Below are 230,686 nucleotides of genomic sequence, written 5' to 3' on the forward strand. Positions count from 1 at the left end.
CAAGAGCACGCGGCGATTCTTTATTTTTGCCTCACCACTTAAACGTAGGAAGGGATTAATAACACTGTTTAGTTCCTTTAAAACGAGCCTATTAATCGTATGATTGATTTCGTCATTATTTAAGTCGCTTAGAAGCGGAATGACTCGATGCAATCGAAGAAACAAAGAGCATGATTTTTCTACAATTTCATTATCAAGAGTATTCTGTTGTCCTTCGGAAATCACCATGTCTTCAATCACTTCTAGATATTCTATAATAGGTTGAAACATCGGATTTATCTTTTCTTTTGAAGCCTCGATACCGTTCGATTGATATGATGTATCACTGGAATTCAATACGGCTTCTTGTACCGGTATCACATCAGGAATATTGTGTGTTTTCTGTCCAGTATTCTTTTGATTACCCAACAAGAGTGCGAGCCCCCCTCCGATTATCGGGAATAAAAGGAATAAGAAGTCCGGCAAGAAGCTGCTACAGACCAATCCAACTAAATAACCAATCAGGGCTCCCCCTAAGGGCTTCAACTTTCCCATAAACATATTCATTCCCCCATCTCTCTCATTTTCAATATTTATTTATCCAATCAATTCTTATTCCTTCTTACACATAAGATTAGAATTCAGGGAGAATATTGTCAAATAAACCACCTCAAAGGGTGGCTAATAAGATCAGAACATGGCTTCTGAATAATCACAAATTTTCATGCATTAAAACTTTGTTTTTCAAATGGAAATCTTTCATAAGCATTGGCATTTCTACATGACTTCCGATAATGTCGTATTGAGGATTTTGTAGTTCCACATGGCCACCTAGAGCCATTTTCACTGCCAAATAAGGGAAATTTATCCCCGTTAAACAAGTGACATGCAAACCACCCGACATCCTGGGATTAATTTCAAGAAGTTTTGGCACTCCGTCTTTATACTTCATCTGTACGTTAAAGATATAAGGTATCTTATATGTATCAGCTACTTTTTGAGCAATGTCCAGAAGCTCAGGAATATTCTCCATGGAGCGAAGACGGCCGCCAGCTTTACGGCGTGGAACTGCTGCTAGAAGTTTGCCAGCAGGATCAGATAAGCAATCTATGCTAAACTCAAAACCATCTAGGAGTTCCATGACCATCAAATCATTAAATTCCTCTACACCGGAAAGTATCCGATACGCTTCTTCAAATGACAAATACTTATTGATCGCGCCGAACATATCCTGAAGCTCATTCCGTTCGTTGTCGATTATCCGGAAGCCCAATCCACCCTCCAAATTGGTCGGTTTAAAACACACTTTATGTCCCTTGTTCACGAGATCTTCGTATGCTTCTTTGAATTGATTCGCATTTCGAACAATGTGATAATCAGGCACAACCATGATTCCAGTTGGTTTTACAGATTGATAAAATAAGTCCTTGTCCATCAGCTTCTCAAGGAGATCCACATCTTGACATACGATAACCCTTGTCCCAATCTCTTCGAATAAAGCGATGTGCTTGGCAATATGAAACATATTAAGGCGCGGAACAAAGACATCTATTTGGTGTCGGCGGCAGAAATCGAGACAAAATTCCACATATTCGTAACCGTCCAACTGCGGCTCTACCTCTACATGGTTGCATGCCTGAAGAGACATATGTTTAGGGTCCGGATGGGTACCATACAACTCCACTTCAAGTCCATCTGAATTATTCTTAATATGGTTCATGTAGTGATATGCAACAGAGAACCAACGATTAAACCAAATTCGTGCATTCTTCTTCATATTTATCCCCTTTCGATTTTATTGGCCATAACCTTGTCATTTGAGTAACTCACTTTAGATACAAACTTCATAATCTCATCTGCTGCAAGAACTCCGGATGTAGAGGTAAATGAATACGCCATGGTACCCGGAAACCTTAATTCCTCCCGATAGAGCTCCCCGTGCTTTGGTGCTATTGGATGCGTTGCATAATCTAATAAACATCTATCCAGAAGTGAGTCGCCCGATGCCACGATGATATCTGCTCCAATACGCTGCTGAAGATGTGAAAGAGCAGCGCTCTTGCTCACGGAGATGGGTACCAGGTATATCTTTCTACCCTGAACGGATACCTCCCATCCCAGATTTCTTATTTCTTTTGAAACTTGATGCACTTCATCCAACGGCATTTTCTCTCGGTTGATGACTATTGAGAAAAATAGCTCATCACAAAACCGTTCGCCTAATATCCAATCATCATTCCCAATCTGATCGAATAATGTCTTTACCTCATTGGCTGAGGCAGACTTACCCACAATATCGTCATGAACAAATTGATTCCATTCTAAATCTGGAATTCCATCAAACAGTATGTTGCCGCCATTGCTTGTAATAGCATACTTTGGCTGAATGACTTCACGAAACAGTTCAATTCGGTTGTACTGTTCCATAGTTCTTGTTGTGACCGGTATGAACTCCATTTCCTTCGCCATTGTTGTAAGAATCGAGCATGCTTGAATTGAAATATAAGAAGTTATCTTCCCGTTCACGGTTTCCGCCGCCATGATTAGAGGGGAATCTAGCGCAAGTCCAACAGAACGCGTTGAGTAGATTAGGGTTTGATCTAAATCGCTGGCGTAGATCACTCTATCTCCCCCTTAAGCGGTTTAATTATTCCACAACAGGAATAATTAAGTCCTGGGTATACCTCAACGGGTACATTCCGATCCTTTGCCAGAAGAAGAATATGGTTCAAATTCGGATTGTCCATACGATCAACAAGTATTTTCCATGGAACTCTTCTCAGAAGAACCCTTGTTGTCTCACCAACTCCTGGTTTAACCAGATTAACATCGGAAATCGCATATTCCCTTTGGATAGACTCTATATCTTTCATCCCCTGCCAAGTAACTTCTGCGGGTAACGAAATCATTTTTATGGCTTCTTCTTCTGCGGCTGTAGCAATCTTAGGGAAATAGCCTGCTACCACATCGATAAAATGGTTGGATAGATCATCCCCTAACCATTCCTTGTAGTATTTAGCTCCATGAAAGTCATCTTGGTCTATCAAATCATGTCGCAACACTGTACGACTCATTAAACCCGAAACCGTCGAATTTAGGCACGCACTAGGAATAAGATAATCCTCTCTCGTACCAAACGTATCCGAACAAAAACCAGGATCAGCGAGGACGGCCAAATCATCATCCAATGAGATGTCGTATTTATCTTTGAAGTCACGACAAGCATCAATGAGCACTTTCCGAATAGCCCCTTTACCGGTCCAACCATCCACGAACTGCAATGGTGTATCCAAACCATGCTGCTGAAAAATGTACTTCAAGGCATTCTCGTCAATACCCTTTCCTCTGATAATTGAAATACTGTAATGAGGAAGATCGATCTGATAACGAAAAGTGATATATCTTTTTATAAGAATTCCAATGGGTGTTCCCGCTCGAGCCAAAGAAATGAGGGCGACATTCCCACCCCGTTTTTTCATAATAAGCTCTGCAACGACCCCTGCAGCAAGTGCAACCTTTTCTGCAGACTCATCCAACGTATCTTTGAACAGTTGGATATATTCAGGCGTTGGTTGATATTCAACAGGAAGCATTTCAGAGTAATGCACGCCTGATTGTATAGCCTGTTCACGATCATTCGTTTCCTTCTCAAGATTTATCTCACTTAAATTCTTTAACAAGAAGATGACATCAGATTCGCTATAACTTCCCATCTGTTCGGGCTTCTTAATAACCCTGTCATATATTTTTTCATGTGAAGTCGCGTTCATACGTTATCTCCTTTCAATGAATGAAACTTGGGACCGCAAATAACAACGTTGATTTTTGTGAATCCCTTCGTGCGAAAAGATTGGAGCATTGGCTCGATACTTTCTATAGAATGATCCCGCTCTAAGAAAAGAAAAAGATCCTCATACTGGCCGGGGGAAATATTATAAACGAAATTGGCTAATCCATAATCATCTGGTGACGGAAACGAAACGCCATGTTTTACCGCGTAATCTGTATGATGTACAGAATGAATTGGGCTGCGGGTAGTGGAATGATAAGACACATTCTCGCCCATCTCGCTTGCGATTCTCATAGGAATGTACATGAATTCACCAGTACCAAGACATAGAGTATTCTCACCTTTCCTATATCCAGCCAATCTTTTGGCAGCTGCCGAGACACTCGAATCAGTCTTTCGGTTGTCGATCTGTTGAATACCGAACCTTCCAGTTCCCTTAGTATAAGGTGCACCATTCATGTATCCTTCGCTGTTTAGAGATTCTCCTCTGGACGATTCGAAAAGATCATTCAGATAAATAAACTCAGTTGCTGGAATAACAGAGACTAATAATATTGCTTCTTGAGGAACAGATAAGATTGGATCACCCTGAACCTCAATTGTCCCCTTAATAAGAGACAATAACTTGATCGTGATATCCAGTTGTTGCTCCAATTCCATATAACGCTGTTCATCCTCAGGTGTTCTCCAATCTAAGAGAGACGCAACAATATAGATTTTACGGGGGAATTTCGCCTGAATATCCTTAATGATATTAAGTGCAGTCTTCCCCGTTGTAATCTCATCATCGACCAATACGACGGTTTCTTCACCAGCTATAACATCTGCATCAATTGCATAACATCGGTGAGATACAGCGTGCGAATGTTCCTCATCGAAGTTAATTAACGAGGTCATGGATGGGATTAGCTCGCGTGTTGTGTGAATATACGTACAACCGCCATCAAATACGTTATACATGCTGTGTCCCAATGCTGTAGCGGTTTCAGCAAAGCCAATAAACTTAACGGGGGCAGGTAATACTAACCGGCTTTGCTGGATTTTGCGATAAACCGTTCCCGCGTCTGTTGAGCCAGTTAAACCGTTAAGGATCTCAGAAAGAAGCTCCACCGTTTGTTCATTATTTTCATTCAATTCTTTAAACAATAATAGAGACAACGCCGCTCCACTTAATAAAGATATATAGGGATCAACAGGTATGTGCTTTCCTAAGATCTTGCTTACAAAGAGAAAAGCCCTCTTCTTGTTTATCCTTGCTGCCATTGAGAACAGTGAATCTAGCGGTAATTGAAATGGATTCTCTTTAACAGAAACGGTTACAGATAAATCTCCTAGTATATTAAACGTATGCGTGTTCGTGGTTTGATAGTAAGGAGATATAGTTTTGTTCTTCATGTAGCACCCCATATATTTTTGATCTTGCAATTATCCGCTGCGCCCAATTTAGATGCGGTTTGATTTCGTTCATTTTATTAGAATATTCACTTTTAAGAACTCCAAGGTAATCATTATTGTTTGCCACGATACTGGTTGCATCAACGAACTCTTCATGAGTAACGACGTAAAGAGATTGAACAGGTTTAATATGCGATGGGTGAATGATGGTCTTTCCAATTATCCCATTCTCCTTATCCATCATCGCTTCATGAATCAAACCGTCTACGTAATTGGTGATGAATTCCATTCGTAACTTACGACCGGGCTGCCCCAATATTTCTTCAAAAGGTGTTAGTCTTAACTGTGGTTTTAATACTCGTTCACGGGAAGCGAAGTATTCCCATACAGGACCGGAAATGACATAGGGAGAATCCATTCTTCCAAAGATATTTATGATGTCCGAAATGCAGTCACGGATCGGTGCAATATCATAAATCGTCATATCAGGGCTTCTTCTTAATCCAAACAAGCTGGAAAAATCAGTTGCTCCAATTCTGACGTTAAGAACAAACTCTTTATTATCGTCTAATATTCTCTTGATCCCAAGAAGAGTATCCATCCGTAACTCCTTATAAATGACAGATGCCGTCTCTAAAATTGGCAAGCCATACAACGTAGGAGACGATGGACTCTTAGCTCTGTTATACCCTGAGATTACGTCGAAATACGCCGTACCATTCTCAGGTGTGAATTTGGGTAGAATAAACCCCGTGATTAAGGTGATATTTTCCTCCAGCTTCGCAATCATACGCTTCATTTGTTCCGCACTTCTTACACGTATAAACAAAAGCGGTAAGTTGTTATAAGCAAGGGAACCGATCTTTAGGAATGAGGAAATACCGAAAATTTGCTGAAGAAGGGATTCCTCTGCTAAATCAATTTGGTTATCACCAATCGCATCCTCCAAATCAATGACCATCGTTGTGAGCCCTTCATTCTTTTGGGTCAGGATATCCTCAGCGATCGTTTGTCTAGTCGCAGGGCAGTATAATGCTGCGCCAATCGCATAAGCAAGCACCTCCTGATTCGAAGTGTTATTAAATGAGAGTGGAGCAGAAAAGAAGAGCTGCTTTTCTACCTCTTTTGTAATGTAATTAAAATATCGCATACATCTTCGTCCTTTTCTTAAAATAGTATAAAAAATAAATCCCCCCAATAGTGAAAGGGGGGAATTTGAACTCCGATACTTCAAAACGATACCGACAGCTTTAAACAGATTTAACTTCTTTTTTACCCTTGCGTACTGAACTAAAGATGATAGTTCCAACAAATACGCCTATTATTACACTAAAGAACAATACATGAGATACCTCGAACCCAAATGCTGCGGCAATCATTTTCAAACCGATTATAATAATAAGGATAAAGGCTGCTTTTTCAAGTTCCGGATACTTATCAATTAATGCGAGGAAAACTTGTGCGACACCACGCATCATCAGCACACCTAATATACCTCCCAAGAACAATACCCACACTTTCTCACTCACACCAAATGCCGCTAGTACGCTGTCTATACTGAACGCTATGTCCATCAATTCAACAGCGATAACCGTGCGCCAAAAACCCAAGCCTTTGTTTTGTATTTCTTCATCCTCATCGTATTTTTTCCCAATATAAGGAATAAGAGGAATATTACCCACTCGAGCAAACTTAACTTTTAGATCAAATAGATTACTCAGTGCGATCCAAAGAAGATATACCCCACCAGCTACCTTTACCCATGTGATCTGTACAAGATATACACCAACTCCGATAGCTAGAAAACGAAAAATATAAGCACCCAGTATACCGTAGAACAATGCTCTCTTTTGTTGCTCTTTCGGTAGATGTTTTACCATAACAGCAAGTACAAGTGCATTATCTGCCGATAACAAACCTTCCAAGAGAACTAAAGTAAGAATAATGCCCCAACTTGCGGGATCGCTTAGGACACCCGATAGATTATCCCAGTTAAAGAAGCTTGAGAAATTAGCTAGCATGCTTTGAAAAAAATCAATCACTTTATTAGCTCCCGTCAATTTCTATATTATTTACTCCCTGCTACCCATCGTAAGCCCCAATTAAAAGCCTCGTCAATTTTCTGATGTCCCGAAAAATGTCGTACGATTCTCTCAATACTCATAGTCTCATCCCTTACATTTGAGATCATAGCAATAGCAACCATTGAACGACTGTTATCATGCTCGTCCAATCTAACCACGATATCTGGCCCACCATTTTGTTTAATGGTTACAACTCCATCCGCCTCAGCCCAATTCGATACTCCCTCATAAATAAAGGTGAATACGAGAATTCTTCGGAACTCAGAGAGCTTACTGCCATTGATTCTTATATTTTCCCCCGTCTTGATAGAACCGGTTCTATCATCCCCATCTAGCATAATATAAGGTTCGCGAGTGAGTGAACCAAAGGAATCTCCCAATGCTTGAACGATCCCTTTTCTACCATCTTTGAGCTCGTAAAGGCAGGCAAGATCCAAATCGACCCCTTGGTTTCTCTTCCAAATACTACTTTTCTTTCCTTGTTGATTCCAGTTGAGATTTATTAAAATTTCCCCAAGACCACCTGATTTTTTCTCGAGATTAATCGTATCTCCCTTTTTCTTCAATTCAATTTTCGAAAGGTTGAGGTGAATTGGTTTTTCTGGTGATGGTGCCGGTGTAGGAACAATCGGTTTTGGCACAACTCGCGGCTGCACAGGAGGTATAATCGGCGTCGGTTGAGGCTGATTGGTATTTGGAGTATCCTTCACCTCAATCCCGTAGCTACCACAGAGTGCCTTCAATCCACCGGAATAACCTGCTCCAATAGCATTGAACTTCCATTCACCGTTGTATCTATATAATTCCCCTATAACTATTGCCGTTTCTACAGACAAATTGTTTTCCAAGTCATAACGAATAATTTCTTGTCCCGTTGTGTCATTTATAAATCCAACGTATACACCGCTCACTTGACTAAATGTTTGACGTCTTAATTCCCCTTCATAAAGGGTTAGTGTAAAAGCTATTTTTTCAACAGAAGGTAACGCTAGGGTTAAATTAATTTTCACTTGTCTTTCACTTGAGCTGTTCTCATGGTAGCTAATAAACGAATTACTGGCATTTCCATAAAATATAAGATCTTCGTCACCTTTTACTTTGCCGTTTTGCGCTAGCAAAAAGGCGGAAGTGTCTACTTCAACCTCTGGTGGGGCAGACCAACCTATTATGGCGGTAACATTGGTAATTCCTTGGTTTGTTTTCGTTAAGTCCACCTTTTGCCCTTTGATAACTGAAACGGCCATATATATGTACTCACCCTTCATTGTGAAATATGGAGAGAGATTAGGGCAATGATTCCATCACCCTAATTTAGTCTAATCTTTAAGCTAAGCCGTAGTTCTTAACCAATGATTCTAAACCACCAGCAAAACCGCTACCTATGGCTTGGAATTTCCAATCGCCACCTTGACGGTAGAACTCGCAAAAAACAACGGCTGTTTCAGTGGAGAAGTCTTCACCCAAATCATATCGAAGAATTTCATTTTTGTTAGCTTCGTTTACTACACGTACAAAAGCGCTACTGACTTGACCGAAGTTCTGGCCACGTTGAGCTGCATCGTGAATAGTAACCGTAATACCGATCCGGGAGATGTTAACAGGAACTTTATTGAAATCAATGATAATCTCCTCGTCATCTCCATCGCCCTCGCCTGTGCGATTATCACCTGTATGTAAGACTGCTCCATCATAAGCATTGAGATTATTGTAGAATACGAAATCGGCCTCGCCTTTTGCTTTGCCATCTTCATGTAACAAGAAGGCAGAGGCATCAAGGTCAAAATCAGCACCACCATTGTATTTGTTGGTATCCCAGCCTAAACCGACAATCACCTTTGTAAGACCAGGATTTGTCTTGGTAAGATCAATCCGTTGACCTTTGGACAAGTTAATAGTCATATTGTATCGCACCTTTCTAATATGGAAATAATCATGGCCGCCCGAAGGAAGCCATGTGTGTGTTTCTTATTGCAGTCCGTAATCTTTAGTTAGACCCGCAAGACCATCTTTGTAGCCACTTCCAACAGCAGAGAACTTCCATTCGCCATTGTTACGATACAACTCACCAACAACCACTCCAGTTTCAATGGAGAAGTCCTCGCCAAGGTCAAAACGGATCAATTCTTCATCTGAATCTTCACTGACGATACGTGCGTAGGCATTAGCTACCTGACCGAAGTTTTGGTTTCGTTCAGCAGCAGCATCAATTGTGATCGTAAATGCGATTTTTTCAATGGTTGTTGGAACGCTCAATAAATCAATTTTGATTTGCTCGTCGTCACCATCACCATCACCCGAACGGTTGTCACCGGTATGGACTACAGAACCATTTTCGTTTTGAAGATTGTTGTAGAACACAAAGTTCTTCTCGTTGTCAACTTTCCCTAATGCGTTTACGCAGAAAACAGAAACATCAAGATCGAACTGACCGCCGCCATCATACTTATTTGTGTCCCAGCCTAGACCAACTGTAATTTTTGAGAGTCCCGGATTTGTCTTGGTAAGATCTACCTTTTGACCTTTTGAAAGATTAATTGCCATTGAATGATTACCTCGCTTTTTTTGTTTTAATTACTGATAACGTGCAGCCAGAATACTAATATGTGCTGCATGAGCACCTTCGCCAATCGCTTGGAATTTCCACTCGCCATTGTGACGATAGATTTCTCCAGTGATCAAAGCAGTCATTCCAGCGTAGCTGTCAGTAAGGTTGAACTTAACTAATTCTTGATTGTTTGCACTGTTTACTATACGGATAAATGCAGATTTGATCATGCCGAAATCTTGATTTCTTTGTTCAGCTTGATAAATATTAACGACAACAAGGATCTTTTCTACATCAGAAGGCACTTTTGAAAGTTCAATGGTGATTTGCTCGTCATCGCCATCGCCCCCCCCGGTAAGGTTGTCTCCAGAATGCTGAACAGAGCGACAGGCACTAGTAAGATTATGGAAGCAGACGAGGTTGCCATTCTTCGTCAATTTTCCGTTAGCATCTAGCAATAGTGCAGACGCATCACAGTCAATATTAGCATTTTTCTTTTTGCTTCCAAACCAACCTTTGGCTTCAGCTGGGTCCCAACCAAGGCCAACTACAAGCTTGGTAAGTCCTGCTGTACCTTTAGTTAGATCAATTTTTTGACCTTTTACGAGATTTATACTCATGATTTTTAGGTCACCTCCTCTTTTAGTAATATTTTGGATATAAACTAGTATATATTATGTAATCAACAAATTTTTCGACTTATCGACAACATTTTCCAACACTTTTATTAATACGGCATTTTCTTCCTGTCGTTTCAAAAAGGAGAATTTATTTTTTTATTTATAATTAAAGAAGACAGAAAACTTAGGACACTGATCTAAGCACCCTTTCTTTTGTACGAACTACAGGCTGAATTCGCTAGGATTCAGTCCAAGGGCATCACAAATTTCTCGAACAATCGCCTTTTCTTTATCATCGAAATCTCCATCGGCTGCGCCAATTGCGCTACATACACCCACAATCAGACGACCAACTTCCGGTTTACTACGGAATTTCGCAATCGTTTTGAGTGCCTCTTGTTTGCCAATGATAGCGTCAAACTCGATGTTACCAACGAAATGATTGAATCGGTTGATTACTTCGCCCATATCAAATACCTTTAATTCTTCGCTCCGACTCATGTAACCAGACATCTTTTGCTTCTCGCTGGAATCAATCGAACCGTCAGCTCCTGCAACAATTGCGCAACCCGCAACCACTGCATCCATGAAGTCTTTGTTCTTAAATTTTTTGACTTGATCAGTCAATCCTTGCTTTGAGTTTTTTAACCACATTGTAAATGACACTTGAGCAATCCTCCCGAAGGTAATTTATTTTATCAACATTATTAAACTATATTCGACAATTAAACTATATTCGACATTTAATACTATTTCCCTCTTTTAGAAGATTGTTCAAATTAAATAACAAAAAATAACAAGCCGATTCAACGACGAGTGTAGTCCACTGCAGTTCAAGAATGGCTTGGTAATTTAATGTTAATGGAAAACTTCCGTGATGAATCAGTCTTGGGGGCCCTTAATTCACTGAATCGATAGATATGTTGTTCTTCATGAGGTCAAACAAGGATGTCACCTCTTCCATTCATTAATAATTGTACGGATATGTTGTAGATACTCAGGGTTAATGGGCTTCAGCGGATCACCGTCTTGTCTTACGGCTGAGCCAAAATGAACACGACTTACACCCGATTGCCTAAGGAAAGATTCGAGCCCTTGTTCGGTTAAGCCGGCACCTGCCAGAATTGAAATCGATTGACCAGCGGTTAGACGAACAAGCTTCGCAAGCTGATCTGCGCCTTCCGGTGCAGTCTTACATCCTCCGGATGTTAGAATATCAGTAATTTCCGGATATTGTGAAAGAACATCTAGCGCTTCTGCCTGATTCCGAACCTCATCAAACGCCCGGTGGAAAGTAACCTTTATACCGTTTGCAGCATCCAAAAGAATCTTCAGATTCTCCTCATCTACAGTCCCATCATGCCTAAGCATCCCCATAACAAGGTCAAGTCCTCCTACCGAACCGATATGAACAATATCCCTTCTCATCGTCTCGATATCTTCTTCATCGTATTGGAATGATCTAGCATGAGGTCGTACCATAACCCTAACGGGAATGGATACTGCCTCTCGAACTTTCTCTATAAGAGCAAGACTGGGCGTTAAGCCGCCCTCACTTATGCCCGTTATCAATTCAATTCGATCAGCACCCCCGCGTTCAGCCATAATGGCATCCCCAACAGTCGTAGCAATAACTTCTAACAACATCATTAATTCGCCTCCTGATCATAATCATACCCCCTATCCATGCATACTCCAAATCTCCCGTTAAGGGCAGTTGCCTTTTGTAGAGGAGGCCAATTATATATAGTCTTAAAAGCCGATCTGAACGCAACCGACTTCCAGAGAATTCACAAATATCTGGAGAGAGATTATAAGATTAAAGTACAGCGATAGCGAACGAGAAAATAACAAAAGAAAAAGCCGAGTGAAATTCAGGAGTAAATACCTGATTCCCTCTCGGCTTGTTACTTTCTACGAAACGATTAATTCCATAGTTCTTTATCGTCTGATTACGCATGAATCTTCGAATGCTCTGAGTTTAAAATAGATGCCATCATTGCTTCTGAAACTTTTTTCATTTCCTGATATCTATGCTTATCGTGAATGTCATTCGTATAGTTTAACCCTGCTTGAGCATAACAAGATATAAGCTGCGCCCATTCAATAATATTCTCTTTCATATGATCTTCTCCATTCTGCATTTTTTAGGTTTGTACGAGTTTAACTAATTTCAGTCAGATCCTCTACAGCCCCTTGCTCGGTCCATGGTGCAAAATCACTTGAAAATGTACACCCTTTACTGTGAAGGAGCGGAATCAATTTTTCAATGCATTCTACCGTTTCAGTTCGATCGCCGCCGCCGTCATGAAAAAGCAGAATACTTCCGCGCTCCCACTTTTCCAAAACCAAATTGATCATATTGTCAACACCTGGAAGAGACCAATCAAAAATCTCCAACTCCTTGGACCACATGATGATTTGATATTCGAGCTCTGAGATATAGTGAACAACCTTCTCGTTAACTAATCCATAAGGCGGACGAAAAAGAGATGTTCCATCACCAATCACAGAACGAATAGCTGCCTCAGTCATTTCTATTTCTTCTTTGATCTTAGATTCATCGCATAAGACTAGAAAGGGATGTGTATAGGTATGGTTTCCTATGGCATGTCCTTCTGAATAAATCAATTTTACAAGTTCCGGATACTTTAATACCTTTTCTCCAATGAGAAAAAATGTGGCCTTCACACCATTCTCCCTTAGAATATCCAATATTTGAGGTGTATATAAAGGATCAGGTCCATCATCAAATGTTAAATATATTTTCTTTTCCATCGTTTCGACTTTATACAACATTTCTTTATCTAACATCATATAACCTCCTCATATAGTATTTCCCGAAGCAGTTAGACTTTGAGTTTAATGTTTACGCATAGTTACTTGATGACATACTTCCGAATAGATTGATATACGCCAGCCTCTTCGATTTTGCCGTCTGCTCTTAAGAATTCGATATAAGATAATATTTCGAACATTTTAAATTTTAATTGCTCAGAATTTAATGGCTTAAAAAGCATTTTTATACAAATTTCAAAAACAGACACTGGTTGTTCCATATACATGATCATATTCTCTACTCGATTTTGATATTGCTCAAGTATCTCAGATGCTCGTTCATTATACTTTTTAAATGCAATCATATGCCCTGGAAAAGCATGTTTCACTTGCATAGTCGAATGTCTTTGTAATGTTTTCATATAAGAGTCAAGCGGATTCAGATCGAAGCCAAGCGTGAAATTTAGATTAGGTAATATTTTAGGAATAATGTGATCACCACAGAAAATCGTTTGTTCATGTTCATTGTACAGACTAATGTGACCTTCAGCATGTCCTGACGTATCTAACACTTTATACTCTTCATTACCTAATCGTACGGCCTCACCTTCTTCCATACACCGAATTTCTGGGTGTGCTTGAACAGCATGAAAATAGGCCTCCAAATCAGTCTTATACGTTTCTAATAGAGAATGAGGTACGCCATTTTGGATAAATAATTCAAATAATTTTTCCTCATATGCAAAAGTAGGATCCCACAATTTTAAAGCCTGCTGGTAGCATTTTTCCGACATATAGATGGGAGCATTGGTCAGGTGCTGAAGTCTGGCAGCTAGGCCATAGTGGTCGATATGATGATGAGTAATAATAATTTTGTTAATGTTATGAAATCCGATTTGTAAATATTTCAATACGTCTTCCCAATGCTTTATTGTTTGAGAATTAGGCGTCCCAGTATCTATCAACGTGTATCCTTCATCACCCTTAATCAAATAGCAATTGACCCATTGTAGCAGACCTTGCATCGGCAATTTCACACGAATAATGTTATCCCTTTCAACCTTTACCATTTCCATTCAACATGTTTCCTCTCACAGCAAACCTATACCCTGTACATTTAATCAGTCGCTCTAAGTGTCACAACTTTTTTACGCGTATAAAACTCTACGCCATCCTTACCGTTAACATGAAGATCGCCATAGAAGGAATTCTTATACCCTGAGAATGGAAATATGCCCGTTGGTGCAGGTACACCGACATTAACACCAAGCATGCCTGCATCAATATCCTCTCGGAATTGTCGTACAGCTTTCAAATTATTGGTGAATATGCACGCTCCATTTGCGAATTTAGAAAGATTTGTGATGGCTATGGCTTCCTTTAGGTCCTTTACCTGAATCAAAGATAAAACGGGTGCGAAAATCTCATCTTGCCAAATCTTCATAGTCGGGTTGACCTCATCAAAAATGGTTGGTCCTAAAAAGTATCCACGCGTTGATGTTTCTTGATCCTTCCTACCATCGCGTAAAAGAACAGCCCCTTCATTTTCTCCCAAATTAATATACTTCAAAGCATTTTCCTTATTGCTTTTACGAATTAAAGGGCCTAGCGTGTGTTCTCGGGTTAACCCGTTACCCATTTTAATTTGATGAGCGGCATGTAATAATTTTTCTGTGAATTCCTCTTTAATATCACCTACTGTTATGACTACAGAACAAGCCATACATCTTTCTCCAGCCGACCCAAATGCAGCTTCAATAATATTTCTCACTGTTAAGTCGAGGTCTGCATCAGGCATAACAATGGAATGATTTTTAGCGCCAGCGAGTGCTTGCACTCTTTTCCCATATTGTGCTGCCACTTTATAGACATGCTGAGCCACTGGCTGTGATCCTACAAATGATACAGCCTTAATATCTTCATGCTCTAAAATACCGTTTACCACCTCATGTGCACCATGAACGATATTTAATACTCCACTTGGCAAACCTGCTTCAGCAAATAATACAGCCAATCGATTTGCAAGCAGTGGCGTTCGTTCGGATGGCTTTAATATAAACGTATTCCCACAAGCGATAGCTAGCGGAAACATCCAGCAGGGAACCATCATTGGAAAATTAAAAGGAGTTATACCGGCGACAACACCAAGAGGATAACGGAACAAGTTGGTTTCAATTCCTGTAGCAATGTCAGGTATCGTGTGTCCCATCATTAGGGTTGGTGCGCCAGCTGCAAATTCTACACTTTCAATTCCTCGTTGTACTTCCGCATACGCATCTTCGTAGATCTTCCCGTTTTCTGTTGTGATGATTTTTGCGAGAGACTCCCAATTATCTACCAAGAGCTGTTGATATTTAAATAATATTCTTGCTCTTTTCTGAACCGGTACGTGTTTCCACGTTTCAAAAGCCTCTTTGGCAGCTTGAACAGCCCTATTTACATCTTCACGCGTTGAAAAAGGTACTTGTGCAATAACTTCCTCTGTTGCGGGATTAAAGACGGATTCATGTTCGGATGTATGGGCTTCCACCCAAGCTCCACCAATAAAATTTTCAAGTAAAGTTGTCATAGATTTGCACCTCGATTGTTTATTAAATTTCTACTTCTTTGCAAACACATGATTGGTGCTTTTTACATATTGAATGAAATACATGGCTGGATCTTTGGGGCAATCTTGACCATGGATATCGATATGATCCAGAGGTGTTCCCAAAGTCGGAATCATGATTCTATCACCGGTTCTAAACACGATTCTTTCTACAGATGATACTTGGTCATTCCAATGATCATCATGTAATACGAGATCATCATTAATATAGATTTCAAATTTTCTTTCTTCGAAATCAACACAAACGGAACAGCGATACCAACATTCGAGTTGATACGGAATGAGCGCAATCCATTCGGCGGCTTGTTTCAATTTAATAAGCCCATCATTATCCCAGCCTAAACTAAAGAGAATGTTTCCTTTACCATCTACAATCTCAACAATGAATCTCTCTTGTTGTGTTTGTTGGACCAAGAGCGAAAAGTGGATATCTACTTTTATGCTTTCAGGGAAAACTCTTTCAGCTTTCGCATAATCAAATGGGTCTTGGTTTTGGATGAGTAAACAAGGGCGATGTCGATTGAACGTATGAGTAATCTCTACCTTTGACCATTTGGGTTTATATATATTCCAGCTTGGAAGTTCTTCCCCCGGTTCATAATCGGCAAAATTATCGTCCACAGGAGAGTCTTCTTGATGTCGAATAGGAACTGGGATTTTCGTGATCCAAATGTCTTCTTTGTTTACACTATATACAATCCAAATTGCGTCATGGGATGGCAAGCCGTTTCCTTCGGCAATGCCTCTTACATAATTCAATCCATAAAACTTATAAAAACCTTCGTACCGTCGGGGTGGTACTTCACCACTTACGAGATAGGGTCCATCAAATTGCATGCCATCTTCACTTAAAGCCAAAGCTAATGGCCAGCGGTAACTATTATGTGGACTAGGATTGTAGACTAAAGCATATTTCTCATCCGATATTGTCTTCTGAGCCCAAATTTTACTTCCAGCCGTTTCGAGATTTTGGATTTCTTTTACTTCCGACCAATTTTCCCCATTATCCTCGCTTGTCGCGAATTTACCGTATTTCCAAACAGCTACTACTTTCTCTTCTGTGATGTGATAATAGCTCATTGCTTTATAGCCAGGCACTTTGTAAAATCCGTCATTGCTTTGATCTTCCTCCCACCATTGCTGCGTAGCTAGTTTATCGGACAATAGATGGTTGCATGAATCAATAAATCCCTTATCACTTGATTCGGTATAATATGGAAAGTTTGTAGTTTGTTCACTCCAACCCGCATGGCGATTAAAGCGAATAAAATAAATGGGGCCCATTTCACCATTTTTATGTATTTCACGAACAACTCGTCCTATCCCTAATCCATCATTGGGCATTATGTTTACAGTGGGGCTTATGCCATAAAAACCTAAGGTTAATAATCTTCCATTTGGTGCAACGTAAAACCCCATTCTTTGGTGCATAACCGCGTAACTTTCATCTGGAAGTGTGATGCCATCTTCCCGTTTATATATGCCCGGAGGAATCAGGTAGGATGGAAACGCAATTTGAGGAGACTCCCAATTCACCCCTTCTCCTGAAGTCGTTATCATTGTTCGGCTTGGAGATATATTCTCGCCAATCGGATTACTAATGTATTGCAGGTAAAACCTTTCCTGCCAAAAGGCTAGCATCGGTGCATTGCTAAAAGTCCAGCCTGCCCCTCCTTCAATATCAGGCAACAAACGAGAAACTCGTACAGCCTGATAGTGCTTTGTTCCAATAATAGGACGAAGCTCTCCATGATGGCATTCTAAATTAACTTGCTCATTACCGATGTATTGCATCAATCTCCCCTCCTTAAACCATGACAATCATTTTAGACTTCTGGATAAATTGCTCCCAGAATTGTCTTTCTTCACTTAATAACCGAGTACTTATTTGAATCAACTGATCACGATTGAATCTCCTTTTGGACGAAAATTTTGCTTTAATCAGCACATTCTTGGCCTGAAACCATCCAATAGACATATCCGTTAATTGTTGATCTAATTGCATGAACGTATCCGAATCAATATGATGTAGATCAGCTAACTGTTTCAACAAAAATCGATTACCATGTTGCCGACTTTCAATGATATTAATTCCCATAAGCCCATTGGTGATATAGGCATCGAAGTTCTCCACATCTGTCCCTATATCCCATAAATCATCAATCTTCAATTCACTTATTTCCTGTACAATTCTCTCGGCGTTCCCCTTAACTTGTAAGAAGGAAAGTTCACACTGCGCAATCTCTTTTTTTAATTCTAGAGTGTAACAAGGGGGTTCTTGATAATTAGGGTCCAACATATATTCAGAGTTTAAAAATGCCTGCTCCAATCTCTCTTTAGGAATCTCGAATTCACGAAATCCATTGATGTCATCATCTAGCACATAGTAAACTGATTTATCTGAATCGTACCCGGTTATTAACGAATAGTGATACCAATGATATTGTTTCCAAGCCAAACTATTAGGAATCCAATAATATAAATCGACATTCAGTACAGGATACTGCCCGTTCTTGATCATATCCTCAAGCTCTTCCGTAAACTGATTAACATCTTTAAAATAATAGGGTTCCCTTTTATCTATGACATTGGACAAAACACGGTTCTGATATTTCAAGGGATGTTCTATCATCAAATACGCATAGTTAGAATCTTTTTCCACTAAACACTTTCGGTATTCATAATCATTCAAACATGCAACACTTTTATAACTTGGCTCTAACGTCGATGCTATTGAATAGAGCGTATTCGAGACACAGTTCATCCAAAAATCATTAAAAGGGACAACATGATTTTGATATAACATCGTCGTTCTCCTTTCGACCTTATACTATGATCCTTTAAGTTGCAGATATCGGCTGTTCTATTGTTGGGTGAGTTTGATTTTTTTTGTTTTTTGAAATTTGATAAACCCAATAATATCCAACGCAAGATGCAGTAGTTAAAATAATATTTAACATAATGATGACACTATAGCTGTTAAACGCATCGAAAGTAATTCCACCTACAGATGCCCCTAAGATAGACCCCAATTGATGAAAAATCAGCAGAATGGCAATCTGTTTGCCTGTCCCTTTGAGAGCCTCTCCGGCGACCAACATTCCTCCAGGTATGGCACCTAGGAAGCTTCCACCAAACAAAAAGGCAAATATAATTGGATTGATTCCTACAGTAAAGAAGAGAAATCCAAAAGCGATTATTCGAATACCATATATTATTGATAAAATAAGTGTTCTTGGATATCTATCAAGCAGATAACCGAAAACAAATGCCCCTGATAGTTCAAGTATGCCAAGTACAGTTAAGGTAACGGTCTGTACCGCCTGATGAACATGAGAATGTTGTTGCATCGCCATAAAGTGCATGTCTGTTGTTCCCATGTTAAATCCACAAGTAAAGAGAGCTAGCATTACGACTAAAAGTGCCGGATTTTTAAAACTTATAAAGACAAACTGAACTCTTTGTTTAAAGGATAACTTTTCAGCTTGTTCTTCATTTTCCTCTTCCAGAACTTCGTCTACACGCCCTTTATCTTTATCTCTTACAAGCAATAAAGTTAATGGAATCATTACAGATCCAAATATTAAAGAAAACCAAAATGCCGACTCCCAAGTAAGTTTTCCCTCACTCCAGATAAAGATCGGACTCATGATGGCAAGCCCTAATGGAACAGCACTGCTAATGATCGTCATTGCCTTTGCCCGATGATGTTTAAACCAGTTAAATACCAAGACATAAGCTGTTGTAGATGAGATGCCTGTTAGGCCTAGTACTAACCCAAAGCCGACAATGAATGCAGTAGAACTATTAAATATAACAATAATTGCTGCCCCTGCAATCATGAAGAACGTACTAATTGACATAACGATCTTAGGGCCATACCTATCGGTCAACCAACCTCCGAATGATGTACAGAGCAAGACGACAATCATATTAAGCGACCATGTAAATGAAATAAAACTATGGCTTACGTTCAATTGCTCCGAAATATCATTCTGATAATAAGACAATACAAACCGAGTCGCTGCTCCTACAAAACCAAACATCCATAAAAACATAACCAACATCCAGGCATATTTCTTTTCTTTAAACCATAATCCTACATGACTCACAAATATGACCCTCCCACTATATTTTAATGTTTTCTACTTTTTGATTGGGGAACTCTTGCAAGGTGGGAATGATGTGTACAAATTCTTTCATCATATCTAGCCACATCGTTAACATTTCTCTTTCCTTGGAAACCATCTGATGCAAACTTTGTTTAATTTGATGAATTAATTTATCGTTTTGAACGATTTCGTATTTTAATATCTTGCTTCTCAAACCATAAACTTCAGTTTCGATTTGTTTACATTGCTCCCAAATTGCAGTTGAACCATCCGCACTCAGCATTTGGTGTGAACTCATATAATCAAGTCGCATAAGCATCATTTTCTTGTGTTCCCATAAAATATGAAGATAGGCAATGTTCGTAACTAAAGCACCTTCCTTCATATGCATACAATTCAATGACTCAATTAAACTTGAATACACATTCAAACCATAGGTTAGATGTATTGAAGAGCTGATTCGTTTATGTCTAGGGCTACTACTAGATTGCAAATAATCTTCAGTTAATTGAATCACATGACTCAGATCAAACTCATGCCTAACTCCACTCTTTTGTTTCAGCAAATAAAATTCTTTATTCTGAGCATGAATGATGCCGTTCGTCACTTCATCAAACTTGACTGTAGAGTAAGCAAACAATCGACTTTTATTAAAACCGAGTATGTAGAAAACACGTTCGGTTAGGTTGTAACCATAAATCAGTATTTCTTGTGTGACATGCTTCTTTCCTGTAAATGGATTATCTGAAACCTCATATTTATCTACATAAGTGTATACATAGCGATTTTGTACGATCGCTTCTATGATTTGTTGCTCTACATCGTTGGCTTTGATGATTGTATTCTCAACATCAAGTACCTCATCAAAACAATATGGATGGTCTGCATCAAAAAACCTGAGCTCAGCAATTCCTTGTTCCTGCACATCATTGAAGGCTTGCAACTGAATAAAATTACTGACAAACCATGGGTAATATTCATCGCCAGTAGCGAGAATACATAATGGAAATGCGTAATACATTCTTCCATGAATGAGCGGTATTTGAATCGGCAATTGTTTTTCTAAGTTCATCTGACGTTCACTCCTCTCACCCTGTATTCTATTTAGATCGGATTCACCAAACACAACGAATGTCTTGCAATCTTACTTGTAATTCCTGCATGATCTTCTTTTCTTCATCTTCGGTATCCGCTTCAAATGTAACCGAAAACCGTACATATGAGCCCGAATCATCCCAAGGCACAGTAGAAATTAGCTTCTCCATAATTAAAAATTCTGAAAATTCCTCTGCCGATGAGAAGCTTCTTCCATTTTCGATTCCTTTTGGTATTTGAATGTATAAGTAAAAAGATGCCTTTGGTTTTTGCACATCAAAACCAACTTGTTTCAATACATCTACTAGCATGTCGTGTCTTCTAGAATATTTCTCAGCCGTTTTTAACGTAATTTCAGGATGATTTAAACAGTAAATCCCTGCCTTTTGTATGGCTAGAAATTGGCCGGAATCATGATTATCTTTCACATAGGCAAAGGCTTTGACGATCAATTCGTTACCTGCTACGAAACCCAATCGCCATCCTGTCATATTATAAGCTTTGGATAAGGAGTGAATGCTAACACCGACCTCCTTAGCCCCCGGAACAGATAGAAAAGATAACGGCTGCTCTCCGTCAAATGTAAGTGCGCCATATGCTTCATCAGAAACAACAATAATTTCATATTTTTTGCAAAATTGTACAACTTCTTCATAAAACTTTCTAGTTGCAACAGCACCTGTTGGATTGTTAGGGTAGTTGATATAGAGAAGTTTCGCCTTATTTTTAACTTCCTCAGACAAGGCGTTCAAATCTGGTAAATAGTCGTTTTCTTTTAATAATGGAAGATGAACAACTTCTCCACCGAACCATTTCGTATGCGTGCCAAGGACAGGATATCCGGGTACAGTCATCAAAGTAATATCTCCAGGGTTAATAAATACTGCTGGCAATTGAGCTAGTGCGGTTTTCGACCCAATGCAATGATTAATTTCTGTAAGAGGATTCAGTTCTTTCACACCATATACACGTTCCAAATAATGTCCAGCAGCTATTTTAAATTCGACTGAACCATTATCAGAATAATAACGATTTTCCTTTTTGCTGGCTTCGTTTGTAAGCACTTGAATCACTTCATCTTCTGCCATCCAATCGGGTTCTCCTAGTCCCATATCAATGATAGGGACTCCTGGTTTTTCAAGTATGGCTTTTTCTCTAGCCCTTTTTATTTTCTCAAATTTGTAGACTACATTTTCTTTCCCAAATCGGTCACCACCAATTCGGTTCGCAAAAGATTTTTGTATATGATTATCAACTATCAACATCTTCAGCACCTCCTGATTTTGAAAGGTCATTATTTTTAATTGGATACCGTTAATGTATTAATCAATTCTTGCCGTTTAATTTTGCCGACCCCACTTCGCGGTATTTGCAGCACTTTAATGAATTTTTGAGGCAATTTAAACGGAGCCAAATGCAATTGGCAATGTGCAATGATTTGATCCTGGCTCACATCAGATTCGGATACAATGAATGCGATAGGATACTCTGTCGTTTTCCGTTCATTCATCATTCCAACAACGGCAACATCGCGAATTCCCTTTAGTTTCATCAAGACATTCTCAACTTCAAGCGGGTCTACTTTTTTGCCCGCTACATTAATCATTTCGGATGTCCGTCCGTTAATATATAAATAATTATTCTTTAAGAAACCTCTGTCTGTTGTCTGATAATAGCCATCGGGAGAGACTACAAACGGAAAAGTAGCTTTATAATATCCTTTGGCCATAGAAGATGATCTAACTTGAATAAGACCTGACTCTTCATTGGGTAATGAAGCTCCTTCTTCATCCACAATTCGGATATCGACCCCAGGAACTGGCAATCCTAAAGAATGTTCTTGTGAACCGTCGTTAAATGTAACCGGTCCTGCCTCTACAATACCGTAGTAATCGCATATTTCTATTCCCACTTTATTATAGAAATCTTGCCTAACTGTATGATGTAAAGGAGCAGCTGATGACAGACATATCCGTAAAGTATGATTATTCTCACAAAATTTCGATTGATTTAATAGGTCATATGCCACAGGAAATGCTACAAGAATCGTAATCTTCTCATTTACTACTGTATTCCAAATCGATTTCGGTGTAATTTGCCTGTGAATGTAAAGCGTTGCACCAGAAACAAATACTGCAAGCAATGAAGTGTTAAAGGCCAAACCATTGTGAAATAGCGCTGTACATAACACTCTATCCTCCGAAGTGATGTTTGAAGCCTTCGCCCAGTTGACGCCCGCATTTATAACAGCGTCATGAGTAAACATAAGACACTTTGGTCGCCCTGTCGTTCCAGAAGAAAATCTACAAGTAGCTACATTTGCAAAAGAATCTTCTTGAAAAGAGTCAAATTGCTCCTCTCTTAATTCAACCTGGACTTCTCCGTTCTCATTTAATGTTAGAATGGAGCCAATATCGTAATACGAGCATAACGAATCAATTTCATCTTGAGTAAACGTATGGTCGATAAGCATTGGAATATATCCTTCAAGCAGCAATCCATAATAAACGAATAAATAATTAGAACAATTTTTCATACTGATGCCTACCGGATATTTTTTAGGAATTCTCTGCTTTAACCATGATGAACTTAACACGACTTGGTTCCAAAATTCTGAATATGTGTAAACTTTCCCCTCACTTTGAATGGCTACTTTTTCACCAAATTCTTCAACTGCCTTATGCAATTTGTCAATAATCCATTGATATTGTGGCGCTTTATCCATGTTTATCTCCATATCATTTTGGGGTTTATTTAAGTAATGTCGATCCCTTTTAACTTTAAATGCAGAATGCAAATCATCTTTGCCAAGCGTCCCCGAATATACAATCTCCATTTGTTCGTCTAACTGTAGTAACGTCTTGACATCATCATCATAATATCCACCAATTGCGGAATAACCCAATTTCAACTCATGCGACTTCAGATAAATCATTTGACCCAAAATACCTACATCTATCAATTTTTGTTGATAAGTGTAAAAGTTTTTTTCAGTAATTTGAGAATGATCTACGGCAAAGAAAAAGAGAACGGAAGCATCATGCACTAGCTCTTGTCCCAAACATAATTCTGCTGATTTACTTCTATAGTCACCCGCTTTGATCATCTTTAATTGTCCATTGAGCTCGTATAGACCAGGTATCATGCCTTCGACAGAATGTATGATGCAATAGGTCCGAATCGGCATGTTCAATCCATTAATGAATTCCATAAGTTTAATCAAATCATGCCGAGGGATTTCAACTGGCAAATAGGAGGAACTAGATCGACGTTCAATGATCAGCCGTAGCATCTCGTTATAATCATTCCATTCTGCTGGAAGATTATATTGTGTTCTCCACTGTTCCGTTGGTTCAGCTAAAGAACTTTTTACGTTTTCTCGAAATTTATTAATAGGGGTCCAATCGAACAAAGCAGAATCGGAATCAACTGAAGTCACACATCTGTTTAAATTTTGACTTTTTCTATCATACAGATTTTCGATCACTTGATTACCAATGGCAAAGCTACTTTGCTGAACTGCGATAATACTTACAGGATCTTCATCTCTATCAATATTTAATAGAGTTTTGAGATGCTGTGATTTAAAAGCTGTGTATGTTGAGAAATGAAAACCCATTGAGTTCAGCACGGATTGGTAATTCGCGATAACGTGACCTGCGTCAATCAGAGTGAAGCGATATCCCCGATGGGAATATTTCCAACAACTTCTCCAAGGGATCGTGGAAATAACGATATAGAAACTTGCATCTAAGTCATCCGGGAGAATGGTTCCTTCTAGTAAAAAAAGTGCGTCTGAGCATGATATTTTGTGTAATGAAGTATTCAAGGCAGAATAATGATATACGCCTGGTTCTACCCCATCTAACGAACGTACTATGACATATGCCTCAACTGGATAGCATGCTCCAGCCGAGGGAAATGACCACAGCATCTCCGATTGGTATCCATAAAACTTTACAGAGGTAACACCAAAAGATGTCAGTAGTATTCTTTCTAAAATACTAAGCCCTGTTTTGGGAATGATACTATCATCCGTTGAATTAAACACCGATGTTTTCAAACGAGAATAAGGTCCCTCATAGATTTTATGACGTTGAGGGCGAGGTGAATTATTAAATTTGGTTCCAACATACTCTCTACCCTTTAGGTTCCTAAATATAGATAATTCCTCGACAGGTCCATTCATCTTGTTAACCATTTGTTTCGCCTCCAGTCACAAATGGTTCATTTGTACCGAACTGCCTATCTGCTTTTCTACACCAGTAAGCCCAATACTCTCGAATGGCTGTTGAGCCATAAATAATTTTACTCTTCATTTTAATTTCATGACCTTCTGTCCAAGAATAAGGAACACCGGTTGATTCAGCTATAAGCTGCATCCTGCATGCATTCTCTAGTACAGTTGCCCAACAAACGGTCTCTGGAATTGATTTCCCAACTGAGACGATACCGTGATTTTTAAGAAGCATCGTATTGCTACTTCCAAGAGCTTGCGCTACTTCAGCAGCAATATTCGGATTTGTCACTGTATTAGTAGTCAATGTGAATCGTGCCGTGTTCATGATCGGTGTAGCATCATGAGTAATGGGTCGAAGATCTAAACTAGTAGCACTGAAAATCATAGAGTAAGGAGGATGCGAATGTATGATGCAATTCACATCATTTCTAGCACGGTAGATTTCTGTATGTAAGGGCCATTCAGAAGGAATCGGCCCCTCCCCTTCCAAGCGATTTCCATCGTAGTCAATCTGAATGAAATCTTGTTCTGTCGTTTCTTCCCATCCTAAGAAACCTTTCCGAATCCATATACTTTCTGAATCCTTATCTCTATAGGAGATTTGACCATTATTTATGTCATTGTGATTTTCCATGTATAATATTTTTGAAGCGTAAGTCATTTCACGGATGTAATCTTTAGTCATAACTGTTTCCATCATTGTTCCCTCCTTATTTAAATGGCACAAGTGATTATGCACTACCCGTTATACAGACGCTTTCTCAAATTCCTTTTCTATAAATTGACATAAACTTGAAATGGAATTTAGAACTTCCGGACTTATTTTCTCCACATCAATTTCAATGTCATATTCTTCTTCCAGTAATACTATTATCTTGATTTGAGCCAATGAATCTAATCCAAGTTGATGAATATTATCACCGACTCTTTCAACGTCTTCGATCGTTAAGTTCCCGTCAGTTGCCTCTACGATAGACGCTTTAATCTTAGTAATCAGTTCCATTCTTCTCACCCCTTTATTAGATTTTTATTGGCTATCCTGCCCTCTTCCTTAGTTCCTTTTCCCATAGATAAATTATAAATTGGCTTTGCTAGAGCCGTGGTTATAAAGGCCATTAGAACGAGTAAGGAATACAATTCTTGCGAAATGATTCCATTAGCATAGCCGATGTTGACGACAATAAGCTCCATCAACCCTTTGGCATTCATCAATCCTCCAACTGCCGAAGATTCTCTCCAGCTAAATCCCAGACTCCTCATATAAAGCGTGCATCCGCCATACTTTCCTAGAAATGATGCGAATAGAATGTAGAGAAAAGGATATAACATTTCAATACTGTTCAGACCCAGCAAGTTGGTGTTCAAACCAGAGACTACAAAAAATATAGGCAAAAAGAAGACAATGATAAAATCTTTTAATTTAGCTTCAATTTCAGTTTGAAACTTTTCTGTTTTAGGCATCACCATTCCCAAGACAAAACACCCAAATACCGCACTAATGCCAATAGTTTCGGTAATCGCCCCCGTAAGTAGGGTTAATATCAACACCAATACTAAACTAGCATTGGTTAAAGTTGCTTCCTTCTCCACCTTATCGCCTAATCGCTGCATAAGTGGCTTTACCATATAAACCACTACAAGGATAAATATGATGCCAAAGATAATTGGAGAAAGTGCAGATAGAAGACTGTGAGAATTTACAATAGCTAATACGATAGCGAGAAAACTCCAGGCGACAGCATCGTCAATGCTACCTGCTGTTAAAGAAAGAGGTCCTAGTTTAGATCTCATCAAACCTTCCTCTTGAAGAATTCGCGCAAGCATCGGTATGGAGGTAATCGCTAGTGCAACACCCATAAATAGCATAAAGGCGAATGAAGATATATGACCATAAGAGAACTTACTGTACAGAAATAATGAGATGGCACCACCCAATATAAAAGGAGGAACGATGCCGGATACCGCTAACATTCCCGCTTCTTTAAATGATCTCTTGGTGATTGCTTTCATTTCCATACCAATTAACAACATAAATATAAACAATCCCAAATTGCTTAATACATATAAGATGCTTTTTACATCCGCGTTAAAGATCCCACTGCTGAGTTCAGGGAAAAAGTAACTAAAGCAAGTGGGCCCAAGAAATATACCTGCAAGCATTTCACCAACAACAGCCGGTTGCTTGAAATATATTGCCACCCTCATAAAAATTCGAGCTGTAACCAAAATGATGACTAGGGCTATAATCACGCTAATAAGAAGGTTAACATTACTATTAATAACAATCACAGCCCTTTTCAATAAGGAATATGGAAATATAGGAATATGGAATTATCATTTTTATTTACTCAAGTTCAGCGGCTACTTCTTTATTTCCTGATAAAAAGGATCCGTCAAAATCAAAATATAATTTCCTGATTTTTTCCGGCGCATTTTGTGCACCCCACGTTACAATGTCATACAAAGCTATCAAATTCATTTTTCCGATATAGTGCCTGTCTGGATTCGTCAGATCGTATTGTTCCGGAAGAAAATCTAGTTCGCTATAATAACCATAAATTCGCTTGACAGCTTCATCTATTGGCAAATGATTATCTCGAACCTCTTCCACCGTAGAAGCAACCTTTTCAAACAACGGTTGGAATTCATCTAAATCGACACACAGCGAACCGATATAGGGAGCTTTCTCAATAGCTAATAGATGTTCAATATTATTTTCCTTATAATATTTTGATAATATTTGAGTAAATCTTAACGATGTAAAAGCTTGTCCTAAAGCCCAAATTCGGTACCAAGCATTCCAAAGGTCAAAGTCCTTAAAAGCAGCATACGAGCAAGCAACCAAGCGATCGTTTGTATCATACGAGTTCTGGATAATCTCAGCTACGGGCTCAAAGCGTTCCTTATAAAAATGATCTTCATTTACGGAATCAATCAATCTTTGTGCTAATGAATTGATTGTTTCAGTCGTAATCGCAAGCCCTCGTGAGAATAGCGGGTCGATAAACGCAGATGCATGTGCCAATAAACAGAACCGATCTCCTACGACTTCTGAGGCTGAATACTGTAGCCTATTTGAGCTAATCCATTCCCGTACTGGCTTTGCATCCTCAAATTGTTTAGCTACTTCAGGAAATCTACTTAGAAATTCACTGAACTCCTGTTCAGGTTCCTTATCTGTTTTAGGTGGGGTTTTAGTAAGATCGAACTGTAAGCCAACGCTGCATAATTTGCTTGTTGAATTTTCGGTGTTATCAAAAGGAATAACCCATAACCATCCACCGTCAAAAATATGGTGGAGTGTTCCATTATGAAGTGGGCTTGGGAGATTATGCTCACTCTTCTTACAAATTTCATCGTATGGTTTAACGCCGATCATATGTGTAAATATCGATCGGGTATTCGTCTTCATCCGAGTAGGTTCCTCACGCAATCCTAAACGTTTAGACAATACAGAATTGACTCCGCTCGCATCAACGATAAATTTAGCATGAAACTCATCGTTTACTGACGTTTTGATCCATGCCCCCTCATCATTAATATCAATGTCGGTGATGAACGTTTTCTGCTTGATATCCGCACCGTATTTAATCGCGACCGCCATCATGTAAGCATCCGTATCTTGACGCATTAAATGCGCCTCGGGTCCGTATGGAATATTGGGAACAGGTAGTTGTGTTGTCTCATTCGGATTTTGAGCCTGTCCTTCACGATGATAAATGAACGAAAAGTTACGCTTAATACCGCTATTGGAAGTAATATTTTTTTGAATAAATGGCAGTGTACTACAGTGCATAATTTCAGGCACATCATAACGTTCTGCCATGATACGCATCATAAATGAAGTTGCAGGAATCATCGACTCGCCAATGACAAATCTAGGATGTGTACCCGAATCAACAACTAGCACTTTGACATTTTGCCTTGCGAGAATAGCCGCTAAAATCGTCCCTGCGATACCTGCACCAATAATAATCACATCGTAATTGTTTTTACTTTCATTGTTATGGACCGTGTTCATTCAACCACCCCTTCAAGTTTTACTGAACTTTCACTAACGAAATCAACCATATGTTGAATGGTCTTAATATTGTAGAATTCTACGCTGTCTTCATCGATTTCTAATTGATGGAGATTAATAATGTCGACCATCGACTTTACTAATGTCAACGAGTTTAGGCCCATTTGGGTCATATCATCATGAACTCCAATATCGTCAACCTGAATATCTGCTTGGATTAATATTTCTCTAATTTTTGCTTCAATCGGATTCAATTTATCCAACTCCTTCTATTAATGATTTCTTAATGATTAACAGTTACAAGCAAATCCTTCTTTAAAGTTTCAATAATACGAGGTTCGAGCTCCAGCAACTTAGAACAGCACTCCGAAATTTTCAAAACACTAATTTTTCCAAAAATTTTATAATTAGTAATAAGTTTTCTAATTCTGTCGTTCAGTTCGACACTTTCCTCAAGAAGGATTTTCGCTTCCGTTTGATAATCCATCACATTCAGATAGCGATTGAACAACATTCTGGAACTAGATAAAAAGAAGAAGGCATTCAGATATGATTCTAAAGTCTCCTCAACCTGAGAAAAATCTGAACTATTCTCAGTAAGAAATTGGATTGCTTTTTGATATATACTAAAATCATCTTCAAAATCGTTAAGCCACAATTTGAATTTGTCCTCTATCCCTTTCACATCCGGATTTTGAACCCGATCAAGATCAATATCAAAATAAATTACCGTTTTTACGAATGGTTCACTAGGGTTATCGTCAAAGCTATTCCGGACGACCTCATCCGTGTAGTAATTATAAAAATCAGGCTGTGCATGATCTTGAATAAACCACTTTTTCTCATCCTTCTCATTCAATTCAGTGACAAACATACAATGGGCTTCATGTTTTTGCATATAGGTACTCACACGATGCTTGTAATAATATCCATTAATAAAAAGGAGTGCTATATCTCCTTTATTTAACTGTTCAACAATAATCGGCTCAGCTTCTTTAAAAGAATCAACTCGTATTTTATGAATTTGCAACCCAACAAAGTGAATATCCTCGATCATAGGTCTCTTGGTATAAAATTTCCATCTATCCGATTGATTCACAATAAAATGTTCATAAATACTCTGGGAATGTTCAAAGGCACTATGACATAAATACTCGACTGGAACGCCTATACTTTTCCAATAACTTACATAATGCCCCTCCGCACAATTATAAAAATCCTCATCATAACGTGGAATTTTACGCATATTTTTCCTATCTCCTTTTCAAATAATATTATTAAAGTGTCACCAATCCCAATACCTTTTGAAGCGATCAGCTAAAACGTTCACCGTAAAAAGGACACATACAACTGTGCAGACAAATTTGAGTTATGCTCACCCCGCATTCGTAAAGGTTGGTTTTATCCCTGAGTTCTTGAACAAAAGTAGACTGACCTAGAGCATTGGATTGTATCCATCTAAACAGGGTAATGTCTTTGTAAACACCAGGGATAAGCATCTTCCCAGCGATGATGATCACTCAAAATACTTTACTTATTCACAATGGATGTCATGATGAGATGGAGGTCTTTACGAAGATGGAGGACTGTACGAAGATAGAGAGGAATTTCCCTCCAATTACTGATAGACTTGTTTGGGTACTTCTGTTACTCTTTTACTCTGAATTTCATTTCTAAATTACATAAAAGCGCAAAAATTAATGTCAACTTTTACTTTAATAGCAATTAAATAATAATACATGTATTTTTTGGACTATTTTCATTGTAATTGCAAAATACCTAAATGGATAGAGTGTTATTTTGTCTTATTTTGTGTTATTTTATTGGATATTGTCGAATATTTGCTAAAAATCCATTTATCATGATATGGATTAACTTAAAATGATAAGATCAGAAGGTGGAATACGAACTTAGTGAATATGGAAATAGTTTAGAAAGCATTTCCATATTCGCTATATAATTGGGGAGAACAACATATGATTAGAGAATAAGGTGATAAATTTGTTGTTTTAGAGGAGAACCTATTAAATAAATAAAAGAGGTCACACTGAGCTGAGCAATCAGTAGAGCAGATATAGTAAGCGTAACATCAGGATAAGCAAGGACAATGCCTCAACTTGTCAATGATTGCATTCTTCTCTCTTCTATGTAATACACTTATTTTTCCAGAAAAAAAACCTCTTAAGATATACGATATCTCATGAGGTGATTTCTATCCAACAGTTGTCACAGTTCACAGATTTGCTGATCGCTTGCTCACAACCCATGAAGAAACTTTGTAATACCTGCGCCTATCTTCATTAAACACAATATAACGATTCTTTCCCAACCTTTTGGCATGGTACATAGCGCTATCTGCTTCTCCCAGCAATTTGGAACGCGTAGCTTTGCTTCCTTGGCCTATACTAATCCCAATGCTCCCTGATATCGTTAAGCTCTGTCTTTTAATAACCACGGGCTGTCTGAATTTCTCTAAAATGTGTGATGCCAACAACTCTGCCTTTTGGAGATTAGCATTCGCCATAATGATGACAAATTCATCTCCACCTATTCGAAATACCTGTCCGTCATGACTAGTAGCTTGACGAAGACGCAAACCCACTTCTTTCAAGAGTTGATCGCCTGTCTGATGTCCGAACGTATCATTAATATATTTAAAATGGTCTAAATCAAGAAATAGAACTGCTAAATGCCCTTTTCCAGAACATTGGTTCCAGAAACGATCCATTCCATTGCGGTTGATTGACCCCGTCACAACATCAATATACGCTAGCCTTTTCAATTTGGCCCTTTCTATAAACATGATTAAAATAATAATTAAACTTATCAAAATCACTACTAACATAAAGAGTCTCATATCCTCATCCAACCCCAAATAGTCTTTCAACCAGTATACTATAACGTTCTATACAACTTCTAAACAACTTCTAAACAACTTCAAAGGAATGAGACTTCGGTATTCTAAAGGCAACCGTAGTTCCCTGATTCAGTACACTACTGATTTGCAATCCTCTACCGTAGATTTGCTTCAAACGCCGATTTGTGTTGATCAGACCGATTCCTCTCTTTTTGTGTGGATGACTCATTAGTATGCCCTCTAGCTTCTGCTCATCCATCCCTACCCCATCATCTATAATGAAGATCTCTACATAATTGTCATTCTCAGAGATGGTAATGGTGATGGTTCCTCCACGAGTCCGTGTTAAAACACCATGTCTGACAGCATTTTCTACAATGGGCTGAATAGAAAGCGGCGGAAGCCCTATAGTTATACCTTTACGCACATTCCACACCACCTGTAACCTATCTCCAAATCGTTCTTGTTCAATGTATAAATAGGATTGAACTAATTCAAGCTCATGCTCCAATCGAACAACACGCTTCATATTATTGTCATCAAAACTCGATTGTAGATAGTTTCCAAACTTCTCGAGTAAAATAACCATTCTTGTTGTATCAATATCGCTAAGGGAAGCGATCGTATTCAATGTGTTGAATAAGAAATGAGGCTGGATTTGAGCTTGAAGCCATGCAGCCTCCATACGAAGACGCTCCGTTACAGACTGTTTCAAGTCAGTTAATGCGCGAACCCGTGTTTTCAATTCTAGAGCCCCTACCGGTTTTGTTACATAGTCATTAGCGCCTGACAGAAATCCAGTATAGAGGTCCTCTGATTGACTTCTTGCGGTCAAGAGCAGAATTGGTAACTCCAAAATCGAGAACTTCTCTCGTATGGTTCGCGATAATTCATATCCCGACATATGCGGCATCATCACATCCGTAATAATTAGATCCCACTCTCCTATATCTAGATAGGCCAAAGCTTCCTTCCCGCTGGTTACTGCAGTAATCTCATAATGATCTGCTGAAAGAATATTTCTTAATATTCTCAAATTTACGGGATCATTGTCTACAGCCAATACCTTGGGTCTTCGTACATCAGAAATAAGTTCCGACCGGTTCAAAGCACTGCTAGACGCAGCTGTTAAAGTGGATATTGTCACGTTATCAGTGAGTAAATTCGATTCTTCGACATCCGTTACTGGTCTTTGCACCGTGTTATTGTCCATTGGCAGTGTAAAGGTAAACACTGACCCTAAATCGAGGGAAGACTTAACCCCCAGTGTTCCTCCATGAAGCTCAACTAACTGCTTGCATATGCTCAGCCCGAGTCCCAGCCCCCCACTCATGGCAGTCATACTAGAATCTCCCTGCTCGTAAGGTTGAAAAATTCTCTGCTGCGTCTCTTCATCTATACCTATTCCTGAATCCTTAATATGAACATAGACCATTTCATTCTGAATTTCACTATGGACGACTATTATTCCTTCGTTGGTATATTTAATTGCATTATGAAGCAGATTGAACAAAATTTGAACAAGACGATTCTCGTCGGCAATAACGTTCGGAAAAGGTTCGGGTATATCAAGCACCAATTCTATTTGCTTACCTTCTGTCATGAAACGAAGGGTGTCGAATACACCCGAAGCTACTCGCTGGAGAATCACACTTTGCTTGTTCAACCGAATCTCTTGTTCCTTCAATAGAGTAGCATCCAGTAAGTCATTAAGTATAAGGGACATACGTCTTCCTAAAGTCGTTATCAGCTCCAAATTACTCTTATTCTTCTCATCCAGTGAGTCCCTTCCTTCCACAAGAACCGTCTGGGCCATATTGATCATTCCGTGCAACGGGTTACGCAATTCATGAGAGGTATTCGCCAGAAATTCATCTTTGATCTTGTCAGCTTTCTTCAGCTTGTCGGATAGCTTCTCCGCTCGAATAGTAATCTGGGAAAAACGCGTAAACCAAAATGAAGCAAAGCTAAGAAAAGCGATCATGAGATCAAACGGATAGTAAGGCAAATCTATTAAATATCTGTTCTTCAAGAAACCTCCCAAAATAATATTAGTAGAGATACCTATTGCTGATAGTAACAAGAAAAAAGCCCCTTCTACTCCCGTCATAATGGCTCGCAGCACAAGGATTGGAACAAGTACGGTAGCTAATAACAACACAATGGTTAGAATAGATTCTGCCTGCATGAGATGATGTATCGGCAAATCTACGATGACTAATGTACATAAAGCACACACGCTAGCAAACCAATGATAATATTTTTCCTTTTGATCTGTGAACAGCAAATTCCTCACAAATAAAATCCAAAAAACAGCAGACACCATGTAAGATAAAATTTTGATTTTGTCCGCCCATTCCAGATTAATAGGTATCCACACTAGAAGCATTTTATCATCGTCGACCAGAGTTGATATTAACATGCTAAAGACGACTATACCGAAATACAATAATTCTTTTCTTCTAGAACCCAAGACATATAAAATACATGCATACAAACCGTGCAGCAACAACGCAATACAGACTATCATCTGCATACTTTTAGAAACAAACTCTTCATTGGCTATTGCATCAATCGTCCCAAACTTAATAGACTGTATAATGCCACCTGTACTCGGAAATTGATAATTAGAGACATGGATGACAATGTCTAACTCTTGAGTATTCGTATGGAAAGTGGAAGAATAAGGAATGTTTCTAGCCTTGTTATCTTCTATCGTTTCCGTTGGATGTCCAATTTCTTTTTGTAATTGGCCATTTATGAATAATCTAGACGCTGTTTGAATATTGGGAATGCGAATACTGTACAACTGTTTATTCTCATTAATCAAAACACGTAACCGATAGGTTCCAAATCCATATGCTGAATCTACACTCGTTGAGCCGATCCAATTATCTGGAACTTGAATCCAGCTTTTGTGAAAGCTCGAATCAGAGGACTTTGTAGCCTCAGGCTTTACGAATTGATTAGGATAAAAATCCCATTCACCATCTAATGTAATGGTCTGTTGATCACTGAAATTCCATTGTCGCAGGTCCAACACTCCGTGATCTGCTTGGGGATGATCTGGAGTCATATGAAAGCCAATCCATATCATTCGTAACGAAATAAGTACAAGTATGAACAAGACGGTAATCATCACGATTTTTCTTGTAGACATCAAGTTTCTTGTTATCAATTTCATATCATTCCTCAATTTAAGAAAGAGATCGTCCCACCTTAACATGCAGTTGTGTAACTTCTTTCTTCATCTCTTCCGTGTACCTTGTAAAATCCAGTCCTTTTGTAGTAATAAAAACCCCCTCCAGTCAACAGTATGCAGTCCATAAAATCATGAACTCTTTCTTCACTGTCTACCGTAAGGGGGGGATACTACCCTCTTGGTTCTGGTTGAGGGATTTATATGCACCTATTCTCTTTATTTATTCTGCAAATGTTTCCTTCTTAAGAGCAACAACATAGCACCCAGAATAATGAAGCTAAATCCAGTCAGTTGAAGTGGTAAATGACCTAGTTCTCCTGTTTTAGGGAGACTTTCTCCTGTTTTAGAATGCGTCTTTGTTCCTGGTTTCTCAGATGTACCATCCGTTCCACCTCTAGGTACATCCTCTACGTCAACCTCAACCAGCACTTCCTCTTCATTTCCATCTTGATCTGTAACGATGATCGTAAATGAATCTTTACCGACGTATCCTTCGTCCGGTGTGTATACCCAACTTCCATTTGGATTTACGGAAACCGTTCCGTGTTTAGGTTCTTTACTGATCTTAGGTGTGCTGTCTTTCGGCACTTTAACCTCACCTTTGATAGGCGTTTCTTTCGGTGTTACAACTTTCTCAATAGGTATTACTGGTTTCTCCGGCTTAGGCTCTACCGGCGGGTTCGGGTTTGGATTCGGAACTACCGGTGGGTTCGGATTTGGATTTGGAACTACCGGCGTGCCTGGTTCTCCTGGATTACCTGGACTACCTGGGTTACCTGGTTCAGTAGGTACATTTGGGTCTACTGGAGTTGAAATTTTGTTATTGGTTTTTTCAACTAGTACCGTTTCAGTTTGCTTCCCAGTAATCTCAAATGCTACTGGTGTTTTGTCTAATAGATAACCAAAAGGTGCTTTAATTTCAACGAGCTGATATTTATTCGGTTCTAAATTTTCTAAGAATAGTTCACCATTTGTATCCGTCGTTAGCTTAGATTCATCTATGCCTGCAACAACTTTATACACAAAGTTTCCATCTTTATCAAAAATCTCTGTTTCTACTCTTAATTCAAAGACAGCCCTTTGAAGCTTTTGGCTTTTGATCGAATTAAATTTTGTTAATTTGACTGAACGATCATTTTCTTTGTTTTCAATCGTCAATGTTGTTTCAGGTTGTTTAATTGACACTTCAGTTTCAGCTTTTTCAATAACGTAACCGTCAGCTTTTGTCTCTACCAATGTATAAGAACCATAAGGTAAGTTAGTAAACTCGATTACGCCGTTTACATCAGTCGTTTTCTTGGCAATAACAGCATTCGTACTATCATGAAGTTCAAATTCTACTCCTTCTAGTAATACAGAATGGTCCTTAGCATTAACTTTTGTGACGACAAGCTTACCATCTGAGCCCAATACGTTCTCTTTGGTCAATATTAATACTTCAGTTTGGTTAGCGACAATTCTAACAGGAATCGGTGTTGCATCTAGCGTATAATAATCTGGAGCGGTTATTTCAACTAATTGATAGTCTCCTGGAGCTAGGTCACCTTCGGCAATCTTTCCATCTATGCCCGTTGTTAGTGTGTCTATTAGCGTACCATTCAGTTTCAATTCAAAAACTGCGCCTATTAACTTCTTCGTTGGATCTACTGAATCAACCTTACTTAATTCAAATCCTTGACGAAGTATTTTGTTCGTAATCTTAAAAGGTTCTTTAGGATCTATAAATTTGATTTCTTTTCCTGTTGCAGCTCCATACTCAGGGGCAATTAGATAACCAGTGGGTGTGGATACTTCTTTTAGTTTGTAAGGCAGACCACTCTTATCTTTGTACCTGTAATTTCTAGAAGTTTCTACTTCCCCTTTTTCATCTGTTGTAAGTGTTTCTAGGAGAGTCGTTCCAGATGAATTATATAGTTCGAATTTGACTCCTTTTAGAGGGCGATCTAAATCATCTACTTTGACAATTTTAATTTTCCCACTACCACTAGACGCGCCTCCACCTGCTCCTGCTAAAGAAATCTTTACGCCTTCCTGATTACCTTCTCCTTTTACTGAAGAAGACTGGCCTGCAAATTCAACTTTATTAGTAATTCTGTCGCCACTATCAGCGTTAATGAATGATTTATACTCCAATATATATGCGGTATTCAAAGATTTCTTAAAAGTTAGTGTAAATGTGTTCCCCATTACCACTAATTCATAGTCATCTTTATCTACCAAATCACCTTTATTTGAAACATTACCAAGATTATCTCCAGGCAAATCTGTTTTATATAGCTTTAACGAATCTTGTAATAAAATTTGATTGTCCGATAATGTATCTGTCAATATGGAACCGGCTAGTACATAAGATTGACTTGGGTTAATATTTACTGTCCATGAAGCAATATCACTCTGACCTTCTTGTCTACCTGATTTGTCAACATAGACCCCGCCGTGCTTAGGTGTTACATCAACCGATTTTTCAAAAAGAAAACTTCCACCTTCGCCGTCTTGCATTGTCGCATGATTCGAGTACTTATCTTGAATTGGATAGTTGCCATCAAGACTTGTCTTGTACGTAATACGAAATGCAGTCTTCCCAATATTACCAAGGTTCAAGACAAAGCCTTTACCGTCAGTATTTAGTTTAAATTGTCCATTTGTTAGCGGAACTTCGTCACCAATGTCTGTAACGTTATTTGCACCTTGAAGCTCCAATTTATTCACTGTCAAAGAATTTTCTACAAATGTTTGATTGTCTGTATAAGTATCTTTAATCACCGCATCTTTAATGTCGTAAAGATTATAGTTCACATCAATGGTCCAAGTGATTGTTTTGTCTTTGGCGCTATATTCACCTTTTTTATTACCATTGTTGATGGTGTAGTCTTTCGGAGTAACAACAGCATCTTTTGTAATTGGAGTCTGTGGTGTACCAGCCTCGTTCCAATTTAATGTTGCTTTATTTCTGTACTCATTATTTGTTGGCATACCTGCCGTAGGATCAAACGTTGTCGTATATTTGATTTCATGCAAGGAGTTAATTGTCACTCCAGATTTCAATCTAATCGTAAAACCTTTTTCATAATCCGGGTCTCCAGCATTTGTTGCTTCAAGCACAAAATCCTCACTGTTTGCTCCAGTAATTTTCAAGCTATTTGGATCTAACTTCATATGTTTTCCCTCGTAATTATCTGTAATTACGACGTCAGTCATGTCCTTCAAGTCTTGATTCAGAACAATTCTCCACTCAATTGTTTTGTTCTGGAAATTGGACTTACTTACACTTTTCTCAAAGATGACTTCATTGATACCTTTTTCTCCCGTTTTAGTCGTACCATCGCCTATCTCTACAGTATTAGAAACTGTTTCATCTTTATAGATACGATTTATCGCTTGGGTCTGATACTCGATTTCATAAGCTTTATTAATATCATCTTTGAACTGTAAGTTGAAGCCCGCATCTGGACCAGAAGCAACTTTTCCTATGGTGTATTCATTGGAATCAACTAGAGTACGATTTGTAGCTTTACCATTATTATCGATATCCACCTGATACACCTTCACAGAATTATCGACCAGCTTTTGTTTAGTTGTATCAAATCTGTCCTTAATCCATGCATTGGGTTGTGAGATTGTTTGTTGATTGTAGTTGTATTGAACTTTCCAAGTGATAGTTTGCGTTGTTGAATTGTAAGCACTGTCTTGTCCTGACTTCGATAGTGGCTCATTGAAACTCACAGTCACCTTGCCAATATCACTTTCTGTATACTGTCCATCATTTCCAGTAAGCGTCACTGAGTTTTTGAATTCTCTATTTGTAAAAGGCGCCTCCGTTGGAGCTGCAACACTTGTCGTGTATGTCACCCTATAAGCTTTATCGATATCGCCAAAGTTAATAGGGAACGCAGTTTCAGTTCTGCTTACAGGGCCTTCTTTTACTGATCCATCTAATTGAATTTGCAACTGACGAATTTCAATATTACCTTTAAGTTTCAGGTCGGGGGGAAATGTATCATCAAGCGTTGCACCCTTAATCTCTTTTTCACCTTGGTTAAAATCGACCGTCCATTTAATTTCATCTGAGTTAAAGTTGTTTCTATTGGCTTCCCCGGTTTTTGTAAGTTCATCCACGGCAGTATTAGCGAAATGTACATCGATAACACCCTGTCCAACTGAGCTAAAATCAATTGGGTGTTCCAAGCCTTCCCCAAGGTTAGATTGGTCAAATGCTACCCACACATAGAAATTACCCTCTAATTGTTCACCCTTAATTGCATCATTGAATACGAATGTCACTTCTCTACTTGGAGTTACTACATACTCTCCAACTCCACCAGTTAATTGTCCTTTTAATTCATTTGGAATATTAAACTCTTTAGGAAGACTAAAAGTATAGGTTGAACCATCAACATACTGATGTGTATTATTTGGTAATGACCAGTCAAATATAATAGCCACTTCATCTTTAACTTTTGGTCGAACATCTTGTATTTCATTTCCCTGTGGAGCAATGGATCCATTAGCCTCATTAATAATAGGCCTTGCATCATACATCTTTACGCTTGTGATGAGGTTCTCTATGATCTCTTGACCAACAGCATTTGATGGAGGTGGACTTAGCTCAGATATTTCTTCAGGAGCTTTATTTACAGCAACCGTGATTTCATTTACACCTGAACCACTTTGAGTTTGTCCATCCAAAATGGTTACGGTAATAACTCCGTCAACGGATAGGCTATAAGAACCTATTGGCTTTCCGTCAATTTCTAAATCACCGTTTTGTACAGTTTCTACTTTAGAATCACTCGGAATTTGGAAAGTGTACTCTTTGTCTTTTTCTTCATTGCCAGCTGTAAAATCCCATTCTATTTTTGCTTTTCCGGCTTCATCTACGGTGACTATTGCTGTGAAATTTTGGTCGCTGTCGGCACTAGCTGTTGCTAGCGGACCTATGAGACTTTGCAAGACTAGTAGAAATACTAGCGATATAAAACTAAATTTTTTCATAGTAACCTCCCGTTTAAAATTTATTTTCGAAGAATTTTTGGTATTCGAATAATTACCCTTATCTTGTCTAATAAGAAAAGTTCTTCTTCAACACGCATTCTGAACAAAAAAATAGATGATCTTCTTCTTATAGCTCAGCCACTTATTCTATTATTTTCCCTTTAACAATAAGACGATGTGTAGGATCTATCATAGGGTCACAGGTGACCAGTGTAATTTCTTTATCTACGCCGTTTCCTTCCAATACCCATACTTCCTCTGGCTTTACACGTAACTTCTCTGTAACCGTGTATTCCAATTGTTGTTCTCCATTATTAACTTCAATCTTATCTCCTTGTTTAATCTCAACAAGTCTATTAAAGTTTCTTCCATACGTATGATTTCTGTGTCCAGCGATTGCATAGTTTCCAACTTCTCCGGCTTCCCCTGTGTTTACAATACTCGCTACACTTATCTTCATATTTTTCTTAGTTGCACCATGAAGAATAGGCAATTGTAAATCAATTTTATCGATTCGCAACATCCCTTCCAAATTCTGATCTTTGCTAGAGCCTAGCTTTTCTTTTCCCCCTTGTAGGGTGTCTGTTTCATCGTCCATGGCAACATTATCGGACAGCGTAGTCTCATACTTGGTTTGGAATGAATCATCTTCTCCATTATCAATATTGTGAAGACTATTCTGCCACTCCTTAACCAACTTTTGTTGCTGATAATTATCAACCATTTCAGATAGTTTTGGATAACACAGCATAATGATTCCTATAACTATAAGTAGTATGAATACGACTTCTATTTTAATTTTAATTTTCATATTACATACATTCCCAACTTCTGAGTTTATAAGATTTACATAGCATTTATTCACCAGACAAGGCGGATTCAATAGGGGGAGCTTTTCTCAACAAAAGTGTAATACAAAGTCCCAAAAGGAAAGTTTAGCTCATCGTGGACGAAATCCTATTAAAAATATCCTTCAACCATACGTTTCATTCCCATGGGGCCGCTTCAATCTTTCTTGTGTTTTAACCTAAGCTCCTTCTTCTACACGACATAAAAGGATCGTTTAGCTCACAGTGTAGAATGAATAAAAGTTCCGCCTTTCTACCGCCAAATCTAACCAGAAAAAAAAGTCATTCAAATGGTCATCTACCCATGCACCACTGTCCTCTCTACACAGCACACGCAAATACGATATTCCCAATAACGTAGTTCCATTCCACACAAAGTGAAAAGTATTCTCTGTCCCCTGATGCCGTAAAATAAATCGAAATGAGTTCTCCTGTAATAAATAATGATCTCTATCATAAAAAAACAGAGGTCCCTTCTCTGTGGCAACAATACCTATCAGATGATCTTGATAATTAATGTAGAAACCACGGTAGTATTCAACAGTCGTTTCTTTAATCAGCTCAATTTCCAACAGTGAATACAATTCTAAAGCTTTAGAGTCGAATAGAGATGAATTGAAGTTTCTTATTACTATCATAACACTAACACCACTTGCCTCCACAATCATTAGCTGTCTCAAATTTTGTCATTAAATGAAGTATACAGTCGTTATCTATACAATTTCTGAACAAGTTCTCCTGGGTCATTATAGGAATCTTGAATACATAGGAATGCCAAAAAACCATGTAATCTACGTTTGCGTAGATTACATGGTCTATTTAAACCCTCGAACTAACTAATATTTGACTCAGAAGGCCTATTTAATTCTCCCTCCCATTGTTTATACCATGCTGTAATATGCGCACTGGGTGGCTCATTAAATTCATCCAAAAGAATCTCAACCAAAGAATTATACTGTCGATTAACCAATGAATAATTATCCATAGATGCATGTATTTTCATTAAAGCAAAATAGGCCTTCTCCTCTTGCACATGCTGATTACATATTTCATGAAACCAAAAAATCGCCTTATCTAACTGACCATGTTCCTCATACCAATACCCAATTTCATAAGAGATGCTAAGCCACAATTCCTTAAACCGTTGACGTTCACTTTCCGCCCACCAATAATCATATTCCTGCAGGTAATTACCGGTATATAATTTCATGATTTCTATGTAGTTGTCTATTGTGTCAGCAGATAGAGATGGGGACGATGCTAATTTAGTCTCCCACTCTTCTGTGTCTAACAGAACATGATCAATAGTCAGAACATAACTTTCCATCGAATTCACAATTTGAAAGTGTTCACCATATGATGTTAATGTTTTACGAATGTGATAGATTGCAGTGTATAATTGCGAATATACTTTTTCCGGTTCATGCTCTGGCCATAGCATATCAATCAATACGGATTTACGAACGAGTTGTCCCCGATGCTGAAGTAAATATAGAAACAACTCCTGCGCTTTTGTCGTACGCCATTGAATCACAGCAAACTGTTGACTCGACACTTCGACGGTCACTTGCCTGAACATATTCATCCGCATCGTAAGGTTCTTAATTTCAGTCTGGTCTTGTTTAGATTCTACGTGTTCGCCAATGCGATCCATGGTTTTGGACAAGCGATCAGGTCTAACAGGTTTTACTATGTAATCTAAAGCATTTAGTTCAAAAGCCTTAACTGCATATTCATTATACGCCGTTACAAATACAATATTTAAATCTGGCTTCTTCTCCAGGATTTGTTCTGCTAACTCAATTCCATTAATCTCAGGTAAGCTAATATCTAAAAAAACCAAATCCACTTCCTTAAGAAGAATCTCCCTTCTTCCAATAACCGGATCTATAAATTTACCTATTATTTCTATACCCGTAAGATTCATAAGTTGACGCTCCAAGTAATCCACAGCAAGTTGTTCATCGTCTACAAGAATTACCTTCATAACAATACTCCTTAATTATGGAATTTAATATTATTGGATGTCTCGTGATAAGAATATCATAATTTTTGAAATAAAAAAGCAATGAACGTAATGTTCATCGCTTCGATAGTACTATTTTTTTGTTAATATTGTTTGGATGCTAGGTATTTGGATGCATCTTTTACCATCATGAAAGTTGTAGTTGTACCATTCCAACCTGCATCCACCGTTGTATCCACCGTAACCCATTTATTATTTAAATAGACTTCATTCCAAGCGTGATAGGAACTCACATAATTTGTTGTACCCATTACCATCTTAGTAGGAACGTCCACACTCCTAAGCATCGCTGCAAATAACGCAGAATACCCATAACAAATATCTTTTTTCGATGAAAATGTACGATCGATTTGAGGGAGATAATCGGCTGACGCGCTCACTGCCAATTTATTATCATATTTAATATTGTTAATCACATAATTATAAATAACTTTTACTTTTTCAGCATCCGTTGCTAGGTTCTTGGTTAACTCTTTCGCCTTTTGAACAGCTTTGCTTGTATCATTCCAATTCACATTCTGAGTTGAATTCAAATAAACTATCGAACTATCACTCAAAGCGAGCTTAATTGTATCCTTATACACAACTTGATATTTATTCCCACTTGTTTGTTCCAACAAGCTCACGGTATAATCACCGTTTCCTAATTGAAGGGGAAACACCTCCACTTGCTTTCCGGCAATTAAATTATAATAATACTGCTCCTGACCTTTAACAATTAAGAGCTTTGTCTTAATATTAGCCTTCACATCATACTTCACACTAATGATTCCCTTGCTTACGCTGGATTCATCTAGCCATGAGTTACCTTCAGCAGCATGAATTGTTGTTCCACTAAACAATGGACATAAAATAATAAGTGCAACTACAAATAACATAAACTTTTTCATACATAAAACTCCCTTCGGTGGCCAGGCTGCCATCTTATCAAGAAGGCCCTTTAGCTTTGCGTCCCTACCTTTCGATAGGTTTGCTATTATCGTTTAAAGTTCTATTCTCACAGTACAACAAAAAAACTGTTCGTCCGGTAACTGGCTGCCACCCGATCTGGAAGGCCCTTTAGCTTTGCGTCCCTATCTTTCGATAGGTTTGCCATTATCTGAATAGCTTTGATAGTCCCATAGTATCATATAATCCAGATCTGAAAGCAACTAATCACTAATTTTAATTATCTTTCCAGTTATTCTTCTATATTTAATTCCATCACCCTTCCAACAACCGGGCCTTCATCGTCGATTTCCCCATTTAAGCAAAATCCAAAAGATTCATATAGTTTTTGAGCATATATATTATCGGTATGGAGACTCAAATAAATTTTTTTACAGTCGTATTGTTGTTGAATATATACAATTAACAGAGGAAGAAACCGCTTTGCATACCCATTGCCTTGGAAACGATAATCAATCATAAAGCGGTCTAACCATGCACTCTTATTGACGCTATTTGGCCAACCGTACATTGCATACCCAACTAATGTCTCCTCGTCATATAATCCAAGAGATGTTGCATAATTTTCAAACATGCATTCTGCTAAAGAAAACGCATTGTTTTCAATAAAATGCTTTTGTTGTTCTGATACAGATAAAGCAGCTACCGAACGCCAATTTTCTTTTGTTACTTCACAAATGTGAAGGCTCATTATTTTAGCTCGCTTTCTTTCTGATTTTTAAACATCGAATCATACTTTACGCATCTCATGACAGAGAAGTTGTATCTTCACTAGTGTACGCCAGACAAATCCATAGTACTAATAGCCTAGTATACGTCGTATATTGCTCATGGATTAAATACTATCCAATTCCTTATATCAAGATCTCGTATTAAAACACGCTACGCACTAATCCTCCATCGATTCTCATCGCTGAACCATTAATGGCTGAGGAAAGAGGACTACTTAAAAAAGTAACGAGATTCGCAATTTCTTCTGGTCGAATAAGTCTTTGAATAATGGAGGTGGGTCGATTCTCATTCATAAATCGCTTTTCAGCTTCTTGAATAGTCAAATTTTCATTAGGATAAAGAGTATTTAACATCGTTTCTACTCCCTCTGTTAAAGTGGAACCCGGCATAATCGTATTGACGGTCACATTCGTTCCTTTGGTCAGCTCAGCTAAACTGCGAGAAAGCGAGAGTTGCATAGTCTTGGTTGCACTATAATGAGCCATTTCTTGTGATGGCATAATAGCAGCCTCACTAGCAATAAAGACGATTCTGCCTTCATTTTTTTGAATCATTTGTTTTAGGTAATGGCGAGTAAGTCGAACACCACTCATGATATTGACTTCAAAAAACTTAAACCATTCTTCATCAGGGATATCAAAGTATTCTGCAGGCTCAAAAATCCCAAGGTTGTTAATAAGAATATCTACTTCAGCGTATTTCTTAATAAGTTCCTGACATCCTTGTTCTGTTCCTAAATCAGCAACTGCTGATTGAAGAATAGCATCCGGATATTGTTTTTGAATTTCTTTTATAATTTGGTTAACCTTTTCTTCATATCGTCCATTAATAAGAACAGTGGCACCTTCAGCCACTAAGGAAATAGCGATTGCTTTTCCAATTCCAGATGTCGAGCCCGTAACTAGCGCTGTTTTTCCTTTTAAATGAAGTTGCATGTAAGACCCTCCATATTTAGAAATAGATACCCGTCTGTCTATATTGTTAACAATATAGATCACACTTCTTATTTCGAGCAGAAATAAGAGGTGTGATCCTTTTTTTATATTTAAAAATCAAAATTATCGGGGTCTGGACCCACTCGAAGATGTTGATTCAATCCATCAATTTGTTCCATATCCTCTTTTGTCAACTCAAAGTCAAACACTGCTGCATTTTCAATGATTCGATGTTCTTTTGTCGATTTCGGAATCGTTACAACACCGTTTTGTAAGTCCCAACGCAAAATGACTTGGGCTATAGATTTTCCATGCTTATCTGCAATTTCTTTTAACTCTGGATTATCTAATAATTGACCTTGCATTAACGGGGACCATGCTTCGAATTGAATACCATTTTCCTTACAAAATACTTGCAGTTCTTTTTGCGTCAAACGTGGATGATGTTCCACTTGATCCACCATTGGCTTAATCTCGGCATCTTTCATTAGCTCTTCAAGCTGATGAACAAGGAAATTGCTTACACCGATCGCTTTTACACGCCCTTCTTTATAGAGAGTCTCCAATGCTCTCCAGGCTTCCTTAAATTTACCTTCTACAGGCCAATGAATCAGATATAAATCCAAATATTCCAATCCTAGTTTTCTTAAGCTCGTCTCATAAGCTGCTATCGTTGACTCATAACCAAGATCAGCATTCCATACCTTCGATGTGATAAATAGTTCTTCTCTGGCTATGCCGGCTTCGTTCATTCCTTGGCGAATTCCTTGGCCGACCCCCTCTTCATTTCCATAAATAGCAGCGGTATCAATGCTTCGATATCCATTCTTAATCGCTGTTTTTACCGCATTTTCAAGTTCAGGACCTTCCTCTACTTGAAATACTCCCAAACCAAACCAAGGCATTTTCACACCATTATGCAGCGTTGTTGTATCTTGCAAATTTTTAGCCATTATCTTATTCCTCCATTATTATCGTTTTATTTATCATTACCATACAAACAAAATAAATTTGCCGCATGAGTTTCTTTACAAGGTTCGACTTTTAGAAGAAAAATTTCCATCTGTTTCTGTCACTCCGCTCTCTCCCAAGCTAAGCTAGTCATCAACGCCTGCAAATGTTATGATAGGTCAAATCAAACTAAAATAACAGTACGCACTTTTTAGTACTGTAGGCACAAAAAAGTGCCCATAAAATTGGAGGAAGACCATGATGATCAAGAAAAAATATAACATTTCAGTTGAAGCAACACTTGAAGTCATCGGGGGAAAATGGAAGTGCGTGATTCTATGTCATTTAACTCATGGCAAAAAGCGAACAACGGAATTAAAAAAGTTAATGCCTGGGATTACACAAAAAATGTTAACACAGCAACTACGAGAGTTAGAGGCTCATGGAATCATTAATCGAATTAGTTATAATCAGGTTCCACCGAAAGTGGAATACGAACTTAGCGAATATGGCCATAGTTTAGAAAGCATTTTGAACTCACTATGTAATTGGGGAGAACAACATATCATTAAAGAATACGGTGATAAATTTGCTGTTTTAGAGGAGAACATATTAAATAAATAAATAAATAAATAAATAAAAATTCCTTTGGAACCAGAGCCGGTTAAGTATTATAAAGCAACAAAATAAAGCAGGCGTATATCCAATGAATTAGATGTACACCTGCTTTATTACTCTTTCCACAAGCTGAATGTAAGACTATATCTACTTTTCAACGATACAACGATATTCCGGAACAACACTAACTCACTTCTGCCGATTCTCTTTCTACGTTTAAAATTCGATACAGCTCATCAAGATTCTGTATTTGATAGGTTGGAACAATTTCAGTATCATTGGGTTTCATTTCAGGGTTGAACCAACATGTATCTAGACCCGCTAGCTGTCCACCTAGAATATCCGCACTAAAGGAATCTCCAATAATTAATCCTTCTTCCACAGAGAAATTAGGAATTCGTGCAAAGACATAATCGAAATATTCCTTCATTGGTTTTTGAAAACCAGTGTCCTCTGAAACAAAAATATCTTTGAATAGCGGATATAAACCTGAATCACGTAAACGTTTATCCTGAGTTTTGGAAACACCATTAGTAACAATATATAAATCATATTTATTGTGTATTTGTAGGTCTGTTATCAATTCAAAGGCCCCACGAACAAGCTGATGCCCCTCCTCTAAGTAGCTACGATACTTCTTTTCCATTAAGACTCCATCAACCTCTTGACCATATTCCTTAAATAAAATGGAATAGCGAGTATTCACTACCTCATCACGATCTATTTTCCCTTCTTCAAAGGACCTCCAAAGACCTTGATTTATTTTTTTATAATGTGCTTTGATTTCTGTGGTTAAGGGAATTTTTTGATCCTTGAACAGCAAGTCCAACGCTAAGTTTTCTGCTGCACCAAAATCCAATAGTGTATCATCTACATCAAATAATAAAGTTCTGTATTTTTTCAAAATAATCTCTCCATTTTCTATATTCTAAGTCATCTTAGATGACCTCTGTTTCTTACGTCCACCGCCTAGTTTAAATACACAAATGCCCCCGACTATGACCAACACACCTATCAACTTATTCGAAGAAAAAGGGACCTTATCCAGTCCTAACCAGCCCAGTGAGTCCCACAATAAAGCAAACCCGAGCTGTGATGTCAGAACTATTAACATGGCATACGTAGGACCAAGCAGCCTCATCCCCTGAACCAGACAGATTACCACTCCTACTCCGATCAAACCGCTGATCCAGTACCAGGGCTGCATATTTTGCAAGATAAATAGTTGTTTCCCTTCAAAAATTAGACCGATAGTCAGTGAAGCTAGGAATCCCATACCTAATACTAATGTAGTTGTTGCCCAAGATCCCGCACGTTCATTTACCTTACTGTTAAAAATATTTTGCACACCAACCAGCGAACCCGCGATTATCGCCAATAATAGTCCTAGAATCATAACCTTTACTCTCCTATTTTCTATTCGTAGATATTACGACCTGAAATCGTACTCAATCCTTCCCTGTCCTTAACAAGGATGAACCCTTTGTTACGCTCAATCAGGCCCTCTGTACAGAACTGTAGGATGACCCGATTCAGATGTCTATAGCTGGTACCAATGAAGTTCGCTGCATCCCTAATACTGACCGTGCCTGATGGCCCTTTAATTAGAGAATCGGATTCATCGAATGAGACAGACAATAGATAACTTGCCAATCGCACTTCCACCGGATGCATCAAATTGAAGCTCAAGGAATTGTTTTTAAGGTGAAACTTCCGTGTAATAATTTTCAGTAAAAATTGCAACAACGGTGAATAATCGCTTCCATATTTTTTCAACCAACGATGATGAATACCGATCATACAGACAGACGATACTGCCTCAACCGTGTTGATAATGTTATTTCCTTGTACGTATTCAATATCCCCGATCACCTCAAGCGGTGTCTTAAAAGAGAGAATAAGTGTTTTGCCTCCAGACGAAGTGGTATAGATTTTGATCTTCCCCTTAACAAGTACGTACAGAACCTCTGAAGGATCTCCTTGGGAACAGATAATTTCCCCTTGATCAAAGTTATACAACGACAAATGCGGTATTAATGGTTCATTGAATACAGATTCTATTTGATGAGCATGCAAATAAGATTCTAATTGCTCACGATCTTTAATTTCTTTCATTACTCGGTTTCACCTCTTAATATTCTAGAATGTTCAAACTATCAAAGCCCTAGTATGACCACACCAGCTATCATCATCCCGATCCCAATGAACTGTGGCATCCTCATCTTCTGCTTCTCCACCCCGAACCATCCGTTAATATCAATTAAAAAAGTCAAACCCAGCTGGGCAATCAGTAGAGTAGATATAGTAAAGGTAACACCGATCTGCTGAATAGCCGTAACATTACTGAAAATAACGACCGCCGCAAAGGCGCCGCCTGTCAAATATAAAGGTTTCACTTGCTTAAACCTTTGCCATTTACCATCTCTGATAAACATCAGGATAAGCAAAGCTGCAATGAATCCAGTTAACTGGGTTATAGTCGCCGCTTGCCAAGTGCCAATATCTTGACTAATCCGAGCATTCGCTACTCCTTGTAGGGTTATAAATGCCCCGCCTAAAAACGCAAATATAATCCCTCTCATGTCTTCTCTCCCCAATTTAGATTTCTCTATATTATTAAATGATATATTCAGGTGTTTTGGGAAGGACATATGTCCTCAACTTGTCCAATGGATAGAACATCTTCTATGTTCAAGCATGGTTTATACTCTGCTCCAATGCCTACGCCTCGATTATCTTTGAATTTATTTTCTATGGAATTCACTCTTTTTCTCTTAGACAAAAAAAATCACCTCTTAAGATAAAGATATCTAATAAGGTGAATGTTATCGTTATGGAACTCCCATAATTTCACGATACTTTTCAATTGGTGTTTCATCATTCCATAAATTCAAAGATTTTAGATCATCAAATGTTTCCCGACTTGGTGCGATAACACGAATTTCATCGCCTTTTTATAATTTCATTGGATTAATCATTGTATTTCCTCTATTAGCTCCATTATTTTTTGAATGACCTGCTCTTCTTCATTAATAACCCTATCTGTTGCGAATTGTAAAAGATCTGCATGCTCTCCAACACAAACGGAGCGCAGAGCATGCTTGAACATCGACACATCATTTGCATCATTGCCAAATGCAATAAATTTTTGCGGCTCAATACCCATTTTTTGTAGCCCCGCCCATTTATCAACGCCTATCGGGCTGATATCAATAATACCTTCATGGCCATGTATATATGTAACGATCGGTAATTCCTGTAGCTCCTCTAGCAATTTCTGCTCATTATTACTATGTAAAATGACCACTTTCACAATTTCATTTAACTCATCTAAATGTATGTTTTTTGCTCGCTGCTCAGGGTCCACATTTCGCCGAATCGGATGCTCGCTACTACCAGTATAAGCATAATCCCACTTGCTATCAATTAAATAGTCTGCCTCGTATGTCTTTATTAACTTGATGATCCTGTCAGCTATCTGTTGGTCGAAATGAATAGTTGAAATGATATGTCCACCTGTTGCGACAAACGCGCCATTCCCACCAATCATTAAAAAATGTTGCATATGCGGCGGTAAAACGGGTAATAAATCACGTATAGGTCTAGCCGAAGCAAAGATTATTTCATGTCCTTTTTCCACAAAAGCATCTAATACTTGTACCATTCCTTCACTTAAAGGCTTTCCTTTAAAGCAAATTGTCCCGTCTAAATCAAAAACAAATTTCATCGTAACCGCCTCCTCATTTTTTCTTATCATAACAGTTTCCTATATAACGACCATGCTGTAATTGGATTAGGTCAATTCACTTTCCATATTTCGCATCATGAGGACTTGCTCAACATTGGTTGTGAAACTTAATTTCACCAATAGGTCGTTCAGAGGTTGATTGGATTTACGCAGGTTAGCTGTCGCTCGTCTGCAAACATAGTCTAACGGGGCGAACAGTTCACCAAGAGCAAGCTTATAAATCTCCTCTGTATCTTCCCGCCCAGGAAGGGCTTCACATTGATAGAGCGTAATGGTTACCAATTTACCCTCTTGATCAAAAGTTCGCTTATACAATGCATAGCATACAGGCTCGCTACCTTGTCTAATGATTAAAGATTCACCCTCCTTCATGCTAGGCCATTGTGTCTGCCAAGCAGATAAGCCTCGATAGAAGTCTAGCGCATATACATCACGGGGCAATCCTTTGGTCATGGAAAAGGGATGCACAGCAGATCGCTCCAGTAATTGGGGATCTATTGTACCCATATGTTGTAAGATCATTAATCGATCCGTAATTTCGTATCCCACATTCTGATATAGCTTAATCGCGCTCTCATTTTGGGTCAGCGCTTCAAGTATCGCAAGCTCCACGCCTTGTTCTCGGTACAACTCTAGATTTCTTAACATGAGCGCTCTGCCAATACCCTGCCCTCTAAATGCAGGCGCAATGCCTGTCCCACCGTTCCATGCCAGTTTCTTTCCATCTACGTCACGAAATCCGTTCATTACAAACCCTGCAGGCTCACCATCCACATAAATAGCGAGTGAATTCTCCAAGGAAAGTCCTTCGTTAACACTCCTAGTCATAAAAGCCTCAATCGTCATGATCATCTGTATAAAATAGCCCTCAAATCCTAGATTCCAAATACGTACATTTTCCTCGATCGATAGCTCACTTAGTTTCCTAAACGTAATTGTCATAAGTACGAACCTCTCTTTTACTTCGTTTAATGTGATCATTTTCGTATTTTCGTCCCAACCTACATTCCACTTCAACTCTTCGACAATGAAACGCAAGGGAACCATGGTCGAGTCGAACAACTAGACCTTTCCAATCCAAGAGTAACTTAACTGACTCTGCTTTTCAATCTGGCTGATATGTTTTACTTGACCTTAGGTCAGACCTAAGGTGTATTGTAAACCTATGAATAATTCGATTGGAGTGTCGCAAATGAACGAGTATATCACCATTAGTGAAATTTCAAAACTGATGAATGTATCCGTACATCAAATACGTTATTTTGAAGAAAAGGAAATACTCTATCCTGCCTATATAGACAAGAACCAATATCGTATGTATGGGATTAACGAGATCTATCAACTTTCTCAAATTTTACTTCTTCGCAAACTTAATGTATCTGTGAAACAAATTAAAAAATGTATGATGTCTTACTCCGCCAATGATTACAGCCAACTTTTCACAAAAACTTTAAAAGAAATACAATCTGAAATTGACCAATTAATTACCCTTAAGGACGTTATACAGAAGGTTCTTAAAGAACACGATGCGTCTCAAGACAAACCGGAAAACCATTATCAAATGAAGTATTTTGACACCCGACATATGAAACAATGGATTCAACTCGGAGAAGAAGAGCAAATAAATGCGAGAAACCTTTATGAAAAGAGACTTCAACTACCTAATTTATTTGAATCTGACTTGCATTATTTATACAACTACAACAGAATAAACATTTGTTTTGAATCCGTTCGTCCAGCCGATCTGAAGTTGGAACAAGGATATTACCTTATTAAAAGTTTTATAGTGACAGAGGATAACGACATTTTAGAAGAAATAAAAAAGTTGCAGCAGTATATACAAGAAAATCAGTATTCCTATGTGGGGGAAATTATAATTCTAGAAAAATCCTATCTTTCTATGTTTAGCAACAATAGTCTTCTCTATGAGATACAAGTGAAAATTTGTGACTGAAAAACGATTTGGAGGTATGAAAATGAGAACTCGACTTCGGAAGGCTTTGAAAGACTTCACGTAGTGTCATTCGCTGTCCTTGAATAAGATATCGCTGTTTCATTTCCTTGACCATGCCAATTACAGAAAGGCCTTTGTCAGTCAACTGACGAAGGAGTGGAACTTGCGTAAACCAGCTGTCCATGAGCACGTAATCGGCGGTGAAGCCCGCCGTTAACGCCCGTTCCAGCAAGGCCATTACGGCATCAGGCTTCCGAGAGAAAGCCTCCATCCGACGTTTGTACCCGACGCTGCGTTTCGAGATCTTTGAGGTCATTTCGCAAATTCGATTGGCCAGTTTGGCCGAAGAAAGCATAACAAAATCAAGCGGAGCGAAGCTAAACCCGTCCGACCAACCGAGCGTCAGCATGGTGTAACCTTTTGTGAATTTACCCATTGAATGGTCAAATACCCGTGCCAGTAATTCCGCTTTTTTACTCCGATTTCTGCTCAGCACAGAATCGTCGATGATGAACACTCGCACACGAGTTGGTGAAATAAGCGACTCGAAATGCAATACAATTCTAAGACTTAAAGTATGCAAAAATCTTCAGTGGAGTTAAATAAATAGATAGGGGGATTTTTATGAAGGGGAAACCCTGATTTTTTTATACAAAGCAGAAAAATAAGGGCTATTTTCACATCCTAAATAGTCGAAGCGAATGAATGGAACCTGAATTATTGAATTCTTGCCGTACTGCTGTTCGTTGTACTTCTGACAGTAAGTATTTAGTTCCCATGTGCTTTCTGTCTCCCTTTACAACATATTGTTATATTTTTTCTCTAACTCAAGCAGCCAAGACTTTCTTTGAATGCCCCCGCCATACCCACCAATATCTCCATTTGTATTGATCACTCTATGACAAGGAATAAGAAGCGAAATTTGATTTGCTCCATTTGCTCGAGCGACAGCACGATAAGCTTTAGGATTTCCTATTTCTATTGCTAAATCTTTATAACTGATTGTACTTCCCGGGCGTATTCTTCTCAGTATCCGCCAAACTTCTATTTGGAAGCTTGATCCAATTTCATCTGTAATGGGTGTTTGAAAGGAAAAGCGTGTACCTTCAAAATATTCCTGTAGTTCATTTTCAAGATGCTGGAGAATTTGATTTGTTCCAGGTATGATGGCTACAGAAAGTTTTATCCGCATATTTTCAATTTCCTTTTCTAATCCCCTTCTATCAACGAACTCCAAAAGATATAGAGCGGCTTCATCGGCTATTGCAATCATCGAACCTAATTTTGTTTCAATCCACTTTGCCGTTAAAGTTTTACTTGTTTATTTCTCTTCGGAACGGCCCCCATTATGCGCACAAAAGCATCACGAAATCCATTGCTGGATTCAAATCCACTATCAAGTTGAGTGTAAATTAAAGGTTTACCATTACGAATATGATTAAATGCCATACCAAGACGGCGGGCTCGAGCATATTCAATAAAAGTCATCCCAAATTGTTTTTTAAATTGCCTTCTTGCTGTGTTAGCACTAATAGATAAGTCATTAAAATCTTTATCCGTCCATTTTTTTTGAGGGTTCTCTTCTATAGCTACAACTAATTTTTTTACTTCAGGGGATAAAGAACTAGGTGTATTTAATGGCTGACATCTTTTACAAGGCCTGTATGAAGCCAATGTAGCTTCTTTTGCTGTTTTAAAAAATTCACAGTTTTCTTTTTTAGGTTTTTTGGCAGGGCAAGTTGGTCTGCAAAAAACGCCTGTCGTTTTAACTCCTACATAAAAAGTCCCTTCATAGTTTGAGTTTTTCTCTATTAGCATTGTATAAAATGTATCTATTGTCATTTGGTCATTAATCATAACTTTCGCTCTTCCTCCTAAATACTAAATGTAAGATGATTTTCTAAGATATTTTGTGCTTGGAAATAAGAGTGTGGTCCATAGCTTACCCGGCTTACACCAACATTTTTCCAGTTAATACTCTCGATATTAGTAGATGAATTCAGCATGATGTTAACTGGTAAAGGAGAATTTCTAGAAAATTCCTCGATCAGCTCTATATTGGTTAGCCCTGGGATAAATATACCGTCAGCACCAGCATCAGCATAGATTTCAGCTCTATTTAGCGCTTCCTTTACTAAATCAATAGAGTGCTTATCTTCTTTAAAAAATAGGTCTGTTCTTGCATTAACAAATATATTGGTGTTTAAAGATGTAGTAACATGCTTTAGGATTTGAATCCTTTCTGCTTGTTCATTAACATTCCATAGCTCATAAGTATGGGAGCGGTTTTTTTTATCTTCAAAATTAATCCCTGAAATACCTGTAGTAAAAAGAGATTGAGCATTATAGTAGAGTGTTTCTAGAGAATCTGCATATAATCCTTCTGCATCAACGGAAACAGGTACATTAGAATTATGAATTAGTTGCTGAGAAAACCAAACTAGATTTTCAAAAGGTAATTTTTCACCATCTGCGCATCCCCAGGCATCAGCAATCGCATAACTACTAGTCGCTAATGCCTTGACGCCTTTACCCTCAATAATTTTTGCAGACATTACATCCCAACAATTAAAGAGGTATAACACATCCTTTTGATAATGTAGTTCTTTAAAAGTTTGAAATTGATTTTTTGTCATTTTTAATTCCTCTTTCCCAATTTTTGATACCGTTATAATAACAAACCTTTACATTTTAGAAACCAGAAAAATTAACACCAATTTTTTTAGTTTCCATACCAAAAACGGTCGTTTTTGGTTATAAAGAAGGACACACTCATGAAGAAGTTAATACATGTATTCTTAAAATGTAAGGAAAGTAGACTTGGTATTGTATTACTTATAATGTCGACTATTTGGGGAGTTTTAGATATGTTTGTAGGCATTGGAACGATGATTCTATCATTCTTCTCTTCTTTGCTTAATCGTTTTATGCAAGATTTTATGCAGAAAATCTAGGAAATAACATGCTGATTGTGAGGCCGAAGGGCTGCTGGATCAACGATGTATAAAATCGTGCATATCGAAGAAAAAAATGAAAGAAGACCAAACCCTTGATACAACAGGGTTTGATCTACAATTTTTGCCATTAAATAATTCTCTTCATCATATATATATACAAAGCTTTTCGTGATAAGCCAGTTAACTTACTAAAATCTTTTATCAGAAGAAAATTATTATTCATTGCTGAATCACCTACCCACACTTGAAGAGACGTCCTGAATATATACCTATGGTATATATTCTGAAACACTTCCAATTTCTCTTCCTTCTTTGATTTTCTTCTCTATTTGATTAAGCCGCTTCCGTTTAGACAAAAAAATCACCTTTTAAGATAATGATATCCTAAAAGATGATTTTTTACATTTTTCTGATCATTATTTTTTTATAAATTATCGAATTTTGTTTTCAGCGATTTCCTTACTTGTTAATGGAATTGATACAATTCATGAGTAGCACGTAAGAGGTAGGTACTAGACGTACTGTTACATTCTTGAACTATCAGGAAATAACACTTATAAATACTTAAATATAATTAAAATATACTTGCAAATACTTATTTGAAAAATTATAATTACTTATAAGGAGGTGCATGTATTGTGTATCAAGAGGACAGATTGTTAAAAATACTCGAATACTTGAAACAACACCAATCGATGAGTGTTACAGATATTTGTACGCAATTTGAAGTATCAAGGGATACTGCACGAAGGGATATTGTTAGATTAGTTCAAGAAGGCGTTGTTATTCGAACTCATGGGGGGCTATCGTTACCTGAGTTACAGAATGAAATGTTATCTTATCAGGATCGTTTGATTGATGAGTCCGAGAGTAAGAAAAGAATAGGCAAATTTGGGGCAAAACTTATCCAAGACCATGAGACTGTGATTTTAGACGTATCAACCACAGTACAATTTGTCGCAGAACAAATTAGCGCGAAAAATATTACGGCTGTCACGCACTCGATTGATAACGTAGGAATCTTATCGAATCGTGAGGATCTTCAAATTTATGTTCTCGGTGGTTACTTGAATGTAAAGCACCGTTTTTTATATGGCTCTTCCATTATCGATAAACTAAGTGAAATTCGTGCTGATAAAGCCTTTATTGGAGCATCGGCGATCCGGTCTGATGGACTCTATTATCCATATGAAGAAGATGCCCGAGTAAAGAAAGAAATGGCCCGAAGATCTGATCAGGTTATCGTAGTGGCTGATCACACAAAATTTATCGGGAAGTCTATTCATCGGTTAGACTTTGATTTCGTTGATATTTTAATTACAAATGCAGAACTCCCGAGTGAGATAAGAGAAGTTCTGGATCAGAAGAACATCACTGTTATTGAGTGTCAGGAAGAACATGAAGAGGTTCGAAAGCAAGATTGATACCCATAGGGAAGAGGAGGATTTTTTATGAATTATATTTTGCATAATGTACAAATGGTACTTCGAAACAGTATCGTTCCAACAGCCAATGTGTGGATTTCTGAAGGAAAAATCATGAGGATAGACACAGGTGATCTTCCTACTCTAGAAGGAGATCATGAACTGATTGATGGTAGAGGGCATTTGTTAGTACCAGGGATGATAGATGTTCATATCCACGGTGCCAATGGCTTGGATATGATGGACGGTACTGAAGAGAGTATTCAAGAAGTTTCACGTGCTTGTGCTTCAACAGGGTGCACCTCATTTCTGGCTACATCTGTTAGTTCTACGATGGAGGATCTTCTAGAAATGATTCGTAGTGTCAAGCGTGTAATGGGACAAGAAGTGGGAGCAAAGATCGCGGGGATTCACTTAGAGGGTCCTTACCTGAATCCGAAGCGAAAAGGAATGCAGAATGAAAAGTATTTGCGGCATCCCAACTTAGAAGAAATGAAGATCATTTTTCAGGAAGCAGGTTCACTCATTAAGATGGTTACTATTGCTCCTGAGTTACCGGGAGGAATGGACTTAATTTCCTTTTTGAAAGAGCAAGGAGTAGTTATATCGATCGCTCACTCTGATGCCACATATGAGGAAGCCAAACAAGCCTTTACAGCTGGTGCAAGTCATGTTACGCATTGTTTTAATGGCATGCGACCGATTCATCATCGAGATCCGGGTCTGATCGTGGCTGCTTTCGAAGAGAAACATGTTAGTCTTCAAGCTATTGTGGATAATGTCCATCTACATCCTGCTATCATTCGATTGATGCATAGCTTGAAAGGACCAGAAGGAATGGTCTTAATCACAGATGCTTTACAAGCAATGGGTATGGGCGATGGGAATTATATATTTGGAGGCCATCATGTCACGGTAGAGGGTGGCATTGCGAGACTAGAGGATGGGACGCTAGCCTCCAGTACAGTTACCATGAATGAAGCATTACGTTATACTGTCGAAACCGGAATTTCCTTGATAGATGCCGTACAGATGGCTTCAACTACCCCGGCCAATATTCTTGGATTTCAACAAAAGGGGGAAATTTCATCTGGTTTCGATGCCGACCTGGTCCTATTGGATGATGAATTTCAAGTTCTATGGACGATGGTGGGTGGTCAAATTCTATGAGTGAACGAAGTTCATGAGTCCTAAATGCAAACAGTCCCTATGAATGAACACTTCATCGGGACTGTTTGGGTTGAGATTCCATTTATTTAAATAATGACTCTTTAGAACAAAAACCTTTGGAGACAGCTCCATTAATTGTTTAAGGATTAAGCGCTCTCGCCATCGCGTCCACATAGCTTTGGCTGGCGCGCTGGCTTACTTCCGCTTGCGGAACGATCATTTCAAAGCTGTGGAAGGTGCCGGGATACAGATGAAATTCGACGTCTACGCCCGCTTGCGCAAGGCGTGTCACATATTCGATTGTCTCATCTCGGAACAGATCGACCTGGCCTACGCAAGTATAGGTCGGCGGCAGCCCCGCCAAGCTTTCCGCTCTCGACGGCACCGCATATGGGGATACCTCGCTGGCGTCGGTACCCTCTCCCAAGTACATGCTCCATGCCGCCAAATTGTTCGTCCGGTTCCAGGTTGCATTATCGGCTGTAATTTCATGGCTCGATGCCGAAATATTGCGGTTGTCAATCATCGGATACAGCGGCATTTGGAATATGAGAGCTGGCCCGCCTTTATCGCGAGCCATTAAAGCAAGCGCTGCGGTCAGACCACCACCCCCACTTGCACCGGCAATCGCGACCCGATCCACATCGATGCCCAGCGACTCAGCTTCGCCCGTCATCCAAGTCAAACCGGCATAACAGTCATCGATGGCAGCTGGATAGGGGTGCTCGGGAGCAAGTCGATAATCGACCGATACGACGACGCACTTAGCCGCCTGCACGAAGCGTTCGCACAAAGCATCGTCCATATCAGGGTGCCCCAATACATAACCTCCCCCGTGAATCCACAGCATAGCCGGAAGATTAGCGCCAGTTCGCTGGGTGGGTTCGTAAATTTTGACCAGTATCTCGCCAGCTGCGCCCGGAATCATCCGGCTTGTCGTGCTTACGTGCTCCGACTTCTCAATAGGAGGACTCGACAACAAGCTCCTGCTCCACTCTAAATTTTCCTCTAATTGAAAACCAGGGAATTGTGCTACTATCGGTCTTAATTCAGGCAATACCCGACTTTCAAAATCCATGTGAATTCCTCCTATAATTAAATGTGCTCTCGAATCAATTGTGGTTTATTAATCAAAAATTAATTATGATCCTTGTTCCGTCTCAGCTTCCCACTTGGTTATTTCCTCTCGAACCCGGGGCGCTACCTCTGTTCCTAGCAGCTCAATGGCTCTCATCACATCGGCATGCGGCATCGTGCTTAACGGTACATACAGCATAAAGCGTGTAACGCCTACATTTTTACGAAGGTGAATGATCTTCTGAGCAACAGTCTCGGGATCGCCGACATACAGTGCACCTTCAAAGCTACGCGCGGCATCGTAGCTAGAACGATCATAATGCGCCCAGCCCCGCTCCTTGCCGAGTCTATTCATACCTGCCATGGTAGCAGGAAAAAATGTATCTGCAGCTCGTTCAGTATTCTCTCCAACAAATCCTATCGAGTGCGACCCAACCTTAAGCCGCGATTGGTCATGACCAGCGTGCGCTGCTGCTTTCTTATAAAGCTGCACGAGCGGTGCAAAATCCGTCGGATTTCCACCAATGATCGCCAGCATCAGTGGCAGTCCTAACAGACCTGCACGGATAGCAGACTCCTGTCTGCCCCCGCTGCCAACCCATATCGGTAAAGAATTCTGAACGGGCCGTGGATACACGCCCAAATGGTTAATCGCTGGCCGATGCCCGCCCTTCCAAGTTACTTTTTCGGACTCCCGTATTTTAAGAAGCAATTCCAAATGTTCTTCAAACAGCTCATCATAGTTATTCAAATCATAGCCAAACAATGGAAAAGATTCGATAAAGGAACCCCGGCCCGCCATAATCTCCGCACGTCCATTTGAAATGCCGTCGAGCGTAGCAAAATCCTGAAAAACGCGCACAGGATCAAGGGAAGAAAGTACCGTCACTGCGCTAGTCAGCCGAATCCGTTTCGTCTGCGCTGCAGCCGCAGCCAGTACAACTGCTGGTGAGGATGCTGCATAATCCTGCCGATGATGCTCACCTACGCCAAACACATCAAGTCCCACTTGATCGGCAAGGACAATTTCCTCGACAACTTCACGCAATCGCTGTGCGTGACTTATGACTTCCCCTGTCTTAACGTCCGGCTTTGTTTCTACAAACGAAGTAATACCTATTTCCACGTGTAATCTCTCCTTTTATAAAATTTTTCTTATTTTAATGCCGCAGCCGTAGCGCGGTTGGTCATCACCCAAAATAGAAGAGCCAAAGCACTGACAGAGGCCCCGAGCAAGCATACTCCTTCCCAGCCATAGTGCGCATACATTTGGGTCGAAGCAATTGAACCGCTAGCACTGCCGATCGAATAGAACACCATGTACCCGGCAGTAAGACGACTACGTGCCTCCGTACGCAATGGAAGGATCATAGTTTGGTTAGTGACATGTATGGCCTGCACTGCCAAATCAAGCAGAACAATACCAACAACTAATGCGAATAACGACTGCTCTGTATAGCTGATGAACAACCATGAAATCAACAATAGGATCAAAGCAATACCCGTCGTTCTCTGTCCGTAACCTCGATCAGCCAGCTTCCCCGCTCGTGCTGCAGCTAACGCTCCAGCTACTCCTACAAGACCAAATGCTCCAATTGCACTGTGCGAAAGAGATAATGGCGGCGTGCTAAGGGGCAGTACGAGTGAAGTCCACAAAATGCTGAAATCAGCAAAAATCAACAGGGCCAGAACAGAGCGGATGCGTAACATCCGTTCTTGTATAAACAACATAAGCACCGATCCAAGCAACTGAGGATAGGACAGTGACTTTACCTCGCGCTCAACATTGGGCAACACCCTAATAAACATACAAACCATAAAAAGCATCAGCGCAGCAGAGACTAGATATACGGAACGCCAACCCGCAAGATCCGTTAATACTCCTGCAATGGACCGCGCAAGAAGTATGCCTATTACAATCCCGCTTGTTACAATGCCAACGACGCGCCCTCGCTCCGCAGGGGCAGCCATATTCGCCGCGAACGCAACAAGGGTCTGTGTCACAACGGCAAGCAGTCCCACCAAGGCCATACCTGCGAATAGCACCATGCTGGTGGAGGCAGTTCCAACGATAACCAGAGCTATTATGGATAATAACATCTGACCGATAATCAAGCGGCGCTGGTTCAGCAAATCTCCAAGCGGCACCAGCAGCAGCAGTCCCAATCCATAAAAGATCTGCGTAACCGTAATAACAATGCCAATGATGGAATGGCCAATACCAAACTCAATCGACAGCTTATCGAGTAGTGGCTGTGCGAAGTAGATATTGGCGACTGACATCCCGCAGGCAGCCGCAAACAATAGGGTCACATAGCGAGACATAGAAGCATGATGACCTGAATCAGACGTGATCAGCGTCACCTGTGACGAATTCGCCTTTATATCGGCATTGACTGCTACTTTTTCTATAACCTCTTCCATTTTTTGCACACCTTACCTCCATTCATTTTAGATGCTCAACATTATACTGTACCGATCGGTATGTTATAATTCCCAGTAAATATATCTCACGGTTACTCTTGCTGTCAACAATAATATTTGATTTCACTCGTTATAATTTACTATTCCATCTTCTCTTATTAGGATAAACCAACCTACATTTGACAAAGCAAACGGCAAATTATAAAATTATAATATACTGTTTGGTACAAATAAGCGGCAATCGGCAGTTACCTACAATCGGAATCATTGAGCAATGAAGAAAAGAGAGGTATTCATAATGGCAAGAACCCGCGAATTTGACGAAGAAAAAGTATTAGATGCAGCTATGCAACTATTTTGGGAGAAGGGATATGAGGCTACCTCATTAAGCGATTTAACTTCCAGAATGGGCATTCAACGCCCTAGTATATACTCTGCCTTTGGAGACAAAAAAGAATTGTTCGAAGCCGCGCTGCGTAAATACACGATGTCCCGTGCTTCCGATGTACGAACTAGACTTCAAAGCCATTCATCTGTAAAAGAAGCATTTTCCACTTTTTTTGATAATGTGGTTGCTGAGGAATATGCAGAAGATCGTAGTCGGGGCTGCTTTTGCATCAATACAATGGTCGAACTTGCGCCTCATGATGAGAAATTTGAAATTCTGACAAGGGAACATCAAATGTACCTAGCTGTCATTTTTCAGGAAACGATAGAACGAGGGATACAATCAGGTGAGCTCGAAACCCATACAGACGCAAAGTCTTTAGCACAGGCGCTAATCATAGCGTTAATAGGACTAACCGTAATGTTGAAGTCTCGTCCACAGCGATCATTTGTTGATAATTCGATAAAAGCGACTCTTACATTGCTTAAGTAATTCAGACTAAGTTCAATATAAACGAATGGGCATCACTACTGGGTCATTCATTTATGGGTATTTGGGGACCAGCAATGGAGAAATAATCGAGGATTCCCCTGTCTTTCCCTGATTTTATGTATGAAAAAAGCCGAGCAAATCTCGGGAAATAATCCTGAGTCTGCTCGGCTTTGATACAACTTTATTTGCTTTTTACAACACCTGTATAGAGATAATAAGGTAATTTAAATCTTTTTCGACTATAGCCCGCATTCGTTAGCTTGGATAATATATCGTCATACTTAATCGGGTTAATGTTTCTCCAGAATTATAATAGGTGTGAGGTCTATCAGCCCTAAATCTGATTGAATCTCCACTTTTTAATTTATATTCACATTCACTGACACGAATAGTTATTTCTCCATCAAAAATAGTGATAAACTCCTCCGTTCCCTCTCTATGGGAATCAGAGCTTAATATCCCCTCTTTTTCAATTTCAACAGAGTAAATTTCAAAGCATCTATCCTCTTGGAAAGGAAAGTAGGGATATACTCTATACCTTCCATTGTCCTCAGACAATACTTGAATTTCATTTCTTAAAACAACTTTAGTATCAGGCTGAGGATTATTTATTAGGGAAGTAAAGGAAATCTTTAATCCATTAGCTATTTTCCAAATCGTTGTAAGACTTGGACTTGACTCTCCTCTTTCAATTTGCCCTATCATCGTTTTGCTTACTCCACTTAATTGAGAAACCTTTTCCAAACTTAATTTTTCTTTCTCTCTGAGAGCTTTTAAATTTCTTGCAAGAATAAGATGAATTTCCTCCATAAACTCACTCCTATATGATGTACAATATAACGACCATTGTGTATAATAAAAAGCACAACGTTATATTGTCTATTTCGGACATTATAACATACATCGTAAAAAGGAGATCCGAAAATGCCTTTATTTTCATTTTTACTATTTGTTTTTATTACCAGTTTTACTCCAGGTCCCAACAACATCATGGCAATGACGTTTGCGAATAAACATGGATTAAAAAAAACAATTAAATTTTGTTTAGGTGCCGGTGTCGGCTTTTTCGTGATCACATTATTGTGTAGTTTTTTTAATATCATACTTACAAGTGTTATGCCAATAATTGAATTTCCTTTGACCCTTTTTGGTGTGGGTTATATGTTATATTTGGCTTTTAAAATACTTACCAGTAAAGATAATGACGGTGGAAATGATGAAGATAATAGAAACTTTTTCTTCATAGGGATCTTGTTACAATTTGTTAATCCGAAAGGTATTCTGTTTGGGATTACAGTAGTAGCAACCTATATATTCCCCTATTATGCTTCATATTTCAGCTACCTTCTATTCTCGTTATTTTTAGGAATGGTTGGTGTAATGAGTACATTTAGTTGGGGTTTATTTGGATCGATTTTTCAAAATCTCTTATTACAATATAGGCAACAGTTTAATATCATTATGGCAGTTTTATTAGTATATAGCGCTTTTTCAATTCTTGTAAAATAGAGTACAGAGTAGAAAGCCAGCTGTGTTGATACTCTCGATCATTTTATTAGTTTTCAGACAACGTGGTCTAACAAAAAATAATTTAATCATTTTAGCAGTCAATTATGTATTTTTATTAGCAACAATCATAGCAATCGGTGCAAACTGGCGCATGATACCTCCATATATTGTAACACTAGTTTTAACATTGCAAGTTTTTGTGAAGCTGAAAAACACCGTTGTTTCAAAAAAATCAGGTATGAAAATTTTAAAAGGTACAGGGATTGTTGTAGCTGCTATTGTAATGTTTACATTACCGAAGCTTTTTCCAATCATGGCATTCCCAGAGCCGACAGGAGAGTATACGGTAGGGACTCAAGCATTTCATCTAGTTGATCAAAAACGAAAAGAATTTGTTGTGCCGAATAGTCAAGTGAATCGTAAGTTGATGGTACAGGTTTATTATCCAGCTGAAAAAGGGACCAGCAAACCTTCTCCTTACTTTGAAAATATAGATGCATTAACTGAACAATTATCAGTCACACAGGGATTTCCACATATATCCACAACACACTTAGGATTGACAGAAACACATTCTTATAAAGATGCAACACCGGTAAAAGTAAAAGACAAATTTCCACTTCTTTTATTTGCGCATGGGATGAGTTATAGTCGCCAGAACACATTCCAACTAGAGGAATTAGCGAGTCAGGGTTATGTTGTAGTAGCTCTTAACTTTACAGGGGATGCGGCAACAACTGTTTTCCCAAATGGAGACCGTGTTGATTCTACACCGATTGAAAATACGATTACATTCTTGAACAATCGTATCAAGCTTTGGGAGCAGGATGCTTCTTTTGTTTTAGATGAAGTCATTAAAGGGGATTTTGATAACAATTTCAAACCAATTGCGGAGTTAATTGATTATGACAAAATTGGTATGCTAGGTCACTCTTTTGGGGGTGCAACTTCTGTACAAATGTTAGTGAAGGATGATCGAATTAAAGCAGCAATTGATATGGATGGCGGATTGTATGGAGATCCTATGCCGCAAAATGGTCCCGGAAAGCCATTCATGCTGATGAATGCTGAGGCTTCAATTAAATTTATGAATGAAGCACATGGTCAAGAAGCAGGTAATCGTGATGAATTGTTTGAAGAATCCTATTTAAGAAATAAAACAGTTGAAAAGCCTGGTGTTTACACAACGATTATTCCAAAAACGAATCATGGTAGCTTTACGGATTTAGCAGCCGTTTCACCAATCATTAATGAATCAGGGGCAGATGTGAATGCGATTTATAAACTGATTAATGAAATGGCGCTTGGCTTCTTTGATATACATTTAAAAGGGACAAATGAAAATAAATTAGAAGAAATTCAGAAGAATCATCCTGAAATTAACTTAAGCAAGCACTAAAAGAAGGTTGTTGATGAGCACAAACACTCGTCAGCAACCTTTTTCTTAGAGATTTCCGAAAAATACGATACAACGATGATCTGGCAAACCTTCTACACCCACAAGCTTTGCTTAATCTCGTTGACCGACCTAATGAGGAAACATCTTGAATTTTTAACCACGGTTGGTAGTCTGCCCCGACTCCTGACCACGACCTTACTTAATCCACTATTCAACTTTAGATGTTCTTTTTCGTCCAACACAAAAAACACCTCCAGAGCTGACCGCATATCTTCAAAGATAGGGGTACATTCTCTTGGAGGTGCTCCTAATGAGACTTACACTATGAGACCCGTTCCAGGATCAAATCCATAAAATACCTTATTCTTATTTCCGTTCGAATTCCGCAATCATCTCTTTGATCACATCATCCGACGAGCGATCGACAAGCCAAGTCTGACCGAACATCTGAAAAACCTTGATGACCGGGAAATCGCCCCAGAAGCCGATAAACACATCATCCAATACCACTTGCTCGGCAACATGCTTGTTCATTTCCGCGAGGCAGTTCTCGAAGATGGCTCTTGCCCTCGGTTCACTAATCCAGTCATTAACCAGACTGAATTTGTGGAAGGAGACAGGCTCCTGACCGAAGTCGCAATAGATACGCTCACGCAGACGGATGTCCCTGGAAGAGCTGCCGGCAGCAATTTGGAAGTATCCGGTCTCAGCAACCCATTTGTTATACTTTGTGTTGTAGTAAGCAAAATCGCGTTCCTCCAGCATAAAAGTAACCTGCTGCTTCTCGCTAGGTGCGAGCGCAACCTTCGCAAACGCCTTAAGCTCCTTCTGCGGACGAATCCACTTGCATTCCTCATCATGGACATAGAGCTGCACAACCTCTTTACCGGACATTGGTCCGGTATTCTCCACGGTCAAAGTTACATTCATTTTTCCATCTTCCTGGACAGCCTTCAGGTCGGAATAGGCAAAAGTCGTATACGACAATCCATATCCGAACGGGAATTGAGGCGCCAACTCCTTGCGGTCATAGTAACGGTAACCGATAAAGAGCCCCTCGCGATAATAGAGCTTGCCGTTCTCGCCGCGAATCCGCATATGCGACGGGTTGTCGGACAGCTTAACAGGGAAGGTCTCCGACAATTTACCAGACGGATTGACTCGCCCGAACAGAATATCGGCAATTGCCCGTCCGCTGCCTTGCCCTGTAAGCCAAGAATGAAGGACTCCTGGTACGTATTGAACCCAAGGATGCATGGCAAGCGCCGATCCGCTGCTGGTCACGACAATGCAATGCGATTGAACTTCAGTCACCGCCTTGATCAGCTTCTGCTGATGCAGAGGCAGCTCGATCGTCTCCAAATCATGCATTTCCGATTCAACATACTCCGGTTGACCGACGAACAGCACAACCACATCTGCGGATGCCGCAAGCTCTACGCTCTCCTGGATCATTTGTTCATCGACGCTGTCATCCTGCGGATAACCTTCGGCATAGATCATGTCCACCTTATCGCTTACGATGCTCTTCATTTCATCCCACGCAATATCTACCCGGGTCGGCGTTACATTCGCACTGCCGGCTCCCTGAATTCTCGGCTGTTTGGCGAATTTCCCAATCACGGCCATTTTAGAGATTTTCGCAGGATCAAGCGGCAGAATACGATTGTCGTTCTTCAATAAGACAATACTCTCGGCCGCTGCCTTACGTGCTAATTCATGATAGTCAATGCTCGAAGCTGCAGCTTCTACCTGCGGTTCCGTAGTCTTACGTACGAGCTCGAGAATGCGGGCAGCGGCTTTATCCACGATCGATTTATCCAATTTTCCCTCTTGAACAGCTTGGACAATCGCTTTGGTGTTATAGTAAGCAGGACCTGGCATTTCCAGATCAAGCCCCGCAGCCAAGCCGCGAATCCGGTCATTGACGGCGGTCCAATCAGAGATTACTACCCCGTCATAGCCCCATTCCTCACGCAAAATATCGTTTAACAGATGCTCATTCTCACTTGTATAGGAGCCATTCAACAGGTTATAAGAGCACATGATGGTCCATGGATTGGCTTTTTTCACGATACGCTCGAAGGCGCTCAGATAAATCTCACGCAATGTCCGCTCATCAACCTCGGAGCTCGTTACGAGCTTCTCGAATTCCTGATTGTTACCAGCAAAATGCTTCACTGAGGCACCGACACCTTGACTTTGCAAACCGTTCACGAATGCAGCTCCAAGCTCGCCCGTCAGGAACGGGTCCTCGGAATAATATTCGAAGTTCCGGCCGCCAAGCGGGGTACGCTTCATATTGATTCCTGGGCCTAAGAGCAGCTCGACGCCCATTTCACGTCCTTCAACGCCAAGCGCAACACCTAGTTCATGAAGCAGATCTGTATTCCAGGACGAGCCAATCGCCGAGCCCGTAGGATAGCAGGTTGCAGGAATATTCTTGCCTGTAACCCCCATTTCTTCGTCGCTGTTCGTCTTACGGATCCCGTTCGTTCCATCATACATATGAATGGCTGGAATCCCGTGATGATCGAAGCCTTTGGTCATCCACATATTAAGCCCGGCGCATATTGCCGCCTTTTCTTCCAAAGTCATAGATGCAAGTAATTCTTGTGTTGATTTCATAGTTATCTCTCCAATCCTTATAATAGAGGTAGTTCAAAAAGTCCGCTTTTGATCACGAAGTGAATCAGGAAGTATGCTCGGCATTGAATCTTGAATTCAGCCGGGATTTCCGGTGCTCACGTACAAACTATTGTACGCTCCGCTCCTCAATTCCTAGCTTCATCCAACCTTCTCGGTGCTGAAAACCGACCTTTTTGAACTCGCACTTAGGCTATTCTGCAGCAAGCTGTTCCTTTCTAAGCTCTTGCTTATCGTATACTTTGAAGAACGGGAACCAGACAAGGAACATCAGAAGCAATACAACCACCAGGAGCACAACGCCCTTGAATCCGGTTAAGATGTATGTTGAGATTCCGATCGGTGTGTACCAGAGCTGGAATACTTTACTTGGAATATCTACGAGTCCCATATCAAGTACAATGTAGACAATAATCGGCGTAATAATGCCATTGATCCACATCGGGATCATCAAGATCGGGTTAAAAGCGACCGGAGCTCCATAAATAACCGGTTCATTGATATTGAACAATGAGGGTACAATCGTTGCTTTCCCGATCGATTTCAGTTTTTTCGATTTGGCGAACAAGAACCAGACGATCAGCGGCAAGGTAGCCCCGAGTCCGCCGACCCCAACCCAACCGGAGAAGAAGGTCTCGAACGTGTTGATATTGACTGGCTCCAATCCTTGAGCGACGAGCGAAGCATTCTGTTCAATCGCTGGGATCCAGATCGAGTAGAAGATTGGAGTCATGACCCACGGGCTGACACCGAAGGAATAGAGCAGAACCCCAATGAAGTTGAACATGACGAAGCCCACAAGGGTCTGGCTGATCTTCTGCAGCGGGTTGAAGATGTCTACGATCAGAGCGAACATGTCAAAATGCAGTTGGTAGGTCAGAATCCAGCCGATGACTAGAATCAGAGCAATCGGAACAAGGAAATCGAACCAGTCTTTAATAAATTCAGGCAATGTCGTATCTTTCTTGAAGAAAGAGAATCGGTTGAAAGCATTGATAATAACGGCTACAAATACACCGACCAAAAGCGCGGTAACCATTCCGGAAGGCCCGAATCGTTCAAGGACAAATTGAACCGTTCCGTCGTCATGGAAGCTAGGCTTGAGCAGCATCATGAACAAGGATACGCCGGTTGCGCCCGCAATGAGCTTGATCTTGTCGTGGCCCTTCTTCTGCAAGACGATATATGGAGTCAGAAAAGCAATAAAAATTCCAAGCAATCCGAAGCTGAACGTCGTGATGGGCGACAAATCAGGCATACCTGGGATGAAATCATTCAGAATGGATACCAGTGTAATTAATGATCCAATGAAGATCATTGGCAATGTAACCATAATCGCTTCCTGAATGGAATCCACCCAGACGTTCTTCGTAAATGCTTCTAATCGTGGTGCGAAATTCTCTTCCATCCACTTCATTAGACGTTGCATTATGATTCCTCCTATTTCATTAAGCTTAGTAATAACCGCTTACATGCTAATTATAAATAAATCTTGATAACGCTTTCTTGTTCTTCCTTGTCCTGTGCAGGTTTGTTTTTTGTTGTGTTGATTGTTCACTTACTAACCTGTCACAAGCACGGCTCAGCTATACAGCAAAAAACACCTCTTCATCTGAAGAGGTGTCCTTATAAACTCATTACTCATCAATATTGGGGCTGTAAAATAAGCAGCAGTATGCCATGCGGGGGTACGATATAGGTACGATCTAAGCGCTCTGCCGCAGACAGCCATTCGATTTTCATTTCTGGAGTACTCCTGTGCTCTAGAAACTGCAGCTCTTCCTCCGTCGGATAAGTCGGTGCTCCTAAGCGAATCCATTCATCGAAGACTGATCCGTGTTCGCGATCCAGGCGATAGCTTGTCAGTTTATAACTCTGCTCCCATTCACCCAGCTTAAGATGGTACAACCGGTCCCCCTTTTCCTCAAAAATGGTATACCGGCTTGTCTCCGTCAATCCCGACCAATCGCCGCTGGCGAAGAGTTGATCGACATGGGCGTAATTATACATCAGTATTTGCAGGCTTCCATTTCTATCGCTCGTCACAATATACCCGTCATCTTGGGATAGAATACGATCCCCCAGCTTGGCCAGCAGCTCGAAGGCGTAAAAACTTGGTTTCTTCAATCCGTTGCGGTTGATGAGACCAAAGCCGCCATAAAGAATCGAGGCGGGCACTTGGCTCTCTTCAAAGACATCGGTGAATGACCAGAAGGCAATGGACTCTAATGCACCTAACGTTTGCAGCGCATGATGAACGACAAACGTACCCATGAACATCGTATCATGGATCAAATTGCGATCGTAGAGGGAGAAGTTCCACTCCGTCATATACAGCTCAAGCTCCGGCAGGTCCGCGCCCGCAAGCTTCGATCTCAGACGCTTCACGCTGTCCAAGTAGAAAGAAGCAGGCATGAGCGTGGTTAGTTTAACTTGCTCCTTCTTCTGGTTCGGGTATTCCGAATAGACATGGAACGAGAAAAAGTCAATCGGTGCTTGCCTGCCACTGCAAAAGTCAATGAATTCCTCGGCCCAATTATCGTTCCAGAGCGAGCCATAGCCCATGGCAGGACCGCCTACGCGGAACCTGGAAGAAATCGACTTAATGACGGCTACTGTCTCAGCATAAAATTCGAAATATTCCTGCTTCGTTCCCGCCCAGCATACCCCGGAGAGATCAGGCTCATTCCATACTTCGAAGTACCACATCGATACTTCCTCTATACCATAGCGGTTCAAGCAGTGACGCACGAATTCCCGGACAAGCGCATTCCACTTATTCTGGTCTTGCGGAGGGGCAATATGTCCTCTCCACCAAAAAATAGTCTCCTTCGAACGGGCCAGCGCCGAAGGCATGAAGCTTAGCGCAACGAACGGGCGAATACCTGCCTGAAGCAGGAAATCGTATAACTTGTCTACATAAGCCCAGTTGTAGATGGGCTCACCGTCCTCCGTCTCCGAATACACCATCATCTCATCATTAAAAATACCGTGAAAGCGAATATGCGAGAACCCGAGTTTGCTCTGAAGCTCCAGGAATTGTACCTGCCAATCGGCACGCAGTCCTTCAACGGCTCTTCCAGCCGTAGTAAGCCAGTTCCAGTGCTTCGCATAAGAAGTACCTGCTACCTTCTCATCGATATGGATTTCTACTTGATCATAAATAACGTTTGCCGCAGATGATATAGCAGTCGATTCTTGGGTTGTCTCCAAATACCGATAGAGCGATTCCATCGCTTGAATCGTATCGACCTCATAGTAATCGGCACTTGGCGATTCCTCATAGGTAAGCGGTTTGCGGGCAGGGTCCACAGACTTTGCCGTCGTAACGGCCTCGCGGAAGACTCCGGGAGTAGAGTCATATTTTTCTTTGAAATATTTATTAAACAGCTTGACGTTTGCGAAGCCGCAATCGAGCGCGATCTGAGTCACGCTGTGATTGGTGTTCATCAATGCGTTAACCGCCTTCTCCAATCGGACAGAGGTCAGATATTTCTGGAACGGAATGCCGATTTTGTCGCTGAAAAAATGAGAAAAATAATGTAGACTCAAATGCTCCTGGTCAGCGGTGGACTGCAGCGTGATTTTCTGGCTATAGTGACGATCGATATATTGCAGTACGCGGTTCAGCCGCTGATAATCATAATCCTTAACATCCCTGCGGCTCTCTTCCGTCATCCGCATGGAGAAGTACCGCATAAGATGACCCGCCAGCATGTACAGAAGACCCATAGAATAATTCCGGCTGCCCTGTGCCTTCTTGCTCGCTTCCCAGGCCATCTGTGCCAGATAGCGACGAATCCGATCATAAATATCCCGGTTCTCTGGCGTCTGATGCAACGAATTGCAGGACACGACCAAATGCTCGTCCAGTAGCTCCGGGCTAAATTGCAACGTGAGCAGGACATTGTCCTGATTCGTGCGTTCAATCTGATGAATCGACATGCTGTTCACGACGATGACATCGTCCTGACTCAGTGTAAAATTCCGCTGGTCCAGATGAATCGTAACCGCACCCTGCAGAATATAGATAATCTCAATTTCCTTATGCCAATGAAAAGGTACATACGCGACGCTGTTCACGAATAGCCTGATCGGCAGATCCTCTTGATAGTCGATAAACTCGTACAGATAACTCATCGGCAAGGACTCCTTTTTTACAATATAGTTCCCTTAGCTTACTACAAAATAAACGACGAAAGAATAATTTCATACTTGAAGTACAAAGTTAAATGAACAATGTCAGGGACCATATCATTCAACTTACGCAGGTCTTCAATCGTGACTACACCGCTGTTGCTGCCATTGTGTCTGGACAGATGGTTCAGCAAGACATAGCTTTCAGGATAATACTTTTTCAGCCATTCAATCGCTTCACAACTTTTATCTTTGTCGGGCTTCAGCGCTTCCTTGGTGGCCGCTCTCCCCATTTTTTAGCTTCATTCGAAGAAAACTTATCCGTAGAGGTATCATAGCTGAACAAATATTCAAACTGATCGCATCTATCGGCACAGCATCACTTTTAGAACTCACAATACCAACCGATGCATGATCAAGCCCCAGCATATTTCCCACTCTTCTGCAGTTCTGTAATCTTGCTTTGCTGATCTGCAGTAGCCTCCCAGTGTGCGTTATCTTTTCATTGCCTTCTGGCGTTCTTTTGCTCACTTCACCATCATCCTCAACAGTGGGAAATCGTAGAAGGACCTAGCAGGAAAAATGCAACAGCTCATGAAGATTGATGAAGCGTTGCGAGGAGATAAGCTATGGAATCCCAAATGTTGAGAAACCAAATGTAATTAAAGAGATTAAAAGATTGACTTGAAGGTTGATAGGGGTTAATTTAGAGCCGGTAGATCATGAACAAGAGATTATCGGTGGATTCACAGCGATATCACAGGGTAGGCTTGCTACTACGGATACGGCTAAGACTGCTTATGAGCTAGGTGCAGATATGATTATTTTAACGGGTAATCCAGGCACGGGAGTTTCTAATAAGGCTATTACAAGTTCCTTGAAAGGGATAAATGCGATTTTGGGAGATAAAATAATTCTAGTGGCTGGAAAAATGCATGCATCTGGATCACTCAAGGAAGCGGGTGAAAATATTATCACGAAAGCTGATATCAAGGAATTTGTTGAAGCAGGCGCCAACATTATATTAATGCCTGCACCAGGAACAGTTCCAGGTATTACAATGGAATACATTAAAGAGTTAGTTACATATGCACATAGTCTTGGAGCTTTAACCCTGACCGCTATAGGCACCTCTCAAGAAGATGCTGACTCTGACACGATAAAACAAATCGCCCTCATGTGCAAGATGACTGGTACAGATATGCATCACATTGGCGATGCAGGTTATAAAACGGCTAATCCTGAGAATATTATGGATTATAGTATTGCTATTAGAGGGAAAAGGCATACTTATATTAGAATGGCCAGATCCATCAATAGGTAAGTTGCAATATTTTAAAAAACGGCGCAAACGCTAGGACTTGTGAGTTTTTAGTTAATACTAACCTCACTATAGTCTCCCTTTAAGGTTGATCGCATAATATAAAGGCATCCCCTATTATTATATAGAAAAGGTCCTGCTAGATTTAGCTAGCAGGACCTTTTTACGTTTAGTGAAAAGAGTGAGACCATCCAGGATACCTTGTTCATTGGGCACCTTGCCCTATACATTATCGACTACGGTGCAACAATAGGTATCCGCTGATATTTGTAGTTTTTTTGCTATATACCACCTTAAATCCAATATCATGATCCAATAAGCAATTTAAGGCGTTAATAAGCAATCCGTTGGGTACCAATTGAGTCTTACATGGTTTACGCGTGAGATTCAAGACAACCTGAACAATCTGTATGGCATTGAGGTCTCTCCAACCTTCATTTCAAACGTCACGAGCAAGATTGTTCCTCTCATTAAGGAGTGGCAGAACCGGCCACTCCAAGCCGTGTACGCGGTTATTTTTCTAGATGCCATTCACTTTAAGATATAAGTAAAGACCCTGAGAAACTAATCATGGTCTTCACTACGTAGCATGATCTTTATTGCTCAGTACACAACTTTAAATACCGAATAGAACACAACATAGCTGCTCTGTACACAAGCAAAGTTCTGTAGAACACACACTCCATTTATACTAATGAGTTGGTTCCAAAATTTCTTTATTGGTTGCTGATTGCAGACTTTTTTATCATCGGATGACTGTCACTTCACAACTATAATGTTAACTTCATAACTATAATGTCATTGGGCATCACTGGTATGTATTCAAAATAAAGTCGTATCGCTAAATTCAGGTGAAAACAGATGATACAGGCTGAGTTAAGGATTGGGAAATGAAAATAAAGTCGTATCGAAGAGCAGGAATAATGACTGGGGGAAACATAGGCCGATGTGGACTGAATTAGCCTGAGTAAAAGCATGAGCAATGCCTGGTTTTAACCCGCTTCAATGCCTGAGAAGCCTTGATATGTCTGAGTAATTCATTGAGATAAGATCGGATAAGATATTCGAGAAGAAGTCTGTGTGTGATGAGTTCAGAGAAAAGAAAAAGCCGGCATTTTGATAAGGTGTTCAACATTATTTACTATAATATTTGTCTAATATATTTAGTACAGACTTTACTGCTTTTTTCGTAGTGCCATTATTTGCTTTTGTTTTTGCATTTTGAGTAACGGTAACGATTAGATTTCTATATGTGTACGTCGCCATATCAGTTCTATTTAATAATTCAGTATCGGCTCCGTCATATCCAGTAGGGATCTCCCAAGCAACTAAGTTGTTTCCCATATCTACTTCTGTATAAGCGAAACGCACATAAAACTGAATAGATTTATCCTTATTTTCAAAAATAAATAGTTGTTGTGTAGGATTAAAATCGCCACTTCCACCTCCAAGAGTTATGGTGTCTTTCTTGTTAAATGTAAAATCTTTTTCTATCAAAAAAATTGTTTTAATCGGTGGAATTAATGAGAAACCATCTATAACTATATTGCTTTTAAAATCCTCCATGAATTTTGTGAAATCATCATACTTGGGTATGTTTACGGTATCTATTACGCTCTTGTTTGATGCTGTGACTTGTGGTGTTTGTACATTAGATTCATTCGAACAACCTGTTAGAGAAATGGAAATCATCAAACAGCTGATTAGAAATAACAACATTTTTTTCATATTATAACATCCTCCAAATCAATTAATTACTTTTACAATAATATATTCCATTGTTGGAAATAACTAGTTGATTGAATATTCTGATTTTGGGTTATTCTTTTTTAAATATCACAAATTCCTTAACAGTGCTATATTATTTTCATGATCGAATACTTACTTTTTGCCTGATATTTTATCTTCCCAGTACATTGGCGTCCAATATTTGAATCTAGATTACCCATATAAATTCAAAAAAGCCCCGATAATGTATTCATCATCGGGGCAACTACTGCTTCACGAGTTTTTTACTGGTTCGTGACTTTTTTTACTGGTTCACGACTTTTATGTCACCAGACAACAACATTGTCGGGTGATAAAAAAGTCGTGAACCAATTTTGTTGATATTACTAGGCTTGCCGTGGCACATGATAAGATCGAAAAAAAGAAAGTGTGAAACCACTAGAAATTACCATGTAAAGAATGTTGGAAACCGCTATTATATAATACCGAAACTTAAAGAGATATCTTCTATTTATGTAAGACTCGTTGGCCTTCCCCATTTAATTAAATACGATTCAAGCTTAGCAAAGTTAGTTTTACCGTAAATTAATTTGCTGTTTTTAATTGGTTCAATCTCTACTGTCTGGTAATCAATGATGTTCAAACCCTCACCGGAATTTTTGTGAATACTTGCCTCTCCTTTTGTGCGTGGTGGGTGGTACTTCCATTTTACCAAAGGATGGTTTCTTTTTGTTTTTCTTGACATAAAAAGGGGCAATCCCTCAGCCAATTTTCCATGGCTTTTGGGACAGCCCCTCTAATCCTTTAACTGATAGAAAACCTGTTCAATTTTGCCTCAGTACCAAGCATGACAGTGTTAAGCTCATTCCCTCGGCTATCTTGTCCCCTTCTGAAATAGAGACTGCGTAAAAAATTCTTGCTGTTCACGCGAGCAATCACCTGACTGCGACTTCTCGGCAAATTGCAGCATTGCGCTAAGCCGCTAATCCAATCAGCGATTTCTTGATGTGGAAGTAACTCTTTGTCAATCATCGTATCCACGATGTTGACCAACCGCTCATCATCCTCATCGCTAAAAATGTGTCTACCATTATGAAGCATGCCAGAAATAGCGACAAGAACCTCACGCAGCATTGCGACGCTGCTCTCCTCGCACTGCACCAGCTCGACAAAAACATCCGCACCGTGAGACGCGCTGTGAGCCCAGCCTCCTACTGAAAGGTAACCTCGCAGATCCTTCTCCTCTTTATAATAACGGAGCATTACATGCATTAATTGCTCAATTTCCGCTTGATTGAAAAATGGATTCTGTCTGTGGCGTTGCACAATCAAAGCGATAGGCAAGGCAGAGAACGTCCTTGTAAAAACTGACTGATCATCCTCGCTGCCAATATTATAGAACAAATGGTTCTCATCAGTCAGAACAGTTAAGAGGCTACGCAACTCCTCTCCACTGAACCTATTCTCTTCCTTAATCCACATATAAAACATCGGATAAATCAGGTTATCCCGTAATTCTGGCTGAGGATCGCCAATATATTGAAGTAACAAAGGTAAGAAATCTTGATGCTGCTCACCTTCGCGTAACTGATACTCATCCTTCTCAATTCTTTGCAAATCCAGCATCAATTTGGTCCTTGTATCGCTCATTTCCCCATCCCTCTCATCATTCGTTCACTCGCCTCGCCGAGATCATGAGTCAGCGGAAATTCTGCTTATTCCTATTCCCATCCCTTGGATGCAATAAATTCAGACATCAATTTCATTGCACCGCGGAATTTGTCGGGGTGAAGCCCAAATCCAACCCTGAAATGTCCAGGACGCTCAAACACTTCACCAGGAAGAACAGATACTTCCGTACTCGCAATCAATTTCTCTGCAAAATGTTGGCTACTAAGTGTTTTATCTTTCAAAAATGGGAAGGCAACGATTCCGCCTTCTGGTTCAACCCAGTCAAGTACCGTATTATGCGCGTTGACTAGCTTTCGGAATTCTGATACGTTTTCTAGCACCCATGACTTGTGCTCAAGTCCGATCTTCTTCCAATGAAGCAGAAGCCTAACCGCAATAAAATCATTAATCGAACAAATTGTATGAGTAGTATAATCTTTAAAATCACGAATTTGGTCGATCAACTCCTTGTCAGCGGCCACCCACCCTACTCTCAGTCCAACACATGCGAGACATTTGATCATGGATCCCATAGCTACAACATGCTTGGATTTCCCATATAGGGACGGGATTAATTCCTCATCCCCATATGGGATAAACCGATAGTGTTCATCTGCCAATATTTCAAAACCGTACTGATCCGCCAACTGTATAATCTCTTCCATTTCAGCATCTGTCAGCGTTTGGCCTGTAGGGTTATGCCACTGTCGCATCACTACTTCTCCAGAGTCCCTCTGGGTCATTATCAGGATTTTTATACTTCGAGTTAGTAGAATCTTCTCGTAGTAATAACCCTGTCTTAGCAATAGATTTATCTTTAGCATATACCAATACGTACTCTGCAGCCGTTGACACATGCTTACTATCATTTTTAGGAGAATAAGACTTTTGCCAATTAATAATCCCTATTCTATTTTCCTCACCAAATACTTCATTCATCATCATTCCTAAGTGAAATAGTTCATTATCATCAATACATATGGCTATTACACCAGTTGGTTTAAGCATTTTCCACATCATATGAAGACGTGGCATCATTGCTCTCATCCACTTTGTATGTTTAGAACCATCATCTTCAGAAACTAAAGCCCCAAGGTCTGGGTCATTTGGATCGCTATCCCACTTATAATTATACCGGAAATAATGCCCAGTATTATACGGTGGATCTGTCAAAATTAAATCTACTTGTTCTCTATATTTATACAAGGTGACCATCCCCTGAAGCCGGTCCCTCGACCTTGTTTAATCCACTGTTCAATCTCAGATGTTCTTTTTCTTTTGGACATAAAAACACCCCTTTAGATAATCATATCTAAAAGGGTAAAACGGTGCAACTTTATTTCAAATCTACAAATCATTGTCATGTGATAAAAAAGTCTGGAACTAATTTTGTTGATTTTACTGGGTTTGTGGCAACACCTGATAAAAGCGAAAAAAAGAAAGTGTGGAACCATTTGATTCAGTGGCAAAGAAGATATTTTCCAACTATATATCTTATCCTTTGGGTTTTCTTTGTTATTATAGATGTTCCTAAACATCAACCAAGCGCTTTTTTAAGAAGCTCTTGGCTTCTTTATTATGTTTCCAAACCCCTTATTGTACAGTCAATAAGAATCCAGCTTATCCGATCCAGAATCATATACAATTTATATACATAAAAAAGAACTGGATTAACCCCCTAATTTTTCTTTTGTTTTTGCAGGTAAATCATCTTTTTGAACTTCTTCATAAGATTTTACTTCTGTATCTGGAATATCTGTTTTCTTTTTATCATCTTGTTTGATATAAAGACGTAAAAAAGCATTTTCTTTAAGTTTTTCTTTATTTGGTTTAACACTTGTAAATGTTACTTTCTTTTCTACCCCATTTTCATCATAAGTAGGCAAAGTATAGTAACGACTCTTATCTTTGATTTCACCTTCACCTTGTATTTGTACATAGTATTCATCTGTTCCAATTTTGCTTGGTGAAGATACATCACAGCCCACCGCAAAACTAGCAAATAGTGTGAAAGTAGCAAATGAAGCAAGTATTTTTTTCATATTCAAACTCCTTTATAACTTTTTTTGTGTATTTAAATGACTAACTATAGTTAGTTTACAGGGATTACTGAAGTGCAAACATCGAAGTGTCTAACAGGTAACTTACATTTCTGTAAGGAATCAATAGTACAAGTGGATTGCCTCTATTTAAGAAGCATCCTTACATTTTCTAGTATAAAAAATCTGATGACACCTTGCCATCAGATCAAGGTATCAAATACGCATTTTTGATGGAAGAACAATCCCTTTATACAATTGAACTGTGATAAGGTAATAAGCAGTGTAAATGACTGCGAAAATTGCTATTGGAATCCAAATACGGAAATATGGGTCCATTAAGATGAGTGAGAATATATTCATTCCGACAAATACATGTACTATCCCGACAATAGCTGGAAATAAGAATACTAACCATAGTTCTTTATAAATGGACTTTGTTAACAGTTCATGACGGACACCAATTTTATGCAACATTTGATAACGATAAATATCTTTTGTTGCACCCGAAAGTATTTTAAAACGAAACGTCCTTTAAAGCGTATGATTGATTTTCTCCCTTTTTCCCATATACTTTCATCACGTTTTTTACGTCTACTACTGGTATTTGCATGTCTATATCCTCCTATATATTAGTTGTTTCTATTAGTTTTTCGAATTGGCATCATTTTAAGATAAGTTAAGCAACGCCAAATCCACTCTATTGGTCCAAAATAAAAATATTGTAACCAAACATTGCTGAGTATAATTTGGACTATCCATGTTAGGAGACATATACCAATCATAAGGAATGCGGGCTGAAAGGTATTTATGAATAATGGTAAGATAAACATTCCTACAACAGTTTGTCCTAAATAATTACTCATCGCCATTTTTCCGTAGCTTTTAAATGGCTTTAGTAAAAAGCTTCCTGTCTTATTCTTTAACATAGCAATTAGTATTAACATGTAAGTTAATGTGAGAAAGGGCTGTAAAATAGCCAGTAGGCTGAAAGATAACTTTGCGCTTGATGTTGCAAATTGTATGCTAACTCCAACGATAGCAATACTACTCAGCACTGCAATGAGTGCTGCATGAAGTTTTGGTCGGCACTTCAACCTTGTGAGAATATCCATATTCATAAGTGAAAAGCCCTCTATAAAATAGACTAACACTGATAATAATGAAGTAATCAGTTGCAAAATATTGAGAAATAGAGGCATGTTTTCTTTCCCGCCATACAGATAATCATAAATCAGTATATTAGCGATGATTCCCAGCACATGTAAACTGAAAGAAATAGTTAACAACCACTTGCTAGGCACTTTATGAAGAAGCAATAACACCAGTCCGATAATTGCATATAACTGCAGTATATCCCCACCCCAAACACTAGCGTGCAATAGACCAATTAAAAGCAGTACGATCATGCGACGTACATATAAGGAATAAGGTTGATTTTTCGCTTTTGCTCTGGTTAAGAAAAGAGCTGAACCTGCTCCAAATAATAAAGAAAAAATAGCGTAAAACTTACCTGTCGCAAATATTTGAATCCAATTGTTGTCAGGTAATGCTGTAGGAGACACGCCGGCTTCTTGAAAAAACATTGTGATATTCACTAAGAAAATGCCAATTAACGCAAATCCTCGTATTACATCTAAATCTACGATTCGATCTTTTTGAGGTGAATCTTGTTTCATTACGTTCATAAGTTTCATACCTTTCCATAATAAATTTTTAGTACATGTATCTAACCGTTTTGACAACAAGTTATTGAAGTAGTTTTGTAACTGTAGTAAATTGCTTCATTAGCTATTGGTTAGTATACAAAGAAAGAAAAAAAGTGAACATCGAAGTGTCTAACTGGAATCTTACATTTTTGTAAGGAACCTAAAAACAACCTGAGCCAGGTACTCAACTGGACTCAGGTTGTTTTTTTGCCTCTTTAATTTTTCTTCTGATTAAAATGAATCTAGATTAGATATATACATTTGCACGGATCTATATTTAAAAATAACTGTACATGGACGATATATTTTTCCCATGAAAAACCCCTCCAAGTTATAACAGTATGTGTCTTTCTTTTTACTGTCTACTTAAAGGGGATAATATTAGTGATGAAATTGTCTCTTTCTTTCAATTATTTATTTACGATGTTGTTATATGATTTTATGGTGAATAAATAGTAAATGAAATAGATAAATGTGTATGCGCCAATGGCAGTTAACACAGGAACAAAAATATCCATGCCTAATGTGTTAGATAGTGCTTTTAAAGCAATAACACTATGTAAAATCCCAATGCAAAGTGGGAATATAAAAATAAAAGTTACTTGTTTTACAATCGATTTAAAAATAGCTTGCTTACTTACACCTAATATACGTAAGATAATATATTTATCTTCATCTATTATTGCTTCTGTTAATTGCTTAAAGTAAATCATGCTTTCTGTTGCAGCTAAAAAGACAAGTCCTAAAAATACTCCTGCAAAGATTACTAATCCTGATGCCTCCACACCTCCTCTATAAGCATTGTATTTTGTAATTAGGTTAGCTTCGTTTGGTACAATGCTTTGAAGTGATTTTGTTAACTCCTTCGTATTTTTGTCATCTATAACCTTATATGCTTGTAGTGTATAGGGTTCTTGCTTTTTTATTACGGTAGAAAAAAATTCGTCTGAAACGACTATCGTGAATTCATGTAGTGAACCATTTATAACGTTATCCTGTATTTTTCCAACAAATTGCAATGTGTAATTGTTGTTTGGAAGGTGGAGTTTCACTTTTCCATTCATGTATTCTGTTTTGAGTGTATTACTCTTATTTGAATCAAGGGCAATTGCTTCAGTACCTTGAAGAGAGACTTTTACATCTTTCTTAGTTATACCGGATAGTGTAACGAAGGTACTCTCTGCTAATAGGTTCAAATATTGTCGATTCTCCGTAAAATCGGTTGGCATCATACCACTTACGTGTAAATCTGCTTTTATTTTCACTAAGGGAATAGTAATTTTATCTTCAATTGTATGTTTTGACTGTTTAATCGCAATTTCAATTTGTTGATCCACTTGCGTTCCTGTTGTTACATACATAAAGCTAAACGGTTCTATTTTATCAATCATTGTTTTATTTTTATAATAAATACTATATGACGCTCCAATACCGCACAATGTGACCGCGCTTAATAACGTAATGGCTGTTAATATTTTCGCATTTGTTTGAATACGTGATAACAGTTGAGATAAACCTACTACATTAATTCCACGATAATAGTACTTTTTATTCTTCTGTAAGCCAATTAATAAGAAAACGGTGAAAGAACGAAATATCAAATATGTACCGATAATGGAACCACCTAAAACAATACACATATTACGAATTTTATGACTCACCCATATAGAAGAAAAAATAGGTTGAAGTGCAACCCAATAGGAAGAAGTTAATAAAATAATTCCTAATAAAGCAGTAAATATAGATCCTCTTGGGATATGCTCACCTTGTTTTTCTGCTTGAAGTAATTCAATTAATTTAAATTTATAGATTATGCTGTATCCATGAGAAGAGGTTATCAAAATAATAACCGCAAATACAAGGATGGTGTGGAGTACTGCTTCTATAGAAACAGAAAATGAAATCGCAGTTGGCAGTTGCATTACTCTTAAAAGCAACATCGAAAATACTTTTGACAATAAAGCTCCAATCCCTATTCCTATAACAAGTGCAATAATCCCCAGAACAAAATTCTCATAAAATAACATTGCGCCAATTTTTCGTTTTGGAACACCAAGTAAAGAATATAATGCAATCTCTTTTTTTCGTTTTTTTGTGAAAAATGCGTTTGAATACCAAATGAATATCCCTACAAAAATCATGAGAATAACAGATGAAGCTGTGAACACATCTGAAATTTGTTTAGAAGCACCTATTTGTTTTACAAGGTAGTCGTTATAGTGCAAAGATTCAAATGTAAAATAGATGACAATACTAAATATCATGGAAGCAAAGTATAGTACATAACTTTTAAAGTTACTTTGCATGTTTTTCTTAGTAATACTAAATAGTGTCATTCACGCCACCTCCAAGGGCAGAAAGAATATATAGTAGTTTTTGAAAAAAAACTTTCCGTGACATCTCACCCTTTACAAGTTCTGCGAATACTTCTCCATCTTTAATAAAGAGAACACGCCCACAATAACTTGCCGCAAAAGCATCATGAGTAACCATCATAATAGTAGACTGATTTTTTTCATTTAACGTTTGTAAGATATTTAGCAAGTCAGCTGCTGATTTAGAATCAAGCGCACCTGTAGGCTCATCAGCCATAATTAATTTTGGTTTCCCGATAATTGCTCGGGATGCGGCTGTACGCTGCTTTTGCCCCCCGGAAATCTGATATGGATATTGATTTAACAACGCTTGAATGCCAAATATTTTTGCAATTTCATCTACTTGCTGGTCAATCTCTTGCGCAGGAGTGTTTTTTAAAGCAAGAGGTAAGAAGATATTCTCTTTAACAGTTAATGTATCAAGCAACTTGTTATCTTGATAAATAAAGCCTAACGTATCACGACGAAATGCAGTAAGCTGTTCTTCTTTCATTTTTCTAATGTTTGCTCCATCAATGATAATTTCTCCTGCTGTTGGTTTATCAATTGTGGATAATATATTTAATAATGTGGATTTTCCAGAACCAGATGGACCCATAATGCCAACAAATTCACCTTCAAAAATTGTGATATCAATATCATGAAGAGCAGTAAATTTGCTACCTCTATGACCATATACTTTTTTTATATGCTTTGCTTGTAGTACTGGTTTCAATGTAGCATCTCCTCTGTTGTATGATAAGCCTATTGTATGATACTTTTATAACCTGAACCATAGGACAACCTTACAACGTATAAATCTTGTAAGGTGAAAGTCTTGATAGGAGGCAAACCCAATATGAAAGTTTTATTAGTCGAAGATCAACCAACAATCCGAGAAACAGTAGCTGACGAATTACAGAAGTGGGGATTTGAGGTGTGGTCAACGACAGACTTTGAGCATATTTTAAATGATTTTCTAGCGCAAACTCCACAACTTGTTTTACTTGATATTAATCTTCCTTTTTTTGATGGATTTTATTGGTGTAGAAAAATTCGAGAAATCTCTAAAGTACCAATTATTTTCTTATCTTCTCGTGACAATCCAATGGATATTGTAATGGCAATGAATATGGGAGGAGATGATTTTGTACAAAAACCCTTCTATCCTGATGTGTTAGTTGCTAAGATTCAGGCACTTATGCGACGAACATATTCGTATACACAAACGGAAGCAAATGTTATTGAACATGAAGAAGTTGTGTTAAATTTACAAGATGGTGTAGTCACGTACCATAATCAAATATTAGAACTAACAAAAAATGAATTTAAAATTCTACTGCTTTTAATGCAAAATAGAGGATCAATTGTAAGCCGTGACAAAATTATGCGCAGCCTTTGGGAAAATGAGAGTTTTGTTGATGATAATACATTAACAGTTAATGTTGCACGCGTACGTAAAAAGCTTGCCGAACTTGGGAAAGAAGAATTTATTCATACGAAGAAAGGACTAGGTTATATTATTTCATGAGTATCTTTCGTTACATAAAAGAACGTCGTAATTTTTTACTCCTTTACTTCTTGATTATGTTCTTTATCTCTACAATGATCTATTTGAGTGATGAAATAAGCGGTACAAAGATGAATCTCTTGTACATCAATGTTGTTAGTGCCATTTTTATTCTCATTTATCTTATAATAGGCTATTTATATCATATAAGGTTTTATCAAGAGCTTAATATCGCTCTTCAGTTAGAGCATGATACTGTCATTGCAATACCGAATCCGCATACGTATGAACAAGAATTATATACAGAGATATTAAAGAAACTCTACTTAGAGCAACAAGAGCAAATGTACATTTTACATGAAGAAAAGAAAGAATATCATGACTTTATTATGTCATGGATTCATGAAGTTAAAACACCGATTGCAACTAGCCAATTATTAATGCGTAGTGATAAACCAGCTGACATTCTTATTGGTAAATTAGAAGATGAACTAGAGAGAATTGATCACTTTGTAGAGCAAGCATTATATTACTCACGTCTTGATTCTTTTTCAAAAGATTATTTCATTCAAGAAATTTCTTTAGAAACTGTTACTGGAGCTAGTATGAGAAAATACACCAGGACGTTTATTGCAAAGCGTATACAGTTTGAACGAACAAATTTACATGTTCTAGTGGAAAGCGATGCAAAGTGGCTTTCTTTTATCGTCGATCAACTCGTAGCAAATTCATTGAAATATACAGATGAACATGGGCAAATTAAGTTTATTGGAGAAGAAGATGACAACGAAAAGCGCCTAATTATTCTAGATAACGGCGTTGGTATTAAAGCTGAGGATATGGGTCGTGTATTTGAACGTGGATTCACAGGATTTAATGGTCGACTACATACCAAATCGACTGGATTAGGTTTATATTTAGCAAAACGTCTTTCTCATAAATTAGGACATGACATTTCTATTGAATCAAAAGAAAATGGATATACGAAAGTTACATTACATTTTCCAAAAACAAATCAATATCATACGATTGCTAAAACATAAGAAAAGAGCTTATTCCTTAGGATGAAGTGCACCCCTTAGTCTAATCACATGAATATCTAGGGGTCCATTTTTATTCCAGACAGAAAGATCAGATGTTTAAACGTTATCCAGAATCGCTCAAGATTCAAGCGACTCGCCTACATATAAAAAAGGACTGAAGTTCCCTTAAGATTGCGAACCACCTGGAACTAGACGTGACTGAATTGATCTTCACAGCGATCAAGGAAGCCAGATACGTGTCATGAGGCATACCACGATACACTGCACAGGTTGCATGTCACGCAAGGTAATTGTTATTACAAGAGCTTCTTTTCTCATATTAAAGTAGAAGCACTCTACCCATTATACGAATTATCTATGAGGCACAACGAGGAATTGGGTAATACATACATTTTTATAATGGAGATAGAGCTCAACGAAAATTAAAAAAAGCTCACTCGTGTTGAGTACAGGAAGCATGTCACTAAATCGGGTCTTGACCAAAGAACTTCTAATATTGTTTCAATTTTTACTACTTGGATACCTTGAAATATTTAGTTTAATGTATTCTATTATTTCATTTTTATCCTCTTTTTCTAATTCTCTGAAAAGAGCTAGTAAAGTGGATTTACTTTCACCAACGAATACTTTAAATGCTTTAATATCAGTAGACACTTCATCTCCAAGCAGAAGCCAGCTCTCTCTAACTCACTTAATGTTCCTTGGGAAATACCAATCATTAAAGAAAACTCAGTTTGGTTAAGCATTTTGTTTTTACGTATTGACCTTATCCTATCTCCAAGAGAAACCACTGAAATCACCGCCGATTCATATTAAAAAAGTCCCGATGATGATACATTACATCATCAGGACTGATTAGGGAGTCATTAATTTAGCGTAGAAACTATTGCATTGAATAGTTCCACAGTTTTGTACCGAACAGCTGTCGCTTCACAACTTTAATGTAGAAATAAGTTTTAGACTAAGCATCAAAGGTATCAAATATCATGTTTTAAAAACAAAAAAATAAAGTTGTAGACTAATTTCTCAAGACAAACATTTTTTCGTGAAATATACGAAGTATTACTTTATATTTTTGATAAAAATCTATTTCTGGAATCCTAGTATAATAGAGGAAAACCATTGTGAACTGAAGGTGGTAAAAATACGTGTGCACTTAAAGTAAAAGAAGCCCTTAAAGAGCTTCCTTGATTAGTACTATTACAACTTCTAGTAGATACGGTATCTGTTCTTTTTGTTGTACACTAGGTTTGATCTTCCTGGCTTTCCTAATTTCCAATACTCTAAATCCATTATTCTGAGCAATTTCAGCCACAATCTGATCAGTTTTTATCTCTACACCATAGTAGGCAGAGTTAGCCACGTTAAAATAAACCCGGCCGCCAGGCTTCATCTTAACGTACATTTTTCTAAATAATGTGTCCATGTCCTCAAAATAACCTTTAATCATGCTTGGGATTTCATCATTCCAAAATTTTTCTTTATGCTCGTTAATATTATCAAGAGCCGTGCGCAACTGCTCTATATTCAATACATTTAATTCTCCCCACTTAACCTGGACATGAGAGCGAAGTGTTTTTCTCCTAAGCTGCCTTAACTGTAGGTTTTGAATAAAGTTTGAGTAAAAGCATCTCCCAAGCCCATATTTTATGACAAATAAAAAGAATCCGTTTTGAAAAAATGATTGATCAAAATGGATTCTTTCTTTGTAAAGTATTGTATAATTTTTATAAAAAAGTTTGATTATTTTCTACTGTTGATCTTCAACAAACGCGCTCTTAAAAGGAATAAAATTTCAGTTAAGTGATAAGATAAGATTCTATAGAGTTTTTCATATGATTAACGAGTGACTTCGGTATCCAGTCCTTCCCACTTATCGATATGCTTTTCTGGCTAAGTTGAGTAATGTCGAATATTCTTTGGACAGACGAGATAAAGCCCATTCTGCAGCCACATCTTTTAGAGAAATTTCATCGATAGACACTGTTTGCCACATTCGAGCCAAGGTTAAAATCACATTACGCTCATCACCTTTGATACCCTCAATCAACCCAGAGTGCGACTCAGCGACCGATGAACCGATCCTGTAGGTCCGGATATTTCAATCCACGCACTCGTACAGAGTGCGACAAGCTGAGATCGGAAGAGCTGCAGGAGTCCTCGATTTCAATCCACGCACTCGTACAGAGTGCGACACCTTAGCGCTACTATACTATTCTCAAAATTGGGATTTCAATCCACGCACTCGTACAGAGTGCGACAAATGAACAGACTTAAAACCATCAAATACATAGCGATTTCAATCCACGCACTCGTACAGGTAAAGACTCCTTAATCACTCTGGGGTCAAGAATATCTGAAGCATCAGGACCAAATAGAGAAATGCTATTCTTTCTCGCTTGTGCTAAAACAATAGCTAAATCAGGGTCATAGGTTGGTTCCTAGATTTGTCCTTTCTCAAAATCACTCCTGAGCCACTCACCATAGGTAAATTTATTTCTTGGTAGTTATCGCCAAGGTACAATATCGCTATGGTTTATAATCGTGACTTCAAGTGGTCTCACAGAATCTGCTTTTCCTATCTTTCCAGATATAAGCATTAGTCTATCTGTTAGTTTTTTTCGAGTTACTTCAGGTAAACTATGATTCGCGATCACTAGGACATCTACATCACTATCAATGTGTAAGCCACCATTTACTGCAGAACCAAATAGATATACCCCGACTATCGAACTTCCAAGCAACTCCTCTACGATTTTTAATGCTTACATCGCTTGTTTTTTGGTATTTTTTCGTTACTCAAATCGCTCATCTCACTAACCTATTTGTTTGTATTCTCAAGTTTAGCGGTTACAGATGTTTTTTGCACACACTTTTAACAAGAACATACGTTTGTATTTTTCCTTTCTATTTTGTATAATAAAATAGAAGTGAATGATAGAGGAGGAGTTTGGATGTATCGACAAGTGGATGATTTTTTAAAGGAATGGGCAGTGGCTGTGGAAGGGACATTGCAAGTATTACAAGCCGTAACAGATGACAAATTAGGACAAAGTATTTTGGAAGGGCATAGTACACTTGGTTGGTTAAGCTGGCATTTAGTAGAAACAACAGGTTATTTTAGTCATTTAGCAGGTTTAACTGTACCAATGATTGGTCAAGATGAACCAGTTCCAGCGACAGCAAGAGAAATTATAGCAGCTTACGAAAAAGCAGCAGAGGCGGTCAAGGAAGAGGTAGCTAAGTTATCAGATGTGGACTTGCTAACAGAAACAGGCATTGCGAGTGTTGCAACAAAAGGTGCATTATTACGTTTCTTAATTGACCACCAAACACATCACCGCGGCCAAATGATGGTGCTATTACGTCAAGCAGGCTTACCAGTACCACCTGTGATGGGCCCAACAAAAGAAATGCAATAACGAAAAGATGCCCTCCTGGGTAGTATTACTTAAAGTTAGAGTTTTTATTATGCGGCTGATTGATTGTTTTGAGTTCGGTATTGCACTGGACTCGAGCCGGCCAATAAAAAGTCCACGAAACACCCCAGCGAGGACGTGAACAAATTTCCCTTCACGCCTTCGCTTTTCTTTTCCCCTCCATCCCCCTCTGTAATATAATAAGAAAACTAAACTAGAGGTAGGTGCGCACATGATCCAATTAACAAACCGCCAGGCACGGCAATTTCTGTTGTTGAAACACGGACTTTTGGACGAATATAAATTTAGCGGGAAGCAGGGCGTATTGGACTTTGCTCGGCAGGTTGGCTGTATTCAATACGACCCCATCGATGTTTGCGGAAAAAACGCCGAATTGGTGTTACAGTCGCGAATCAAAGGATTTACTAAGGGAATGCTCGCCGATTTGCTGTATGAGGATAGAAGCCTTGTCGATTATCCCGACAAGAACCTGGCCATTATCCCTGTCGAGGACTGGCCGTATTTTGAGCGATACAGGCAGGCCGCCCGACAACATGCCGAACGCTATCCCGAAATGGAAGCGTTGACAGCGCAAGTACGGGCTCATATCCAAAATCACGGTGCACTAAGTTCGGATGATTTAAAGTTGGATGGAGATTTCTCTTGGCAATCGGCAATCCACTGGAGCAGTGGAAACAATTCATCTCGATCAGTGCTGGAACAGATGTATTCGACGGGTGAGTTGATTATCCATCATAAAAAAGGAACACGTAAATATTACGATATAGCCAAGAAGTACATACAGCCAAATCTGCTGAGTGCATCAGAGCCGCTGGAAGATGAGCTTGAGCATCATAAGTGGCGGGTACTACGGCGAATCGGCTCGGTTGGTCTCTTATGGAATCGTGCGTCAGATGCATGGTTGAATATATGGGGGCTGAAAGCTGCACAGCGCAAAGAGGTTTTCCGCCAGCTATTACACGAAGCTCGCATTGTTGCTGTTGCCGTGGAGCAAATGAAGGATATGCTGTACTGCCTCGCGGAGGATTTACCGCTTATTGAAGCCGTTCTGCAAAATCAGGAGCCGAAATTGCGTTGCGAGCTTATTGCCCCGCTAGATAATTTCATATGGGACAGAAAACTTATCAACGAATTGTTTGACTTTGATTACACCTGGGAGATTTACACGCCTGCAATCAAACGAAAATTCGGCTATTATGTGCTGCCTCTATTATATGGAGAGAGCTTCATTGGACGAGCCGAGATTATCGCGGAGAGAAAAACTGGAACACTCGTTGTTAAAAACATCTGGTACGAGAACGGTGTGAAGCAAACAACACAATTGCGAACAGCTTTGAACAGTTGTTTCCAAAAGTTTGCGATATTCAACGGGTGTGAGACAATTTCGGCAGAGTCTATGAACTGATATTTCCTGTATTCTGCTCTTGCCTGAATGAGAGATTTCTGCACGCCCAGTCCCAGTCATCTATATTCGGTAAAGTAGTTGCTGCTACAAGAGTAGCAACTTCATTTACTATGTATTAAACTACAATTCAGTTAGCTCGAAAATTTTCCAGCCTCCTACACCATACATAACGACATTACTCCCTTTTAGACGAGTAGACCTTCCCAAAGAGGAAACATCTTGAATATTTAACCACGGTTTATAGTCTGAACCGACTCCAGAGCCACGACCTTCTTTAATCCATTTTTCGATTTTAGATGTTCTTGCTCGTTTAGACATAAAAAACACCCCTTTAGACCACTATAATCTAAAGGGGTATTTCATCGCAACTTTTTTACAACCGTCGCAATTTTATTATAAACATCGTATCTTTTTTATAAACATCCCAACTTTATTATAAGGCTACAATCATTCAAACATAACTACCTTGCTTACTCCACCGTCACACTCTTCGCCAAGTTACGTGGTTTGTCTACATCGTTACCACGTGCGAGAGAAGCGTAGTATGCAAGCAATTGTAGTGGCACTACAGACAAGGCTGGTGTCAGTAGTGGCAATGTCTTAGGAATAGCAAAGGCTTGGTCAACCGACTTCAATAAGGTCGGCACATGCTCTTCGAACGTAAATGCCATGATATCTGCTCCGCGTGCGCTAACTTCCTTGATATTGCTTACTGTTTTCTCAAGGACACTCTCTTGCGTTACCAAGGCAATAACAGGAATGCCGTCTTCGATCAAGGCTAATGTTCCATGTTTCAATTCACCTGCTGGGTAAGCCTCGGAGTGAATGTAGGAGATCTCCTTGAGTTTCAATGATCCCTCTTGTACTACTGCGAAATCTATTCCACGACCAATGAAGAATAGATGTTCGTGGTGAGATATTTGTTCAGCATATGCCTTAATGGATTCAGAATGCTCTAGCATACTATCCAATTGTTCAGGCAATGCTTGCATCGCAGCAATGATATGAGCAATAGCTTCAGGTGTCTGCGTACCTCGGACCTCAGCCAAGAACAATCCGAATAAATAAAATGCAATTAATTGAGAAGTATATGCTTTAGTAGATGCCACAGCAATCTCTGGACCCGCAAGCGTGACAATAACATCATCTGCATCACGAGCAATCGAGCTACCTACTACATTAGTAATCGCAAGTACGTGCGCACCGTTTGCTTTAGCTTCACGTAGAGCTGCAAGCGTATCTGCGGTCTCACCCGATTGACTGACGACAATGACCAACGTTTCAGGTGTCACGATTGGAGCACGATAGCGGTATTCTGAGGCAACATCTGTCTCTACAGGAATACGAACCAATTGCTCAATCACATAACGTCCTACAAGACCTGCATGATATGCTGTACCACAAGCGATGATCTGTATGTTACGAATATTCATAATTTGCTCCCGAGTCAACTTCAACTCTGGAAATACGACATTCTTACCTTCGCTATCGATACGGCCGCGCATTGTGTCACGGTATGCTTTAGGTTGTTCATGTATTTCTTTCAGCATGAAATGCTCAAAGCCGCCTTTTTCAGCAGTTACTGCATCCCAATCGACATGAATCATTTCCCGAGAAATAAAATTCCCTTCAATGGTCATTAATTCGACGGCATCTTGCGTCAGCACTGCCATTTCGCCATCATTAAGAATGTATACATTACGCGTATATTGAAGAATAGCTGGAATATCTGAACCGATAAAGTTCTCCCCTTCTCCAATTCCAATGATCAGCGGGCTTGCTTGACGTACAGCAACCAAACGATCGGGTTCATACTCAGTCAGTACGCCAAGTGCAAATGCACCACGCATGAATGTGATTGCCTTTTGAACAGCTTTCACGATATCTCCATCATACTCACGAGAAATCAGATGTGCGATCACTTCAGTATCTGTCTCTGATGCGAAAGTATGACCCTCAGCCATCAATTCATCCTTCAAATCTAAATAGTTCTCAATAATCCCATTATGAACGACAGAGAATTTAAGACTTTCATCCGTATGAGGATGAGAGTTAGCATCAGATGGCTTACCATGGGTTGCCCAACGCGTATGACCTATACCTGCAGTTCCAACAAGAGGTCCTTCTTCAAGCTTAAATTCCAAGTTAGCAAGACGCCCTTGAGCTTTGACAACTTGTAGACCCTCTTTCGTAAACACTGCAATTCCTGCTGAATCATATCCACGATACTCCAACTTCTTCAGACCTTCAATCAATACCGACTGCGTCTTTTGTGTACCAATATATCCGACAATACCACACATATATATATCCCCATTTCACTTTTTTTGAAATTACCAAATAAAAGTGTGCGAGTTCCCTATGTGGCATGTACGAAAATGTACGAGATTGTATGGGAAATTCAATGTATTAAATTATACAAGGTTCATTCACGAATGCACTTTCTCGTACAGTTCCGACTGCTACGTTCTCGCACACTCATGACTACAATTATAATATCTAGCACCCACCGAATCGTTGTGTGAACAGTCGCCCATTCATTTTCCGTTTTCGGTTCACGGCTCTGGTGCATCACCGAGAGGTCCCCGCCGAACATTCGAACACCTCTACCTCGTCAACTTGGTCTGCCGTTGAATTCAGAATTCATGTGATAACATATTCATGTCATCAATTCATCATTCGCCCCGCGCTAGCTCAAGTTCTGGCGCTTTTATTCATCCACCTTACTGCCCTCACTTTCTATATTTGAATCACATTAATACATTATATGCATGTTATAGATATTTGGCAATGTTATGAGAATTGCGATAAGCAGCCGATGAAACATATGTTATTAAGATCACCGGCTACATCCTAACTATGTTCTTAATATAAGCTACATTTATAAATGCTATACTAACTCCCGCTTCACAACATCGACAATTTGCGATACATAAAGATTAAGATCTGCTTCATCAGGTCCTTCAGCCATGACACGAATCAATGACTCTGTTCCAGATGCACGAACAAGTACTCGGCCGTTGTCAGCTAACTTCTCCTCTACGGATGTAATAGCTGCTTCAATAGCTTGATTACCCTCGTAGTTACTCTTATCTTCTACACGTACATTTACCAGAACTTGTGGATACTTATTCATCATCACTTTAATTTCGCTAAGTTTCTTACCTGATTCCTTCAGGATGTCAACAAGCTGAATCCCCGTAAGTATGCCATCGCCTGTTGTATTATAGTCTAAGAAAATAACATGTCCAGACTGTTCTCCACCCAGGTTGTACCCACCTCTAATCATCTCTTCCATCACATAACGGTCACCTACAGCTGTCTTCGCTGTTTTGAGTCCCAATTTTTCAGTGGCTTTATAGAAACCAATATTACTCATCACCGTCGAGACAATGGTATTGTCCTTCAATGTGCCTCTACGATTCATGAATTCCCCACATATACATAGAATAAAGTCTCCATCTAATTCTTCACCATTCTCGTCAATTGCAATAAGTCTGTCAGCATCACCATCAAAGGCTAGTCCTAAATCTGCCTTATGCTTCACTACTTCCAGCTTCAACTTCTCTGGATGAGTAGAACCACAATGATCATTAATATTAAGTCCCGTAGGTTCTGACCCAATAGTAATAACTTCCGCACCTAGATCACGAAACAACTGAGGCGCAAGTTCATAAGCTGCTCCGTTGGCGCTATCCAGAACAATTTTAACGCCTTCGAAACGATGTGCAATCGTAGTCTTCAAGAAATCTAAATATTTATATTTCGATTCATTATCTACAATAACGTTCCCTAGATCAGCACCATAAGGACGTGGAAGACGATCTTCTTCTGCATCCATGAGTTGTTCAATTTTTAATTCTGTCTCATCAGAGAGCTTAAATCCATCTCCCCCGAAGAACTTGATTCCATTGTCCTCTACCGGATTGTGTGAAGCAGATATCATAACCCCAGCATCAGCCTTCAAGAGTCTTGTAATATAAGCCACAGCCGGTGTAGTCACGATTCCTAGTCGAATAACATGCACACCGATGGACAGCAATCCTGCAACTAATGCAGATTCTAACATCGCACCAGAGATCCGTGTATCCATTCCAATAACGACCGTTGGTTTGTCCACATTGCTGGTAAGAACATAACCCCCACAACGTCCAATACTATAAGCCAATTCAGCGGTTAATTCTTTATTAGCAATCCCCCGTACACCATCAGTTCCAAAGTATTTCCCCATTATTTTTCTCCTTTGTCAACTCTTCTAATTTAAGTTGTCTCTTTATAATAACTACATTGTATTAAGGTTCAGTATTATCTGTGCCATCTGTGACTTCTCCATCGGGTGGAGGAGTCACATTTGAACCATTCCCTGGATTCGGGTCTGTAGCCTCCCCCATGTCACCACCCTCTATATCTGGGCCTATAACTTCATTACCTGCATCCGGTTCTGAATCGCTACCGTTCTCTTTATCAGGCTTCGCTGGTTCAGGTTCTGCTGTCGAAGGTATTGTCTTATCTTTAATTTCAATAGTAGCAGTTAGCGGTTGCTTATCCGCTGCAGTTATGAAACGGGGTAACGTAACCTCTAGCTTAACCTCATGACTACCTGACTTCAAACCTTGTACATGAGCAACGATTTTGATATCTTCTTTATTCAAGCTATTGAGTAAAGAAGCAGCACCCGTTAGCTTCATTGTAACGGATTTATCCGCAGGACTTATAATAGTTGCTTCGATACCACTATCCATTCCTTCAATTGTAATAGGAATGCCATCCACCGTTCTCTCCCCAACGGATACAGCATCTACTTCAACTTGTATCGTGCTAGGCTCTATTCTAACCAATCCTGCTGGTGGCTTCAAATCGATACTTAGAGCCGACTTGCCAGACTGCTTAACCAGACTCAGATCTACCATTACATCATTATATGAATTCATTCCTACAAGTTTATCTTGAGGACCATATAGTTTCACTTGACTAATATTAGGTGTAACCTCCGACAGAACAAGACCCTCTGGAAGGCTCCCTGTGTACTGGATCGATATAGGAACATTTATTGAAGGCGCAATAACTGGAATCTCAACAGACACTGAGGAGGGTTCAATAATCGCATCCTTCATTTCCTGCCCCTTATTATTATAGGCAGTTAATTTAACCTTCTTCTGAGTGAATGTCTCCGTATGTCCATCAAATTCGACGGTTCCCTCTATCTTTACTACATCCGCTAAACTCGTAGAAGGTAATGTAACCTTTACAGTACTTGGGTCTATCACTGCTGCTTCTGCTTTATATCCATCAGCAAGCCTACCTTTAGTTACTATATTTACGGGATAGGAAGCTGTCTCTCTTCTCTCAATAATAACCGTCACTACTTTTGGCTGCATCGAGACAAGCTCAACACCAAAAGGTAGATCATAAGAAAGAGGTAATGTGTTTGTACCTTCCTTGACATCACTTAAATCCAAGCGCACCCTATAATCTTCATTGAATAAAGACGTAATGTCAGACCGTCTTCCTCTCACTTCCATCCTCACATTATCTTTATCCATAGCACTGAGCACATACTTGGAATCGTCTAGATCAAACGCTTGTACTTTAATATTCTCAATCACTTTACTATCTATAGTTGTAGTAGGCGTTGGTGTGCTATTATCCAGATGAACGATAGCCCACAGCAAAATACTAAGCGCAATCGCTAGGATTTTGACGACATTATTATTCTTTAGCCACCTATCCATTATTGTCGTCCCCCTTCCGTTTCCAGAACGTAGGACGCTTCTCTTTAACCACCGAATTTGGGCGTAACTCTTCATATAACTTGGATATCAAAGATTCTTCCTTAATATCCCGAACAACTTGACCATTCATAGCCAATGAAATTTGACCTGTTTCTTCCGATACCACTACTGCTACGGCATCACCCACCTCACTAATCCCAATAGCTGCACGGTGCCTAGTCCCTAACTCTTTACTAATAAAGGGATTCTCCGAAAGTGGCAAATAACAAGCTGATGCAGCAATCTGATTCGATTGAATGATCATCGCCCCATCATGAAGTGGTGTATTAGGTATGAATATGTTAATAATGAGCTCAGAGCTAATTATTGATTTCATAGGAATTCCGGATTCTGTATACTCATTAAGCCCCGTATCACGTTCAAATACAATTAATGCCCCTATTTTTCTACGTGATAAATAATTCACAGCTTTAATAACTTCACTAATTAATTTCGTGATTTCCTCGTTCTCGGCGGAAGTTCTTCCGAATAACTTACCTCGTCCCAACTGTTCTAGCGCACGACGTAACTCTGGCTGAAAAATAATAAACACGGCCAATACTCCGAATGTGAACATCTGATTCATGAGCCATTTGAGCGTGTACAGATCAAACCACGTACTTAAGGCCCAAATAATAACAAGGAATAGTATCCCTTTGAGTAGTTGGACAGCTCGTGTACCCCTAACCAGTAAAATGACATGATAAATAATGTATGAAACAATGGCAATATCAATAATATCTTTAATGGAATCTTTCCAAGTTATATCAGTGAAATAGTTCATCCTAAGGCCCCCGTCTATACCCTTCAATAAAATAGTGCTATCTCTATTTATAATGTCCTTATTGTATAGGTTATAACGATCATGTTGCAAGCTCAAGGGCTTTGAAACGAACATAAAAGGTTATCTTTTAAACAAAAAAGGTGCACTCTCTATACAAAGAGGCACCGTAATGTTGTGATTACCAGCAGAAAATTAATGTTAGCGATATGCTACATCCGAGACTAGATTAGTAATTTTATACCATATCCAATCCAAAGCTCGATCAACATGTTTAACTTGTCCAGAGATATGAGCAGTAGATGCTTTATACAAAGAACCATCAATCACAGTCAAATCACCTTCAACGACACCAAATATTTGTGCTTTTCCATTCTCTATCGTCAAATTTCCAGCAATCGTTCTTCCTTCAGGTAAAATCACTGTGTTACCTTCAATGATAACTTGATCCAAATTGCTCCCATGAACCATTAATTGGCTATCTTGACTCCACACGCTGACTGTACTAAACAGCATAACCACCAAGAAGAGAGCTGCTGCTGTTGCAGCAGGATGTCGCTTCACCCACTTTACCCATAGCTGTTGCTTCTTATGCACCGGTAGAGCACTTAGTATCCGTTCAGTTAGCTCATCCGATGCAGACGGTGTACTGTAGTGAAGAGAGTAAAGTAGCATATCCATCTGTTCCAGCTCTTCAAACTGCATACGACAATCAGGGCAGGTCAGCATATGTTCCTTAAGCATCAACCTTTGCTCCTTGGATAAGTCGTCGTCTAGATAATCATGCATCAAAGAGACGGCTAATTTGCATTCCATATGAGCCAATCCTTTCAATAATTCTGTTGATTTCTTATCCTCCAATTTCAGAGCACAAGACCTGATAATTTACATACGTAGCAGTTCTACAGATGTTTCAAAAAAAATCTAGAATGAACTAAAGATACAAGAAGAAACGGATTCACATCCTAAAAGGAATGGTAATTATTTCTCGTAAGATATACTCTACATACTTGACTCCAGCTTCTTCCGTAAGAACTCCCTACCACGATGTACACGAGTCTTGATCGTCGTCACAGGCATGCCTAGCACATCACTAATTTCCTGCAACGATAGCTCCTGAAGATATCTCAGAATCATAACTGATTTATATTTACTTGGTAGACTATCAATAGCATTATATACAAGCTGCTTTGTCTCAGACATTAGTAGTTCACTCTCTGGTGTCTGGTCAACACTTGGTATTAATGAATAGCCATCTAGTCCTTCTTGATCATTCATATCAGCATCTAGCGAATATGTAGGTTTTCTTTTCCTCAACCGATCAATACAAAGATTAGTTCCAATTCTATAAATCCATGTAGAAAACTTCTGATTTGGATCATAACGATCCAAGTTTTTAAACACACGTAAAAAAGTTTCCTGCACTACATCTTCTGCCTCATGACGGTTGTTCAGCATCCGATAAGCCAAATGAAAAATTTTGTCTTTGTATAAATCCACAATTTCTGCAAATGCCTGTTGATCACCCTTTAGGGCTAGTTTCGTTAATCTATTCTCTAATTGATCCAACATAGTTTCCCCCAGACTTGCTGATGGGTATTTGTATTAATTTAAAACAACATTAAAATCGTAATTCATGTGCCAATAAAAAGCAATACCCTCGTGTATAGTTAAACAAAAAAAGCCGAAGATTCCTTAGTAGGAACCCTCGGCTCTCGTACTCCGTCTTCGTGCTATTCTCACGTTCTCGGATCAGCCCGTATTTCGAAGTCCTGCTGCGATTCCATTAATCGTTAAAAGAACCTCACGTAGCAGCTCACTATTATCTTCACCTTGATCTCTAATTTCACGAAGCTCACTAAGAAGTTGAACTTGTAAATAACTAAGCGGATCAACATAAGGATTACGAAGTTTAATGGACTCTTGGATGACAGGAACATTATCTAAGATTTCTTTTTGACCTGTAATTTTGAGAATCAGGTCAGATGTCAACTTAAATTCTTCTTCTATTTGACCAAAAATACGTTGCCGATATGATTCTTCCTTAGTCATATTAGCATACTCTTTGGCAATAATTAGATCTGCCTTAGCAATAGCCATTTGCAACGTATCAATTAATGACGTAAAAAATGAGAAGTTAGCATACATCTCTTGGAGTACCTTAAGGTTCTCCTCTTTATTCTGATAGAAACTCTGTAGACCTGTACCTGCAGCATACCATGCAGGCAGCAAGTACCGACTTTGTGTCCAAGCAAACACCCATGGAATGGCACGCAAGTCTTCAAACCGATCACTATTCTTACGCTTGGAAGGACGCGAACCAATATTTAGTTCACCAACCTCAGGTAAAGGTGTGGACTCTTTGAAGAAGGTAAGGAAGTCAGGATCACGGAATATCAAATCTTGATACTTATGAAGAGAGACTTCAGAAATACCCTTCACAATCTCATCCCATTCATCTTCTTGCTTCTCGTATGCCTCATCATGGGAAGAACGAGCATTAATGGCAGCTGTCACAAGAGCCGCTGTTGCTTGATCTAAGCTTCTATAAGCAATCCCCTGTAAAGAGTATCTAGAAGAGATAACCTCACCTTGCTCAGTGATCTTGATTCCTCCACCGACAGTAGAAGCAGGCTGTGCCAGGATGCTTCGGTTTAGAGGCATACCTCCACGACCTAACGCACCTCCACGACCATGGAAGAACTTCAATTTCACATCAAATTCATCCGCTGCTGTTGTAATATCCTTCAATGCTACACGAAGCTCCCAGTTTGCCGTGACAGCTCCACCATCTTTATTACTATCTGAATACCCAAGCATAATCTCTTGAAGGTCATTCATAGCACTTACACCTTGTCGATAAATCGGCATGCTAAGTACTGTTCTCATAATATCTGGCGCGGCATGTAAATCCTCAATTGTCTCAAACAAAGGCACTGCTTGCAGCGTACAAGTTACCGTATTATCAGCATTTTGTCGGAATAGACCTACTTCCTTGGCAAATACCATGACTTCCAAAATATCACTAGCTCCCTGAGCCATACTTATTAGATATTTAGAGATACATTCTGCACCGAATTCCTGTTGAGCCTCATACACTGTACGGTATACATTCAGACATTCTTTCGTACTTTCACTGTAATGATGATAGGGTGAAGTAATCGGCCTTGGATCATTCAACAGCTTATTAAGTAATTCTATTTTTTCATTTTCCGTTAATTCAGCATAATGATGTGAAATCTCCATTTTGGATAGGACTTCAGACAACGCATTCTCGTGTTCTTGACTATGTTGACGAATATCCAAAGATGCGGTATGAAATCCGAATAGTTCCACTTGACGAATTAACTTCTTAATGTAAGTATCCGCGACATAATCTGCATAGTGGTGACGTAGACTCCGATCAATAATGTTAAGATCATTAATGAACTCTAAAGGTGTAGCATAACGTTCTGCCGTTTCCTTCTTACTCTCATCAAGCACATTTTTAATCTTAGTCATCATATATACTAATTTGATACGGTAGGGTTCGTTTTCATTATGCCAGATGTAATTTTTACTCAAAGAGACAACAGATTGATCTTCTAATATAGACTCTTCAAGCTCGGTTGAAACAGTAACAATGGACGTACTGAAGCTGAGAAACTTCATAAATTCCTTCATAATACGTTCGTATTCACGCACCGCTAGCTTTCTTTGCATGTTAAGAGTCTGCCAAGTAATATCAGCAGTCACTGAAGGATTACCATCTCTGTCTCCACCAATCCAGGATCCAAAACGGAGATACGTTGGAACATGCCAATTGTGCCCCGGGTAATATTTACTGAGACAGCGTTCCATTTCTTGATAAACATCCGGTAGAACGTGAAAAAGGGTTTCGTGGAAATAGTACATTCCATGTCTAACTTCATCAAGCACCGTTGGTTTACGATCACGTAGCTCATCAGTTTGCCATAAAGTAATAACTTCATTAAGAAGCTTCTCACGCAATTGTTCCCGTTCACGGAACGTAAGAGTTGGATTGTCTAGCAGCATTACATCTTCTGAAATTCGCTTATGAATATCCAGAATTGCTCTACGCATAGCTTCTGTAGGGTGAGCAGTCATGACTAGTTCAAGTGAAAGTCCTTCAATAATCTCCTGTACCTCTTGATACGTGAAATTACGTTCTTTTAGATCTTGAATTGCACATTCGATAGATCCTGGTTGTACCGTTTCACCTGCGGAACGTTCATAATCACGCTTTCTGCGAATGCGGTGATTCTGTTCAGCAATATTGACCAATTGAAAATAGATCGCAAATGCTCGAATCACCTGATGACGTGTGTCTGGCTTCAATGTTTCAATGGTTTCCTTAAAGTCAGCAAACAAATCTGGCAAGAATACGGAACGTAAAGATTTACTAGTTTCACGGATCTTTTCAACTATATCTAAAAGTTCATTGCCCCCTTGATGGACCAATACCTCTCCTAGAATGTTCCCAAGAAACCGTACGTCACGCCGCAATAGGTTATTGGAGCTACTTTTACTTGCGGTTACAGTCAGTTCAGTCATGTTTCTCCCCCCGTCTTATCCCAATTCAATAGCTATCTATTTATGACACCTTCTTAGTATCATACAATAAAATTCAAGTAAAATCTTTATATTTTTTACATTTAGAACTATTTGTTTAATGTATTTATATTTATAATCTCTGATTTTAATTCATCATCAAAAGAGCGCCTCTTGATAAACTTCATTGTTAGATTACATCCAAAGGAAATATTCAGACTTATTTCCTTTATATACTCATAATAATTATGCATAAGTTAATCAAAGAATGAACCTTCATACTCTCATTAGATTATGCACTCAGAATATACAAAAAAAAGCCTCTCGGCTTCATATAATATAGTTGGAGCGGGTGATGGGAATCGAACCCACGCTATCAGCTTGGAAGGCTGAAGTTCTACCATTGAACTACACCCGCATAAACAATTAAATATCGGGACGACACGATTTGAACATGCGACCCCCTGGTCCCAAACCAGGTGCTCTACCAAGCTGAGCTACGTCCCGAAGAAAAATGGTGCGCCCTAAGAGATTCGAACTCCTGGCCTTTTGATTCGTAGTCAAACGCTCTATCCAGCTGAGCTAAGGGCGCGTATTACATGGTGCAAATGGAGCGGACGACGGGAATCGAACCCGCGACCCTCGCCTTGGCAAGGCGATGCTCTACCGCTGAGCCACGTCCGCATAATAAAATGGTGCGCGTGGAGGGACTTGAACCCCCACGTCATAAACGCTAGATCCTAAGTCTAGTGCGTCTGCCAATTCCGCCACACGCGCACACTTAATAAAAATGGTGAGCCATGAAGGATTCGAACCTTCGACACCCTGATTAAAAGTCAGGTGCTCTACCAACTGAGCTAATGGCTCTTAATGGCTGGGGATATAGGATTTGAACCTATGCATGACGGAGTCAAAGTCCGTTGCCTTACCGCTTGGCTAATCCCCATAAGTAAATTATTTGTATTGTGCCCATATCTACAATAATCATAAGTGTAAAATGGTGGAGGCTGAGGGGATCGAACCCCCGACCCTCTGCTTGTAAGGCAGATGCTCTCCCAGCTGAGCTAAGCCTCCATACACATTCAAAATATTAATAATAATTGGTGACCCGTATGGGATTCGAACCCATGTTACCTCCGTGAAAGGGAGGTGTCTTAACCCCTTGACCAACGGGCCTAAATGCCTTGTGGAGCTCTCAACCGGATTCGAACCGGTGACCTCATCCTTACCATGGATGCACTCTACCTACTGAGCTATGAGAGCAATGGCTCCCCGAACAGGGCTCGAACCTGTGACAACTCGATTAACAGTCGAGTGCTCTACCAACTGAGCTATCAGGGAAAATCCGCTTGGCGACGTCCTACTCTCCCAGGACCCTGCGGTCCAAGTACCATCGGCGCTGGAGGGCTTAACGGTCGTGTTCGGGATGGGTACGTGTGGAACCCCTCCGCTATCGCCACCAAACGGTATTTACAAGGTTTAATCCTTGAAAACTAGATACGAAACGAATTTGTAATGTTAAAACAGCATATGCTTCCGAAGTAGTTTCACTTCATGAAACTTTTAGGATAAGCCCTCGACCGATTAGTATTGGTCAGCTCCATGCATTACTGCACTTCCACCTCCAACCTATCTACCTCGTCGTCTTCAAGGGGTCTTACTAATTGGGAAATCTCATCTTGAGGGGGGCTTCACGCTTAGATGCTTTCAGCGTTTATCCCGTCCGCACGTAGCTACCCAGCTATGCTCCTGGCGGAACAACTGGTACACCAGAGGTGCGTCCATCCCGGTCCTCTCGTACTAAGGACAGCTCCTCTCAAATTTCCTGCGCCCACGACAGATAGGGACCGAACTGTCTCACGACGTTCTGAACCCAGCTCGCGTACCGCTTTAATGGGCGAACAGCCCAACCCTTGGGACCTACTTCAGCCCCAGGATGCGATGAGCCGACATCGAGGTGCCAAACCTCCCCGTCGATGTGGACTCTTGGGGGAGATAAGCCTGTTATCCCCAGGGTAGCTTTTATCCGTTGAGCGATGGCCCTTCCATGCGGTACCACCGGATCACTAAGCCCGACTTTCGTCCCTGCTCGACTTGTAGGTCTCGCAGTCAAGCTCCCTTCTGCCTTTGCACTCTTCGAATGATTTCCAACCATTCTGAGGGAACCTTGGGGCGCCTCCGTTACTCTTTAGGAGGCGACCGCCCCAGTCAAACTGCCCACCTGACACTGTCCCCGAACCGGTTTACGGTCCTAGGTTAGAACCTAGATACGATCAGGGTGGTATCCCAACGGCGCCTCCATAGAAGCTTGCGCTCCTACTTCTCAGGCTCCCACCTATCCTGTACAGATCGTACCCAAATCCAATATCAAGCTGCAGTAAAGCTCCATGGGGTCTTTCCGTCTTGTCGCGGGTAACCTGCATCTTCACAGGTATTAAAATTTCACCGGATCTCTCGTTGAGACAGCGCCCAAGTCGTTACGCCATTCGTGCGGGTCAGAATTTACCTGACAAGGAATTTCGCTACCTTAGGACCGTTATAGTTACGGCCGCCGTTTACTGGGGCTTCGGTTCATAGCTTCGGGTTACCCCTAACCACTCCCCTTAACCTTCCAGCACCGGGCAGGCGTCAGCCCGTATACTTCGCCTTGCGGCTTCGCACAGACCTGTGTTTTTGCTAAACAGTCGCTTGGGCCTTTTCACTGCGGCCCCCTCGTGCTATTCACACTACCGGGGCACCCCTTCTCCCGAAGTTACGGGGTCATTTTGCCGAGTTCCTTAACGAGAGTTCTTCCGCGCGCCTTAGAATACTCTTCTCGCCTACCTGTGTCGGTTTGCGGTACGGGCACCTTCTCCTGGTTAGAGGCTTTTCTTGGCAGTGTGAGATCATGACCTTCGCTACTATAATTTTCGCTCCCCATTACAGCCCAGCCTTATTGATGTGCGGATTTGCCTACACATCAGCCTCACTGCTTAGACGGACACTTCCATCAGTCCGCGTCACTACCCTGCTGCGTCACCCCATTACTCATAACGGATTACGGTGGTACAGGAATTTCAACCTGTTGTCCATCCACTACGCCTTTCGGCCTCGCGTTAGGTCCCGACTTACCCTGAGAGGACGAGCCTTCCTCAGGAAACCTTGGGCTTTCGGCGGATCAGATTCTCACTGATCTTTTCGTTACTTATACCGGCATTCTCACTTGTATGCTGTCCAGCGCTCCTTACGGTACACCTTCAACCTGCATACAACGCTCCCCTACCCCTGATGCAAAGCATCAAGCCATAGCTTCGGTGGCGTGTTTAGCCCCGTTACATTTTCGGCGCAGAGTCACTCGACCAGTGAGCTATTACGCACTCTTTCAATGGTGGCTGCTTCTAAGCCAACATCCTGGTTGTCTGTGCAACTCCACATCCTTTCCCACTTAACACACACTTGGGGACCTTAGCTGATGGTCTGGGCTGTTTCCCTTTCGACAATGGATCTTAGCACTCACTGTCTGACTCCCGGAATTCGAGTCTATGGCATTCGGAGTTTGACTGAGTTTGGTAACCCTTGCGGGCCCCGCACCCAATCAGTGCTCTACCTCCACGACTTATTTCCGAGGCTAGCCCTAAAGCTATTTCGGGGAGAACCAGCTATCTCCGAGTTCGATTGGAATTTCTCCGCTACCCCCACCTCATCCCCGCATTTTTCAACATGCGTGGGTTCGGGCCTCCAGTGCGTGTTACCGCACCTTCACCCTGGACAGGGGTAGATCACTCGGTTTCGGGTCTACGTCCACGTACTAAAATTCGCCCTATTCAGACTCGCTTTCGCTGCGGCTCCGGCTTCTCACCTTAACCTTGCACGGGAACGTAACTCGCCGGTTCATTCTACAAAAGGCACGCCATCACCCATTAATAGGGCTCTGACTTTTTGTAAGCACACGGTTTCAGGTTCTATTTCACTCCCCTTCCGGGGTGCTTTTCACCTTTCCCTCACGGTACTGTTTCACTATCGGTCGCTAGGTAGTATTTAGCCTTAGCAGATGGTCCTGCTAGATTCATACGGGGTTTCACGTGCCCCGCACTACTCGGGATCCGTCTCGGAGGGATTAGACTTTTGGTTACAGGGCTTTTACCTTCTATGCCGGGCCTTTCCAGACCTCTTCACCTAACCTAATCCTTTGTAACTCCATGTGAGACGTCCCACAACCCCAAAGAGCAAGCTCCTTGGTTTGGGCTGTTCCGCGTTCGCTCGCCGCTACTGACGGAATCACTATTGTTTTCTCTTCCTCAGGGTACTTAGATGTTTCAGTTCCCCTGGTCTGCCTCTACATTCCCTATGTATTCAGGAATGAGTAACTGCGAATTACCACAGCTGGGTTTCCCCATTCGGACACCCCCGGATCAAAGCTTGCTTACAGCTCCCCGAGGCAGTTTCGTTGTTCGCCACGTCCTTCATCGGCTCCTAGCGCCTAGGCATCCTCCGTGTGCTCTTAGTAGCTTAACCATTTCGCTCATTTGTTGCGCTGTCCGCTCTCTTGTCCGTTCATTTCATCTATTGAGTAAACCCATTAGAGGTTGAAATGAACTCCCAAAGGATCGATCATCACATCAAATTCGCTAGCTACCTTTACACTACATTCAATTCATAATGAGTTGAATGTTAAATATAAAAGAATGTTCTAAATCGCAAATTCGTTTCGTTATCTAGTTTTCAAGGATCAAATTAAATCAAATTTTTGGTGGAGCCAAGCGGGATCGAACCGCTGACCTCCTGCTTGCAAGGCAGGCGCTCTCCCAGCTGAGCTATGGCCCCATGGGATATTATTAAATTGAATGGTGGGCCCTAGTGGACTCGAACCACCGACCTCACCCTTATCAGGGGTGCGCTCTAACCAGCTGAGCTAAGGGCCCATAAGAATAAAAAACTCTCATGGGTAAAACCCATAAGGGTTGCGCTTGGCAGCGTCCTACTCTCCCAGGACCCTGCGGTCCAAGTACCATCGGCGCTGGAAGGCTTAACGGTCGTGTTCGGGATGGGTACGCGTGGGACCCTTCCGCTATCGCTACCAAACGCATTACAGAAAGATTGCTCTTTCAAAACTGACAACGAGTGAGGAAATATTCATGGAATCTATTGTTCCATAAGTCTTATCTTGACTCTTATATGAATGTTTCCGTTGCAGGAAACAATTCTCCATAGAAAGGAGGTGATCCAGCCGCACCTTCCGATACGGCTACCTTGTTACGACTTCACCCCAATCATCTACCCCACCTTCGGCGGCTGGCTCCCTTGCGGGTTACCCCACCGACTTCGGGTGTTGTAAACTCTCGTGGTGTGACGGGCGGTGTGTACAAGACCCGGGAACGTATTCACCGCGGCATGCTGATCCGCGATTACTAGCAATTCCGACTTCATGCAGGCGGGTTGCAGCCTGCAATCCGAACTGAGACCGGCTTTGGTGGGATTGGCTCCATCTCGCGATTTCGCAGCCCGTTGTACCGGCCATTGTAGTACGTGTGTAGCCCAGGTCATAAGGGGCATGATGATTTGACGTCATCCCCACCTTCCTCCGGTTTGTCACCGGCAGTCTGTTTAGAGTGCCCACCATAATGTGCTGGCAACTAAGCATAAGGGTTGCGCTCGTTGCGGGACTTAACCCAACATCTCACGACACGAGCTGACGACAACCATGCACCACCTGTCTCCTCTGTCCCGAAGGCCGCCACTATCTCTAGTGGATTCAGAGGGATGTCAAGACCTGGTAAGGTTCTTCGCGTTGCTTCGAATTAAACCACATACTCCACTGCTTGTGCGGGTCCCCGTCAATTCCTTTGAGTTTCAGTCTTGCGACCGTACTCCCCAGGCGGAGTGCTTAATGTGTTAACTTCGGCACCAAGGGTATCGAAACCCCTAACACCTAGCACTCATCGTTTACGGCGTGGACTACCAGGGTATCTAATCCTGTTTGCTCCCCACGCTTTCGCGCCTCAGCGTCAGTTACAGCCCAGAGAGTCGCCTTCGCCACTGGTGTTCCTCCACATATCTACGCATTTCACCGCTACACGTGGAATTCCACTCTCCTCTTCTGTACTCAAGTCACCCAGTTTCCAGTGCGACCCGGGGTTGAGCCCCGGGATTAAACACCAGACTTAAATGACCGCCTGCGCGCGCTTTACGCCCAATAATTCCGGACAACGCTTGCCCCCTACGTATTACCGCGGCTGCTGGCACGTAGTTAGCCGGGGCTTTCTTCTCAGGTACCGTCACTCCAGGAGCAGTTACTCTCCTGAATCTTCTTCCCTGGCAACAGAGCTTTACGATCCGAAAACCTTCATCACTCACGCGGCGTTGCTCCGTCAGACTTTCGTCCATTGCGGAAGATTCCCTACTGCTGCCTCCCGTAGGAGTCTGGGCCGTGTCTCAGTCCCAGTGTGGCCGTTCACCCTCTCAGGTCGGCTACGCATCGTCGCCTTGGTGAGCCGTTACCTCACCAACAAGCTAATGCGCCGCAGGTCCATCTGTAAGTGACAGATTACTCCGCCTTTCAACATCTCCTCAGGAGAGGAAATGTATTATCCGGTATTAGCTACCGTTTCCGGTAGTTATCCCAGTCTCACAGGCAGGTTACCTACGTGTTACTCACCCGTCCGCCGCTGAGTATTAGGAGTGCAAGCACTCCATCAACTCCGCTCGACTTGCATGTATTAGGCACGCCGCCAGCGTTCGTCCTGAGCCAGGATCAAACTCTCCAATAGAGATGAATTTTAAATTTGCTTTGCAACAATTTCAAAATCATCTGGAGATGAATGTCAGATCAACTTTGCAGCGACCGGACATTCATCGAATGAAAAGAGCGATATGCTCATTTTGAAACAAACTGGCGAGAATTTGCATTCTCTACCAAATGATTTCTCATTTGTTTTGATTTCACTTTCGTGAAATCGACTCACTCGTTGTTCAGTTTTCAAAGATCAATTCCTCTTTCGTCATCACCAGTTGTTCTCTGCGACAACTTCTATATCATATCATGCTTGCATAGTATTTTGCAAGAACTTTTTTTTAAAAAGTTTCAAGCTACTATTTATTGACCTGTCTAGCTTGTGGCCACTCACTTAAGGAAGCGAGAATTAATTTATCATATTTCTACTAAATTAGTCAACCCTTTTTTTAAATAATTTGAAAGTATAAGCTTTCATCCACATTTCATCGCTAAACGAAACCGTCCTTGGGTACGATAAAATCGTCTATTCTTGATTAGTATTTCAATTGGGGGAATTTATTGTTGCGAGCATATTTTGAAAGTTCCTTGGGGGGTGCTACACGAGCGTACATTTGAAACACGGTTTTATAACGCTTGGCAATTACCTGTCTTATATCTTGATCCAATCGTTTGTCACCTAAATCAAGTAGCATTTCATCTAGTTCCCTGCGCAGAACATAATCTAGTTCCCTGCACTCCTTCTCATTAAAGAGCATACCCAGCATAATAACGTTGCCTCCTCATCAAGTAACTATTAGACTTACCCAGACCTTAGCATCTGGTTTATATCTAATAGCTGTTTTACTGTTATGCTCAATTATTGGCAAAATTATGAATACTTACAAAAATAAATTTATTTCATCAACCAAAAGGTGAATGTACTCTCAATAATAGCGGCGATAAATAGCATAATAACAATCCAGATAGAGATCGGACCGACTCTTTTCATAAAATGCTCCCACGTTCCGCCAAGCTTCGCCCGCTTCTCTTGATTCCATTGAGTCATACTTATGATGACCAGCATTCCAAACCTCAAACCGAAAGCACATGCAATGATAATAGCCGGAATTTCGATGATTCCATGAGGAAGCAGACCTTTAACAATCAAATCGAACATATTTATACCCTCTAATGCGGACGCATGAACTAAATAACCAATCACCATGCCATTAATAACAAGAAACACGATGGGCAGTATACCAAAAAATGCACCCAGATAAATAATCAGAACCCCTTTTATACTATTGTTCAGAAAAATAAACTTAAAAAAACTCCACTGCGGGTGACTTGATTCACTCAGGTTATTTGCAATGTGCTGAATTCCACTGATCTGGCTCAGGATGATCTTCTCGATAGCCCCCGTACTAATCCAACCTACAATAATTCCAATCACAAATAGAATAATAGACAACAATATCGTTTTCTTGATGAACCTTAAGTCTTTAATAAACATTGAGATTCTAAACATAGGTACCTCCTCTTAGTAATAACTTTCAAGTACGAGCATACAATTTGAGTAAACAAGCATTCATGCAGGAGAGGAGCGTCTTAATACAATGAACTCATTTTTTTATGTGCTTAGCTGGAGGAAAATCAAACGGTTTTTACTTGTTACGGCTGCTGCACTGTTCGCGATCGGAATTGTGTATATAGAAAGGGATCAGATCACAGTGTTCTCTGAAGGAGCACCGTCAGCCATCTACAGCGTGCCTACGGACAAGAAGTTGATTGCACTGACCTTTGACATCAGTTGGGGTGAAAAGCGTCCTGACCCCATTCTAAACGTCCTGAAGGAAAAGAAAGTGCAGAAAGCAACATTCTTTCTCTCCTCTCCATGGAGTAAAACTCATCCAGACATCGTTAAGAACATCAAAGATAGTGGCTTCGAAATCGGTAGCCATGGTCACAAGCATGTCAATTACAGTACTTTAAGTGATGATGAGATCTCTAAGCAAATTTCAACGGCTCATTCCGTTTTAACCGATTTGACGGGGAAAGAACCAAATCTTATCAGAATGCCCAACGGTGATTTTGACAAAAGAGTGCTCAGGATCGCAGAAAGTATGAATTACAAGGTCATTCAATGGGATACAGATTCCTTAGACTGGAAAAATATCGGTGTACAAAATATTGTTGATCGCGTAACCAAAAAAGCCCATCCTGGTGATATTGTCCTTCTCCATGCAAGTGACTCCTGCAAGCAAACACATGAAGCCTTACCTCTCATCATTGATGAACTGCGTAAACAGGGATATGAATTCGTGACTGTGTCCGATTTGATTAATCAAACGGAGACGAAAGGCACTGAAGTACGGGATCAAGCTTCCATTCAATAAAGGCAAAGTTAGGCTGAAATTGTAGATTTTTATGAACATGTAGCAAAAAAGAGCTAATTCATTAGCTCTTTTTATTTTGTACTACTCGGTGAAGAATTAAAATTTGGTATGCGTTGCATGCTATTAAGGGAATAACAATGAAGGCCGTAGCGTTATTAACACCAATTTTGAGACCTCCGACCGTTTCAACGATTGTAATCGCAATCATAAAGAATAGCGTCGGAATCCAAGCCGAGAGGTTCGTCCACTTCGCTTTAAAGTATGCTACCCCGATGGATACAACTAATATTGATAACCCCAATACCAAATCAGACCATCGATCACTTTGTCCACCAACAATTCTCCGGAAGAACAAGAGTTCTAGCAAGGCTAAGACGGTAAGCACCATCTGTATGTACTGCCACACTTTTCTCGAAAATATACCATTAGCCATATAATTCAATATCAAATATGCAAAAAATCCCATCTGTGAATATACGCTGGCAAGCAGCCCATAACCAAATAATATAACGAAATAAACGATATAATCTGCTGAACCTTTAAAAATAATTGCACCGGTTCCGAACTGCAGTAATACTCCCATTACAAGGGAAGCCGCAGATCCAATCAACAATGTTTTCCAAAATAAGTTAAACCATTTTCTTAAACTCAAAAACCCACCCCCACAAGACATTATTTTACCAACGTTCACAATAAAAAACCATGCCCTTTGAACATATTTCGCATTTCAGTTCCACATACTACAATCAGTATCCACGTAAAGGAGGGTTAAGTTGATGAAAATGACGGATATACGTATGTTAGGACTGTTATTCGTTCTTACTGTGACATTGTCGGCTTGCGGAAGTGAACAGAGTAGTTCTTCCCAAGGTAGCTATAAGGAAACAAAAACAATGGTGGTGGATATTCTCAAAAGTGATGAAGGTAAAAAAGCAGTGGAAGAAGCCTTGAGTGGTGGCGGGACTTCCTCTGGTGGTATGGGTATGAAAATGGTGTCAGCCCAATCCTCAGAAGAAATTCGCACAGCCGTAAAGGATACTCTCACAGCGCCCGAGTATAAAAAAGAATTAGAAAAAATAATGAAAGATCCCAAATTTGCTGGTGATTTCGCCAAAGCGATTAGCTCGGAAAACAAAAAGCTCCATCAGGAACTCATTAAAGACCCAACTTATCAAAAAGCAGTATCCGAAATTATGAAATCACCTGAAATGATGAAAATGTTTCTTGACCTCACCAAAACTCCAGATTACCGAAAGCAATCGATGGCGGTTATGCAAGAAGCCATGCAAAATCCACTTTTTCGAATGGAAGTTATGGACATACTCAAATCAGTCGTTAAAGAAGAATTGCAGCCTACTAAAAAAGGCGGTGGGGATAGCGGAGGTAGCGATAGTGGTGGAGGGGATGAACAAGGTGGAGGTGGAGGTGGAGGTGGAGGTGGAGGTTAATACAACTTACACACAATTTAACAAGAAAACAACTTCGTCGCCCTAAAGGAGAAGGTAACCATTTCTCGTAGAAAAATGCGCAAAATATAGTCAACACTCAACCTTTCTTATATATAAAAAAGCTCCCTAAATACGGGAGCATCTACTTCAAACATTCAAGGACTGGCCTAAAAGGTCAGTCTTTTTCACATTTCGCCACAACCGACCTTGCGATATCTTCATATATTTGACCACTCACTGAATCTTGTTTGTAAATAGACGGTGAGAAATCAGCTTCAGACGGGTGATTGTCAGGAACACCAAGAGGAAGTTGCGCCAATAGTTCTGTATTGAGCGTCTCGGCTAACCGCCCTCCCCCGCCTCTTCCAAACACAAAGTCTCGTTCTCCACAGGCTTTACATTCGTAATAAGCCATGTTCTCCACTACACCTAATATTTCATGATCGGTTTGGAGAGCCATAGCTCCCGCTCTCGCGGCCACAAATGCTGCTGTAGCATGCGGGGTGGTCACAATGATCTCTTTACTCTGAGGGAGCATCTGATGGATGTCCAAGGCTACATCACCCGTCCCAGGAGGAAGATCTAGCAGTAGATAATCCAATTCGCCCCACCCTACATCACTTAGAAATTGTCTAAGCATTTTGCCCAGCATAGGTCCTCGCCATATCACAGGATTGTTTTCTCGGATAAAGAATCCCATAGACATAACCTTAACACCAAAACGCTCCACAGGAATAATGATATCATCTTCTACGATCGGTCCCTCTTCAAGGCCCATCATATCAGGAACACTGAATCCATAGATGTCTGCATCAATTAACCCTACTCTTTTACCTTGTCTTGCAAGAGCTACTGCCAAGTTAACCGTTACTGTAGATTTGCCGACGCCACCTTTTCCACTTGCGATTGCGATAAAATGGACACCTGAATCCTCTTGAAGAAGTGCGTGATTCTCTAACCCCGCGCCATGTCCTTTAAACTTCCGTCCATCTTCTTCATTCCCTCTTACTTCCTGTCCATTAATAGCTTGTCTGTCATGATCTGTAGCATCCCGCATTCGAATATGAACATCTTCCATCCCAGCTTCTTTCAGACGATCACGTATTTCTTTCTCTATCGCTTTTCGATAATCATCACCTTGTTCCAAACAAATGACAGAAAGAGAAATTCGGTCTTCTTTAATCATAATATGGCGAATGAGCTGCATCTCACTTAAGCTCTTTCCACTACTTGGATCAACAATCGGTTGTAGAATTTCTAGTACTCGCTCACGTGACAACATGATGGCAACACCCCTGCTTCGTATATTGGCATAGTTAAGTTCATAGAGAACTAATTCTAGAATGATTATATCATTACCTATCTCCATCTGACGACACTTTAGACTTTTCTCCAGAACCATATCGTAAAATGCCCTTATATATAGACGCTGCTACTTTTCGCTGATATTCCACGTCTTTAAGAAGCATTGATTCTTCTGGATGAGAAAGAAAACCTACCTCCACAAGCGCAGACGGAATCTTTAACGCTTGAAGGATATACACGGTCTTCACTGTTTTAGCGACTCGATCCGTATTCTCTAAGTTGCGCTTCATCTCTTCCTGAATAAGACCTGCTAGGTCTACATTATCAGAATGGTTAGGATAGTAGAACACCTGAGCGCCACTCCACCTGTTCGAGGGGATGCTATTCATATGAATGCTGACGAACAGATCCGCCTTCTTGTCTTCAATCACCTTCACACGTTGCTTCAGATCTTCTGTTTTTCGTTTAGAATACCCACGTGTACTTGAATCAGCAAGATCATAGTCCCCTTCCCTAGTCATCACAACGATTGCACCTGCCTGCTGTAAATAATCACGCAAATAAAGCGCTATGGACAGGTTAATATCTTTCTCAATGACACCCTGTCGACTAACCGCCCCACCATCCGGACCCCCGTGCCCTGCATCTAGAGCAATAACTTTACCAGACAAAGGCAAGCTCCAGTAATTCATGGTCTTGGTGGCAGGAATCTCATACGTTATGACAAGGACAAACACCACCAATAGGCAAATCCCTATGAACCATTTCTTAATTGATTTTAGCTTAATCCACAACACAACTTCATTTGACTTAGGCTTGGACATTAAAAAGCCACCTCCTGTCCCATCTGGACTCTAATCCATCTATATGGGAGGGGGTGGACAAATATAACCTTATAATTGAGTTCTTAAGCCATACCTTCAATAAGTACTTTCGCAACCTCAGGACGAGTGAATTCTGGCGGTGGACAAAGTCCATCACGTAACAAAGCCCGTACCTTTGTTCCAGATAAGGCCATATGATCCTCTTTGCCATGTGGACAAGTTTTGCTAGACGCCATATTCCCACATCGAGTACAGAAGAAGCTATGTTCAAAAAATAACGGCGTGATATCCAGCTCTTCTGTGCTAAAGTTCTTAAATATCTCCTGTGCTTCATATGTTCCGTAATAATCGCCCACACCTGCATGGTCTCGTCCTACGATAAAGTGCGTACATCCATAGTTCTTGCGAACCATCGCATGGAAAATTGCTTCGCGTGGACCAGCATAACGCATAGCAGCTGGGAAGACACCAAGAAAAGTACGATCTTCAGGGTAGTAATTCTCTAGTAGCGTTAGATAACTATTCATTCTAACGTCGGCTGGAACATCATCAGACTTCGTCTCTCCTACAAGTGGATTCAAGAACAAAGCATCTACGATTTCCATAGCGCTTTTCTGAATATACTCGTGCGCACGATGGACGGGATTCCGAGTCTGGAAACCTACAACCGTGTTCCATCCTTTCTCAGCGAATAGACGACGAGTATCCATCGGATCAAAGTAAAATTCTTTAAACTTAGCAGGTTCAGGCCGATTTAGAACTTGAATCGCACCACCCACATAGATCGAAGAACGCTCTTGCAATTTCTTAACACCAGGGTGCTCAGGATCATTCGTCTTAAATACTTGGTTGGCTTCTTCTTCTTGATCTATATTATAGATACTCTCTACATGAAGTGTACCGTATATAACGTCATCTTCAGCTCCTACAAGAGCAACCTGTTCATTTAGCGAAAGACTAGCAGCAGTAGCTTCATCTATAGCTAGCGTTATCGGAATGGACCATACCGTACCATCCGCAAGTCTCATGGATGAAATAACAGATCGATAATCGTCTTCATTCAAGAATCCTTGCAGCGGAGAGAAAGCTCCCACACCAATAAGATCTAGATCAGAGATCGTCCACGTATTGATCGCAATCTTCTTCCAACTTTTTGCTTCTTGCAACAACTTCTCTCTTGCTTCACCTTGTATCACACGCTGAATCAGTTTCCCACCATGGGGTAGTATTGAAGTCATAGATTTCTCTCCTTGTATCGCTATTATTATTTATGAAGTCCACATTCAGTCTTCTCACTACCAGCCCAACGACCTGCACGAGGATCTTCTCCAGGCATTACAGGACGTGTGCAATGTTCACAACCAATACTCGGAAAATTCTGATCATGCAGAGGGTTATAGAGTACATTATTTTCCCGAATATAATTCCATACTTCATCAGATGTCCAGGCAGCAATAGGATTAAATTTAATAAGTCCGAATTTCGCATCATATTCTACTTTTCTTGTATTAGCACGTGTAGGAGCTTGGTCACGTCTAACACCTGTAATCCATGCATCATATTCAGATAGAATTCTAGTAAGTGGTTCTACCTTTCGAATATTACAACAAGCATTGGGATCCGTTTTCCATAAAGTTTCCCCGTACTGTGTAGCCTGCTCATCCGGGGTTATCTTAGGTGAGACCCTTACGAAATCTATGCCATAACTTAGTGCCATTTGGTCTCTCGTCTCATACGTTTGCTGAAAATGAAAGTCTGTGTCTAAGTAAAAAACATCTGTTTTAGGACTGATTTGTTGTAACATATGGACCAACACCACATCTTCAGCTCCAAAACTGCAGGCAAATGTAATATTAGGAATTGTTTCGACTGCAAATCTGATGACTTCTTCCGCAGTGGCATGTTCAAATTCATCCGCCTTTTCTTTAATCCATTGTTCCTTTTCTAGCAAGTTCATGTTTGTATCCCCCGTTTCTAAATGAGTTCGATTCTCAATCCCCACTTAACTAATATGAATTGTCTATTATAGTATAGATAATTACAATATTATGTCAATGATCAAACGCCTTATTTTTGAATTATTATGTATGCAACAAAAAAAGACCCATTCGCAATGAATGGGTCTTTCCAAAATAATATTAACGTTTTGAGAACTGAGGAGCACGACGTGCTGCTTTAAGTCCGTATTTCTTACGTTCCTTCATACGTGGATCACGAGTCAAGAATCCTGCTTTCTTAAGAGCAGGGCGTAACTCAGGATCTACTTTAAGCAACGCACGTGAAATACCGTGACGGATTGCACCTGCTTGACCGGAAGTTCCTCCACCATGAGCAATTACGAGGATATCGTATTTGTCCAAAGTTTCTGTTAAGTTAAGAGGTTGTTTAACGATCAGCTTTAGCGTTTCTAGATTGAAGTAATCATTGATGTCGCGTTTATTGATTAGAATTCGTCCTTCACCCGGTAGAAGGCGAACACGTGCTACCGAATGTTTACGACGACCTGTACCATAGTATTGTACTTGTGCCATGAAAACTGTCCTCCCTTTTAATTACCCGCGAAGTTCGTAGACTTCTGGTTTTTGTGCTACATGTGGATGATCCGTACCTGCATAGACTTTAAGTCTCAACTTCATGCTGTTACCCATACGGGTTTTAGGAAGCATACCGTTAACTGCTGCTTCGATTACACGTTCTGGTTTAGTCTTGAGCATGTCACCAGCAGAAGTGATTTTCAATCCACCTGTGTGCATGGAGTGACGGTAGTATTTCTTATCCTTTAATTTGTTACCTGTTAAATAAATCTTCTCAGCATTGATCACAACAACGAAATCTCCTGTGTCAACGTGTGTTGTAAATTGTGGCTTGTGTTTGCCGCGAATAAGTGCAGCAACTTCTGTAGCTAAACGACCGAGCGTTTTGCCTTCAGCATCAACAATATGCCAATTGCGCTCTAATTCATTAGGCTTAGCCATATAGGTGGTACGCATAGATAGTTCCTCCTTGTTTTCGTCCGAAAATTAATCTTGTTCATTTATCTTCGATCATATTCGATCATAGTAGTTAGCTAAATCATAATTAGTTTACATATTAATGTGATCATTCTTATTTGGGGCTGTGGGAAAGCCATTAAGAAAACACAATTTTTATTGTACAGTATAGATATACAATTCGCAAGCATATTCTCATAATTATTCCGTTCTACCCCAAAAATAGTTCACATTATTAAAACAAGTCGCTAAATACATCCAAAACAGATTTCTTTTTCTTATTGTAATGTCCATTTGAGTTGCCATGTTGGGGACGTTTGGAATCATACTTCTCCTCTTCGTAACGTTTATCATTCCATTCGTTATAAGCAGGACGTTGTTCACGTACTTCTGACATTAATTTCTCAAGTTCATTCCGGTCAAGCCATACACCCTTGCACTCAGGACAAACATCGATCATAACACCACTTTTTTCTACTTCACGCATGCGAACATCATTACAAACTGGACACTTCATCCACATATCCTCCTTCAAGCTATTGAATCATTACTTTAAGTTAATTAGAAATACAGTGATTAAAGATCACTATACTCCACACTACACAACGTAAGCCCTTTTCCTTCGGCTGTAGGTCCGGCTTTAGAACGGTCCTCCGCTTTCAGAATGATAGGAATATCATCGGCATTCTTCTTGCCTTCCCCAACCTCTAGCAAAGTTCCCATTATAATTCGAACCATATGCTGAAGAAAACCATTTCCCGTTACATAGGTATGGATGACACCTTGATCCCGTGAATTCGGTCGACACATAGATTGATCAACGACCATATATGCATCATACAAAGTACGTATATGTGATGGTTTAGTCGAATTCTTTGAAGCAAAAGAAGTAAAGTCATAAGTTCCTATTAAATGTTTCAACCCTTCCTCCATAGCAGCAATGTTCAATCTACTAGGATGGTGAGTTTGAGTCCGTCTATGAAATACATCAATGAACTGATTCGCATTTATCGTATATAGGTATGTCTTACGCTTAGCTGCCCTTCTAGCGTGAAATGATAGCGGAACCTCTACTGCATCCCTCACAATAATATCTTGCGGGAGACGAGTGTTCAGCGCCTGACACCATCGTTCCACAGGTATGATAGAAGAAGTAGTAAAATTAAAAACCTGACCGTAGGCATGTACGCCTGAATCTGTCCGACCAGAAGCTATAATCTTCAACTCTTCCCCTGTCAAACACTTAATAGCATGCTCCAATCGATCCTGCACTGTAATTCCATCTGGCTGAGTCTGGAATCCGTTATAATTCGTACCTTCGTAACTAACCTTCATACAAAGATTACGCATCACTTATCTCACCTCAATTAACCGCACAGTAAGAAGAATAACAATAAAGAAAAAGAAGCCCCATTCGGAGCTTCCATTGTTCCGAAATGAAGTGAAAAAAAGGGTTAATCTAGAATCTACGATTCTTTATTCCCCTTTCTCCATTTCGTCAGTTTACACGCTTACGCGCGGTCTACTAATTCCAAATATACCATAGGCGCAGAATCGCCACGACGAGGTCCTAGTTTAAGGATACGAGTGTATCCACCTGGACGCTCAGAGTAACGAGGTGCCAAATCAGTAAACAATTTTTGAATAGCGTCTTGTTCGCCATCAACAGTTTCTTTACGTACGAATGCTGCCACTTGACGACGGGCATGAAGATCTCCCTTTTTCGCTTTAGTGATCAGTTTTTCAGCAATAGAACGAACTTCTTTTGCCTTAGCCTCCGTTGTTTGGATGCGTTCGTATAAGAATAGGTCCGTTACCAGGTCACGAAATAATGCCTTACGTGCGCTGGAATCGCGGCCTAACTTTTGGTATGCCATGTTTTCCCCTCCTTCACTAACGACTCTTAGAAGCTATTCTTCCGACCGTAGACCTAAACCAAGTTCCTCAAGCTTCTCTTGTACTTCCTCTAAAGATTTGCGGCCCAAGTTACGAACCTTCATCATATCTTCTTCGGTTTTAGTAGTAAGCTCTTGTACTGTGTTAATACCAGCACGCTTAAGGCAGTTGTAAGAACGGACTGAGAGATCAAGCTCTTCGATCGTCATCTCAAGCACTTTTTCTTTTTTGTCTTCTTCTTTTTCAACCATGATCTCCGCATCTTTAGCTTCATCTGTAAGACCTACAAACAGCATCAAATGCTCAGTTAAAATCTTGGCACCGAGACTCACAGCCTCTTCTGGTCTGATGCTACCATCAGTCCAAATTTCTAGAGTAAGTTTGTCATAGTTCGTCACTTGACCAACCCGAGTATTCTCCACGCCATAATTGACACGGGAAATCGGAGTGTAGATAGAATCAATCGGAATGACGCCAATTGGCTGATCATCACGCTTGTTCTTATCTGCTGTAACATAGCCACGACCACGACTTGCAAAAATACGCATGTGAAGTCTAGCACCAGGACCCAATGTTGCAATGTGAAGATCCGGGTTAAGGATTTCCACATCACTATCCGCACGAATATCAGCTGCAGTGATTACTCCTTCGCCTTCAGCATCAATCTCGAACACTTTCTCTTCGTCAGAATGAATTTTAAGGGATAGAGCTTTCAGATTCAGGATGATCTCCGTTACGTCTTCTTTTACACCCGGAACTGTTGAGAACTCATGTAGAACACCGTCAATCTGAACCGATGTTACAGCTGCGCCAGGCAGCGAGGATAACATGATCCGTCGAAGTGAATTCCCTAGAGTAGTACCATATCCCCGTTCCAGCGGTTCTATTACGAACTTCCCATAGGCTCCATCTTCGTTGACATCTACAGTCTCGATTTTCGGCTTTTCGATTTCAATCACGCATGTTCCCTCCTTCAAACGTCGCTCCTATATGAACTAGTCACCTTGTCAAGCGTATCCATGTAGTATGCCTAAACAACCATTGTTAGCAGATTGCGCCGGTTTTATACCACATTGTTCAGGTTGACTTTATTAGACACGACGACGTTTCGGTGGGCGGCATCCATTATGTGGAACTGGAGTTACGTCTTTAATAACGTTAACTTCCAATCCAGCAGCCTGTAAAGAACGGATCGCTGCTTCACGACCAGCACCAGGACCTTTAACCATAACTTCAACTGTTTTCATACCATGTTCCATTGCAGCTTTAGCAGCTTGTTCAGCAGCCATTTGTGCAGCAAATGGAGTCGATTTACGGGAACCTCTAAATCCTAGACCGCCTGAGCTTGCCCAAGAAATTGCATTACCGTGTGGATCCGTAATAGTTACGATAGTATTGTTGAACGTGGAACGAATATGTGCCACGCCAGATTCGATATTTTTGCGGTCACGACGTTTAGTACGTACGACTTTTTTCGGTTTAGCCATTGTTCTTTATCCCCCCTTATTATTTCTTCTTATTTGCTACCGTACGACGAGGGCCTTTCCGTGTACGTGCATTCGTCTTGGTACGTTGTCCGCGAACCGGCAACCCACGGCGATGACGCACACCACGATAGCAACCAATCTCAACTAGACGTTTAATATTCAAGGAAATTTCACGACGAAGGTCACCTTCAACCTTAACCATCTTGTCGATCGTTTCACGCAATTTGCTCACTTCATCTTCAGTCAAATCTCTTACACGAGTTTCAGAACTAATGCCTGTTTCTTTCAAAATCTTCTGGGAAGTTGTTCTACCAATCCCGAAAATGTAAGTCAAGGCGATCTCAACGCGCTTTTCACGTGGCAAATCCACTCCAGCTATACGAGCCATTTTACGCTACACCCCCTTCTTTAACCTTGTTTTTGTTTGTGTTTCGGATTTTCGCAAATCACCATTACAGTCCCTTTGCGACGAATAACTTTACATTTTTCGCACATGGGTTTTACAGAAGGTCTTACCTTCATGTTAATTACCTCCCTAAAGTTTTGCGAAGCAAAACTAACTTCGTAAGGATCAGCTCAGTTTTGCGAAGCAAAACTGACTTCGAAAGCATTCACCAAGTTTTGCATTGCAAAACTCTCTTCGTAGTAATAACTATGTTTCGCCAAGCAAAACATACTACAATCTTACTAGTACTCTTTGTTTAAGAGAACTATTTACGGTAAGTTATACGACCTTTGGTTAAATCATAAGGTGATAACTGTACGACCACTTTATCTCCCGTCAGAATACGGATAAAGTGCATCCGTAGCTTTCCTGAAACATGGGCAAGTATTTGATGACCGTTCTCAAGCTCAACCTTAAATGTTGCATTTGGAAGCAACTCAAGGACCGTACCTTCTATTTCAATAACATCTTCTTTGGCCACAGTTAGTCTCCTTTCTCTTCAGCATGTATTGCGGTGGACTGATTAAACTTCATAACTGCATGACGCAGTTTGCCGTTTGTTACCCGACCGCTTTCAATTAAACTGTCTACAACCTCACTGCTAATAAAAGGCTGGGGGTCCAGATGAAGAAGATTTTTCTTTTTCGCTTGGTCAAACTTACGTTTATCCCCATCCGCAATATAGACAAACTTGTTATCGGCTTTTGAGAGAATAACAGCTACCTGTCCGGCATCCTTACCTCTCAAGATTCTCACAACTTGACCGATGTGCGTCTCGGTTTGTTCTTTCATATACAATCACCTACGACTTCAGTTTTTGTGATTATCCCATTAACAAGCAGTAATGTAATGTTAGTTTAATTTGTCACTGTCGGGAAATCCATGCTCCAAGACCGAAGCGCAAATGCGAACAGGAAAACCATTGTAGTCCTTACAAGAGCGATTGAGTTTAGAATGATGATGTACGGGTTAACAAGACAACTTGTCACCATCTCATGTCTAGCTTCATTCATAAAGCCAAGTTCCGTTGTGGACTTACTAATGATCATTACATCGAACCTCGCAGTAATGATACGATTTCGTCGGAAACCGCACCAATTTCCTTTTCACCATCGATCTGACGCAATTTACCTTTGTTCTCATAGAACTCTAAGAGCGGTGTTGTTTTATTAATATATTCGTCAAGGCGAGTTCCTACGCTCTCTTCGTTATCATCAGAACGTTGATACAATTCTCCAGCGCATTTATCACATATACCTTCCTGTACAGGCGGGTTAAAGATCACATGATATGTGGCTCCACAGTTCTTGCATATCCGTCTTCCAGTTAGACGCGCCAACAATTTGTTGCGGTCAACCTTCAAGTTAATGACATGATCCAATTGAGTGTTTAAGCGTGATAGAATCCCATCAAGCGCTTCCGCTTGCGAAAGAGTTCTTGGAAAGCCGTCCAATAGAAAACCTTTTTCGCAATCGGACTGCTGAAGTCGTTCTTCCACAATCCCGATCGTTACATCATCCGGTACCAACAAGCCTTGATCCATATACTCTTTAGCTTTGATCCCGATTGGTGTTCCTTGTTTAATCGCCAGACGAAATGCATCGCCTGTTGAAATATGAGGAATCCCATACTCGTTCACAATAGCAGCTGCTTGCGTTCCTTTACCTGCCCCAGGAGGGCCCATGAATAGAATGTTCAATATCTGTCACTCCCTTCAAGAGATTCCCATTGCAAGAAATAACGCAACAGGCGCCGGGAAGTTCATTAACTTCGCCGGACCTATCCATTATTTATTAATGAAACCTTTATAATGGCGTTTGATCAATTGACTCTCGATTTGCTTCATAGTATCCAATGCTACACCGATGATGATGAGCAATGCAGTACCCCCGATTTGAACCGAGCTAGGCAAACCAGCCAAAGATCCTAATAATATTGGCATTAAAGAAATAACAGCAAGGAATATGGCACCAGACATCGTTAGACGAGACATAACTCTTGTCATATACTTCTCTGTTGCTTTCCCTGGGCGTATGCCTGGGATATATCCACCATTCTTCTTCATATTATCAGCCATTTGTTGAGGATTCATCTGAACAAATGTATAAAAGAATGTAAAACCAATGATCATCATAACGTAGAGTACCATACCAAGAGGTTCATCATGTCTTAAGTTAACGGTAACCCATTTTGCCCACGCATGTGAAGACCAAAAGCTTGAAATGATAATTGGAAATTGTAGTAATGAAACGGCGAAGATAACTGGAATTACGCCTGCTGCATTGATCTTCAGCGGTATGTGCGTATTTTGTCCTCCGTACATTTTATTACCAACAACACGTTTTGCATATTGTACTGGAATCTTGCGAATCGCTTGCTGAATAAATATAACTCCAACAATGATCGCAATAATCACTAAAACAATAATAATAGTCTTCAGTGAATTCATAAACAATTGATTGTCTTGAATGAAATCGGATTGTGCTGTTGTACGAATATAAGTTGGGATATTTGCTACGATACCTGCAAAGATCAGAATCGAAATCCCGTTACCAATACCCTTTTCCGTAATCTGCTCACCAAGCCACATTAGGAATGCTGTACCTGCAGTCAATACAATTGCAATCAGAACATATTTACCAAATGTTGCATTAGGAATCATTTCGGTTCCATACATACGGTTGAAACCGATAGACATCGCGAATGCTTGAATTAATCCTAATACTATCGTAGCATAACGAGTCAATTGTGTTGACTTTTTCTTACCATGCTCACCTTGTTTTGCCCACTCGGCAAGCTTTGGAATAACATCCATAGAGAGCAATTGCACTATGATGGACGCTGTAATATATGGCGTAATTCCAAGGGCTAATATAGAGAACTGAAACAGTGCTCCACCCGAGAAAGTGTTGAGGAGACCAAACAATTCAGCACCTGCTTGATTACTAGCGCTTAAGGCTTCTTTGTTTACTCCGGGAACCGGAACAAAAGTACCAATACGATAGATAAACAATACGAACAATGTGAAGAAAATTCTTTTGCGTAGGTCTTCAACATGCCAAATATTTCTAAGAGTCTTGAACATTAGATCACCTCGGTTTTACCGCCGGCAGCCTCGATTTTCTCTACCGCAGATTGAGAAAACTTATTCGCTTTGACAGTCAGCTTTACAGTAACTTCGCCGTTGCCAAGAATCTTGATTCCGCTTTTAGCATTTTTCACGATTCCATTTTCGAACAAAAATTCTGGTGTTACTTCTGTATCTGCAGCAAAGTTGTTAAGATCTTCGATGTTCACAATCGCATATTCTTTACGCGTAGGATTTGTAAATCCGCGTTTAGGCAAGCGACGATACAACGGGTTTTGGCCACCTTCGAAACCAGGACGAACACCGCCGCCGGAACGAGAATTTTGACCTTTATGACCACGACCTGATGTTTTACCCGTGCCACTACTAGTACCGCGTCCAACACGTTTGCGTTCTTTGCGGGAACCAGGAGCAGAGGAAAGCTCATGTAACTTCATCGTTCGTTGCACCTCCTTAAGATTTGTAAGTTAGTCTAGGTAGATTAACCTTCTATTTCTGTAACTGATACTAAATGGCTCACTTTATTGATCATTCCACGAATAGCAGGATTGTCGTTATGAACCACGATTTGGTTGACTTTACGCAAGCCTAATGTATTGACAGTCGTACGTTGAGTCCCTGGACGACCAATTAGACTACGGACAAGGGTAATTTGAAGTTTAGTCATGACATTCACTCCTTAACCGAGCAACTCTTCGACGGATTTGCCGCGTAATTTCGCAACATCCTCAGCGCGTTTTAGACGGGACAAGCCTTCTAAAGTCGCGTTGACCATATTCATGGAGTTCGAAGAACCCAAAGATTTTGTCAAGATATCTCCTACACCAGCTAGTTCAAGAACCGCACGTACAGGACCACCGGCAATAACTCCAGTACCTTCAGATGCTGGTTTCAACAAAACGCGACCGGCACCGAAATGACCTGTAACAAGGTGAGGAATGGTTGTTCCAACAAGCGGAACATGAATCAGATTTTTCTTAGCATCATCGATGCCTTTACGGATCGCATCAGGTACTTCGCCAGCTTTACCGATACCAGCGCCAACGTAACCTTTTCCATCGCCGACAACTACCAACGCGCTAAAGCTAAAACGGCGTCCGCCTTTTACAACTTTAGATACGCGGTTAATATTTACAACTCTTTCAGTCAGTTCTAAAGTATTCGGATCTACACGCAAGTCGTTAACCTCCTTTTTAAAAATGTCTTAAAATTCTAGCCCTGCTTCACGAGCTGCATCAGCAAGTGCTTGAATCCGTCCATGGTACAAGTAACCTCCACGGTCAAAAACAACAGATGCAACACCTTTATCCTTAGCACGTTTAGCGATCAATTCGCCAACTTTACGAGCGGATTCTACGTTACCACCATTGCTGATTTCTTCGCTTAACCCCTTATCAACAGTAGATGCTGATACGATAGTTACACCAGTTACATCATCAATTAGTTGAGCATAGATATGTTTTGAAGAACGGAATACGTTAAGACGTGGACGTTCAACGGTTCCAGTAATTTTCTTACGAACACGAAGATGTCTTCTTACACGTGCTTTGTTCTTATCTTGTTTGTTAATCATGACTTCCATTTCACTCCCTTCAGTTTGCCTTCAAAGCATCACTTTAAGACGCACAAGGTAAAAGATAGGCAAGAAAAAATAATTTATTTTTTCTTACCAGCTTTACCTTCCTTACGGATAATGCGTTCACCTTCATACTTAATCCCTTTACCTTTGTAAGGTTCAGGTTCGCGTACGGAACGAATCTCAGCAGCGTATGCACCTACGCGCTCTTTATCAATTCCCTTAACGATGATTTTCGTGTTAACAGGTACTTCAAATTCGATACCTGGCTCTGGTGAAATTTCAACTGGATGAGAGTAACCTACGTTCAATACGATTTTATCTCCGGTTTTGCTTGCACGATACCCGACCCCAACCAATTCCAGATTCTTCGTAAATCCTTCAGTTACACCCGTAACCATATTATTGACAACGCTGCGAGTTGTTCCGTGAAGGGAACGATGCGTTTTGTTATCAGATGGACGTTCTACATTGATTTCGTTGTTATCTACCGTTACTTTCATGTCTTTATGAAGTTCACGGGTCAAAGTACCCTTAGGTCCCTTAACTGTAATAACTGTCTTATTAAGTGTGATTTCTACACCACTTGGTACTGCTATAGGCTTGCGACCAATACGAGACATGTGTGTTGCACCTCCTTGTCTTGTGACATTATATTACCAAACGTAGCAGACAACTTCTCCGCCAGCTTTTGATTGACGAGCTTCTTTATCCGTGATTACTCCCTTAGATGTAGAGATAATCGCAATACCTAGACCGCCTAGAACACGAGGAACTTCATTGCTCTTCGTGTACACGCGAAGGCCTGGTTTACTAATTCTCTTCAACCCGGTAATAACACGTTCATTATTTTGACCGTATTTCAAGAAAATACGGATAATCCCTTGTTTGTTATCAGCGATAACTTCTGCATCACGTATGAAACCTTCACGCTTCAAGATATCAGCGATTTGTTTCTTCATTGTTGAAGCAGGCATTTCTACTGTCTCATGACGCACTGTATTAGCGTTACGAATACGAGTCAACATATCTGCGATTGGATCAGACATAGTCATGTGTGTAAACCTCCTTCCCGTTATGGACTTCTTACCAGCTTGCTTTTTTCACGCCAGGAATCTGGCCCTTATGAGCTAATTCACGGAAACAAATTCTGCAAACTTTAAACTTTTGCAGTACCGAATGCGGACGACCACAACGTTCACAGCGAGTATAAGCACGAACCTTATATTTTGGTGTACGTTGTTGTTTTACTACCATCGAAGTTTTTGCCACTTTAGCCTGACACCTCCTAATAATTTTCGGAGAAATTAATTTGCGAAATTATTTCGCAAAAGGCATTCCCAGTTGAGCAAGTAGCTCGCGGGATTCTTCATCTGTATTGGCTGTCGTTACGATAACGATATCCATTCCACGAACTTTATCTATTTTGTCATACTCTATCTCAGGGAAGATTAACTGATCCTTGAGTCCAAGTGTATAGTTACCACGTCCATCAAATGCTTTGGTGGATACGCCGTGGAAGTCACGAACACGTGCTAGTGTTACATTGAACAATTTGTCCAAGAAGTAGTACATACGCTCACCGCGAAGTGTAACCTTCACGCCGATTGGCATGTTCTCACGCAATTTAAATCCAGCGATGGATTTCTTAGCACGAGTAATGACCGGTTTTTGACCTGCGATTAGTTGCATGTCATTAACAGCGGCATCAAGTACTTTAGAGTTCGAAACAGCTTCACCAACACCCATGTTGATAACTACTTTCTCGATCTTAGGCACTTGCATGACTGTCGTATAATTAAACTTCTGCATCAAAGCAGGTGTAATTTCATTCAAGAAACGCTCTTTCATTCTTACTGCCATGGATCACAAACCTCCTTTCTTCACTATTCCTTAGTCGATAACTTCTCCGGATTTTTTCGCTACGCGAACCTTTTTTCCGTTATCCAATACTTTGTATCCGATGCGAGTTACGCTTCCGCTTTTAGGATCAATATGCATCACGTTTGAGACGTGGATAGCTGCTTCTTGATCAATGATACCGCCTTGCGGATTAGCTTGATTAGGCTTTTGGTGTTTTTTCACCATGTTTACGCCCTCTACTAGCACCCGATTATGGCGAGGATAAGCTGCAATGACACGGCCTTTTTTACCTTTGTCTTTACCGCTGATCACCATAACAGTATCATCTTTTTTCACGTGAAGTTTATGGCTATGGGATTCTAGAACTTTTTTAACTTTTGGCATTTGTTACACCTCCTGCGGCTTGCGATACGTTGCAAGAACTTTAAGGGTCTTTTAATTTAGATAACTTCCGGTGCCAAGGAAACGATTTTCATGAAGTCTCTGTCGCGAAGTTCGCGAGCAACAGGTCCAAAAATACGAGTTCCACGTGGGCTCTTATCATCTTTAACAACAACCGCTGCATTTTCGTCAAATGCGATATATGAACCGTCTTTACGACGAACTGTACGCTTAGTACGAACTACAACAGCCTTAACAACATCACCTTTTTTGACAACGCCGCCTGGTGTTGCTTGTTTAACAGAACACACGATCAAATCACCGATTGCTGCTGTACGACGACCAGTTCCTCCCAAAACGCGGATACACATTAGTTCCTTCGCTCCGGAGTTGTCTGCTACATGCAAACGTGTAAATGGTTGAATCATTGATATTTCCTCCTTTCGAAAAAAACTATCACTGGTTTAGATGATTACCGCTTTTTCAACGATCTCAACTAATCTCCAGCATTTATCCTTAGAAAGCGGACGAGTTTCCATTATTTTAACGGTATCCCCGATTTTAGCTGTATTATTCTCATCATGCGCTTTAAATTTCTTAGTCGATTTAAGACGCTTGTGATACAAGCTATGCTTTTTGTGTGTTTCAACAGCAATAACGATTGTTTTGTCCATTTTGTCGCTGACTACTTTACCGAATTGCACTTTCCGAGCATTGCGTTCTTCGCTCATAGTTAGCCTCCTTCCTGAATATAGACAGGTGTGTCAAATTCAATTAACTAATGCCGAGAATTCTCTCATGGATAATAGTTTTAGCACGAGCTATTTCTTTACGTACATCACGAATCCGTGTAGGGTTATCAAGCTGGCCGGTAGCCAGTTGAAAACGGAGATTAAAGAGTTCTTCTTTAAATCCGGATATTTTTTGCTCTATCTCAGCAGAGGTTAGGTTGCGAAATTCACTAGCTTTCATTTGCTTCACCACCCAATTCTTCACGTTTCACAAACTTCGTTTTTACTGGTAGTTTATGAGAAGCAAGACGCATCGCTTCACGAGCGATTTCTTCAGATACTCCACCAAGTTCAAACATAATCTTGCCTGGTTTTACTACAGCAACCCATTTCTCCACGTTACCTTTACCACTACCCATCCGCACTTCTAGAGGCTTCTGTGTAACTGGTTTGTCCGGGAAAATCTTAATCCAAACTTTACCGCCACGTTTGATATAACGAGTCATTGCGATACGCGCAGCCTCGATTTGACGGTTAGTGACCCATGAAGGCTCTGTAGCTTGAAGACCGAATTCGCCGAAGTTCAACTCTGTACCGCCTTTTGCCATACCTCTCATGTGACCGCGTTGTTGCTTACGGTGTTTTACACGTTTTGGTACCAACATGATTAGTTGCCTCCTTCCTGAGCAGCTTGTTTCTTAGCCGGAGGAAGAACCTCACCACGATAAATCCACACTTTCACGCCAATACGGCCGTAAGTTGTAGCCGCTTCAGCTGTACCATAGTCAATATCAGCACGAAGCGTATGAAGTGGAACAGTTCCTTCGCTGTAGCCTTCCGAACGAGCGATTTCAGCGCCGCCGAGACGTCCGCCGACCTTAGTTTTGATACCTTTAGCGCCAGAACGCATAGTTCTTTGCATTGCTTGTTTCAGTGCACGACGGAAAGAAACGCGACGTTCCAATTGTTGTGCAATGCTTTCAGCAACAAGAATTGCATCTAGCTCAGGGTGTTTGATTTCAGAAATGTTGATGTGAACTTTCTTACCATCAGCAATTTTTGTAATTTGGCTCCGTAGTACTTCTACTTCAGAACCACCTTTACCAATAACCATACCTGGTTTCGCTGTGTGGATCGTAACATTCACACGATTAGCTGCTCTCTCAATTTCAATATGGGAAACAGCCGAATCTTTTAATTTATTTTTAACGTACTCACGAATTTTAATGTCTTCAAGCAAAAGTGTACCGAAATCTTTGCCTGCGTACCATTTAGATTCCCAATCACGGATAATACCTATCCGGAGTCCAACCGGATTTATCTTTTGGCCCACGCGTTATCCCTCCTTATTTCTCAGATACCACCAAAGTGATGTGGCTTGTGCGTTTATTTATACGACTAGCGCGCCCCATAGCACGAGGACGGAAACGTTTCATCGTAGGTCCTTGGTTGACATAAGCTTCAGTAACAACCAATTTATTTATATCTAAAGAGTAATTATGCTCAGCATTGGCAATCGCTGAGTTTAACAACTTCTCCACCACCGGAGAAGATGCTTTCGGAGTGTGTCGCAGAATTGCGATTGCTTCACCAACTTGCTTGCCGCGAATCAAATCGATTACTAATCGAACTTTACGAGAAGAAATCCGAATAGATTTAGCATGTGCTTTTGCTTCCATTGTTTTACCTCCTCTCAGACAAAGAGATTAAAATATTATCTTCTTGTTTTCTTGTCATCATCTGCATGACCCTTGTAAGTACGTGTTGGAGCGAACTCGCCCAATTTGTGACCTACCATATCTTCCGTTACGTATACTGGAACGTGCTTACGTCCGTCATACACGCCAAATGTAAGTCCGATAAACTGTGGGAAAATAGTTGAACGACGTGACCAAGTTTTGATTACTGCTTTTTTGTCCGAATCGTTCATAACTTCAACTTTTTTCAACAGGTAGCCATCAATAAATGGACCTTTTTTTAAGCTGCGACTCATATGTGAATCCTCCCTTCATCAAATCTCTCGTTACTTTCGGCACTTCACAAAGTTATGCACAGAGTGCATTATTTTGTGCGGCGGCGAACGATATATTTGTCAGAAGCTTTACCTTTTTTACGCGTTTTGAAACCAAGAGTTGGTTTACCCCAAGGAGACAATGGAGATTTACGTCCGATTGGAGCGCGACCTTCACCACCACCGTGTGGGTGATCGTTAGGGTTCATTACTACCCCGCGTACTTCTGGGCGACGTCCCAACCAGCGACTGCGTCCTGCTTTACCGATTTTGATTAGTTCGTGGTCTTCATTACCAACAGAACCGATCGTAGCGCGGCAAACTTTCAGGATACGACGAACTTCACCGGAAGATAGACGAATGGATACATATTTTTCTTCTTTACCAAGAAGCTGAGCTTCAGTACCAGCTGCACGTACCAATTGTCCACCTTTACCTGGTTGCAATTCGATGTTGTGGATAACTGTACCCACCGGAATGTTTTCCAAAGGAAGAGCATTACCGATTTTGATGTCAGAAGTAGGACCGGATTCAACTTGATCTCCAACTTTTAATCCTTTAGGAGCGATGATATAACGTTTCTCTCCATCAGCATAGTTAATTAGAGCAATGTTGGAAGTACGGTTCGGGTCATATTCTATCGTAGCAACGCGACCTGGTATTCCGTCTTTAGTCCGTTTGAAGTCAATAATACGATATTTACGTTTGTGTCCACCGCCGTGATGACGAACGGTAATTTTACCTTGGTTATTGCGGCCCGCTGTTTTGCTCAGTGGTGCCAACAATGACTTCTCCGGTTGATCAGTTGTAATCTCTTCAAACGTAGACACGGACATGTTACGTCTGGCCGGGGATGTCGGTTTATACTTTTTAATGGGCACTGTATTCCCTCCTTACTCTACGGATTCAAAAAATTCTAACGGTTTGCTATCTTTACTAAGCGATACAATGGCTTTTTTCCACTCTGAAGTGTAACCAGAATATTTACCATAACGTTTAGGTTTTTGCGGTACACGCATTGTGTTAACATTTGTTACTTTAACTTTGAAAATAGCTTCGACAGCTTGCTTGATCTCGGTTTTGTTGGAACGGATATCAACTTCAAAAGCATATTTCATTTCGCTCATATAGTCGGCCGTACGTTCCGTAATTACCGGACGCTTAATCACATCGCGAGGATCCTTCATTACGCGAACACCTCCTCTACCTTCTGAACTGCTTCCTTCGTAATGATCAACTTGTCGTACAGAAGCACGTCAAGGACATTAATGCCGTCAGCTGCTACGAATTTCACACCTGGGATGTTGCGTGATGCTAAAGCAACCACATCATCATAACTAGGTGCTACGATCAGAGCTTTACGGTCTACTTTCAAGTTGTTCAAGATTGCAACAAACTCTTTAGTTTTTGGTGAAGTCAATGCAAGTGCATCAAGGACGATAATGTTATTATCAATCACTTTAGAAGACAATGCAGACTTAATAGCTAAACGACGAACCTTCTTAGGCAGTTTGAATGCATAGCTGCGTGGAGTTGGTCCAAATACTACGCCGCCGCCTTTCCATTGTGGCGAACGAATGGAACCTTGACGAGCACGACCTGTACCTTTTTGTTTCCAAGGCTTACGTCCACCACCGCGGACTTCAGAACGCCCTTTAACCTTGTGTGTACCACGACGCAGCGAAGCTCTTTGTAGCAAGACTGCTTCATTCATAACATGTACGTGCGGTTCAATACCGAATACAGTGTCACTCAATTCCACTTCTCCTACTTCTTTTCCGCTGACATTAAAAAGCACTACTTTGGGCACTGTTGTTCCTCCTTTCTAGGGGTGATTATTTCTTCACCGTTTCTTTAATTTTCACAAAGCTGTTTTTAGGTCCTGGGATAGCACCTTTTATTAGAAGAACATTACGTTCTACATCCACTTTGATCACTTCTAGCTTTTGTACAGTAATTGTAGTGTGACCCATGTGTCCTGGAAGACGTTTGCCTTTAGGAACACGGTTCGCTTGAATGGAACCCATCGAACCTGGTCTACGGTGATAACGCGATCCGTGAGCCATTGGTCCGCGGCTTTGTCCCCAACGTTTAATTACCCCTTGGAAACCTTTACCTTTGGAAGTACCAGTTACGTCAACAAATTCACCTTCAGTGAAGACATCAGCCTTCAATTCTTGACCCACTTCAACACTTGCGGAGTCAATACCGCGAATCTCGCGAACGTAGCGCTTAGGCGTAGCGTTTGCTTTCTTCGCATGACCTGCTTCAGGTTTGTTTGCGTTTTTCTCTTTTTTGTCAGAGAAGCCCAGTTGAACAGCTTCGTAGCCATCGTTTTCTAGGTCTTTCTTCTGCAATACAACACAAGGACCTGCTTCGATTACCGTTACAGGAATTACATTACCTTCAGGGGTAAATACTTGAGTCATTCCGAGTTTTTTTCCTAAGATACCTTTCATGTTGACACCTCATTTCCTTTCTATATTCCCTTTAGGAGAAATTACAATTTAATTTCAATATCTACACCGGACGGCAGGTCCAAGCGCATTAAGGCATCCACAGTTTGTGGAGTTGGGTTCACAATGTCGATCAAACGCTTATGTGTGCGTTGTTCGAATTGCTCACGCGAATCCTTATACTTGTGTACCGCACGGAGAATGGTAATAATTTGTTTTTCAGTTGGAAGTGGAATTGGTCCGGAAACACCTGCACCCGAACGTTTTGCAGTTTCAACAATTTTCTCTGCGGATTGATCAAGAATTCTGTGATCATAAGCTTTCAAACGAATACGAATCTTTTGCTTTGCCATTTATAGTCCCTCCTTCTATCGCCCAATTTGGTATCGGACATACTCCGTGAAAATTTTCTAACCAACCGCCCCATGGCAAAGGGGCCTGGTGTGTCAGTAACCTCTCACATCATCGCAACGTCTCAGAACAACATTCATTATTATATATAATACTTTGGTATAATGCAAGTATTAAATAGTATTTTATAATTTATTCGCTCACAAAAATATATTTTACACTTATTTATCTAATGAAGCAACTCTAAATCAATAATAATAAATAAAAACATTAAAAAAGAGATCTTATCCTTACCTTAGTAAGGATAAGATCTCTTTCACTTTCGTTTACAATACAATGTTGCTCGTTACAGTACACTGTTGCTTTGTATTACTCTATTTGGTTAAAGACCAAGGTCTTTAAATTACTTAGTGATTGTTGCAACGGCACCCGCACCAACAGTACGTCCGCCTTCACGAATGGAGAATTTAGTACCTTCTTCAATCGCGATTGGGTTGATCAATGAAACAGTTACAGTGATGTTGTCACCAGGCATAACCATTTCAGTTCCTTCTGGCAAAGAGATGACGCCAGTTACGTCAGTTGTACGGAAGTAGAACTGTGGACGGTAACCAGTGAAGAAAGGTTTATGACGTCCGCCTTCTTCTTTTGTCAAAACGTAGATTTGTGCAGAAAATTCTGTGTGTGGTTTAACAGTACCTGGTTTAGCAAGTACTTGACCACGCTCGATTTGTGTGCGGTCAACACCACGAAGCAATGCTCCGATGTTGTCACCAGCTTGAGCGGAATCTAGCAATTTGCGGAACATTTCCACACCAGTAACGACGGATTTCTTGGATTCTTCAACAATACCAATAATTTCGACTTCTTCGCCGACTTTAACAGTACCACGTTCTACACGACCTGTAGCAACGGTACCGCGACCAGTGATGGAGAATACGTCCTCGACAGGCATCAAGAAAGGTTTTTCAGTATCACGAATTGGATCTGGTACATACTCGTCGATAACATTGAACATTTCAACGATTTTAGCAGCCCATTCTCCGTCTGGATTAGCCAAAGCTTCACGAGCTGAACCTTGGAAAATTGGAGTGTCATCACCTGGGAAATCATATTCATTCAACAGGTCACGAACTTCCATTTCAACTAGTTCAAGCAACTCTTCGTCTTCAACCATATCACATTTGTTCAAGAATACTACGATGTAAGGAACACCTACTTGACGAGACAATAGGATGTGTTCACGAGTCTGTGGCATAGGACCATCAGCCGCGGAAACTACCAAGATAGCTCCATCCATTTGTGCAGCACCAGTAATCATGTTCTTAACGTAGTCGGCGTGACCTGGGCAGTCAACGTGAGCATAGTGACGCTTAGGTGTTTCGTACTCAACGTGAGAAGTAGAGATTGTGATACCGCGTTCGCGCTCTTCTGGTGCTTTGTCGATTTGGTCGAACGCTATTGCTGCACCACCATAAGTCTTGGACAGTACAGAAGTAATTGCAGCAGTAAGAGTAGTTTTACCATGATCGACGTGACCGATAGTTCCGATGTTAACGTGAGTTTTGTTACGTTCAAATTTAGCCTTTGCCATTTTAAACATTTCCTCCTTTAAATATGGATTATTTATGTTATGTTGAGCGGAATATAGCAGATCTTAGATTGCTAGAACCTCGCTCAACATGAAAACGATACTATGATTATTCTCCGCCTTTAGTCTTGGAGACAATCTCTTCAGCAATATTCTTTGGAACTTCTTCATAGTGAGAAAGTTCCATCGAGAACGTACCGCGTCCTTGCGTACCGGAACGAAGTGTTGTCGAGTATCCGAACATTTCAGACAAAGGCACCTTGGAACGAATAATTTGAGCTCCTGCGCGGGAATCCATACCTTCGATACGGCCACGACGAGAGTTCAGCATACCCATTACGTCACCCATGTACTCTTCAGGTACTGTAACTTCAACTTTCATGATTGGCTCAAGAAGGACAGCCTTACACTTGTCTTTAGCTGCTTTAAGAGCCAAAGAACCTGCCACCTTAAATGCCATTTCATTGGAGTCAACGTCATGGTAAGAACCATCAACAATGGTAGCTTTAACATCAACAAGCGGGAAGCCTGCAATGACACCATTCTTCATCGTTTCTTCAATACCTGCAAGTGCTGGAGCGATGTATTCTCTAGGTACAGAACCACCGACTACTTTACTTTCGAACACGTTACCTGTACCTGCTTCAAGAGGTTCAAATTCAACCCATACGTGACCATATTGTCCACGACCACCGGATTGACGTACGAACTTACCTTCAACACGTGCAGGCTGACGGAATGTTTCACGGTATGCCACTTGTGGTTTACCAACATTCGTTTCCACTTTGAATTCACGACGCATACGGTCAATGATAATATCAAGGTGAAGTTCGCCCATACCTGCCAGAATAGTTTGCCCAGTCTCTTCATCTGTATGAGCACGTAGAGTCGGATCTTCTTCTGTCAGTTTACCAAGAGCAACACCAAGTTTATCTTGGTCAGCTTTGGTCTTAGGTTCTACAGCGATCTCGATAACCGGATCAGGGAAGTTCATTGATTCCAGAATTACTGGATGCTTCTCATCACACAGCGTATCACCTGTACTTGTATCCTTCAATCCTACAGCAGACGCAATATCACCAGAATACACATCGGTAATTTCTTGACGAGCGTTGGCATGCATTTGAAGAATACGACCGATCCGTTCGCGTTTACCCTTCGTTGCATTCAGTACATATGAACCGGATTGTAACACACCGGAATATACACGGAAGAACGTAAGTTTACCCACATAAGGATCTGTCATAATTTTAAATGCAAGTGCTGCAAAGGGCTCTTCATCAGAAGATTTACGAATCGTTTCTGTACCATCATCAAGATGTCCGATGATCGCTGGAACGTCAGTCGGAGCTGGAAGATAGTCGATAACGGCGTCCATCATAAGCTGAACCCCTTTGTTACGATAGGAAGAACCACAGATTACTGGGAAGATCTTAACTTCCACAACACCTTTACGAAGAGCAGCTTTCAGCTCTGCGATCGTGATTTCTTCACCTTCTAGATATTTCATTGTCAACTCTTCGTCCAATTCAGCTACTTTTTCAACTAGCTCTGCACGTAGTGTTGCAACTTGTTCTAGAAATTCTGCAGGAATGTCTGTAACTTCGATATTTTGACCTAAATCATCATGGAAGATATGAGCCTTCTCTTCAACAAGGTCAATAATACCATCAAAATCACTCTCTGCACCAATTGGTAATTGAATAGCAACCGCGTTCGCACGAAGGCGATCACGCATAGTTTCAATTACATTCAAATAGTCTGCGCCGATAATATCCATTTTGTTAACATATGCAATACGAGGTACATCGTAACGGTCAGCCTGTCTCCATACGGTTTCGGACTGAGGTTCTACACCCTCTTTAGCACTGAAAACACCTACTGCCCCATCCAATACACGTAGGGAACGTTCAACTTCAACTGTGAAGTCAACGTGCCCTGGGGTATCAATGATATTGATGCGGTGACCCTTCCATTGAGCAGTCGTAGCAGCGGAAGTAATTGTAATTCCGCGCTCCTGTTCTTGCTCCATCCAGTCCATTGTAGCAGCACCCTCGTGAACTTCCCCGATTTTGTGCGTACGACCTGTATAGTACAAGATTCGCTCTGTAGTGGTAGTTTTACCAGCATCAATATGTGCCATGATCCCGATGTTACGTGTATTTTGCAAGGAGAACTCTCTTGACATGAAATAGTCTCCCTTCAAATAAATAATTTATATTATTTATATACGAGCTGATTCTACCAACGGTAGTGAGCAAACGCTTTGTTCGCTTCAGCCATTTTGTGTGTATCTTCGCGTTTCTTAACAGAAGCGCCTGTGTTGTTGGAAGCATCAATGATTTCAGCTGCTAAGCGTTCTTCCATTGTTTTCTCACCGCGGTTGCGAGAGTAGTTTACTAACCAACGTAGACCTAATGCTGTACGTCTTTCTGGTTTAACTTCGATCGGCACTTGGTAGTTAGCACCACCTACACGACGAGCTTTAACCTCCAGAACTGGCATGATGTTCTTGATTGCTGTTTCAAATACTTCCATCGGGTCATTACCCGTACGTTCTTGAATAAGCTTGAACGAATTATATAGAATACTTGCAGCAACCCCTCTCTTACCATCCAGCATAATGCGGTTGATAAGGCGAGTAACTAATTTGCTGTTATACAACGGATCTGGTAATACGTCTCTTTTTGTAACTGGACCTTTGCGTGGCATGGATATCCCCCTTTCTTTACGTCATTGAATTCATTAAGAATTCACTATTATTTTTTTACTTTAGGACGTTTAGCACCGTATTTAGAACGAGCTTGCATCCGGTTGTTAACACCTGCTGTATCTAGAGCGCCGCGAACGATATGGTAACGAACCCCTGCAAGGTCCTTTACTTTTCCTCCACGAATCAACACAACACTGTGCTCTTGAAGGTTATGTCCAATACCCGGGATGTAAGCAGTCACCTCGATACGGTTCGTCAAACGAACACGAGCGTATTTACGAAGCGCTGAGTTTGGTTTACGTGGAGTCATTGTTCCTACACGTGTACAAACACCGCGTTTTTGTGGAGCACTCAAATCAGTATCTTGACGTTTCAAAGCATTGAACCCTTTTTGTAAAGCAGGGGACTTTGATTTGTAGATCTTGGCTTGACGCCCTTTACGAACTAGTTGATTAATTGTTGGCATGTTATTGCCACCCCCTTCCCATATTTCTATCCCTTCACAAACCGACTTTCAAGTCCACAGACCCAGGCGGCTCATTAAAGAGCAAATGAAAAGTTTTTGCCGAAAGAAAACAACTCTTCCCCAACAAAAACATCACTTATAGCTATTGTTTAATGACGGCAGCCATTGCTGCACCCACTTCAATGCTGCATGCTTCGCCCAATTCAATCATGGTATCCACATACGTGATTTTGACACCGTGTTTCTCACACAGCGCTACAATCTTTGAAATAAGTCGTTGATCCGCATCGTTCGCCACATAGACTTCTGTAGCTTGGCCCAACTCCACAGAACGTGTAGTTTGTTTGGTCCCGATTCTAACATGAGCATCCTGCAACCCTTTATCATTAGACATCTTTACGATTCCTCCAAAAAGAACAGGGATAAATCCTCTACTACTCACGCACCTCTGATATATTAGCATCACTAACTAACGATGTCAAGAGGTTTATTGTAATTATTCCTTGAAAATGGAATGCCTGCGAAGCTATTCATAGGAGCAGAACAGCTTCGCGGCTAGTTCCAATTATTCTACAGTGACTGTTTCCATATCTTTAGCATCTGCGGTCTTCAATTCCGGATCAGCATAAGTTACGCTGCGGTAACGATTCATACCCGTACCTGCCGGAATCAATTTCCCGATGATAACATTTTCCTTCAGTCCTAACAATTTGTCTACTTTTCCTTTGATCGCAGCATCGGTCAATACGCGAGTCGTTTCTTGGAATGATGCAGCCGACAAGAATGAGTCGGTTTCCAGAGAAGCTTTCGTGATCCCTAGCAGGACTGGTTTTGCAACCGCTGGCTCTTTACCAGAAAGGATAGCTACTTTATTAGCAGCTTCATATTCATGAATATCCGAGAACGCACCTGGTAGAAGCGTAGTCTCCCCTGCATCAACGATCCGGATTTTACGAAGCATTTGTTTAATCATAACTTCAACGTGCTTATCGTTGATTTCTACACCTTGGTTACGGTATACACGTTGTACTTCTTGTAGAATATAGTTTTGCACACCACGAATCCCTTTGATACGCAAAATTTCTTTTGGATCAATTGAACCGTCAGTAAGCTCATCACCAGCTTCAATTTCTTGGCCTTCGCTAACGCGTAGACGTGAACCATAAGTAACAGAGTAAGATTTAGTCTCGGCTTCGCCTTGAATTTCAATCTCACGACGGTCTTTGGTTTCACGAATTTCTTTAACGACACCATCAATTTCACTAATCGTTGCTTGACCTTTTGGATTCCGGGCTTCGAAAAGCTCTTGAATACGTGGCAAACCTTGTGTAATATCGTCTCCCGCAACGCCCCCGGTATGGAACGTACGCATGGTGAGCTGTGTTCCTGGTTCACCAATGGATTGTGCCGCGATAATACCTACCGCTTCCCCAATTTCCACATGTTTACCAGTAGCTAGATTTCGTCCATAACATATCTTACATACGCCATGACGAGCTCTACAGCTAAGTACAGAACGAATTTGTAATTTTTCAACTCCGGCTGCGACAATCGCACTCGCTTTGTCAGAGTCAATCAGTTCATTACGGTTTACAATAACAGCGCCTGTCTCTGGATGACGAACGGTCTCGAAGCAATAACGACCTTCAATACGGTCATACAGATCTTCAATGACCTCTTTACCATCCTGAATCTTCGCAACTGAGAATCCTTTATCTGTACCACAATCCTCTTCACGAACGATGACATCTTGTGCCACGTCAACTAGACGACGAGTAAGATAACCGGAATCGGCTGTACGTAGTGCTGTATCGGCCAAACCTTTACGAGCTCCGTGAGTAGATAGGAAGTACTCGAGTACTGTCAGTCCTTCGCGGAAGTTCGATTTGATTGGTAATTCGATAATACGTCCTGATGGGTTGGCCATCAGACCACGCATACCGCCCAATTGGGTGATTTGTGATTTATTACCACGCGCTTTGGAATCAACCATGAGCATGATGGAGTTAAAGCGATCCATAGACTTCATGAGTACTTCAGTGATCTCATCTTTCGTCTTAGACCAGATATCGATAACACGGTCATAACGTTCCTCATTGGTAATAAGTCCCCGACGATATTGAGTCGTAACGACATCAACTTTTGCGTCAGATGCATGTAGAATCTCATCTTTTTCTACCGGTACGATGACGTCGGATACTGCGACGGTTACACCAGCACGGGTAGAATAAGTGAATCCTAATTGCTTGATCTTATCCAAGATAACGGATGTTTCTGTCGTGTGATAGGTTTCGAAACAACGGGCAATGATATGGCCTAAATAATCTTTACCCACACCACCAGCAATCGGCAGACTGTCTATAATAGCACGAATGTCTGCACCCTTTTCATATACAAAGTACTCTTCAGGTGTCCCCTCGAACAGGTTCTTCCGTGTAGCTTCATTAATATATGGGAAAGTGCTAGGGAATATTTCATTGAAGATAATTTTCCCTACAGTTGTGATTAAGAATGCATTTTGTTGAGCTTCTGTAAAGTTCGTTTTACCAAGTGCTTTAGCAGGAATCGCTACACGTGCGTGTAGACCAGCTACTCCACGTTGATAAGCAGATAATGCTTCGTTTACAGTCCGCAGAATCATACCTGTACCTTTTTCTTCTTTGTTGTCCATCGTAAGATAGAACGTTCCAAGTACCATATCTTGTGAAGGCGTAACAACGGGTTTACCGTCTTTAGGGTTCAGTATGTTACCTGACGCCAACATCAGAATACGTGCTTCAGCTTGTGCTTCTGCAGATAATGGAACGTGGACAGCCATTTGGTCACCATCGAAGTCAGCGTTATATGCTGTACATACGAGTGGGTGAAGACGAATAGCATGACCTTCAACAAGAATCGGTTCAAAAGCTTGAATACCCAAACGGTGAAGCGTCGGTGCGCGGTTAAGGAGTACTGGGTGTTCTTTAATAACTTCTTCAAGTACATCCCATACTTCTGGACTTACACGTTCAACTTTACGTTTAGCACTCTTGATGTTATGAGCAAGACCCTTGTTAACAAGTTCTTTCATAACAAACGGTTTGAACAGCTCTAGTGCCATTTTTTTAGGCAGACCACATTGATACATTTTTAGGTAAGGTCCAACTACGATAACCGAACGGCCAGAGTAGTCAACACGTTTACCTAGTAAGTTCTGACGGAAACGACCTTGTTTACCTTTTAGCATATGGCTAAGGGATTTCAAAGGACGGTTACCCGGACCCGTTACCGGACGGCCACGACGACCATTATCAATTAATGCATCTACAGCTTCTTGAAGCATCCGTTTCTCGTTCTGTACGATAATATCCGGTGCACCAAGATCAAGTAGACGCTTCAAGCGATTGTTCCGGTTAATAACGCGGCGATACAAATCATTCAGGTCAGACGTTGCGAAACGTCCACCATCCAATTGTACCATCGGACGAAGTTCTGGAGGGATAACAGGTAATACATCCATAACCATCCACTCCGGTTTATTACCGGAATTACGGAATGCTTCAATCACTTCAAGACGTTTGATCGCCCGATTTCGACGTTGGCCTTGTGCAGTGCGCAATTCCTCTTTCAGGAATACTAACTCTTTTTCAACATCGATATCTTGCAAAAGCTTCTTAACAGCTTCAGCGCCCATCCCAGCTTGGAATCCATAGCCATATTTCTCACGATAGCTACGGTATTCTTTCTCAGATAGAAGTTGTTTTTTCTCAAGTGGTGTTTCACCAGGGTCCGTTACAACATAAGATGCAAAATAGATAATCTCTTCGAGCGATCTAGGAGACATATCAAGTGCAAGCCCCATGCGGCTTGGAATACCTTTGAAATACCAGATATGAGATACTGGTGCAGCCAGTTCAATATGGCCCATACGTTCACGGCGAACTTTAGCTCTTGTGACTTCAACGCCACAACGATCACATACAACGCCCTTATAACGTACACGCTTATATTTACCACAATGGCATTCCCAATCTTTTGTCGGACCAAAGATCTTCTCGCAGAACAGGCCTTCTTTTTCCGGTTTCAATGTACGATAGTTAATTGTTTCCGGTTTTTTAACTTCTCCGCGGGACCATGAACGAATCTTCTCAGGTGAAGCGAGCCCGATTTTCATGTATTCAAAATTGTTAACGTCCAACAAGGAGCAACCCTCCTTAACCTATTCCTAGATTATTTGATACGTGAGTAGGGCAGTTAGGCTAGCCTAACTGCCAATCACGATCTCTTTTATTCCACTCCGACTTCCGCGCCTTCTATATTGAGACTCAGCTTATCGCCCGCTGCCTCGTCTTCGTCATCGAGTTCTTTCATCTCGATTTCTTGTTCGTCACCACTCAAGATCTTAACATCCAAACCTAAAGATTGAAGTTCTTTAATAAGAACCTTGAACGATTCTGGAACACCAGGTTCTGGAACATTCTCGCCCTTGACGATAGATTCGTACGTTTTCACCCGACCTACTACATCATCGGACTTAACTGTTAAGATTTCTTGTAGTGTATAAGCAGCACCGTAAGCCTCTAATGCCCATACTTCCATTTCCCCGAAACGTTGACCACCGAATTGAGCTTTACCACCCAACGGTTGTTGTGTAACGAGTGAGTAAGGACCTGTAGAACGAGCATGGATCTTATCATCAACCATGTGAGCCAGCTTAATCATGTGCATAACGCCGACTGTAACTTCGCGTTCGAACAAATCGCCCGTACGACCATCGTACAATCTAGTCTTACCATTACGCTGCATGCCAGACTCTTCCATCGTATCGAATACGTCATTCTCGTCCGCACCGTCAAATACCGGCGTTGCTACGTGAATTCCTAGTCGCATAGCGGCCATACCCAAGTGAACCTCAAGTACTTGACCGATATTCATCCGAGAAGGTACCCCTAGTGGATTCAATACAACCTGTACCGGCGTTCCATCTGGAAGGAAAGGCATATCTTCTTCAGGTAAAATACGAGCAACGACACCCTTGTTACCGTGGCGTCCCGCCATTTTGTCACCTTCGGAGATTTTACGTTTCTGCGCAATGTAGACACGCACCATTTGATTAACACCAGGAGGTAGTTCATCACCGTTCTCACGAGTAAACACCTTCACATCTACGATAATACCGTCACTACCATGCGGAACACGTAATGATGTATCACGAACTTCACGAGCTTTCTCACCAAATATAGCGTGTAGAAGGCGCTCTTCAGCAGTCAATTCTGTTACACCCTTCGGAGTAACTTTACCAACTAGGATGTCACCAGCACTAATCTCAGCACCGATACGAATAATACCTCGTTCATCTAAGTTCCGAAGTGCATCTTCACCAACATTAGGAATGTCGCGAGTAATCTCTTCAGGTCCTAGCTTCGTGTCACGAGCTTCCGACTCATATTCTTCAATATGAATTGAAGTGTATACATCTTCCTTGACCATCTTCTCACTTAGAAGGATAGCATCCTCATAGTTGTAACCTTCCCAAGTCATGAAAGCAACGACAACGTTACGTCCAAGAGCGAGTTCGCCCATCTCAGTTGAAGGTCCATCTGCTAGGATATCCCCAATCTTCACAGTGTCGCCTATATTGACGATTGGACGTTGGTTAATACAAGTCCCCTGATTCGAACGCATAAATTTGTGTAATTTATGTTTAACGACGTCACCCTTCACTTCTTTGCCATCTACAAGTTCAATACGGCGAACCCAGATTTCATTAGCAGAAGAACGTTCAACAACACCGTTATGTTTGGATACAATACATACACCAGAGTCTTTAGCAGACTTGTGTTCCATCCCTGTACCAACCAGTGGGGCCTTAGGAATCAATAGAGGCACCGCTTGGCGTTGCATGTTGGATCCCATCAGGGCGCGGTTGGAGTCATCATTCTCTAGGAATGGAATCAAAGCAGTCGCGACCGACACTACTTGTTTTGGAGAAACGTCCATGTAATCTACACGATCACTTGGCATAGATAGAATGTTATCTGCTTGCTTATTGTAACGAACGATAACGATATCATCTTCAAACTTACTGTCAGCTGTTAGCTTAGCGTTCGCTTGAGCAACAATGTAGTTATCTTCTTCGTCTGCAGTCAAATAATCAATCTGTTCGGTAACAATCCCAGTCTTAGAATCAACCCAACGATACGGAGCTTCAATAAAGCCGTATTCGTTCACACGAGCAAAGGTTGACAAGGAGTTAATCAAACCAATGTTCGGACCTTCCGGTGTCTCGATTGGACACATCCGGCCATAATGACTTGGATGGACGTCACGAACTTCGAAACCAGCGCGCTCACGTGTAAGACCACCAGGTCCCAGAGCAGATAGACGACGTTTATGCGTCAATTCACCCAGTGGGTTCGTTTGATCCATAAATTGCGACAATTGAGAACTTCCGAAGAATTCTTTAATGGATGCTATAACCGGACGAATGTTAATCAATGCTTGTGGCGTGATCACATTCGCATCTTGGATGGACATTCTTTCACGAACTACACGTTCCATTCTAGAAAGACCGATGCGGAATTGGTTTTGAAGCAATTCACCAACAGAACGCAAGCGACGGTTACCCAAGTGGTCAATATCATCTGTGTTTCCTACGCCATGTAGGAGGTCTATGAAATAGCTGATGGATGAAATAATATCAGCCGGTGTAATATTTTTAACTGATTTATCAATGTTCGCATTTGCAATCACTTTGATAACTTTGCCTTCTTCAATAGGAGAAAAGACTTCAATACTCTGTAGTGGAATATCATCGGCATCAAGCGCACCATTCGCTACATGATATGTTTTGAGTCCAACACCATTCTCCAAATGAGGCATCAACTCATCTAGTAAACGACGATCTACCATTTGTCCTGATTCAGCCAGAATTTCTCCTGTAGCTGGATCAACTAGTGATTGAGCTAACCGTTGATTGAACAAGCGATTCTTAATGTGTAATTTTTTGTTGATCTTGTAACGACCTACGTTAGCAAGATCATAACGCTTAGGATCAAAGAAACGTGCTACCAATAGACTCTTCGCATTGTCTAATGTAGGTGGTTCACCTGGACGAAGGCGTTCATAGATCTCTATAAGCGCTTTTTCCGTTGAATCCGTATTGTCTTTGTCCAACGTATTACGGATGTACTCATCATTACCAAGCAAATCCAAGATTTCAGCATCAGTGCCAAAACCAAGGGAACGAAGTAACACAGTCACCGGTATTTTACGGGTACGGTCAATCCGGACATACATGATATCCTTAGCATCCGTCTCCAGTTCAAGCCATGCGCCACGGTTAGGAATAACAGTTGCTGTATAATTCTTTTTACCGTTTTTGTCGATTTTCGTACTGAAATAGACGCTAGGAGAGCGAACCAACTGGCTGACAATTACCCGTTCTGCACCGTTGATAATGAACGTACCAGTATCCGTCATCAACGGGAAGTCTCCCATGAACACTTCCTGCTCCTTGACTTCACCTGTTTCTTTGTTGATGAGTCTCACCTTAACCCTAAGTGGAGCTGCATACGTTACGTCACGCTCTTTGGCGTCGTCTATCGTATATTTAGGCTCACTAAGGCTGTAGTCTATAAACTCCAGCACCAAATTACCCGTGAAATCCTGAATTGGGGAAATATCATGAAACATTTCGCGCAATCCTTCCTCCAAAAACCAATCATATGATTTTTGTTGGATTTCGATCAGATTCGGAATTTCGAGTACTTCGTTAATTCTTGCATAACTCCGTCGAGTGCGTCGACCATACTGAACAAGATGTCCTGCCAACTTAAACTCACCCCTCATGTCTACTCACTTTAAAAATACATTGCGAACCTCTGTTTGGACACTTATAATAGAACCATAGAGGTCGCTCCTACGAATAAAGAAAAAAACTCTTCCCCGAATTCTTTCGAACAAAGAGCAATCTATCCGCATTCTTACCTTTCATCATAGGACTTCATAATCAGTAGATTTGCTTCAAATCCTCATAAGCCATATACATATATCACCTATGAAACCTTCTCAATAAAACCCTTGACATTTGAGCAAACTAAAGACAAGATGCCTATCCTAATACTGACATTTCATAATAATAACACATTCACAATCCCAAGTCAATAATCTATTTGCGGATTATTCCTGATTTTTTGTTGCTTTGAATATGTGATATCCCTTATCCCTCGTAATTTCTTCGACCACCTGAAATAAGCTTTGAAGTTTAGCCTTAGCCGATGGAGCACCCTGCTTCTTCTGAATAACCACCCACAAGGCTCCCCCAATGCGAAGATGTTCATAGGCTTGCACAAAAATGGAATGTACGGTTTCCTTCCCCGCTCTAATAGGAGGATTCGTTACAATAACATCAAATTGTTGTCCTTCCACAGAGGTGAAGAGGTCACTCTCCAAGATAGAGACATTCGCAATTCCATTCAATTGCGCATTCTCTTTAGCAAGTGCAACTGCGCGACTATTCACATCTACCATTGTCACATGTCCATCTTGTGCCAACCGAGCTGCTGCAAATCCGATAGGACCATAGCCACAACCAACATCAAGCACAGAGGATCCGATAGGTATATCCATTGCTTCAACCATTACTTTACTACCATAATCGACACCATTTTTAGAAAATACACCCGCATCACTAATAAAGCGATAGTTTTGTCCTCTTAACCTCTCTTCAATCATTTTGCGGTTATGCTGTGACTCCGGTTGGTTGGAATAATAATGCTGTGGCATCCTTCTCCTCCGAATCTGTTATTTTCATTCTATTTTTTCCTAATAAATCTATTTTGACACAAACTAATCAAAAACAAACCCCTTGAACAGAATTCAAGGGGTTTGTTTTTCTAAAATATAAGAAAGTATAAGTTTTCACTATAACTTTGCTTATATTTCTACGAGAAACGGTTACCGTCCCTTTAAGGACGGCGAAGCCGTTTCTTCTTGGATGTAATACTTAAAAGAAGATAAGAAGGAATTACTTCACTTCTACAGATGCGCCTGCTTCTTCTAACTTAGCTTTAACAGCTTCAGCTTCTTCTTTAGCTACTTTTTCTTTCAAAGCTTTTGGAGCGTTGTCTACCAATTCTTTAGCTTCTTTCAAGCCAAGACCAGTGATTTCGCGAACTGCTTTGATAACGTTGATCTTGGAAGCGCCAGCGCTAGTCAAGATTACGTCAAATTCGGATTGCTCTTCTGCTTCAACTGCAGCAGCACCTGCAGCAGCTACTGGAGCTGCAGCAGTTACGCCGAATTCGTCTTCGATTGCTTTAACAAGATCGTTCAATTCCAATACAGTCATACCTTTAATGGCTTCCAAAATTTGTTCGTTACTCATGGTTGAACCTCCAATTTTATATTTAAATTATTTTGTCCTACATTAAACATTAGAAGATTCCAACACTTACGCGCTTTGGTCTTCTTTTTCAGCAACAGCTTTAACTGCAAGCGCGAAGTTCCGCACAGGTGCTTGCAATACGCTGAGTAGCATGGAAAGAAGTCCGTCGCGAGAAGGAAGTTCTGCCAGTGCTTTAATTTCATCTACACCAATTACTTTGCCTTCAACCACTGCACCTTTTAATTTCAATGCATCATTCTTCTTAGCGAAATCGTTAAGAATTTTGGCTGGTGCCACAGCATCTTCTCCACCGAAAGCTACAGCAGTAGGACCTGTTAATACAGCATCCAAATCTGTAAGCCCAGTAGCAGCAGTTGCGCGACGTAGCAAGGAGTTCTTAAGAACTTGAAATTCAATCCCAGCTTCACGAAGCTGCTTGCGCAGTTCAGTTGCTTGGGCAACGTTCAATCCACGGTAATCCGCAATAACGGTTGTTACGCTTCCTTGTAACTTTGCCGTTACGACATCAACTGCTTCTTGTTTAGCTTGAATTACTTTTGCATTTGCCAATCTATACACCTCCTGATAGTTTACTATACAGCATCATAATAGATGCTGAACCATTCTACATAGGCAAGTAAAAAGCCTCCGTAGAATTACGAAGGCCTGATGAATCATCATTTGCAAGGACTTTCGTCCAACAACTACTGACGTTCTATCACAACACCTCGGTAGGAAATTAAGCCAAAGGCTCCTACTGTCTACGGTAAGCATATTCAACTTTAGGGTTAATTCAAATTCACTTGCAACAACTCTTACATTTTAACAAATAATATTAACAAAGTCAATATTATTATATTATTTGTAAGAAGCAGTGCTTACGTGTGCGCTTGGGCCCATCGTGGAAGAGATCGCAATCCCTTTCAGATACACACCTTTAGCAGATGATGGCTTAGCACGGTTTAACGCATCAAGTAAAGATTTAAGGTTCTCATTCAATTGTTCTGAAGTGAACGATACTTTACCGATTGGCGCGTGAATTTGAGCAGATTTATCGAGACGGTATTCGATCTTACCAGCTTTAATTTCTTGAACAGCCTTAGTAACATCAAATGTAACTGTGCCAGCTTTAGGGTTAGGCATCAAACCTTTACCACCAAGCAGACGACCCAGTTTACCAACCTCACTCATCATATCAGGTGTCGCTACGCAGACATCGAAATCGAACCAGCCTTGTTGAATTTTGTTGATCATATCAGCATCACCAACAAAATCTGCACCAGCCGCTTCCGCTTCTTTCGCTTTGTCACCCTTTGCAAATACCAATACGCGTTGTGTTTTACCTGTGCCGTGAGGCAAGACAACAACACCACGAACGGCTTGGTCTTGTTTACGTGGGTCTACGCCCAAACGAACTGCAGCTTCAACGGTTTCGTCAAAATTAGCAGTCGCTGCCTTTTTCACCAGTTCAACGGCTTCTGAAGGCTCATATACTGTTTCACTATTAATTAGCTTCGCAGCTTCTTGATATTTCTTACCATGTTTAGCCATGAGTTTGTTCCTCCTTTGTGGTGTTAGCGGAAATTCCTCCCACAATTTAACGATCTTCATCAGACCTTTGTTGCATTAGAGCGAAGTACTAGTCTTCGATCGTAATACCCATACTACGAGCAGTACCTTCAACCATACGCATTGCAGCTTCAACAGTTGCAGCATTTAGATCCGGCATTTTTTGTTCAGCGATTTCACGAACAGTAGCACGTTTAACCGTTGCTACTTTCTTCTTGTTAGGTTCGCCTGAACCCTTCTCAACCTTAGCAGCTACGCGAAGTAGAACTGCAGCCGGTGGAGTTTTGGTGATGAACGTAAAAGAACGGTCTTCAAACACCGAAATTTCAACCGGAATGATCAAACCTGCTTGATCAGCTGTACGAGCATTGAACTCTTTACAGAATGCCATAATGTTGACACCTGCTTGACCCAAAGCTGGACCTACCGGTGGTGCTGGATTCGCTTTACCTGCAGGAATCTGCAGTTTTACCATCTTGATAACCTTTTTAGCCATGTAAAACACCTCCTTGCATCAATAGTGGTAAACGGACAATAGTGCCCTCCCACAAGAAACTAGAAGATAATTAAATCTTCTCCACTTGAGTAAAATCTAACTCTACTGGGGTTTCCCGTCCAAACATGTCAACATGAACCTTAATCTTGCTCTTGTCGACCAAAATTTCTTCCACGGAGCCCACGAAATTCGCAAAAGGTCCGACTTTAATTCTGACGGATTCCTTAAGTTCGAATTCAATTTGTGGTTTAGGTTCATTCATGCCCATGTGTTTAAGAATCTGTTCCATTTCTTCTGGAAGCAGAGCAGTGGGTTTAGAACCTGAACCTGTTGAACCGACAAAACCTGTTACTCCCGGTGTGTTGCGAACAACATACCAAGAATCGTCAGTCTGAATCATTTCGACAATGACATATCCTGGGTAAACTTTACGCATGACGACTTTTTTCTTACCGTCTTTGTTTACCACTTCTTCTTCCATTGGAACAAGAACGCGGAATATCTTGTCTTCCATGCCCATGGACTCAACGCGTTTTTCCAAATTGGCCTTGACCTTATTCTCATACCCGGAATAGGTATGAACGACATACCATCTTTTCTCCATATCAAGCCACCTGGGACCCTTCTTAAATAATCGCTTCGATCACAGCGGAAATGCCGATGTCTAGTACCCAAAAATAAATTGTGACGACTGCAATGGTGCCAAGAACGATGAGAGTATAGTTCGTCAATTCTTTACGATTGGGCCAGCGAACTTTTTTAAGTTCACCCCAGCTTTCTGAGAAAAAGGAAAAAAGAGACTTGAAGCTGCGTTTCACCGACTACACCTCCAATAAAACTATCTGGTTTCGCGATGAGGAGTTTGCACGTTGCAATACTTGCAAAATTTCTTCATCTCCATGCGGTCGGGGTTATTCCGCTTGTTCTTCGTGGTTGCGTAATTTCTTTGTTTGCAATTTGTACAAGCCAAAGTGATAATTACCCGCATGATGTTGCACCTCCCGTAGACGCCTTCTTTACGAAGACTCTATATTGGTCCCAATTGAAAAGACTTAACCATCCATTGCTGAAAGGAAAAAGCCGTTTCTGCGAGATGAATAAGAAAGACTGCAAGAAAAGTTCCGCTTTCTCATCCATTAAAAACACGCGAAATTAGGCCTACCTAAACCACTTTATCACATGGTGCAAACCATGTCAATGAAAGAATGAAGGCAACGGGAGTATGCACAAACCCTCTTTTGTCAGTCGTCTCAGTCCCTTTTTACTCTCTCATAACTGCTTGCAATCATTTACCAGTATGGTTCATTCTTGCAAAGACTAAACCTTCGTATTTCACGAGTGAAAAAAAGACTCGGTTTACGAGTCTTCCAAATATCAGCGTCTGTTTAGTTATCTCTTACTTCTAAATATCTCTCCAACTTGCGTTTTACACGTTGAAGAGCGTTGTCGATTGATTTAACATGTCGTTTGAGATCAACTGCAATTTCCTGATAGGAACGGCCGTCCAAATACAACATGAGAACCTTACGTTCTAAATCACTTAAAATTTCCGACATCTTGTCTTCTAAGCCTACAAACTCTTCTTGATTAATAATTAGTTCTTCGGGATCACATATCTGCGAGCCACAAATAACATCGAGTAAAGTGCGGTCGGAATCTTCATCATAAATGGGCTTGTCCAAAGATATATAAGAATTTAGAGGAATATGCTTTTGTCTTGTCGCCGTCTTAATTGCCGTAATGATCTGTCTTGTAATACACAGCTCAGCGAAAGCTTTGAATGACGATTGCTTGTCCCCTCTAAAATCTCGAATCGATTTATATAAACCGATCATTCCTTCTTGGACAATATCTTCACGATCAGCACCGATCAGAAAGTAAGATCTGGCCTTGGCGCGCACAAAGTTCCGGTATTTGTTGATTAAGAACTCTAACGCCTCACTCTCTCCTAAACGGAAAGCCTCGACGATGTCCTCATCACTCAGGCATACATATTCAGAAAACATTAACTCCTTGAGGTCAACACTCACCAAGAATCCCCCCGGCTGCAACGCAAGGTACACCGTTACTCTGTGAAATATACGATAAGTATATATTATGTAACCTACACCGTCAACCACCTGATACCTAAATAGAACGATGAATTGCAAAAATGTCAAGGGCTTCAATTTGGTAACAGCATCCGCTCAACTTATTCGCGACGCCATCGTTCAAATAACTTACGCTGCTCAGCACTTAGTTTACCATCCAAAGTATTACGGGTCGACTTACTATTGTCTCGCTCAATCCGTTTCTGAATTTCACGATCACTGTTCTCGACCTCAATAAGCAGCTCCCTGGCTGACATTCGTAGTGCACCTTTAGCAAAGATAACATGCTGTTCGATGAAATCGCTAGTGGCTACATAGATTTGACGACGTTTTCTACTTAATTCCCCGACTAATCGCTCTATCGTTTCATCAGCCGTTTCTTTTTCCTTGGTGAAATATACTTGTAATTTGCTCTGAGAGAATGATTTACCGAGTCCTGGAACTCGATAAGCATCAAAGACAACGATCACATGCATTCCAGTAAAAGCCTGATAGTCTGACAATCGTTCAAGTAATCGGTCTCTTGCTCCTTGCATATTATTCTGCGCTAATTCCGCAAGCTCGGGCCAGCCCCCGATCATGTTATAAGCGTCAACAAGAAGCACATCCCGCAAATCAGCCATACACGACTACCCTTCGAGGTGTCGACGACGTAGCACTTCGTACATCACTACACCCGCTGCAACGGAGGCGTTTAGCGAATTAATTTTACCTTCCATAGGCAACTTGATCAACACATCGCACTTTTCACGAATTAATCGGCCCATTCCTTTGCCTTCATTCCCTATAACCAGTGCAACAGGACCATTGAATACTTCAGTATCGTAGATTCCCTCTGTAGCGTCAACATCCGTACCCACTACCCATACGCCTTTTTCTTTCAACTGATCAATCGTTTGACCTAAATTAGTCACTTGAGCCACAGGTACATATTCAACAGCTCCAGCAGATGTTTTGGATACCGTTGCTGTAACCTGTGCAGAACGACGCTTTGGAATGATAACGCCATGGGCTCCCGTGCAGTCGGCTGTACGCAGAATCGAACCTAAATTATGTGGATCTTCAATCTCATCTAGTAAAATCAGAAAAGGATGCTCGCCCTTTTGTTCAGCAATAGCTAAAAGCTCATCTACCTCCGCATAAGTGTACGGCGCTACTTGAGCCACCACTCCTTGATGCTGTACATCCGGCACCAATTGATCCAACTTGCGTTTGTCCACATGTTGGATAACAACGCCCCGTTTCTTAGCCTCGGCAACGATGGGCAGTGTTAGATGTTTCTGTGCATTCTCATAAATCCATATTTTATTGATACTTCGTCCTGAACGAAGTGCTTCTGTAACAGAATGTTTACCCGCAATCATTTCTTCTTCCATGTCAATCCTCCTGAGTGTAACTGAATCAATCATTTTAGCTTAGTTGTTCCATGTATTGAATACCGATCTCGACCAATTCATTTAATCTCTCGGTTTGATTTGTATAATACAAGTACCCGATTAAACATTCAAACGCCGTTGCATGTCGATACTCTAAAACATCTGCATTCTTAGGTATACTTCCTGACTTAGCATTGCGACCCTGCCGTACCACATCTCGCTCCTCATCTGTCAATACCCCATCTAGATGAGTTACAATCTTACTTTGAGCTTTGGCAGATACTAACTGCGTAGCTGAGCGATGAAGATGATGAGGTCTCAAATTAGACTTAGATACCAGGTATTGTCTTACAGCTACTTCATACAACGCATCTCCAACATACGCGAGCACGATTGGAGAAATCAACTTCGCTGGTTTGGAAGGTGGGTAAGGAAACCACTCTCCCGCTCCAGCCTGAGACCGCCCTTTCACATCGTTCGGACCGCTCATTTACGCCGCCAGCGCATACCTTGCGCGGTGTCTTCTAAAAGAATCCCCTTAGATGCTAACTGATCGCGAATTTCATCTGCACGGTTCCAGTTCTTCGATTGGCGCGCTTCTACTCTCTCAACAATAAGTTGCTCAATTTCTTCATCCAGCAATTCATCTTTTACAGCAGAGTAAAGACGTAACACCTGATTCATCTCGTCAAAAACTTCCAATAAAGCTCGTAAATCAACAGATTTAGCAATCGGCTGCTGTAGTAATAAATTGCTTTCATTTACCCAATCAAACATAGCCGTGATAGCATCAGGCGTATTGAAGTCATCTTGCATTTTGTCATGATAGGTTTCTAATATTGAGGAAAGTTTGCCCTGAAGCTCTTCACTCACTGTGTCATCAACATTATCCACTACTGAAGTCAACCGATGTTTAATATTGGTGACTGCATTGCTTATACGTTCAGTACTCTTCTCAGCTTGATCTATCGTCTCATCATTAAAATTAAGGGGGTTACGATAATGAGTAGATAACATGAAATAACGTATGGACTCCCACTTATACTGTTTGCGCAGATCCTTTACTAGAATGCCGTTACCAAGTGACTTAGACATCTTCTCGTTATCGATCCGAATATAGCCATTGTGCATCCAATAGTTAGCAAACGTCTTACCTGTTAGCGCTTCAGTCTGTGCTACCTCACATTCATGATGTGGGAACTGAAGATCCTGTCCACCCCCATGAATATCAATGCTATCTCCTAGATAGCGACGCGCCATAGCAGAGCATTCAATATGCCAGCCCGGGCGACCATTCCCCCATGGACTAGACCAGTAAATTTCTCCTGGTTTTGCTGCCTTCCAGAGTACGAAATCTTCTGGATGTTCTTTACGCTCATCCACCCCAATCCGAATTCCGAATTGAAGCTCATCTAGCTTCTGATGAGATAACTTACCATACTCTGAGAACTTATGAGTTCGGTAGAACACGTCTCCACCATTCTCATATGCATAACCTTTATCTTCAAGTTCTTGTATGAATTCAAGAATAGAATCCATATTCTCCGTTACTCGTGGATTTAATGTGGCGCGAGTAAGTCCCAGACCCTCAAGATCTTCATAGTAGGCCCCAATAAAAGTATCCGCCACCTCTGGTACTGTACTGTTCATTTGCTCGGATTTACGAATGAGCTTATCATCAACATCAGTGAAATTGACAACATAATTCACTTCATTACCCAATTGTTCTAAATACATACGTACGACATCGAACACAATCATCGGACGTGCATTGCCGATATGAATGTAATCGTAAACAGTAGGTCCGCATACGTACATTTTTACTTTTCCTTGTTCCAGTGGTACAAAGTTCTCTTTCTTCCGAGTCATTGTGTTATAAATTTTAAGCACCATGTGTTCAAGTCCTCTCGTTCTTTAAGATTATTCACATCCAGTAGGCACTTCTTTCGAATTCAGTCGCTGTTTCTCCTGCTTCATACTTTCTAGCTCCATACGAAGCTTCTCAACCTCCAGCTGAAGCAGGCGCATAGAATCAACGACTGGATCCGGTAGCTGATGACTGAGACGATCCACTCGTCTACCGTCCTTCTTGACGATTGTACCTGGTATACCCACCACAGTACTATTGGATGGAACTTCTTTTAATACAACCGAATTAGCTCCAATGTTACACTGGTCACCTATCGTAAAAGAACCGAGTACTTTAGCTCCAGATGCAATGACAACATTATTTCCAATGGTGGGGTGACGTTTACCTTTTTCCTTACCTGTTCCCCCAAGAGTTACACCTTGATAAATAACTACGTCATCTCCAATTTCACATGTCTCACCAATAACAACGCCCATGCCATGATCTATAAACAATCGATTACCGATTGTAGCACCCGGATGGATCTCAATCCCCGTCATAAAGCGACTACACTGTGAGATACAACGCGACATGGCAAACCACCGACGTTTATAGAGAGAATGTGCAACACGGTGGGCCCAGATAGCATGAAGCCCTGAATAGGTGAAGATAACCTCAAATAGTCCTCTGGCAGCAGGATCATTCTCAAATACCGCTTGGATATCTGATTTGATGTGCTTAAACATATCTTTTCCCCTCTTCGTCACTCTCAGTTCTCCATGTGTGTCTACCTATCTTCTCTAGTTGTTAGATATAAACAAAAAACGCCCCTGCAGCATATGCTGCAGAGACGTTGGACGCGGTTCCACTCTGCTTGGGTTGGGTATATTGTCTCTTTAATAAATCAATGACAATATAGCTCAGCCCCTCTTGATGCTTGATAACGGAAGACGATCCGACACGGCCTAACAGAGCATACTTACTCTGCTCAGACACATAGCTCACAGGCGCATTTCTGCTACTGACATATAGATAACTCTCAGCCATTAAGAAGACTAATCATTAATCTCATCTTCTTTGGTTATCCTCTCTGGAAAATGCCAAGGTAAACATACTTCTCCTGATCCCAGCTGTTTCATATTCATTTATATTCTTACTCATCATTGTATAGATCATCATAGAGTTATTTGGATAGTATTATATCGAAAAGTCTGAGACCTGACAAGGATCAAAGCAGACCTATTATTTCGACTATATTATGCTAAGCACCATTAATCTGTGCTTTTAATCTATTCTGAACTACCTCTTTACCCAATAAAAATATCGTTTGATTCAAATCACGACCATGCGTCTGACCTGTCAGTGCGACACGAATCGGCATAAATAACTGCTTACCTTTGAAGCCTGTTTCTTTCTGTACTTCCTTGATGAGAACAGCCATATTAGCTGCTGTAAATTCATCCGTACCTTCTATCTTTGCTAAGAATGCTGCTAACACGGTAGGCACTTGCGCTTCTGCAAGAATGCCATTCGCTTCGTCGTCCAATTCTAAATGTGTACGGAAGAATACTTCCGATAACTCTACAATATGAGATGCTGAAATTAACTGCTCCTGATACAATGCGACCAATGACTTGGCCCAAACTGTCTGCTCTTCATTCAATTTCTCTGGCAAATGTCCCGCACGCTGTAAATGAGGAACAGCTAATTCAGCAATACGATCTGGATCTGCATGCTTAATATAATAATTATTCAGATGAGCAAGCTTGTTCTGATCAAATACGGCAGGACTCTTTGACAAACGATCAGCATTAAAAATGGAGATTAGCTCTTCCTTACCAAAAATTTCTTCCTCACCTTCAGGAGACCAACCCATCAATGCGATGAAATTAAACAAAGCTTCAGGTAAATATCCCAATTGATCATATTGTTCAATAAACTGAACAATAGACTCATCACGCTTGCTAAGCTTCTTATGATTCTCATTCACAATCAATGTCATATGTCCAAAGTGTGGCGCTGTCCAGCCCAATGCTTCATAGATCATTAACTGACGTGGTGTGTTAGAGATATGGTCTTCTCCACGTAGTACATGAGTAATCTCCATCTCATGATCATCAATAACTACTGCAAAATTGTAAGTCGGAATGCCATCTTTCTTAACAATAACGAAATCACCCGTATCATGTGTATTGAAAGAAATGCTTCCCTTAACCATATCATCAAAAGTATAAGTCGCATCCTCCGGTACTCGAAAGCGAATACTCGCAATACGTCCTTCTGCCTCAAACGTACTACATTGCTCTTCCGTTAAGTTGCGATGTTTACCTGAATAACGAGGGGTCTCCCCACGAGCGGTTTGCTCTTCTCGCTCCTGCTCCAGCTCCTCTTCTGTACAGTAACAACGGTAAGCCAGGCCACGATCTAGCAGGTCCTTCCAGAATGTGCGATAAATATCGAGTCGTTCAGTCTGACGATAAGGCCCGAAGGGTCCCCCGACATCCACACTCTCATCCCACTCCATTCCAAGCCACTTCAAATATTTCAGCTGGCTTTCTTCCCCACCAGCAACGTTCCGTTTCACATCTGTATCTTCAATTCGAATAATCAACTTTCCGCCTTGATTACGAGCATACAAATAGTTAAAAAGCGCTGTTCTTGCATTTCCAATATGTAAATGTCCTGTTGGGCTTGGCGCATAGCGCACACGCACACTACTGGTCATATAAATCCCTCCGATTCGTCATTTCCGATACTTCAAGATGATAGCATATCTTGGACAAGGCATACAATAGATTGCGCGGCAATCCCCTCTCCACGTCCAACGAACCCAAGTTGTTCCGTAGTCGTTGCTTTTACGTTAACTTGTGAAACCTCCGCTTCTAGCACTTTCGCAAGAACCTCAGCTATTTGTGGTATATAGGACGCCATTTTGGGTTGTTGAGCTATAATCGTGGAATCGATATTACCAAGACGGTAGCCCTTCTCCTTAGCGAGACTCCATACATGCTCTAGTAGCTTAAGACTATCCGCATCCTTATAATCTGGATCTGTATCCGGAAAGTGTTTGCCAATATCTCCAAGTCCTAGAGCGCCTAGAATAGCATCTGTAACGGCATGCAATAGAACGTCTGCGTCAGAGTGACCCAACAGTCCCTTCTCATAAGGAATCGTAACCCCGCCAATAATACACGGCCTTCCCGCTACCAATTGATGCACATCAAATCCTTGTCCTACTCTTATCACGATTTACCCTCTCCCTTACGTTTCTCTATAAATTCGGCATACTCCAAGTCTTCTGGTGTCGTCAACTTGATATTGGTGTAACTTCCTTCTACCACAGCCACAGGAATCCCCATTCGCTCCACTAGCATCGAATCATCCGTTCCCACAAATCCACATGCCTCTGCATCTTCATGGGCATGAATCAGATCGGACATACGAAAAGTCTGTGGGGTCTGAATAGCCCACAGACTTTGACGGTCTGGCGTTGCCACAATCGTACCTGCTCCATCCACCTGCTTAATCGTATCCTTCACAGGTACAGCCAGTACCGCTGCTCCTTTACGAATCGCCATATCATAACAATCCTGAATATTTAGAGGGTCTATAAACGGTCGCACACCGTCATGCACCATAACCCACTGCGTACGGATCTTCATCAGACCTTTATATACAGAATGTTGTCTCTCTCTACCACCCGGAATCACATGCACGACCTTACTCAGCTTGTACTCTCTCAGCCATCGCTGACAACGCTCTACGTCCTCTTCACCTGTCACCAGGACAATTTCCTGTACTAGTGGCATGTCATTAAATACTTCCAATGTATGGATGATTACGGGCTTCTCCTGCAGCAGTAGGTACTGCTTATTCTCACGAGTACGCATACGAGAACCTTTGCCCGCTGACACAATGACGACTCCCAGACTGTTGTCCATCGCTATACTCCTGTCTTCTGCTCCCAAGTATAAGAGGTTGTTCAAAAAGTCAGTAGTCGATTTTCTGAACACACACTATAAGGAAAAATTATTACTTCCATCATACCGTGTTTACTGGGCTTTTTCCATCAATTTCGGTTTCGCAAATATCATCCTACCTGCAGAAGTCTGTAGTACGCTCGTTACAAGCACCTCCATAATCATGCCAATATACTCACGTCCACCTTCCACGACAATCATAGTACCGTCATCTAAATAGGCTACACCTTGACCATGTTCTTTACCGTCCTTAATCACCTGCACCATAATCTCTTCACCAGGTAATACAACAGGCTTCACTGCATTGGCCAAATCATTAATATTTAATACAGATACGCTTTGAAGTTCACATACTTTATTAAGATTGAAGTCATTAGTAACCACTTTACCTTGAAGTACTTTTGCCAGCTTCACTAGCTTACTATCGACTTCAGATATATCTTCGAAATCTCCTTCATAGATCATAACTCGAATATCTAGTTCTTTTTGAATTTTATTCAAAATATCAAGGCCTCTGCGCCCACGATTCCGTTTCAATAAATCGGAAGAATCCGCGATATGCTGCAATTCTTCAAGTACAAATCTAGGAATAACAATCGTGCCTTCAATAAACCCCGTTTTACAAATGTCTGCAATCCGTCCATCAATAATGACACTCGTGTCCAGAATTTTGTGTTCCTCTAGCTTTCTTTCATCAGATAGCTCAGCCCGGCTCCATCTTCCCGATGTCCATAACGTTGCTAATTCTTCCTTTTTGGCCATCCCTACACGAAATCCCATGTAGCCACAGACTAAAGTGATTCCTACCCCAATCATTTGTCCCACTTTACCTAACCATGCTAAACTTGGATACAGTAGCAGTGCAAGCACAAGTCCCCCTATCAAGCCTACTGCTCCAGCCGTTAACTCGTTCATAGGCATTTTTGAAAAGGCCCCTATGACATGATGCAATGTGTATGCAACCCTATCTGCGCAAAGGGAGCCTATCAACATAAATAAAATAGCGCCCAACATAGCACAGACTAAACTCCCCACGATCGATGATTGTTCACCAAACATATTTATTACCTTTGGGAACGAACTCCCTGCCGTATGATACAACGTGTAACCAAACCATGCACCACATAGTCCTATGAATGCTAAAATGGCTTTTTTTAACATAAGTTCCCTCACCTCCTTCTTAAAAATCATAATTGTCAATCAATTCCTATATTCAGTATGGTCTGTTTTCATGCAACGTAACCCCAATCCCTACATTTTTTATGTGAAGCTTACGTGGAATTTACATTCTATTAAGAGAAGATGTTTCATTTCTGGTTGAAAATAACTAAAAGTCTGGCTTATAATGAATTCAATTCATAATACTAGAGGTGGTTAGGAAAATGAGCGCTCCAAGTTTACAAGAATTTCAAGATCAGGTATCCGAACTGTTACTTCGTCACCGTAGCCTATTGGATGTGCTATCAAAGAATGGGCAGAGTAGCGCCTCTGTGAACCGTGCTGTCACCAAAGCTATTACCGACTGCGGCTGTATTGAGCTGCATGCCACCAAACAGATCTATGAGCCTGGAATCAATCTTGAAGCGGCTAAGGATGTTATGGGAAGCCATGTTCATGGACAGTTGTGCGAGAACTGCAAAGAAATTGTTAGTACAGAATTAGGACGTAATTTATTCTATATGTCTGCTCTTTGTAACGTGCTAGATATCAATCTGGATAATGTCATTCATCAGGAATCGAAGAAATGCTCGACCCTTGGTCTGTTTAACATGTCTTAAGATGTTTTGACAAGGATAAACGACTTTGTCGTCCCAATAGAATGACCTTCGTTTACCCTTACAAAAGGCCACTATTCTAATTTACAATATTTGTATATATGTATGCAAAAAAAAAGCATTTATCTCACTGCATGTTGCAGGAAATAAATGCTTTTTATTTGAATGAAAGTCATTTAGTTATTATCAGAGTGTACCGTTTCTTCCTCAGTTGCTTTATTACGACGACGTCTCATTCCTCTTTCCACACTTTGCTTCACACCGTAGACCGCATATACAACCAAAGGAATAAAGATCAGTTTAGAAATTTGTTCTGGAAAAATAACTGCAATTGCCACAGCCACTATGATTACTATAGGCGTAAACATAACTGCCTTCTTAGGTAGCCCAACTTTCTTGAAATTAGGGTATCTCACTCGACTTACCATTAAATAAGAAAGCAATAACATAGCAATGATCATATAAGTGCCAGAGATCTCTTTGTAGAACAAGGATAATGTAGCAAGCACACCACCCGCAATTGGAATTGGTAACCCAACAAAAAATCCAGGAATTCCACGTCGAACATTAAACCGAGCTAAACGGAGCGCTCCACACATCGGGAAAATTGCCGTAACCGTCCAAGCTAATGAATCAGGCATCCCTTGTAATGTAACCATATACATAATAAGTGCAGGTGCTACACCAAAAGAGATAACGTCCGAGAGAGAATCTAATTCCTTCCCGAATTCGCTTTGTACATGCAGTGCTCGAGCTAGGCGTCCATCTAAACCGTCCAGCAACATTGCAATAATGACCATGATAGCAGCCATGCTAAATTTCCCCTGCAGTGCCATCATCATTCCAATCATTCCGAGAAATAGATTACCTAAGGTAAACATATTCGGAATAGACTTTGTTATCATCTCTTCACCTCAAATATCATATTGCCCCATATCATCCATTGATTGTAGGTTATTTACACTTGCCTGTCAATGAATACTTGCTCTTGTAAGCGCATTAAACCTTCCTTGATATTCCTTGCCCTAACCTCACCGATTCCATCAACTTCATCCAATTCATCCACAGTAGCCATCATGATATGAGGCAGTTGTTCGAAGCGTTCCAGAAGGTTATGGATGATCACATTAGGGAGTCGTGGAATCTTATTTAACACTCTGTACCCCCGCGGCACAATCGACTCCTCCGACACAGCAGACACTGGGTAACCAAGCAAACGGACAATATAGTTAATATCAAGCAATTCATCATTAGAAGCACGCTTTAAGCCTGCAATAATCTCACGAATTTTGTCTTCATCATCCACTTTTGCATAATCTTTATATAACAACCAAGCTTCGACTTCCATGTTGCTAACTAATTCATCTAGCTGCATGCTTATAAGGCGTCCTTCATTTCCTAGCTCTGTGATATATCTTTTGATCTCTGTCTTAATTCGCAGCACCATTTCAACCCGTTGAATCACGTTAACAACTTCGGGAATAGTTACCAATTCTTCGAATTCAGAAGCAGACAAATTCGTTAATGACTGGTTTAATACAGACCTGTATTTCTCCAACGTCTGAATCGCTTGATTAGCTTTGGTCAGAATCACACCGATCTCTTTGAGTGAATAACGAATCGAACCTTGATATAGCGTAATAATATTACGCCTCTGTGAGATGGAGACCACTAATTTATCCGTTTGTTTAGCAACTCGCTCTGCAGTTCTATGTCTGATTCCCGTCTCTGAAGATGCAATAGAGGATTCAGGGATAAGCTGCGTATTTGCATAAAGGATACGCTTCAAGTCCTCACTTAGTATTATGGCGCCATCCATCTTTGCTAACTCATATAAATAATTGGGTGAGAAATCACAATTGATTGAGAACCCACCATCCACGACCTCCATAACTTCAGGGCTATAGCCTACAACAATGAGTGCGCCTGTCTTAGCCCGCAGTACATTCTCCAAACCATCCCTGAAGGCTGTTCCCGGCGCCACTAACCTGAGTAAATCATTCATTTTATCTAACTGATTCGCTGCTTCTTTCATCCTTATATTCCCCCTAATCTAACGCAACCGATAATGCCTTTGCTACAGTAGTAACTCCGACAAGTTCTATTCCTTTGGGATGCTTCCATCCTTTTAAGCTTTTCTCCGGTAAAATAACTCTCTTAAACCCTAACTTCTCAGCTTCCTTCACCCGTTGCTCGGCACGAGATACACCTCTGACTTCCCCTGTTAATCCCACTTCTCCAAAAAAGACATCATAGGGTTTTGTCGGTAAATCGCGAAAACTGGAGGCAATGCTGACTGCAATCGCCAAATCTACTGCAGGTTCATCAAGCTTCACACCACCCGCAACGTTTAGATAAGCATCTTGATTCTGAAGAAACATGCCCATTCTTTTCTCTAATACAGCAATAATGAGTCCCATTCGATGATGATCTATTCCGGTACACATGCGTCTTGGGGATGGAAAATGAGTAGGTGTAATCAGTGCCTGCAACTCCACGAGTACAGGCCTTGTTCCTTCGACACTAGCCACGACTGTTGAACCAGCTACGCCAAGGGGACGCTCTGAGAGAAATAGCTCTGATGGGTTCTCTACCTCAGTTAACCCCACCTCACCCATTTCAAAAATACCAATTTCATTCGTTGAGCCAAACCGATTCTTAACGGCTCTCAGCAATCTATAAGTATGATGACGTTCTCCTTCAAAATAAAGAACGCAGTCTACCATGTGCTCAAGCATTCTAGGTCCTGCAATAGCACCTTCCTTGGTCACATGACCCACTAATACCGTAGCAATACCCATACCTTTAGAGACACGCATAAATCGAGCTGTACATTCCCTTACTTGAGATACACTACCTGGTGCACTGGTGACTTCAGGTAAATAAACAGTCTGAATAGAATCAATAACTAAAAATTGAGGTTGAATACTTTCAATAGCTTCTTCTATAGCTTCCATATTCGTTTCACATAATACGTACAGCTCAGGAGAGAGCGCACCTAATCGATCAGCGCGTAATTTCGTTTGTCGTACCGATTCTTCCCCTGATATATAAAGTACCCGTAGGCCTGATATTGATAAAGAATGTGAAGTTTGAAGTAATAAAGTCGACTTTCCTATCCCGGGATCACCACCTACTAGAACAAGTGAACCTGGAACAATGCCTCCACCTAATACCCGATTCAATTCACCAATACCGGTATCCACTCTGTCTTCTTTACTGCTCTCTATATTTATGATGGAGAGCGGCTTTTCTTTACTCTGAAAAATAGAAGAATTCATGCCTTGTGTCTTAACGACTACCGTAGACTCTTCTACCATTGAATTCCAAGCCTGACACCCCGGGCATTTACCATACCATTTTGGAGTTTCATATCCACATTCACTACAAAAAAACTTTGTTTTACCTTTAGCCATGGATGTCTCCTTCATTAAAATACATAAACTTCGCTAATTCTATCCACATTCATTTCGAATATGCATTATTAAAAGTTTACCATTTATAAATATTTATCGTAAGGTATTATCAAAAAGTTTACAGTAGCTTGATTAAAGCTGCAAGAAGGGGCCTTTATATCTACTAATAATGCTCTCTTATGTTCATAATCATGTAATAAATATTAAAAAGGGGCAACACCCACAAGCAGGTATTGCCCTTCGTTATTTATATCATTCAGATACAGGAGTATCGAGTAATTCTGTTCTACGATCTTGCTTCTCAACTGTTAAACCATTCTCGCCTTCATCAATAATAAGGGAGTCACCTTTACTGATATTTCCTGTTAGAAGCTCTTCGGACAAACGATCCTCAATATGCTTTTGAATCGCCCGACGAAGGGGTCTTGCACCGAATGCCTGATCATAACCTTCTTTTGCCAAGAAGGCTTTAGCTTTATCGGTTAACGTGAAGTCAACCTCATGTTCACGCAGACGTTTACGTAACACTTCTGACATGAGCGTAACAATCTCTGCAATATGTTTTTGTTCTAAGGAATGGAATACGATAATTTCATCGATCCGGTTCAGGAATTCTGGACGGAAGCTCTTCTTAAGCTCTCCCATCACTTTATCTTTCATATTACCATAATCAGCACCACCGTCTTGTACAGCAGTGAAACCTAAAGTTGAATTTTTCTTGATTGCTTCGGCACCTACGTTAGATGTCATCACGATTAATGTATTACGGAAATCAACTACACGGCCTTTGGAATCCGTTAAACGACCATCCTCTAGTACTTGAAGCAATATATTGAACACTTCAGGGTGAGCCTTCTCGATCTCATCCAATAGTACAACAGAATAGGGTTTACGACGTACCTTCTCTGTTAATTGACCGCCCTCTTCATAACCAACATATCCTGGAGGCGCTCCAACCAAGCGCGATGTTGAATGCTTCTCCATATATTCAGACATATCAATCCGAATTACAGAATTCTCATCACCGAACATAGCTTCAGCCAAAGCGCGAGCTAGTTCTGTTTTACCTACACCTGTAGGACCTAAGAATATAAATGAACCAATAGGACGCTTAGGATCTTTAAGTCCAGCACGAGCGCGACGAATCGCACGGCTTACTGCTTTAACTGCTTCATCTTGACCTACAAGACGTTCATGCAGAATGGACTCCATATTAAGGAGACGTGCTGTCTCTTCTTCCTTGAGCTTACTTACCGGGATTCCTGTCCAGCTAGCAACCACTTGAGCAATATCCTCAGGAGTTACTTCTGAGTCCGTACTTCCTTGCTTCTCTTTCCATTGGTTCTTCGTAACATCAAGCTCTTCGCGAATTTTTTGTTCTGTATCACGTAGAGCAGCTGCCTTTTCAAATTCTTGGCTTTGTACAGAAGCATCCTTTTCCTTACGTATATCTTCCAAGCGACTTTCCAATTCCTTCAGATTGGGTGGGATAGTGTACGAATGAAGTCGTACCTTCGATCCAGCCTCATCAATTAAATCAATAGCTTTATCCGGTAGAAAGCGATCTGGAATATAACGATCTGACAACTTAACAGCTTCTACAATCGCTTCATCCGTAATTTTTACACGGTGATGCGCTTCATAACGATCACGCAAACCAAATAGAATTTGAATAGCTTCTTCTGGAGAGGGTTGATCTACTGTAATCGGTTGGAAACGACGCTCCAATGCTGCATCTTTCTCAATATATTTACGATACTCGTCAAGGGTGGTAGCACCAATACATTGCAGTTCCCCACGAGCAAGCGAAGGTTTCAGTATGTTAGAAGCATCAATTGCGCCTTCAGCACCGCCTGCACCAATCAATGTATGCAATTCATCAATGAAAAGAATAATATTACCTGCTTGGCGAATCTCATCCATAATCTTTTTGAGGCGATCTTCAAATTCACCACGATACTTTGTACCTGCTACAACAGATCCCATATCGAGGGTCATGACACGTTTATCACGCAATGTTTCTGGAATTTCATTATTAATGATTTTTTGAGCAAGTCCTTCAGCAATCGCCGTTTTACCAACCCCTGGTTCCCCAATTAGAACTGGATTGTTCTTCGTCCGACGACTCAATACCTGAATAACTCTTTCGATTTCCTTGCTCCGTCCAATAACTGGGTCTAAGTTACCTTCTTTAGCATACGCCGTTAAATCACGCGCTAAACTGTCGAGAGTCGGCGTGCTTACATTAGCTTGTGTACCGTTATGATTGGATACAGCTTCGCTGCTACCCAAGAGTTGAAGCACTTGTTGACGTGCTTTGTTTAAGCTAATTCCTAGATTATTCAGTACACGTGCTGCCACACCTTCTCCTTCACGGATCAGACCTAGCAGAATATGTTCTGTTCCAACATAGGTGTGTCCCAGTTTACGGGCCTCATCCATAGAAAGTTCAATAACCTTCTTAGCACGGGGAGTATAAGCGATATTCGTTGGTTGTTCTTGACCTCGTCCAATGAGTGTCTCCACTTCATCTTGAATTTTCTCAAGCCCCAGACCAAGTCCAATTAAAGCCTTGGCTGCAATGCCATCTCCTTCACGAATAAGACCAAGCAAAATATGTTCTGTTCCTATATTATTATGTCCTAAACGAACAGCCTCTTCCTGAGCCAAAGCCAGCACCTTTTGCGCACGTTCCGTAAATCTTCCAAACATCATAATCCCCTACACCTCCATGAGTTTTGATACCTTTGTACTTCTAAGCAATACTTATATCGTATTAAGAATGTGGTGCACCTAACTTTTCACGAATCAATCTCGCGCGATACATATCTCGTTCCTCTAAATTCATTTCTTCACCGAATGTTTTTTGTAGAAATCCTTGTTGTGTCATCACATTCAATTCATTCATCATTGGGATGGACGGACCTTCAATGATCCCCAAATCAACACCAAGTCTCACATCAGATAAACGTTGCGCTGCCTCTTTAGAATCCAATATTTCCGCAAATAGCAGAATACCATACGATCGTTTAACACGATCCTTGATTCGCAGCTTAGACTCATTCAGCAATCTCTGCCTAGCATTCTTCTCGTGTTCGATAATTTGCATTACTACATTGTGTAAATTATCGATGATTTCAATTTCAGTCTGACCCAGTGTAATCTGGTTGGATATTTGAAAAATATTACCTGCGGCTTCACTACCCTCACCATAAATACCTCTTACGGTTAATCCTACTTGGGATACAGCAGAGAGAATTCTGTTAATTTGTTGAGTCATTACAAGTGCAGGTAAATGCATCATAACAGATGCTCTTAGACCTGTTCCAACATTTGTCGGACAACTTGTGAGATAGCCTCTTTTACCATCAAAAGCATAATCTATATGAGCTTCAAACAAATCATCTATAGCGGTTGCTTTCTCCCAAGCTTCGCGGACTTGGAATCCAGGATACAAACATTGAATGCGCAAATGATCTTCTTCGTTAATCATAATACTTACGGATTCATCTTCACTAAGAATAACAGCCCCATTTTGCGACTCGTTAGCAAGACTAGGACTAATGAGATGCTTCTCCACAAGTACCTTTTTATCTAGTGAAGTAATTTCGTTTAAGGTTATCATATGAAAGGTTCCAAAAGAATGAAGATCTTCATACGTCTTCATATCTGTTAGAAGCTCCAACACTTCCATCGACTGCTCACTTGTGGCAAGCAATGGAAAAGGAATTTGCTGCAAATTACGTGCAACCCGAACACGGCTGCTGATGGCAATCTCGGAATCATTTGCGTTACCGAGCATCCAGTCACTAAGAGCTTTTTCTGTAAACCGGAGATTTGGCATCACGCATCATTCCTCCTTCTTCATTGTTCGGATATTTCTTTCTCAAGCTCTCTAATCTGATCTCGAAGGTTTGCTGCCTCTTCAAATTCTTCCTGTACAATACGTTGCTGTAGCTCATGCTTTAGCTCATCCAGCTTACGTTTCACCTGGATCTTGGCGCCGCCTCGCTTCGGTATTTTACCAACATGCTCCGTACTGCCATGAACTCTTTTGAATAAAGGATCTAGACGATTATCAAAATATTTATAACATGAGCTACAACCAAATCGCCCAGTCTTACTAAATTGAGTATACGTCATCCCACATTCTTCGCAACGAAGTGATTGAGCCGCTTGTGAGGTACCTGACTGAATCTTACTCGCTGTGTCGAAATCAATGAGTCCTGACAGCAAACTGTGAATAGAAAATCCACCTGCTGCTCCAGGAATATTCTCACCTTTCTCCCGCGCACAGCTCTCACAAATATGAAATTCCGTCTTCTCTCCATTTACAATCTTCGTAAAATGAAGAGTAGCGGGTTTAATTCCGCATTCTTGACAAAGCATTTCGATGTACCTCCTTGTCTTAGCAGGCTATTTACCTAATAAAGAGATCAGCATCGCTTTCATTATTCTGGCACGGATCTCGTCCCGGTAAGGAAGCTTTATCATAAGACATTCTCTTGAAATCGCTGCGCGCATCAAGTTAGCTTCACGTTTGCTTAAAAAGCAGGATCCCTCAAGCTGATAGATTAATCCTTCCGCCATCGTCTGATCGATGCCTTCACCAATGGTCTGACGGAGATGGGTGTGCAGTCCCGAATGCTCAGGAAGATCAATTCTCTGTATGCGAATATAACCTCCACCACCCCTTTTACTCTCCACGAGATAGCCCTTCTCCAACGTAAAACGAGTACTGATGACATAATTGATCTGCGATGGTACACAGGAGAATTTATCTGCCAGATCGTTGCGCTGAATTTCTATTGTTCCTTCGGGACTTTCATGCAGAATATTCTTCAGATATTGTTCTATAATATCGGAGATATTGCGCATCACTCATCCTCCACTGTTTGAAACGTTAACCTGAGATGGACCACATCATGTTAAAACATACCTACAAATGATTTACCCAAAAAGAATGAGTCGCGAAAACTTGCCACTGATCTAATTGAGACGCATATATAGCATGTGTATTTCAGGTTATTGAAACAAATCATTATTTCAACACTGTTGACTTTGACTTTCTTTGACTTTGTTAATATTATATCATATTTTTTTATTTTGCCAAGAGGTGGGGTTAATTTTAGTGTGGACCTAAATATACAAAAGTATTCTAATAATAATGAAGGGTTTGCTTAAAATTTGATATCCTAACGTAACTTTGTATAAATATATAGAAAAAAACCACTGTTGATAAAATCAACAGTGGTTTTTGCTTGGCGACGTCCTACTCTCCCAGGACCCTGCGGTCCAAGTACCATCGGCGCTGGAGGGCTTAACGGTCGTGTTCGGGATGGGTACGTGTGGAACCCCTCCGCTATCGCCACCAAACAGGATTTTTCAACTGCTTGTCTACTTTGTATACCTTATACAAAATATTCAATTCCCCTAAAGAGATGCAATTTAAAATCAGCACAAGGTTTAATCCTTGAAAACTAGATACGAAACGAATTTGCAATGTTAAAACAGCATATGCTTCCGAAGTAGTTTCACTTCATGAAACTTTTAGGATAAGCCCTCGACCGATTAGTATTGGTCAGCTCCATGCATTACTGCACTTCCACCTCCAACCTATCTACCTCGTCGTCTTCAAGGGGTCTTACTAATTGGGAAATCTCATCTTGAGGGGGGCTTCACGCTTAGATGCTTTCAGCGTTTATCCCGTCCGCACGTAGCTACCCAGCTATGCTCCTGGCGGAACAACTGGTACACCAGAGGTGCGTCCATCCCGGTCCTCTCGTACTAAGGACAGCTCCTCTCAAATTTCCTGCGCCCACGACAGATAGGGACCGAACTGTCTCACGACGTTCTGAACCCAGCTCGCGTACCGCTTTAATGGGCGAACAGCCCAACCCTTGGGACCTACTTCAGCCCCAGGATGCGATGAGCCGACATCGAGGTGCCAAACCTCCCCGTCGATGTGGACTCTTGGGGGAGATAAGCCTGTTATCCCCAGGGTAGCTTTTATCCGTTGAGCGATGGCCCTTCCATGCGGTACCACCGGATCACTAAGCCCGACTTTCGTCCCTGCTCGACTTGTAGGTCTCGCAGTCAAGCTCCCTTCTGCCTTTGCACTCTTCGAATGATTTCCAACCATTCTGAGGGAACCTTGGGGCGCCTCCGTTACTCTTTAGGAGGCGACCGCCCCAGTCAAACTGCCCACCTGACACTGTCCCCGAACCGGTTTACGGTCCTAGGTTAGAACCTAGATACGATCAGGGTGGTATCCCAACGGCGCCTCGATAGAAGCTTGCGCTCCTACTTCTTAGGCTCCCACCTATCCTGTACAGATCGTACCCAAATCCAATATCAAGCTGCAGTAAAGCTCCATGGGGTCTTTCCGTCTTGTCGCGGGTAACCTGCATCTTCACAGGTATTAAAATTTCACCGGATCTCTCGTTGAGACAGCGCCCAAGTCGTTACGCCATTCGTGCGGGTCAGAATTTACCTGACAAGGAATTTCGCTACCTTAGGACCGTTATAGTTACGGCCGCCGTTTACTGGGGCTTCGGTTCATAGCTTCGGGTTACCCCTAACCACTCCCCTTAACCTTCCAGCACCGGGCAGGCGTCAGCCCGTATACTTCGCCTTGCGGCTTCGCACAGACCTGTGTTTTTGCTAAACAGTCGCTTGGGCCTTTTCACTGCGGCCCCCTCGTGCTATTCACACTACCGGGGCACCCCTTCTCCCGAAGTTACGGGGTCATTTTGCCGAGTTCCTTAACGAGAGTTCTTCCGCGCGCCTTAGAATACTCTTCTCGCCTACCTGTGTCGGTTTGCGGTACGGGCACCTTCTCCTGGTTAGAGGCTTTTCTTGGCAGTGTGAGATCATGACCTTCGCTACTATAATTTTCGCTCCCCATTACAGCCCAGCCTTATTGATGTGCGGATTTGCCTACACATCAGCCTCACTGCTTAGACGGACACTTCCATCAGTCCGCGTCACTACCCTGCTGCGTCACCCCATTACTCATAACGGATTACGGTGGTACAGGAATTTCAACCTGTTGTCCATCCACTACGCCTTTCGGCCTCGCGTTAGGTCCCGACTTACCCTGAGAGGACGAGCCTTCCTCAGGAAACCTTGGGCTTTCGGCGGATCAGATTCTCACTGATCTTTTCGTTACTTATACCGGCATTCTCACTTGTATGCTGTCCAGCGCTCCTTACGGTACACCTTCAACCTGCATACAACGCTCCCCTACCCCTGATGCAAAGCATCAAGCCATAGCTTCGGTGGCGTGTTTAGCCCCGTTACATTTTCGGCGCAGAGTCACTCGACCAGTGAGCTATTACGCACTCTTTCAATGGTGGCTGCTTCTAAGCCAACATCCTGGTTGTCTGTGCAACTCCACATCCTTTCCCACTTAACACACACTTGGGGACCTTAGCTGATGGTCTGGGCTGTTTCCCTTTCGACAATGGATCTTAGCACTCACTGTCTGACTCCCGGAATTCGAGTCTATGGCATTCGGAGTTTGACTGAGTTTGGTAACCCTTGCGGGCCCCGCACCCAATCAGTGCTCTACCTCCACGACTTATTTCCGAGGCTAGCCCTAAAGCTATTTCGGGGAGAACCAGCTATCTCCGAGTTCGATTGGAATTTCTCCGCTACCCCCACCTCATCCCCGCATTTTTCAACATGCGTGGGTTCGGGCCTCCAGTGCGTGTTACCGCACCTTCACCCTGGACAGGGGTAGATCACTCGGTTTCGGGTCTACGTCCACGTACTAAAATTCGCCCTATTCAGACTCGCTTTCGCTGCGGCTCCGGCTTCTCACCTTAACCTTGCACGGGAACGTAACTCGCCGGTTCATTCTACAAAAGGCACGCCATCACCCATTAATAGGGCTCTGACTTTTTGTAAGCACACGGTTTCAGGTTCTATTTCACTCCCCTTCCGGGGTGCTTTTCACCTTTCCCTCACGGTACTGTTTCACTATCGGTCGCTAGGTAGTATTTAGCCTTAGCAGATGGTCCTGCTAGATTCATACGGGGTTTCACGTGCCCCGCACTACTCGGGATCCGTCTCGGAGGGATTAGATTTTTGGTTACAGGGCTTTTACCTTCTATGCCGGGCCTTTCCAGACCTCTTCACCTAATCTAATCCTTTGTAACTCCATGTGAGACGTCCCACAACCCCAAAGAGCAAGCTCCTTGGTTTGGGCTGTTCCGCGTTCGCTCGCCGCTACTGACGGAATCACTATTGTTTTCTCTTCCTCAGGGTACTTAGATGTTTCAGTTCCCCTGGTCTGCCTCTACATTCCCTATGTATTCAGGAATGAGTAACTGCGAATTACCACAGCTGGGTTTCCCCATTCGGACACCCCCGGATCAAAGCTTGCTTACAGCTCCCCGAGGCAGTTTCGTTGTTCGCCACGTCCTTCATCGGCTCCTAGCGCCTAGGCATCCTCCGTGTGCTCTTAGTAGCTTAACCATTATGCTCTTGTATTGCGTCTGGCGCTCTGTTGTCCGCTTATTTCTACCATAAATGGTATAAACAAGCTTCCAAAGGATCTCCAGCCTCAACACATTCGCATTACATTATTGGCTGGTATTCAGTAAACTGAATACTTTGCCGCTACTTTTACACTTTGTTCAATTCACAAGGAATTGAATTTAGATAAAAAGAATGTTCTAAATCGCAAATTCGTTTCGTTATCTAGTTTTCAAGGATCAAGTTGAATGAAATTATTGGTGGAGCCAAGCGGGATCGAACCGCTGACCTCCTGCTTGCAAGGCAGGCGCTCTCCCAGCTGAGCTATGGCCCCATATAAATTCCATCAAAACTGAACAAATGGGATGATGTAAAAGTTTGAAGTGAATTCACTTCGATTTGAATGTTTCCATTACAGGAAACAATTCTCCATAGAAAGGAGGTGATCCAGCCGCACCTTCCGATACGGCTACCTTGTTACGACTTCACCCCAATCATCTACCCCACCTTCGGCGGCTGGCTCCCTTGCGGGTTACCCCACCGACTTCGGGTGTTGTAAACTCTCGTGGTGTGACGGGCGGTGTGTACAAGACCCGGGAACGTATTCACCGCGGCATGCTGATCCGCGATTACTAGCAATTCCGACTTCATGCAGGCGGGTTGCAGCCTGCAATCCGAACTGAGACCGGCTTTGGTGGGATTGGCTCCATCTCGCGATTTCGCAGCCCGTTGTACCGGCCATTGTAGTACGTGTGTAGCCCAGGTCATAAGGGGCATGATGATTTGACGTCATCCCCACCTTCCTCCGGTTTGTCACCGGCAGTCTGTTTAGAGTGCCCACCATAATGTGCTGGCAACTAAGCATAAGGGTTGCGCTCGTTGCGGGACTTAACCCAACATCTCACGACACGAGCTGACGACAACCATGCACCACCTGTCTCCTCTGTCCCGAAGGCCGCCACTATCTCTAGTGGATTCAGAGGGATGTCAAGACCTGGTAAGGTTCTTCGCGTTGCTTCGAATTAAACCACATACTCCACTGCTTGTGCGGGTCCCCGTCAATTCCTTTGAGTTTCAGTCTTGCGACCGTACTCCCCAGGCGGAGTGCTTAATGTGTTAACTTCGGCACCAAGGGTATCGAAACCCCTAACACCTAGCACTCATCGTTTACGGCGTGGACTACCAGGGTATCTAATCCTGTTTGCTCCCCACGCTTTCGCGCCTCAGCGTCAGTTACAGCCCAGAGAGTCGCCTTCGCCACTGGTGTTCCTCCACATATCTACGCATTTCACCGCTACACGTGGAATTCCACTCTCCTCTTCTGTACTCAAGTCACCCAGTTTCCAGTGCGACCCGGGGTTGAGCCCCGGGATTAAACACCAGACTTAAATGACCGCCTGCGCGCGCTTTACGCCCAATAATTCCGGACAACGCTTGCCCCCTACGTATTACCGCGGCTGCTGGCACGTAGTTAGCCGGGGCTTTCTTCTCAGGTACCGTCACTCCAGGAGCAGTTACTCTCCTGAATCTTCTTCCCTGGCAACAGAGCTTTACGATCCGAAAACCTTCATCACTCACGCGGCGTTGCTCCGTCAGACTTTCGTCCATTGCGGAAGATTCCCTACTGCTGCCTCCCGTAGGAGTCTGGGCCGTGTCTCAGTCCCAGTGTGGCCGTTCACCCTCTCAGGTCGGCTACGCATCGTCGCCTTGGTGAGCCGTTACCTCACCAACAAGCTAATGCGCCGCAGGTCCATCTGTAAGTGACAGATTGCTCCGCCTTTCAACATCCCCTCAGGAGAGAAAATGTATTATCCGGTATTAGCTACCGTTTCCGGTAGTTATCCCAGTCTCACAGGCAGGTTACCTACGTGTTACTCACCCGTCCGCCGCTGAGTATTAGGAGTGCAAGCACTCCATCAACTCCGCTCGACTTGCATGTATTAGGCACGCCGCCAGCGTTCGTCCTGAGCCAGGATCAAACTCTCCAATAGAGATGAATTTTAAATTTGCTTTGCAACAATTTCGAAATCATCTAGAGATGAATGTCAGATCAACTTTGCAGCGACCGGACATTCATCGAATGAAAAGAGCGATATGCTCATTTTGAAACAAACTGACAAGAACATAAATGTTCTTTAGTTTTTAAAAATTACATCATCCATTTGTTCAGTTTTCAAAGAACTTATTGTTCTGTCTAGCAAACATTTTCGTTTGAGCCAGAATCATATTATATCAATCTGTGTATTCAATGTCAACTCTTTTTTTAATTAAGATTTTAGTTTCAAAATCTAATGTCCGAGGCGACATCAATTAATATATCAGGTTTTAATATAGTACGCAAGCTTTTTTTTCTAATAAACTAGTTTTTACATTAAACTATCTCAGAGACAGTAATAGATCCATCAATAATAGATACATAGATTGAAAGATACATAACAAAGTCCCCTGCTATAGCAGAGGACAGATTATTAAGCAGCTAACTGTTTACGACTAATTCTACGACTAAGAAGTCCATGTGAAGGCGAGAAAATAAAAGTAAGTACAAACAAGCACCCTGCTACTGTCACCATACATCCAGCAATAGAAGCATCTAACCAGAATGCTGTGTAATATCCCAACACTGAACATACCACGCCAATTAACACACTATACAATAACATGTAACTTAAACGGTCGGTCAATAGATAAGCTGTCGCAGCAGGAATAATGAGCATCCCTACCACCAATATAGCACCCACACTTTCAAATGAAGCCACGGAAGTTAACGATACCATTCCCATCAGCATATAATGAAAGAGCATGACCGGTATGCCGCAAGCCGCAGCCAATGCCGGATCAAACGCACAAATTTTGAACTGTTTAAAGAACAAACTCATAAGCACTAGTATTAATAGTAGCGTTCCTCCGAGTATCCACACTGCTCTGGGCCCAATATCGACACCATTAACAGAAAGAGTATCCCACTGCACGTAGGCTATCTCCCCAAACAAGACACAGTCAAGGTCAAGATCGATATTCCGTGCATTCATACTAATGATGATAACTCCTACAGCAAACAATGCTGTAAATACAATACCAATGGAGGCATCTGATTGTAATCCACTGTTCTGTAGTGTCTGAATGAACAGAACGGCGAGAAGACCAAACGCCGCTGCACCTAGAAGCATAAACACGGAATCTCGGGAACCACTGATCAAAAAGGCAATAGCAATTCCCGGAAGTACAGCATGACTAATGGCGTCACCGATTAATGCCATTTTACGAAGTACTAGAAAACACCCGAGTATCGCACAGGAGGTTGACACTAGAATTGCAGTTAGGAGAATCCAAAAATCTGTCATATTAAATTCCCCTCCCTTTTTCTACTTCTAGTTCTCTATGCTGGACTGTACTCCCCTTAACATCTCTATAGGATGACCGCATTTTATATTGTCGAAGCCACTTACTTACCCAACCTCTACGGGGGGCTGCCAATGCCGAGACTACAAATAACGAGGAAGCTACCAACACCGCAACTGGACCTGTCGGTAAATTAGAGACCGTCGAGCTGAAGAAAGTACCCATAATACCGCTCAAGGCGCCTATAATTCCGGAAAGGACCACCATCACACTTAGGCGATCCGTCCAAAAGCGGGCAGTTACGGCAGGTGTAATTAATAAAGCTGCAACTAAAACGACTCCAACAGCTTGAATACCTACTACAACAGCAACAACGGTTAGAAATAATAACATCTGCTCCAACAGGCCAACAGGTAAGCCCATTCCCCTAGCAAAACCCGCATCAAAGCTAATAAGCTTAAACTCTTTAAATAAAAAATAACAGATAATGATTAATAATAGAGACACGCCCATCATTAAGTGCACATCTTCCATGACCATGGAGGCTGCCTGACCAAATAAGTATTTGTCTAGACCACTCTGACTTCCACTACCACTATGTTGTATTTTGGTCAGCAACACGATACCAATACCGAAAAAGAAAGAGAGCACAATCCCCATTGCGGTATCTTGCTTAATTCGTGAATATTTAGTAATCCATTGTATGCCAAATGTAGCAATGACCCCAGCAACTAATGCCCCCACCAGAAATAATCCGACGGATTTAGTCCCTGTAAGCAAGAATGATATACATATTCCCGGTAAGGCAGCATGAGCCAATGTGTCACCAAGCAAGCTTTGTTTACGTAGATAAGAGAATGAACCAATGACACCATTACTCAGTCCTAGTAGCATACAACCAAACATAATCCAGCGACTATTTGGATCTTGCCAAAATTCGATTAGGCTATTCATCATGGTTGATCACCCACCGTTCTTAAGTAGGACTGCGTCCCCACTACCTTGTAGGACAGCGATTCGTCCTCCGTACGTTTGCTGAAGTAGGTCTGGCGTAAATACCTCTTGGACAGGACCTGCAGCTACCAATTCACCATTCAATAGTAGGACATGATCAAAATACTCCTGAACTGTCGAAAGATCATGATGGACGACAAGTACCGTTTTGCCCTCTTGTTTCAATTGTTCCAAAAGCGCTATTATCGCTTTCTCTGTCGTTGCATCCACACCTGCAAACGGCTCATCCATGAAATATAAATCTGCATCCTGAACAAGTGCTCTTGCTAGAAATACCCGTTGTTGTTGCCCCCCTGATAGTTGGCTAATCTGCCGGTTGGCATATTCACCCATACCTACTTTATGAAGACAATCAAGTGCCATTTCCCGTTCCTTATTTCCTGGTCTGCGTATCCAACCTAGATGTCCGTATCTCCCCATCATCACTACATCCAATGCATTCGTCGGAAAATCCCAATCCACAGACTCACGTTGTGGCACGTAACCGATCCGTTTACGCTGTTCCTTATAAGACTTGCCGTAGATTTTGACTTGTCCAGCAACTGTAGGAACCAGCCCAAGTATTGCCTTAAGTAACGTAGATTTACCGGCACCATTAGGCCCGATCAAGCCAATCAGACTTCCTTGCGAAACAGAGAAAGACACTTGTTGTAACACAGGCTTCTTATGGTAAGCAACCGTCAGTCCTTGGACTTCAAGCGGTGCATCTATAAATTCATCTGTTTTATTCAACACTTTTCCCATGTGATATCTCTCCTCTTCCTTATTTCAGTGCCTCAGTAATGACTTTTGTATTATGCCGAATCATTCCGATGTAATTATCAGATTCACTACCCTCTTCACCCATCGCATCAGAGTACAATTCACCACCAATCTGTACCTGATGTCCTTTCTCTAAAGCTCCAGCAATAATAGCTTCCATCGATTTAGGTGGAATACTCGATTCCACAAAGACGGCTTTGATTTTATTATCAATGAGGTAATCACGTAACACACTTACATCTTTAGAGCCGTACTCCGCAGCTGTACTGATTCCTTGAAGGCCCATAACCTTTATATTGTAAGCATCACCATAATATCCAAAGGCATCATGCGCTGTTACAAGTACACGTGTTGCTTCTGGAATCTGACTAATAGACTCTCGTACCTCTTGATCCAATGCTTTGAGCTCAGCTAAGTACGCTTCACCATTCGAAGTGTAATCATCTGCATGTTCTGGATCTGACTCTTTTAACGTATCTACCACTTTCTGAGATGCTTCCATCCACAATTGCACATCAAACCATATATGAGGATCAAATTCTGTCCCCCCTGTATCCTTACCTGAACGTAATTTCGATTTATCTATATCCCCTGCGACAGCGACTACCGTTTTTTTATCACCCATTTTATCTAAAATATCCGTCATCTTACCTTCCAAATGTAGTCCGTTGTAGAAGACAATGTCCGCTTGATCTAATTTACGAATATCGCCTTGAGATGCTTTGTATAAATGGGGATCTACACCAGGGCCCATTAAACCTGTCACTGCTACATGCTCGCCACCGATCTCGCGAACAATATCACTAATCATTCCAATCGTAGCCGTGATTTTAATTTTACCTTCCTTCGCTTCAGCTTCATTGTCTTCTGACCCGCAAGCAGCAAGCACAAACAACATACACAGCATAGATAGGGTCATCAATCCTCGAATGAATGGACCACGGTTAACTCTTAAACTCATTTTTACATCTCCTTTATATCTTTTTATATTTTTTGCAAGACTAACTATGTTTTACTAGAGACTTTTTTTTATCAATAACCAATAATGTTTCCCTAGTGCAAATTTTATGGCATGACGACACAAATTGCAACCTTTTTATTCATATTACTTAAAAGGTTAACGTCTCTTAAAGGACAGTAACCGTTTCTAGTAGAAACTTAAGCAGAGTATAGTGAGAACTTATACGTACTAATATATTAGAAAAAAAGCAGCAGCCCTCGATAACTAGGGCTGCTGCTTTTGCAATAGATGTAAATCAAGATTCTAATAACCGGATGAATTCGTCCTCATCCTCAATGACTTGTATACCAAGTTGCTTCGCCTTTGTAAGCTTGCTACCCGCTTTCTCACCCGCAACGACAAGATGCGTCTTAGAAGACACACTACCGCTCACTTTCCCGCCGAGTGCCTCTATCCGATCTGCAGCTTCATCACGAGTAAGCTTGTGTAATGTTCCTGTTAGTACGACCGTCTTCCCACTGAAGAAGGAATCCGTAGAGATCACACGTGGCGCTTCAGGGGCTTTCGCCTCTATACCCAAGGCCAACATTCTCTCAATGCCTGTTCGCATAAACGGATCTGCGAAAAAGTTCACGATACTTTCGGCTACAATGCCTCCTACGTCTGGCAGGACCACTAACTCTTCTACAGTCGCTGCCATTACAGCGTGTAAATCGCGATAATGATCAGCCAGCATACGTGTTGTCGCTTTTCCCGTATTCGGGATACCGAGTGCAAACAAGAATGATGCTAGATCACGTCCCTTACTCTTTTCCAATGCCTGTAGTAAGTTCTTCGCCTTCTTCTCACCAAACCGATCTAGCTGCACTAGATCATCAAAAGCTAATGTATATAGATCAGCGGGTTCTTTGACTTGAAGCTCATTATGCAATAGCTCTGCTGTCATGACACTAAAGGTATCAATATCCATAGCATCACGAGACGCAAAGTGGGTAATACGCCCAATCAATTGTGGCTTACAATCAAGTCGATTGTTACAGAACAGATGGGCCCCTTTTTGCTCTAGTGGAAACCCACATGACGGACATGCTGAAGGAAATACGATCTCTTCTCCGTCATTCTCCTCTGTTACTTTTCCAAGAATCTCCGGGATTACATCATTAGATCTTCGAATGAATACACGTGCACCTAATGCATACTTCAGATTCTTCCGCTCAATATCCCCAATATTGTTCAGGGTACAATTCTGTACGGTTACTCCGGCGAGCTCCACAGCTTCCACTCTGGCTACTGGAGTGATTTTGCCTGTCCGACCCACTTCCCAGGATACAGATTCAAGTACTGTCGTTGTCTCTTCCGCTTCAAATTTATAGGCTACTGCCCAACGCGGAAATTTATCCGTATATCCAAGAGCTTCACGGGTAGGTATATCAACAATTTTGATAACAGCACCATCAATTAAATAATCCAGACCTGCTCGGCGTTCCACAATGCTGGCTAATTCCTCTGTTACATCATCAAACTGATCGAAATATGTGATAAAAGGATTGACCTTAAAGCGATTGTCACGCAGGAAATCCATCATTTCTTGATGATCCGCAAATTCGATGCGGTTAGCATAACCTACGTTATAGAAGAAGGCACTTAGCCGTCTCTCTGCCGTAGCTTTGGGATTCAAGTTACGTAGAGCTCCAGCAGCCGCATTACGCGCATTCTTCAACGGTTCAGCCGCTTTGGAATTGTAATCGCGGAGTACCGACAAGTTCATAATTCCCTCACCCTGTACCTCAATCGTGCCTTCCTTAAATGGAATCGTTAGTGGTACAGACTTAATGGTCTTCACCTGAGCCAGAATACCTTCGCCTACAGATCCGTTTCCGCGTGTCGCAGCTTGGATAAGCGTACCATCCTTGTAAGTTAAATTAAGCGTCAAGCCATCAAATTTCAGTTCTACCGCATAACGTAGACTCGGAAGAGGTGTATCCGGATTCTTGACGTTATAGTCGGCAACAAGTTTCTCTGCTCGAGTATGCCATACACGAAGCTGTTCTATATTCTGCGCCTTATCTAGACTCCAGAGCGGAGCAAGATGACGATGGGGTTCGAAACCTTTGAGCAATTCCCCGCCTACCCGTTGGGTTGGGGAATCAGCTAGAATGAACCCACTTTCCTTCTCCAACTGAACTAATTGATCGTACAGCACATCATACTCTTTATCGCTCACTAGCGGCTTGTCCATTGTATAGTAATGGTAATTATACTTGTTCAGCTCACTTACGAGCTGCTCCATGGTATGCATAGAATCCATCCAGGCCATCCTCCACAATTCAATTTAATCCGTATCGTAAATCTATGATTTACTCTACTTTAGTAATCGGTGCAAAACCGGCTAACAGACGTTTCACACCTACAGGTGCTGGAAATGCAATCTGCAGCTCCGTATCGTTGCCACTTCCTTTGATTGAAACGATAACGCCAATTCCCCATTTGCCGTGAGATACCTTATCTCCTGCTTTAAGTGTGGCTGGATCAGATGAACTTCCTGCTTCAACCGTTCGTTGTGGCCCAGATGTGGTGACTGTAACCCTACTCTTTGCCGCTGAGGCGGTCGATCCGCTTAGAGATGAATTCGATGCACTACGTCCAAAGTTACTTCCTCCACCACTACCTAGACCTCGTCCTCCATATGAACCTCCACCGTTCGCCCCTCGTTTATAACGGTCATTTTCCATTAAGGTATCTTCCTTCAACTCTTCTGGAATTTCTTCTAGAAAGCGGGAAGGTGCGTTCGCTGTTGTCCGTCCAAATAAGGTTCTCATCTTAGCACAGGAAAGGAAGAGTTGTTGCTCTGCACGTGTAATCCCTACATAAGCAAGACGGCGTTCTTCCTCAAGCTCTTCATTGTCCATAAAAGCACGACTGTGTGGGAATACGCCTTCCTCCATCCCAACAATAAATACGACAGGAAATTCAAGTCCCTTGGCACTATGCATCGTCATTAGAATAACAGCATCGCTTTCTTCCTCAGGATCATCATTCACTTTATCTATGTCTGCAATCAACGCCAAATCAGTCAAAAAGGAAACCAGTGATTTATCATCATTGTTCTTCTCAAATTCCATCGTTACAGATAGGAATTCCTCGATATTCTCCAACCTTGAACGAGATTCAAGCGTTTTTTCATTCTCAAGTTCACGGCGATACTCTGACAGTTCAAGTATTTTCTCTGTTAATTCGGTAACAGATAAATATTCCACCATTTGATGTAAAGAAGCAATCATATCGTAAAAACCAACGAGTGCGTTACGCGTCCGTCCGGCAAAACCAAGATCATCTACAAACTGTAACACCCGAAAGATAGATGTTCCTTTCTCAGATGCGGCTGCCGCTAGTTTAGCAACTGTCGTATCCCCTATAGCTCTTTTGGGGACGTTAATAATTCTTGTTAAACTAATGTCATCGTCTGGATTAGATAGTAGCTTCAAATAACCTAATAAATCCTTGATCTCTTTACGATCGTAGAACTTAATTCCTCCTACAATCTGATAAGGGATATCTGATTTGATCAGAATTTCCTCTACCACCCGGGACTGAGCATTCGTGCGGTACAGAATAGCATGTTTCTGATAGGACTGACCATTCTTCACATTTTTACTAATCTCTGAGGCCACGAAATACCCTTCATCATGTTCGGAGTCTGCACGGTAAACTTTGATCTTCGGGCCTTCGCCTTTATCTGTCCACAGCTTCTTCGGTTTACGCCCTGTGTTCTTATTGATTACTTCATTAGCCGCATTCAGAATATTTGAAGTGGAACGATAGTTCTGTTCCAAGAAGATCGTGCGTGCCTCAGGGTAATCTTCTTCAAAGTTAAGGATGTTACTAATATCCGCTCCACGCCAGCGATAAATCGACTGATCACTATCCCCTACGACACAAATACGGTGGTGGCCTTCAGCTAACATACGGCATAGCATATATTGTGCTTTGTTCGTATCCTGATATTCATCCACATGGACATATTGGAATTTCTTTTGATAGAAATCGAGTACTTCTGGTACTTCTTTAAATAGTTGGATCGTGGTCATGATCAAGTCGTCAAAATCGAGGGAGTTATTGTTCTTCAGTCTTCTTTGATACATTCTGTACACTTTAGCTGCTAATTCCTCGAAATAATCGCCCGCCTTCTGCTCGAACTGCTCAGGAGTAAGCAATTCATTCTTGGCTGAGCTAATGAGGGCTTGGATCGCTTTAGGCTCAAATTTCTTAGTGTCGATATTCAGTTCTTTCATACAATTACGGATCACGGAAAGCTGGTCTGTAGAATCTAGAATGGAGAAGCTGGAAGAGAATCCAATTCTTTCGATATCTTTACGCAGAATCCGCACACACATGGAGTGAAAGGTTGACACCCAAATGTCTCTTCCTTCTCTTCCCACTAGCTTAGATACCCGTTCTTGCATTTCTCTCGCTGCTTTGTTCGTAAAGGTAATCGCCAAAATAGCCCACGGTGGAGCTTTGCGTGTTGCAATCAGGTAAGCAATTCGATGTGTTAACACCCTCGTCTTACCACTTCCCGCCCCTGCCATAATCAATAAAGGCTTGTCTGTAGCTTCAACAGCCTGTTGCTGCGGTGGATTGAGCTTTGAGATTGCTTCATATATGTCAATCGGTTGCATAAAGGTTATGCTCCTTCCAATTTGGTTCAAGGTATTAGTCATTATTAATTAGTTCATCTATATTGCGTCAAGAGCTGTACTGTTGGCCACTACTGTACTGCCGATACCGTTAGTAAAGCCTGCTCTAAGTTATCGTAAACAATATTGCCCACGACGATCGTGTCGCTGACAGCTGCCGCTTGAGTAGCCGTAGCATAATCTGTAATTCCTCCACCATATACGAGCTGGGCATGGTTGAGCTTATGCTTCACCGCTCTTACGAGCTCCATGTCACCAAATATTCCACTATATTCCAAGTAAACAACAGACAATGACATCAGCTTATCTGCAATTTGCGCAAAGGCTGCCGCACCAGAAACATCCAGCGACGTATTAGCTTGCGTAAGGCGAGCTACAGCTGAATTTGGATTCAGAACAATATAACCTTCCGTTACAAGAAGCTCCCACGGGATCATATAACCATAACGATCAATCGCTTGCTGCTGATGACCTACAATCCAAGCGGGATCGGAACTATTCAGTACCATCGGAATCATATAAAGATCAAATCCAGGCACAATCGCTTCCATATCAGATACTTCTTGCACACATGGCAGTTCGTAGCGCCTTATACGCGACAAAAGATCTACCGTATTCTCAAAAGTTACACCTGTCGAGCCACCCACCATAATTGCATCCGTCCCCGACAGACATACCGCATCCAGATTCTGATCATCGATTTCACGTTCTGGATCAAGCTTAAAAACATGCTTCCATGATTTCATCATTTGTTTCAAATCTTCAACCCTCCACGTGTCATCATAAAGCTCTAAATCTAGTCTATGACAGCAAGGGAGCAGTGTCAATTTTTGTTCGCCTTAAATACGAACAAAATAAACATAATAATGTACTAGATAAATCCTCTTATGTATTATCCCTTCCTTAACTACTCTATATTACTAAAGCTATGTGAAGAAATCGTTTGATCCCCCTACAAATTTACAAGTTGTAATAACAATATAAAGAACCCGAACGTAGCAACATGAAATATGCTTTCGTTCAGGTTCTTTGTATAAATAATTATAATAGGCGGGATACCCACTGCTTGCTACGATAGGGAATAGGCATCCTTAATTTATAATGTTGCGGCGGGTATCAAGAGTGTGTAGCTGTTTGAATAACAACCCTATCCTTTAATCCTCTGGTAAGTCTCTTCATCGGATACAATATACAATCTCGCATCCTTAGGAATAGGCTCGTTAAGCTTACGGTTGATGCTAAGGTCGCTGCGGTCAGACAATAGAGTAGCCCCCTGACGAAGCAGACCCTGAAAGGCATCTCCATATGTCTCCCACGTACTATTAAGTGGTATTTCATAGATATCGTCTCCATACTGACGGCTCAGCAGCTGTGTAATAACCTCAGAGTTCCCCTCCTGCAGAGCGGATCGTACGGCTAGTCTGGAGATGGCATCATGCGACAGTACGAACTCGTTCACATGAACGTGTCGGAAGTTCTGAATGTTCTTCTCCTGCATAATTTCTACAGTCGTATGTACTTGCGGCGCGATACGCTCAATGCTAGAGGCGATCAGCAGCGATTTACCGTCGATCAGCGATGTTTCATCAATGCGCGTGTCCCCGAATACAATCGCGGCTTTTGCCCCATAAATATTAGCCTTAAGAAGAATCTCATCACTCGAAGCATCGCCGCTAATAAAATGGACCTGATCCATATGCTCCAGCGGATGGCTTCCCGTCTCATCAATGATTACGATATGGCATTTGGGTGAATAACACAGAACCTCATCTACAGCAGCCTGTGCTTTCTTACTCCAATTAATCAGTATGACATGATCCCCACCACGAAAGCTCAATGTTCCCGCCCCCCTCCTTCTTTGCAACTCTGCGATAGAGTCAATGACCTTACCGATGACCAAACTCAACAGGCCGATGCCAAAGATATATAGAAATATAGTAAATGCCTTGCCGATTGCCGTAGCTGCAAAGTAATCACCATACCCGACCGTAGCCATCGTTGTCATGACCCAGTAAAATGCATTAAACCAGTTGTCAAAGGTGTTTGGCTCCAATAAATACGCGATGGTTGCACTTACAACAATAAAGATTAGGATAATCAGCCCGATGGCCCTTTTCCTTAAGCGCATCATCTTCGTGGATATCCTGAGAATAAAATGCATCTGCCCACCCCTTCTCCTTATCCAATAAAGCAGCCGCTTGAGATGGGTTAACTCGAGCGGCCGAAATTATCCTTGTTGAATATGCAATGAACTAAATAATAAGACTACTGACGGCAAATGCCGTCCCGATAAACACCATGCAGAGCATAATACCTACAGCTACATTACCCTTTTGTAGGTGATCCGAAATTTTAAACCCAGGGGTTACTAATTCGAAGATCCAGTAAGCTGCTATCAGGCATAGATAACCTACCGCAAACCAGAGCATCATAAACCATATAGATGTATTCGTATAAGCCGCTATTCCCAGAATGATGGCTGTGGCTACAAACTTGCCGCCAAGAGCCAGAGCTACTGCTACATTCCCCTTCTTCAGTTCCTCCATATCCTTGAACGGAGTCATCCAGCTAAATATAACCATACCTAATAATTGAAGAAGAATGATAACAAGAACACTTATTACTAAATTAACAACGATTATCAATTAGCCCACCCCCTAAATTTCGCATAGGCCGAATCATAATCGGCAAAATCATGTACTTCTTCCAATACCACAGATGTGGTCTTCTGTTTCTCCAATGCCGTATAGCGCTTATCGTCAATCGGCTGCTTGATCCGGTTCCCAGAAGGTAGCTCAATCACGGCAAAGTTTCTCGTCTTACCCTTAAACTTAGTCTTATATACACCCACAAGATCAACATCCGTTGTTACCGACACTTTGAGATTCGTTAGATCTTCTACAGCCGTTTTCTGATCTTTATAAGATTTGATAGGGGTCCAAGAGGACAAACGGATTTCGTTACGCTTATCCTCATCTGTTATTAGCTCGGCATCCATAAACTTCAAAATCCAAATTTTGTCACCTGTTGCATAGTTACCGTCATTGGGCAGGAGTTCGTTATCGGGCAATATCGTCATATCGCTACCGATCAAATCCCCCACTGTACTCTCTACAACACGGTAATCCCAAGGTACTCGCGATTCTGTGGTTTCTGCAATAGTCTCTACAGTGGAATCCGTATGGAATACACTATCCTGATTACCAGAGCATGCACTTAACAAAAGTACCATCAAAAACATAAGACATACGGTTACTCCGATCCTCGATGTTCGTGCTAATGCATAGACTCCCATTTCTCTTTCCATCTTCATACGCAATTATCTCACTCCCAACGCGATAAAATGACTGGTATTGCCTGTAATCGGTCCACCTGCCCGCCCGAGCAGCCCACAAGGCTTCCCATTAATGACGAACATGCCGGTCAACAGATGAAGTTCACCTTCCGCTGTGTTTATCCGGGCTAATTCGGCTCTTTTTTGATAAACAGAGGGAAATAACACACTGCTATCGAAGCCGTCCTCATCCTGAAGCTCCAGTGTACCGCTATCATCAAATAGACGCACAGAACCCCCCTCACGGCCAAATACTGATTTGGACACAAAGTTCCCGGAAAACACCGGCTTGTTATACGTAGGTAAAATGTAATTTTCAATGGCCCTACGCTCTTCTTCATTAAAGTGAAGGCCCAGCTCGTACATCCCCCATACCGCTGCCATGAGTCCCTTGGATTGCAACAATATACTGTGTGGTGAATTAAAGAGCTGCAGATTACCGGTCTCAACCGCATAAGCTAGCGCATCGCCACCTTCGTCAACCGCCATCCATTCTTTGGGGTACAGGGCGAACATGCGCTTAATAATACGTCCCTCACCATCTTTCACGACACCGTTATCAATGGATAAGTGGAGGCAATCCACACATTGAATATGGAGGCCGCTGTGCCTTACAAGCGCTTCAATCGTGCCGGAGTCTTCCTGATGAGATCCGTATGCAATACAGGCCACTGTATCCGGCTGCTCCTCCTGCCACGCCGCTGCGAGAAGCTCCTTCATCGCGGTATTAGGGCTGGATATGCCTGCCTGTTCACATATCCAAGGGGTAGCAATTGAAGCTTCTACATAACCAGTAGGCGTATCTGCATTCAGCTCCAGCAGCTTAATCGTACCGTCATCAGCCACGGCGTAATCGAAGCGGGCATAACGGCTGATTAATCCCTGTGCAGATAGAGGACATTGGTCAAGCATCTCCCACAAGAGCGGCGGGATGCCGATCAAATCATATAAATCATGCCTACGATGAACATAACGGACAGCTTTGTCGAGTATATGCCAGAGCTTACAGGAGGCCTCTTCAAGCTCCTTGTAGGTCTCGCTGCGCATAACTGCAACTGCATCCAACCAGTATTCCTCACCCTCCAGGTCTGCCCAGGTAAATCCTAGCTCATGCAACTGCTCTACGCGGGGTGCTCGTTCAAGAGCGGATTGATCTAGAAACTCAAATACACTCTGACTATGGATCATCCGCCAAAACCACTCTTGCTTGAGCTTGACCTCGATGAGGATACAGATCCAGAGCTCGAGGAGCTCAGACCGCTGGACTTGCCCCCGATACTTCCGGCCTTCGAGGAAGTAGATCTTCTTGTAATGGAACCACTGGATGAGGTCGATGTTCTCGGTTTGACCACAGAGCCTGGAACGGTCTTATTCTGGAACTTATCGTTACTATAAGTACTGGGCTTATACGTATTCTTGGTCCCTGCATAATAGGTTGGACGGTCGTTGTGCCACCCTCTTGATGAGTAATTGGAGCCACTGTTAAATAGCATGTGGTACAATAACAAATCATCCCAGCCAAAGCCTGAATTATTACCGCCGTAGTTGTTCACTACAGTCGTTCCATTAGAGGTCACTGCCCCTTGTTCCTGCTGCACGACCTCTTTCGTTCCTTCATCTGGATATGGAATGTTCCAGTCTACATTTTTGTCAAAATACGCTTTGACCTCTTCTGTAGACCAAGACACGAGCTGAGGCTCTTCCCCAGAGGTACTGGTACCGCCACTTGCACCTGCAGCACTCGGAACAAATAGTGCATTAGCCAGCAAGGCTAGACCGAGCGAGGTAGACAATATACGAATCGGCTTTCCTTCTGGGGTAAACAATTTCGATACAGCTAATTCTTTAGCATTTTCATCTTTAGCCACCACAAGCTCCTCCTCCCCTGTCATTTATCATTCGCTACGCATAGGAACAAGCAGAAGCTCCAGCTTCCCTTCGTCCACATTCAGCCGCCCCTCAACAGTCTCATATTCCTGGCTACCAACCACAAGATAATTGACATGCTCTAATGCCGCAATCATATTCATGCTCCACGTACGCTCCTCAATAACACGCAGCACGCCTTCCGGCATTTTCTCAAACAAGATGACACTCATTCCATTGTCCACTATGATTCTTCCTCCCTCATAACCATCATGCTTCTGATACGGCATTAGCATCTTTACGTTTCATAACGATAAAGGTGCATAATAAAGAATACTAAATTGTCACATCCCCACATTTAATTTATGTAGAAAGGTAACCATTAGCAAGCTAGTGGTTTAACATTCCAAAGTAACGCTACATTTTCACAATCTACTTCCATGGTAGTGTTTTTAGTTTATTTAAGATAGAAGGTTATTTTGTATAAATTTGTAACTCCAAGTCATGTAGTGTCATGAGTTGTCGAATAATATTTTTTATGTCAACCCGTTGATTAACTTAAATACTTTCCGGGATACTTAGTGTCGACAAATAAAGGATGACTCCTGAGGAATACAACGACCTTTTGACAGCATAAATAGAACAGTAAGAGCCCTCTTATATAGGCGGCTCTTTACTGTTCTTACATTTTGTTGAATTTCAGATTTAATTATGTGTGACAACGGCCCCAGAACCACCATACATGTCCAATTCACCCTCAAGCTCTAGCTTAAGAACGGTAACATGCTCATGTGCATCTTCAGGTGTCATATGAATCCATGTGGTTCCAGGAATGTTGAACCAGGGTACGCCGCCATGAATTTCATGTGTAAGTTCTTTGCCGGTATGAAGCACTGTAATTTTATTGATTTTATTCGATAATCCTTTGAGACATACACACTCTTTGGGATCGTCATATACGAGGAGGTACAGGGTCTTTTTGTCCTTAGAAATCGTGCTACCGCCTAAGTAGTAACGTGGCAAAATCCCTTCATCCGTTTCGAACACCGCTTCTTCATGCGTTCTAATCCATTGGCCAAGTCCTAACAGAATAGCTTCTTCTCTAGGATCTACCGTGCCATCTTCCATAGGCCCGATATCGAGCAACATGTTCCCCCCCAAGGTGATACAATCACAGAACATCCGAATGATCTGTTTCAATGACTTGTATTTGTTGTCCGTTGGCACATATCCCCAAGAGCTATTGATGGTTGTACAGAATTCCCATGGGCCCTCGGGTCTTGTGATCGGAATGCCTTGCTCGGGTGTTTTGTAATCGCCATGACCTTGCAGACGTGAGTTGATGATAATGTCTGAGTTGAATGATTGTAAGTATTGCTTGAAGGCAGGTAGATTCCACTGCTCAGCACTTCTCTCCCAATCACCGTCGAACCATAAGAGATCTACTTTACCATAGTTGGTTAGAATCTCTTGTAACTGATTGTTGTTGAATTCGAGAAATTTCTTCCATCTCTCTTCGTCTTGAACGCCATCTGTAGGCTCTGAGAATTTATTAACTTTGCTTAAATCCTCAGGGACGATACCATCTTGATAGACACTTGGATAGTCTGGGTGTGACCAGTCGATCAGAGAGTAGTACATTCCAAGATGAATCCCTCTACTCGTAATCGCTTCGGCATATTCTTTAATGATGTCCCGTCTAGCAGGGGTCTTCTTCACTACATTTAAGTCGCTATATTGCGTATCCCATAAGGCTACTCCATCATGATGTTTTGTTGTAAGAACAGCGTATTTCGCACCAGACTTTTCAATGAGATCTGCCCATGTGTCAGCATTGAATTTCGAGGCTGTAAAGCCGTCTAATTGTTTCATATAATCTTCATATGAGATCCCACCATTAAAGAATGACCACGATTCAGAGATCCCGTTTACTGCATAAATACCATAGTGAATAAAAATTCCCAACTTCGCCTTTTCAAACCACTTGTCCATGTGTCATCCCGCCCCCTTAATCTTGCCTATCGTATCAAAGTCCTTTATGCATGGTATCGAGCAACCGATGTGTCTTGTCGCAGCCGTACTCCCAGAACATCATTCCAGCCAAATTATTATTCTTAACATAGTCGCATTTGTGCCGAAGCGATTCTTCGTCATCGTAAGATATGAAGCTAGTGCCATTAAAGAGGTACGGTGCCTTCGCTTCCTCATCCCAATAACGGGTATACCCGTTACTATTGATGTAATTGGCGCTAAGGTCCGTGAAATCCGGTCCATATCCTCCCGTACTTCCAGCCATTTGATGGAGACCGTGATTAATATCAGGAACCTGTTGCCATATACGGGAGTAGAATGCCACTCCGATCACGATTTTCTCCCTAGGAACACCTGCACGGATAAACATATTGATAGAAGATTCCGTGCTAATACGGAATAGATCCCCTGATGGTGTATACAAGTTCGTATGGTGGCCCGTCAGAATCTGAAAACCTCCACGCATATCGTATGTCATCACCTGCACAAAATCTAAATACTGCTGTACTTGATCCATCTCCGTGCCGTCTACATAATACTGATCGGCTCCTGCGGCGATCGTAAGTAAATAATGCCGTCCGTCCTGCACCCCTTTACGATCCAACACATCCCGCATAGTCTTTAGTAGTAACGTAAAGTTACTCTTATCGTCAGGGCTTGATTGAATGCCCGCTTCTCCATAACAAGGATATTCCCAATCCAGGTCAATTCCATCGAATGGATAGTCAGTCAATACCCGAACAGCCGAATTGGCCATTGCGCTTCTTCCCTCTTCGGAAGCAGCAGCTTCAGAGAATCCGCCAGCACTCCATCCTCCGACAGACAATATCACGTTTAGTTCGGGATGTTCACCTTTTATACTCTGCAGGACATCCATATGCTTCATATGATCCGTACGGATCTCATCATTCTGAACATGTCCAAATGCTACATTCAAATGGGTCAATTTCACCAAGTCCTCCTGAGTCAAATCGGGAAGCTTGGAATCAACAACATAACCAGCCACAATATATTTCTGTTTCACTCGTCTCGTTCACTCCTGTTCATATTATGGTTTCCATATTCCAGAAAGGACCTGTAGAGCTTCTTTACCAATTCCCAGCTTATACCCCGACTCCGTATATCGAATGCGGTCTTGTTCGTCCAATACGTAGACGTGTGGGAAGCTATCTTCCCTCTCCGCAAGCTGTGACATAAAGCCCTGTAGTGAATCATATACGGAATCCCGGACAATCATGCTACCAGACGGCAGACTCGGATATCCGGAAGGATCGAACGATGCGGTCCATTTATCATCGCCGACCACGAGAATGATAGGGGCGCCGATTTTCGAGAACGGCTCAGCAAGCTCACAAATTTCGCGAATCAAATGCTTAGACGGCTCCCGCTCCGGTTCGATCCAAGCGATCAAGGCTCCTTTCGTACCCACCAGTTCCCCTAGTGTCTTATCTGTTCCGTCCGACAAGGCGAACATGCTGTTCCGATTGACTGAACCAAGCACCGGAATGTCAAGTTGAACTTTGCGGAATGACAGGGTCACCTCTGTTTGTTCACCGGCATACACCGTGAAATAAGTACAACGGATCTGTGCTGTTCCATCTTTCAGACGCATGCCCGTTATCATTCGGTAAGATCCCTGCTCGACTTCGAACGGCTCATCGTACACATCCAATTTACCTTGCGGATAGAGCAACGTTGTGTAGATTCCATTCTCCAACCGCGCAAAAGTGAAGTTCTCAGAATACGAAGCTACCGGGGCTTCCGTTGCCGATTCGACATCCCGAAGGCATTGCAGTGTGCCATTATTCTTCTTCTCCGTATCCTGATCTGTTTCTTTCCCGAATACCGCATCTTCCCAGCTATCATCTGTCATATATTGCGGCTTCTGTTCACTCGGATGCAGTCGTGCCGGAATTCCTAGGCTGCGGCAGACGGTTACGAACAGAATATCAAGGGAAGTACGGTCTCCCTTCTTCAACTGGAAGGTACCTAGGGGTGTTCCCTTGCCTTTTAATTGGGACAAATCTTCCCTGATCTCCCACTCCTCATTCAGACGACGCACCAGATCAGATGGGCTCGCTCTAAATATAGCCGATTCCGCTTCGGTGAATTCGCCTTGGAAAAAGCGCTTATACGGTCCAAGCATTTCATATTGTACACGCGGACAAAGGATATACCGAACAAAGATATCTTCCGGATACTCTCCTTGTTGAGAGAGGGATCCGATCAGGTGATCGTCCAAAGTATCACGGAACGTATCTATCAAATCTTTTTCATTCAAGCTTTCTAGTAGACGCAGCGGCCACTCGCCATAGTCATGACAACGTTCCTCCAGGAAAGCTGCAATTTCGCGGCTGTTCCCACGCGCTTTGTGCAGCACATCCCATACCCGCTCAGGCTGTAGGTCAAGTATCCGAGCGATATCACTCGCTTGAGCTTCATCTACGAATGTCTCCTCGTAGCTTTTCCGGATCAGCATTCCTTTCTCGAGACGGCCGTTATGCCGCTGTATCTCTTCCTCGGATACCGGTTCTGTTGCGTCACCCTCCCGTTCCGGCGGCGGGACCAGATCAAAATCCACCGTTCCTTCTGGCTGCTGTGTCTGGTCAAGAACGACCTCGAAATGTTCACCATCTGCAACTGTGATTTTCTTTTCACCCCACCGGCCTACATGTACCGCTCGAATGACAAGATCACCAAACCCTGTCTTGAATGAGACCTCGCCCCATTCGTTCGTCGGTAGCACGGCAATGGGTGATAATTCGGCCGTGTTGTATAACTCGAAGAATACCTTGGCACCTTCAACCGCCTGACCGTTCTCATCCTTCACAAGAACCGTGATTGTCCGCGTAGGTGCATAATTACCGAGTAGATTGATTTCCGTAAACCACTCGTGAGCAAGCGTGATGTCCTCCGGACCAGGATAGTTCGCAGGAATCCGTGTGTTAATAAGCATCGCTCTTCGAGCGGGTGGACTAAACCATCCTTGGTTCAGTCGTGGTTCCGGTTCACATGCGCCGATGTAAACCCACTGCCCATCAGCCCATGCCTCCACCCAAGCATGGTTATTGTCGCAATGAGCCCAGCGTGGGGTATAACACTGTCGGGCAGGAATGCCTAAGCTTCGGAGCGCCGCAACCGCAAGTGTCGATTCTTCGCCGCAGCGGCCACGCGCATTCCTAATCATCGTCAGCGGCGAGATCGTCCGCGAATCACTTCCAATATATGTTGCTTTCTCATGGCACCAATAATTCGTCTCTAGAATGGCCTCCGCCATTGACAAGTTCACGATACGATCTGCCAATTCATCGAATAAGATGCCTCGACAATCTTCGATATTCTCACTATTCACCCGGTACGGTAACACGAAATTTAGAAATAGGGAGTCAGGAACCCTTTCGCCCCATGGAACCTGCTTGCGGATGTCCAATGTTTGGCGGACATGGCTCAAGAATAATGAACCTTCGTAATCGGCCAAATCATTCAAAGGCATATACGCATACAAGAATTTGAGTGCCCATGTCTCTTCTTCAGTTAGTTCCTGCCGAAATATATTGAACAACTGAACATTTCGCGCCTGAGCGACAAGCTGCTTCTCGCCGAACTTACGCTCGATAAGCTCCATGGTCCGATCATCCAATGAGAACACAGAAGTTTGAATAGTCATTAGTTATTACTCCTTCCACAACTTTCCATCTTCCCTGATATACAGGGTTGCGCTACCGTCGGATGACGGCGCTGAAATCAGAAACAGTCTGCTGGTTGCCTCGATTGTTGGTGTAATACTCCATGCCTCGTTCCCCATCAACATCTTCACATCTGTGGTAAATTCACCGTTGTTTGCGAAGAAATTGCGCTCACGATAATAAAGCTTACGTAGCTCCCACTTCATGCGTTCATCTGGTGACGGCTCAAAGTATTCAGGGCCGTACTTATCAGCAAACACGACATAGCCCCATAATTCCGGATAATGCATATTAATAATTCCCATCGGTGACCACACCCAGTTATCCTCTGGATAAGGCTTCCCTGTGTCTGGATTCACAACCTTGCAGTATTCGTCTTCCTTAACCTCTACGCGCCAATCAACGCGGGAGAAATTAACGCGCCAGAATTCACCTTTTACCGGAGGGCGGCCTTCGAGCGCGCATTCTCTCAAGCTAGTCCAAGGCATAGCCACCTCAACACTCCATTTTCGATTTACCGCACTTGGACAATTCAACTCACCGTCAATATGCACTGCCGTCTGTAGTCCGTTAATATCCCAGGCATTAACCGGAGGCCCGCCATCACGATATGGCTTGACCAGCAGCAGATCCCATACCGTGTTCAACGCATTGATTTCGAACTCGTAATATTGGTGCGTATCTCCGTCAGGATCAATGAATATTTCAAAATCGTTATCATAAAAAATAACCGAATCTCGTTCCGTCAACGTAGCCCAAATCTGTTCTTCCATCAATTCCGCCGCAAAGTAAAAATAATCATCGTCCCACAGCATTTTCACTCGGGTTCGTTTCGTAGGCTTCGGACGAAGGTCTCCTTCAATATCAACGAAATCGTCACTCCAATCAGCTTCCGTCCAGAAATGCTTATCCACACGACCGTCCAGAATGAGTGGTTCAGTCGCGCGTTTACAAATATAATGTTTCGGAGCATATTCAATGTTCGGCTCCGGTACTCCACTTTGATTCACGTCATTCCCTCCTATCGTTTTTACGTTTAAGCCTTAAGATCGTATACTTAGCACTAATTTAATCCTATTTCCATAATGATACTTCTCGTATTTGTTTGATTTTCTTGTTATCATGAAACAATGAATGGCAAGCAAATAAATAACAATACATAGAAACTTCATCATCGAGAATTTGCAGGAGGACAAATATATGAAACCGAATTACTTTAAGTCCAAACTATTCTTAAAATATTTCTGGTCCTACTTGTTCATTTTGATCATCCCATTAGTCTTCATTACGTTATTCATCTATGGAAACGCTGTCACTAATCTCCGGGCTGAGATTGAACGTTCTCATCTCAATCAATTAACGCAAACCAAAAATATCATTGATGACCGGATAAAAGAAATGAGTGACATCGCTTCGCGTATCTCCTATGACGAGAGGCTTACTCCATATCGGGTTCATGATCCCTATTTGGGCAGAGAAGCCATTCAAGCACTGGATCAATATAAAGCACCCAGTTCCATCATTGGTGAAATGCTCTTGTACTTCCATAATGATAAACGCATTTACTCTTCACAAGGAATGTCGAGTCTAGACGTATTTACGGACAAGTACAATTTCCACAATTGGACTCCTAAAGACCTTATCTATGATTTGAACAGCGTCAAATTACCAACGATGCGCCCGGCGGATCTCCTCAACCGCAACTCCTTTCAACAATCGATTCTGGCTTATCTTGTTCCGATTACACCGAACAGCCCTAGCCCGCACGGAACGGTCATGTACTTCATCAATGAAGCTGAACTTACCAGCTTAATTGATTCGATTCTAGGTAATTACCAAGGGCTATCTTATATTATTGATAACAACGGCCAAATTCTAACCGATAACCGTCAAGGTGAATCCCTTATGGAGGCTGAGGCCAACTTCCTATTTGGGCTGTCTCCAGGGATTCACAGCCAGACATTAAACGGCAAACAGCATTCCATCGTATCCGTTAAATCAGAAAATAACGGATGGACATATGTGACATTGATGCCGAGCGCTCAATTCTTCAGCAGCGTCCTGCATGTTCGCAGCTTCATTATCATGTTGTTCTCCATCGTCGTGCTCGTCGGAGCTGCGATCGCGATTATGCTGGCCCGAATTCAATACCAACCCATATCCACTCTGGCGGAATTCGCTAATTCCAACGCCAAACCAAACCGATTAGCCAACAAATCTGTCCAATCCGGTAACGAGCTTGAACGAATTCGGACTTTACTTGTAGATTACAGCTCACGAGTAGACCTTCAAGAGCCCTATGCAAGAAATCATTTTCTCTTCATGCTGTTGAAATACGGAAGCGCTCAAAACCAACCGCCAGATCTCTTAGAAATATTCAATCTTCAATTCGACCGAACTCACCACTTCGTTATGCTGATCGGGTGGGGCGAATTGGAAGACGGGCAAAACAATAAACAAGATAGACAGGAGATCATTGAGCTTCTTGCCCGGATGGAGTTCCACGAACTGGCTGCACATGCCTACGGCGTTGAACTTCCTCAACCGAAACAACTCGCGCTCATTGTCAGCTTCAATCTAGATGCCGCCATGCAAGAGTTCATCCATGTCCAACACATTGTCCAAGACATACGCGGCAATATACTCGAAATGGTCGACGTTATTCCAACGATTGGCGTTGGGACCTGTTATTCTAGTCCTGACCAACTTAATCAATCCTTTATTGAGGCCTGTTCCGCGTTTGAATTACGCACGTCAACCGATCATGGCACCGTCACTTTTTTCGAGAAGCTGTCCTATACGCCAGACCACACGTACTGGATCCCAGATAACGTGTTACTGAAGCTCTCACAAAGCTTGAAGCAAGGAAGCTATGCTGTAGCGGCACAGATCATCCGCCCGGAGTTCCGTCATTTGAATACATCAGAAATTTCCGCACTGCTTATGCGCTGCATCTGCTTCGACATTCTGAATACGATGCTGAAGACTGCATCTGAACTCGGCATCGATAACGCGATGCAGGAAATGGCCCCTCATATGATGTTCAATTCATTGGATGAATTGGAGCGCAGCTTCCTAAATATTGCTTCCCGGATCTGTGCTCAGGTCGAGCGTAATCAGATGAAGAAAGAGCATTCCCTGATGGATCAAGTTATTGCCTACATTAACAGTCACTATATGGACCATAATCTTAGTCTTGAGACGATATCCTTCGAGTTCGCCATCTCTCCTTCACATGTTAGCCGTTCATTCAAGGAAAAGATGGGATTAAACTTCATCCCGTATATATGGCAAAAAAGGATGGAAGAGGTTATGCACCAATTAAAAACGACGAACGACCCATTAAAGGACATTATTATGCGAGTCGGTTATCTCGATACACCGAACTTCATCCGTAAATTTAAGAAGGAAACCGGATTGACCCCTGGCCAATACCGTAAACTTCACACAGAGAACGAGCGGATCAAATCGGGCACTTGACCCTCATTAAAGAATAGCCATGATGCAAGCTCAAGCTAACCCGATCACCATGATGCATGGCCGGGTTAGCTTGCATCTCACGTTAGACAGTCTATTTATTTGTTACTCGACGTTCCAACGATCGTATGCACCCTGATAAATTTCCACGATACGATTACCGCCCATCTTTTCAACTTGAGCCTTGTATTTATCCCAATTGGAGAGAGGTTCCTGGCCCGTTACGAATTTCGCTTCCATCTGTTTGACATACGTATCTAGATCAGACCGTAAAGTGGAAGTCTCAGACTGCTCCTCATTCGATAAATAAACACTTGGGAAGGGCGCTTTGGCGATCGGAATCAACTTCTCTTCATTTTCCTTATCAAGCCATAAGTCGAAATCACTTCTTAATCCGTTAGTAAGATCGCTTCGGTTCATGCCTGGAGGGACGACACCATTATTAGGTGTAAGCTTTCCCTTATATTCATCACGATTACCGCCGCCAGGAACAGGAAGCCATTCTTTCATATGATTCTCTTTGTCAGTATATTTCCAGAGTATGTTTTCAGGTCCTTGTGCGAACAGAGAAGCACCCTCATAACTGTATTGGTAGTCCACCCAGCGCATAGTTGCTTCTGGAGCCGGATTGCTGCTAGAAATGGCAAAGGTGCCACTCGTAGAAAGACCAGGATGTTTACCATACACAGGAGAACCCGCGATTTCACTCTCCACCAGTGTCATCATTGGGTTACTGCTGTCCGGCTCGCCACCCAAAGTGAAGTTAGGAAACCACTCGCTAAACAGTGCAAGTTGGTTGTTTATCCCCTTAGCCTTCTTCTGATCATTTGTCTGCGAGAACGTCTCGTGGTCGAGCAGGTTATCATTCCACAAACGATTCATGAATGTGAGGTAACCTTTGTATCCTTCTTCCGTATATGGGTAGTGTACTTTGTCTTCCTTATCGACATAAATATCCTCACTGTACATCCCCCAGAAGCCAAAGAAGTACATGCGTAAATCGTCAAGCTTCACGGATGAGAGCGGAATCTCATCTTGCTTACCATTCCCGTTTGGATCCTCTTCCTTAACACGCTTCAGATAGGTGTAAAGTTCTTCCGTCGTCTTAGGTTCTGATACACCAAGGGTTTTTAAGAACTTTCCGTTATACCACATAGGACCACGGTACCAGACGGCAGACAAGTCGATATTCGGTAACGCATAAATATGACCATCAGGCGTCGTAATTGACTTGCGGATATCCGGATTCTCATCCAGAATTTTGGTGAGGTTAGGTGCGTAATTTTCAATCAAATCATCGAGCGGAATAAGTACGCCCTGACTTCCATATGTCACTTGTTCCGATTTCCCAATATCCGCCGCGTAGAATATGTCTGGTAAATCACCGCTGGCAAATACGAGGTTCTTCTTCGTTAAGAAACTTTCAGGTGTCGCATTGTTGTACTCCATCTTGATGCCTGTTAATTTTTCCATTTCCTGAAGCACAGGCATCTCTTTCCAGTCTTGAATCCCTAAGTCCTGCGACATCATCTTCAAGGTAAGTGGCTTACTAACAATCGGGAAACCCTCTTTCTGGACGTCATCAGCCGTCTTGGAAGCACTGACTTCATCTGAAGTCTCATTGGATGAGCCGCAAGCTGATAATAAGGACATGGACAGTGTGAGACATAACAAAAGTGCTGATGCTTTACGAATCTTTCTCATGAAATCATTCTCCCCTTTTTATCATTTATAAGATCAGCCCTTTACGGACCCAATCATGACCCCTTGTACAAAGTACCGCTGAAGGAACGGATAGATTGCGATAATTGGCAACGTTGAAACGATGATGACTGCGTATTTAACCAGAGCCGCGACTTCTGCCTTGTTGTTAAGTGCCAACGCCGTCGTCGCATCCATAGATCCTCCTGGTTGTGCAGACATTTCTTGCAGAACTAGAATTTGACGCAAGATCAACTGCAGTGGGAATTTAGATTCGTCGTTTAAATAAATAAGAGCCGAGAAATAGCTGTTCCAGTTACCTACACCGTAGAACAATCCCATGACTGCAATGATCGGCATCGACAAAGGTAGAACGATTCTGAAGAACAGTCTCATATTGGTGCATCCGTCGATTTGAGCGGCTTCTTGCAGTTCATTCGGAATTGTAGACTGAAAGAACGTCCGAGATACAATGATATTCCAGATCGACGCTGCCGAAGGGATCACAATCGCCCACATGGTATCGACCATACCTAGATTTTTAATAAGTAAATAGCTCGGCACAAGGCCTCCCCCGAAGAACATGGTGACCATAAACATACCCATAAAAAAGTTGCGTCCAACAAAGTCTTTACGACTCAAGGCATATGCTGCTGGCAACGTGACGATCAGATTGATCATCGTTCCCACCACGGTATAGAGGATGGTATTCATATACCCCGTCCATATACTCGAGTTCTCAAACACTCTTTTATAACCATCAAACGTAATGCCTCTTGGCCAAAGCCACATTTCACCGGAACTGACAAGCTTCGGATCACTAATGGAAGCACTAAGCATATACACCAGAGGATAAGCCACAACAATAAAGGCTAAAAACACATAAATATAGGTACAAATAACAAATACCTTGTCTCGCCCCGTATCTTTAACAGCGGAAATCATTTGATTCACCCTCTTCCTCTACCACAAACTATTCTCATTGGTACGGCGCACGATTTGGTTCACAGCAATTAACAGGAATGCGTTAACAACCGAGTTGAACAAGCCAACCGCCGTAGAGAAACTGTATTGGGCATCTACTAGTCCCGAACGATATACAAATGTCGAAATGACGTCCGATGCTTCCATGTTCAGTTGGTTTTGCAATAGTAGTATTTTCTCAAACCCTACGCCTAACAAACTACCCACACTCAGAATCAATAGAATCGTCATAGTTGGAACGATCATTGGAATGTTGATATATCTGATGCGTTGAAGTCTCGTAGCTCCATCAATAATAGCTGCTTCATGTTGCTGTGGATCCACGCCGGATAGAGCTGCCAAATAAATAATCGTACCCCAGCCAGCACTCTGCCAAACGCCTGAGAACACGTACATCGTCTTAAACCATTTGGGATCCGTCAGGAATTGAGGTGCGTTAAATCCAAGCCATTCAATGATGTGAACGACAATACCCGATGAGGGAGACAAGAATGTAATGATCATACCACCCATAACGACGACGGAAATAAAGTGAGGTGCATACGTTACCGTCTGAACCGTCTTTTTAAATGGCCCGTTCCTCACTTCATTAAATGCCAGCGCCAAGATAATCGGAATTGGAAATCCAACGGCCAATTCATACAGGCTAATGCTGAGTGTGTTCCATAGCAAATCCCAAAAGTAATACGAGTTGAAAAAGCGAATAAAATGGTCAAAGCCAACCCACGAACTGCCTAGAATACCTTTAGTAGGAACAAAGTTCTTAAATGCAATCTGTATACCATACATCGGCCCATAATGGAAAATAAGGAAGTAAAAAAATGCTGGCGCAATGAATATATACAATTCCCAGTTCTGAATTATTTTGTTCCGTCTCTTCTTCTTTTCGTTCTTCCCCTTCACTTTCGGGATCACGCTACTTGTTATGATACGGGTACTGTTTGTATCCTGCATAGTATCTCACCCCCTCTTGATTAAGTTAGTGTTTCTCTAGCTGTTATCCACGCTACGATTCAATTGTTGGTAGCGCTTACAAAAAGAATAGCCGATAGCAGATGAATTCGTAAATATGTCATTTTGGTTCATTCCAAAAACCGCATACTAACAGGCATAACACGATAAATGATGGTTGTACCCGACCTAGATAACATGTGTAATTCTTGATCAAAATCCTCTGTTTATGACTCTGCGCAAATTCGACCAACCTCATCCGTAGATACCTACACATACTTAGCAATTCCATATTTCTTGGAAGCATCGAGCAACACTTGAGTACCGAGGACATTAGTCTTAACAAAAGCTTCCGGATTCAGAATACTCCTATCCACATGAGACTCTGCTGCAAAGTTAACGACTACATTGATTCCTTGCTGGAACAGCTGATCTATCGCCCTAGCATCTGTAATATTTAATTTTGCAAAAGAGTAATACGGGTGATTCTCGATCATTTGAAGTTTCTCCAAATTACCCGCATATGTTAAAGCATCTATATTTACGATCTGATATTCAGGATGCTCCTTAAGCATATATATCACGAAATTACTACCTATAAAACCGGCACCACCGGTAACAAGAAGTTTCACAAACAGTTTCGCCATCTCTTCTCCAAAGATATTACTTCCATTTAACTCATTACGTTCAATGTATGCATCATTACAGCAGTAATTTCTAATTCTCCGCGCTTTGATGATTTTGGTGTTTTTTGTTGATATCAATACCATAAGATCAAGCTTATCTGGATCGCCTTGTAGATTTGTAATAGATAATTGACTTACTACGAATCTAACAACGATTATTTCAACATAACAAAAAGCTTGATCCATCCCCAAACGTAGAATGAATCAACCTTTATTAGCATATAAGCTATGCCTGCATTATTATTATTTCACTAACTGCCCTCGCGTTATACCAAGCTGATTCGTTGCCTTAAGTAGCACAGCATCCGGCTGTAATCGCAAAATGTTGTTGTGGTATCCATTCTCTCCTGAGCCACTTCTGGAAAGTAGACTTTTAATTCTAATCCAGAACTACTAAAGCAGCTACCCTCTGTGAATAGGGGTTTAGCCGTTACTATAGAATGAACAACGACGACCACACTCCGGGTCGTCGCTTTACGATAAAATAGCTATGACTATGAATGCTCAATCTGATGAATCGTTTGCTTCATATACTGCAAAAGGCCTTCTCTTAGCTCCTGATGTTGCAGTGCATAGTGGATCGTCGTCTCAATAAAGCCTAACTTCTCCCCTACATCATGTCTTTGCCCATCGAAGTTGTAGGCGAGTATTCTCTCTAACTCGCCCAGTCTAGCAATAGCATCTGTCAGCTGAATTTCACCATTCACGCCAGCGTTTTGTTCACCGAGTAGATCAAAAATATGTGGCGTTAAAATGTAACGTCCCATTATAGCCAGATTGGATGGGGACTTTTCCTGTTTCGGTTTCTCCACCCATCGATTAGCCTGGTATACCCTTTCTTCTATTAACGAAGCATCCACAATTCCATACCTAGATACTTCGTTCCACGGGACAGGCTGCACACCTACAACGGAGGATTGGTACTGCTCATACACATTCATCATTTGCTTTAGACATGGAACTTCCGATTCCACTATGTCGTCTCCCAGCAGGACAGCAAAAGGCTCATTACCAATAAACTTGCGGGCACACCAGATGGCATGTCCTAATCCTTTCGGTTCCTTCTGGCGGATATAGTGAATGTCAGCCATTTCTGATGACTTGCGAACTTCACTAAGTAGGTCCCACTTCTCCTTTGATTCTAGATTGTGCTCCAATTCAAAGGAATAGTCAAAATGATCCTCGATTGCCCGTTTTCCTTTCCCAGTGACGATAATAATGTCTTCAATTCCTGAGGCAACCGCTTCCTCTACAATATATTGAATGGTGGGCTTGTCCACGATCGGTAGCATTTCCTTGGGCATAGCTTTTGTAGCAGGTAAGAAGCGAGTTCCTAAGCCCGCGGCAGGGATGATTGCTTTACGGATTTTCATGAGAAACCTCCTTCATATCTGTAAGTAGAACTCTTCTATGCAATATAACACAAGTAATACACTGCAATATACTCCCATATTTCTATCCCTAATTAAAATTTACTCTCATTATAACAAAAAAGATTGATCCATCCCATACGTAGGATGAATCAATCTTTATTAGCACATAAGCTATGCCTGCATTATTATCATTTCACTAACTGTCCACGCGTTACACCAAGCTGATTCGTTGCCTTCAGTGTCCGCCATACTTGCGTACCACTAATCTCTCCAAGCATTGCACGTTTGTAAAGATCAATGACTTCATGCACCTGCTCAGGGGTTTCTTCAAGGAATTCGATACGGTACTTGGATACACCAAGCTCCATGAAGTTAGTCAAGTATTCGGCACCAGACTGCTCAACTGCATTATAAACAGTGTTGCGGCAGCCTTCGTCTACACGAACGGGATGGGACATCCCAATACGGTCTTGTAAGGAAACACGGTGTTCCTCACACGGACGCCCACAGTTCGTGAAATCCGTACCTTCACTAAGGAACGTACAATATACGCAGTGTTCTGTATGAAACATCGGCATATGCTGATGGATAACGATCTCCATCTTAGATGTGTTAGCACGACCCAGCATATCTACCATCTGTTGAATGTTCAGGTCATAGGATGGAGTGATCATATCACATCCGGATTCAATGAACAGATCTGCAGTCTTATGGTTAGCAATGTTCAATGAGAAATCACCAATGATCTCTGGATGGTAAGCATCTGGTTGTTCTTGACGATGGCGCAAATAGAAGTATAGTGCCCCCGTATTACGAACTAGTACAGCATCTGGCTGTAATCGTAAAATGTTGTTATGGTATCCATTCTCCCCTGGCATATGAATACGCGGTGTTGCCAACGCAATTTTTGCACCAGCGGCACGAACAGCTTCTACCGCTGCCGGGAACTGCTTAATGAACTCAAAGTCAGCATAGATCATTCCTACGCCTGCTTCGAGAGCAGCCTGTACTTGTGGCAGACTGCGGCACAGAGCGGTAAGCTCCGCTTCGCCGCGCTGAACTGGCTGCGATGCGCTTCTCGTAGCATCGCTGTAAACCGAAACCGCACGCTTCACGTATACCGGCGGCTTCGGACGCTCGCCGGCAAGTTGCTCCACCGCACGGCGGCGGATACTGTTCAGCTCGCGCATAGGGACAATGACGTCCCCTTGTAGCTGGACGTCAAGCTGCTCAAGCTGGAACACAGTTCCGCCTAGGCGTCCGAATTGCTCTTCCAGCAGAGCATAATCCATCGGCCGCTTCTGGGCAGCTTCAAGCTCCATCTCCGAATCTACACGAACGGTCGTCCCCTTCTGTACATCGGTCCACCATGTCGTAAGTAAACCACCGATATGGCCTACAGCTTTCACATGAACTGGGAATACCCGGTAAGGCTTCTCTGTCTCATAGGTTTGGCGAAGTCGTCTATCCAGTGCAGGATCATTCGTCTTCCAGACGCGGTCACCAATGTTTAGTCTTTGCAGATTGACATCATTACGCCCTGGAATAATATCAATGATCCAGCCCTCACCCGCTTCACCTTCCAGCTTCACGCCTTTACGACGGATATCGTAGACGCGACCGCCTTCTTCCTTCTGCGTTGGATCTCCAGCGTCGAACACAATGCCGTCACCCTTCTTCAATGGCGCATCTATACGGCAGACTACGCCATCACGTAGGATCTGCTCTACTCGACCTAGATATACCCCGCGACTTTTCGGGAATGTCCCATCTACAAGTTTCTTATTGTTCGTACCATCAAGAAAACCATGTGTAAGACCACGAGAGAAACTTTGCTCAAGCTCTCTTATTTCTTCCTTACTTGGGGCTGTAGAATCACCTTCGAAGTATCGATCAATCGCCTTGCGATACTTGCTAACTACATTCGCAACATATTCAGGAGTCTTTAAACGTCCTTCAATTTTGAAAGAGATCACACCCGCTTCAATCAACTCCGGCATAATATCAATAGCTGCTAAATCCTTCGGAGATAGTAAATAAGTCACATCCCCCATAGGCTTCTGCACACCATCAACCATCAGGTCATAAGGCAAACGACAAGCCTGTGCACATTCCCCACGGTTCGCAGAACGTCCGCCCCATACTTCCGAAGTTAAACATTGTCCCGAGTAAGAGACACACAGTGCTCCGTGAACAAATACTTCCATAGGGAGTCTTGCTTGATCCCCAATTTTCTTAATCTGCTTCAGGTTGTTCTCACGACCAAGCACTACCCGTTCAAAATCCCAAGGCTTCGTGAACTCCACCGCTTCTGGTGAAGTAATCGTCATCTGTGTTGAGCCGTGGATTGGGAAATCCGGTGAAATTTCACGCACCATTTTGACAAGCCCCAAATCCTGTACGATTATGGCATCTACTCCAGCATCGATACACGCCTCAACCAGTTCTTTCGCATCGCTTAATTCATTCTCAAACACAAGAATGTTGAACGTTAAGAAACCCTCAACACCATAACTATGCAGAAACGCCATAATCTCAGGCAGTTCATCCATTCGGAAATTGTTCGCACGTGCACGAGCGTTAAACTTTTCCACACCGAAGAAGATAGCATCCGCACCATTCGCCACCGCTGCACGCATACAGTCCCAATCTCCGGCTGGCGCTAGTAGTTCAACGTCTCCTCTTTGTATTCCTTGATTCTTCATCTATATCCTCCCAAACCATCCCTTAGGACAGTGGACTTTAATCCATTCGATCTATTGTAGCAAATATCGCACCAAGCTTCTACCTTTCCCAATCATTTCAACTCTCTGAACAACAACAAAGAGCAGCCCCTTAGGACTGCCCCACATGCTAGTTGAACTGTTTATTCAATACAAAAGACTTCAATGTCGATTCGAGTATGCTCTTCTGCAGTTCCGTTGCATTCGAATCATTCAGCGATGTTGTGATGGTATAAGTCACACCTTGATTACCAAAAATAATTTGGCTCCCTGTATAGGGAATACCGTCCTTAATCTGATGTAATTTAATCATTGTAGCAGGAACACCCGCGAACGTCGTATTTTCAGTACTTTGGATTTTTAAATCCTTCTGGTTCTTAATCGCTTCATTATAGTAGGCCTTCAGCTGGTTAACAGCAGCTTCAACTGAACTATCCTTCTCTACTGTGATCATAAACCGTCCACCTGTAAACTCATACTCCACCGGAGAATATTCGAATCGATCTTCATATGCCGTCCAATATTGTGGAATATTGATTTTATATTGAAAAGCTTTGGAGCTCTTCGTAATCGTCTTCAACTTATCTATCAGATAAGTATCTTGCTCCATACGCCCGTATGTTTCAGATACTACCTCGTATTCAATCTCGATGGACTTGATGATGTCCTTGAACTTATTGAGATCAGCAATCTGATCATCAGGTACCGAATACTCGACGTAGTAACGGAACCCATCCTTCTGTAGCATCACTTCATACTCTGTCACCCAGCCATCTCCGTAATTGTACTTCACTTCGTTAACCAACGCCTTGTTGCCCGATAACTGAATAGGATACGTATCTACAATTTTATAGGATTCTGTGACAAAAGACTCCTCCATCCACTTCTTCATCTGTGTACTCCATTCCTCAAGAGTAGAATCTTTAGGAACAGATGATACATTTAGCTTCAGATAACTTCCCTCTTCACTTGTATAGTACATGCTCGAATTGTTCATACTCCACTCCGCGGGTACGTTTAGAGTAATACCGTAATCATTGTTGTAAACACTGCGCATCCCATCAATGACGTTCGAAAGATCCTTAACTGTCACATCATTCTTGTTAAACTCTGGTTTAAAGGAATTTAGAAATGCTGAATACTTACTTAAGTCTTTATAGTTACTAGCATGCAAATCGGCAAGATACACTTCATATAATCGTTCATTGTGATAGTAGGCTCGACATTCCCATAGAATGTCATCACTATCTTTAAGAATAATACTAGCGTAAGGGACTTTAGCATTGGGGAAGGTTTCACGATCCAGAATGACTTCTCCTGCGCTCTTAGCTTCCTCAACTAATTGTTGCATTAAATCATCTGCTTCAAGCTCCACATCCTGCTTGTCAGCATGAACCTCAACATAATAAGCTTCCTCAGCATCACTAAAGGTAGCAATATTCTCATATTCTCCCCCTGAACCGATAATAAGCTCGGTAGGGTAATTGATCGTCCATTCATAGAAACTATTTCCGATCTTCGTCTTACCTACATCACTATCGATTCCTGATACATCGGGATTAGCTGCATTTTGCTTAGTCTCAAGACTAATCGACAGCGTACCATCCGCACTACTGCTCACCTTCGCACCAATTCCCTGTGCAACTAAGCGAAGCGGAACCATTAATGTACCAGATACCATAGTTGGTGCTGTTGTAAGTTTAGACTTTTTCCCATCTATCCAAGCAATATGCTCATCAATGGTCATAACTAAGGTATGAGGTCCATTTAACACCTTTACGATATTTTCTTTCTCTAGTCTAATTTGACTACCGAAGGCTTTTTTGAACACACCTACGGGAACCATTGTAATTCCGTGAGACGAATAGGGTTTAGCTATAGATAATTGCTCACCGTTAATACTAGCCTTACTGCTTCCTACTCTTAGCTTGAGCTCTTGCTTGTGGCTCTGATCTGCAAACACGGGAAGTGCCATGCTTGTCAGTAGTACTAAGATACCTAATACACTACACACCCATATACGTAATATTCTCAACGCTCTACGTCCTCTCATCCCCATCATATTTTCACTCCGTCTGTTACTTCATCAAGGGTCACGTCTTTACTACTTAATACCAACTTGCGAATCACGATATCTCCATCACTCTGCATCATTAATTTAACAGTCTGACCAGATACATACTTCTTGAATAGCTCGTTAATATCAACCACGGAGGTTACCGTATGTCCATCGATACTATAAAGCACATCACCCTCTTGTATTCCTGCTTTTACAGCTTCCGATGATTGTACCTTCGTAATCGTTAAAGGATCGTCCGTAGGTAGGCCTACAATAGCTGACCAGCTTTCTTCGAGTTCCAGCCCGAGACTTGGTCGACTCACTTCTCCAGATTGTAACAAGTTACTCGTAATGTATTGAACAGTCTCTGATGGGATGGAAAAACCCATATTCTCAACACCAACCGCAGCAAATTTCATAGAATTGATTCCGAGCACCTCACCCTTCATATTGACAAGGGGTCCCCCACTATTACCAGGATTGATAGCCGTATCCGTCTGAATCAATCGGTATGAAGCATTCAACGCACGATTCAGCCCACTCACGACACCAACTGATGCAGAATTCCGCAGTGAGAATGAGATCGGCGTTCCAATGGCTATTACCTTCTCCCCAACCTGCGTATCTTTAGCTGATTTGGCGAACTTAGCTACTTTAAGCGATTTGGCATTGATTTTGATTAGAGCAATATCACTGGTCACATCCACACGAGTATCTGTTATTCTGTAGGTATCTCCCTCCGAGGTCACTACCACAGCGTTGGACAGACCTTCAATCACATGAGCGTTGGTTACAATCCAACCATTTGACTTAATAATAACACCTGTACCATGCGTTAAATTATATCGATCCACACTATCATTCTGACTACTACCTGTGGCTTTTCCTATAATACCCACGACGGATGGTGATATATTTTTTACAATTTGAGGTACTGGATCAACGATATTCGTCTCCGTACTTTTAACTGTTGTGATCGCCTTATTCACTTTAGATTTCGCCTCTACAGCGGATGCCCCGCTCGTTAGCATTAGGCCACACAATAGCACAACGACACTTTTCTTCCCCACCTTACTCATTTCTCCTCACCCCAACCTCTCTATGTACTCCTCAAAATTAATAGGCTATATATCTATCTCTTACTCTTAGTTATATGAGGATTAATCCAAATGTATCACATCCACGTAGACTCGGGCAATTGCTGAAAGCCCTATATTTATTAAATAATCGAGGTAACCTATTCCATTTCATACAGTAGAAAGTAATGCTTTCAATCTATCCCTTCTGAAATATTTCATTTGAATTATTTTTCAGTTTTTCAGTATGACAAAAAAGACCCCTTTAACTGCTACCCCGCAGAAAGGTGTCTTTATATGTATCCCTTATTCCTTGATGAACGCTTATTCTAGCTTAGCCAACCTAATATCATTGCGTAATCCGAGTACAGAAATACCAATAGACTAACGACAGTGAATCCAATCGCGAATTTGTTCTTGATAGGTTCTCCTAATAAACGAATCAATCCAATCAAAATAAGCACCGTAAACGCAATCATAAAAATATCAAACGTATTAAAGTTGGATGGAGCTTCTGCAGCAGCTTCTGCCAAAAACATAAATTAAACCTCCCTCTAAATAACCTTACGTGATATTACTCATCTATATATATGTTATCCTCGACTAGAGTCTTATGCAAGCATTTCTGTACTAAAAAAACAAATTTGTCGCAAAAAATTCTTTTGAATCACTTGAAATCGGGGTACAGAGGTGATTTTTATCATTGATTCAGGTAATTCTAGTCATTCATTACGGTTCAACACTAAAATCGGTGCTAGAAAATATATCGAGTTAATAAATGACCGCTACGCGGATGGATTGTCCAACCGAATCGCTGTTGCCCCCAAATTTTCTTGAATATACCGCTTTGCGGTTAAAATTCAGGGACAAAGCGTATGCTTTCGAAGTAGCTTTTCAAGCAGAAAAACCGACTTCACCGTCCCTAGCAAGCTGGACAGTGAAGTCGGTTCTACTTTGCTCCTCTAGCTATGCACTTCAAGTGCCTGACTACGAGCTGTATCCCGTTCAAGAATAGGCTTCAGATATTTACCGGTATAGGATTCTTCAACCTTAATAATCTGCTCTGGTGTGCCTGTAGCAATAATCGTTCCACCACCACTACCGCCTTCAGGACCCAGATCGATCACGTAATCCGCTGTCTTGATGACATCCAGATTATGCTCGATCACAAGCACAGACTCTCCTGAATCTACTAAACGGTGTAATACTGTAAGCAATCTAGAAATGTCATCTACATGCAGACCTGTGGTTGGCTCATCTAATATATACATTGTCTTGCCTGTGCTACGACGATAAAGCTCTGAAGCTAGCTTCACACGTTGTGCTTCACCACCTGAAAGTGTCGTTGCAGGTTGACCCATATGGACATACCCCAATCCCACATCAAGTAAAGTTTCTAGTTTACGATGGATACGTGGAATGTTCTTGAAAAATTCAGTAGCATCTTCAATCGTCATCTCCAACACATCCGCAATACTTTTATTTTTATATTTCACTTCTAAAGTCTCACGATTGTAGCGTTTGCCTTTGCATACTTCACACGGAACGTATACATCTGGCAGGAAATGCATCTCAATCTTAATAATTCCGTCACCACGACAAGCTTCACAGCGGCCTCCTTTAACATTAAAGCTGAAGCGACCCTTCTTATAGCCTCGAACCTTCGCTTCATTCGTCTGAGCGTATATATCTCTAATATCATCAAACACACCTGTATAAGTGGCTGGATTTGAACGTGGTGTACGTCCAATCGGGGATTGGTCAATATCAATGACCTTCTCCAAATGCTCCAGTCCTTTAATTTCTTTATGTTTACCCGGGCGTAATTTAACAGCTTTATTTAACTCACGTGCTAGCTTCTTATATAAAATTTCATTAATAAGCGTTGATTTCCCAGAACCCGATACACCTGTTACAGCAGTGAATACACCTATTGGAATTTTGACATTAATATTCTTAAGGTTATTCTCTTTGGCGCCTTTGATCTCTAACCAACGATCATCAGGCTTTCTCCGTTTAGAGCTTACTGGAATGAATTTACGTCCACTTAAGTACTGCCCTGTTAGAGAATTCGGATTATCTATAATTTCTTGGGGTGTTCCTTGTGCGATAATTTCACCACCGTGAATACCCGCCCCTGGACCAATATCGATAATATAATCGGCTGCCATCATCGTGTCTTCATCATGTTCCACTACAATCAGCGTATTACCCAAATCTCGCATATGCTGAAGTGTAGAGATCAATCGATCATTGTCTCGCTGATGCAACCCAATACTTGGCTCATCTAGAATGTACAGTACGCCCATCAAGCTAGAACCAATCTGCGTGGCAAGACGAATACGCTGTGCTTCTCCTCCGGATAACGTGCCTGCTGCACGACTTAAGGATAGATAGTCTAAACCAACATTGACTAGAAAACCTAAGCGGCTATTAATCTCCTTAAGGATCATATTAGCAATCGTGCGTTCCTTCTCACTCAACTCAAGACCATCAAATAACCGCATCGCTTCACCAATGGATAAGCTAGTGACATGAGCGATGTTATGATCATTAATTGTCACTGCTAACGTTTCTTTCTTGAGACGGTGCCCCTTACATACTTCACATGGCTTAGCACTCATGAATCCTTCAATAAAATCACGAATACCGTCTGAAGCTGTATCCCGATATCGACGTTCTAGATTTGGAATGATTCCTTCAAAAACCACAAGGGCTTCTTTCCGCTGTCCGAAATCATTCTCATAACGGAAACGGATTTTCTGTTCTCCTGTCCCATGTAACAGCTTGTCCATGTGTTCTGAGCTAAGTTGACTCACAGGTACATTCTGAGGAATGCTGAAATGTTCACAAACGGATTGTAGAAATTGCGGATAATAATTGGAAGTACTTCCTGTCCAGGCAAGAAACGCTCCATCTTCGATCGATTTGTCCATATCAGGAACTAATAAATCTCGATCGACAATCATCTTCACACCCAGACCATCACATTCAGGGCAAGCACCAAATGGACTGTTAAAAGAGAACATCCGCGGAGAAAGCTCTTCTATACTGAATCCACAAATCGGACAAGCAAAATTTGAGCTGAACCGAAGCTCTTCTTGTTCCATAACATCAACTAACAATTGACCGCCAGATATCTTTAGGGCGGTTTCAATTGAATCAGCTAGCCTAGATTCCACTTCATCTTTAATAACAATACGGTCTACGACAACTTCAATCGTGTGCTTCTTATTCTTCTCTAACTCAATATTCTCTGATAAATCACGTAATTCTCCATCCACTCTAACGCGAACAAACCCTTGTTTACTAATATCGGCAAAGACGGTCTTATGCTCACCCTTGCGGCCCGAAATAACAGGAGCTAGCAATTGCAAGCGTGTCTTCTCAGGATACTGCATAATCCGATCTACCATTTGCTCAATAGTCTGAGATGTAATCTCGACTCCATGCTCTGGACAATGTGGATGCCCTACCCGAGCATATAACAAGCGTAAGTAATCGTACACTTCTGTAACCGTCCCTACAGTAGAACGAGGATTACGGCTTGTGGTCTTCTGATCAATAGAAATCGCTGGCGATAACCCTTCAATAGAGTCTACATCCGGTTTCTCCATCTGCCCTAGAAATTGACGCGCGTATGCGGACAGGGACTCCACATAACGACGTTGACCTTCGGCATAAATCGTGTCGAATGCTAGTGAAGATTTACCTGAACCGCTTAGTCCTGTCAATACTACAAATCGATCTCTTGGAATTGTAATATCGATATTCTTCAAATTGTGGGCTCTGGCACCCTTGATAATAATGCTCTCTATCGCCAACTGACATTCATCTCCTTAGCATCTTGCTCATATATCAAGAGAACGACAGTCATATGGCTGTCGTTCATCCTATTCATTTACTCCGCTTTTAACTCCAATAGGGCATCACGTAACTCAGCCGCCCGTTCGAACTGTAGACTCTTCGCAGCTTCCTTCATCTCAACCTCAAGTCGCTGAATGAGTGATTGTCGATCTTTCTTCGACATCTTCTCTGTACTGCCCGTGAGATAATCCGCCTTCGATTCAGCCACTTTCGTAGCCTCAATGACATCTCGTATTTTCTTACGAATACTTTGCGGTGTAATTCCATGCTTCACATTGTAAGCTTCCTGTATTACACGTCTACGGGCAGTCTCTGTTATTGCTTTGTTCATAGAATCTGTTATTCGATCACCGTACATAATAACTCGACCTTCTGAGTTACGTGCGGCACGTCCACTTGTCTGAATTAAGGAGCGCTCTGAGCGCAGGAACCCTTCCTTATCTGCATCTAGAATGGCAACCAGAGATACCTCAGGTAAATCAAGCCCTTCTCTTAATAAGTTAATACCCACTAGGACATGAAATGTACCAAGCCGAAGATCCCTTAGAATAGATATTCGCTCCAGCGTCTTGATATCGGAGTGTAAATACCTAACCTTAATACCAATCTCCTTCAGATAATCCGTTAAGTCCTCCGACATCTTCTTCGTCAGCGTTGTAACAAGGACCCGCTCATCGCGTTCAATCCTTAGTCCAATCTCATGGATAAGATCATCAATCTGTCCCTTCGTTGGACGAACCTCAATGATAGGATCAAGGAGCCCTGTAGGACGGATAATTTGCTGTACCATGGTCGGACAATGCTCTAATTCATAGGGTCCAGGTGTTGCGGATACATAGACGATCTGAGTCACCTTATCTTCGAACTCCTCGAATTTCAGTGGGCGATTGTCTAGAGCTGAAGGCAAACGAAACCCATGGTCTACAAGAACGGTCTTCCGTGCACGGTCACCATTATACATCGCCCGAATCTGCGGAAGTGTCACATGTGATTCGTCAATGACGATTAACATGTCATCTGGAAAATAGTCCATGAGTGTATAGGGAGTTGCACCCGGTTCACGAAAAGTTAACGGACCCGAGTAGTTCTCAATACCAGAACAGAATCCTACCTCATTCATCATTTCAATATCATAACGTGTGCGCTGTTCCAGTCGTTGAGCTTCTAGAAGCTTCCCTTCAGAACGCATCACGGCTAGCCGTTCTTCCAGCTCACGTTCAATGTTGACGAGCGCCACTTTCATCGTCTCTTCCTTCGTTACGAAGTGAGAAGCAGGAAAGATGGCTATATGATCGCGTTCACCGACTAACTCACCTGTGAGAACATCAATTTCTGTAATTCTCTCAATCTCATCCCCGAACAACTCCACCCGGACTGCATGTTCTCCTTTAGAAGCCGGGAAAATTTCTATAACATCACCACGCACTCGAAACGTGCCCCGTGTGAAACTAATATCATTGCGTTGGTACTGAATATCAACAAGCCTGGATAGAATCTGATTTCGAGGCTTCTCCATCCCTACTCTAAGGGATAATAATAAATCAGAATACTCTCGTGGTGATCCCAAACCATAAATACAAGATACACTAGCTACGATGATTACATCACGTCGTTCAAATAAAGAACTCGTAGCGGAGTGCCGAAGCTTATCAATCTCATCATTAATGCTAGAGTCCTTCTCGATATAAGTATCAGATGAAGGGATATAGGCCTCAGGTTGATAATAATCGTAATAACTAACGAAATAATCAACTGAGTTATTAGGAAAGAATTCTTTGAACTCACTAGCTAACTGCGCAGCCAACGTCTTGTTATGTGCAATAACCAGCGTTGGTCTATTTAACTTCGCAATCGTCTGTGCCATAGTAAACGTCTTCCCTGTCCCTGTAGCTCCTAGTAAGGTCTGATGTTTCTTCCCCTCGCCAATTCCCTTCACCAATTCAGCTATCGCATTGGGCTGGTCGCCTTGAGGAGAGTATTCCGACTCAATCTCAAACAATTTATTGCTCATCACAATATCGCTCATTGCCCAATATCACCCTTATCATCTAAAATAGTTAAAGTATATGTCGAACTTTCCCGATAATTATTTCATTGGGAAAAATAATATATATAAGAATATCTGTTCCCATTTATTATACTCGGATCAGATTATGGATGCAAACCCTAAGTTATGGATTGGAGAGGTTCACAAGAATGGATATCACAACACTTATCGGTATACTAGCAGGGCTTGGTGCTCTGATAGGAGGTTTTTTATGGGAAGGGGGACAAGTTACAGGTTTATTTCAAAAGACAGCTGCACTCATTGTATTTGGCGGTACATTCGCTGCCGTTGTAATCAGCTTTACTTCTGCAAGACTCAAGACCATTCCCCATGCCATACAATTTGCTTTCAATCGCCACAAGGGTGATATGAATCAGCTCGTGGAGGATCTTGTTGATATGGCTACTACTGCACGACGTAGTGGCGTCCTTGCCTTAGAACGTATGTCTCAGAATCATCCTGATGCATTTCTTCGTGAAGGGATTCAATTGGTCGTCGATGGCACGGATCCTGAGACTGTTAAGCAGCTTCTAGAGTTAGATATCAATGCAGTAGAGAAGAAGCATGAAGGTTATGCCAGTATTTTCGAAGCTGCTGGTGGCTATGCCCCTACTATGGGGATTATCGGGACCGTTATGGGACTGATTCATGTGCTTGGTAATCTTTCAACACCTACGGATCTCGGGCCCTCTATTGCGATAGCATTTATAGCAACGCTATATGGTGTCGCCAGTGCTAATATTATCTTTTTGCCCATTGCTTCCAAAATTAAATCCCGAAGTGCAGATGAAATTCAAAACATGGAGTTCTTGCTTCAGGGAATACTCTCCATTCAGAATGGAGATCACCCTCTCATTGTACGTAAGAAGCTAGGCTCTTTTGTCTCTACGGAAGACCGACCTATGCCTCTATTCAAGGGGGATTTTGATGAGAAGAATGACTGATCGCCAAGCTCGCCGTAGAGCTGGTAATCGTGAGAATAACCGCGATCGCTGGCTCATTACATATGCGGACTTGATTACGCTATTGCTAATCTTTTTTGTCATGATGTACGCCATGAGCCATCTGGATACCGAGAAATTCGACGTTGTGAACGAGTCGTTACAGTTAACATTTAAATCGGGTGACTCCATACTCGAACAAGGCTCTGGGCTAACCGGTACGGCGGATAACTATAAACATAAGAATCCCGATGTAGAGACTAACCAGAGCACAACGAATACAAACCAAGAGCCTTCAGGTTCAGAAGATTCAAAAGATGCAGATGAGCCTAAAGAACTTACAGAACGCGAACAAGCTTTTCGAAAGCAGGAACAAGAATTACAAAGTTTAATGTCGGTCATCTCTAAATATGTCTCCGACAATGAGCTTGGAGATCAAATATTCGTAGCAGACAAGCCACAAGGTATCTCCATTACACTCAGTGATCGATTCGTGTTCGATACAGGTAATGCCGATCTTAAGCCTAGTTCCGAACCTGCTCTAGCTAAGCTAGCTAGTCTGTTCCACAATCTAAACACAACGGTGAGTATTGAAGGTCATACGGATAACAAACCGATTGTATACTCACCTAAATATCGAGATAATTGGGAATTATCAGGTGCTCGCGCCTTATCCATTCTAAGATTCTTCCTTGACGAGGAGAAGCTTAGTCCTGATGGATTTCAATATGCAGGTTATGCCGATACTCACCCTGTAGGGGACAACGCCACAGAACTTGGACGTCAAACCAATCGTCGTGTAGAAATTATCGTGCTTCGTCAACTACAAGAGGAATAACAGACCAAGCTATGATCTCAGCTAAACTAGATACACTATAAGGTAACCCAACCCAAATAGTAAAAAAGGCCGTCCCTAGAGCAGATCATTTCTGCTTATGGAGACAGCCTTTTTTTCTTAATAATCTCTGTGAAAATAACACGAATGTGTTAGACAGCTTTCGACGCGCTACTGTAACCCTACCCATTATTCCTCTGTAAATTAAATCGACTTTCCTGCTTCGCTAGGTCTTAGAATAGCAGATCCAATAGCTAATAAAATAATAGCCATAAGTCCTAATATGGAAAGAGGTAACCAAATATCAGTCAAATGGCCTCCAGAGGCAATTCTCTCAACAGCCTCAATCGTCCACTTTTGTGGAATGAAATTAGCTATTTTTTGCATATAATCCGGCATAAATGACAACGGCCAGAAGCATCCACCAAGCATGCAAGTCGGTGTAATAATCATGGAATTGAGCATACCTGCCTGATCGGGATTACGAATTAATCCAGCGACTGCGCTAGCGATGCCCATCGCAACAAACATGAACGAAGCCAGAATTAGAAAATGGGTAAAGAAAGGTATCTCATAATTGTACTTTAACACCCAGCGACTTAAACTTAGAATGACTAGAATTTGTAGAACACCTACAAAGAAACTGCCCAGTACATTCCCCAGTGCAATCTCATAGGAGCGAACAGGTGCAGTAAACACTCGTGCCATCGTTCGATGCTTGCGATCATCCAGTATCATTTTCACCGTACTCGTCACAAGTCCCATCATAAACATCAACGTAAAGCCTGTCACATTATTTAATCCAGGTTTTGCGTATAAGTTATAATCAATTCGCTCTGCTCCGATTCTATGTTTACTAATTTCATTTAAGTTTTGTTCAAACAGCTCCAATGAACTTCCAGAAGAGGAAGAATGATTAGCAATAATTGTTGCTGTCTCAGCTAACTGAGTCATCATGGCGTTAATAATACTTTTGACAGTATATGTTGCTTCATTAGCTGACAGTTGAAACATATTTACTTGCTTGGCGTTGCCTTGAAGTAAATCATTACTAAAATCAGCAGGAATAAGTAACCCGAGTGTAGCCTTTTGCTGCATAACGGCTTCCTTGAGCTCTTCCTCTCCATTCAGTGATTTCAGTACATAGTCATTATTTCTAGACAGCTCATTCAGAAGATGCTGCCCTGCAGGTCCCGTATCCAAATTAACATAAGAGATTTCCACACTCATAGTGTTCTCTTGACCTAGTAAAGCCACTGCTAAAGATACAACAATACAAGGTAAAATAATATAACCTATGAATCCTTTTCGGGTACCTATGATACGTCGAATCATATGCCATGCAATAGTTAAGCTATTCATGATAACCCACCTTTCGATAGACAACAAAAGTAGATGCTACCAAGGCAGCACACATACTAGCGAGTACAAGGATACTCGGAATAATATCAGATGGATCAGCATGTAACATGATACGAAGGATACCCTGTAACCCCCAATGGTTCACTGTAAATTGACTTAACAACTGAATGAACTCTCCCGGTATAGGTGTGAAGCCCCCACTGAGAAAGGTCATCAATATAATAAGAACCTGCATGATACTATTTGCACTTGAACTCGTCTTAACACTTAACGCTACTAAACAAGCTATTGCCATGGATATGAAGACTAATAAGATACATACGATCATTAATAATAGCGGACTACTACCCCAATCTACGCCGTACACTAGGGAAGACACGGTGATGATCACACCCGCTTGAACAAGAGCCACCACGCTGCTACCCAGCATTTTCCCTATGAAAATGTGTGCGCCAGATATGGGCAACGATTGTAAGCGATACAGCGTGTGATTGTCCTTTTCATTAAATAGACTTTCGCTAGCGGTACTCCCTGCATACAAGAGAAACATAATCATCATCGCGCCTGCATAATACTGAGAAGCAGAATAGGATGTATTGTTATCGCTCAATTTCCCAATATTAACGTATGTTGGACTGCTCATGATAGAGCTAGCCTCACCTGTTTGCTTCGGCACATGAACTCCTAGTGTAGCCGACAACACCTGTTGATGATTAATTCCATCTAGAAAGGAGTCGAACACGGTTCCCGCCACTAAATTATTCACGCGATCATTTCCGAGCATCAGCTCAAGCTTCGCTTCCTTCCCACTCATCACTTCTTCGTTGAAAAATGGAGGAATAATGACCGCATAGTCAGCTTCTCCTGCACGTAATAATTTCTCTGCAGCCGCCTTACTTGTTGCTTGTTTCTGTATAATTATCGTTGATATATCAGGCGATCGTAGATAAGCATTAAACGCTATAGATATGGGTCCATCTACCTCATTTCCGACCATAGCTACCCTAACCGGGTCGGGCGTAATATCTTCTTTATCATTATTAAAAAAAGACGCCAATGCAGACCCTAGAATAAAAATTAATATCAAAGGTAGCACGAATAGATTCAGAAGTACGGTCCGTGTCCTAAGCATTCTTCGCAGTTCACTCATGGCAATAATCCAAATATTATTCAAAGCTTTCTATCTCCCTTCTAATCACGTAGTGTACGTCCCGTCAAATTTAGAAAAAGAGTCTCAAGATCAGACTGCTCACACACTAGCGATTGAATGGTTACCTCATGTTTGGCACAAATAAAAAGAATATCTTGTAAATCATGCTGAGAGGATGCTACGTAAAGTTCTAACGTATCCATTTCTTCATTTAATGACACTTTAGAAAAGCGAGGATGAAGCTGTAACTCATCCATGGCACTTGGTTCGATGTGTGCAGCCTTAATGACAATCTTCTCTTCACTCGACACCCGCTCACGTAGTTCCTGTTGTGTACCACAAGCAATAACATGTCCTTGATCCATAATGGCCACGCGATCGCTAATAGCGGCTACCTCTTCCATGTAATGACTCGTGTATATAATGGTTGAGCCCATCTTATTTAATGTCCGAACCGATTCCAGAATATGATTCCGTGACTGCGGATCAATGCCGACAGTGGGTTCATCCATTATGATCAACTTCGGATGATGCATAATGGCACAAGCGATATTAAGCCTTCTTTTCATTCCCCCAGAGAATGTAGCGGGCTTCTCCTTAGCTCGGTCCTGCAAACCTACGAACTCTAATGCTTCTACTACTCTCTCTTGCAGCAACTTCCCCCTTAAACCGTACAGTTTTGCAAAAAAAGAAACATTATCACTAGCAGACATCGACTCATATAACGCCAAATCCTGCGGAACAAGTCCTATTCGTTTCTTCACATCCAAAGGTCGATCTTTTACAGAAATACCATCTACCCTGATATCCCCTTGATCTATCTTCAAAAGTCCACACATCATATTTATAGTCGTACTCTTACCCGCTCCGTTAGGACCTAACAGTCCGAATATCTCCCCCGCCTGTATCGTTAAATTCAAATGATCCACTGGTAGCTTACTACCATAGCGCTTTACTACATTGTTCAATTCTACGAACGCCATAAGTCTTCTTCCCTTCATTCTTTATTTCTTTAACCTCATTGTAATGGAGATGATGTGCGAAGTAAGGTACGAAAGGTCATGAATAGATGGTGACGAAAGTCATCTGCTGTACCCCCTAATGCCTATGCTATAATGAAGCCAAATAAGTCATTGCCTACTACGAATCAAAGGATGTTATATGCCTTGTCCACTCAACTAAATATGTTGCGTTACAGCTTAATTGTCATTCCTGCTTGTCTCTCCATCTATATATACTCATATGACAATTACGGTATTTACACCCTATACATACTCCTATATTTGAATCTCGCCGTACTGGATCGATTCGTACATTATCCACCTATAAAAAGATTATTCTTCATTGTAGAAATGCTTTTCTCCACCTGGTTATGTACTCGTTATGGAAACTTAATACTATTTATTTCGCTATCTTCGCTCTGCTCCTATATTACAATGTCAGGCCGTATGCTTCGCTTCGTCATGCTGGGTCTTCATTTGTTGTTACTGAACATCGCTCTGGGATTTGAGCAGCCTGAGTGGACATTCTGTCTAAACGCGATCTTTGTTATCACCTCAATTTTGTTATTGCAGCTACAGGACACAGTAGATAGCCGGGAAGAGATTGTCCAGCTCTATGACGAACTTCGTAAGAAATACTACGAACTAGATGAGAAACGAAGTCAACTTATACAATTCAATCATCAGGTAGAGGCGGCAGCCCAATCCGGAGAACGAAATCGAATATCAAGACAACTACACGACGATATCGGTCATAGGCTGATCAGAGTTAAAATGATGATGGAAGCGGCCATTCACACCCTCCCTACGGATAGTGCACGAGGTATGGAACTTATGCTACAGATTAGAGATCAAGTAGCCGCCAGTATGGATGATATGCGCAATACCGTCAAACAGATGCGGCCTGCTACTTCCTTGGCTGAGGAATATGCGCTAGATCGACTATTAGAGAATACGGGCCGAGAAACAGGCATTCATACAAGCCTCCTCTATGAAGGTGTTCCCTTCACCCTTTATCCAAGCAGTCAAATTGTATTCTACAAAAATGCTCAAGAAGCACTTACGAACGCCCTTCGACACGGCCATGCTACATCTGTAAAGATATTAGTCGTTTACGGTGATCGAGAAGTATCTATGGCAGTTAGCAATAATGGAGAGATTACTGCAGCACATTCAACAAGTCAACGACAGCAAGGTATGGGTCTGAGTGGAATGCAGGAACGAAGTAAACTTATGGGGGGCGACATACATATTCAGTGGGAATATCCATTTACGATTGTAACGAAGCTACCTATTTACCGGAATCATGGAATACTATAGAAAAGAGTGGATTATAAGCGATGATTTCCTTACTTATTGTAGATGATGATGCCTTCATTCGAGAAAGCCTCAAAATGCTACTTGCCATGGATCAAGATGTTGAAGTCGTAGGGACAGCAAGCCATGGCTTTGAAGCTATGGAGCTGATGCAAGCGGGGTTACAAGCCAATGTCATATTGATGGATATTCGTATGCCAGTGTGCGACGGAGTAGAAGGAACTAAAGAGATCAAAAAACATTTCCCTGATACGCGTGTGCTTATGTTAACAACCTTCGATGACGATGAGTTTATTATTCAAGCTTTACAGAATGGAGCCAGTGGATATCTACTGAAGAACATCGCTCCTGATCGCATCATTCAAGGAATCAAAACAGTCCATGACGGGGACATGCTCATTCATCCTGATATTGCCCGTAAACTCACCACTTTTCTCCGGCCAATAGAGCCAATCCTTCAACCTACCTCTGATCGCTCTAATTCAGACAGATGGATCCGTTATGGATTGACCAAAGCAGAGATGAGCATCGTGAGCAATATATCCGAGGGGTTGTCTAATAAAGAAATCGCCCAGAAGCTATTTCTGAGCGAAGGTACGGTAAAGAATTATATAACAGACATTTTAAGTAAGTTGGAACTTCGAGATCGTACACAAATTGCTATATTATATCTTAAACATCCTAACGGCTAATCTTATGTTTATAATTTAAAGGTTTCCCGCTCTACCTTCGGCTCCACAAAAGGGGGTGGATTATATTCCACGGATTCAGAGCGATGCCGTGTATTTAACTTCATTCCGATAATCTGATAAATACTAACCGGTCTCATGCTTGCTACAATCGTCAAATCCTGATCTGGGGCTAGAATAACACCCAGTTGGTGATGATCCCCTGCATAGATAGCACGTTGTAAATATTTACTTTCACCTGCGATGTTCTGCACTTCTAATTTACAAAAAGCAGAATTCATACGCAACGCACTATGTAGCTGCTCTTTCGTCCGGAGAACAACCCCATTCACCTTCAGTATCGTTTCTCCTGGCACAATACCGAGTTCCTCTGCTGGGCTATCTGGCACAATAAAGAGAACTCGAAGTCCTTGCGAAGGGTGAGCGAAGAGTGAGCTTCGCTGTTGCTCCTCATAGCGACTGAACCACGATAATGCCTCATGTAGTAAGATACTGGCCAACGCAGCAACAATCATCAGCGGACTCCACCATGCAGAGAGCAAGCTCAGTGCTAGTAAGATCACGGTATATAACATTAACCTCTTGAACCCACTGGATGCTTTCTCCCTTGTTAACATGCTCTGCGTCATTTCACCGAACCCGATAACGACAGGAAGCACGATTAAGCTAAAACCAGTACTCCAACCTTCACCACCTAGAAGAGGAGTCCACGGTAATAACGAACCCGATGTCTGCGCTGGGATGAGTAGGAATAAGGGAATTGGCCAAAAGGCCTGCATCTCATATCCCCCTACAATTTTCCCGCGCTTACTTTCTAAATACAGCGGGCTCGCTAAGTGATCTCCCTGCAACTTCACAAGTATAGCTTCAGCCAGATGAAGAATAGCCGCCAACGTTAATAGCGCAGGCATATCAAGTGATCTTACAGTATCCACTGACGACCCCAACCATCCTGTAGGTTGCCATGAAGGGAAGAAACTAATAATAAATTGGATGATACCGAGAAGACCTGCCGAATAAGCAAAACATAAATAACGTACTCGAACTAACAGCAACAGTAGACTCACAACCCATATACAGATCACTCCAGCTTGGGTTAAGGTAACACCTACAAATGCCATAAGAAGTGAAACTCCGATCCCTCCGGCTAGCCCTCCAATAAGGGTTCGCCAAGTTTGTAACCCCCAGCTATGCATACGTATATGAAACATCTTCCGCTCTAACCCTACCTGACGACGATAAAATAACATAACAAACAGAATTGAAATATAATAAAACGGCTGAATCAATAATTGTACCAACCCGTCCGTCACAAGCCACAACATTTCCAAAGCTACATTCAAGATTAAACCACGCTCCTCTATAATTGACCATAGACTATACAAGGATGACAAACGACTTCGCAGTCCCAAAATTAAAGAAAAAAAGAAGGCTAACGTTCAGCCTTCTTACTTGTTCGACGCAGAAGCCTTTAATTCCTTCTGAATCTCTGCAATCCCTTGCTTCAATTGAGTATCATATTGTGGATCTTGAATGCGTACAATCAGGGCTTTCTCTAGTGCGGTCCCTGTCTTAGCATCGATAATACCCGTTGCCTTCATCTTCTCTTTCGTTTGGAAGCTCTTAACGGCTTCCTGTGTACCTTTATCGAAATATCCATCCGAACGACCCGCTTGATATCCAAGACCATTCAGCATGACCTGAGCGCTCTTCACATCACTATTATTCATGTTAAACTTCAAGTTCTTCTCTTTATTAATTGGGGTAACTGAGAAATAACCCGGCTGAGATACTGCAACGTCTGGTTTAATCCCCTTCTCATGAATCCAAGTACCATCTGGTGTTAACCACTTAGCAATTGTGATCTTAAGAAGACTACCATCACCCATTTGCTTATCAAAGCTCGTCTGCACCGTACCCTTACCGAATGAATTGTCACCCATCAGTATAACGCCTGCAGATTGTTGCAGTGCTCCTGCTAGAATCTCAGATGCGCTTGCACTCCCTTTATTCATTAAGAGTGTCACAGGATAAGACTTACTTGAGCCGTTCGACAAGCTCTTCTCACGCTTACCTTTCTTATCCTCAACTTGAACAATCATTTCACCTTTGGGAACGAACTGTTCTGCTATGTCAATGACGACAGATAGAACGCCACCTGGGTTATTCCGAACGTCAATCACAAGTCCTTTTATTCCCTGCTTCTCTAGCTTGGACAACTCCGTCTTGAAGCGTTCTGCTGTATTGAGGGAAAACTGAGTAATCTCGATGACACCCACACCGTTCTTCTCCATATGTGCATTAACAGTCTCTAAATCCACATCATCACGAACGATATCGAAATCAATAGGTTCAGACACGCCTTCACGTTTCACTTGAATCTTTGCTTTCGATCCTTTCGGACCACGGATCTTCGATACAGCATCATTTAGATCAAGCCCTTTAAGGGGCTCACCATTCACGGATAGTAGCAAATCCTTAGCGTGGATACCCGCTTTCTCAGCAGGTGAACCTTTAATAGGAGATACAACGACCACATATCCATCTTTAGAGGAAACTTCAGCACCAATGCCACTAAACGAACCTTCAATGCTTTCTTCGAATTGCTTCGCTGTTTCTTCTCCCATATAAGTGGAATAAGGATCTTCCAGTGATTGCATCATGCCATTAATCGCACCATCCAGTAGTTTCGTCCGATCAATGTCCTTGTAATAATTGCCTTGGATGAGATCTAAGGCAGCTCCTAGCTTCTTAGACTCCTCTTGCTTCAAGCCACCACCACTAATGCTGGCAAGTATGCCTTCTCCACCTGTAGCTTGTCCTGCAAAGCTTGAACCCGATAGGAACATGGTTAGTAGGCTACCACTGATCAAGGCGATTACCACGAGGAGTGCAGCTGTACGCTTCTTTAACATAGTTCATTCCACCGCCTTTTCTTATGAGACTAAATCTGGTTAGAACCTACATCACTATACTAGTATATGTTCGGCTTGGTTGGAATATTTATATCCTATAGATTGAACTAAAGTTTACACTCCCCAAACGCTATAAATTCTTATACATTAAGATTATGAGGGTTCGTCTTTAGCTCATTCTATATTAGAAAATGAATTCACATATTATAAATAGGGAGCTGGATTCACGGTGCTTCCATTAATACGGACTTCAAAGTGTAAGTGAGGACCTGTGCTCTGTCCTGTAGATCCTGATTCCGCAATTTTTTCTCCACGGCTGACACGATCGCCTTCCCTAACATTGAATCCACCATTACGAAGATGACCATATAATGTCCACATACCGCCACCATGATCAACAATAACAGCATTCCCATATCCACTGAACCATTCTGCCATAATGACTGTTCCTGATTCCGCAGCATGAACCGATGTTCCTTGCGGTACGGCAAAATCTATTCCTGTATGCTTCTTACCAACTTGTCCTGTCACAGGATGTGTCCGAGGACCATACCCAGAGGAAACTCGTGAATTACCTACAGGTAAAAGAAGCGGACCACCATTCCCAATAAAACTAGCAGACGGAGCTGAATTATTCGAGGAGCCCCGACTAGTCGCTGACCTTGATGCCTCTTTAGCCGCTGCCTCTCTTTTTGCCGCCTCTCTTGCTGCCGCTTCTCTTGCTGCCGCTTCTCTCTTGGCTGCCGCCTCTTTCGCTGCTTTCGCGCGAGCAGCTTCTTCCGCTGCCACTAACTTATTCTTCTCTCGCTGAAGAGCCGAACGCTTGGTTGCAAGCGCAACTAGCTTCTGTTCTTGCTCCTCATTGAGTTCATCTGATTCTTGAATTTGTTCATCATACATAGCAATCAACTCATGTTTCTCTTGTTCCTTCTCATCCAGTATACTCTTTTGAGTCTCCATTTCCGAATAGAGTCCCTCCGCTGTAGCATACTGCACTTCAAGTTCCTTTTTCTTATCCAGTACTAACACTTTATCCTTCTTGTGCTCATCTAGCAAATTCTGATCCTGATCCACAATGGTCTTTAGTGTATCCGCACGATCTAAGAAATCGGAAAAGCTGCTAGAGGATAATAACACATCCAAATAAGAAACGGCCCCATCTGTATACATCAGTCTCACACGAGACTCAAGCATGACCTCACGAGATGCTATACGCTCCTCAGCCGCATTCAGTTCAGTAGTAGCATTTGTCAGTTTTTCTTTCGTATCTTCAATTTTCATTGAAGTTACCTCAAGTTTATTACTAACCACCGTAATTTGTTCTAATACATAGTCCAAATTGTTGTTCGTCTTATTCTTATAGTGCTGCGCTTTTTCTTTCTTAGCAGCCACTTTCTCCTTCACCTTAGCCGCTTTCTTAGCTTGTTGCTGTAAAAGCTTCAGTTCATGTTCAACTTCTTTTACTGTTTTTTGTTTAGCGTATCCATCATTAGGTTGAAATATCATAGTTACCAGTATAATAGCGGCTATTAAAGAGGCGATTTTTTTCAAGTTATGCTCCCCATCCTTTTCCAAATTTCATACGTGTATATGTCGTCAACGTCAGCTGATATGGTCCGTGATGTTTCAGTTATACCTTCAAAAATTTACGAATCGAGACGGTGCTTCCCCAAATCCCTATCAACACCCCGAGTGATAACAGAGCTCCCCCAAATAACGGCCAAATCTGCGCTAAAGGAAGTAATTTCAAGCCAGTAAACGCAATATCTCCGCTAATGGCCCCAGTCAATTGACTATAACCAAGGAATAACAACCCAATGGTGATCGCCGAACCAAGAAGTCCGATAAGTGCTCCTTCTATAAAAAATGGCCAGCGAATGAAATAATTCGTCGCTCCGACCAACTTCATGATGCTGATCTCACGGCGCCGAGCTAGAATGGTCACTCGAATCGTATTCGAGATGAGGAACATCGACATCAGTCCGAGTCCTGCCACAAATATAAAGCCTACATTCCGTACAACTCGTGTTATTTTGAACAGCGTTTCTATCGTACCTTCTCCATACTTTACCTTCAGTATCGGTTGTTCCGAGTGGAGCTTATTTAAAGCCTCAATCTTCTCCGCCACATGCGGCACGGTCGTAGGCTCAATGACTTCTATCTTAAGTCGATCAGGCAGAGGATTGTGATCTTTGTTGAATCCTTCAAGTAACGCCTTACCATCTTCGCCTAGGCTTGCCGTGAATTCCTTCAGGCCTTGCTCTTTAAGAATGACTTCGATTTTACTAACTTCCGACATTGCTCCGATTTCTTTCTTGATCGTTTCACGCATTTTTTGATCTACATTCAAGTTCAGGTATGCACTGATCTGCACCTGACTATCTGCTTCATCCGCTAATTGATTAACATTCAGCACTAGTAGAATAAATACACCCAATACAAATAGGGATACGACGATAGAGGTGATAGACGCAATGGACATCCACCCATTACGGAATACGTTCTTGCATCCTTCTCGCAGATGCCGCAAGAAGGTGTTAAAATTCATACCCGTATTCCCCTCTCAACTGATCTCTAACGATGTTCCCCTGTTCAATAGCGATGACACGTTTGCGCATTCGGTTCACGATATCTTTATTGTGGGTAGCCATAACAATGGTTGTACCCCGAAAGTTAATCTCATCAAGCAGCTGCATAATCCCCCACGAAGTCTCCGGATCAAGGTTGCCCGTAGGCTCGTCCGCTATAATCACAGCTGGATTGTTCACGATGGCTCTAGCAATAGCAATTCTCTGCTGCTCTCCACCTGACAGCTGGTCAGGTTCACGTCCTGCCTTGTTCTTAAGTCCAACTAAATCTAGCACTTCCATTACACGCTTCTTCACCAATTTCTTCGGTGCCTCGATAACTTCCATAGCAAAGGCCACATTCTCATAGGCTGTCATTCGCGGTAACAACCGAAAATCTTGGAAAATTACGCCGATATTCCGCCTTACGTAGGGAATTTTGCGCTGCTGTAACTTACCAATGTTAAATCCATTAACGGATATTTGACCCTTCGTTGGAACCTCTTCTCTATAAATAAGTTTCATAAATGTCGATTTACCTGCTCCAGATGGCCCAACAACATATACAAACTCGTTACGGTCGATCTTTACTGTAATGCCTTGAATAGCGTGCGTCCCGTTCTTATATGTCTTCCATACATCTTGCATTTCAATCACATTATCACTTCCCGATCACATAATTAGCCAATATAATTTCGACATGTTCCCTCAAATTACCTTTAAAATAGTTAAAATTCCATCACGTTAATTATTATTGTAACAAACCTGTTACCTTTTGAGTACCAGAAAGTTTTCCACTTCTTATACATATACATAAAAAGGTGTACCAAACAGAAGCGACTTCGCCGTCCCTAAAGGGCCGTTAACCGTTTCTTATATTATAAAAAAATCGCTATAAAGCCAGAAAAAGGTGGGAGTCTTATTTGAAAAAACTTCACATAAGTCTAATCGCTGTCGCTGCAATCATGCTGTTAGGCTCACTACTATTCGGGTATCTCCATCTATATGTGAACCAAGGCACTATTCCCAAAGACGTACAATTGTCAGGTTGGCAAGTAGGTGGAATGAAAAGTGAGGACCTACTTAAGAAACTCAATAACCGATTAAGACAACTAGAGCAACTCCCTTTAAGTCTCCAAATGGAACATCAGAATATCCCAAACATAACGTTGACTCTATCAGAAGCCGGAGTCCGTTATGAGGCAGATTCATTCCGAGAGGCCATTGCACAGCTACAGAAAGGAAGTATGCTTGCGCGTCTCTCGTATCGTTGGAATTTCCAGTCTAACTGGTCAATCACAACATATGTAGATCCTGAGCTATTGAAATCAAAACTTAGTCCTGCTTGGGAAAAGAAGAACTTTGGCGTTATAGTAAACGCATCACGTCGTATAGCGGAGATGGATCAGGTTGTTTATACACCTGAAAAATCAGCAGCACGTCTGGATTGGAAGACGCTATTAAGCAAGTTAACCCTTATTTTTCCTAGAGATTTCACCTTCGTTACAGACACAGCGACAACAGAGTCACCTCTCACCATCGAGCTACCGATTACGATAAAGCACCCTAACATCACGGTGAATAGCTTGAAGCAGGAAGGCATTGAGCGTAAAATCACGGAATTCTCCACAACTCTCTTCTCTAGCAGTTCCGGGAGAATTTTCAATGTGAATTCAGCCGCACAAGCCGTAAATGGCATGATCATTAAACCAGGTGAAGACTTTGATTACAGTAAAGTGATTGAACAAGCGGAATCCAAGTATGGTTTTCAGGAAGCACCTGTTATTATCAATGGCAAATTGGCCCCCGGCATTGGAGGAGGAATCTGTCAGGTGTCGAGCACAGTCTATAATGCTGCCGTCCGTACGGGTATGGAGATCGTTGAACGCCGTAACCATTCTATTCCCGTCAGTTATTTACCCTTGGGCCAAGATGCGACATTTGCTAGTGGGTCCATTAACTTCCGCTTCAAGAATAATACAGGTAAATATTTACTCATTCACGCAGCCGTTGAGGACAGAACACTCACAGTCAAATTTTATGGAACGTTCAGAAAGGACACACAGTACACAATGGAATCTGTCACGGTAGCAACCCTACCTGCCCCGAACAAATATGTGCAGAATGCTACTTTAGCTGTCGG

The 230,686-nt window shown here is 41.6% G+C and carries 203 protein-coding genes, 14 tRNA genes, 7 rRNA genes, 12 pseudogenes, 2 riboswitches and 1 other annotated feature (2 of these 239 only partly in view); of the genes and pseudogenes, 22 read left to right on the forward strand and 214 right to left on the reverse strand.

Annotation, left to right across the window (positions count from 1 at the left end):
- From UB51_RS18845 to UB51_RS19030, 39 genes are all read right to left on the reverse strand, one after another.
- Positions 1–540, reverse strand: partial view of a hypothetical protein gene (locus UB51_RS18845; protein ID WP_445322335.1) — the 5' portion only. 120 nt of this gene lie to the left of the window's left edge; only the first 540 of its 660 coding nucleotides appear in the window; the start codon lies at positions 538–540; the stop codon falls past the left edge of the window.
- Between the two features lie 151 nt (positions 541–691).
- The gene (locus UB51_RS18850) at positions 692–1,756 is read right to left on the reverse strand and encodes an ATP-grasp domain-containing protein (protein ID WP_044878617.1); all 1,065 of its coding nucleotides are present in this window, start codon (positions 1,754–1,756) and stop codon (positions 692–694) included.
- 2 nt (positions 1,757–1,758) lie between these two features.
- The gene (locus tag UB51_RS18855; protein WP_044878618.1) at positions 1,759–2,601 is read right to left on the reverse strand and encodes an HAD family hydrolase; all 843 of its coding nucleotides are present in this window, start codon (positions 2,599–2,601) and stop codon (positions 1,759–1,761) included.
- Positions 2,598–3,749 carry a cysteine protease StiP family protein gene (locus UB51_RS18860; protein ID WP_044878619.1) on the reverse strand — a complete coding sequence of 384 codons (1,152 nt, stop codon included), beginning with the start codon at positions 3,747–3,749 and terminating at the stop codon, positions 2,598–2,600. The genes UB51_RS18855 and UB51_RS18860 overlap by 4 nt, the downstream gene beginning before the upstream one ends.
- Entirely contained in the window at positions 3,746–5,164 is a 1,419-nt protein-coding gene (locus UB51_RS18865) for a phosphoribosyltransferase family protein (RefSeq protein WP_044878620.1), read from the reverse strand. Before UB51_RS18865 ends, UB51_RS18860 begins: the two co-directional genes overlap by 4 nt.
- The gene (locus UB51_RS18870; RefSeq protein WP_044878621.1) at positions 5,109–6,314 is read right to left on the reverse strand and encodes an HpcH/HpaI aldolase/citrate lyase family protein; all 1,206 of its coding nucleotides are present in this window, start codon (positions 6,312–6,314) and stop codon (positions 5,109–5,111) included. The genes UB51_RS18865 and UB51_RS18870 overlap by 56 nt, the downstream gene beginning before the upstream one ends.
- Before the next feature lie 100 nt (positions 6,315–6,414).
- A complete protein-coding gene (locus UB51_RS18875) occupies positions 6,415–7,185 on the reverse strand; it encodes a TerC family protein (protein ID WP_082063333.1) in 771 nt (256 codons plus the stop codon).
- Between the two features lie 47 nt (positions 7,186–7,232).
- Positions 7,233–8,492 carry a TerD family protein gene (locus UB51_RS18880; protein ID WP_044878622.1) on the reverse strand — a complete coding sequence of 420 codons (1,260 nt, stop codon included), beginning with the start codon at positions 8,490–8,492 and terminating at the stop codon, positions 7,233–7,235.
- Between the two features lie 79 nt (positions 8,493–8,571).
- The gene (locus UB51_RS18885) at positions 8,572–9,147 is read right to left on the reverse strand and encodes a TerD family protein (protein ID WP_044878623.1); all 576 of its coding nucleotides are present in this window, start codon (positions 9,145–9,147) and stop codon (positions 8,572–8,574) included.
- A gap of 66 nt (positions 9,148–9,213) precedes the next feature.
- Positions 9,214–9,789 (reverse strand): TerD family protein, encoded by a 576-nt coding sequence (locus tag UB51_RS18890; RefSeq protein WP_044878624.1) that lies wholly within the window; start codon positions 9,787–9,789, stop codon positions 9,214–9,216.
- A gap of 30 nt (positions 9,790–9,819) precedes the next feature.
- Positions 9,820–10,416 (reverse strand): TerD family protein, encoded by a 597-nt coding sequence (locus UB51_RS18895; protein WP_144407037.1) that lies wholly within the window; start codon positions 10,414–10,416, stop codon positions 9,820–9,822.
- Positions 10,417–10,635: 219 nt separating this feature from the next.
- Entirely contained in the window at positions 10,636–11,067 is a 432-nt protein-coding gene (locus tag UB51_RS18900; protein ID WP_044880292.1) for a tellurite resistance TerB family protein, read from the reverse strand.
- A gap of 297 nt (positions 11,068–11,364) precedes the next feature.
- Positions 11,365–12,063 (reverse strand): copper homeostasis protein CutC, encoded by a 699-nt coding sequence (locus UB51_RS18905; RefSeq protein ID WP_324607723.1) that lies wholly within the window; start codon positions 12,061–12,063, stop codon positions 11,365–11,367.
- Positions 12,064–12,365: 302 nt separating this feature from the next.
- Positions 12,366–12,536: an NUDIX hydrolase N-terminal domain-containing protein gene (locus tag UB51_RS27320; RefSeq protein ID WP_160297286.1), complete on the reverse strand. Its 171-nt coding sequence runs from the start codon at positions 12,534–12,536 to the stop codon at positions 12,366–12,368.
- A 40-nt stretch (positions 12,537–12,576) separates the two neighbouring features.
- Positions 12,577–13,230 (reverse strand): polysaccharide deacetylase family protein, encoded by a 654-nt coding sequence (locus tag UB51_RS18910; RefSeq protein ID WP_082063197.1) that lies wholly within the window; start codon positions 13,228–13,230, stop codon positions 12,577–12,579.
- A gap of 62 nt (positions 13,231–13,292) precedes the next feature.
- A complete protein-coding gene (locus UB51_RS18915; protein ID WP_044878626.1) occupies positions 13,293–14,267 on the reverse strand; it encodes an MBL fold metallo-hydrolase in 975 nt (324 codons plus the stop codon).
- 41 nt (positions 14,268–14,308) lie between these two features.
- Entirely contained in the window at positions 14,309–15,760 is a 1,452-nt protein-coding gene (locus UB51_RS18920) for a CoA-acylating methylmalonate-semialdehyde dehydrogenase (RefSeq protein WP_044878627.1), read from the reverse strand.
- Between the two features lie 30 nt (positions 15,761–15,790).
- Positions 15,791–17,593: a hypothetical protein gene (locus tag UB51_RS18925; protein ID WP_044878628.1), complete on the reverse strand. Its 1,803-nt coding sequence runs from the start codon at positions 17,591–17,593 to the stop codon at positions 15,791–15,793.
- Between the two features lie 13 nt (positions 17,594–17,606).
- A complete protein-coding gene (locus tag UB51_RS18930; RefSeq protein ID WP_044878629.1) occupies positions 17,607–18,605 on the reverse strand; it encodes a cysteine peptidase family C39 domain-containing protein in 999 nt (332 codons plus the stop codon).
- A 34-nt stretch (positions 18,606–18,639) separates the two neighbouring features.
- A complete protein-coding gene (locus UB51_RS18935; protein WP_052676007.1) occupies positions 18,640–19,911 on the reverse strand; it encodes an MFS transporter in 1,272 nt (423 codons plus the stop codon).
- 16 nt (positions 19,912–19,927) lie between these two features.
- Positions 19,928–20,983, reverse strand: coding sequence for a hypothetical protein (locus UB51_RS18940; protein WP_199924948.1), 1,056 nt, complete (start codon positions 20,981–20,983; stop codon positions 19,928–19,930).
- Positions 20,984–21,026: 43 nt separating this feature from the next.
- On the reverse strand, positions 21,027–22,271 hold the full coding sequence (locus UB51_RS18945; protein WP_044878630.1) for an LL-diaminopimelate aminotransferase: 1,245 nt from the start codon (positions 22,269–22,271) through the stop codon (positions 21,027–21,029).
- A 35-nt stretch (positions 22,272–22,306) separates the two neighbouring features.
- The gene (locus tag UB51_RS18950; RefSeq protein WP_044878631.1) at positions 22,307–25,207 is read right to left on the reverse strand and encodes an AMP-binding protein; all 2,901 of its coding nucleotides are present in this window, start codon (positions 25,205–25,207) and stop codon (positions 22,307–22,309) included.
- On the reverse strand, positions 25,200–25,946 hold the full coding sequence (locus UB51_RS18955; RefSeq protein WP_234405472.1) for a class II aldolase/adducin family protein: 747 nt from the start codon (positions 25,944–25,946) through the stop codon (positions 25,200–25,202). Before UB51_RS18955 ends, UB51_RS18950 begins: the two co-directional genes overlap by 8 nt.
- Before the next feature lie 45 nt (positions 25,947–25,991).
- Positions 25,992–26,249 carry an acyl carrier protein gene (locus UB51_RS18960; RefSeq protein ID WP_044878632.1) on the reverse strand — a complete coding sequence of 86 codons (258 nt, stop codon included), beginning with the start codon at positions 26,247–26,249 and terminating at the stop codon, positions 25,992–25,994.
- 5 nt (positions 26,250–26,254) lie between these two features.
- Positions 26,255–27,535, reverse strand: coding sequence for a cation:proton antiporter domain-containing protein (locus UB51_RS18965; RefSeq protein WP_267884709.1), 1,281 nt, complete (start codon positions 27,533–27,535; stop codon positions 26,255–26,257).
- 55 nt (positions 27,536–27,590) lie between these two features.
- Entirely contained in the window at positions 27,591–29,267 is a 1,677-nt protein-coding gene (locus UB51_RS18970) for an NAD(P)/FAD-dependent oxidoreductase (RefSeq protein WP_044878633.1), read from the reverse strand.
- Positions 29,264–29,521 (reverse strand): acyl carrier protein, encoded by a 258-nt coding sequence (locus UB51_RS18975; RefSeq protein ID WP_044878634.1) that lies wholly within the window; start codon positions 29,519–29,521, stop codon positions 29,264–29,266. Before UB51_RS18975 ends, UB51_RS18970 begins: the two co-directional genes overlap by 4 nt.
- A gap of 29 nt (positions 29,522–29,550) precedes the next feature.
- The gene (locus UB51_RS18980; RefSeq protein ID WP_044878635.1) at positions 29,551–30,513 is read right to left on the reverse strand and encodes a hypothetical protein; all 963 of its coding nucleotides are present in this window, start codon (positions 30,511–30,513) and stop codon (positions 29,551–29,553) included.
- 987 nt (positions 30,514–31,500) lie between these two features.
- The gene (locus UB51_RS18985) at positions 31,501–32,112 is read right to left on the reverse strand and encodes a GGDEF domain-containing protein (protein ID WP_052676008.1); all 612 of its coding nucleotides are present in this window, start codon (positions 32,110–32,112) and stop codon (positions 31,501–31,503) included.
- Between the two features lie 82 nt (positions 32,113–32,194).
- Complete coding sequence (locus tag UB51_RS18990; RefSeq protein WP_234405473.1) at positions 32,195–35,308, reverse strand: hybrid sensor histidine kinase/response regulator; 3,114 nt, start codon at positions 35,306–35,308, stop codon at positions 32,195–32,197.
- Between the two features lie 234 nt (positions 35,309–35,542).
- Positions 35,543–40,318: a collagen binding domain-containing protein gene (locus UB51_RS18995; RefSeq protein WP_052676009.1), complete on the reverse strand. Its 4,776-nt coding sequence runs from the start codon at positions 40,316–40,318 to the stop codon at positions 35,543–35,545.
- A 142-nt stretch (positions 40,319–40,460) separates the two neighbouring features.
- Positions 40,461–41,129, reverse strand: coding sequence for a class D sortase (locus UB51_RS19000; protein WP_044878637.1), 669 nt, complete (start codon positions 41,127–41,129; stop codon positions 40,461–40,463).
- Positions 41,130–41,381: 252 nt separating this feature from the next.
- Positions 41,382–41,804 (reverse strand): hypothetical protein, encoded by a 423-nt coding sequence (locus tag UB51_RS19005; protein ID WP_144407038.1) that lies wholly within the window; start codon positions 41,802–41,804, stop codon positions 41,382–41,384.
- 194 nt (positions 41,805–41,998) lie between these two features.
- On the reverse strand, positions 41,999–43,153 hold the full coding sequence (locus UB51_RS19010; protein ID WP_044878638.1) for a response regulator: 1,155 nt from the start codon (positions 43,151–43,153) through the stop codon (positions 41,999–42,001).
- Between the two features lie 122 nt (positions 43,154–43,275).
- Positions 43,276–44,082 carry a transglutaminase-like domain-containing protein gene (locus UB51_RS19015; RefSeq protein ID WP_044878639.1) on the reverse strand — a complete coding sequence of 269 codons (807 nt, stop codon included), beginning with the start codon at positions 44,080–44,082 and terminating at the stop codon, positions 43,276–43,278.
- A gap of 13 nt (positions 44,083–44,095) precedes the next feature.
- A riboswitch (cyclic di-GMP riboswitch) is annotated at positions 44,096–44,177 on the reverse strand.
- Between the two features lie 38 nt (positions 44,178–44,215).
- Positions 44,216–44,296, reverse strand: a riboswitch (cyclic di-GMP riboswitch).
- A gap of 76 nt (positions 44,297–44,372) precedes the next feature.
- A complete protein-coding gene (locus UB51_RS19020; protein WP_044878640.1) occupies positions 44,373–44,831 on the reverse strand; it encodes a GNAT family N-acetyltransferase in 459 nt (152 codons plus the stop codon).
- Positions 44,832–45,012: 181 nt separating this feature from the next.
- Positions 45,013–45,807, reverse strand: coding sequence for an SDR family NAD(P)-dependent oxidoreductase (locus tag UB51_RS19025; RefSeq protein WP_044878641.1), 795 nt, complete (start codon positions 45,805–45,807; stop codon positions 45,013–45,015).
- 110 nt (positions 45,808–45,917) lie between these two features.
- Positions 45,918–46,760 carry an aldo/keto reductase gene (locus UB51_RS19030; RefSeq protein WP_044878642.1) on the reverse strand — a complete coding sequence of 281 codons (843 nt, stop codon included), beginning with the start codon at positions 46,758–46,760 and terminating at the stop codon, positions 45,918–45,920.
- A 259-nt stretch (positions 46,761–47,019) separates the two neighbouring features.
- Between UB51_RS19030 and UB51_RS19035 the strand changes: the two genes are divergently transcribed.
- Positions 47,020–47,382, forward strand: coding sequence for a winged helix-turn-helix transcriptional regulator (locus UB51_RS19035; RefSeq protein ID WP_044880302.1), 363 nt, complete (start codon positions 47,020–47,022; stop codon positions 47,380–47,382).
- 178 nt (positions 47,383–47,560) lie between these two features.
- On the opposite strand, the gene UB51_RS19040 is transcribed toward UB51_RS19035, so the two are convergent.
- The 7 genes and pseudogenes from UB51_RS19040 to UB51_RS29805 all read right to left on the reverse strand — a co-directional run.
- Positions 47,561–48,280 (reverse strand): YjjG family noncanonical pyrimidine nucleotidase, encoded by a 720-nt coding sequence (locus UB51_RS19040; RefSeq protein ID WP_044878643.1) that lies wholly within the window; start codon positions 48,278–48,280, stop codon positions 47,561–47,563.
- A gap of 24 nt (positions 48,281–48,304) precedes the next feature.
- Positions 48,305–48,772: a DMT family transporter gene (locus tag UB51_RS19045; RefSeq protein WP_044878644.1), complete on the reverse strand. Its 468-nt coding sequence runs from the start codon at positions 48,770–48,772 to the stop codon at positions 48,305–48,307.
- 20 nt (positions 48,773–48,792) lie between these two features.
- A complete protein-coding gene (locus UB51_RS19050) occupies positions 48,793–49,491 on the reverse strand; it encodes a Crp/Fnr family transcriptional regulator (protein WP_044878645.1) in 699 nt (232 codons plus the stop codon).
- A gap of 41 nt (positions 49,492–49,532) precedes the next feature.
- Positions 49,533–49,958, reverse strand: coding sequence for a DMT family transporter (locus tag UB51_RS19055; RefSeq protein WP_044878646.1), 426 nt, complete (start codon positions 49,956–49,958; stop codon positions 49,533–49,535).
- 392 nt (positions 49,959–50,350) lie between these two features.
- Positions 50,351–51,103 carry an HAD-IIB family hydrolase gene (locus UB51_RS19060; protein WP_044878647.1) on the reverse strand — a complete coding sequence of 251 codons (753 nt, stop codon included), beginning with the start codon at positions 51,101–51,103 and terminating at the stop codon, positions 50,351–50,353.
- A gap of 66 nt (positions 51,104–51,169) precedes the next feature.
- Positions 51,170–52,066 (reverse strand): GNAT family N-acetyltransferase, encoded by an 897-nt coding sequence (locus UB51_RS19065; RefSeq protein ID WP_044880303.1) that lies wholly within the window; start codon positions 52,064–52,066, stop codon positions 51,170–51,172.
- 6 nt (positions 52,067–52,072) lie between these two features.
- Positions 52,073–52,171, reverse strand: a pseudogene (locus UB51_RS29805) (stalk domain-containing protein); the annotation flags it as partial.
- 145 nt (positions 52,172–52,316) lie between these two features.
- Here UB51_RS29805 and UB51_RS19070 point away from each other — a divergent pair.
- A complete protein-coding gene (locus UB51_RS19070) occupies positions 52,317–53,078 on the forward strand; it encodes a MerR family transcriptional regulator (protein WP_044878648.1) in 762 nt (253 codons plus the stop codon).
- Positions 53,079–53,109: 31 nt separating this feature from the next.
- Here the strand turns inward: UB51_RS19070 and UB51_RS27325 are convergent.
- The 3 genes and pseudogenes from UB51_RS27325 to UB51_RS19080 all read right to left on the reverse strand — a co-directional run.
- Positions 53,110–53,667 (reverse strand): annotated as a pseudogene (locus UB51_RS27325) (transposase); the annotation flags it as partial.
- A 207-nt stretch (positions 53,668–53,874) separates the two neighbouring features.
- Positions 53,875–54,935: pseudogene (locus UB51_RS19075) on the reverse strand (bifunctional transcriptional activator/DNA repair enzyme AdaA).
- Between the two features lie 17 nt (positions 54,936–54,952).
- Positions 54,953–55,714, reverse strand: coding sequence for an isocitrate lyase/PEP mutase family protein (locus tag UB51_RS19080; protein ID WP_044878649.1), 762 nt, complete (start codon positions 55,712–55,714; stop codon positions 54,953–54,955).
- 959 nt (positions 55,715–56,673) lie between these two features.
- Between UB51_RS19080 and UB51_RS19090 the strand changes: the two genes are divergently transcribed.
- Together UB51_RS19090 and nagA are read left to right on the forward strand one after the other, a co-directional pair.
- Positions 56,674–57,459 (forward strand): DeoR/GlpR family DNA-binding transcription regulator, encoded by a 786-nt coding sequence (locus UB51_RS19090; protein WP_199924949.1) that lies wholly within the window; start codon positions 56,674–56,676, stop codon positions 57,457–57,459.
- 27 nt (positions 57,460–57,486) lie between these two features.
- Positions 57,487–58,629: an N-acetylglucosamine-6-phosphate deacetylase gene (gene nagA, locus UB51_RS19095; protein ID WP_044878652.1), complete on the forward strand. Its 1,143-nt coding sequence runs from the start codon at positions 57,487–57,489 to the stop codon at positions 58,627–58,629.
- A gap of 139 nt (positions 58,630–58,768) precedes the next feature.
- On the opposite strand, the gene UB51_RS19100 is transcribed toward nagA, so the two are convergent.
- The 3 genes from UB51_RS19100 to UB51_RS19110 form a co-directional block, all read right to left on the reverse strand.
- Positions 58,769–59,707, reverse strand: a complete 939-nt coding sequence (locus UB51_RS19100; RefSeq protein WP_044878653.1) for an alpha/beta hydrolase — start codon at positions 59,705–59,707, stop codon at positions 58,769–58,771.
- A gap of 63 nt (positions 59,708–59,770) precedes the next feature.
- Positions 59,771–60,832, reverse strand: coding sequence for an LLM class flavin-dependent oxidoreductase (locus UB51_RS19105; protein WP_044878654.1), 1,062 nt, complete (start codon positions 60,830–60,832; stop codon positions 59,771–59,773).
- A 29-nt stretch (positions 60,833–60,861) separates the two neighbouring features.
- Complete coding sequence (locus tag UB51_RS19110) at positions 60,862–62,031, reverse strand: MFS transporter (protein ID WP_445322384.1); 1,170 nt, start codon at positions 62,029–62,031, stop codon at positions 60,862–60,864.
- Positions 62,032–62,428: 397 nt separating this feature from the next.
- On the opposite strand from UB51_RS19110, the gene UB51_RS19115 reads away from it, so the two are divergent.
- Positions 62,429–63,010 carry a TetR/AcrR family transcriptional regulator gene (locus tag UB51_RS19115; RefSeq protein ID WP_044878655.1) on the forward strand — a complete coding sequence of 194 codons (582 nt, stop codon included), beginning with the start codon at positions 62,429–62,431 and terminating at the stop codon, positions 63,008–63,010.
- A 255-nt stretch (positions 63,011–63,265) separates the two neighbouring features.
- Here the strand turns inward: UB51_RS19115 and UB51_RS19120 are convergent, their stop codons facing one another.
- Positions 63,266–63,820, reverse strand: coding sequence for a helix-turn-helix domain-containing protein (locus tag UB51_RS19120; protein WP_044878656.1), 555 nt, complete (start codon positions 63,818–63,820; stop codon positions 63,266–63,268).
- A gap of 114 nt (positions 63,821–63,934) precedes the next feature.
- Between UB51_RS19120 and UB51_RS19125 the strand changes: the two genes are divergently transcribed.
- Complete coding sequence (locus tag UB51_RS19125; RefSeq protein ID WP_044878657.1) at positions 63,935–64,519, forward strand: LysE family transporter; 585 nt, start codon at positions 63,935–63,937, stop codon at positions 64,517–64,519.
- Between the two features lie 22 nt (positions 64,520–64,541).
- Positions 64,542–65,918, forward strand: coding sequence for an alpha/beta hydrolase family protein (locus UB51_RS19130; RefSeq protein WP_445322336.1), 1,377 nt, complete (start codon positions 64,542–64,544; stop codon positions 65,916–65,918).
- Between the two features lie 112 nt (positions 65,919–66,030).
- On the opposite strand, the pseudogene UB51_RS29470 reads toward UB51_RS19130, so the two are convergent.
- The 5 genes and pseudogenes from UB51_RS29470 to UB51_RS19150 all read right to left on the reverse strand — a co-directional run.
- A pseudogene (locus UB51_RS29470) lies at positions 66,031–66,122 on the reverse strand (TnsA endonuclease N-terminal domain-containing protein); the annotation flags it as partial.
- A gap of 162 nt (positions 66,123–66,284) precedes the next feature.
- Positions 66,285–68,546 (reverse strand): beta-glucosidase family protein, encoded by a 2,262-nt coding sequence (locus UB51_RS19135; RefSeq protein WP_044878658.1) that lies wholly within the window; start codon positions 68,544–68,546, stop codon positions 66,285–66,287.
- Positions 68,547–68,757: 211 nt separating this feature from the next.
- Positions 68,758–69,993, reverse strand: a complete 1,236-nt coding sequence (locus UB51_RS19140; RefSeq protein ID WP_044878659.1) for a PTS sugar transporter subunit IIC — start codon at positions 69,991–69,993, stop codon at positions 68,758–68,760.
- Positions 69,994–70,208: 215 nt separating this feature from the next.
- Entirely contained in the window at positions 70,209–72,647 is a 2,439-nt protein-coding gene (locus UB51_RS19145) for a GH39 family glycosyl hydrolase (RefSeq protein WP_234405474.1), read from the reverse strand.
- A gap of 98 nt (positions 72,648–72,745) precedes the next feature.
- Positions 72,746–72,994 carry a hypothetical protein gene (locus UB51_RS19150; protein WP_044878661.1) on the reverse strand — a complete coding sequence of 83 codons (249 nt, stop codon included), beginning with the start codon at positions 72,992–72,994 and terminating at the stop codon, positions 72,746–72,748.
- 398 nt (positions 72,995–73,392) lie between these two features.
- Between UB51_RS19150 and UB51_RS19155 the strand changes: the two genes are divergently transcribed.
- Positions 73,393–74,025 carry a DUF7916 family protein gene (locus UB51_RS19155; protein ID WP_052676012.1) on the forward strand — a complete coding sequence of 211 codons (633 nt, stop codon included), beginning with the start codon at positions 73,393–73,395 and terminating at the stop codon, positions 74,023–74,025.
- A 373-nt stretch (positions 74,026–74,398) separates the two neighbouring features.
- Positions 74,399–74,566, forward strand: a pseudogene (locus tag UB51_RS27335) (transposase); the annotation flags it as partial.
- 590 nt (positions 74,567–75,156) lie between these two features.
- Here the strand turns inward: UB51_RS27335 and UB51_RS19160 are convergent.
- The 11 genes and pseudogenes from UB51_RS19160 to UB51_RS19205 form a co-directional block, all read right to left on the reverse strand.
- On the reverse strand, positions 75,157–75,750 hold the full coding sequence (locus UB51_RS19160) for a hypothetical protein (RefSeq protein WP_044878662.1): 594 nt from the start codon (positions 75,748–75,750) through the stop codon (positions 75,157–75,159).
- A gap of 511 nt (positions 75,751–76,261) precedes the next feature.
- Entirely contained in the window at positions 76,262–76,495 is a 234-nt protein-coding gene (locus tag UB51_RS19165; RefSeq protein ID WP_144407040.1) for a hypothetical protein, read from the reverse strand.
- Between the two features lie 59 nt (positions 76,496–76,554).
- Positions 76,555–77,400, reverse strand: a complete 846-nt coding sequence (locus tag UB51_RS19170; RefSeq protein ID WP_044878664.1) for a DUF2785 domain-containing protein — start codon at positions 77,398–77,400, stop codon at positions 76,555–76,557.
- Positions 77,401–77,471: 71 nt separating this feature from the next.
- Positions 77,472–78,134 carry an aminotransferase class I/II-fold pyridoxal phosphate-dependent enzyme gene (locus UB51_RS19175; RefSeq protein WP_044878665.1) on the reverse strand — a complete coding sequence of 221 codons (663 nt, stop codon included), beginning with the start codon at positions 78,132–78,134 and terminating at the stop codon, positions 77,472–77,474.
- Complete coding sequence (locus tag UB51_RS27340) at positions 78,118–78,627, reverse strand: DNA methyltransferase (RefSeq protein WP_234405475.1); 510 nt, start codon at positions 78,625–78,627, stop codon at positions 78,118–78,120. The genes UB51_RS19175 and UB51_RS27340 overlap by 17 nt, the downstream gene beginning before the upstream one ends.
- Positions 78,628–79,091: 464 nt before the next feature.
- The gene (locus UB51_RS19185; RefSeq protein WP_044878666.1) at positions 79,092–79,463 is read right to left on the reverse strand and encodes a YxeA family protein; all 372 of its coding nucleotides are present in this window, start codon (positions 79,461–79,463) and stop codon (positions 79,092–79,094) included.
- Positions 79,464–79,676: 213 nt separating this feature from the next.
- Positions 79,677–79,982: pseudogene (locus tag UB51_RS19190) on the reverse strand (ABC transporter permease); the annotation flags it as partial.
- Positions 79,981–80,073, reverse strand: a pseudogene (locus tag UB51_RS28010) (bacitracin ABC transporter ATP-binding protein); the annotation flags it as partial. The pseudogenes UB51_RS19190 and UB51_RS28010, both read right to left, overlap by 2 nt.
- Positions 80,074–80,092: 19 nt before the next feature.
- Entirely contained in the window at positions 80,093–81,148 is a 1,056-nt protein-coding gene (locus UB51_RS19195; RefSeq protein WP_044878668.1) for a DUF418 domain-containing protein, read from the reverse strand.
- Between the two features lie 431 nt (positions 81,149–81,579).
- Positions 81,580–83,505, reverse strand: a complete 1,926-nt coding sequence (locus UB51_RS19200; protein ID WP_044878669.1) for an FtsX-like permease family protein — start codon at positions 83,503–83,505, stop codon at positions 81,580–81,582.
- On the reverse strand, positions 83,492–84,259 hold the full coding sequence (locus UB51_RS19205) for an ABC transporter ATP-binding protein (RefSeq protein ID WP_044878670.1): 768 nt from the start codon (positions 84,257–84,259) through the stop codon (positions 83,492–83,494). The genes UB51_RS19200 and UB51_RS19205 overlap by 14 nt, the downstream gene beginning before the upstream one ends.
- 123 nt (positions 84,260–84,382) lie before the next feature.
- Between UB51_RS19205 and UB51_RS19210 the strand changes: the two genes are divergently transcribed.
- Both UB51_RS19210 and UB51_RS19215 read left to right on the forward strand, forming a co-directional pair.
- Positions 84,383–85,054 carry a response regulator transcription factor gene (locus UB51_RS19210; protein ID WP_044878671.1) on the forward strand — a complete coding sequence of 224 codons (672 nt, stop codon included), beginning with the start codon at positions 84,383–84,385 and terminating at the stop codon, positions 85,052–85,054.
- The gene (locus tag UB51_RS19215) at positions 85,051–86,076 is read left to right on the forward strand and encodes a sensor histidine kinase (protein ID WP_044878672.1); all 1,026 of its coding nucleotides are present in this window, start codon (positions 85,051–85,053) and stop codon (positions 86,074–86,076) included. The genes UB51_RS19210 and UB51_RS19215 overlap by 4 nt, the downstream gene beginning before the upstream one ends.
- 501 nt (positions 86,077–86,577) lie before the next feature.
- Here the strand turns inward: UB51_RS19215 and UB51_RS29120 are convergent.
- The 5 genes and pseudogenes from UB51_RS29120 to UB51_RS28015 form a co-directional block, all read right to left on the reverse strand.
- The gene (locus tag UB51_RS29120; protein WP_234405694.1) at positions 86,578–86,730 is read right to left on the reverse strand and encodes a hypothetical protein; all 153 of its coding nucleotides are present in this window, start codon (positions 86,728–86,730) and stop codon (positions 86,578–86,580) included.
- On the reverse strand, positions 86,670–86,876 hold the full coding sequence (locus UB51_RS29810; protein ID WP_445322337.1) for a helix-turn-helix domain-containing protein: 207 nt from the start codon (positions 86,874–86,876) through the stop codon (positions 86,670–86,672). The genes UB51_RS29120 and UB51_RS29810 overlap by 61 nt, the downstream gene beginning before the upstream one ends.
- Before the next feature lie 374 nt (positions 86,877–87,250).
- Entirely contained in the window at positions 87,251–87,607 is a 357-nt protein-coding gene (locus UB51_RS19220; protein ID WP_052676013.1) for a hypothetical protein, read from the reverse strand.
- Positions 87,608–87,875: 268 nt separating this feature from the next.
- Positions 87,876–88,132 (reverse strand): annotated as a pseudogene (locus UB51_RS29815) (DUF4111 domain-containing protein); the annotation flags it as partial.
- A gap of 241 nt (positions 88,133–88,373) precedes the next feature.
- Positions 88,374–88,888, reverse strand: a pseudogene (locus UB51_RS28015) (nucleotidyltransferase domain-containing protein); the annotation flags it as partial.
- 142 nt (positions 88,889–89,030) lie between these two features.
- On the opposite strand from UB51_RS28015, the gene UB51_RS19235 reads away from it, so the two are divergent.
- On the forward strand, positions 89,031–89,498 hold the full coding sequence (locus UB51_RS19235) for a DinB family protein (RefSeq protein WP_044878675.1): 468 nt from the start codon (positions 89,031–89,033) through the stop codon (positions 89,496–89,498).
- Between the two features lie 229 nt (positions 89,499–89,727).
- Positions 89,728–90,921, forward strand: a complete 1,194-nt coding sequence (locus tag UB51_RS19240; RefSeq protein WP_044878676.1) for a winged helix-turn-helix domain-containing protein — start codon at positions 89,728–89,730, stop codon at positions 90,919–90,921.
- 180 nt (positions 90,922–91,101) lie between these two features.
- Here the strand turns inward: UB51_RS19240 and UB51_RS19245 are convergent.
- From UB51_RS19245 to UB51_RS19375, 27 genes and pseudogenes are all read right to left on the reverse strand, one after another.
- A pseudogene (locus UB51_RS19245) lies at positions 91,102–91,239 on the reverse strand (heteromeric transposase endonuclease subunit TnsA); the annotation flags it as partial.
- A gap of 152 nt (positions 91,240–91,391) precedes the next feature.
- A complete protein-coding gene (gene glmS, locus UB51_RS19250) occupies positions 91,392–93,224 on the reverse strand; it encodes a glutamine--fructose-6-phosphate transaminase (isomerizing) (protein WP_044878678.1) in 1,833 nt (610 codons plus the stop codon).
- Positions 93,225–93,811: 587 nt separating this feature from the next.
- The gene (glmM, locus tag UB51_RS19255) at positions 93,812–95,152 is read right to left on the reverse strand and encodes a phosphoglucosamine mutase (protein ID WP_044878679.1); all 1,341 of its coding nucleotides are present in this window, start codon (positions 95,150–95,152) and stop codon (positions 93,812–93,814) included.
- A 61-nt stretch (positions 95,153–95,213) separates the two neighbouring features.
- Positions 95,214–96,653: a CdaR family protein gene (locus UB51_RS19260; RefSeq protein WP_052676014.1), complete on the reverse strand. Its 1,440-nt coding sequence runs from the start codon at positions 96,651–96,653 to the stop codon at positions 95,214–95,216.
- On the reverse strand, positions 96,646–97,476 hold the full coding sequence (cdaA, locus tag UB51_RS19265; RefSeq protein WP_044878680.1) for a diadenylate cyclase CdaA: 831 nt from the start codon (positions 97,474–97,476) through the stop codon (positions 96,646–96,648). Before cdaA ends, UB51_RS19260 begins: the two co-directional genes overlap by 8 nt.
- A gap of 198 nt (positions 97,477–97,674) precedes the next feature.
- On the reverse strand, positions 97,675–98,289 hold the full coding sequence (locus tag UB51_RS19270; protein ID WP_044880309.1) for a zf-HC2 domain-containing protein: 615 nt from the start codon (positions 98,287–98,289) through the stop codon (positions 97,675–97,677).
- A gap of 186 nt (positions 98,290–98,475) precedes the next feature.
- Positions 98,476–99,045 carry an RNA polymerase sigma factor SigW gene (gene sigW, locus UB51_RS19275; RefSeq protein ID WP_199924950.1) on the reverse strand — a complete coding sequence of 190 codons (570 nt, stop codon included), beginning with the start codon at positions 99,043–99,045 and terminating at the stop codon, positions 98,476–98,478.
- Positions 99,046–99,225: 180 nt separating this feature from the next.
- Positions 99,226–102,027: a phosphoenolpyruvate carboxylase gene (gene ppc, locus UB51_RS19280; RefSeq protein ID WP_044878681.1), complete on the reverse strand. Its 2,802-nt coding sequence runs from the start codon at positions 102,025–102,027 to the stop codon at positions 99,226–99,228.
- A gap of 341 nt (positions 102,028–102,368) precedes the next feature.
- Positions 102,369–102,442, reverse strand: a tRNA-Gly gene (locus UB51_RS19285).
- Positions 102,443–102,457: 15 nt separating this feature from the next.
- Positions 102,458–102,531 (reverse strand) — tRNA-Pro (locus UB51_RS19290).
- Between the two features lie 8 nt (positions 102,532–102,539).
- Positions 102,540–102,616 (reverse strand) — tRNA-Arg (locus UB51_RS19295).
- A gap of 17 nt (positions 102,617–102,633) precedes the next feature.
- Positions 102,634–102,708: transfer RNA gene (locus UB51_RS19300), tRNA-Gly, on the reverse strand.
- 9 nt (positions 102,709–102,717) lie between these two features.
- Positions 102,718–102,801: transfer RNA gene (locus UB51_RS19305), tRNA-Leu, on the reverse strand.
- Between the two features lie 14 nt (positions 102,802–102,815).
- Positions 102,816–102,891, reverse strand: a tRNA-Lys gene (locus tag UB51_RS19310).
- Positions 102,892–102,895: 4 nt separating this feature from the next.
- Positions 102,896–102,970: transfer RNA gene (locus UB51_RS19315), tRNA-Gln, on the reverse strand.
- A gap of 52 nt (positions 102,971–103,022) precedes the next feature.
- Positions 103,023–103,098 (reverse strand) — tRNA-Val (locus tag UB51_RS19320).
- Positions 103,099–103,125: 27 nt separating this feature from the next.
- A tRNA-Glu gene (locus tag UB51_RS19325) sits at positions 103,126–103,200 on the reverse strand.
- Between the two features lie 11 nt (positions 103,201–103,211).
- A tRNA-Thr gene (locus tag UB51_RS19330) sits at positions 103,212–103,287 on the reverse strand.
- Between the two features lie 2 nt (positions 103,288–103,289).
- Positions 103,290–103,365, reverse strand: a tRNA-Asn gene (locus tag UB51_RS19335).
- A gap of 6 nt (positions 103,366–103,371) precedes the next feature.
- Positions 103,372–103,488, reverse strand: a 5S ribosomal RNA gene (gene rrf / locus UB51_RS19340).
- A 100-nt stretch (positions 103,489–103,588) separates the two neighbouring features.
- A 23S ribosomal RNA gene (locus UB51_RS19345) occupies positions 103,589–106,518 on the reverse strand.
- A gap of 233 nt (positions 106,519–106,751) precedes the next feature.
- Positions 106,752–106,827, reverse strand: a tRNA-Ala gene (locus UB51_RS19350).
- A gap of 21 nt (positions 106,828–106,848) precedes the next feature.
- A tRNA-Ile gene (locus UB51_RS19355) sits at positions 106,849–106,925 on the reverse strand.
- Between the two features lie 43 nt (positions 106,926–106,968).
- Positions 106,969–107,085 (reverse strand): 5S ribosomal RNA (gene rrf, locus UB51_RS19360).
- 129 nt (positions 107,086–107,214) lie between these two features.
- A 16S ribosomal RNA gene (locus tag UB51_RS19365) occupies positions 107,215–108,770 on the reverse strand.
- The 16S, 23S and 5S rRNA genes sit together here with 13 tRNA genes alongside, the layout of an rRNA operon.
- Positions 108,771–109,269: 499 nt before the next feature.
- Positions 109,270–109,500, reverse strand: coding sequence for a hypothetical protein (locus tag UB51_RS19370; RefSeq protein ID WP_044878682.1), 231 nt, complete (start codon positions 109,498–109,500; stop codon positions 109,270–109,272).
- 128 nt (positions 109,501–109,628) lie between these two features.
- Positions 109,629–110,243 carry a stage II sporulation protein M gene (locus tag UB51_RS19375; protein ID WP_044878683.1) on the reverse strand — a complete coding sequence of 205 codons (615 nt, stop codon included), beginning with the start codon at positions 110,241–110,243 and terminating at the stop codon, positions 109,629–109,631.
- 88 nt (positions 110,244–110,331) lie between these two features.
- Here UB51_RS19375 and pdaB point away from each other — a divergent pair, with 88 nt between their 5' ends.
- Positions 110,332–111,111, forward strand: a complete 780-nt coding sequence (gene pdaB, locus UB51_RS19380; protein WP_044878684.1) for a polysaccharide deacetylase family sporulation protein PdaB — start codon at positions 110,332–110,334, stop codon at positions 111,109–111,111.
- Between the two features lie 61 nt (positions 111,112–111,172).
- Here the strand turns inward: pdaB and UB51_RS19385 are convergent, their stop codons facing one another.
- Complete coding sequence (locus tag UB51_RS19385; protein ID WP_044878685.1) at positions 111,173–111,763, reverse strand: KinB-signaling pathway activation protein; 591 nt, start codon at positions 111,761–111,763, stop codon at positions 111,173–111,175.
- Positions 111,764–111,887: 124 nt separating this feature from the next.
- Here UB51_RS19385 and gerD point away from each other — a divergent pair, with 124 nt between their 5' ends.
- Entirely contained in the window at positions 111,888–112,559 is a 672-nt protein-coding gene (gene gerD, locus UB51_RS19390) for a spore germination lipoprotein GerD (protein WP_044878686.1), read from the forward strand.
- Between the two features lie 175 nt (positions 112,560–112,734).
- Here gerD and UB51_RS19395 read toward each other — a convergent pair whose 3' ends face one another.
- The 64 genes from UB51_RS19395 to UB51_RS19705 form a co-directional block, all read right to left on the reverse strand.
- Positions 112,735–113,841: a P-loop NTPase gene (locus tag UB51_RS19395; RefSeq protein WP_044880311.1), complete on the reverse strand. Its 1,107-nt coding sequence runs from the start codon at positions 113,839–113,841 to the stop codon at positions 112,735–112,737.
- 73 nt (positions 113,842–113,914) lie between these two features.
- Positions 113,915–114,688, reverse strand: coding sequence for an N-acetylmuramoyl-L-alanine amidase CwlD (gene cwlD, locus UB51_RS19400; protein WP_044878687.1), 774 nt, complete (start codon positions 114,686–114,688; stop codon positions 113,915–113,917).
- A gap of 83 nt (positions 114,689–114,771) precedes the next feature.
- The gene (sat, locus tag UB51_RS19405; protein WP_044878688.1) at positions 114,772–115,926 is read right to left on the reverse strand and encodes a sulfate adenylyltransferase; all 1,155 of its coding nucleotides are present in this window, start codon (positions 115,924–115,926) and stop codon (positions 114,772–114,774) included.
- A 26-nt stretch (positions 115,927–115,952) separates the two neighbouring features.
- Entirely contained in the window at positions 115,953–116,645 is a 693-nt protein-coding gene (locus tag UB51_RS19410) for a phosphoadenylyl-sulfate reductase (protein WP_044878689.1), read from the reverse strand.
- Positions 116,646–116,826: 181 nt separating this feature from the next.
- Positions 116,827–117,219, reverse strand: a complete 393-nt coding sequence (gene rpsI, locus UB51_RS19415; protein WP_044878690.1) for a 30S ribosomal protein S9 — start codon at positions 117,217–117,219, stop codon at positions 116,827–116,829.
- Between the two features lie 21 nt (positions 117,220–117,240).
- Entirely contained in the window at positions 117,241–117,678 is a 438-nt protein-coding gene (rplM, locus tag UB51_RS19420) for a 50S ribosomal protein L13 (RefSeq protein ID WP_044878691.1), read from the reverse strand.
- A 235-nt stretch (positions 117,679–117,913) separates the two neighbouring features.
- Positions 117,914–118,195 (reverse strand): TFIIB-type zinc ribbon-containing protein, encoded by a 282-nt coding sequence (locus UB51_RS19425; RefSeq protein ID WP_044878692.1) that lies wholly within the window; start codon positions 118,193–118,195, stop codon positions 117,914–117,916.
- A gap of 59 nt (positions 118,196–118,254) precedes the next feature.
- The gene (gene truA, locus UB51_RS19430) at positions 118,255–119,028 is read right to left on the reverse strand and encodes a tRNA pseudouridine(38-40) synthase TruA (protein ID WP_044878693.1); all 774 of its coding nucleotides are present in this window, start codon (positions 119,026–119,028) and stop codon (positions 118,255–118,257) included.
- Positions 119,029–119,189: 161 nt separating this feature from the next.
- The gene (rplQ, locus tag UB51_RS19435; RefSeq protein WP_044878694.1) at positions 119,190–119,555 is read right to left on the reverse strand and encodes a 50S ribosomal protein L17; all 366 of its coding nucleotides are present in this window, start codon (positions 119,553–119,555) and stop codon (positions 119,190–119,192) included.
- Between the two features lie 33 nt (positions 119,556–119,588).
- Positions 119,589–120,533, reverse strand: coding sequence for a DNA-directed RNA polymerase subunit alpha (locus UB51_RS19440; protein ID WP_044878695.1), 945 nt, complete (start codon positions 120,531–120,533; stop codon positions 119,589–119,591).
- A 132-nt stretch (positions 120,534–120,665) separates the two neighbouring features.
- Entirely contained in the window at positions 120,666–121,061 is a 396-nt protein-coding gene (gene rpsK / locus UB51_RS19445) for a 30S ribosomal protein S11 (RefSeq protein WP_044878696.1), read from the reverse strand.
- Positions 121,062–121,080: 19 nt separating this feature from the next.
- Positions 121,081–121,449, reverse strand: coding sequence for a 30S ribosomal protein S13 (rpsM, locus tag UB51_RS19450; protein WP_044878697.1), 369 nt, complete (start codon positions 121,447–121,449; stop codon positions 121,081–121,083).
- Positions 121,450–121,469: 20 nt separating this feature from the next.
- Positions 121,470–121,583 carry a 50S ribosomal protein L36 gene (rpmJ, locus tag UB51_RS19455; protein ID WP_026688601.1) on the reverse strand — a complete coding sequence of 38 codons (114 nt, stop codon included), beginning with the start codon at positions 121,581–121,583 and terminating at the stop codon, positions 121,470–121,472.
- Between the two features lie 188 nt (positions 121,584–121,771).
- Positions 121,772–121,987, reverse strand: coding sequence for a translation initiation factor IF-1 (gene infA, locus UB51_RS19460; protein WP_044878698.1), 216 nt, complete (start codon positions 121,985–121,987; stop codon positions 121,772–121,774).
- Between the two features lie 2 nt (positions 121,988–121,989).
- Positions 121,990–122,298, reverse strand: a complete 309-nt coding sequence (locus UB51_RS19465; protein ID WP_044878699.1) for a KOW domain-containing RNA-binding protein — start codon at positions 122,296–122,298, stop codon at positions 121,990–121,992.
- A 256-nt stretch (positions 122,299–122,554) separates the two neighbouring features.
- A complete protein-coding gene (locus tag UB51_RS19470) occupies positions 122,555–123,205 on the reverse strand; it encodes an adenylate kinase (RefSeq protein WP_044878700.1) in 651 nt (216 codons plus the stop codon).
- 87 nt (positions 123,206–123,292) lie between these two features.
- Entirely contained in the window at positions 123,293–124,591 is a 1,299-nt protein-coding gene (gene secY / locus UB51_RS19475) for a preprotein translocase subunit SecY (RefSeq protein ID WP_044878701.1), read from the reverse strand.
- Positions 124,591–125,031, reverse strand: coding sequence for a 50S ribosomal protein L15 (gene rplO / locus UB51_RS19480; protein ID WP_044878702.1), 441 nt, complete (start codon positions 125,029–125,031; stop codon positions 124,591–124,593). Before rplO ends, secY begins: the two co-directional genes overlap by 1 nt.
- Positions 125,032–125,075: 44 nt before the next feature.
- Positions 125,076–125,261: a 50S ribosomal protein L30 gene (gene rpmD, locus UB51_RS19485; RefSeq protein ID WP_044878703.1), complete on the reverse strand. Its 186-nt coding sequence runs from the start codon at positions 125,259–125,261 to the stop codon at positions 125,076–125,078.
- 12 nt (positions 125,262–125,273) lie between these two features.
- Positions 125,274–125,771: a 30S ribosomal protein S5 gene (gene rpsE / locus UB51_RS19490; RefSeq protein WP_044878704.1), complete on the reverse strand. Its 498-nt coding sequence runs from the start codon at positions 125,769–125,771 to the stop codon at positions 125,274–125,276.
- A 27-nt stretch (positions 125,772–125,798) separates the two neighbouring features.
- Entirely contained in the window at positions 125,799–126,167 is a 369-nt protein-coding gene (gene rplR / locus UB51_RS19495; RefSeq protein ID WP_044880312.1) for a 50S ribosomal protein L18, read from the reverse strand.
- 83 nt (positions 126,168–126,250) lie between these two features.
- Positions 126,251–126,793 (reverse strand): 50S ribosomal protein L6, encoded by a 543-nt coding sequence (gene rplF / locus UB51_RS19500; protein WP_044878705.1) that lies wholly within the window; start codon positions 126,791–126,793, stop codon positions 126,251–126,253.
- A 33-nt stretch (positions 126,794–126,826) separates the two neighbouring features.
- On the reverse strand, positions 126,827–127,225 hold the full coding sequence (gene rpsH / locus UB51_RS19505; RefSeq protein ID WP_044878706.1) for a 30S ribosomal protein S8: 399 nt from the start codon (positions 127,223–127,225) through the stop codon (positions 126,827–126,829).
- A gap of 31 nt (positions 127,226–127,256) precedes the next feature.
- Complete coding sequence (locus tag UB51_RS19510; protein WP_044878707.1) at positions 127,257–127,442, reverse strand: type Z 30S ribosomal protein S14; 186 nt, start codon at positions 127,440–127,442, stop codon at positions 127,257–127,259.
- 48 nt (positions 127,443–127,490) lie between these two features.
- Positions 127,491–128,033 (reverse strand): 50S ribosomal protein L5, encoded by a 543-nt coding sequence (gene rplE / locus UB51_RS19515; RefSeq protein WP_044878708.1) that lies wholly within the window; start codon positions 128,031–128,033, stop codon positions 127,491–127,493.
- A 30-nt stretch (positions 128,034–128,063) separates the two neighbouring features.
- The gene (rplX, locus tag UB51_RS19520; RefSeq protein ID WP_044878709.1) at positions 128,064–128,417 is read right to left on the reverse strand and encodes a 50S ribosomal protein L24; all 354 of its coding nucleotides are present in this window, start codon (positions 128,415–128,417) and stop codon (positions 128,064–128,066) included.
- 56 nt (positions 128,418–128,473) lie between these two features.
- Positions 128,474–128,842, reverse strand: a complete 369-nt coding sequence (gene rplN, locus UB51_RS19525) for a 50S ribosomal protein L14 (RefSeq protein ID WP_044878710.1) — start codon at positions 128,840–128,842, stop codon at positions 128,474–128,476.
- 36 nt (positions 128,843–128,878) lie between these two features.
- On the reverse strand, positions 128,879–129,145 hold the full coding sequence (gene rpsQ, locus UB51_RS19530; RefSeq protein WP_044878711.1) for a 30S ribosomal protein S17: 267 nt from the start codon (positions 129,143–129,145) through the stop codon (positions 128,879–128,881).
- Positions 129,146–129,188: 43 nt separating this feature from the next.
- Complete coding sequence (gene rpmC / locus UB51_RS19535) at positions 129,189–129,386, reverse strand: 50S ribosomal protein L29 (RefSeq protein ID WP_044878712.1); 198 nt, start codon at positions 129,384–129,386, stop codon at positions 129,189–129,191.
- Positions 129,376–129,810 carry a 50S ribosomal protein L16 gene (gene rplP, locus UB51_RS19540; protein ID WP_044878713.1) on the reverse strand — a complete coding sequence of 145 codons (435 nt, stop codon included), beginning with the start codon at positions 129,808–129,810 and terminating at the stop codon, positions 129,376–129,378. Before rplP ends, rpmC begins: the two co-directional genes overlap by 11 nt.
- A 2-nt stretch (positions 129,811–129,812) precedes the next feature.
- Complete coding sequence (gene rpsC / locus UB51_RS19545) at positions 129,813–130,478, reverse strand: 30S ribosomal protein S3 (RefSeq protein ID WP_044878714.1); 666 nt, start codon at positions 130,476–130,478, stop codon at positions 129,813–129,815.
- 13 nt (positions 130,479–130,491) lie between these two features.
- Positions 130,492–130,824: a 50S ribosomal protein L22 gene (gene rplV / locus UB51_RS19550; protein WP_044878715.1), complete on the reverse strand. Its 333-nt coding sequence runs from the start codon at positions 130,822–130,824 to the stop codon at positions 130,492–130,494.
- Positions 130,825–130,859: 35 nt separating this feature from the next.
- Positions 130,860–131,138 (reverse strand): 30S ribosomal protein S19, encoded by a 279-nt coding sequence (gene rpsS, locus UB51_RS19555; RefSeq protein WP_044878716.1) that lies wholly within the window; start codon positions 131,136–131,138, stop codon positions 130,860–130,862.
- A 68-nt stretch (positions 131,139–131,206) separates the two neighbouring features.
- On the reverse strand, positions 131,207–132,037 hold the full coding sequence (gene rplB / locus UB51_RS19560) for a 50S ribosomal protein L2 (RefSeq protein WP_044878717.1): 831 nt from the start codon (positions 132,035–132,037) through the stop codon (positions 131,207–131,209).
- Between the two features lie 12 nt (positions 132,038–132,049).
- Complete coding sequence (rplW, locus tag UB51_RS19565; RefSeq protein WP_044878718.1) at positions 132,050–132,343, reverse strand: 50S ribosomal protein L23; 294 nt, start codon at positions 132,341–132,343, stop codon at positions 132,050–132,052.
- Positions 132,343–132,966, reverse strand: a complete 624-nt coding sequence (gene rplD / locus UB51_RS19570) for a 50S ribosomal protein L4 (protein ID WP_044878719.1) — start codon at positions 132,964–132,966, stop codon at positions 132,343–132,345. The genes rplW and rplD overlap by 1 nt, the downstream gene beginning before the upstream one ends.
- A 25-nt stretch (positions 132,967–132,991) precedes the next feature.
- A complete protein-coding gene (gene rplC, locus UB51_RS19575; protein WP_044878720.1) occupies positions 132,992–133,615 on the reverse strand; it encodes a 50S ribosomal protein L3 in 624 nt (207 codons plus the stop codon).
- A 41-nt stretch (positions 133,616–133,656) separates the two neighbouring features.
- Positions 133,657–133,965, reverse strand: a complete 309-nt coding sequence (rpsJ, locus tag UB51_RS19580; RefSeq protein ID WP_017692074.1) for a 30S ribosomal protein S10 — start codon at positions 133,963–133,965, stop codon at positions 133,657–133,659.
- A gap of 401 nt (positions 133,966–134,366) precedes the next feature.
- The gene (gene tuf / locus UB51_RS19585; protein WP_044878721.1) at positions 134,367–135,557 is read right to left on the reverse strand and encodes an elongation factor Tu; all 1,191 of its coding nucleotides are present in this window, start codon (positions 135,555–135,557) and stop codon (positions 134,367–134,369) included.
- A 106-nt stretch (positions 135,558–135,663) separates the two neighbouring features.
- Complete coding sequence (fusA, locus tag UB51_RS19590) at positions 135,664–137,742, reverse strand: elongation factor G (protein WP_044878722.1); 2,079 nt, start codon at positions 137,740–137,742, stop codon at positions 135,664–135,666.
- Positions 137,743–137,795: 53 nt separating this feature from the next.
- A complete protein-coding gene (rpsG, locus tag UB51_RS19595) occupies positions 137,796–138,266 on the reverse strand; it encodes a 30S ribosomal protein S7 (RefSeq protein WP_044878723.1) in 471 nt (156 codons plus the stop codon).
- 47 nt (positions 138,267–138,313) lie between these two features.
- Positions 138,314–138,733: a 30S ribosomal protein S12 gene (gene rpsL, locus UB51_RS19600; protein ID WP_044878724.1), complete on the reverse strand. Its 420-nt coding sequence runs from the start codon at positions 138,731–138,733 to the stop codon at positions 138,314–138,316.
- A 142-nt stretch (positions 138,734–138,875) separates the two neighbouring features.
- Entirely contained in the window at positions 138,876–139,127 is a 252-nt protein-coding gene (locus tag UB51_RS19605; RefSeq protein ID WP_044878725.1) for a ribosomal L7Ae/L30e/S12e/Gadd45 family protein, read from the reverse strand.
- 171 nt (positions 139,128–139,298) lie between these two features.
- Positions 139,299–142,913: a DNA-directed RNA polymerase subunit beta' gene (gene rpoC / locus UB51_RS19610; RefSeq protein WP_044878726.1), complete on the reverse strand. Its 3,615-nt coding sequence runs from the start codon at positions 142,911–142,913 to the stop codon at positions 139,299–139,301.
- An 86-nt stretch (positions 142,914–142,999) separates the two neighbouring features.
- Positions 143,000–146,545, reverse strand: coding sequence for a DNA-directed RNA polymerase subunit beta (gene rpoB, locus UB51_RS19615; protein WP_044878727.1), 3,546 nt, complete (start codon positions 146,543–146,545; stop codon positions 143,000–143,002).
- A 348-nt stretch (positions 146,546–146,893) separates the two neighbouring features.
- Positions 146,894–147,499, reverse strand: a complete 606-nt coding sequence (locus tag UB51_RS19620) for a class I SAM-dependent methyltransferase (RefSeq protein WP_044878728.1) — start codon at positions 147,497–147,499, stop codon at positions 146,894–146,896.
- A gap of 241 nt (positions 147,500–147,740) precedes the next feature.
- On the reverse strand, positions 147,741–148,100 hold the full coding sequence (rplL, locus tag UB51_RS19625) for a 50S ribosomal protein L7/L12 (protein WP_044878729.1): 360 nt from the start codon (positions 148,098–148,100) through the stop codon (positions 147,741–147,743).
- A gap of 66 nt (positions 148,101–148,166) precedes the next feature.
- A complete protein-coding gene (gene rplJ, locus UB51_RS19630; RefSeq protein ID WP_044878730.1) occupies positions 148,167–148,670 on the reverse strand; it encodes a 50S ribosomal protein L10 in 504 nt (167 codons plus the stop codon).
- A gap of 59 nt (positions 148,671–148,729) precedes the next feature.
- Positions 148,730–148,885, reverse strand: a sequence feature (ribosomal protein L10 leader region).
- Positions 148,886–148,958: 73 nt separating this feature from the next.
- Positions 148,959–149,651, reverse strand: coding sequence for a 50S ribosomal protein L1 (rplA, locus tag UB51_RS19635; protein ID WP_044878731.1), 693 nt, complete (start codon positions 149,649–149,651; stop codon positions 148,959–148,961).
- 88 nt (positions 149,652–149,739) lie between these two features.
- Positions 149,740–150,165, reverse strand: coding sequence for a 50S ribosomal protein L11 (gene rplK, locus UB51_RS19640; protein ID WP_044878732.1), 426 nt, complete (start codon positions 150,163–150,165; stop codon positions 149,740–149,742).
- A 70-nt stretch (positions 150,166–150,235) separates the two neighbouring features.
- A complete protein-coding gene (gene nusG, locus UB51_RS19645) occupies positions 150,236–150,769 on the reverse strand; it encodes a transcription termination/antitermination protein NusG (protein ID WP_044878733.1) in 534 nt (177 codons plus the stop codon).
- Positions 150,770–150,791: 22 nt separating this feature from the next.
- Positions 150,792–150,983 carry a preprotein translocase subunit SecE gene (secE, locus tag UB51_RS19650; protein ID WP_044878734.1) on the reverse strand — a complete coding sequence of 64 codons (192 nt, stop codon included), beginning with the start codon at positions 150,981–150,983 and terminating at the stop codon, positions 150,792–150,794.
- A gap of 20 nt (positions 150,984–151,003) precedes the next feature.
- Positions 151,004–151,153, reverse strand: coding sequence for a 50S ribosomal protein L33 (gene rpmG / locus UB51_RS27355; protein ID WP_076577037.1), 150 nt, complete (start codon positions 151,151–151,153; stop codon positions 151,004–151,006).
- A 397-nt stretch (positions 151,154–151,550) separates the two neighbouring features.
- Positions 151,551–152,195 (reverse strand): RNA polymerase sporulation sigma factor SigH, encoded by a 645-nt coding sequence (sigH, locus tag UB51_RS19655; RefSeq protein WP_044878735.1) that lies wholly within the window; start codon positions 152,193–152,195, stop codon positions 151,551–151,553.
- Between the two features lie 161 nt (positions 152,196–152,356).
- Positions 152,357–152,878 carry an NYN domain-containing protein gene (locus UB51_RS19660; RefSeq protein ID WP_044878736.1) on the reverse strand — a complete coding sequence of 174 codons (522 nt, stop codon included), beginning with the start codon at positions 152,876–152,878 and terminating at the stop codon, positions 152,357–152,359.
- Positions 152,879–152,884: 6 nt separating this feature from the next.
- Entirely contained in the window at positions 152,885–153,631 is a 747-nt protein-coding gene (rlmB, locus tag UB51_RS19665) for a 23S rRNA (guanosine(2251)-2'-O)-methyltransferase RlmB (protein WP_044878737.1), read from the reverse strand.
- 34 nt (positions 153,632–153,665) lie between these two features.
- On the reverse strand, positions 153,666–154,121 hold the full coding sequence (locus UB51_RS19670) for a Mini-ribonuclease 3 (protein ID WP_044878738.1): 456 nt from the start codon (positions 154,119–154,121) through the stop codon (positions 153,666–153,668).
- The gene (gene cysS, locus UB51_RS19675; protein WP_044878739.1) at positions 154,118–155,524 is read right to left on the reverse strand and encodes a cysteine--tRNA ligase; all 1,407 of its coding nucleotides are present in this window, start codon (positions 155,522–155,524) and stop codon (positions 154,118–154,120) included. Before cysS ends, UB51_RS19670 begins: the two co-directional genes overlap by 4 nt.
- A gap of 27 nt (positions 155,525–155,551) precedes the next feature.
- Positions 155,552–156,226, reverse strand: coding sequence for a serine O-acetyltransferase (cysE, locus tag UB51_RS19680; protein WP_044878740.1), 675 nt, complete (start codon positions 156,224–156,226; stop codon positions 155,552–155,554).
- Between the two features lie 61 nt (positions 156,227–156,287).
- The gene (locus UB51_RS19685; protein ID WP_160297287.1) at positions 156,288–156,485 is read right to left on the reverse strand and encodes a hypothetical protein; all 198 of its coding nucleotides are present in this window, start codon (positions 156,483–156,485) and stop codon (positions 156,288–156,290) included.
- Positions 156,486–156,741: 256 nt separating this feature from the next.
- On the reverse strand, positions 156,742–158,205 hold the full coding sequence (gene gltX / locus UB51_RS19690; RefSeq protein WP_044878742.1) for a glutamate--tRNA ligase: 1,464 nt from the start codon (positions 158,203–158,205) through the stop codon (positions 156,742–156,744).
- A 32-nt stretch (positions 158,206–158,237) separates the two neighbouring features.
- Positions 158,238–158,726, reverse strand: coding sequence for a 2-C-methyl-D-erythritol 2,4-cyclodiphosphate synthase (ispF, locus tag UB51_RS19695; RefSeq protein ID WP_044878743.1), 489 nt, complete (start codon positions 158,724–158,726; stop codon positions 158,238–158,240).
- Entirely contained in the window at positions 158,723–159,421 is a 699-nt protein-coding gene (gene ispD / locus UB51_RS19700; protein ID WP_044878744.1) for a 2-C-methyl-D-erythritol 4-phosphate cytidylyltransferase, read from the reverse strand. The genes ispF and ispD overlap by 4 nt, the downstream gene beginning before the upstream one ends.
- A 111-nt stretch (positions 159,422–159,532) precedes the next feature.
- Positions 159,533–160,621: a PIN/TRAM domain-containing protein gene (locus tag UB51_RS19705; RefSeq protein WP_044878745.1), complete on the reverse strand. Its 1,089-nt coding sequence runs from the start codon at positions 160,619–160,621 to the stop codon at positions 159,533–159,535.
- 221 nt (positions 160,622–160,842) lie between these two features.
- Here UB51_RS19705 and UB51_RS19710 point away from each other — a divergent pair, with 221 nt between their 5' ends.
- Positions 160,843–161,238: a nucleoside triphosphate pyrophosphohydrolase family protein gene (locus UB51_RS19710; RefSeq protein ID WP_044878746.1), complete on the forward strand. Its 396-nt coding sequence runs from the start codon at positions 160,843–160,845 to the stop codon at positions 161,236–161,238.
- 173 nt (positions 161,239–161,411) lie between these two features.
- Here UB51_RS19710 and pssA read toward each other — a convergent pair whose 3' ends face one another.
- The 29 genes and pseudogenes from pssA to UB51_RS19850 form a co-directional block, all read right to left on the reverse strand.
- The gene (pssA, locus tag UB51_RS19715; protein ID WP_044878747.1) at positions 161,412–162,140 is read right to left on the reverse strand and encodes a CDP-diacylglycerol--serine O-phosphatidyltransferase; all 729 of its coding nucleotides are present in this window, start codon (positions 162,138–162,140) and stop codon (positions 161,412–161,414) included.
- Positions 162,141–162,193: 53 nt separating this feature from the next.
- Complete coding sequence (disA, locus tag UB51_RS19720) at positions 162,194–163,270, reverse strand: DNA integrity scanning diadenylate cyclase DisA (RefSeq protein WP_044878748.1); 1,077 nt, start codon at positions 163,268–163,270, stop codon at positions 162,194–162,196.
- 13 nt (positions 163,271–163,283) lie between these two features.
- On the reverse strand, positions 163,284–164,651 hold the full coding sequence (radA, locus tag UB51_RS19725; protein WP_044878749.1) for a DNA repair protein RadA: 1,368 nt from the start codon (positions 164,649–164,651) through the stop codon (positions 163,284–163,286).
- Positions 164,652–164,903: 252 nt separating this feature from the next.
- Positions 164,904–167,366, reverse strand: a complete 2,463-nt coding sequence (gene clpC / locus UB51_RS19730; RefSeq protein ID WP_044878750.1) for an ATP-dependent protease ATP-binding subunit ClpC — start codon at positions 167,364–167,366, stop codon at positions 164,904–164,906.
- A gap of 61 nt (positions 167,367–167,427) precedes the next feature.
- Positions 167,428–168,495 (reverse strand): protein-arginine kinase McsB, encoded by a 1,068-nt coding sequence (locus UB51_RS19735; RefSeq protein ID WP_044878751.1) that lies wholly within the window; start codon positions 168,493–168,495, stop codon positions 167,428–167,430.
- 20 nt (positions 168,496–168,515) lie between these two features.
- The gene (locus tag UB51_RS19740; protein ID WP_044878752.1) at positions 168,516–169,040 is read right to left on the reverse strand and encodes a protein-arginine kinase activator protein McsA; all 525 of its coding nucleotides are present in this window, start codon (positions 169,038–169,040) and stop codon (positions 168,516–168,518) included.
- A 27-nt stretch (positions 169,041–169,067) separates the two neighbouring features.
- Complete coding sequence (locus tag UB51_RS19745; protein WP_044878753.1) at positions 169,068–169,529, reverse strand: CtsR family transcriptional regulator; 462 nt, start codon at positions 169,527–169,529, stop codon at positions 169,068–169,070.
- A gap of 381 nt (positions 169,530–169,910) precedes the next feature.
- Positions 169,911–170,027, reverse strand: a 5S ribosomal RNA gene (gene rrf, locus UB51_RS19750).
- 175 nt (positions 170,028–170,202) lie between these two features.
- A 23S ribosomal RNA gene (locus UB51_RS19755) occupies positions 170,203–173,132 on the reverse strand.
- A 258-nt stretch (positions 173,133–173,390) separates the two neighbouring features.
- A tRNA-Ala gene (locus tag UB51_RS19760) sits at positions 173,391–173,466 on the reverse strand.
- Between the two features lie 101 nt (positions 173,467–173,567).
- Positions 173,568–175,123: ribosomal RNA gene (locus tag UB51_RS19765) — 16S ribosomal RNA — on the reverse strand.
- Positions 175,124–175,600: 477 nt separating this feature from the next.
- The gene (locus tag UB51_RS19770) at positions 175,601–176,473 is read right to left on the reverse strand and encodes a metal ABC transporter permease (protein ID WP_044878754.1); all 873 of its coding nucleotides are present in this window, start codon (positions 176,471–176,473) and stop codon (positions 175,601–175,603) included.
- 1 nt (position 176,474) lies between these two features.
- Positions 176,475–177,428: a metal ABC transporter permease gene (locus UB51_RS19775; RefSeq protein WP_044878755.1), complete on the reverse strand. Its 954-nt coding sequence runs from the start codon at positions 177,426–177,428 to the stop codon at positions 176,475–176,477.
- Positions 177,429–177,434: 6 nt separating this feature from the next.
- Positions 177,435–178,229: a metal ABC transporter ATP-binding protein gene (locus UB51_RS19780; protein WP_044878756.1), complete on the reverse strand. Its 795-nt coding sequence runs from the start codon at positions 178,227–178,229 to the stop codon at positions 177,435–177,437.
- A 19-nt stretch (positions 178,230–178,248) separates the two neighbouring features.
- Complete coding sequence (locus UB51_RS19785) at positions 178,249–179,208, reverse strand: metal ABC transporter solute-binding protein, Zn/Mn family (RefSeq protein ID WP_044878757.1); 960 nt, start codon at positions 179,206–179,208, stop codon at positions 178,249–178,251.
- 295 nt (positions 179,209–179,503) lie between these two features.
- The gene (ligA, locus tag UB51_RS19790) at positions 179,504–181,516 is read right to left on the reverse strand and encodes an NAD-dependent DNA ligase LigA (protein WP_044878758.1); all 2,013 of its coding nucleotides are present in this window, start codon (positions 181,514–181,516) and stop codon (positions 179,504–179,506) included.
- A gap of 49 nt (positions 181,517–181,565) precedes the next feature.
- Positions 181,566–183,887: a DNA helicase PcrA gene (gene pcrA, locus UB51_RS19795; protein WP_044878759.1), complete on the reverse strand. Its 2,322-nt coding sequence runs from the start codon at positions 183,885–183,887 to the stop codon at positions 181,566–181,568.
- A gap of 89 nt (positions 183,888–183,976) precedes the next feature.
- Positions 183,977–184,654, reverse strand: coding sequence for a heptaprenylglyceryl phosphate synthase (locus UB51_RS19800; RefSeq protein WP_445322385.1), 678 nt, complete (start codon positions 184,652–184,654; stop codon positions 183,977–183,979).
- Positions 184,655–185,052: 398 nt separating this feature from the next.
- Positions 185,053–185,769, reverse strand: coding sequence for a TrkA-related ion transporter (locus tag UB51_RS19805; protein WP_324607785.1), 717 nt, complete (start codon positions 185,767–185,769; stop codon positions 185,053–185,055).
- Positions 185,767–186,102, reverse strand: a pseudogene (locus UB51_RS29475) (potassium channel family protein); the annotation flags it as partial. The pseudogene UB51_RS29475 and the gene UB51_RS19805, both read right to left, overlap by 3 nt.
- A gap of 55 nt (positions 186,103–186,157) precedes the next feature.
- Positions 186,158–186,550, reverse strand: coding sequence for a DUF350 domain-containing protein (locus tag UB51_RS19810; RefSeq protein WP_044878762.1), 393 nt, complete (start codon positions 186,548–186,550; stop codon positions 186,158–186,160).
- Positions 186,547–187,200 (reverse strand): hypothetical protein, encoded by a 654-nt coding sequence (locus UB51_RS19815; RefSeq protein WP_144407124.1) that lies wholly within the window; start codon positions 187,198–187,200, stop codon positions 186,547–186,549. The genes UB51_RS19810 and UB51_RS19815 overlap by 4 nt, the downstream gene beginning before the upstream one ends.
- Before the next feature lie 24 nt (positions 187,201–187,224).
- On the reverse strand, positions 187,225–188,427 hold the full coding sequence (locus UB51_RS19820; RefSeq protein WP_044878763.1) for a glutathionylspermidine synthase family protein: 1,203 nt from the start codon (positions 188,425–188,427) through the stop codon (positions 187,225–187,227).
- Positions 188,424–189,107 (reverse strand): hypothetical protein, encoded by a 684-nt coding sequence (locus UB51_RS19825; protein ID WP_044878764.1) that lies wholly within the window; start codon positions 189,105–189,107, stop codon positions 188,424–188,426. Before UB51_RS19825 ends, UB51_RS19820 begins: the two co-directional genes overlap by 4 nt.
- Positions 189,108–189,134: 27 nt before the next feature.
- The gene (locus UB51_RS19830) at positions 189,135–189,350 is read right to left on the reverse strand and encodes a hypothetical protein (protein WP_199924951.1); all 216 of its coding nucleotides are present in this window, start codon (positions 189,348–189,350) and stop codon (positions 189,135–189,137) included.
- 460 nt (positions 189,351–189,810) lie between these two features.
- The gene (locus UB51_RS19835) at positions 189,811–191,097 is read right to left on the reverse strand and encodes an alpha-L-fucosidase (protein WP_044878765.1); all 1,287 of its coding nucleotides are present in this window, start codon (positions 191,095–191,097) and stop codon (positions 189,811–189,813) included.
- Positions 191,098–191,131: 34 nt separating this feature from the next.
- On the reverse strand, positions 191,132–192,160 hold the full coding sequence (locus UB51_RS19840; RefSeq protein ID WP_044878766.1) for a glycoside hydrolase family 18 protein: 1,029 nt from the start codon (positions 192,158–192,160) through the stop codon (positions 191,132–191,134).
- 24 nt (positions 192,161–192,184) lie between these two features.
- The gene (locus UB51_RS19845) at positions 192,185–194,803 is read right to left on the reverse strand and encodes a transglutaminase domain-containing protein (RefSeq protein ID WP_044878767.1); all 2,619 of its coding nucleotides are present in this window, start codon (positions 194,801–194,803) and stop codon (positions 192,185–192,187) included.
- Between the two features lie 6 nt (positions 194,804–194,809).
- Positions 194,810–195,832 (reverse strand): carbohydrate-binding family 9-like protein, encoded by a 1,023-nt coding sequence (locus UB51_RS19850; protein WP_044878768.1) that lies wholly within the window; start codon positions 195,830–195,832, stop codon positions 194,810–194,812.
- A gap of 190 nt (positions 195,833–196,022) precedes the next feature.
- Between UB51_RS19850 and UB51_RS19855 the strand changes: the two genes are divergently transcribed.
- Entirely contained in the window at positions 196,023–198,302 is a 2,280-nt protein-coding gene (locus UB51_RS19855) for a helix-turn-helix domain-containing protein (RefSeq protein WP_044878769.1), read from the forward strand.
- A 102-nt stretch (positions 198,303–198,404) separates the two neighbouring features.
- Here UB51_RS19855 and UB51_RS19860 read toward each other — a convergent pair whose 3' ends face one another.
- The 11 genes and pseudogenes from UB51_RS19860 to uvrB all read right to left on the reverse strand — a co-directional run bounded on the left by UB51_RS19860 (position 198,405) and on the right by uvrB (position 215,745).
- The gene (locus tag UB51_RS19860) at positions 198,405–200,003 is read right to left on the reverse strand and encodes an extracellular solute-binding protein (RefSeq protein WP_044878770.1); all 1,599 of its coding nucleotides are present in this window, start codon (positions 200,001–200,003) and stop codon (positions 198,405–198,407) included.
- Positions 200,004–200,036: 33 nt separating this feature from the next.
- The gene (locus UB51_RS19865; protein WP_044878771.1) at positions 200,037–200,945 is read right to left on the reverse strand and encodes a carbohydrate ABC transporter permease; all 909 of its coding nucleotides are present in this window, start codon (positions 200,943–200,945) and stop codon (positions 200,037–200,039) included.
- Positions 200,946–200,963: 18 nt separating this feature from the next.
- Positions 200,964–201,938 (reverse strand): ABC transporter permease, encoded by a 975-nt coding sequence (locus UB51_RS19870; RefSeq protein ID WP_044878772.1) that lies wholly within the window; start codon positions 201,936–201,938, stop codon positions 200,964–200,966.
- Positions 201,939–202,207: 269 nt separating this feature from the next.
- A pseudogene (locus UB51_RS19875) lies at positions 202,208–202,567 on the reverse strand (GDP-mannose 4,6-dehydratase); the annotation flags it as partial.
- A 548-nt stretch (positions 202,568–203,115) separates the two neighbouring features.
- Positions 203,116–203,994 carry a UTP--glucose-1-phosphate uridylyltransferase GalU gene (galU, locus tag UB51_RS19880; protein ID WP_044878773.1) on the reverse strand — a complete coding sequence of 293 codons (879 nt, stop codon included), beginning with the start codon at positions 203,992–203,994 and terminating at the stop codon, positions 203,116–203,118.
- 188 nt (positions 203,995–204,182) lie between these two features.
- Entirely contained in the window at positions 204,183–206,699 is a 2,517-nt protein-coding gene (locus UB51_RS19885) for a U32 family peptidase (protein ID WP_044878774.1), read from the reverse strand.
- Between the two features lie 148 nt (positions 206,700–206,847).
- On the reverse strand, positions 206,848–208,779 hold the full coding sequence (locus UB51_RS19890) for a stalk domain-containing protein (protein WP_234405477.1): 1,932 nt from the start codon (positions 208,777–208,779) through the stop codon (positions 206,848–206,850).
- Positions 208,776–209,855: a S1C family serine protease gene (locus UB51_RS19895; RefSeq protein ID WP_044878776.1), complete on the reverse strand. Its 1,080-nt coding sequence runs from the start codon at positions 209,853–209,855 to the stop codon at positions 208,776–208,778. The genes UB51_RS19890 and UB51_RS19895 overlap by 4 nt, the downstream gene beginning before the upstream one ends.
- A gap of 326 nt (positions 209,856–210,181) precedes the next feature.
- On the reverse strand, positions 210,182–210,391 hold the full coding sequence (locus UB51_RS19900) for a hypothetical protein (RefSeq protein WP_044878777.1): 210 nt from the start codon (positions 210,389–210,391) through the stop codon (positions 210,182–210,184).
- 423 nt (positions 210,392–210,814) lie between these two features.
- The gene (uvrA, locus tag UB51_RS19905) at positions 210,815–213,676 is read right to left on the reverse strand and encodes an excinuclease ABC subunit UvrA (RefSeq protein WP_044878778.1); all 2,862 of its coding nucleotides are present in this window, start codon (positions 213,674–213,676) and stop codon (positions 210,815–210,817) included.
- Positions 213,677–213,753: 77 nt separating this feature from the next.
- Positions 213,754–215,745 (reverse strand): excinuclease ABC subunit UvrB, encoded by a 1,992-nt coding sequence (gene uvrB / locus UB51_RS19910; RefSeq protein WP_044878779.1) that lies wholly within the window; start codon positions 215,743–215,745, stop codon positions 213,754–213,756.
- A 170-nt stretch (positions 215,746–215,915) separates the two neighbouring features.
- Between uvrB and UB51_RS19915 the strand changes: the two genes are divergently transcribed.
- Both UB51_RS19915 and UB51_RS19920 read left to right on the forward strand, forming a co-directional pair.
- Entirely contained in the window at positions 215,916–216,710 is a 795-nt protein-coding gene (locus tag UB51_RS19915; RefSeq protein WP_044878780.1) for a flagellar motor protein, read from the forward strand.
- Entirely contained in the window at positions 216,703–217,545 is an 843-nt protein-coding gene (locus UB51_RS19920) for an OmpA/MotB family protein (RefSeq protein ID WP_144407125.1), read from the forward strand. The genes UB51_RS19915 and UB51_RS19920 overlap by 8 nt, the downstream gene beginning before the upstream one ends.
- 201 nt (positions 217,546–217,746) lie before the next feature.
- Here UB51_RS19920 and UB51_RS19925 read toward each other — a convergent pair whose 3' ends face one another.
- The 3 genes from UB51_RS19925 to UB51_RS19935 are packed head-to-tail and all read right to left on the reverse strand — an operon-like array spanning position 217,747 to position 221,037.
- Positions 217,747–218,904 carry an ABC transporter permease gene (locus tag UB51_RS19925; RefSeq protein WP_044878782.1) on the reverse strand — a complete coding sequence of 386 codons (1,158 nt, stop codon included), beginning with the start codon at positions 218,902–218,904 and terminating at the stop codon, positions 217,747–217,749.
- The gene (locus UB51_RS19930; RefSeq protein WP_052676017.1) at positions 218,897–220,078 is read right to left on the reverse strand and encodes an ABC transporter permease; all 1,182 of its coding nucleotides are present in this window, start codon (positions 220,076–220,078) and stop codon (positions 218,897–218,899) included. Before UB51_RS19930 ends, UB51_RS19925 begins: the two co-directional genes overlap by 8 nt.
- 17 nt (positions 220,079–220,095) lie before the next feature.
- Positions 220,096–221,037: an ABC transporter ATP-binding protein gene (locus tag UB51_RS19935; protein ID WP_044878783.1), complete on the reverse strand. Its 942-nt coding sequence runs from the start codon at positions 221,035–221,037 to the stop codon at positions 220,096–220,098.
- Between the two features lie 183 nt (positions 221,038–221,220).
- Between UB51_RS19935 and UB51_RS19940 the strand changes: the two genes are divergently transcribed.
- The gene (locus UB51_RS19940; protein ID WP_052676018.1) at positions 221,221–222,375 is read left to right on the forward strand and encodes a sensor histidine kinase; all 1,155 of its coding nucleotides are present in this window, start codon (positions 221,221–221,223) and stop codon (positions 222,373–222,375) included.
- Between the two features lie 20 nt (positions 222,376–222,395).
- Positions 222,396–223,064, forward strand: a complete 669-nt coding sequence (locus UB51_RS19945; RefSeq protein WP_044878784.1) for a response regulator transcription factor — start codon at positions 222,396–222,398, stop codon at positions 223,062–223,064.
- 8 nt (positions 223,065–223,072) lie between these two features.
- On the opposite strand, the gene UB51_RS19950 is transcribed toward UB51_RS19945, so the two are convergent.
- The 5 genes from UB51_RS19950 to ftsE form a co-directional block, all read right to left on the reverse strand.
- Positions 223,073–224,404 (reverse strand): PDZ domain-containing protein, encoded by a 1,332-nt coding sequence (locus UB51_RS19950; protein WP_234405478.1) that lies wholly within the window; start codon positions 224,402–224,404, stop codon positions 223,073–223,075.
- A gap of 105 nt (positions 224,405–224,509) precedes the next feature.
- Positions 224,510–225,976 (reverse strand): S41 family peptidase, encoded by a 1,467-nt coding sequence (locus UB51_RS19955; protein ID WP_044878785.1) that lies wholly within the window; start codon positions 225,974–225,976, stop codon positions 224,510–224,512.
- 204 nt (positions 225,977–226,180) lie between these two features.
- Positions 226,181–227,527 (reverse strand): M23 family metallopeptidase, encoded by a 1,347-nt coding sequence (locus UB51_RS19960; protein WP_044878786.1) that lies wholly within the window; start codon positions 227,525–227,527, stop codon positions 226,181–226,183.
- A 79-nt stretch (positions 227,528–227,606) separates the two neighbouring features.
- Positions 227,607–228,524, reverse strand: coding sequence for a permease-like cell division protein FtsX (ftsX, locus tag UB51_RS19965; protein WP_044878787.1), 918 nt, complete (start codon positions 228,522–228,524; stop codon positions 227,607–227,609).
- A complete protein-coding gene (gene ftsE / locus UB51_RS19970; RefSeq protein ID WP_044878788.1) occupies positions 228,514–229,200 on the reverse strand; it encodes a cell division ATP-binding protein FtsE in 687 nt (228 codons plus the stop codon). Before ftsE ends, ftsX begins: the two co-directional genes overlap by 11 nt.
- Positions 229,201–229,466: 266 nt before the next feature.
- On the opposite strand from ftsE, the gene UB51_RS19975 reads away from it, so the two are divergent.
- A protein-coding gene (locus UB51_RS19975; protein ID WP_044878789.1) for a VanW family protein crosses the window boundary here: on the forward strand, positions 229,467–230,686 show its 5' portion. Its footprint extends 220 nt past the window's final position; 1,220 of the gene's 1,440 nt are visible here — the first part of the coding sequence; it begins with the start codon at positions 229,467–229,469; its stop codon lies off the right edge, out of view.

Source organism: Paenibacillus sp. IHBB 10380, assembly GCF_000949425.1.
Classification (GTDB): domain Bacteria; phylum Bacillota; class Bacilli; order Paenibacillales; family Paenibacillaceae; genus Paenibacillus_AQ.

Bases quoted from the DNA above. Each gene is read 5' to 3' on its own strand.
- UB51_RS18850 (WP_044878617.1), bottom strand. From the start codon at position 1,756: ATGAAGAAGAATGCACGAATTTGGTTTAATCGTTGGTTCTCTGTTGCA.
- UB51_RS18860 (WP_044878619.1), bottom strand. From the start codon at position 3,749: ATGAACGCGACTTCACATGAAAAAATATATGACAGGGTTATTAAGAAG.
- UB51_RS18865 (WP_044878620.1), bottom strand. From the start codon at position 5,164: ATGAAGAACAAAACTATATCTCCTTACTATCAAACCACGAACACGCAT.
- UB51_RS18870 (WP_044878621.1), bottom strand. From the start codon at position 6,314: ATGCGATATTTTAATTACATTACAAAAGAGGTAGAAAAGCAGCTCTTC.
- UB51_RS18875 (WP_082063333.1), bottom strand. From the start codon at position 7,185: ATGCTAGCTAATTTCTCAAGCTTCTTTAACTGGGATAATCTATCGGGT.
- UB51_RS18880 (WP_044878622.1), bottom strand. From the start codon at position 8,492: ATGGCCGTTTCAGTTATCAAAGGGCAAAAGGTGGACTTAACGAAAACA.
- UB51_RS18885 (WP_044878623.1), bottom strand. From the start codon at position 9,147: ATGACTATTAACTTGTCCAAAGGTCAACGGATTGATCTTACCAAGACA.
- UB51_RS18890 (WP_044878624.1), bottom strand. From the start codon at position 9,789: ATGGCAATTAATCTTTCAAAAGGTCAAAAGGTAGATCTTACCAAGACA.
- UB51_RS18900 (WP_044880292.1), bottom strand. From the start codon at position 11,067: ATGTGGTTAAAAAACTCAAAGCAAGGATTGACTGATCAAGTCAAAAAA.
- UB51_RS18905 (WP_324607723.1), bottom strand. From the start codon at position 12,063: ATGATGTTGTTAGAAGTTATTGCTACGACTGTTGGGGATGCCATTATG.
- UB51_RS27320 (WP_160297286.1), bottom strand. From the start codon at position 12,536: ATGAAAGAGAATATTATTGAATGGGCGCAGCTTATATCTTGTTATGCT.
- UB51_RS18910 (WP_082063197.1), bottom strand. From the start codon at position 13,230: ATGATGTTAGATAAAGAAATGTTGTATAAAGTCGAAACGATGGAAAAG.
- UB51_RS18915 (WP_044878626.1), bottom strand. From the start codon at position 14,267: ATGGAAATGGTAAAGGTTGAAAGGGATAACATTATTCGTGTGAAATTG.
- UB51_RS18920 (WP_044878627.1), bottom strand. From the start codon at position 15,760: ATGACAACTTTACTTGAAAATTTTATTGGTGGAGCTTGGGTGGAAGCC.
- UB51_RS18925 (WP_044878628.1), bottom strand. From the start codon at position 17,593: ATGCAATACATCGGTAATGAGCAAGTTAATTTAGAATGCCATCATGGA.
- UB51_RS18930 (WP_044878629.1), bottom strand. From the start codon at position 18,605: ATGTTATATCAAAATCATGTTGTCCCTTTTAATGATTTTTGGATGAAC.
- UB51_RS18940 (WP_199924948.1), bottom strand. From the start codon at position 20,983: ATGAACTTAGAAAAACAATTGCCGATTCAAATACCGCTCATTCATGGA.
- UB51_RS18945 (WP_044878630.1), bottom strand. From the start codon at position 22,271: ATGTTGATAGTTGATAATCATATACAAAAATCTTTTGCGAACCGAATT.
- UB51_RS18950 (WP_044878631.1), bottom strand. From the start codon at position 25,207: ATGGTTAACAAGATGAATGGACCTGTCGAGGAATTATCTATATTTAGG.
- UB51_RS18955 (WP_234405472.1), bottom strand. From the start codon at position 25,946: ATGATGGAAACAGTTATGACTAAAGATTACATCCGTGAAATGACTTAC.
- UB51_RS18960 (WP_044878632.1), bottom strand. From the start codon at position 26,249: ATGGAACTGATTACTAAGATTAAAGCGTCTATCGTAGAGGCAACTGAC.
- UB51_RS18970 (WP_044878633.1), bottom strand. From the start codon at position 29,267: ATGAACACGGTCCATAACAATGAAAGTAAAAACAATTACGATGTGATT.
- UB51_RS18980 (WP_044878635.1), bottom strand. From the start codon at position 30,513: ATGCGTAAAATTCCACGTTATGATGAGGATTTTTATAATTGTGCGGAG.
- UB51_RS18985 (WP_052676008.1), bottom strand. From the start codon at position 32,112: ATGTTAGTAGTGATTTTGATAAGTTTAATTATTATTTTAATCATGTTT.
- UB51_RS18990 (WP_234405473.1), bottom strand. From the start codon at position 35,308: ATGAAATTGATAACAAGAAACTTGATGTCTACAAGAAAAATCGTGATG.
- UB51_RS18995 (WP_052676009.1), bottom strand. From the start codon at position 40,318: ATGAAAAAATTTAGTTTTATATCGCTAGTATTTCTACTAGTCTTGCAA.
- UB51_RS19000 (WP_044878637.1), bottom strand. From the start codon at position 41,129: ATGAAAATTAAAATTAAAATAGAAGTCGTATTCATACTACTTATAGTT.
- UB51_RS19005 (WP_144407038.1), bottom strand. From the start codon at position 41,804: ATGATAGTAATAAGAAACTTCAATTCATCTCTATTCGACTCTAAAGCT.
- UB51_RS19010 (WP_044878638.1), bottom strand. From the start codon at position 43,153: ATGAAGGTAATTCTTGTAGACGATGAACAACTTGCTGTGGATTACTTG.
- UB51_RS19015 (WP_044878639.1), bottom strand. From the start codon at position 44,082: ATGAAAAAGTTTATGTTATTTGTAGTTGCACTTATTATTTTATGTCCA.
- UB51_RS19020 (WP_044878640.1), bottom strand. From the start codon at position 44,831: ATGAGCCTTCACATTTGTGAAGTAACAAAAGAAAATTGGCGTTCGGTA.
- UB51_RS19025 (WP_044878641.1), bottom strand. From the start codon at position 45,807: ATGCAACTTCATTTAAAAGGAAAAACAGCGCTAGTTACGGGCTCGACA.
- UB51_RS19030 (WP_044878642.1), bottom strand. From the start codon at position 46,760: ATGGCTAAAAATTTGCAAGATACAACAACGCTGCATAATGGTGTGAAA.
- UB51_RS19035 (WP_044880302.1), top strand. From the start codon at position 47,020: ATGATCAAGAAAAAATATAACATTTCAGTTGAAGCAACACTTGAAGTC.
- UB51_RS19045 (WP_044878644.1), bottom strand. From the start codon at position 48,772: ATGATTCTAGGACTATTATTGGCGATAATCGCGGGTTCGCTGGTTGGT.
- UB51_RS19050 (WP_044878645.1), bottom strand. From the start codon at position 49,491: ATGAAAGAAATTAAAGATCGTGAGCAATTAGAATCTTATTTGCATGCT.
- UB51_RS19055 (WP_044878646.1), bottom strand. From the start codon at position 49,958: ATGAGAGGGATTATATTTGCGTTTTTAGGCGGGGCATTTATAACCCTA.
- UB51_RS19060 (WP_044878647.1), bottom strand. From the start codon at position 51,103: ATGAAATTTGTTTTTGATTTAGACGGGACAATTTGCTTTAAAGGAAAG.
- UB51_RS19065 (WP_044880303.1), bottom strand. From the start codon at position 52,066: ATGACAATTACGTTTAGGAAACTAAGTGAGCTATCGATCGAGGAAAAT.
- UB51_RS19070 (WP_044878648.1), top strand. From the start codon at position 52,317: ATGAACGAGTATATCACCATTAGTGAAATTTCAAAACTGATGAATGTA.
- UB51_RS19080 (WP_044878649.1), bottom strand. From the start codon at position 55,714: ATGACAAAAAATCAATTTCAAACTTTTAAAGAACTACATTATCAAAAG.
- nagA (WP_044878652.1), top strand. From the start codon at position 57,487: ATGAATTATATTTTGCATAATGTACAAATGGTACTTCGAAACAGTATC.
- UB51_RS19100 (WP_044878653.1), bottom strand. From the start codon at position 59,707: ATGGATTTTGAAAGTCGGGTATTGCCTGAATTAAGACCGATAGTAGCA.
- UB51_RS19110 (WP_445322384.1), bottom strand. From the start codon at position 62,031: ATGTCTCGCTATGTGACCCTATTGTTTGCGGCTGCCTGCGGGATGTCA.
- UB51_RS19115 (WP_044878655.1), top strand. From the start codon at position 62,429: ATGGCAAGAACCCGCGAATTTGACGAAGAAAAAGTATTAGATGCAGCT.
- UB51_RS19120 (WP_044878656.1), bottom strand. From the start codon at position 63,820: ATGGAGGAAATTCATCTTATTCTTGCAAGAAATTTAAAAGCTCTCAGA.
- UB51_RS19125 (WP_044878657.1), top strand. From the start codon at position 63,935: ATGCCTTTATTTTCATTTTTACTATTTGTTTTTATTACCAGTTTTACT.
- UB51_RS19135 (WP_044878658.1), bottom strand. From the start codon at position 68,546: ATGAAATCAACACAAGAATTACTTGCATCTATGACTTTGGAAGAAAAG.
- UB51_RS19140 (WP_044878659.1), bottom strand. From the start codon at position 69,993: ATGCAACGTCTAATGAAGTGGATGGAAGAGAATTTCGCACCACGATTA.
- UB51_RS19150 (WP_044878661.1), bottom strand. From the start codon at position 72,994: ATGGGGAGAGCGGCCACCAAGGAAGCGCTGAAGCCCGACAAAGATAAA.
- UB51_RS19160 (WP_044878662.1), bottom strand. From the start codon at position 75,750: ATGAAAAAAATGTTGTTATTTCTAATCAGCTGTTTGATGATTTCCATT.
- UB51_RS19165 (WP_144407040.1), bottom strand. From the start codon at position 76,495: ATGTCAAGAAAAACAAAAAGAAACCATCCTTTGGTAAAATGGAAGTAC.
- UB51_RS19170 (WP_044878664.1), bottom strand. From the start codon at position 77,400: ATGAGCGATACAAGGACCAAATTGATGCTGGATTTGCAAAGAATTGAG.
- UB51_RS19175 (WP_044878665.1), bottom strand. From the start codon at position 78,134: ATGCGACAGTGGCATAACCCTACAGGCCAAACGCTGACAGATGCTGAA.
- UB51_RS19185 (WP_044878666.1), bottom strand. From the start codon at position 79,463: ATGAAAAAAATACTTGCTTCATTTGCTACTTTCACACTATTTGCTAGT.
- UB51_RS19195 (WP_044878668.1), bottom strand. From the start codon at position 81,148: ATGAACGTAATGAAACAAGATTCACCTCAAAAAGATCGAATCGTAGAT.
- UB51_RS19200 (WP_044878669.1), bottom strand. From the start codon at position 83,505: ATGACACTATTTAGTATTACTAAGAAAAACATGCAAAGTAACTTTAAA.
- UB51_RS19210 (WP_044878671.1), top strand. From the start codon at position 84,383: ATGAAAGTTTTATTAGTCGAAGATCAACCAACAATCCGAGAAACAGTA.
- UB51_RS19215 (WP_044878672.1), top strand. From the start codon at position 85,051: ATGAGTATCTTTCGTTACATAAAAGAACGTCGTAATTTTTTACTCCTT.
- UB51_RS19235 (WP_044878675.1), top strand. From the start codon at position 89,031: ATGTATCGACAAGTGGATGATTTTTTAAAGGAATGGGCAGTGGCTGTG.
- UB51_RS19240 (WP_044878676.1), top strand. From the start codon at position 89,728: ATGATCCAATTAACAAACCGCCAGGCACGGCAATTTCTGTTGTTGAAA.
- glmS (WP_044878678.1), bottom strand. From the start codon at position 93,224: ATGTGTGGTATTGTCGGATATATTGGTACACAAAAGACGCAGTCGGTA.
- glmM (WP_044878679.1), bottom strand. From the start codon at position 95,152: ATGGGGAAATACTTTGGAACTGATGGTGTACGGGGGATTGCTAATAAA.
- UB51_RS19260 (WP_052676014.1), bottom strand. From the start codon at position 96,653: ATGGATAGGTGGCTAAAGAATAATAATGTCGTCAAAATCCTAGCGATT.
- cdaA (WP_044878680.1), bottom strand. From the start codon at position 97,476: ATGAACTATTTCACTGATATAACTTGGAAAGATTCCATTAAAGATATT.
- UB51_RS19270 (WP_044880309.1), bottom strand. From the start codon at position 98,289: ATGGAATGCAAATTAGCCGTCTCTTTGATGCATGATTATCTAGACGAC.
- sigW (WP_199924950.1), bottom strand. From the start codon at position 99,045: ATGTTGGATCAATTAGAGAATAGATTAACGAAACTAGCCCTAAAGGGT.
- ppc (WP_044878681.1), bottom strand. From the start codon at position 102,027: ATGACTGAACTGACTGTAACCGCAAGTAAAAGTAGCTCCAATAACCTA.
- UB51_RS19370 (WP_044878682.1), bottom strand. From the start codon at position 109,500: ATGCTGGGTATGCTCTTTAATGAGAAGGAGTGCAGGGAACTAGATTAT.
- UB51_RS19375 (WP_044878683.1), bottom strand. From the start codon at position 110,243: ATGTTTAGAATCTCAATGTTTATTAAAGACTTAAGGTTCATCAAGAAA.
- pdaB (WP_044878684.1), top strand. From the start codon at position 110,332: ATGAACTCATTTTTTTATGTGCTTAGCTGGAGGAAAATCAAACGGTTT.
- gerD (WP_044878686.1), top strand. From the start codon at position 111,888: ATGAAAATGACGGATATACGTATGTTAGGACTGTTATTCGTTCTTACT.
- UB51_RS19395 (WP_044880311.1), bottom strand. From the start codon at position 113,841: ATGTTGTCACGTGAGCGAGTACTAGAAATTCTACAACCGATTGTTGAT.
- cwlD (WP_044878687.1), bottom strand. From the start codon at position 114,688: ATGTCCAAGCCTAAGTCAAATGAAGTTGTGTTGTGGATTAAGCTAAAA.
- sat (WP_044878688.1), bottom strand. From the start codon at position 115,926: ATGACTTCAATACTACCCCATGGTGGGAAACTGATTCAGCGTGTGATA.
- UB51_RS19410 (WP_044878689.1), bottom strand. From the start codon at position 116,645: ATGAACTTGCTAGAAAAGGAACAATGGATTAAAGAAAAGGCGGATGAA.
- rpsI (WP_044878690.1), bottom strand. From the start codon at position 117,219: ATGGCACAAGTACAATACTATGGTACAGGTCGTCGTAAACATTCGGTA.
- rplM (WP_044878691.1), bottom strand. From the start codon at position 117,678: ATGCGTACCACCTATATGGCTAAGCCTAATGAATTAGAGCGCAATTGG.
- UB51_RS19425 (WP_044878692.1), bottom strand. From the start codon at position 118,195: ATGAAGTGTCCAGTTTGTAATGATGTTCGCATGCGTGAAGTAGAAAAA.
- truA (WP_044878693.1), bottom strand. From the start codon at position 119,028: ATGCGTAATCTTTGTATGAAGGTTAGTTACGAAGGTACGAATTATAAC.
- rplQ (WP_044878694.1), bottom strand. From the start codon at position 119,555: ATGGCATACCAAAAGTTAGGCCGCGATTCCAGCGCACGTAAGGCATTA.
- rpsK (WP_044878696.1), bottom strand. From the start codon at position 121,061: ATGGCTAAACCGAAAAAAGTCGTACGTACTAAACGTCGTGACCGCAAA.
- rpsM (WP_044878697.1), bottom strand. From the start codon at position 121,449: ATGGCTCGTATAGCTGGAGTGGATTTGCCACGTGAAAAGCGCGTTGAG.
- rpmJ (WP_026688601.1), bottom strand. From the start codon at position 121,583: ATGAAGGTAAGACCTTCTGTAAAACCCATGTGCGAAAAATGTAAAGTT.
- UB51_RS19465 (WP_044878699.1), bottom strand. From the start codon at position 122,298: ATGAAAGAACAAACCGAGACGCACATCGGTCAAGTTGTGAGAATCTTG.
- secY (WP_044878701.1), bottom strand. From the start codon at position 124,591: ATGTTCAAGACTCTTAGAAATATTTGGCATGTTGAAGACCTACGCAAA.
- rplO (WP_044878702.1), bottom strand. From the start codon at position 125,031: ATGAAGTTACATGAGCTTTCCTCTGCTCCTGGTTCCCGCAAAGAACGC.
- rpmD (WP_044878703.1), bottom strand. From the start codon at position 125,261: ATGACTAAACTTCAAATTACCCTTGTCCGTAGTCTAATTGGTCGTCCA.
- rplR (WP_044880312.1), bottom strand. From the start codon at position 126,167: ATGATTAACAAACAAGATAAGAACAAAGCACGTGTAAGAAGACATCTT.
- rplF (WP_044878705.1), bottom strand. From the start codon at position 126,793: ATGTCTCGTATTGGTCGCAAGCCTATAGCAGTACCAAGTGGTGTAGAA.
- rpsH (WP_044878706.1), bottom strand. From the start codon at position 127,225: ATGACTATGTCTGATCCAATCGCAGATATGTTGACTCGTATTCGTAAC.
- rplE (WP_044878708.1), bottom strand. From the start codon at position 128,033: ATGGCAGTAAGAATGAAAGAGCGTTTCTTGAATGAAATTACACCTGCT.
- rplX (WP_044878709.1), bottom strand. From the start codon at position 128,417: ATGCCAAAAGTTAAAAAAGTTCTAGAATCCCATAGCCATAAACTTCAC.
- rplN (WP_044878710.1), bottom strand. From the start codon at position 128,842: ATGATTCAACCATTTACACGTTTGCATGTAGCAGACAACTCCGGAGCG.
- rpsQ (WP_044878711.1), bottom strand. From the start codon at position 129,145: ATGAGCGAAGAACGCAATGCTCGGAAAGTGCAATTCGGTAAAGTAGTC.
- rpmC (WP_044878712.1), bottom strand. From the start codon at position 129,386: ATGAAAGCTAGTGAATTTCGCAACCTAACCTCTGCTGAGATAGAGCAA.
- rplP (WP_044878713.1), bottom strand. From the start codon at position 129,810: ATGTTGGTACCAAAACGTGTAAAACACCGTAAGCAACAACGCGGTCAC.
- rplV (WP_044878715.1), bottom strand. From the start codon at position 130,824: ATGGAAGCAAAAGCACATGCTAAATCTATTCGGATTTCTTCTCGTAAA.
- rpsS (WP_044878716.1), bottom strand. From the start codon at position 131,138: ATGAGTCGCAGCTTAAAAAAAGGTCCATTTATTGATGGCTACCTGTTG.
- rplW (WP_044878718.1), bottom strand. From the start codon at position 132,343: ATGAAGGATCCTCGCGATGTGATTAAGCGTCCGGTAATTACGGAACGT.
- rplC (WP_044878720.1), bottom strand. From the start codon at position 133,615: ATGAAAGGTATCTTAGGAAAAAAACTCGGAATGACTCAAGTATTTACC.
- rpsJ (WP_017692074.1), bottom strand. From the start codon at position 133,965: ATGGCAAAGCAAAAGATTCGTATTCGTTTGAAAGCTTATGATCACAGA.
- tuf (WP_044878721.1), bottom strand. From the start codon at position 135,557: ATGGCAAAGGCTAAATTTGAACGTAACAAAACTCACGTTAACATCGGA.
- fusA (WP_044878722.1), bottom strand. From the start codon at position 137,742: ATGTCAAGAGAGTTCTCCTTGCAAAATACACGTAACATCGGGATCATG.
- rpsG (WP_044878723.1), bottom strand. From the start codon at position 138,266: ATGCCACGCAAAGGTCCAGTTACAAAAAGAGACGTATTACCAGATCCG.
- rpsL (WP_044878724.1), bottom strand. From the start codon at position 138,733: ATGCCAACAATTAATCAACTAGTTCGTAAAGGGCGTCAAGCCAAGATC.
- UB51_RS19605 (WP_044878725.1), bottom strand. From the start codon at position 139,127: ATGTCTAATGATAAAGGGTTGCAGGATGCTCATGTTAGAATCGGGACC.
- UB51_RS19620 (WP_044878728.1), bottom strand. From the start codon at position 147,499: ATGCCACAGCATTATTATTCCAACCAACCGGAGTCACAGCATAACCGC.
- rplL (WP_044878729.1), bottom strand. From the start codon at position 148,100: ATGAGTAACGAACAAATTTTGGAAGCCATTAAAGGTATGACTGTATTG.
- rplA (WP_044878731.1), bottom strand. From the start codon at position 149,651: ATGGCTAAACATGGTAAGAAATATCAAGAAGCTGCGAAGCTAATTAAT.
- rplK (WP_044878732.1), bottom strand. From the start codon at position 150,165: ATGGCTAAAAAGGTTATCAAGATGGTAAAACTGCAGATTCCTGCAGGT.
- nusG (WP_044878733.1), bottom strand. From the start codon at position 150,769: ATGGAGAAAAGATGGTATGTCGTTCATACCTATTCCGGGTATGAGAAT.
- rpmG (WP_076577037.1), bottom strand. From the start codon at position 151,153: ATGCGGGTAATTATCACTTTGGCTTGTACAAATTGCAAACAAAGAAAT.
- UB51_RS19660 (WP_044878736.1), bottom strand. From the start codon at position 152,878: ATGGCTGATTTGCGGGATGTGCTTCTTGTTGACGCTTATAACATGATC.
- rlmB (WP_044878737.1), bottom strand. From the start codon at position 153,631: ATGGAAGAAGAAATGATTGCGGGTAAACATTCTGTTACAGAAGCACTT.
- UB51_RS19670 (WP_044878738.1), bottom strand. From the start codon at position 154,121: ATGAGCGGTCCGAACGATGTGAAAGGGCGGTCTCAGGCTGGAGCGGGA.
- cysS (WP_044878739.1), bottom strand. From the start codon at position 155,524: ATGGTGCTTAAAATTTATAACACAATGACTCGGAAGAAAGAGAACTTT.
- cysE (WP_044878740.1), bottom strand. From the start codon at position 156,226: ATGTTTAAGCACATCAAATCAGATATCCAAGCGGTATTTGAGAATGAT.
- gltX (WP_044878742.1), bottom strand. From the start codon at position 158,205: ATGACCAGTAGTGTGCGTGTGCGCTATGCGCCAAGCCCAACAGGACAT.
- ispD (WP_044878744.1), bottom strand. From the start codon at position 159,421: ATGGACAACAGTCTGGGAGTCGTCATTGTGTCAGCGGGCAAAGGTTCT.
- UB51_RS19705 (WP_044878745.1), bottom strand. From the start codon at position 160,621: ATGTTAAAAAAAGCCATTTTAGCATTCATAGGACTATGTGGTGCATGG.
- UB51_RS19710 (WP_044878746.1), top strand. From the start codon at position 160,843: ATGAGCGCTCCAAGTTTACAAGAATTTCAAGATCAGGTATCCGAACTG.
- pssA (WP_044878747.1), bottom strand. From the start codon at position 162,140: ATGATAACAAAGTCTATTCCGAATATGTTTACCTTAGGTAATCTATTT.
- disA (WP_044878748.1), bottom strand. From the start codon at position 163,270: ATGAAAGAAGCAGCGAATCAGTTAGATAAAATGAATGATTTACTCAGG.
- radA (WP_044878749.1), bottom strand. From the start codon at position 164,651: ATGGCTAAAGGTAAAACAAAGTTTTTTTGTAGTGAATGTGGATATGAA.
- clpC (WP_044878750.1), bottom strand. From the start codon at position 167,366: ATGATGTTTGGAAGATTTACGGAACGTGCGCAAAAGGTGCTGGCTTTG.
- UB51_RS19735 (WP_044878751.1), bottom strand. From the start codon at position 168,495: ATGCCAAATCTCCGGTTTACAGAAAAAGCTCTTAGTGACTGGATGCTC.
- UB51_RS19740 (WP_044878752.1), bottom strand. From the start codon at position 169,040: ATGCTTTGTCAAGAATGCGGAATTAAACCCGCTACTCTTCATTTTACG.
- UB51_RS19745 (WP_044878753.1), bottom strand. From the start codon at position 169,529: ATGCGCAATATCTCCGATATTATAGAACAATATCTGAAGAATATTCTG.
- UB51_RS19770 (WP_044878754.1), bottom strand. From the start codon at position 176,473: ATGACAGATTTTTGGATTCTCCTAACTGCAATTCTAGTGTCAACCTCC.
- UB51_RS19775 (WP_044878755.1), bottom strand. From the start codon at position 177,428: ATGATGAATAGCCTAATCGAATTTTGGCAAGATCCAAATAGTCGCTGG.
- UB51_RS19780 (WP_044878756.1), bottom strand. From the start codon at position 178,229: ATGGGAAAAGTGTTGAATAAAACAGATGAATTTATAGATGCACCGCTT.
- UB51_RS19785 (WP_044878757.1), bottom strand. From the start codon at position 179,208: ATGAGTTTAAGAGTTAACCGTGGTCCATTCATTCGAGGATTGATGACC.
- ligA (WP_044878758.1), bottom strand. From the start codon at position 181,516: ATGGATTCTATGCATACCATGGAGCAGCTCGTAAGTGAGCTGAACAAG.
- pcrA (WP_044878759.1), bottom strand. From the start codon at position 183,887: ATGCAACCGATTGACATATATGAAGCAATCTCAAAGCTCAATCCACCG.
- UB51_RS19800 (WP_445322385.1), bottom strand. From the start codon at position 184,654: ATGATGAAATCATGGAAGCATGTTTTTAAGCTTGATCCAGAACGTGAA.
- UB51_RS19815 (WP_144407124.1), bottom strand. From the start codon at position 187,200: ATGGGAGTCTATGCATTAGCACGAACATCGAGGATCGGAGTAACCGTA.
- UB51_RS19820 (WP_044878763.1), bottom strand. From the start codon at position 188,427: ATGATCCATAGTCAGAGTGTATTTGAGTTTCTAGATCAATCCGCTCTT.
- UB51_RS19835 (WP_044878765.1), bottom strand. From the start codon at position 191,097: ATGGACAAGTGGTTTGAAAAGGCGAAGTTGGGAATTTTTATTCACTAT.
- UB51_RS19845 (WP_044878767.1), bottom strand. From the start codon at position 194,803: ATGACTATTCAAACTTCTGTGTTCTCATTGGATGATCGGACCATGGAG.
- UB51_RS19855 (WP_044878769.1), top strand. From the start codon at position 196,023: ATGAAACCGAATTACTTTAAGTCCAAACTATTCTTAAAATATTTCTGG.
- UB51_RS19860 (WP_044878770.1), bottom strand. From the start codon at position 200,003: ATGAGAAAGATTCGTAAAGCATCAGCACTTTTGTTATGTCTCACACTG.
- UB51_RS19865 (WP_044878771.1), bottom strand. From the start codon at position 200,945: ATGATTTCCGCTGTTAAAGATACGGGGCGAGACAAGGTATTTGTTATT.
- UB51_RS19870 (WP_044878772.1), bottom strand. From the start codon at position 201,938: ATGCAGGATACAAACAGTACCCGTATCATAACAAGTAGCGTGATCCCG.
- galU (WP_044878773.1), bottom strand. From the start codon at position 203,994: ATGAAAATCCGTAAAGCAATCATCCCTGCCGCGGGCTTAGGAACTCGC.
- UB51_RS19885 (WP_044878774.1), bottom strand. From the start codon at position 206,699: ATGAAGAATCAAGGAATACAAAGAGGAGACGTTGAACTACTAGCGCCA.
- UB51_RS19890 (WP_234405477.1), bottom strand. From the start codon at position 208,779: ATGATGGGGATGAGAGGACGTAGAGCGTTGAGAATATTACGTATATGG.
- UB51_RS19895 (WP_044878776.1), bottom strand. From the start codon at position 209,855: ATGAGTAAGGTGGGGAAGAAAAGTGTCGTTGTGCTATTGTGTGGCCTA.
- UB51_RS19900 (WP_044878777.1), bottom strand. From the start codon at position 210,391: ATGTTTTTGGCAGAAGCTGCTGCAGAAGCTCCATCCAACTTTAATACG.
- uvrB (WP_044878779.1), bottom strand. From the start codon at position 215,745: ATGAGCGATATTGTGATGAGCAATAAATTGTTTGAGATTGAGTCGGAA.
- UB51_RS19915 (WP_044878780.1), top strand. From the start codon at position 215,916: ATGGATATCACAACACTTATCGGTATACTAGCAGGGCTTGGTGCTCTG.
- UB51_RS19920 (WP_144407125.1), top strand. From the start codon at position 216,703: ATGACTGATCGCCAAGCTCGCCGTAGAGCTGGTAATCGTGAGAATAAC.
- UB51_RS19925 (WP_044878782.1), bottom strand. From the start codon at position 218,904: ATGAATAGCTTAACTATTGCATGGCATATGATTCGACGTATCATAGGT.
- UB51_RS19935 (WP_044878783.1), bottom strand. From the start codon at position 221,037: ATGGCGTTCGTAGAATTGAACAATGTAGTAAAGCGCTATGGTAGTAAG.
- UB51_RS19945 (WP_044878784.1), top strand. From the start codon at position 222,396: ATGATTTCCTTACTTATTGTAGATGATGATGCCTTCATTCGAGAAAGC.
- UB51_RS19955 (WP_044878785.1), bottom strand. From the start codon at position 225,976: ATGTTAAAGAAGCGTACAGCTGCACTCCTCGTGGTAATCGCCTTGATC.
- ftsX (WP_044878787.1), bottom strand. From the start codon at position 228,524: ATGAATTTTAACACCTTCTTGCGGCATCTGCGAGAAGGATGCAAGAAC.